Here is a 224,308-nt window from a genome sequence, read left to right as displayed (position 1 = left end):
AGCCGGTTCGCCGAGCTCGCCGCGCTGTCCGACGAGGTCGACGGGCTGACCGACCAGCTCGCCACCCGCAAGGCCGTCGAACGAGCCAAGGCCCTGCTCCAGCAGAGCCTCGACCTCAGCGAACCCGACGCGTTCGGCTGGATCCAGCGCACCGCCATGGACCTGCGGACGTCCATGCGCGAGGTCGCCGAGCGCATCGTCGAGCACGGGGTCACGGGCCACGGGGCCGCCACCAGGGAGCCCGATTCGCGGCAGGACGACTGATCGGATCGCTCGCCGGGTTACAAGTTGACTACGAATGGTCACTTTCGGGCGACTGTCGCCACGCCTGACCCGCTCCCGCACATAGGTTTCCCCAAAAGGACAGGGCCCGCGAGGGTCCACGACGATCCCGGGAGGGACAGATGAAGCGCAGTACCAGGACCATGCGCCTCGCCTCGATCGCAGCGGCCGGCGTGCTCGTGCTCGCCGCGTGCGGCGGCGACAGCGACGATGACGGCGGCGACAGCGCGGCCCAGTCCGAGGCCGACGGCGTGCTGACCTTCGGCTCGCTGCTGCCCCAGACCGGCAGCCTCGCCTTCCTCGGCCCCCCGGAGTTCGCGGGCGTCGACCTCGCGGTCGAGGAGATCAACGAGGCCGGCGGCGTGCTTGGCGAGGACGTCGTCCACGTCAAGGGCGACTCCGGCGACACCGACTCCGGCATCGCACCCGACGAGACCGACCGCCTCCTCGACGCCGGCGCCGACGTCATCATCGGAGCTGCCTCCTCGGGTGTCTCCATGACCGTCATCGACAAGATCATGAACGCCGGTGCGGTCATGTTCTCCCCGGCCAACACCTCGACGTCCTTCGACGAGGGCGACTACGCCGAGCCCGACCTGTACTTCCGCACCGCTCCCTCGGACATCCTCCAGGGCGCCGTGCTGTCGAACCTGCTGATCCAGGACGGCAAGCAGAACGTCGCCATCCTGGCCCGCCAGGACTCCTACGGCGAGACGCTCGCCGAGCAGGTCGGCGAGGGCCTCGAGGCGGCCGGCTCGACCGTCGCGGCCACCGTCTTCTACGGCGAGAACGCGCAGTCCTACGACTCGCAGGTCGCGGACATCGCGGCCAGCGACCCGGACGCCGTGCTGCTCATCGCCTTCGAGGAGACCACGACGATCATCCCGCAGCTCGTCTCGGCCGGTGTCGGTCCGCAGGCGGTCGACACCTACTTCGTGGACGGCAACACCGCCGACTACTCCGAGACGCTCGACGCGGGTCTGCTCGAGGGTGTCAAGGGCACGATCCCCGGCGCCGACTCCAGCCAGGACTTCAAGGACCGGCTGCTGGAGATCGACCCGGACCTCGACAGCTTCGCCTACGCCGCGGAGTCCTACGACGCCGTGATCGTCTCGGCACTGGCCGCCATCGCCGCTGACAGCGACGCCGGCTCCGACATCGCCGAGGAGATCGTCAACGTCACCCGCGACGGCGAGAAGTGCACCACCTTCGCCGAGTGCAAGGAGCTGCTCGAGGCGGGCGAGGACATCGACTACGACGGTGTCTCCGGTCCGATCGAGCTCGGTGAGACCGGCAGCCCGACCGCCGCGTCCATCGGCATCTACGAGTACGACGGCAACAACCAGATCGAGGCGGTCGACTTCATCGACGGCAACATCTGATCGGACGTCCTCGACGTTCGGCCGAGGCCCCCGGGACATCGTCCCGGGGGCCTCGTCGTGTCTCCGGGCGAGCGCAGCTCGGGGTGACGCGTCCCGACGCTGCCGGGACCTCATGGTCTCGATACGCGGGACCTGCTCCTGCGTCGCCGTCCCACGACTCGACCAGCGAGGTGGTGGGTGCGCCGGCCTCGGGTGGGGTGACGGGATGTCGGTGGTCGGGCAGGGCTGACGAGATGTCGGTGGTCGAGTAGGGGGCGGGGCGACGCAGGAGCGCCTCGACCCGTATCGAGACCCGGACCCGGGACGGTGCTCGCCTCGCGCTGCGACCAGGTCACCGCACGACGACGCCGCCCTCCCCTCGGGAGAGCGGCGTCGTGGGCCGTGCCGTGGCGCGGGCGGCGTCAGTCCGTCTTGGCGCCGAGGGTGCCCAGGTACAGCTGGATGACCTTGGGGTCGTTGGCGAGGGCCTTGCCCGTGCCGGAGTAGGCCGTCGTGCCGTGGTCGAGGACGTAGCCGCGGTCGCAGATCTGCAGGCACCGCTTCGCATTCTGCTCGACCATGATCACCGAGACGCCCGCCTTGTTGATGTTGCGGGTCTGCAGGAACACCTCGTCCTGGAGCACGGGGGACAGGCCGGCCGACGGCTCGTCGAGCAGCAGCACCTGCGGGTCCATCATGAGCGCACGACCCATGGCGACCATCTGGCGCTCACCACCGGACAGGGAGCCTGCGCGCTGCTTGCGGCGCTCGCCCAGACGCGGGAAGACGTCGGTGACGAACGCGAACCGCTCGGTGAACTTCTTGGGCTCCTGGTAGCAGCCCATCTCGAGGTTCTCCTCGATCGTCAGGCTGGGGAACACGTTGTTCGTCTGCGGGACGAACCCGATGCCTGCGGTCACGAGCGTGTCGGCCCGCTGGTTGGTGATCTCCTTGCCCTTGAGGGTCACCGTGCCGCTGTGGATGGTCACGAGCCCGAACAGCGACTTCAGCAGCGTCGACTTGCCCGCCCCGTTCGGGCCGATGATGCCGACGAGCTCGCCGGGCTGGCAGTACAGGTCGGCGCCGTTGAGGATGTTGACACCTGGCAGGTAGCCGGCGATCAGGTTGTCGGCCCGAAGGACGGCGCCGTCGGCACCGGCGAGGTGCTTGTCGCGCTCGACCTGCGCGTCGGGACTCAGCTGCTCGCTCATGAGCGGTCTCCTTCGTCGAGCTCGGCCTCGGCCTCGTGCTCCAGGCCGGCCTCGTCGAGCTCGGTGATGTCGGTGTCGTGGTGCGCGCCGAGGTAGGCGTCGATGACGGCCTGGTTGCTCATCACCGCGTCGGGGGTCCCCTCGGCGACGATCTGGCCCTGGGCCATGACGATCACCCAGTCGGAGATGTCGCGAACCATGTCCATGTCGTGCTCGACGAACAGGACGGTGCGGCCCTCGTCGCGCAACGACTTCACGTGCCCCAGCAGGGACTGCTTCAACGCCGGGTTCACACCGGCCATCGGCTCGTCGAGCATGATCAGCTCAGGGTCGACCATGAGGGCGCGCGCCATCTCCAACAGCTTGCGCTGGCCGCCGGACAGCGACCCGGCGAAGTCCTCGCGCTTGGCGTCCAGCTTGAACCGTGCGAGCAGCTCGTCGGCGCGGGTGGTCAGCTCGTCCTCCGCCGAGCTCCACAGGCCCTTGAACGGGGCGAGCCAGAAGCGTTCACCGCGCTGGCCCGTGCCGCCGAGACGCATGTTCTCGATGACCGTCATCTTCGACAGCACCTTGGTCAGCTGGAAGGTGCGCACCATGCCGAGCCGGGCGACCTTGTAGGCCGGGACCTTGGCCAGGGAGTGGCCGTTGAAGGACCACGTGCCGGAGTCGGGGACGTCGAACCCGGTGAGCAGGTTGAACAGCGTGGTCTTGCCCGCACCGTTCGGACCGATCAGTGCGGTGATGACGCCGCGCTGGATCTCGATGTGCTCGACGTCGACGGCCCTGAGGCCGCCGAACGTCCGGGTGATGCCCGAGCCCTTGACGATGGGGTCGGGCTTGGGCACGCCGGGGGAGTTCTCGACCCCGGCGAGTGCATCCTGCGAGGTCTCAGCGGGCATCGATCGCCAGCTCCTTCCGGTCTCCGAAGATCCCTTGTGGTCGGTAGATCATCAGCAGCATCAGTCCGAGTCCGACGAGGATGAGTCGCACCACGCTGGCCTGGACGTCGGTCATCGCCCAGGTGGGGATGAGCGGGTCCGCACCGGAGGTGGCCTGGCCGAAGAAGGTGCCGAGTCCGGACATGAGGAACCAGAAGATCATCGCTCCGACGACCGGGCCGAGGACGCGTGCGGCGCCACCGATCAGCAAGGCCGTGTAGGCGAAGAACGTGAACTGGGTGGAGTAGTCCGTCGGCACGACCGACGCCTGCTTGAGGGCGTAGAAGATGCCGGCGATGCCACCGAACAAGCCACCGAGGATGAGCGCCTGCATCTTGTAGAAGAAGACGTTCTTGCCCAGGGAGCGGACGGCGTCCTCGTCCTCGCGGATGGAGCGCAGGACGCGGCCCCAGGGGCTGCGCATGAGCGCCCAGACGAGGATGCAGCCGAGCGCGACGAGCGTCCAGCCGACGGTCATCGACCACAGGTCGTCGGCGCGGAACCGCACGATGCCGAGGTCGAGTCCGGAGGAGTACGGGTTGAAGTCCTGGAACGTCCGCGCGTAGCCGTTGAGGCCGTTGGTGCCGCCGAAGACGTCCTTGTACTCCACGGCGCCGAAGATGAGGCGCAGGATCTCCGCCGTCGCGATCGTGGCGATGGCGAGGTAGTCCGCTCGCAGCCGCAGCGTGGGGACGCCCAGGACGATCGCCAGGACGATCGGTGCCATCAGGCCGATGGCGATGCCGAGCCAGAACGGGAACTCGAGCGTCACCACGGTGACGGCGAGGCCGTACGCACCGACGGCCATGAAGCCCGCCTGGCCGAAGTTCAGCAGACCGGTGTAGCCGAAGTGGATGTTGAGCCCGATGGCCGCGAGGGCGAACACGATCGCCTGCGGTCCGAGGGCGGAGGAGAAGGCCGATGTCAGTACCTGCATGAAGTCCATGTCCGCCCCCTCAGCCGATTCGCTCGCGTCGACCGAGGATGCCCTGCGGTCTGATCAACAGGATGAGGATGAGCACGATGAGCGCTCCTACTTCCTTGATGGACGAGGGGACCCCGAACAAGGGGCCGACCTCGTAGAGCAGGCCGATGATCATGGAGCCGACCAGCGCACCCCAGATGGTGCCGAGGCCACCGAGGGTGACTGCGGCGAAGACGAGCAGCAGCAGCTTGAACCCCATGAGGAAGTTCACCTGGCTGTTGATCGCCAGCAGCGCCCCGGAGAGGGCGGTGAGCGCGGTGCCGAGGATCCACACCGATCGGACGACGCCGTCGACCCGCATGCCCGACGACGCGGACAGGGCCGGGTTGTCGGCGACGGCGCGCATCGCCTTGCCGAGGCGAGTCTTCATCAGCGCGATGCACGTGATGGTGAGGACCACGGCCGCGACCACGATGATGCCGAGCTCCTTGGGGGCCAGGTTGATGAAGCCGAGGTACTCGTCGCGGCGCTGGGCGCCGTACTCCGAGAGCGAGCGCCGCGAGCCGCCGAAGGTGTACTGGTAGATGAAGCGCAGGAAGAGCCCGAAGCCGATCGAGACGATCATCATCGCGATGACGCCGATGCCCTTGTTGCGCAACGGCTTCCACAGGACCTTGTCCTGCAGGTAGCCGAACACGGCGCCGGCCAGCACCGCCGCAACCACGGCGTAGATGACCGGCAGCCCGAGCCCTCGGTTGGCGACGTAGGTGGCGATCGCGCCGAAGGTGATCAGCTCGCCGTGGGAGAAGTTCGTGAGCTTCGTGGTGCCGAAGATCAGGTTCAGGCCGAGCGCCGCGAGCGCGACGATGAGGCCGAACTTGATGCCGCCGAGCGTGGCGGTGACGAGCCGCTCGGCGAACGGCGTCTGGACCCGCTCCTCAGCTCCGATCTGGAACTGCGCGAAGTTGCCGCCGTCGAGCAGGGCGTTGACGGTGCGCTCGGTGCTGCCGTCGAACTGGATGCCGGCCGGCAGGGTCGTCGGATCGATGCTGACGACGTAGGAGCCGCGCTCGGGGATGGGGATGAAGACCCGGCCCTCGGGGCCGGTGACGCCCTCGGCGACGGCCTGGCCCTCGGGTGACTGGACCGTGAGGGTCACCCCTGGGAGCGGCGCTCCGTCGTCGGCGCTGTTGAGCAGCGTGACGCCGATGTAGGGGCCGTCCTGCGGGGGCGTGTTCGCCTCGCCGGGGGGTTCTTCGGTGGCGGTACCCGGGCTCGGCGTCGGCGCCTCGGTCGCCCCGGCACCGATGGGTGCACAGAGGACCAGCAACGCCAGGAACGCCGAGACGAGGACCTTGAGTGTCAGTCGCACGCAGGACTCCTGGTGGTGATGGAGAGCGCTCGTGGCGCAGTCGTCCGAGGGAGCATAACGCCGCCAGGGAGTCACGTGTCCCGGTCGAGGAAGTTGAGAGGTAACGGTTCTGTGAAGTTGCGCCGCGGCGGATCGACGCGGCATCAAGCCACGACGACGGCGAGCTGGGTGAGCACGGGCGCGACGAGCAGCGCCGGCAGCAGGTCCGCCACAGGGATGCGCTTGACGTCGAGCAGGCGCAGGGCGACGCCGACGAGGATGAGTCCGCCCGTGGCGGTGACCGCGAGCAGGTGCGCCTCGGGCAGCAGCGAACCGATCGCGACGCCCAGCAGCGTCAGGCTCCCCTGGATGACGCCCACGGACAGGGCCGAGGCCATGACGCCGATGCCGAAGGACGCGGCGAAGGCGAGGGACGCGAACCCGTCGAGCACGGACTTCAGCAGCAGCTGGTCGGGGCCGTTGCCGAGGCCCTCGTTGAGGGAGCCGACGATGGTCAGGGGGCCGACGCAGAAGACCAGGGAGCTGATGACGAAGCCCTCGATGAAGCGTCGGCGGGCAGCGTCGTCGTCGCTGCTCGAGCGCGCCCCCGCACGGCTCAGGCGCTGCTGCAGCCACCCCCCGAGTGCCTCGACGCGGTCCTCGAGGCGCGCCCACGCACCGAGGATGGCCCCGACGGCGAGGGACCCGAGCACGACCAACGTCGGTGCTCCCCGGCCGGTGGCCTCGACCAGGGCGGGAGCGAAGACGTCCAGCGCGGCGTCGGCGGCGATCAGCAGGGTCACGAGGCCGAGCGCTGTGGTCACGGCGGTCCGCACGCGCTCGGGCAGGCGGTGCCCGACGAGGAGCCCGAGTCCGGACCCGAGCAGGACCGTGAGGACGTTGACGGCCGTCCCGGTGCCGATGACGGCGCTGGTCACCGGATCGCCGCTCGCGCGCCGCTGCCTGGGTCGGCCACCCTGTACCCTCCTCGTGTCGGACCGACCGGTCCGGTCCGTGTCCGGGCGTCAGTCTGACACCTCCTCCGGACCGCTCGCCCCCTCGATCCTCGGAGGTGCCATGTCCGCACGGACCCCCGTCGTGCTGCGCGACGCCACGGTCGACGACGCACCGGCGCTGGCGGCCCTGTGGATCAAGAGCGTGGAGGACTCCGCAGACGGCAGCGACGGTCCGGCGCAGGGGCTGTGGCGCGAGCCCACCGACGTGGAGGCGCGCGAGGCCCTCGCCCTGCAGCTGTCGAACCCCCGCAAGCGCATCATCGTCGCACTCGTCGACGACGTCGTCGTCGGAGCAACGGTGTGCGAGCTGACCACGGTCTCGCCCGTGTCGATGATCCGGGTCCTGCTGGTGACCGAGATCCAGGTCGACCCCGAGCACCGACGCCGCTCGGTGGCGTTGACGTTGCTGTCGGCCGCCGCCTCGTACGGCGAGGAGGAGGGCGTCGAGGTGGTCATGGCGGCCATCCCGACGCAGGCGCGCGAGCCGCACCGCTACCTCACCAAGATCGGGTTCAGCCAGGTCGCCGTCGTGCGGGCCATCCAGGCCAGCAAGCTGCGCTCGCAGGTATCCTCGCGGGCCACGCAGTCGCGCGACACCGGCCGCCTCATCGCGGTACGGCGGACCCTGCGCCGACGCCAGGGCGAGCGCCCCCGCGGGTGAGAGCACGAGCGGCGACGCCGCGGCGCGAGGACGTCGGTCCGACCCTCTAGAGTCGGCGGGGTGGATCGACTCCTGCTGATCGACGGCCACTCCGTCGCCTACCGTGCCTTCTTCGCCCTGCCGGTCGAGAACTTCTCCACCTCCACGGGCCAGCACACGAACGCGGTCTTCGGGTTCACCTCGATGCTCATCAACGTCCTGCGCGACGAGCAGCCCACGCACGTCGCGGTCGCGTTCGACGTCTCGCGCCAGACGTTCCGTGCGCAGGAGTACGCCGAGTACAAGGCGAACCGCAGCACGAGCCCGGCGGAGTTCCGCGGCCAGGTCGACCTCATCAAGGAGGTCGTCGAGGCGCTCGGCATCACCACCGTGGAGAAGGACGGGTTCGAGGCCGACGACGTCATCGGCACCCTCGCCACGGAGGCGGCGCAGCGCGGCATGGAGGTGCTGATCTGCACCGGCGACCGCGACGCCCTGCAGCTCGTCACCGGCACCACCACGGTGCTCTACCCGCGCAAGGGCGTCTCCGACCTCGTGCGCATGACGCCGGCGGCGGTCGAGGAGAAGTACGGCGTCTCCCCGGAGCACTACCCCGAGATCGCGGCGCTGGTGGGGGAGACGAGCGACAACCTGCCGGGCGTGCCCGGGGTGGGTCCGAAGACGGCGGCCAAGTGGATCAACGCCTACGGCTCGTTGGAGTCGCTCGTCGCCGACGTCGACTCCGTGGGCGGCAAGGCCGGTCAGTCGTTGCGCGACCACCTCGACGACGTCATCCGCAACCGACGCATCAACGCGCTCGTGCGCGACCTGGAGCTCCCGGTGGGTCCGGACGACCTCGCCTTCAGCACCGAGTGGAACCGCGACGCCATCCACCGGGTGTTCGACGCGCTGGAGTTCGCGGCGCTGCGCACGCGCCTGTTCGAGTACCTCGGCGGGGGCGACGAGGCCACGGTCGCCGAGGCGGGGGTCGAGGTCGAGGTCATCACGGCGTCCCCCGGCGGGGTCGGGCCGTGGCTGTCCGAGCACGCCCGCGAGACCGTGGGCCTTCAGGTCGGGGGAGTCGTGCGGCCCGTGGGTTCGCGGGTCGACACCGTGACCGTGGCGGCCGCCGACGGTCCGGCGCTGTGGATCTCCGTCGACGCCCTCGAGGCCGGCGACGAGGCGGCGCTGGCCGCGTGGCTGGCCGACGGGGAGCGTCCCAAGGTGCTGCACGACGCCAAGGGGCAGCTCCACGCCCTCGCGGCGCGGGGGTGGACCACCCGCGGGGTCGTCGCCGACACCGCTCTCGCGGCCTACCTGGTGCGTCCGGACCAGCGCTCCTACGACCTCGCCGACCTCACCCTGCGCCACCTCAAGCGCGAGCTCGTCACGGGCGACGACTCCGGACAGCTCGCCTTCGACGACGACAGCGCGGGGGCGCAGACGTCCGCGCAGCAGGCGCGCGCTGCGCTCGACCTGTGGGGCGATCTGCGTGGACAGCTGGAGTCGGAGGAGTCCCTGACGCTCCTGCAGGAGCTCGAGCTCCCGCTCGTCGACGTCCTGCTCACGATGGAGCACGTCGGCATCGCGATCGACACCGAGCACCTGGACACCCTGCACGCGGAGTTCACCGAGCGGATGGTGACGGCGGCCGACGAGGCGTACGACGTCATCGGCAAGGAGATCAACCTCGGCTCGCCCAAGCAGCTGCAGGCGGTGCTGTTCGACGAGCTCGCGATGCCCAAGACCAAGCGCACCAAGACCGGCTACACCACCGACGCCGACGCGTTGCAGCAGCTGTTCGTCAAGACCGAGCACCCGTTCCTGCAGCACCTGCTGGCGCACCGCGACGTCACGCGGCTGCGCCAGACCGTGGAGGGTCTGCAGAAGACGATCCAGCCGGACGGGCGCATCCACACCACCTACGCGCAGACGATCGCCGCCACGGGGCGGCTGAGCTCGGCCGACCCGAACCTGCAGAACATCCCGATCCGCACCGAGTCGGGCCGGCGGATCCGCGAGGCGTTCGTCGTCGGCGACGGGTTCGAGACGCTGCTGACGGCCGACTACAGCCAGATCGAGATGCGCATCATGGCCCACCTGTCGGAGGACGCCGACCTGATCGAGGCGTTCCGCTCCGGTCGGGACTTCCACACCGTGATGGCCGCCAAGGTCTTCGAGCGCGATCCCGACGACATCGACGGCGGCCTGCGGGCCCGCATCAAGGCGATGAACTACGGACTCGCGTACGGCCTGTCGGCGTACGGGTTGAGCCAGCAGCTGCAGATCTCCACGGGAGAGGCGCAGGCGCTGATGGACGACTACTTCGAGACGTTCGGCGGCGTGCGCGACTACCTCGCCGGTGTCGTCGACGAGGCGCGCCAGACGGGGTTCACGGCCACGATCATGGGACGGCGGCGCTACCTGCCGGACCTGCAGAGCGACAACCGTCAGCGTCGCGAGATGGCCGAGCGGATGGCGCTCAACGCCCCGATCCAGGGCTCGGCGGCCGACATCATCAAGGTCGCGATGCTGGGCGTCGACGCCGCGCTGCGCGAGGCGGCCCTGACGTCGCGGATGCTCCTGCAGGTCCATGACGAGCTCGTGCTCGAGGTGGCGGCCGGCGAGGTCGAGCAGGTCGAGTCGCTCGTGCGCGAGCAGATGGCGGGCGCCGCCGAGCTCTCCGTCCCTCTCGACGTCTCCGTCGGCACGGGACGCACCTGGCACGACGCCGCGCACTGAGACCCGGCCGACGCCCGGGTCAGCGGTCTCCGCGCGGAGACGGCGGACGCTCGCAGTCCGAGGGCGGCAGGGGCGGGCGGTCCTCGGCGCGCAGGACCCACACGTCGATGCCGCAGACCGTGCCGTGCCGCTCGTAGCTCGATCCGATCGTGCGCCGGACCTCACCGTCCTCGTCGAGCCCCCACGAGCTCACGGCGTGCACGACGACGATCCAGGTCGGCGCGTCCGGCCCGGTGAGGACGGCGTGCAGCTCGTCCAGGTCGGGGTCGAGGGTGCGCCGGGGCAGGCTCCAGAGGTGTCGGTAGGGCGTGGAGAGGCCGGAGGCGTGCACCACGTTGGGCGCGCCGTGCATGACGACGATGGTGTCGTCCGGTGCGGCAGCCGCCTGCACGGCGCGACCGACCGTCGTCCCGGTGGCGGTGCCCTGGGTCGCGCTGGGCGTGGCGCCGGTGACGAGCGAGACGGTCAACGGCACGACCATGCCGACCGTGACGAGCCGAGGGACCGCCCCCGTCGACCCGGGCATCGTGCTCAGCAGCGCCACGACCAGCACCGCGGCCGGGGTGAAGACCTGCAGGTAGGAGTCCCAGTAGCTGCCCCCGAGGACGACGCCGGCGGTGTCGACGGCGATGACGGCCAGCAGCGCGAGCCCCACCTCCGGGTGCCGACGCAGCGCAGGGACCAGACGCAGCACGAACCAACCGAGGAGCGGGACGATGCCGGTCACGACGGCCAGGCCGACCAGCCGCAGCGCGCGCGCGGTGTTGGCCTGCGACTCGGTCTCGGAGATGACGGCGTAGGCGTCGGCGCGGAAGCCGAGGAGGACGTCCCACAGCAGCTGGGGCGACACTCCGACTCGCGCCCCCCACAGCAGCACGACGACCAGCGGGAGCGCCCCGCCGACGACGGTGGCACCGAGGAGCAGGGCTGCAGGGCGTCGCGGCGACACCCCTCGGACGAGACGCGCTGTCATGAGGACGGCGATGAAGACGACACCACCGACGAGGTTCTGCTTCATGCCGACCGCGAGCGTGGCGGCGACCCCGGCGGCGAGCGCGGTCGCCAGCCCGGACCACCGCTCGGTCCGGCGCGTCGACTCCACCGCGAGCCAGCAGGCCACCAGCACGAGGGGTACGCCGAGGGACTCGCTCTTGCCCGCCCAGGTCGCCAGGGTGGTCCACCCGAGGAGGATCACTGCGACGGCCGTGCTCCAGGCGGCCGCCCGTGCCCCGCCGAGCGCGGTGCCGAGCCGGTGGGCCGCCAGCACCGCCGCGACGGCCAGCAGCGCCGAGACCAGGCGCACCCCGTAGCTGCCGAGCAGGGCGTCGGCGACTCGGTAGGTGCCGATGAGGACGGGTGGACGGTCCACCCACAGCGGCCCGTAGAGCGTGCCCGGTCCGGGGTCCCAGTGCCGGGCCACCAGCAGGAAGCCGGCCTCGTCCGGCATCAGCGGCCAGGTGAGCGCCGGCGCGGACAGGGCGAGGATGCCGGCGACGGCGAGCGTCAGGTGCCGTCGCCGCGTGCTCCGCTCGGAGCGTCCGGGCGGCGGACGACCGGTCACGACGCCCGGTGCGACGTCGACTCGCCCGGCAGGAACCACACCACGACGGCGAGCGTCGTGGCCACGGCGACGACGATCGTCACCAGGCCGGTCAGGTGGACGTCGAGCGTGTACGCAGCCACCAGCACCGTCGCGACCGCGCCCCACAGCAGCACGACGATGCCGTGCGCGTGGCGGGCGAGCGCGTCGAAGACGAGGATGTGCACGACGGCGAGCAGGGACCCGGCGAGGGCGAACAGCCACAGACGGTCGGCGATCTCGGCGTACTGTGGCCCGCCGACGAGGATGAGCGCGACCTGCGGGAGCAGTGCGGTCGCTGCGACAGCCACGGTCCCGAGACCGACCACGGCCAGGACCGCCAGACCGCGGGCGCGCCGCGTCTCGTCGCGAGCGAGGGCGGGGAAGACCACCACGCTGACGAACTGCGGGGCGAACAGCGCCGCCTTGGTGAGGATCAGGCCCGCCGCGTACAGGCCGGCCTCGTCGGGCTCGAACCTGTTCCGTGCCACGAGTGCGTCGAGGCTGCTCAGCACGAAGTAGGCGAGCAGTGCATGGGAACCGCCCACGGCTTCACGGACGAAGGCGCGTCGCCCACCCGCCTTCGGGTGCAGCAGGTGACCGCGCAGTAGCGGGAGCCCGGCGAGCACCGGCGCCCAGGCGCCGACGGCGATGCCGACCATCGCGGCGGTCGCGGTCGGCTCGATCGCGACCGCGAGGCTGCCGAAGAGCAGCCGACCGACGCCGTTGGCCAGGTAGATGGCGGTCAGCGCACCCCAGCGCTCGGATCCCTGGGCGATGCCGGCCTGCGCCCCCATCACCGTCAGGGGCACGAGGGTCAGCCCGGCGAGGATCACCGGCCAGGAGGAGTCGAGGCGCAGCACCGGTGTCATCACGACCGACGAGAGGGCGACGAGGGCGCCGACCGTGGTTGCGGCCGCGGCGGTCACGCGCAGGACGGGGCCGATGACGTGCGCTCGGTCCTGCGGCGCGACGGCGATGCGTCGGGCCGTGGCGGCCTGGATGCCGAGGGAGACGACGTTCCCGATGAGGAGCACCCCGAGCAGGGCGATGAGGGCTCCGAGCTCGGCCGGGACCAGTGCGCGTGCCGCAGCGACGGTGAAGACGTAGATGGCGACGTTCATGCCCATCATCCCCGCCGCGACCGTCGTGCCGCTGGAGAGTCGGCTGGTCGCAGAGGTCACCGGGACACCCTAGGTCACAGCGTGTCACCCGGCTTCCCGGTCGCGAGCGGACCCCTGCACCGTAGGCTCGGGCCGTGATCGTGGCGGCCGTGCGACGTGCGCCGGTGCTCCTGTGGTCCGTCGTGCTGGCGCTGCTCGTCGGGTGGCCGTGGCTGCGCGACGGGCTGGTCCTCGCCTACGACATGGTGTGGGTGCCACGCTGGGACCTCACCCGTCCGGACCTGTGGGGTCTCGGGTCGGCACTGCCGCGGGCCGTCCCGTCGGACGCGGTCGCGGCGGTGGTGTCGTCCCTCGTCGGCTCGACGGTGGCTCAGCGGGTCGCGCTGTTCGGTGGTCTGCTGCTCGCCGCGACGGGCGGGGCGCGTCTGGTTCCGCGGGCGTCGACGGCCGCCAGGCTCGCGGCAGCGACCCTGGCCGTGTGGAACCCGTACGTCGCCGAGCGGCTCGCCATCGGCCAGTGGCCGATGGTCCTCGCCTACGGAGCACTGCTCTGGCTCACGGCGGAGCTGCGGTCGGGCCGTCCCAGGCTCCACGTCGTGACGCTCGCCGTCGTCGGCACGGCGCTCACCCCGGCGAGCGGGGTGATGGGGGCCGTCGTCGTCCTGGTGCTGCTCGCCCGTCGTGGGGCTGGCCGACTCCTCCTCGCAACGGCGCTCGTGACGATGGCCAACGCGCCGTGGTGGGTCGCCTCGCTGCTCGGGTCGTCGCTACCGCCGGACCCGGCGGGGGTCGAGCTGTTCGCGCTGCGGGGCCAAGGACTCCTCGGGCACCTCGGGGCGGCGCTGAGTCTTGGAGGCATCTGGAACGGTGAGGTCGTCGATGCGACGAGGGGAGCCTTCCCGGCCGTGCTCCTGGTCGTCGGGGTGTGGGTGGTCGCCGTGGTCGGACTCGTGGCTCGCCGCGGGTCCCTCGGTCCACTCGGTGTCCTCGCCGCGACCGGTCTCGTCATCGCCTGCGCAGGGTGGCTGGCGCCCGGGGCGATGGAGCGACTGGTGGAGGCCTGCGGTCCGGCGGCGCTGCTGCGAGACGGTGCCAGGTTCCTCGCCCTCGCGGCTCCGCTGCTCGTCGTCGGGTTCGGCCGGGGGATCGACGTCGCCCTGGGGCACGCCAGGCGCCACGGACTCGCCGCCGTGCCGATCGTGGTCGGTCTGCTCCTTCCCGTCGCCGCGCTGCCCGGTCTCGTCTCCGGGGTCGGGGGCCGACTGGAGCCGGTCACGTACCCCGCGTCGTGGGACGAGGCGCGGACGGTCGTCGCCGCGAGCGACGTCCCCGGCGACCTCCTCGTCCTGCCGTTCGCCGCGTACCGGGCACCGGAGTGGAACGGGTCCAGACCGGTGCTCGACCCGGCCGGCCGCTTCTTCCCGCGCCCGACCGTCGTCGACGACCGCCTCCTGGTCGACGGGACGATCGTCAGGGGCGAGGACCCGCGTGCGGCGCAGGTGCGGGTGGCACTGTCGTCGGACGACCCGCCGCGGGCGCTCGCGGACCTGGGGATCGGGCTCGTCGTCCTCGACACGACCGCACCCGAGGCCGACGAGGCCCGCACCCTCGTCGTCGGCCTGGAGCGGCTGGGTGGATCGGATCTCGTGGTCCTTCAGGTGCCGGAGGTTGCCGTGGACCGGGAGACTGCGCTGCCCGCGCGAGTCCTGGTCGGGGCCGGTTGGTCGTGCTTCACGCTCCTGCTCCTCGTCGGCGTCGGCGGGACGGTGCGCGACGTCGGTCGCGCGATGCGCTCCTCCGGGACACGGGCCCGGGCCGACGAGAGTCCTTGACGGCACGCGGACCACGGTTCGACTTGTTGTGCTCGTCACGACCCTGCGGACTGATATCCTGGTGCCTTCTGGAGGGAAGGGAATCAACGTGGGAACTTTGACAGGCGGAGTGGTCGCCTTCGTCGTGGGCGTCTGCCTTGCCGGCGCCACGGCCTTCGGCGTCGTGCAGTCCCAGCAGAGCACCGGGTCCGAGGTCGTCGAGACCACGACGGTGAACTACGGGACGAACGGCTAGGACCACCAGCTCGACTCGAGAGCAAGCCCGTCACCGATGGTGGCGGGCTTCTTCTCGAGCGGCCGGGTCGGCGTGCGGTTCGCCGTGACGATGCGTCTGCTCAGGCGTCGAGCACGGACGCGAACTGCGACACCGTCTCGTCCCACGAGTAGGACTGCGACTTCCGCAGGGCGCCCTCGCCCAGGTGTGCGCGCCACTCCGGGTCGTCGAGCAGGTCCTGCGTGGCCCTCGTCAGCTCCTCGGGCGTGTGCACCAGGAGCCCGGAGCTCTTGTGGTCGATGGACTCGGTGGTCCCGCCGGCGGACTCGTAGGCGACGGTGGGCACGCGATGGCTCCCGGCCTCGCCGATGACGATGCCCCATCCCTCCTTCAGCGACGGCAGGAGCATCACGGAGGCCTGCGCGAGCAGGCGGTGCTTGACGTCGTCCGGGACGAAGCCGTGGAAGGTGACGGCGCCTGAGACGCCGGCCTCGGCGGCGTAGCTGCGCAGCTGCGGTTCCCACCAGCCGTCGCCGATGATGTCGAGGTGCGTGTCCGGATGTGTCGCCCGCACCGAGGCCAGCGCGTCGATCGCGTGCTCGACCTGCTTGTGCGGCACGAGGCGTCCCAGCACCACGAGGCGTTGCCCACCGTCCACCTCGAAGCGACCGGACGGCGCCGGGTCGTTGCCGTTGTGGACGACGGAGATGCGATCGGGTGCGATGCCCAGCTCGACGAGCTCGCTCCTCGTGGCGGCGGACACCGCGACGTAGCGACTGCGACGGTAGAGCCGTGGTGCGACACGGCTCTCGATCCACCACCCGATGCGTCCGATGAGCCCGGGGTAGACGACGGGCCACTGCTCGCGGTGGACGTGGTGCACCAGGACCACCACGGGACGGCGCGTTGCGAGCCGGGTGAAGAACGGCAGACCGTTCTGCACGTCGACGACGAGGTCGACCGGGCCGTAGCGACCCAGCAGCAGACGCCCGAAGGTGCGCAGGTAGATGTCCATCTTGGAGCCGCGGCGCACGAACCGGACCCCGTCGTGGACCTCCTCGCGCAGTGCGTTCGCGTGCTCGGCGCAGGCGATGGTGACCTGGTGGCCGCGGCGGGCCAGCCCCGCCGCGACGGTCTCGACATAGCGTTCGGACCCCCCGCCCTCGGGGTTGCGGGTGTCTCGCCAGTTGCAGAAGAGAATGTGCACGATCGATCCGGCGCCGGCCGGTCCTCCCTCTCGGGCCGCGGCCGCCCGAGTCCCTCAACTCGGCAGCGTCAGTGATGGTGCGGCGTCCCCATCCTAGCGCCGACCGTGGTCCCGGTCTGGAGTATCGTTCGCTGGTGCCGCTCGCCCCCTTCCGTCCGACACTGGCGCGATCGTGGCGGCTGTTCTCGGCCTTCCGCGTCGAGCAGTCCGATCCGGATCGCTTCTACGGACTTCTGGCGGCCGACTCCGCGGGGCAGGTCGCCACCTATGCGCGACTCGACGGTGCCTGGGTGCTCGACGTCGGCGGTGGACCCGGGTACTTCGCGGCGGCGTTCCGCGAACGGGGTGCCAGGTACACGGCACTCGACGCCGACGCCGGCGAGCTGTCCGGACGAGGCGTCCCCGAACCGGGGACCGTCATGGGGAGCGGGATGGACCTCCCGTTCGCCGACGGCAGCTTCGACGTCACATACTCCTCCAACGTCCTGGAGCACGTCCCGGACCCGTGGCGGATGGCCGACGAGATGGTTCGCGTCACCCGGCCGGGCGGAATCGTGTTCCTCTCCTACACGCTGTGGTGGGGACCGTGGGGCGGCCACGAGACGGCACCGTGGCACTACCTCGGGGGTCACCGGGCGGCTCGACGGTACGAGCGCACCCACGGGCGCAGGCCCAAGAACGTCTTCGGGGAGTCACTCTTCGCCGTCTCGGCTGCCTCAGGACTGGCCTGGGCGCGCAGCACCGCGGATGCCGACGTCGTCGCCGTCCTGCCCCGCTACCTCCCTCGTTGGGCGTGGTGGGTGCTGCGCGTGCCCGTCCTCCGGGAGGTGGTGACGTGGAACCTGGCGATCGTCCTGCGACGTCGGTGACCGTGTCGACCTCCCCGGGCGCGGTGCAGCCCGTCGGCCTGATCACTCCGTGGCGAGCACGCCTGCTCGCGTGGTCGCTGGCGCTGGTGGCGTTGGCCTTCGCGCAGGCGCCGGGACGCACCGTCCCCGACACCAAGCTCGACCTGGTCGTCGCGCCGGGGGAGTTCCTGCTCAGGGCGTTGGACCTCTGGGACCCAGCCGGCGCATTCGGACAGGTGCAGAACCAGGCGTACGGCTACCTGTTCCCGATGGGTCCCTTCTTCCTCCTGGGGTCCGTGCTCGAGCTGCCCCCATGGGTCGTCCAGAGGCTCTGGTGGAGCCTCGTGCTCGTCGTGGCCTTCCTCGGGGTGGTGAAGCTGCTCGGCGCTCTCGACATCGGTTCGCCCTGGGCACGAATCCTCGCCGGCCTGGCCTTCTCGCTCTCCCCGCGGATGCTCACAGTGCTGGGTCCGTCCTCGATCGAGGTGTGGCCCTCCGCGATCGCGCCCTGGGTCCTCGTCCCGCTCGTTCTCGCCGTCCGCCGTCCCGACGGCGACCCCCGCCGGTGGGCTGCACTCAGCGCCCTCGCGGTCGCGTGCGTCGGTGGCGTGAACGCCGCCGCCACGTTCGCCGTGGTGCCGATGGCGGCCTGGTGGATCTGGGTGGCACCGGCGGGCCGACGCCGCAGGTCCTTGTTGTTCTGGTGGCCCCCACTCGTCCTGCTCGGGACGATGTGGTGGTTGCTGCCCCTGCTGCTGCTCGGACGGGTGAGTCCTCCGTTCCTCGACTACATCGAGTCGATCTCCAACACCTCTTTCGCCGCCACGTCTGCGGACGCCCTGCGTGGCACCACGAACTGGGTCGCGTACGTCGACCCCGGGTCGCCGGCCGGTGGTGCGCTGCTCACCGACCCCGTCGTCATACTGAACGGCGCCATCGTCGTCGCTCTGGGCGTTTTCGGTCTCGCGACGAGGGACCTCCCGTACCGACGCTTCCTCGTGCCGTCGGTGCTGGTCGGTCTGGCCCTGGTGACCGCCGGTCACGTCGGTGCGACGAGCGGTTGGCAGGTCGAAGCGGTGCGGAGCCTGCTCGACGGGGTCCTGTCGCCCTTGAGGAACACCCACAAGTTCGACGTCCTGGTCCGTCTGCCGCTCGTGATCGGCCTGTGCCACGCCGTGACCCGGCTGGGCGGGAGCCATGACCGAACGGCGCCCGGCGATCGCACACGGTCGCTGGGCGTGCGCGTGCTCGTCGTAGCTGCGCTCGTCGGTGCCACCTCGCCGGCCTGGACCGGTCAGCTCGCGCCCCGCGGCTCCTTCGACGAGATCCCCGGCCACTGGGTGGACACTGCGTCGTGGCTCGAGGACAACTCCCGCGGCACCACGTTGGTGACGCCCGCCGCGACGTTCGCGCGGTACTCGTGGGGCAGGACCAACGACGAGCCGCTCCAGGCGCTCATGCGGCAGCCGTGGGCGGTGCGCAACGTCATCCCCCTCGCCCCCGGCTCGAACATCGAGATGCTCGACACCGTGTCGTCGACCCTGGCCGGCGGGGAGGGATCGGTCGCGTTCCGGGACGCCCTGCGGCGCAGCGGCATCGGGACGATCGTGCTGCGACACGACCTCGATCGTGGCCAGCTCGACACGGCCTCCCCGGAGACGGTTCGTGCGACGCTCCTGTCGACGCCCGGTGTCCGCCTCGCGGCGCGGTTCGGACCGGAGGTCGGCGGCGGCCCCACCCTGGTCAACGACGAGGGCCGGCAGATCTTCGTCGACGCCGGCCGCCAGTCCCCGCGTCCGGCCGTCGAGATCTTCGAGGTGGCGGGCATCGCGTCGCAGCGGACCGTCGAGGACGCCGCCGAGGTCGGGGTGCTCGTCGGGGACGCCGGCTCGCAGCTCAGGCTGGGCGAGCTGGTGCCCTCCGGTGGGGCGTCGAGCATCATGGGGCCGGACGTCGAGGGGTCACGCCCCTCGGCGCCGTGGACGCTCACCGACGGGAACCGACGGCGCGAGGTCGCCTTCGGAGCCGTATACCGTAACCGATCGGGCTCGCTGACGGAGTCCGAGCCGTTCCGGGCTGATCGTCGCGTCCACCGCTACGACCAGGACAGGATCGAGCCGTGGTCGACCGTGCCCGTGCTGGACGGCGCCGCAGGGATCGGAGCCTCCTCCTCGCAGTCGGACGTGGGGGCGAGGCCTCGACTCGACCCGAGCGCAGGACCGTGGGCCGCCTTCGACGACGACCCGAGCACGGCGTGGCGACCGAACCTGCTCCAGGGCCCCGAGGCATGGCTGGAGCTCGACCTCGGTCGACGGATCGACCTCGGCATGCTCACGATCGTCCTCGACCTTCCTCGGGGCGAGACGCGTGAGATCACGGTGGTCACCGAGGACGGACCCCGGCCGGTGACGGCGCAGGGCGACCTTCCCGTGACGCTCCCGGTCGGCTCGGTGGACCGCGTGCGCATCGAGGGTCGGCGGTCCGCCGAGCGTGAGCTGGCCATCAGGGACGTCTCGGCCGACGGGCTCAGGGTCTCGCGGCCGCTGCGGCTGCCGACGGCGCCGGAAGCCTGGCCCGCACCGGTCAGAATCCTGGTCCAGGCGGCCGGCGGCGAGAACCCCGGGTGCCTGGAGCTCGACGGCACCCGCCGGTGCTCGGACACCTTCGTCGAGCGCAGCGAGGACGGTGTGCGTCTCGACCGACTGGTGCCGGTCCCGAGGACGGCTGCCTACGAACCGACCATGAGGGTCGCCGCTCGTGCCGGCCAGGGTCTCGACGAGATCCTGCAGCGCGGCCGCGTCGCATCGGTGGAGGCCAGCTCGCAGCACACGAGGTCGCCTCTCGCCGGTCCGCTGGCTGCCGTTGACGGCTCGCGGTCGACGGCGTGGGCCGCCGACCCCGACGACCCGTCGCCCACGATCACGGTGCGTTGGCTCGACGAGCGCCAGATCGAGGAAATCCGGCTGGTCACCGCGGCGGACCTGCCCGTGTCACCGCCGACAGCCGTTCGACTGCGCTTCTCCGACGGGACGTCCATCGACGAGGTCCCCGTGAGGAACGGACGGGTGGAGTTCGAGCCCGTGACGACCGACTCCGTCGAGATCGAGCTGAGGACGAGTCGCCCTCGCGTCTCGATCGACTTCGCGACCGACCTGACGACGCTGCCGCTGGGCCTCGGCGAGCTCGCCATCGACGGCGTCGGCGGGTTCGCGAGGCTCGACGAGGACCGTCCCGTCGTCCTCGAGTGCGGTGACGGGCCCCGGTTGGTCGTCGGTGGCCGGACCATGGACTTCTCGGTCGAGACGACGGTGTCCGCGTTGGCGACGGGGCGTCCGGTGCCGGCGCAGCCCTGCGCCACCGAGGCGATGCGTGTCGCGGCACCCGAGACCCGGGTCCTGGCCGAGGGGACCGACGCGGTCACGCCGAGCGACGTGCTGCTCGCCCGTCCTGTGCAGTCAGCGGACGCCGCCGTGGTCGTCCGCACCGGATCCAACGCCAACGACGGTTGGCGCGCCACGGAGGCGTCCAGGGCGGAGCCGGTCGTGCTGGACGGCTGGCAACGCGGCTGGCGCGTCGCGGACGAAGGGGCCGCCGAGTCGCTGGAGGAGTACTTCGCTCCTCAGGGTCCCTACAGGACGTCGATGGTGCTCGGGGTCCTCGCCTTCGTGGTCCTCCTGCTGGTCGCGCTCCTGCCGTCGAGACACGTCGCTCCTGCGCCGGCGGACCACCGTGGTGACCGACGCGCTGGACCGGTCGTCGCCCTGACGGCCGTCGTCGTCTCCCTCGTCGTGGCGGGAGCCGTCGCAGCGATCGCCCTCGTCGTCGGTGGGCTGCTCGCGTTGCTCGCCGCCCGACGCCGCCCCGGCGCCGATGCCCTGGCGGCGGCGTCGGCCGCCGGCGCGGCGCTGCTGACGTACGCGATCTCGCCGTGGGGCGGGTTCGACCCGTGGGCGGGCAGCTCGATCGTTCCTCAGCTGCTGGTGTGGGTAGCGCTCGGCGCCGTCGCGGCGGCCGGTGTGCCGGTCGGGTCGGCGGGACGACCGAGCCGCTGGAAAGGTCGTTCGACCAGTCGGTAGGTGATCTCGGAGACGACGAGGCTGATGCCGAGCACGATCGCCAAGATCATCAGGAGGTTCTCGTCGAAGATCGTCAGGTCGGTCCACTGGAAGAGGACCGCGAGCACGATCACGTGGCAGCAGAAGAGGCTGTAGGAGATCGCTCCGAGGTGACGCAGGGCGGGTGAGGCCATGACCCGCGCGTAGGTGCTGCGCGGATCACCGAAGACGCTCGGGAGGACCAGCAGCACGGCGACGACGACGTAGAACACGGCTCGCACGACGGACTCGCTCGGGGTGCGCGCCACCAAGCCCGGAGCGCCCCCGATGGGGGTGCTGGCCACCACGAGCACGGCGCCGGCCATCATCCAGCACGCTCCCGGGGCGGCGGCGAGGTTCTCGCACCATCGCACGGGTCGCGTGCTCTCCGGTCCCCGCGGCACCCGCCGGTCGGCCTCGACCACGGCGAGCGCCATCCCAGCGGCGAACCAGCCGAGGAAGCCGGGCAGCGCGAGGCCGACCCATGGTCCCCACGACGCCAACGGACCTGCCGCGGCCCAGCTCCAGACCCACGAGACCGCCGTCAGCGTTGCCAGCAGGGCCAGGCGGCGGGCGGTGGTGGCGACCCGCCGAGAGGTCAGGACCAGCGCCAGGAACGGGAGGGCCAGGTAGAACATGACCTCGGTGGACAGGCTCCACATCTGCGACAGGCCCTCGGGGTACTCGCCGCTGGTGAACATCGAGACGAGCAGGAGGTTGTCGCGCCAGGTCGCGGCGTCGGCGCCGGCGTTCACCTCGACGAGCAGCAGCGCCGCCACGACGGTCACCCAGTACATGGGCAGGACGCGGACGGCACGCTTGCGCAGGTAGGAGCGTGTCGACGGTGCCCGACGTCCCAGGCGGTCGGCCACGATCCACGGCGACGTCAGCAGGAAGCCCGAGAGCACGAAGAAGATCGCGACACCGACCTCGAGCCGCTGCGCCACGGCGCCGAGCAGTCCGGCGTCGTAGAACCCGCACCAGAACGCGACGTGGGTGACCAGCACGGCCAGGGCGGCCAGGCCGCGCAGGGTGTCCAGACCGGGCAGGCGGTGCATGGGAGCCGGAGCCGGGATCGGCGCGATCACGGCACGGCCGCCGGTTCCCCGGCGCTCACGGCGTCCACGCACATGGTCAGGCCCGGAGTGATCATCTCGATGGTGAGGTAGGAGTACGCTCCGTCGCCGTTGACGAACCAGGTGTGCGGACCTTGGAGCACGTCGATCGGGAACGGCTCGCGATCGTCGAAGGTGACGACGGCGGCACCCCGGCCGCCGGCGGCGTAGTTGATCGCCGTCCAGGGGAAGACCGGCAGGGGGTCCCGGTCGATCTCGATGGTGATCGGTTCGTCGGCAACCAGCCAGCCGCAGTCCTCGTCGGGTCCGTCCGTGGCTCGGCTCCCGAGCCGGATGCCGGCCGGCCGGGATGACCCCTGGTCGTCGAGGACGCGCAGGTCGTTGCCGCTGAGTCGTGCGTCCACGGCGTCACCATACGGCGCGAGAAGCTGGGAGGGCAGGTTCCGCGGGAAGTGGATCGGGAGCTGCACCAGTGGGGGGACCTCGAGGTCGGCGATCGGCCCGGGGGTGGAGGTCAGGGACGAACCAGCGGTGGTCACGAAGGACCGAGCCGGGAAGCCGGCGTGCCACGGGAGCGTGTAGCTCACGATGCTGATGACGCAGCTGACGGTGAAGGCGACCGCGCCCGCGGCGACGAGCCGACCGCGCACGGTCCGCAGCAGCACCGCCGCTCTCGGCTCCGCGGCTCGCCGCGGAGCCGATGGTTCCATCGTCACCAGAGCGAGGACGAGGACGAGGACGACCAGGACGTCGGGGTAGTAGCGCGTGTTCAACGCGGCCCCGGTGCCGAGCTGCAGGGCCCGCCCGAAGGCGATCGCGACGAGGGTCGCAGCGAGCTGGACCACGAGGATGGCCGCCGCGACGCGCCGGCGGCGTCCACCGCGCACGACCCACCAACCGACCGCCACCGCAAGCCCGAGGGTCGCGGCGGCGCCGACGGCGGTCGGCGCGCCAGGGGTGGAGATGGGGTCGGCGATCACGTCCCAGGTCCACGGCCCGCCGAGCAACGACGGGCCGATGGTGCCGGTGAGCATGGTCCACAAGACGGTGAGGACTTCTGTCTCGGCGTCCGCATCCAGCGGAGCGGGCGTCGTCCGGCGGTACAGCACGAGGTACCCGACGCCCAACAGAGCCGGCAGTGCGACGACCGGCCAGTGGTGCCGCAGGACGCGCAGGGGAAGCGACCACGCCGATCCCGGCGGCGTGAGGAGGAAGACCACGAGGAGACCCACCGGAAGAGCCACGAGCGCTCCGCGCGGCCCACTCGCGACGGCGAGCCCGAAGGCGCCGAGGGCGAGCAGGGCCCACCGCCAACGTCGAGACCTCGACCACTGCACCATCGCGGTCACGAGCACGAAGAAGGCGGTCTGTGCGGGAAGTCCGTTGAGCGCTGCCGCCCACCACAGGGAGGTGTCGATGGCCATCGGGCAGAACGCGAGGAGGACGAGGGGCGGGACCAGCAGCCAGCGTTCGCCGAAGACGGTGCGCAGCATCCACCACCCGCTGAGGAGCACGCCTGCCTGCATGACCACCAGACTGAGCGCCGCGGCCCACCAGCCGAAGGGGTCGGCCGTCGTCACGAGCCACGCGAGCGCCATCCCGAGCGGCATCAGCTGGCTGTCGTTGGGCGTGAGCAGCATCTCGAGGGTGAAGCCCTGCTCCCGCGCGGTCTGGGTCAGGAGGAAGTCGTCGGAGTAGAACCATCCACCCGCGGCGGCCCACGTCCGCCACGCGAGCCCGCCGAGCCCCACGAGGAGGGCGACGAGTCGGATCTCGTCGACGGCGGACCGGTCGACAGGGGCGGCCACGGTGCGCTCCTGGAGGTCTGTCGTCACCCCAGAATGATGCCAGTCACGGTGGTCACGGCGCCGCCCGGAACGGTCCTTCGCCAAAGCGCCGACGTGACCCCTACCAACTGGTAGCGTGTCGCCGATCACTTCGGCGGAGGGAGCCCTCGTGGGAAAGAAACTGGGAATGGTCGCGCTCGTCCTGGGCGCATTTCTGGTGGTGCTTGCTGCACTCAGCAAGTTCTACATGTACGACCGGCTCGCCGTCGCGCCTGCCAACAACGTCACGACGAGCATCTCGCAGACTGCTCCGGGTGAGGATGCGGAGTACCTCGACGTCGGCGCCGAGGGCGGCCCCACCGTCGTGAACGGTCCGCTCAGGTCGACGCGCATCGTCGAGGGTGACGTCGAGCTGTCCGAGCAGGCCGACGAGGAGATCGACGGCGACGTCGTCGTCTGGCGCACCTTCACCTGCACCGACACGCCCGACTTCGACTGCGGCAGCGGTGAGACGCCCCTGTCCAGCACGTCCGACGTCGTCGCGTTCGACCCCAAGACGGGCGAGACCGTCAGCTGGCGCGGCACGTCGAACGAGACCGGTGGCAGCCGCGTCCGTGGCGCGTTCCAGGGCCTGTACTTCAAGTTCCCGTTCGACACGCAGAAGCAGGACTACGAGTTCTGGGACGGCACGCTGCGCACGGCGACGACCGCGGAGTACAAGGGCGAGACCGAGGTCAACGGCCTCGACGTGTACGAGTTCGAGCAGGTCATCGAGCCCACCCGCGTCGGCACGTCGACGGTGCCGGGCGACCTGATCGGCGAGGACCGCCCGAGCGTGGTCGCCGACCGCATCTACTCGAACACGCGCACCTTCCTGGTCGAGCCGGTCACCGGCGTCATCATCGTCGGCGGCGAGTCGCAGGACTCGTGGCTGGAGCTGGACGGGGAGCGCAAGCTCACCACCACCAAGGCGACGCTCGGCTACACCGACGAGTACATCCAGGAGACGGTCGACGAGTACTCGGGCACGGCCACGCTGCTCAAGGCCGTCCGGACGACCTTCCCGATCGTCGGCGGCCTCGTCGGGCTGCTGCTGATCGTGCTCGGCGTGGTCGCCTTGGCCCGCGGCCGGCGCGAGGGGGACCACGCCGCCTGAGGCGCGGTCCACGACCCGCGGCGCGTCATCCCCTCGGGGTGGCGCGCCGTCGTCGTGCACGGGGCCATGGGCAGACACCTCGCTAGGGTGATCGCATGAGCGCTGTGCACCCGATGGCCGACCGGATGATCGAGTTCATCGACGCCTCGCCGTCGTCGTTCCATGCGTGCGACACCGCCGCTCGGGCGCTGGAGTCCGCGGGATGGACACGGGTAGAGGAGCGCGACGCGTGGCCTACCGAACCCGGGCGGCACTTCGTCGTGCGCGGAGGGTCGCTCGTCGCGTGGAGCACCGGCGACGACGACGCACCGCACACGCCGTTCCGCGTGGTGGGCGCCCACACCGACAGCCCCAATCTGCGCCTCAAGCAGCACCACGACCGCACCCACGACGGCACCGACGTCGTCGCCCTCGAGCCGTACGGCGGCGTGCTGCTCACCACCTGGCTCGACCGCGACCTCGGGGTCGCCGGCCGCATCGTGCTGCGCGACGGCACCGAGCGGCTCGTGCACGTCGACGAGCCCGTCCTGCGGGTGCCGAACCTCGCCATCCACCTCGACCGCGACCAGGCCGCCGCGAAACCCGACCGCCAGCGCCACCTCGACGCCGTCTGGGGGCGAGGCGGCGGCCGGTTCCTCGACTGGGTGGGGGAGCGTGCCGGGTTCGCCGCCGACGACGTCCTCGGCCACGAGCTCATGGCGTGCCCCACGCAGCCCGCCGCCCGCGTGGGTGCCGACGACGCCCTCGTCGCCGCACCCCGTCTCGACAACCAGGCCACGTGCTCCGCCGGCCTGCAGGCCCTGCTCGACGCGCCTGCCGCGGCGGGCGTGCGCCCGGTCCTGGCGATGTTCGACCACGAGGAGATCGGCAGCACGTCGGAGCGCGGCGCCCAGTCCGACCTGCTCGCCACCGTCCTCGAGCGCATCGTCACCGGTGCCGGCGGCAGCCGCGACGACTACCACCGCGCGATCGCCGGATCCGTCTGCGCCTCCGGCGACATGGCCCATGCCACGCACCCCAACCACGTCGACAAGCACGAGCCGCTGCACCGCATCACCCTCGGCGGCGGCCCGGTGCTCAAGATCAACCAGAACCTCCGCTACGCGACCGAGCCGGTCGGCACCGCCGCGTTCGCCCTCGCGTGCGAGCAGGCCGGCGTGCCGCTGCAGCGCTACGTCCACCGCGCCGACCTGCCGTGCGGCTCCACCATCGGCCCCCTGAGCGCCGCCCGCACGGGCATGCTCACGGTCGACGTGGGCGCCCCGCAGCTGGCCATGCACTCGATCCGCGAGACGATGGCCGCCGCCGACGTCGAGCACTACGTGGCGGCGCTCGGCGCGTTCCTCGCCCCCCGGGGCTGAGTCGCGGCCGGCGGGCCAGGTCCCGGGTTCCGCCGCACGGGTGCTGTCGCGTACGCTATGAGGTGCGCTGGTGGCCTGCGCGTTCCTCGGACAGAGCAGGGCCGTGCACGCGCGCGATCGACGTCCGCCCTCGGGGCGGCCTCCTCACGTGCTGTTCCAAGGGACTCCAGCCGACCGTCCACTCCATCCATATCCATCGGAGCCCACTCCCTATGACATCAGGTATCGCAACTCCTTCTGCGGCCCCGCAGGTTGCGGTCAACGACATCGGCAGCGAAGAGGACTTCCTCGCCGCCATCGACTCGACCATCAAGTACTTCAACGACGGCGACATCGTCGACGGATCCATCGTCAAGGTGGATCGTGACGAGGTCCTCCTCGACATCGGCTACAAGACCGAGGGCGTCATCCCCTCGCGCGAGCTGAGCATCAAGCACGACGTCGACCCCAACGAGGTCGTCAGCGTCGGCGACAAGGTCGAGGCCCTCGTCCTCCAGAAGGAGGACAAGGAAGGCCGTCTGATCCTGTCCAAGAAGCGCGCACAGTACGAGCGCGCCTGGGGCGACATCGAGAAGATCAAGGACGAGGACGGCGTCGTCGAGGGCACCGTGATCGAGGTCGTCAAGGGCGGCCTCATCATGGACATCGGGCTCCGTGGCTTCCTGCCGGCCTCCCTGGTGGAGATGCGTCGCGTCCGCGACCTCGACCCCTACATCGGCCAGAAGATCGAGGCCAAGATCATCGAGCTCGACAAGAACCGCAACAACGTGGTCCTGTCGCGCCGTGCCTGGCTCGAGCAGACGCAGTCCGCGGTTCGCCAGAAGTTCCTCGACGAGCTCAAGAAGGGGCAGGTCCGCAAGGGCGTCATCTCCTCGATCGTCAACTTCGGTGCGTTCGTCGACCTCGGCGGCGTCGACGGACTCGTCCACGTCTCCGAGCTGTCCTGGAAGCACATCGACCACCCGAACGAGGTCGTCCAGGTCGGCGACGAGGTCACCGTCGAGGTCCTCGACGTCGACCTCGAGCGCGAGCGGGTCTCCCTGTCGCTCAAGGCGACGCAGGAGGATCCCTGGCAGCACTTCGCCCGCACCCACCAGATCGGTCAGATCGTCCCGGGCAAGGCCACCAAGCTGGTGCCGTTCGGTGCGTTCGTCCGTGTCGAGGAGGGCATCGAGGGTCTGGTGCACATCTCCGAGCTCGCCGAGCGTCACGTCGAGATCCCCGAGCAGGTCGTCCAGATCGGCGACTCGGTCATGGTCAAGATCATCGACATCGACCTCGAGCGTCGTCGCATCTCGCTGTCCCTCAAGCAGGCCAACGAGACCGCCGTCGCCGCTGCCGACGACTTCGACCCCACCCTGTACGGCATGACGTCGTCCTACGACGAGCAGGGCAACTACATCTACCCCGAGGGCTTCGACCCCGAGACGGGTGAGTGGCAGGAGGGCTACGACGAGGCCCGCGCCGCCTGGGAGAAGCAGTACGCCGAGGCGCACGAGCGCTGGGAGGCGCACAAGGCGCAGATCGAGGCGGCCGAGAAGGCCGACATCGAGGCCGGCGAGGCCGCCAACTACTCCAGCGGCGGCGACACCTCCTCCTCGGAGGCGCCGCAGCAGGAGGGTTCGCTCGCCTCCGACGAGGCGCTGCAGGCCCTGCGGGAGAAGCTCACCGGCGGGGAGTGATCCCTCGCTCGATCCGAGCATGACGACGCCCCCGGTCCGCCACGGACCGGGGGCGTCGTGCTGTCTCAGGGTCGGGTCGCGGTGTCGGGGGAGTGCTGGTCGTGGTCCTCGTGGCTGCGAGGGCCGGGGCGGCTGCCGAGGCCGTCCTTGACGACCGTGCTCGAGAGCACGATCACCGAGGCGATGACGGTGAAGAAGATGATGATGGAGAACATGGCAGTGATGCTCGTCTGCTGCAGATCCTGCCACGAGTGGCAGGCCTGACATGGTTCGTTGATTTACTGCCACCGACGTGCGATCCTGACGACATGAAGAAGGTGGCGGTCGTCGTCCAGGACGGCGCACACATGTTCGGTCTCGGTGCCATCTGCGAGGTGTGGGCCGAGCGGTACCACCACGACGATGACAACCCCGTCTTCGACTTCACCGTCTGCACGCCGTCGCCCGGGCGGGTCGCGGGATCGGCAGGCTTCGACCTGCACGTCGAGCACGGTCTCGACGCGGTCGCGGACGCCGACCTCGTCTGCATCGGTCCGAAGGACGACTTCCGTGACCACCACCCGGACGCCGTGGCGGCGGTCGCCGCCGCAGCCGAGCGCGGGGCGTACGTCTCGGCCCACTGCACGGGCGTCTGGATGCTGGGCCTCGCCGGCCTTCTCGACGGGCGGGAGTGCACGACGCACTGGCGCTACGGCGACCTCCTCCAGCGTGACTTCCCTGGAGCTACGGTGCGCCCGGAGGTGCTCTACGTGCTCGACGATCGCGTGCTGACCGGCGCCGGCTCCGCCGCGGGGATCGACGCGTCGCTGCACCTGATGCGCACGGTGTTCGGAGCCGGCGTCGCCGCCACCGCGGCCCGTCGGATCGTCATGCCGCCCCACCGTGACGGCGGGCAGGCTCAGTTCGTGCGGGCTCCGCTGGCCCCGATCGAGGCCGAGTCGCTCTCCCCGTTGCTCGCGTGGGCGATCGAGCACCTCGACGAGTCGCTCACCGTCGACCGGCTCGCCGCCCAGGCGCACATGTCACCTCGCACGTTCGCGCGACGGTTCCGCGACGAGACCGGCACCACCCCCTTGCGCTGGGTCATCACGCAGCGTGTCTCGCTCGCGTCGGAGCTCCTCGAGCACTCCGACCTGCCGATCGAGCGGGTCGCCGAGCGAGTCGGGTTCGGCAACGCCGCCACCTTGCGCCACCACTTCCACGCGACGCTCGGCACCACCCCGCAGGCGTACCGCCGGACGTTCGGGGTCGCCGCCGTCTCCTGACCGTCCCCGGGCGACGTCCCCGCGCCGGCTGGTCTCGATCGGGGTCGACCCGCGTCCGGGAAGGTTGCGCAGGCACCGATGGGCACTGACACCTCGATCGGTGCCATGGCAACCGTTCCGGGGTCGAGATGGTTGCGGTGGCACCGATCACCGTCGGCCCGCGCCGAAAGGGTTGCGCAGGCACCGATCAGGGGGTCACAGCTCGCCGCGACGCACCTTCCCGGTGGCCGTCCGTGGCAGGGCACCCACCCGCTCGTAGGTCTTGGGTCGCTTCGGGGGCGCGAGCCGCTCCTCGGCGCGCGAGCGCAGGGCGGCCTCGTCGACGTCCCCGACGTACGCGGCGCAGACCCGCTGACCCCAGCGGTCGTCCGGCCGGGCGAACACGGCGACCTCCTGCAGGCCGGCCACGTCCTCCAGGGCCGCCTCGACCTCGGCCGGGTAGACGTTCACCCCGCCGGAGATGATCAGGTCGCTGCGGCGGGAGTCGAGGAAGACCAGACCGTCCTCGACGCGGCCGAGGTCACCGACGGTGAAGGCGTCGGCGTCGCCGAGGCGTCGCCACGCGGCCGCGGTCTTGTCCGGGTCGCGCCAGTACGTGAAGCGGCCCCACAACGGCACGGTGCACCACAGCTGGCCGTCGTCGTCGACGTGGACCGTCCGGCCGGCGCGCGCGGGACCGACGGTCCCGGGGTGCTCGTGCCACGTGCGCGCCGGGCAGGCGGTGATCTGACCCTCGGTGGAACCGTAGAACTCCCACACGACGTCGAGTCCGAACTGCTCGTGGGTCCGTCGGCGCACCGGTTCCGGGCACGGGGCCCCCGCGTGGGCCAGCAGCCGCACGCTCGAGGAGTCGAACCGGCGGCCCGAGGCGTCCAGGTGCGCGAAGAGGCGTTGGAGGTGCGCCGGGACGCAGAACATCGTCGTGGGCCGCAGCGTCTCCACGGCATCGGCCCACGCCGCAGCGTCGAACCGGGACAGGACCGCGATCGAGCCGCCCGCGAGCAGCGTCCCGGCGGCGAACCGCAGCGGCGCGGAGTGGTAGACCGGCGAGACGACGAGGTCGAGGTCGTCCGCCGTGAAGCCCCACAGGACCCGCTCCTCGGTCACGAGCGCCTCGGCGTCGGTCTGCGACAGCAGTCCCGACCAGACGCCCTTGGGGCGCCCGGTCGTGCCGGAGGTGAAGTGCATGGGACGGCAGCGCGGCCACGGGGCGAGCTCGGCGGGCGGTCCCGCGAGCAACGCGTCCAGCGTCTCGACGTCCTCGACGACGAGGGCCGGATCGACGTCGCCGACGATCAGGTCGCGCTCGTGCGGCGTCAGGCGCGGGTCGAGCGGGACGGGCACGATGCCCACGCGCGTCGCGCCGAGGACGGCGCTGACGTAGTCGGCCGAGCCCGGCAGGCTGAGCACGACCCGGTCGCCCTCGACGAGCCCGCGCGCCAGGAGAGCGCCGGCGACACGGGACTGGTCGGCGGCGCTGCGCTCGGCGTCCAGGACCTGCATCGACGCCACCTTCCTGAGGTATCGCTCACACGTCGGCCGTCGTGAGCCCCGGAACGACGGGAACGGCCCACGGCGCGGCCAGGCACAGTATGCTTCACTCGGAGATCGGTCCTGTCCCCGCCCCGACCCGAAGGTGATCGTCTGTGGCTCCTGCCCAGCGCAAGCACGCCGTGCCGCGTCGTGCGGGTCTCTCCCGCGCCTCGACGCCGTCGGCCCCCGGTCGTCGCGTCCGTCGCGAGAGCGTCTCGCCCTGGCGTCGTCGCGCCGTCGTCATCGCCCTGCCGGTGGCGGGCGTCGCCACCGTCATCGGCTCGTCGGCCGCCGTCGTCATGAAGGACTCCCCGCCGCCGGCCCAGGTCGCGACCGTCGCGCCCGCCTCGGCCGACGACGTCATCGCCCGCGCCCTGGCCGAGCAGGCTGAGGAGGTCGAGGTCAGTCGCAGCGCCGAGCGGCCCGAGCTGCCGTCGCAGGCGCAGGTCGAGGTCGAGGTCACGGGCACGCTGCTCGCGCTCACCGACGGCGTCGCCATCCGCTCCGACGCCAACGGCGACGCCCAGGTCCTCGGCACGCTCGACAAGGGCGACCCCGTCGACGTCACGGGCCGCACTGAGGGCGGGTGGAGCGAGGTCGTCCACCAGGACCTGCCGCGGTGGGTCAAGACCAGCTCGATCGGCGAGAAGCTGCCGCTCGGCTCCGAGCCCTGCCCCTACGGCAGCGAGAACGGTTTGCAGCCGGACACCGTGAAGGTCCTCAGGGCCGTCTGTGCGGAGTTCCCCGAGGTCACGTCCTACGGGGGACTGGCCCCGCGCGGGGAGCACGCCACCGGCCAGGCGCTCGACATCATGGTGCGCGGCGAGCTCGGCGACCGCATCGCGGCGTTCCTGCAGGAGAACCGTGCCGCCCTCGGCATCGAGTACCTCATCTGGAAGCAGCAGATCTGGCGCCCGTCGACGTCGCCGGCGTGGCGTCCGATGGGCGACCGCGGCGGCGACACCGCCAACCACTTCGATCACGTGCACGTCACCACCTACGGCAACGCCGCCACGGGCTGACGTGCTGCGCGTCGGTCTCACAGGAGGCATCGGGTCGGGCAAGAGCACCGTCAGCGCTCGCCTGCGCGAGCACGGTGCGGTGGTGATCGACTACGACGTCCTGGCTCGTGAGGCCGTCGAGGTCGGGTCGCCTGCGCTCGCGCGGATACGCGAGCGGTTCGGCGACGACGTCATCGCCGACGACGGATCGCTCGACCGGCCCGCCCTCGGAGCGCTCGTCTTCTCCGACGACGCGGCCCGACGCGACCTCGAGGCCATCACGCACCCGGCGATCCGCGACCTCGCCCGTGCTCGTGAGGAGCAGGCCATCGGCGCGGACGTCGTGCTGCACGACCACCCCCTGCTCGTCGAGATGGGGATGGCCCAGGGGTGCGACGTCGTCGTGGTCGTCGACGTGCCGCCGGAGGTCCAGGTCGAGCGGCTGGTCCGCGACCGCGGCATGAGCGAGGACGAGGCACGCGCCCGCCTCGCCGCGCAGGCGGACCGCGACGACCGCCGGGCCGCCGCCGACGTCGTCCTCGACAACAGCGGCTCGGTGGCCGATCTCGAGTCAGCGGTCGACCGGTTGTGGTCCGACCTCCTCGCGCGCGTGCACGCCTGATCGGTCCCCAGACGGCGAGAGCCGCCCGGTCGGGGGTCCGGGCGGCTCTCGTGCGCGGCCCTCGCGGGCCGGCGGGTCTCAGGCGGCGAGGTCGGGGTCGGCGATGCGACGCAACGTCACGAGTGCCTGGCGCTCCAGCTGGCGCACCCGCTCGGCGGAGATGCCGTGCCGCTTGCCGATGTCGGCGAGCTTCTGCTGACGACCGTCGAGCAACCCGTAGCGCGCACGCACGATGTCCGCGTCGCGCGGCTCCAGGTGGTCGATCAGCGAGCTGATCAGGTGCTTGGTCTCGTCGTCGATGACGGCGAGGTCCGGCCCCGGGAGCGTCTCGCGTGCGATGAGGTCACCGAGGGAGGTGTCGCCGTCGTCGTCGACCGGGGTGTCGAGGCTCACGTGGTCGCGTCCCCACGACAGAAGGTCGATGACCCGGTCCACGTCCATGCCGAGCTCGAGGGCGATCTCGGCCGGATCGGGGTCGTAGCCGAGCTGGCGCTCCAGGGTGCGACGCGCGGCCGTGACCTGGTTGAGCTCCTCGACGACGTGCACCGGGAGACGAACGACCCGCGCCTGCTGAGCGATGCCGCGCGTGATCGCCTGCCGCACCCACCACGTGGCGTAGGTGGAGAACTTGAAGCCCTTGACGTAGTCGAACTTCTCGACAGCGCGGATCAGACCGGTGTTCCCCTCCTGCACGAGGTCGAGCATCGGCATCGCCGAGCGGCCGTACTTGCGGGCGATGGAGACGACGAGGCGCAGGTTGGCCTGGATGAAGGTCTGCACGGCTCGGTCGCCCTCGGCGGCGAGGAACTCCAGCTCCTCGCGTGTCGCGCGCTTGGGAGCTCCACCCTTGGCCCGTCCGATGCGACCCTCGGCCAGCAGGTGGCGGGCGTACAGTCCCGCCTCGATCGTCTTGGCGAGGTCGACCTCGCGCTCGGCGTCGAGCAGCGGCGTCCGCGCGATCTCGGCAAGGTACATGCCGACACTGTCCTTGCCCTCGATGCTCTCGTTGGAGTTGCTCATCGGGCCTCCCATCCCTTGGTCTCACCTGCTACAACGCCGACCCCGTGGACAGGATTCCGCTCTCAGGGTTTTCTCGGGTTGTCCGGCGAGAGGCGTGCGCGCGACCAGGCTGTCGGTCAGGCCGTGATCCGTCCTCCCGTCATGCTGCGGTACTGGTGGACGATGAACAGCTGGGCGATCGGGGCGGACACGATGACGCCCACGAAGCACAGCAGGACGCCCGCGCTGGCGACCAGTCCACCGAGCAGGACCGTGAGGATCGCCGGGCCGAGGTTGTCCTTGAACAACGTGAAGCTGGCCTTGATGGCGTCGACCGGTGCCAGACCCTTGTCGTAGAAGAACGCGAACGTGAAGGCCGCGCCCCAGGCGAAGACGATGCCGGGCAGGAAGCACAGCAGGTACCCGACCGCCGTCCCGAGGGCGAGCAGGATCGCGGTGACGAAGGTGCTGCCGCCACGCGGGAAGGTGAAGAGGTCGCCGACGGCGACCTCCTCTCCGTCGGCGATCTTCAACGACATGCGGACGAGGTTGGAGCCGACGCCCTGGATCACGATGAACAGGGCGAACAGGCCGATCGCGCTCACCAGGGTCGTGACGAAGAAGCCCGGGCCGGCGCTGAAGCCGGTGATCTCACCGGTGACGGGGTCGACGGAGATCTCGCTCCCGCCGCCGCCGACGATCGCCAGCAGGGGGAGGTAGACGATCAGGTAGGCCACGACGGCGAGGGCACCGATGATGAGGGTGCTGACGACCAGAGGGGCGGCGTTGGCCTGGAACTTCGCCCACGCCCAGCTGAACCCCGCGCCGATGTCGGGCTGGCCGCCCGGTCCCGTCGGCGTCCCCGGCGGCGGTGGGGGCGGCTGCGCGCCGGGAGGCGGGGCCCCGTACCCGCCCATCGGCGGCACACCACCGGGCGGGGGAGCGGCGCCACCGGTCGAGGGCGGCACGGCGTCCGGCGGGGGCGGCGGCAGCGGCGGACCCATCTCCGAGGGCGGCCGGCCCGGTGGCAGGTCGTCGGGACGGTTCTGGTCGTCGCCGGGAGGCGGATCCTGGTTGGTCATGGCGTCTCCAAGGAGGTGAGGCTGGACGGTTCCCCGCGCGACCAACCTAGTGGTCGCGGCGCCGCATGTTCCAGCACCGCCGATGAGCAATTCCTGCTCAGGAGAGGCGAGTCAGGACGTGAACGGAGGACGGTCGTCGAGCCGCACGGACTGCCGTCCCGCCCATCGCCAGAGCCGCGCCGTGGCGTCGCGGTCCTCCTCGGTGACGAGGTTGCCCATGAGGCGCAGCGCGATCGTCATCAGCCAGTGCGACCGCATGCCGAGCGGACCGAACCGGGGCAGCAGCCCCGGGACGGTGAGCAGACCGGCCAGTCGACGAGCGATGGAGAACGCCTCCCCGTAGTGGGAGACGAGCAGCTGCGGCCAGGCGACGTCGAGCGGGTTCTGGGTGGTCAGGAGCTCGGCGGCGAGTCGGCCCGTCTCGAGCCCGTAGTCGATGCCCTCGCCGTTCAGCGGGTTGACGCAGCCTGCGGCGTCGCCCACGAGCACCCAGTTGGGCCCGGCGACGCCGGAGACCGCCCCGCCCATGGGCAGCAGCGCCGACGTCGGCATGCGCAGCTCCGAGCCGAGGTCCCACTCGCTGCGACGCAGCTCGGCGTAGTACTGCATGAGGGGACGGATCTGCAGGTCCGCCGGCCGCTTGGCCGTGGCGAGGGCGCCGACGCCGAGGTTGATCTCGCTGCCCTCCAGCCCGGCGGTGCCGAGCGGGAAGATCCAGCCGTAGCCGGGCAGGAGCTCGCCCTGCTCGTCGCGCAGCTCCAGGTGCGACGAGATCCACGGGTCGTCGGCGCGCCCGGACTTGACGTAGCAGCGCCCGGCCACGCCGTAGGCCGTCTCCCGGTGCCACTCGCGACCCAGGACACGTCCGAGGGGCGAGCGGACGCCGTCGGCGACGACGAGACGGCGACAGGCGATGACGTGGTCGGTCCTGTCCGGCCCGACGCGGAACGTCACCGACGTGACGGCGCCGCGGGCGTCCCGCGAGACGTCGACGGCCCGGGCCGACTCCAGGCCCACGGCGCCCGACTCGAGGGCCGTGTCGCGGATGCGTGCGTCGAGCGTCGTGCGCGGCACGGCGGACCCGTGGTCCGGCAGCGAGCCACCCGGCCACGGCAGCAGCAGCTCCTGGCCGAACCCGGCGGCGCGCAGGCCCCGGTTGGTGCCGTGGCTGCGCGTCCAGTCACCGAGGCCCAGCCGGTCGAGCTCGGCGACCGCCCGCGGCGTCAGACCGTCGCCGCAGGTCTTGTCGCGCGGGAAGGTGGCGGCGTCGGCCAGCACGACGTCGAGACCGTGGCGAGCCGCCCAGGCGGCCGCTGCGGCACCGGCGGGCCCGGCGCCGACCACGAGGACGTCGGTGGTCGTCGGCAGGCTCATGCCTCGATTCTCCCACCTCGCCACGAACCCTCGCAGGGCGGCCGTGGGAGGATGACGGCCATGAGTTCTCAGGCAACCTCACCAAAACCTGACGTCCGCTTCGCCAGCACCGGGTCGTCGCCGTACGCCGTCCTCGTGGCGTTGTTCTGCGTCATCATCGTGCTGTCGAACATCGTCGCCGCCAAGCCCATCGAGATCGGCTCCGGCGACGTCATCTCCATCGGCGCCATCCGGTTGTGGCCGCTCATCGTCGACGGGGGACTGGTGCTGTTCCCGCTGGCCTACGTGATCGGTGACGTCCTCTCGGAGGTCTACGGCTTCCGCGCGGCACGCCGTGCCGTGATCACCGGCTTCGCGTGCGCGGTGCTCGCCGTGGCCACGTTCACGCTGGTGGGGGCCATCCCCGGGGCAGCGTTCTACGAGAACCAGGCGGCCTACGAGGCGGTGCTCGGCCCGGTCGGACAGATCGTCGCGGCGAGCGTCGTCGGGTACGTCGCCGGGCAGCTCACCAACGCCTGGGTCCTCACGCGGCTCAAGGCCCGCACCGCCGAGCGAGGGCTCGTCGGGCGACTGCTCGCCTCCACCGGGGCCGGCGAGGTGGTCGACACCTTCCTGTTCTGCGCCATCGCGGCGACCGCCATCGGCATCTCCACCGGCGGTGACTTCCTGAACTACTTCGTGGTGGGCGTCGTGCTGAAGGTCGCGTTCGAGGTGGCGGTGCTGCCGGTCACCGTGACCGTCATCGCCGCACTCAAGCGCACGGACCCCACCTACTGAGGCCCCACCCGCTCAGGCCGGGCCGGGTCTCAGGCCCGGGACGCCTCGATGCGGCCCATCGTCTGCTCGCGCAGCCCGTCGAACGTGCCCTCGTCGATGGCGTCGCGCATCGCGTCGACGAGACGCACGATGTAGCGTTCGTTGTGGATCGTGGTGAGCGTCGCTGCGAGGTACTCCTTGGTCTTGAACAGGTGGTGCAGGTAGGCGCGCGTGTAGTGGGTGCACGTGTAGCAGTCGCAGCCGTCCTCGATGGGCTCGAAACGGCGTCGTGACGCCGCGACGAGCAGGTTCTCGCGACCGTCGCCGGTGTAGACCCGCGAGGAACGGGCCACACGCGACGGTCCGACGCAGTCGAACGTGTCCGCACCTGCCGCCACCCCGGCGAAGAGGTCGTCGGGCTCGCCGATGCCGAGCAGGTGGCGGGGCTTGTCGTCAGGGAGCTCGTCGGTGACCCAGCCGACGATGGTGGCCAGGTTCTCCTTCTCGATCGCGCCGCCGATGCCGAACCCGTCGAACGTCCGGCCCATGACCTCGAGGTCGGCCAGGCCGCGGGCAGCGCGACGCCTGAGGTCCTCGTACTGGGCGCCCTGGACGACGCCGAACAGCGCCTGGTCGGGACGGTCGGCGCGCTCGGCGCGGAGTCGGTGGTGCTCGGCGAGGCAGCGGACCGCCCACGCCTGGGTGCGCTCCAGCGACTGCTCCTGGTAGGAGCGGGTGTTCATGAGGGTGGTCAGCTCGTCGAAGGCGAAGATGACGTCGGCGCCGAGGCGGTGCTGGATCCCCATCGAGACCTCCGGCGTGAACCGGTGCCGCGACCCGTCGAGGTGGCTCGTGAAGGTGACGCCGTCGTCGTCGACGTGCGCGAGACGCTCCTTGCCCTCGGCGATCACGTCGTCGGACGTCACGCCCTTGGCATCCATCGCGAGGGTCTTCTTGAAGCCCGCACCGAGGCTCATGACCTGGAAGCCGCCGGAGTCGGTGAACGTCGGCCCCGGCCAGTTCATGAAGCGACCGAGCCCTCCGGCCTCCTCGACGACGTCGTCGCCGGGCTGGAGGTACAGGTGGTAGGCGTTGGCGAGCAGCGCCTGCGCCCCGAGGTCGGCCATCGTCTCGGGCAGCACCGCCTTGACCGTCGCGCGGGTGCCGACCGGGATGAAGGCCGGGGTGCGGATCTGGCCGTGTGGCGTCGTGAGGACCCCGGTGCGTCCGGCGCGGTCGGGCAGGCGGCTGCCGACGGTGAAGCCGGGCGAGGTGGCGTCGGGTCGTCCGGGGTCGTGGGGCACTCGGCTATCCAACCACCAGCGGCCGCGCGGCCCACCCGAGCGCACCGGCGCACACGAGGATGAAGGCCACGTTCCACACCACGGCCGGGACGTGCGTGAGGCGGGCGAGCACGTCGGCGTCGCTCGTGCGCGAGCGGCTGCGTCGACGGTGGGTCCACAGGTCGATGCTCGCCCGCACGGCACCGACGAGCAGCACCCACGCGATCACCGCCACGGCGAGCTCCTGGACGTCCTCGTCGCCGCGCCACACCAGCGCGGCTCCGGCGGCCCCCGTCGCAAGGACGACGAGCACGCCGTACCAGTTCCGGATGAAGGCGAGGACGAAGCCGACGACAGCCAGCGCGAGGTAGAGGGCCCAGAGGATCTCGTCGGCACGCAGGAGGGCCAGCACCGCCAGCCCGAGCCCGGCTGGTGCGACGTAGCCCGCCGCAGCGGTGACGATCATCCCGGGCCCGCGGGGCCGGCCGACCGACGTGGTCAGGCCCGAGGTGTCACGGTGCAGGCGGATGCCGTTCAGGCGCCGCCCGGTGAGCAGGGCGACGAGTGCGTGCCCGGCCTCGTGGACGAGGGTCACGACGTGCCGCACGCCCCGCCAGGACGGCAGGAGCACCAGGGTCGCGGCGACCACCAGGGCCACCAGCTCGGTCTCGACGGCCCACTGCTGGTCGCCCACGCTCAGCCCGCCGGGCTGGGTGTCGGCGGGGGAACCGGGGCCGGCGTCGGTGTCGGGGTGGGCGCGGGCGTCGGCGTGGGTGACGGCGACGGGGCGGGCTCGTCCGGCTCGACGGGACCCGTGTCGGCGTCGCCGGTCTCGTCGGGGACCGGCGCGTCCGGCTCGGTGGGCGCCGGGTCCGCGCCGGAGCCGCCGCCCGTGCCTCCACCGAAGGGGTTGGAGATGCGCGCGTTGTCCGAGCCGGTCCCGAAGGAGCGGTCGGTGACCTGCTCGTAGGTCCAGATCCCGCCCAGGGCGATCGTGAGGACGACGACGCTGGTCACGGCGATCCGGCGCCACGGGAGTGCGCGCCACGACCTGCCCGGCGGCTCCTCGACCTCCGCCGACTGGACGGGTGACCCGGCCTCCTGGGCCACCTCGGCGAGTGCCTGTGCCGTCTCACCCGGTTCGGCCTCCTTCTCCACGACCGAGCCGTCGGCGGTCTGCACCACGAGGGTGCGGCCCTTGTGCAACGTGTTGGCGTAGATGGCCGAGGAGATGCTCAGGACCACGCTCGCGATGGCGGCGCCGACGATCGTCCCGGCGACGCCGAGGGTCGAGGCCACCCACGCCGACGTCATGGCGGCGAGGGAACCGGCAGCGACCTGGAAGGCGGACAGGCCGGACAGGAGGAAGGGGCGCTTGGACATCGCTCCCCAGGATAGGAGCGGCTTCAAGGTCCTCGCGCGGCCGCTCGGCCTGTCGGCCAGGTTCTGTCGGCGGTCGTTGCGAGACTGACGGCATGCATCTCGTCGTCACCCTGCTTGTCGGTCTCCTCATCGGTCTCGCGCTCGGCGGTCTCGTCGGGACGCTGGTCGTGAGGTCGCGGATGCTCGAGACAGTGCGGGCGGTGGAGCAGGCCCGCCGGCAGGAGCAGGACCAGCGTGAGGACCCAGCGGTCCTGCGGGCCCGCCACGAGGCCGTCGTCGCACAGGTCCGCCACGAGGAGTCGCTCGCTCGAGCCGAGGTCGAGCAGCGCCTCGCCGCCGCCCAGGCGTCCGTCGAGGGGCTGCGCGAGGCGGTCCAGGCCGCCCAGGCGCAGTACCGCGACGCCGTCGAGGCCCACCGTCGGGAGACGAAGCAGCGCGAGTCCGCCACCGCGGCCGAGGGCAAGGTGTTGCAGACACTCGCCCCGGTCACCGACCAGCTGCGCTCCATGCAGCGCAAGGTCGACGAGATCGAGAAGCAGCGCTCGGCCCAGCACGGCCGGCTCGCCGAGCAGATCAAGGCCTCCCAGGAGTCCGCCGAGCGGTCCCGCCAGGCGGCGGAGGCGCTGTCCTCGGCCCTGAAGAACAACGCGACGCGAGGTGCCTACGGCGAGACCCAGCTGCAGTCGCTCGTGGAGTCCGCCGGTCTGCTCAACCGCATCGACTTCTCCACCCAGGAGTCGATCGCCGCCGACTCCGGTGCCCGGCGCCCCGACATGGTGATCAAGCTGCCCGGACGCAAGCAGATGGCCATCGACGCCAAGGTCCCGTACAGCAGCTTCATCGAGGCGCACGAGGCCGGCCCGGACTCCGGCCGGGCGTCGACGCTGCTCACCCAGCACGCCCGGCAGGTCAAGGGCCACGTCGACGCGCTCTCGGGCAAGGAGTACTGGACCGGACTGGAGACCAGCCCGGAGTTCACCATCGCGTTCATCCCGAGCGAGGCGATCCTGAACGCCGCCCTGGACGCCGATCCCACCCTCATGGAGTACGCCTTCGGTCGAGGCATCATCCTCGCCACGCCGGTCAACCTGTGGGCGGTCCTGAAGACCGTCGCGTTCACCTGGAAGCAGGAGGACCTCGCCGAGAACGCCCAGGAGCTGGTCGACCTCGGACGCGAGCTCTACAAGCGTCTCGGCACCCTCTCCGAGCACGTCTCCAAGCTCGGCCGCTCGATCGAGGGCACCGTCCGCGACTACAACAAGTTCGTCGGGACGCTCGAGTCGCGGGTCCTCGTCTCGGCCCGCAGGCTCGATGCCGTCGACGAGGCCAAGCTCCTGCAGCCGGTCAAGCAGATCGAGGCCGACCCGCGCGGACTCACCGCTGCGGAGATGACCGCAGAGGCCGAGCCGGCACCGGTCGTCCAGGCCGACCCGCAGAGCCTGTTCGCCGACCTGGAACGACCGGAGATCGACCTCGTCGCCGAGGCGGAGATCATCGGCGCCGACGACGAGATCGGTCGCGACGCCGGCTGAACCCGCGGGAGACCCGTCTCAGGACAGGGCCTGCTCCACGTCGGCGACCAGGTCGGCCGTCGTCTCGATCCCGACGCTGAGGCGCACGAGGTCGTCGGGGACCTCGAGGGCGGAACCGGCCGTCGAGGCGTGAGTCATGGCGGCCGGGTGCTCGATGAGCGACTCGATGCCACCGAGCGACTCCGCCAACGTGAAGATCTCCGTCCGGTCGCAGAACGCCAGCGCCGCGTCTCGGCCACCGGCCAGCCGCACCGAGATCATGCCGCCGAAGCGCCGCATCTGACGCGCGGCGACCTGGTGCCCGGGGTGCTCGGTCAGTCCCGGGTACAGCACGTGACTGATGGCGGGGTGCCCCTGGAGCGCGTCGACGATCGCCTCGGCGTTCGTGCTGTGCTGCTCCATGCGCAGGGCGAGGGTCTTGGCCCCCCGCATCGTCAGGTAGGCGTCGAATGGTCCGGGCACGGCACCGGCGCCGTTCTGGAGGAAGGCGAACGCCTCGTCGAGAGCAGGGTCGTCGGTGACGAGCGCACCTCCGACGACGTCGGAGTGGCCGCCGAGGTACTTGGTCGTGGAGTGCAGGACGACGTCGGCGCCGAGCGCGAGGGGCTGCTGCAGGTACGGCGAGGCGAAGGTGTTGTCCACGACCAGACGGGTCCCGGCGTCGTGCGCGACCTGGGCGAGCGCCTCGATGTCGGCGATGTTGAGCAGGGGGTTCGTCGGCGTCTCGACCCACACGACCTTGGTGCGCGGCTCGATCGCGGCACGCACGGCGTCGACGTCGTTGACACTCACCGGGGTGTGGTCGACGCCCCACTGGCTGAAGACCTTGTCGATGAGACGGAACGTGCCGCCGTAGGCGTCGTCGGGGATCACCAGGTGGTCGCCGGGGCGCAGCATCGAGCGCAGTGCCGTGTCGGTGGCGGCCATGCCCGAGGCGAAGGCTCGTCCGTGGCGCCCACCCTCGAGCGATGCGAGGCACGCCTCGAGGGCGGTGCGCGTGGGGTTCGCCGTCCGGGCGTACTCGTAGCCCTCGCGCATCTGGCCGACACCGTCCTGCGCGAAGGTGGAGGACGCGAAGATCGGGACGTTCACGGCACCGGTGCGCGGATCGGGGTCCTGCCCGGCGTGGATGGCGCGGGTGGCGAACCCGTGCTCGTCGGTGCCGGTGGCGGGGTCGGCTGCGTCGCTCATGCGTGCGCTCCCAACAGGTCGTGGCGGGTGAGGACGCCGAGCGGCTTGCCCTCGTCGATGACCATGAGCGCGTCGCTGCTGCTCAGTGCCTCGAAGGCGGCGTCGAGGGACTCGTGGGCCCCCATCAGCGGCAGCGACGGCTCCATGTGCTCGGAGACGGGGTCGGTGAGCTTGGCCCGTCCCTCGAAGACGGCGCTCACGAGCATCCGCTCGGAGACGCTGCCGGCGACCTCACCGATCACGACCGGCGGCTCGGGGCCGACCACCGGCATCTGGGAGACGTTGTACTCGCGCAGGATCTCGATCGCGTCGCGGACCGTCTCCGACGGGTGGGTGTGCACGAGCGCGGGGAGGTCGCCGGTCTTGCGGCGCAGCAGCGTGCCGACGTCGATGTGGTGGGTGCGTCCGTCGAGGGGCTCACGCAGGAACCCGTACGAGGACAGCCAGTCGTCGTTGAAGATCTTGCTGAGGTAGCCGCGCCCACCGTCGGGCAGCAGCACGACGATGACGGCGTCGGGACCGGCCTGCTCGGCCACCCGCAGGGCACCGACCGCGGCCATGCCGCACGATCCGCCGACGAGCAGACCCTCCTCGCGGGCGAGGCGGCGGGTCATCTCGAAGGAGTCGGCGTCGGAGACGGCGATGATCTCGTCCGGGACGGCGGGGTCGTAGGCGCTGGGCCAGAAGTCCTCGCCCACGCCCTCGACGAGGTAGGGGCGCCCGGTCCCGCCGGAGTAGACCGATCCCTCGGGGTCGACGCCGATGACCTTGACGCGGCCGTCGGAGACCTCCTTGAGGTACCGGCCCGCACCCGTGATGGTGCCGCCGGTGCCCACGCCTGCCACGAAGTGGGTGACGCGCCCGTCGGTGTCGGCCCAGATCTCCGGACCGGTGGTCTCGTAGTGGCTCTGCGGACCGGCGGGGTTGGAGTACTGGTCGGGCTTCCAGGCACCCTCGGTCTCGGCGACGAGGCGGTCGGAGACGGAGTAGTAGCTGTCCGGGTGGTCCGGCGGGACGGCGGTGGGGCAGACCACGACCTCGGCACCGTAGGCGCGCAGCGTGTTGCGCTTGTCCTCGCTGACCTTGTCGGGGCACACGAAGATGCACGTGTAGCCACGCTGCTGGGCCACGAGCGCGAGGCCGACCCCGGTGTTGCCGGACGTGGGCTCGACGATGACGCCGCCGGGCTGGAGAGCGCCGGACGCCTCGGCGGCGTCGACCATGCGGACCGCGATGCGGTCCTTGGCGCTGCCACCGGGGTTGAGGTACTCGAGCTTCGCCGCCACCAGGCCGCTGCCCTGCGGCACCACGGAGCTGAGACGGACGAGGGGGGTGCCGCCGACGAGGTCGACGACGTGATCAGCGATGCGCATGTCGCCATCCTGCCACCCGCACCATGCCCGCGGGTTCGCGCCCGAGGGCGCCGGTTCACGGCCGCGTCAGGACGGGCGCGGCCTGGTCGACGCGCAGCGCCACCGCCGCGCTGGTGGTCGTCAGCGGCTGATCGAGAGGAGTCCAGGCACTGCCGTCGACGCGGTACCGGACCGTGTAGGCGACGTCGAGGCGCAGGCTGACCTGGGCGCTGCGCCGGTACGTGTGGGTGACGTCCTTGGCCGGCCAGGGCGCTCCAGGCCCCGTGGTGGTCTGCGTGGTGCCGTCGCCGTGGTGCCAGGTGTAGGAGGTGGGGCGGGCTCGCACGTCGATGCTCGACCCGAGCAGGGTGATGGTCCGGTCCACGTCGGCCGGGGTGGTCGACAGGATCGTGGGGACGTTGACGAGGGTGCGTCCGCCCGGCTGCACCCGCAACGTGAGGCGAGGCATCTCGATCTCCCGGATCGCGCGCTCGATCCGCCCCGGGGTCAGCTGCTCGGCCGCCGGTGCGGCGGCATCGACTGCCTCCGGGTCCGGACACTCGATGCGGCCGTCGGAGTAGTTCGTGCAGTTGGTGACGTAGTAAGGATTCGGCGTGAAGCTGCCTGGTGCCGAGCTCGCAACCGGTAAATTGTTGCCCCCGGGGGTGCGACCGGGACTGGCGAACGGGGATTGACGTTCGTTTACCTGCAGACGGGCGGTACTTTCGGTGCGCCCCTGGTCGACAGAGACCTCTCTATCAACCGATGTGGCTGGTCGAGCAAGAGCAGAAAGCAGTGCGATAGAGGCTACGGCCGAAACCAGCAGTGTCTTGGTCATCAGGAAGCTCGCTCCAAGAGCGTGACCCGCCGGTCATCCGGAGAACCAGACACTTCGAAGACGAGATCGTCCTTGGTGGGCGCACTCACTTCTGTCGAAGAGTCAGCCGATGGCCGGAATCTGACTTCCCCGGCCTTGTAGCGGACAAAGACGACCGATGGATCGCGCTGATCGATGGCGAGATCCTCAACCTCCCACTGGGCACCCTCAACAAAACCTCCCGCCTCGTAGGTGTCTTGATACAAGTTGATGTACTCAAGACACCCGGCGCAGGCCGCCGCACTGAGTTTCTCTAGTTCGTCGGTCTGACCCGTCTCACTGGCGTAGTTGAGCATGTCGATCCAGTGAGCCACGAAAGCAACACGCCCCTCGTCGGTGTCCTCCCGCGCCTGCGCGGGCATGGTGGGGGCGGGGCGGGCACTCGCGGTGGGGGAGGCGTCCGGTTCCGGCTCGAGCACCTCGGGCCGGCTGCACGCGCCGAGCAGCACGAGCAGCGCGACGGCGACGGCTGTGGTGGTGCGCATCCTGACCCCCCGATCACGACAGTGCCCACGAAGGTAGCCGAACCGGTGGGGACCGTCGAGTCCCTCGTCCACACCTCAGACGCTGCCCGGCCGGCGAGCACGACCCGCGGACGACGACGCCCCCTCGCCGTCGATGCAGACGGCGAGGGGCGTCGGGGTACCAGGTCAGATGACGGCGCCGGACCCGCCGCCGGGTCCCGTGGTGGTGCCGCGGCCGTCGTCGATCGTCGCGTACCGATCGGCGTTCGGCTTCTCCTTGTCCGGGTCGTACGGCCAGCGCTCCTCGAGCAAGATCGCCAGCGTCGAGGCGGTGAACACCGTCGACAGCATGCCGATCGTCAGGCCCAGCAGCAGGGCGATGGAGAAGTCCTGCAGCGAGTCGCCACCGAGCACCGTCAGCGCCGCGAGGATGAACGTGGCACCCAGTCCGGTGTTGACCGTTCTCGGGATGGTCGCGAGGATCGCCCGGTTCACCGCCCCTCGCAAGGACTTGCCGGCGAGATCGCGGGTGCCTTCCCTGATCCGGTCGAACACGACGATGGTGTCGTTCACCGCCAGACCGATGATGGACAAGATGGCGGCCAGGAACACCGCGTCGATCACCTTGCCCCACCAGGCGAAGATGCCCACGACGGTCAGGACGACGGAGGCCATCGACAATTGGGCGGCCAGCGCGTAGGTCCATCGGAACCGCCAGGCGAGATAGATCATCTGCCCGGCGATCGCGATCGCGAACGCCAGCAGCGCCTTGTTGCGCAGCTCGGTGCCGAGGCTCGGTCCGATGAGCTCGTCGCGCTCCTTGGTGAGGGTGCCGCCGAGGGACTCGATGGCCTCCTCGATCTGGATGGCCTCGTCGTTGGTGATGTCCTCGACGCGCACGGAGATGTTCTCGCTCTCGCCGTCGCCGGAGGAGCGCTGGACGACCGCCGACGGGAACCCCGCCTCGCCGACGGCGACCCGCGCCTCCTCGGGGTCGACGACCTGACTGGAGGAGAACTCGAGCTGTCGTCCGCCGGTGAACTCGACGCCGAGGTCGAGGCCGCGGATGACGATGCCGCCGATGGAGACGACCGCGACGACGAGGGTCATGCCGATCCACAGACCGCTGCGCTTCATCAGGTCGGGTCCACTGGTGTCGAGCCAGCGACGGACCGGTCCGACCGACGTGATGCCGGTCAGTCCCGGGCGGTCGCGGACGAACTTGCGCTTGACGGCCCACTCGGTGAGCACGCGCGCCACGACGAGTGCGGAGAACATGGAGGCGAGCACGCCGATGGACAGCGTGACGCCGAAGCCACGGACCGGTCCGGCGGCGAGCAGGAACAGCAGGCCGGCCGCCACGAGGGTGGTGAGGTTGGAGTCGATGATCGCCGACCACGCCTTGTTGAAGCCGGTGGTCAATGCCGGGGCCAGACCGTCCTGCTCGCGCTCGGCGTACTCCTCCCGCGCTCGTTCGAAGACGAGGACGTTGGCGTCGATGGCCAGTCCGATCGCCAGCACGAAGCCGGCGAGGCCAGGGAGGGTGAGCGTCGCCCCGAGCCAGACGAGGATGCCGTACGAGATGATCGCGTACGTGCCGAGGGCAATCGTCGCGAGCAGGCCCATCAGCCGGTAGACGAAGACGATGAACAGGCCGGTCAGGATGATGCCGATGATGCCGGCCTCGATGGAGGCGTCGATGGCGGCGGCGCCGAGCGTCGGGCCGACGGTGCGCTGCTCGATGATCTCGACCGGGACCGGGAGCGCGCCGCCCTTGATGAGGACGGCGAGGTCGTTCGCCTCGGCCTGGGTGAAGTCGCCGCTGATCTGCGTGGAGTTGCCGCCGCCGGACTGGCACAGCGCGGGCACGACGCCGGGGGAGGAGATGATCTCCTGGTCGAGCAGGATCGCGACGCGGTTGCCGGCCTCGGGGTTCGCGCAGGCACTGGCGACGAGCTCGCGCCAGCCGGAGCGGCCGTCGCCGGCGAAGTCGACGTTCACGACCCACTGCCCGATGCTGTCCTGCGGCTGGGCGGCTGCCGCGTCGCTCACGCCCTCGCCGTCCACGGCCGTGGGGCCGAGCAGCAGGGGGGCGCCGGTCTCGTCGGGGACGACCAGCTGGCCCTCCTCCTCGGGCTCCTCGCCCTCCTGGGCCGGTCGCAGCACCTCGTGGAAGGTCAGCTGGGCGGTCTGCCCGAGCTGCTCGGCGGCCTCGCGGGGGTCCTGCACGCCGGGAAGCTCCACGATGATGCGGTTCTCGCCGGACCGGGCGAGGGTCGGCTCGGCCACGCCGAGGGCGTCGACGCGTCCGCGCAGCACCTCCAGGGCGCGGTCGGTGGCCTCGGCGTCGGCCTCGATGCGGTCGGAGTCCTGTGTCTCCAGGACGATCTGGGTGCCGCCTCGCAGGTCGAGGCCGAGCTGGGCGGGCTGGAAGTAGGCGAAGGCGAGCGCGCCGGCCAGCACCACGAAGGAGGCGATGGCGCGCCACAGGGGTGCACGGTTGGTCATGGGGTTCTCTCGAGAGGGCGCCGGTCGATGGGCGCTGGGGACGGCGGACGGTCAGGCCGTCGGGGGTCCGCGCGCCTCGACGCCGGTGCTCCGCGCTGCGGGGGCGCCCGGCGGGGGGGACCCCTCGAGGGTGGTGCCGGCCGGTGGCCCGTCGGGACGTTCACCCGGAACGAGGCCCGCGAGCTCCACAGGTGCGGTCGCGTCGTCGGGTGCCATGGTCGCCTCGGGGGCGACCACGTGGGCACTCGGCAGCCCGACGCTCGGGACGCCGGCGCGTGCGGCGGAGACATGACTCGGCGTGGAGCCCACGACGACGACGAACAGCGACACCATCGCTGCCGCGAGCACGGCAGGCAGGTGGGAACGCGGTCGGCGGGCGGGCACGCGCCGAGTGTAGGCGACGTGAGCGACGCCTCGTGGTGCCCGGCCACGATCGGCGGCGCGCGGGTCGGCGGGGACGGCCCTAGCCTGGCCGCATGAGCGAGCGACGACGAACCCTGGGCCACAGCGACATCGAGGTGCCGGCGGTCGGCATCGGGTGCAACGCGTTCGGCGCCCGCGTCGACGAGGCCAGCGTCCGGGCGATCGTCGACGCCGCTCTCGAGGAGGGCGTGACGTTCTTCGACACCGCCGACGTCTACTCGTTCGGCGAGAGCGAGACGCTGCTCGGCCGGGCGGTCGCGGGCCGTCGAAACGACGTCGTCATCGCGACCAAGTTCGGCATGGACATGGAGGGCCGCAACGGCGACGACGGCGATCGGCGCGGGTCGGCGACCTACGTGCGGACGGCGGTCGAGGCGAGCCTGCGCCGCCTCGACGTCGACCACATCGACCTGTACCAGCTCCACACGCCCGACCGGGCGACCGACCTGGACGAGACGCTCGCCGCGCTGCACGAGCTCGTCGACGAGGGCCTCGTGCGCGCCGTCGGCTGCTCGAACTTCCAGGCGTGGGAGCTCGTCGACGCCCACTGGCGCGCGAGCGGCAACGGGTGGACCCCGTTCGCCACCGCCCAGAACGAGTACTCCCTCTACAACCGGACCGCCGAGGTGGAGCTGACGCCGGCCTGCGAGGCGTTCGGCGTCGGGATCCTGCCGTACTTCCCGCTCGCCTACGGCCTGCTGACCGGCAAGTACCGTCGGGGCGAGCAGGCCCCGGCGGGCACGCGTCTGGCGCAGCAGACCGCGCGGCTCGCGAGCGCGGACTGGGAGCGGATCGACGCGCTGGCGATGTTCGCCGACGAGCGCGACATCAGTCTGCTCGAGCTGGCGATGGGCGGCCTGGCGGCGCAGCCGGCGGTCTCGAGCGTCATCGCCGGGGTGAGCCGCGCCGAGCAGGTCCGCACCAACGCCGCCGCCGTGCGGTGGACGCCGACCGGCGAGGACCTGGCGGCGCTCGCCGAGATCGGCAGGCCGACGCAGGGCTACACGACGTACGCGCCGCAGAGGTGATGCGCCGGGCTGGGAAGCGCCTCACGGCGCGTGGCCGCTCGTAGCGGCTGATGTTGGGACCCGGGGCTTGCCGCAGCCCGGCGCGTTGCCCAGCGTAATGGGTCGGCGGCCGCGTTCAAGGGCGAATCGCGACCATCGTCGCGCACGGCGTCAGTGCAGGGTGCCGGCGCGCTCGGCAGCGGCCGCCCGGCGCAGCTGGTGCGCCATGTCGACGAGCTTCGCACCGCTGCGGGCGTCGCCGTCGTCGACGTGTCCGCGGCCCACCCCGACGAGGTGCGCGAACGCCGCCGCACGGTCGAGCGCGACGTCGAAGGCGGAGCCGAGGATGCCGCGGACCACGGTGTCGACCAGCGTCACGACCTCGTGGGGTCCGGGCGGCTCGACGACGCCGGCGAGCACCTCGTGGACGGGGCTGAAGGCGCGGCCGGCGGCGAACTCGCGGGCCGCCTGGTCGGGCTGGCGGTGCACCCACTCGCGCAGCACGTAGAGGCGCCACAGCGCGCCCGCGATGGTCTCGGACGCCGCGTGGGACCACAGCTCGGCGATGATCGAGAGACCCTCCTCGTCGGCGAGGTGGATCACCCGCTCCACGAGGGCCTCGTCGCCGGCGTCGAGCGGTCCCCGGACCAGGAGGTTCGCGATGCGGTGGCCGGCGGCGGCGAGCTCGGCCGGATCGGCGTCGCTGGTCATCGCCTCGAACAGGGCGGCCCCGGGCAGCGACGGGCGACGGAACTCGCTCATCGGTCCTCGCGATCCTGGCGCATGGGACCACCGTAGACGTCCGGCGGTCGAGCGCTCGCGGCTGCGCCCGACGACCTCAGGCGCCGAGCGCCTCGGCGAGGGGGGTGACGACGAGGTCGACCTGCCACGGTCGAGCACCCGCGGCCAGCAGCGCGTCGCCGACCGAGACGACGGTGACCGGCGACGGCGGCTCCCAGGCCAGCGCACGCACGACGGACGGGGTGATGAGGTTCTCCGCCGGCACGTCGTGTTCCGAGGACAGGCGGGCGACGACGTCGCGAGCGGCCGCCAGGCGGGCGGCGGCCTCGGGGTGCCGGTCGGCCCATGCGCGCGGCGGCGGGGGACCGTCGCCGCGCGGCGAGGCGAGGGGAAGCTCGTCCTCGGGCAGTGCGGCGGCCTCGCGGACGGCGTCGAGCCACTGCTCGAGGAAGCGGCGCGGACCGCGCCCGCGCATCGCCGGCAGTGCCCGCAGCGACGCCGCGTCCTGGGGGGAGGCCTTGGCGACCTCCATGAGCGCGGCGTCGGGAAGGATGCGCCCGGGCGTCGTGTCGCGCTCCTGGGCGATGGCGTCGCGCGCCTCCCACAGAGCACGGACGTGGGCGAGCATGCGTCGGCCCCGGGCTCGGTGGATCCCGGAGGTGCGCCGCCAGGGGTCCTCGCGCGGGCCGTGGCCGCTGAAGCTCAGCAGCGCCTCGAAGTCCTGGTGGGCCCACTCGAGCTTGCCGGCACGCTCGAGGTCGGCCTCGATGAGGTCGCGCAGCTCCACCAGGACCTCCACGTCGAGGGCGGCGTACTCCAGCCACGGGCGAGGCAGGGGACGGGTGGACCAGTCGGCGGCCGAGTGCTCCTTGGCCAGGCTCATCCCGAGGTAGTGCTCGACGAGGGTCGCGAGCCCGACGCGCGGCAGGTTGAGCAACCGCCCGGCGAGCTCGGTGTCGAAGAGACGGCTCGGGTGCAGCCCCACCTCGGCCAGGCAGGGGAGGTCCTGGGTGGCGGCGTGCAGGATCCACTCGGCATCGCCGATCGCCTCCCCGAGGTCGCGCAGGTCGGGGAAGGCGATGGGATCGATCAGGCCGGTGCCGGCGTGCTCACGACGCACCTGCACGAGGTAGGCACGCTGGGAGTAGCGGTAGCCGGAGGCCCGCTCGGCGTCGAGCGCCACGGGCCCGGTGCCCACGGTGATCTGCGCGCAGTAGGCGGCGTAGGAGTCGTTGTCGTCGATGACGTCACCGAGCGGCTCGCGCAGCGCCAAGCGGGGCAGCGGCGCGGCGGGTGCCTCCTCGGGCTGCCCGTCGGCCGGTTCCTGGACGGGGCTCAACGGCTGCTCCGCGGGCGGACCATCGGCACGACGCCGGGCGCCAGAGGTGGCAGGCCGGCGATCGCGCACAGCAGCTCTGACCAGGCGCTCAGGTGCTCGCCCACGTCGCCGTCGGGCGTCCACGACGCGCGGACCTCGATCTGGGCGTCGCCGTCGTCCTCGCTCATCTCGCCGAAGGTCTCGGTGGTGACGACCGTGACGCTGCCGCTCGCCGCGGCGTGCCGGGCTCCGCGGGAGTCGAGGGCGTCGGTGAGCCAGCTCCAGCCGACCGTCGGCAGCGACGGGTCGGCCGCCATCTCGGGCTCGACGTCCGCGCGTGCGAACGTCACGCAGCGGAAGGTGCCTGCCCAGGCGTCGTGACCGGCGGGGTCGTGCAACAGGATGAACCGACCGGTCGCGAGGTCGTCGCCGCGGACCGTCACCTCGCCGCTGAGCGCGATGGCGTACGGGGCGATGCGCTGCGGCGCCGGCATGACGGAGACGGCGATCTCGGGGCGCAGCGGTGCCGCCCTGAGCAGCTCGATGGCGGTCTCGAAGGCCGGAGGATTCTGGTCGATCTCCCGATGGACACCCACCTGGCGATCGTAGGCGCAAGCGGACGCCCTGTCCGCGACGACACTCCGGCCGGATCGGCTCATGTGGACCCTGAGAGAATCGCCGTCGTGACGCCATCGACGCCCGACCTCGCCGCCACCTCAGCCGACCCGCTCGCGGACAGCCCCTTCCTGCAGGCCTGCCGTGGAGGCACGCCGCGGCACACTCCCGTGTGGTTCATGCGCCAGGCCGGTCGCTCGCTGCCGGAGTACCGGGCGGTGCGCGAGGGCGTCGCGATGCTCGACTCGTGCTTTCGCACCGACCTCGTCGTCGAGATCACGATGCAGCCGGTGCGGCGCCACGGCGTCGACGCTGCGATCTTCTTCTCCGACATCGTCGTCCCGCTCAAGGCGATCGGTGTCGACCTCGACATCGTGCCCGGCACCGGGCCGGTCGTGGCCGAGCCCATCCGCGCCCGTGAGCAGCTCGACCAGCTGCGGCCGGTCGAGGACGGCGACGTCGAGCCGATCACCGCGGCGGTGCGCGAGCTCGTCCGCGAGCTCGGGTCCACGCCGCTGATCGGGTTCGCCGGCGCACCGTTCACCCTGGCCTCCTACCTCGTCGAGGGCGGCCCGTCCCGCGACCACCGCCTCACGAAGCAGCTCATGCACGGCGACCCGGACCTGTGGCACGACCTCGCCGGCCGCCTCGCGCTGATCGCGCGTGACTTCCTGCGCCAGCAGGTCGAGGCAGGGGCGTCGGCGGTGCAGCTGTTCGACTCCTGGGCCGGGGCTCTGTCCCTCGCGGACTACCAGGAGTTCGTCGCCCCGCACTCGCGGACGGTCCTCGAGGGCGTGACGGACCTCGGCGTCCCCCGCATCCACTTCGGCGTCGGGACCGGTGAGCTCCTGCACGAGATGGGCCAGGTCGGCGCCGACGTCGTGGGCGTCGACTGGCGGGTCCCCCTCGACGAGGCGGTGGATCGGATCGGACCCGACAGGGCGGTCCAGGGCAACCTCGACCCCACGCTGCTGTTCGCACCGACGGAGGTCGTCCACGCCCACGCGGCGCGCGTCATCGAGCAGGGCAAGGCAGCGCCCGGCCACGTCTTCAACCTCGGCCACGGCGTCCTGCCTCCCACCGACCCCGACGCGCTGACCCGGCTCGTCGACTTCGTGCACGGGCACGGCTGATGCGGGTCGCGGTCGTCGGCGCAGGCGTCGCAGGGCTGGCCGCTGCGCTCGACCTGTCGCAGGCCGGTGCCGACGTGGTGGTGCTGGAAGGGTCGTCTCGGGTCGGCGGCAAGCTGCTGGTGGGCAGCGTCGGCGACGTCGAGGTCGATCTCGGCGCGGAGGCGATGCTCGCGCGGCGCCCCGAGGGCGTCGACCTCGCCCGGCGCGTCGGCCTGGGCGAACAGCTCGCCCACCCCGAGACCCTCACCGCGGCCATCTGGACCCGCGGCGCCCTGCGACCCATGCCTCCCACGGTGCTCGGCGTGCCGAGCGACCTCGACGCGCTGGCCGAGTCCGGCATCGTCGCGGAGCGGCCCCGGGCTCACGCCGAGCCGGTCCCGAGCCACGACGTGAGCGTGGCCGAGTTCCTCACGCCCCGCGTCGGCCGTGAGGTGGTCGATCGGCTCGTCGAGCCGCTGCTCGGTGGCGTGTACGCCGGTCACGCCGACCGCCTGTCGCTCCAGGCGGCGGCACCGCAGATCGCCGCTCTCGGTTCGGACCCGCTCAGCGGCGCCGCCCGCTCGCGGGAGACCCCGACGGCCACCGGACCGGTCTTCGCCGGCCTCGTCGGAGGGATGGGACGGCTCCCGGAGGCGATCGTCTCCGCCGGTCGGTTCGCGGTGCGGACCGACGCCGTCGTGCGCGCCGTCGAGCGCAGCGGCGACGGCTGGGCCATCCACCACGGACCCACGGTCGACGTGACCACCGAGCACGTCGACGCCGTCGTGCTGGCCACGCCCGCCCCGGCCACCGCTCGGCTGCTGGGTGACGTCGCGCCCGAGGCGGCGTTCGCCCTCGCGGGTGTCGAGTACGCGTCGATGGCGGTGATCACCCTGCTGCTCGACGGTCCGGTCGATGCCGACGTCTCGGGGTTCCTCGTCCCGCCGGTCGACGGCACGGCGATCAAGGGCGCCACCTTCTCCTCGCGCAAGTGGGGCTGGCTCGCGGAGCGCGTCGGGGGTTCCGCCGGCGAGGGGCGCAGCGTCGTGCGCGCCTCGATCGGCCGGGCGGGGGAGACCGGCATGCTGCTCGGTCCCGACGCCGACCTCGTCGAGGCGGCGACGACCGACCTGCGAGCAGCGCTCGGCACCCTCCCACCGGTCCTGGAGTCCCACGTCCAGCGGTGGGGCGGTGCGCTGCCCCAGTACGACGTCGGCCACCGCGACCTCGTCGAGCGCGTGCACCTCGCGGTCACCGAGGTCCCCGGCCTGGAGGTGTGCGGCGCGGCCTACGAGGGCGTCGGCATCCCCGCCGTCATCGCCTCCGCGCAGGCCGCCGCCCGGCGCGTGCTCGCTGGGTCGGACTTGGGATGATGGACCCATGAGCGTTCCGAACCAGGGCAAGCTGGCCAAGGAGATCAACGAGACCATCCGCTACGCCATGTGGTCGGTCTTCCGCCTCGACCTCCCGTTCGGCGACGCGGACCGCGACGCCGAGGCCGCCGAGGTGGTCGGGCTCGTCGAGCGCCTGGCCGGGGACGACGTCGTCGTGCGCGGGCTCTACGACGTCAGCGGGCTGCGCGCCGACGCCGACGTCATGATCTGGTGGCACGCCGAGTCCGCCGAGGCCCTGCAGGACGCGTACAACGCCTTCCGCCGCACGGCCGTCGGGGCCCGCATGGCCCCGGTCTGGTCGCAGATGGCGCTGCACCGCCCCGCGGAGTTCAACAAGTCCCACGTGCCCGCCTTCATGGCCGACGAGACGGTCCGCGACTGGATCTGCGTCTACCCGTTCGTCCGCTCCTACGAGTGGTACCTGCTGCCGGAGGACGAGCGCCGCGACATGCTGCGCGAGCACGGCATGCAGGCACGCCCCTACCCGGACGTCCGCGCCAACACCGTCGCGTCGTTCGCGCTCGGTGACTACGAGTGGATGCTGGCGTTCGAGGCCGACGAGCTGCACCGCATCGTCGACCTCATGCGCGACCTGCGGGTCAGCCAGGCCCGGCGCCACGTGCGCGAGGAGATCCCGTTCTACACCGGTCGGCGCCACGAGGTCACCGACCTGGTGCAGCGCCTGCCCTGATCAGTCGGGGACCTGCGTCAGGCTGATCCCGTTGATGCAGTAGCGCTGGTCGGTGGGGGTGTCGAAGCCCTCGCCCTCGAAGACGTGACCGAGGTGGGAGCCGCAGCGCTTGCAGCGGACCTCGGTGCGCACCGAGAACATCGAGCGGTCCTCGACGTACTCCACGCGGTCCTCGGCCATGGGGGAGTAGAAGGCCGGCCATCCGCAGTGCGCGTCGAACTTCGTGTCGCTGCGGAACAGCTCCGCCCCGCAGGCGCGGCACGCGTAGACGGCCTTCGTGGTGTCGGTCTCGAAGGAGGAGCTGAAGGGACGCTCGGTGCCTGCCTCGCGCAGGACGTGGTACTCGGCGGCGCTCAGCTCGTCGCGCCAGTCGTCCTCGGTCTTCTCGACGTCATAACCCATGGCTCCAGTCTACGGAGCGTGCGGTGTGCGGCAGGGCGACGTTCAGCCGTTCGTGACCGGGCGTTCACGTCCGCGTGGGACAACGGCGCGGTGCCCTCCGTCTCTCGCCCGGTCCTCGTCGTCTCCGGCACCCTCGTCGCCTCCTCGGTCGTCGCGGCCGTCACCGCCCGGACCGTGCTCCGGCGCCAGGCGGCTCGGGCCAGATCGGTGATCGGCCAGCCGCTCGGGCACCGGGCGCCGGACGCCGACCGCAGCTACCGGAGCAAGCGCGGGGACCGCATCGACCTCCTCGTGCTGGGCGACTCGATCGCCGCGGGGCTCGGCGCCGACGACGCCCGCGGGACGCTCGGGGCGCGGCTGGCGCGCAAGCTCGCGAAGGGCACGGACCGCTCGGTCCGGCTGCGCACGGCGGCCGTCGTCGGCTCGGAGAGCAGCGCGCTGGCGGGCCAGCTGGACTCGCTGCCGGAGGGCTACCGCCCGGACCTCGCCGTCGTGATCGTCGGCGGCAACGACGTCACGCACCGGGTGCCCGTCGGCGACGCGGTCAAGCGACTCGAGGTGTGCATCGACCGGCTCCGGGCGGTGGGCGCCGAGGTCGTGGTGGGCACGTGTCCCGACCTCGGGGCGCTGCGCGCGGTCCCGCAGCCGCTGCGTGCGCTCGGCTCGCGGGCGTCCCGCCAGCTCGCCCAGGCGCAACGTCTCGCGGCGCTCGAGCGGGGCGCCTACGCCGTCTCGCTCGCCGACGTCGTCGGACCGTTCTTCATCACCAACCCCGACGAGATGTTCAGCCTCGACCGGTTCCACCCCAGTGCCCTCGGCTACAAGCGGACGGCCGCGGCGATGCTGCCGTCGCTGCTCGCGGCGCTGGGCGAGCGCGACGACGTCCCGTTCGGGCACCACGCGCCGGTGCCGCAGATCGACTGAGCCGATCGGAAGGGGTCAGCGGTCGCGGACCCACCGCGTGAGGAGCGTGCCGTCCTCGGCGACGGCGTGCGCGAGCGTGTAGTCGTGGTGGGTGTGGGGCCCGTCGTGGGCGGTGATGCCCGGGCCCACCCCGGAGGTGAGCACGGGCGCGATGCTCAGGCACACCTCGTCGACGAGGTCGGCGTGCGCGAGCGTGCCGAGCAGGCCGGGGCCGCCCTCGCACAGGACGCGGGGGAGCCCTCTGACGGCGAGCGCGCGCAGGACCGCGGGCCAGTCGATGGCGTCGTCACCGTGCTGCAGGACCTCCACACCGGACGACTCCAGGGCCGCGACGGCGTCGGCGTCAGCGCTGGTGGTCGTGACGACGAGCACTCCCGGCGTGCGGAGCCGCTCGGGCAGGTCCAGGCTGCCGGAGACGACCGCCAGCACGGGCGTGCGTGCCTCGGGCAGCGACAGGTCGAGGTCGTCCGGATCGATCGGGCCGTACCCCTCGTCGCGTGCGGTGCCCGCGCCGACGAGCACGACGTCCGCCAGCGATCGCATGATCGTGAAGGCGCGGTGGTCGGCGTCGCCACCCAGGGAGCCCGAGACGCCGTCGCCGTCGGTCACGGCGCCGTCGATCGTCGCGACGAAGTTGCTGCGCACCCAGGCGCGGTCGGACGGCGGGTAGGCGTACAGGGCGGGATCCATGACCTCGACCCTAGGACCGGCCGCCGGCCTCGGCAGCACGGCCGGAACCCGTGGGGTGCGGGGCATACTCGAGTCATGTCGGACCCCCTCGCCGCGCTGCTGCGGACCTACACGCCCCTCGCCGACCTCGACCCGCGGGAGACGGTCGGCTTCGACGGCGACAAGGCGGCGGGGGAGCAGGCCCTCGCTGCCGTCGGCGCAGAGCTCTCGGAGCTGCAGGAGCGGCTGCACGCCGACGGGGTCAGCGGTGGACGTCGTTCGGTGCTGGTGGTGCTGCAGGGCATGGACACCTCCGGCAAGGGCGGCACGATCCGCGGCGTCGCCGGGATGGTGGACCCGCTCGGGGTCCGCATCGCCGCGTTCGGGCGGCCGACGCCGGAGGAGCTCGAGCACGACTTCCTGTGGCGCATCGGAAGACGGATGCCGGCGCCCGGCCAGCTCGTCTTCTTCGACCGGTCCCACTACGAGGACGTCCTCGCCGCGCGCGTCCGTGGGCTCGCGGACGACGAGGAGATCGACCGTCGCTACGACGCGATCAACGACTTCGAGCGCGCCTACGTCGAGGGCGGTGGAGTGATCGTGAAGTGCCTGCTGCACATCGACCGCGACGTCCAGGCCGACCGTCTGCGCGCTCGTCTCGACGACCCCACGAAGCACTGGAAGTTCGACCCGTCCGACCTCGACGACCGCGAGCTCTGGCCGCAGTACCTCGACGCCTACGAGACCGTGCTCGAGCGCTGCTCGACGGACGTCGCGCCCTGGTTCGTCGTGCCCAGCGGACGCAAGTGGTACCGCAACTGGGCGGTCGCCTCCCTGCTGCTCGAGCACCTGAGGACGCTCGACCTCGGCTGGCCCGAGGCGACGTTCGACGTCGAGGCCGCCCGGGAGCGCCTCGACCGGACGTGAGGCCGGTCGAGGCAGCCCGTCAGGCGAACATGGCCTCCAGCGGCACGAGGTCGACGGCGCCGACCGCGTAGCGCGCGAGGATCGTCTCGGCGACCTCGTCGCACACGCCGAGCGGCTCGGCGACGGCCACGGCCCCGGCCTCGTAGGACAGCTCCTTGACCCGGTCGGGCAGAAAGCCCGGCGCGAGCATCAGGACGCCCACAGCGATGTGACGACGACCGTCGGCACGGTGCGCGCGCACCGCCTCGCCGGCCGCCGGGGGAGCCGACGACGCGAACGCGGCGATGGTCGGGAGCTTGTGGTGCGACCCCCACGCCCGTGCGGCGCGGGCGATGAGAGCGTTGGCCACCGGGTCGGACGAGCCGGCACCGGCGAGGACGAGCGCGTCGAGCTCGCGCACCCGGTGCTCGCGCAGCGCCTCGCGCAGACGGCGGTCGAGGACGTTCAGGAACGTGTTCTCGATGCCGAGCACCTTGGTGGCGACGATCCGCACTCCCTCGTGACGCTCCGCGGCGGCCGCGACGGCCTCGGGGACGTCGACCTTGGCGTGGTAGGCCTCGGTCAGCAGCAGGGGGACGACGACGATCTCGCCATGGCCCTCCGCCACGAGGCGGTCGACGACCTCGTCGAGGCCCGGCTCGCTGAGGTCCAGGAAGGCCGGCTCGACCCGGAGGTCGGGACGCATGCACGCGACCTTCTCCGTCAGGGCAGTGATGGTGGCGGCAGAGCGGGGGTCGCGGCTGCCGTGCGCCAGGGCGATGAGTGCTGGTGCGGTCATGGTGCTGTCCTCCTTCCAGAGGGGGTCGGGTCGGTGGTGGCGGGGTTGAGGAGACCGATGAAGTTGAGCTTGAAGGCGCGCAGACAGCTGCGGCACTCCCACTGGCCGTGCGACTCGCCGTGGGGACGGAGGTCCTCGTCGCCGCAGAACGGGCAGTGGAACGGGACGGCGCGGGCGCTCATCGCAGGACCTCCTCGTCGGCGCGGGCCGCCCAGCGGGCGAAGGACTCGCCGTCCTCGCGCTGCTCGAGGTAGGTGCGCGACAGCTTCTCGACGTAATCGGGCAGCTCCGCGCCGGTCACCTTGTGGGCGCGCAGCTTGCGGCCGAAGCCGGCCTCCAGGCCGAGTGCACCGCCCAGGTGCACCTGGAAGCCCTCGACCTGCTCGCCGTTCTCGTCCAGCACGAGCTGGCCCTTGAGGCCGATGTCCGCGGTCTGGATCCGAGCGCACGAGTTGGGGCAGCCGTTCACGTTGACGGTGATGGGCGTGTCCAGCTCGGGGACGCGCTGCTCCAGCTCGTCGATGAGGTCGCGGGCCCGGTCCTTGGTGTTGACGATGGCGAGCTTGCAGTACTCGATGCCGGTGCAGGCCATCGTGTGCTGGCGCCAGCGGGACGGGCGGGCCTGCAGACCGATCGCGTCGAGGTCGGCGACCGCGGACTCGACGTCCTCCTCGCGGATGTCGAGCAGGACGAGATTCTGGTGCGCGGTGGTGCGGATGCGGTCCGAGCCGTACTTCTCGGCGACGTCGGCCAGCTGGGAGAGCTGGGTGCCGGAGACGCGTCCGACGACCGGCGCGAGACCGAGGTAGTAGCGGCCGTCCTTCTGACGGTGCACGCCGACGTGGTCGCCCGGCTCGTCGGGCAACTCGGGTGCGGGCCCGTCGGCCAGGGTGCGGCCGAGGTACTCGGTCTCGAGGACCTCCCGGAACTTCTCCGCGCCCCAGTCCTTGACGAGGAACTTGATGCGCGCGCGTGAGCGCAGTCGCCGGTAGCCGTAGTCACGGAAGACACGGCAGATGCCGGCCCAGACCTCGGGGGCCTCGTCGGAGGAGACCCAGACGCCGAGGCGCTGCGCCAGCATCGGGTTCGTGGACAGGCCGCCACCGACCCACACGTCCCAGCCGGGACCGTGCTCGGGGTGGACGACGCCGACGAACGCGACGTCGTTGATCTGCGGCACGACGTCATGGCTCGGGTGCCCGCTGATCGCCGTCTTGAACTTGCGCGGCAGGTTGGAGAGGTCCTTGTCGCCGATGTAGTCGTGGGTGATCCGCTCGATGACCTCGGTGCCGTCGATGATCTCGTCCTCGGCGATGCCGGCGACCGGGGAGCCCATGACGATGCGCGGACAGTCGCCGCACGCCTCCTGGGTGTGCAGCCCGACGCCCTCGAGCCGCTCCCAGATGGCAGGCATGTCCTTGACGTCGATCCAGTGGTACTGGACGTTCTGCCGGTCGGTCATGTCGGCGGTGTCGCGGGCGTACTGGGTGGAGAGCTCGCCGACGGCCCGCAGCTGGGCCACGTCGAGCTGGCCGCCGTCGATGCGCACGCGCAGCATGAAGTAGCGGTCGTCGAGCTCCTCCGGTTCGAGGGTGGCGGTCTTGCCACCGTCGATTCCGGGCTTGCGCTGGGTGTACAGGCCCCACCAGCGGAAGCGACCACGCAGGTCACCCGGGTCGATGGAGTCGAATCCGCCGTGCGCGTACACGTTCTCGATGCGGGCGCGGACGTTGAGCGGGTTGTCGTCCTTCTTGGACTGCTCGTTCGGGTTGAGCGGCTCGCGGTAGCCCAGCGCCCACTGACCCTCGCCGCGTCGACGGCGTGCGGGTCGGACAGGGGTGGTCGTCTCGGAGGTCATGCGGTGTCGCTTCCTGCAGCAGGGGGGCCGTATCGGCCAGGTCGGGAGGAGGTCAGCGACACAGCATCGTGCGCGAGCGACCGAGGTCGACGTGGAGACGTTCCACGAGCCAGACGGTGTGCGCGATCAGCATGCGGACAGTGTGTCCGGCTCCTGAACTTCTACGCCAGCGCTGATCTCACGATGTGGATGGTGCATCCACATCGTGAGACCCTGCAGATAGTCCGTGCTCGAATGATGGGCTCGGGCCGGCAGCGTGTGGCGCGAGTCACTCCGAGACGGGCGCGGCCAGACCGGCGGCGAACACGCCGATCGCCGCGCCGACGAGCACGCCACCGGCCGTCGCCAGGGCGACCGACCAGCCGACGAGCCCGGCTGTCGCCAGACCGACCACGATGGCGGGACTCACGGCGGCTGCCAGCACGATCGAGAGTGTCGCGGCGGCGACGACCACCGGCACGGACGACCAGGCGGCCGGAGCGCCGCCGTCGACCGCCAGCAGGGTCCACGCCGCGACGACGCCGACCAGCAGGGCGGCGACCAGGGCCGGCAGCACGGCGGGCTCGTCCCACACCAGGGTGCCGTCGGGGACCAGCCGACCCGCCCCGAGCAGGGCGACGCCACCGGCCGTCGCTCCCACGAGGTGGGCCGCGAGCAGGGGCAGCAGACGGCCCGCGGAGCTGCGACCGGTCAGGGTGAGCCCGACGAGAGCGGCACTGCTCGCGAGCGGCAGGCCGGACTCGACGTCGTCGCTGTGCAAGGCGGCGAACCAGACCAGCAGGCTCAGCGTCCCGGCCATGGCGAGGGCCGCCAGCGTCGCTTCGGAGGCGGCCAGCGACAGTCCCACGCCGACGGTGCCGACGAGGTGGAGGACGGCGGCGGTCACGAGCGGGCGCATGGGTCTCCTGCGGTGGGGCGGCGGACGGTGCCGACAGCGTAGTACCGCGTCCGCTGAAGAGCGGGTCCGCAGCGGCGCGGCGACGCTGCCCGCCACGACGGCCCCACCCCAGTACGGTGCTCGCATGGCCGGACCGGTGCTGTCGAGATGGCGCGCGGTCGACGTGGTCGCCCGGGTCGCGGCCTCGACGTTCTCGCGCTGCTTCAGCAACCGCGTCACGGGACTGGCGGCCGAGGCGGCGTTCTTCGCCATCTTGTCCCTGCCCCCGCTCGTCTTCGGGCTGGCCGGCTCGATCGGCTTCTTCGCACGCCGCTACGACGTCGCGCAGATCGACGTGTTCCGCGACCGAGTCCTGGAGCTCTCCTCCCGCGCGCTCACCGAGAGCACCGTCGACGAGGTGATCGCACCGACCCTCGACGACGTGCTGTCCTCCGGTCGTATCGACGTCGTCTCGATCGGCTTCGTCCTCGCCCTGTGGTCGGGCTCGCGAGCGCTCAACGTCTTCCTCGACACCATCACGATCATGTACGGCCTCGGGGGAGAGCGCGGCATCGTCAAGACGCGGGCCCTGTCGTTCGCCCTGTACGTCGTCGCCCTCGTCATCGGGATCGTCATGGTGCCGCTCGTGCTCGCCGGACCGGAGGTGGCGGCCGACATCGCGCCGGACGGCCTGGGCGTCCTGCGTCCGCTCTACTGGCCGGCCGTCCTGCTCGTCTCGGTCGCGTTCCTGGCGACGCTGTACCACCTCGCCGTCCCCGTTCGGGTCTCGTGGCGCTCGGGACTGCCCGGAGCCGCGTTCACGATGGTGCTCTGGGTCGCCGGCAGTGCCCTCGTCCGGTGGGCGCTCGGGTACTCCACGGGCGGCACGTCCATCTACGGGCCACTGGCCGCGCCGATCGCCGTGCTGCTGTGGCTATATGTGCTGTCCATCGCGGTGCTCATCGGCGCCGCCCTGAACTCCGCGATCGACGCGCTGCGGACACCAGGCGGTGTGACAGCGGACACGGGCGCTCCGAGCGAGGAACGACCTGGGTAGGATCCGGCGCATGACCACGCGTGCTCGGGTGACGGCTGCCATCGTCCTCATCCTGGCGATCGGCGCGCTCCTGATCGGCCTCCGCGCATGCTCCGCGGACGACGGCGGACCGGACGAGCCGGGCGCCACGAGCGAGCCGACCCCCGAGGAGTCGCTCGCACCGGTGGAGATGTCGACCAGCCAGATCAGCGAGGCGATCCGCACCCGGTTGGACGAGCGTGCAGGCCAGCCCACCCGCGTGGAGTGCCCCGAGCGGGTCGAGCAGAAGGTCGGCACGACGTTCGAGTGCGACGTCTTCTTCGCTGAGCAGCCCAACACAGCGCCGGTCTCGACCGCGACGGTCGAGATCAACGGTCCCGACGGGGCCTTCGTCTGGGAAGCCGTCCCGAACTAGGACCTCATGAACAAGACTCGCGCCGCAGCGTCAGCCGTCGTCCTGATCCTGGTCGCCGGAGCGGGTTTCCTCGCGCTCCGGTCCTGGGTCGGCATCGAGGCCGGTCAGGACCTCGCGGGCAACGACTCCACGTCGTCGACCCCGTCGGTCGCCGCCCCGGCGACGCCGAGCGCCAGTCCGACGTCCTCGCCCACGCCGACCACCAGCCCGAGCCCGACGCCCAGTCCCACGGCCACCCCCGCCCCGCCCGCACAGCTCGTGTCGCCGGCCGGCATCGCCGGCGACATCCAGGCACGTCTGGACCGGACCGGTCCGCGCACGTCGGTGAGCTGTCCGCAGGCGGTCTCGGAGGCGGTGGGTACCTCGTTCACCTGCTCGGTCGCCTACGCCGACCGCCCCCGTGTGGTCGTGGCCGACGCGACCGTCAACATCGTCGGTCCGGGCCTGCGCTACGTCTGGCGCTCCACTCCTCGCTGACCGTCCAGCACCTCTGGTCCCGGTGGATCGTGATCGGGCTCGTCCGGACGTGCGAGGCCGGTGGGAACGCCTAGTCTGGAACCACCGGTCGGGGCAGCGTTCTCGTCCGGGCCAGCCGGCAGGGCCGCCCGCGTCACGCACCGGGCGGCCCTTGCTCGTGCCGCACCGGCAGCTCGGGCCTCGCCGTGGTGCGTTGTGTGAATTGTTCCTTTCGCACCGATGTCAGCCCTTCCGTCAGCAGGGGTTCGCCGTCACGATGGGGACGTGCGGTGGTTCCGGCGACGGCGGCGCCGTTGCCTGCGCAAGTACGGCCCGGGTCACTGCCCGCACACCGAGCGCCACTCCCGCCGCCGTGTCGAGGCCTGAGGAGCTCGCGGCCGTCCGCGCGCCGACTCGACGTCGTCCTGACTCAACCGCGTCGATGTGGGTACGGGAGGGACATGAGGATGACGACAGCCGCGGTCGCGGCCGCCCTGCTCCTGCTCACCGGTTGCGACAGCGGCGGTAGTCGCGGGGGAGACAACATCGCCGAACCCTCCAACGCGTGCGAGGAGGCGTTCGCGAGCGTCGAGGTCCAGGCCGCTCAGACCTCACCCGAGGACGTCCATCCGGCCTTCGACGCGTGCGAGACGCTCGCCCAGTTCGAGACCGCGGCGCAGAAGTTCCCCGAGGTGGTCGACATCGAGCCGAGCGCCTACGTCGAGAACGCCTGCCGGAACGACCCCGCCGTCGCCGACAGCGCGCTCTGCGCCGTGGCGGGGTAGGTGGCGGGCCCCGAACGACGAGGAAGAGCCCCGGAACCTGAGGTTCCGGGGCTCTGCTGTGGGCGATACTGGGTTTGAACCAGTGACCTCTTCCGTGTCAGGGAAGCGCGCTACCGCTGCGCCAATCGCCCGTGGGTGTTCAGTTGTGGGGTGCGAGGTGGGTACGGGATTTGAACCCGTGTAGACGGATTTGCAGTCCGTTGCCTCGCCTCTCGGCCAACCCACCGTCGAGTGGGCGTGGAGACCCGCTCCGAGCGGACAACGAGATTCGAACTCGCGACCCTCACCTTGGCAAGGTGATGCTCTACCACTGAGCTATGTCCGCATCGCGCCGTTTCCGGCGCGGGAAGAAACATTAGCCGATGGGAACGGCGCGACCAAACCGGGGGTCGTCCCGCGCGGCGTACGCTGGCGTCATGAAGGCATGGCTCGACGGAGACGTCCTGCAATCCCCGCACGAACCCGCCATCGGCGTGCTCGACCACGGACTCGTCGTCGGCGACGGGGTGTTCGAGACGGTCGCCGTCGAGCAGGGCGAGCCGTTCGCCCTCACCCGTCACCTCGACCGGCTGGTGCGCTCGGCCGAGGGCCTGGGGATCGGGACGCCCGACGTCGCCCTCCTGCGCTCCGGCGTGGCCGAGACCATGGCCGGCCAGGAGCTGGAGTTCGGCCGGGTCCGCATCACGGTGACGTCCGGGGTGGGTCCGCTCGGCTCGCCGCGGGGAAGCAGTGACCTGACCCACGTGGTGGTCACCGAGCCGTGCGAGCGACCTCCGGCGGTCGCTGGCATCGTCACCGTCCCGTGGCCGCGGAACGAGCGCGGCGCTCTCGCGGGCCTCAAGACCACGTCGTACGCGGAGAACGCCAAGATGATCGAGGTGGCGCGGGCGGCGGGAGCGTCGGAGGCGGTCATGCCGAACACGCAGGGGCACCTGTGCGAGGGCACCGGGTCCAACATCATGTACGTCCTCGACGGACGGCTGGTCACGCCCACGCTCGCGTCCGGGTGCCTCGCCGGCATCACGCGAGCGCTGGCGCTGGAGTGGCTCAGCGAGGAGATGGACGTCGAGGAGGTCGACGCCCCCATCGAGGTGCTCCAGGAGGCCTCGGAGGTCATCCTCGTCGGCACCACCCGCAACCTCCAGGCGATCGCGCGGGTGGACGACCGCGTGCTCGACGCGCCCGGTCCGATCACCCGACAGGCACAGGAGATCTGGGCTCGTCGCCAGGCGGAGAACCCGGACCCGTGAGGTCGGCCCCTGTCGCGTCTCCCCGGTTCGGCCCGGAGCCGGGGGTGCGTTAAGGTATCCGCGTCCCGGGCGATTGGCGCAGTGGTAGCGCGCTTCGTTCACACCGAAGAGGTCACTGGTTCGAACCCAGTATCGCCCACCGAGACGAAAAGCCCTCTGTCCAGCGGAAACGCTGGCAGGCGGCCTTCCTCATGTCCGCACCGCGCAACATACGTGCGACAGGGAGGAGCTCGAAAATTTTCGCTCAGACCGTACCCGAGATCACCCGCCCTGATTGGTGCGACTCCCCGCTCGTTCACGCGGGATCGGCCACCTACTCCTACGGGTCCGGCCTTTAGGTGGACCGGGACGCCGACCTCTGTGTGAGTGTGATGCAGTGGGTCGGCGACTACACATGGCTGTTGATGTAGACACGACACCGCACGCGGCCAGTTGGTTGCGCACAAGGCGCGATCGCGACCCTGACCGCGGAACGACTGTCGGTCGATGGCCTCGGCTCTGGGGCTGCATCACGCTCCCTGCATGTGGCTGGTCGATCTGGGCGTCGCAAAGGGGTTGCGGTTCACTCAATAGAAGAGAGCTCGATCCCGAAATCTGGGGTGCGCAAACCGTTGGCGCTACCGAGGCTGCGCTCGTAGATGCATTGGTCGCCAGCATCCTCGAACTCCCCGCTGAAAGTGACTCTTGTTCCTTCTTTGAGAGAGGTGATTTGAGAGAACACTTCCGAGTCGGGCTCGATGTCTACACTTACTACTTCCACATTCTCGCTGATCTCAATCTTTACGACTCCATCGTCTCCGGCCAATTCGGTTGTAATGCTGGTTAACGTGCCTCTCCAGTCCTCGACTGCCAAGCTTGAAGGAAGCAGCTCGCAGAGTGCCTCACCCCTCTCGCGTTTGGCCGCGACAACCTGAGTGTCGTTTTCTGTTTCACGGTCCTGTCCGCTAGCCACAATCGAGACAAACTCGTCCTGCTCCTCCGGTCCCGCAGCATCCGGTCCGCTAGTTGCGAAGAGCGCGAGAAGGACGACTGCGCCGCCGATCACTGCGGCGCGCCCGAGGCCCGGTAGGCGAGTGAACCAGTTGTCAGTCTTCTCGTCGGCACCCTCGTGAAGGTTCTGGGGCGGCTGCTGCAGCGGGGCCGACCGCCCTCGTTCTCCGATAGGCATCCAGGCTTCATCGATGTAGACATGCCCATTTACGACGTCACCGGGCACCCAAGGGGGCCCGCCGTGCTCTGGCCCTCTCTCGGCGGCCCTCTTCCGAAGCTGCACCCATCCCGCGGCGGTAAGGATGTAGCCGTTCTCGATGTCACCGACGCTCCAAGGACGCCCGGTACCGTCTTCTTCCGTCATCGTCGCCCTTTCCTAGACTCTCGTCGAAAGTCTGCCACCGGAGCGCGGGCTAGCTGTGATGCCCAGGCACGTTGGTCGAGGTCGTGCGACGCAGCGAGTCGCGGTCAATCCGGTCGCGCGCTTCGTTCACACCGAAGAGGTCACTGGTTCGAACCCAGTATCGCCCACCGACGACACGACCCCCGACCATCGCGGTCGGGGGTCGTCGTCGTTCACGTCCGCGCGCTCAGGTCGTCTCGGCGGTCCCCAAGGGCGCGGGGATGCGGACCCACTCGCCGTCGTCGAGCCGCTCGATGCGCAGCTGACGGCTGTCGTCGGCGCCGGTCGCGGCCTCGAACGGCCGGGACGAGCGCCAGGCGACGGCCTCGTGGTCGGTCTCGAACGTGTGGGTGTCGACCACGTCGCCACCCTCGGTCACCATGCGGTACTCAGCCATGACCCCACCCTGTCGTCACGGCGACGGCCTCGCATCCCGGGGCGGTGCCAGTCCCGAGTCCTGGCCCGAGAACACTGTCGGTGGTCGAGCGTATGTTCGTTACATGGAGATCGACATCGCTCGCCCCGAGGACGTGCTCGCGCGGGCTGCGCGGGTGCAGGCGTGTTCGGAGGCGGCGTCGTTCGAGGCGATGCTGGCCTACCGCGACGCCGAGCTGGCGCGGATCGATGCCGACCCGTCGCCGATGCGACGGATGGTGGAGCGCTCGATGATCGCGGTGACCATCGGTGAGGCGATGGGCCTGTCCGAGGCGCAGGTGACGTCCCGGTTGGCGGTGGCGGACCGGGTCGTGGAGCGGGCGCCGGCGTGCTGGCTGGCGTTCCGCAGCGGACAGATCGACGCCGCTCGGGTGCGGGAGATCTCCACCGGGCTGGACCGGCTGGAGCGCGAGGAGTCCTGGGCACGTCTGGACGCCTCGGTGCTGCGCTACGCGACCACCCACACCACCGCGGAGCTGCGGGCCTGGATCAAGCGGTTCGTCACGCGCGTGGAGCCCGACCTCGCGCTCGAGCGGGCCGAGAAGGCTCGCGATGAGCGGTACGTCCAGGTCACGCACCTGGACGACGGCATGTCGTGGCTGTCGGCCTACCTGCCCTCGCACCAGGCGGCTGCGGTCATGAAGCGCCTCGACCGCGCAGCACGTACACCTCTCGGCGAGGACGACCGGCGGACGCTGCCGCAGCGCACCGCGGACCTGTTCGTCTCCTGGCTCACCCACGGCGAGACCACCGATGCACCGACCGTCACCGGCGACGTGGCCGTGACGATCGAGGCCGATGTCCTCACCGGCCTGGTCGACGGCCACGCCGAGTCATCAGACGGCGAGTGGTCGGTGCCCGCATCGTGGATCCTCGAGGAGATCGATGCCGACGACACCTTCTGGCACCGGATCATCACCGACCCCATCAGCGGCGACACATTGGCTCATGACTACGCCGGACGCTTCGCTCCTGAGGTGTTGGCGAAGGCCATCCGGTTCCGCGACGGGGTCTGCCGGGCGCCCGGGTGCCGGGTCCCCGCCGAGCGGTGCGATCTGGATCATCGAGAACCTTGGCCCACTGGGGCGACGAATGGATCGAACATGTGGGCCTTGTGCAGACGACACCACTCACTGAAGGGACACGGTGTCCTGCAGTGGATCCTGCCCACCGGTCGAACGGTCGAGAACAGTCCTCGTGAGCACGTCCCCCGACCAGGACCCGGTTCCACCCTCGAGCACGACCTCGCCCGGTTGGCCATGGCGGTTCTGCGCAAGAACAGCTAGGCGGATTCCTGCCCGAACCGCAGCCGGAAGCGGTGCACGGCCATCGTCAGCAGCGACCGCCGCCCCGACAGCCACGAGAGCGGCCCCTCGAAGCGCCACCGGCCCCGCCCGAGGCCGACGCGCACGCGTCCGCTCACCGGGGTGACGACGGCGCGAGCACCCCGCGCCTGCGCTGTGCGGAAGCCGGTCGGTACCCAGCCGGGAACAGACACGGTGCGACCCACCTCGAGCGAACCGATCCCGATGGCCTCCATCGACGTCGTGGGGTCGCCGCGGAACTCTGCGAGGTCCTTCGGGATGGCCCACAGCTCGCGCCCGCCCGCCAGCGACGCCGGACTGTCGACCCAGATCTGGACGATGTTCACCCGCAGGCGTAGACCACGGCGGACGAGGACCGTCGCCATGATCTCGCCGTAGGTGAGGGGGCTCGGCTCGCGGTAGCGGAAGAAGGCGGTCGTCACGACGGCGCGGCCGAGCACGGTCACCGGTCGGAAGCCCGGCGGGGGAGCGGACGGCAGGTCGCGCAACGGCACGAGGAAGACGCCAGCTGACGCGTCGCCGTGCAGGTCCCATGGCTGGTCCGGGTAGCTCACGTCCATGCGAAGTCCTCGGCGACGAGGTCGCGCGTGGCGCGCTCGAACGGCTTGGTCGCGCCGGGCCAGTTCGACGTGATGCGCCCCGACGGGTGGGTGTACCAGTTGTCGCACCTCGCCCACACCGAGTCCTGGAGCTGGGCCTGCAGGTCCTCGTCGAAGCGTCGCTCGGCGTCCGGGCGCACCTGGACTCGGGTCCACCGGCCGGCGCCCATCCGGTCGAGCACCTGCCGCATGTGACGGGCCTGTGCCTCGAGCATGTAGATGATGGACCCCCCTCCGAGGTTCGTGTTGGGTCCGTAGGAGACGAAGAGGTTGGGAAAGCCCGGCACGTACATGCCCAGGTAGGCGTGGGCGCCGTCCTCCCACACGTCGGCCAGCCGGGTCCCGCCCTCCCCGACGACCTCGATGGAGGACAGGAAGTCCTGCGACGCGAAGCCGGTGCCGTGCACGATGACGTCGACCTCGTGCTCGGTGCCGTCGACCGTTCGCACGCCCGTGGGGGTGATGCGCTCGATGCTGTCGGTCACGACGTCGACGTGGTCCTTCGCGAGGGTCGGGTAGAACTCGTTGGAGAACAGGATCCGCTTGCAGCCGATCGGGTAGGTGGGTGTCAGCTTCCGGCGCAGCTCCGGGTCCTCGATGGCACGGTGCAGGTTCATCCGCGCGAGTCGGTCGATGAACTTCGCCATGAGGGTCCCGGGCGTCAGTCCGCGCGCGAACTGCTCGCTGAGCAGCCACGTCCCGAGTCGCTCCGGACCCATCATCGTCCGCGCCCACGGCCTGGGGAGTGGCCCGTCGGGCTTGGGAATGATGTGGTTCGGCGTGCGCTGGAACATCACGACCCGCGACGCGACGTCGGCCACCCGCGGGACGTACTGCACGGCGCTCGCTCCGGAGCCGATGGACGCCACCCGCTTGCCGGCGAGGTCGACCGAGTGGTCCCACTGCGCGGAGTGGAACTGCGTGCCGGTGAAGTCGCCGATGCCGGGGATGGACGGCATGACGGGGTCGGAGAGCTGGCCCACCGCGCTGATGAGCACGGTGACGCGGTCGGTGTCACCGGAGGCGAACCGCACCTCCCACTCGCCGGCATCGGCGTCCCACGCCGCGGCGACGACCTCGTGGCCGAAGCGGATGCGTCGACGCAGGGCGTACTCGTCGGCGACGCGCTCCAGGTAGGCCAGGATCTCCGGCTGCCGCGCGTACCGGCGGCTCCATCGCCGGTTGACGGCGAAGGAGAAGGAGTACAGCGGGGAGGGGACGTCGCACCCGGCACCGGGGTAGGTGTTGTCGCGCCACACGCCGCCGAGGGCGTCGGCGCGCTCCCAGAGCCGGACGTCCTCGTAGCCGGCCTCGAGCAGCTCCACGGCGGTGCCGAGGGCGCCGAAGCCGGAGCCGATGATCCCGATCGAGGGGGTGGGGGCGCTCATGGGGTCTCCTTGGTGGCGAAGAGCAGGACGGTCTCGGTGAGCAGGTCGAGGGCCTCGTCGCGGGTGAGGGTCCCTCGCTCGAGCCACTCGCGGCACACGGCCTTCACGAGCGGCGCCAGCGTGCGGACCCGGACCCGGCGGTGGGGGTCGTCGGGCAGGCAGAGCGCGTCGAGGGTCAGGCGCGCGGCGTGGTCGTCGGCCTCGTCGACGACCTCCTGCAGGTCGGAGTTGCCGTGCAGGTTCGCGGCGCCGGAGACCGAGACCCACGCCTGTCCGTAGGTCTCGGCGGCTCGCAGGATCCAGTCCATCGTGCGACAGGCGCGGTCCTCGAGGGGGAGGGCCGAGAGGTCCGGCAGCTCGTCCTCGGGCATGCGGATCGTGGAGCGCATGACCTCGACGAAGAGCTCGCGCTTGGAGCCGAAGTAGTGGTTGATGAGTCCGCGGGTCACGCCCGCGGCGGCAGCGAGCTCGGCAGTCGAGACGGCGTCGTACGGGTGCTGCAGGTACAACGGCCGGACGGCCTCGATGATCTGCGCTCGACGGTCGTGCGGCTCGAGCCGGGTGCGCGCTGGCGTGGTCACGGGACCAGTCCTACCGGCCTATTGGCATAGTGTCAATATGTGGCTACGATGCCGACATGCGCCACTTCGACGTCGTCGTCATCGGGTCCGGCTTCGGGGGGAGCGTGGCCGCGCTGCGCCTCTCCGAGAAGGGGTACTCCGTCGGCGTCATGGAGGCGGGCCGACGGTTCGCCGACGACGAGCTGCCGGAGACGTCGTGGAAGCTGCGTCGCTACCTGTGGGCACCGTGGGCGCGGTGCTTCGGCATCATGCGCATCACCCCCCTCAAGGACGTGCTCATCGCCAGCGGCACCGGCGTCGGCGGCGGCTCGTTGGTCTACGCGAACACGTTGTACGAGCCGCTCGACGCGTTCTTCCAGGACCCGCAGTGGGCCCACATCGCCGACTGGCGCGACGAGCTCGCGCCGCACTACGACCAGGCCAAGCGGATGCTCGGCGTCGCCACCTACCCGGGCCACACCGTGCCGGACGCCCTCATGGCGGAGGTCGCCGAGGACCTCGGGGTCGGCCACACCGTCCACGCGGCCGACGTCGGCGTGCTGTTCGGACTAGAGCGAGGCGCCGACGTCGGGGACCCGTACTTCGGCGGCGCCGGCCCGGACCGGCGGACCTGCATCGAGTGCGGCGCCTGCATGACCGGCTGCCGCTTCAACGCCAAGAACACCACGGTCAAGAACTACCTCCACCTCGCCGAGAGCGCCGGCACCGTGGTCCATCCGCTGACCACGGTCACCGACGTGCGGCCACGATCCGGCGGAGGCTACGTCGTGCGCACCCGTCGGACCGGGAACCCATGGCGTCGCCGGAGCTTCTCGGCCGACCAGGTGGTGTTCGCCGGCAACGCGCTCAACACCCAGAACCTCCTGCACCGCCTGCGACGACGGTCCCTGCCCGAGCTGTCCGAACGCATCGGCGAGCTGAGCCGCACGAACTCCGAGGCGGTGCTGTCGGCCCGAGCCACGAGCAAGGAGGCCGACGTGACGGCGGGCATCTCCATCACGTCGTCCTTCCACCCCGACGGGTCCACCCACATCGAGCCGGTCCGCTACGGCCGCGGCTCGGGCGCGTTGAGCCTGATGAACATGGCACTCGCCGCCGACGGGGACGGGTCGCAGCTGCGCCGCGTCGTCCGGGCCTACCGTCGCATGGGCCTGCGCAAGGCCCTGGCACTGCACGACCCGCGACGCTGGGCCGAGCAGACGATCGTCGTGCTCGCGATGCAGTCCCTCGACAACTCCGTGACGACCTACCTCAAGCGTGGACTGTTCGGACTGCGGATGACCAGCCGCCAAGGCAAGGGTGCGCCCAACCCGGCCCGGATCCCGGTCGCCGACCGGGTGGCCACCGACCTGGCCGAGCGGATGGACGGCGTTGCCGGAGGATCACTCGGCGAGCTGGCCGGCATCCCCCTGACGGCGCACTTCATCGGGGGCTGCGCGATCGGTGAGAGCGCTGCGGACGGGGTCATCGACCCGTACCAGCGCCTGTTCGGCCACGAGGGCCTGCACGTGGCCGACGGTTCTGCCATCAGCGCGAACCTCGGGGTCAACCCGTCGCTGACGATCGTCGCGCAGGCGGAACGTGCGATGTCGTTCTGGCCGAACAAGGGGCAGGCCGATCCTCGCCCGGACCTGGGGGAGGGGTACGTCCCGCTCGACGCCGTGCAGCCCACCTCACCGGTGGTGCCGGAGTCGGCCCCCGGTGCCCTCAGGCTGCCGGAGCCACGTCTGCGACCCGGTCTGGTGACGTAGCCAGGCTCCCTAGGGGAGCCAGCGCTTGCCGCAGTTGCAGGTGTGGTGCGTGACGCCCGCCAGCACGACGACGGCGATCTGGTGCCCCAGCAGCTGGTGCCACAGCCTCATGCTCGATCCTTTCGTGGGAGACGGTCATCCCCCCACGACACCGGCGTCGACGTCCTCGACGCGATGTCGCGACCGGAGCCAGTCTGCACCGCCCTACGCTGGTTCGCATGTCCATCGAGACCGCTCGGGCCCACCTGGCGCGCTTCGGGCGCGCCGACGACGTCATCGAGACCTCCGGTTCCAGCGCGACGGTCGAGCTCGCCGCCGCCGAGCTCGGGGTCGAGCCGGCACGCATCGCGAAGACGTTGGCCTTCGCCGGCGCGGAGCCCGGCACGTGTGACCTCGTCGTCGCCGCCGGCGACGTCCGCATCGACAACGCCGCCTTCAAGCGGACCTTCGGCCGCAAGGCGCGGATGCTCAAGGGCGACGACGTCGAACGGCTCACCGGCCACGCCCCCGGCGGGGTGTGCCCGTTCGCGAACGCCGACGGCGCCCGTGTCCACCTCGACGAGTCCCTGCACCGCTTCTCGTCGCTGTTCCCGGCGGTGGGGAACGCCGCCTCCGCGATCGAGCTGACGCCCGCCGAGATCGAGGAGATCTCCGGTGCCGTCGGCTGGGTGAGCGTCACGAAGGGCGCGACCGGTAGCATCGCGGCGAGCTGAACGGCCCAGCCGTAGGGGTCGTCGAAGAGACCGGGAGTCCGCATGAGCATGTCCGTCACCGTCCACGACGAGCGTCGCGAGGTCGATCCCGGCACCAAGGCGTGGCAGCTGTTCGCCGAGACCCCCGAGGTCGTCGCCGCACGCATCGACGGGGAGCTGCGCGACCTCGCCACGGAGCTCAACGACGGCCAGAGCGTCGAGCCGGTCGCCATCGACAGCCCCGACGGCCTCGACATCCTGCGTCACTCCACCGCGCACGTGATGGCCCAGGCCGTGCAGGACCTCTTCCCGGACGCCAAGCTCGGCATCGGCCCGCCGATCACCGACGGCTTCTACTACGACTTCGACGTCGAGGAGCCCTTCACTCCCGACGATCTTGCGAAGATCGAGGCGCGGATGAAGAAGATCGTCAAGGAGGGTCAGAAGTTCGACCGTCGCGAGATCGACGACGACGCCGCCCGCGACGAGCTGGCCGGCGAGCCGTACAAGCTCGAGCTCATCGGGCTGAAGTCGTCGGCAGGGGACGCCGCCGAGGGTGCGAGCGTCGAGGTGGGCGACGGCGGGCTGAGCATCTACGACAACCTCAAGCGCGACGGTTCGCTCGCCTGGAAGGACCTGTGCCGCGGTCCGCACCTGCCCACCACCAAGCGCATCCCCGCCTTCCGGCTCATGCGCTCGGCGGCGGCCTACTGGCGCGGCAACGAGAAGAACAAGCAGCTGCAGCGCATCTACGGCACCGCGTGGCCCACCAAGGAGGCGCAGGAGGACTACCTGCACCGCCTCGAGGAGGCCCAGCGCCGCGACCACCGCCGCCTCGGCAACGAGCTCGACCTGTTCAGCTTCCCCGACGAGATCGGCTCCGGCCTCCCGGTCTTCCACCCCAAGGGCGGCGTCATCAAGCGCGCCATGGAGGACTACGTCCGCCAGCGGCACATCGAGGAGGGGTTCGAGTACGTCGGCACCCCGCACATCGCCCGTGAGGAGCTGTTCCACACCTCCGGGCACCTGCCGTACTACGGCGACGGCATGTTCCCGGCGCTCGACGTCGACGGACAGGACTATCGCCTCAAGGCGATGAACTGCCCGATGCACAACCTCATCTACCGCTCGCGCCAGCGCTCCTACCGCGACCTGCCGCTGCGGCTGTTCGAGTTCGGGCACGTGTACCGCAACGAGAAGTCCGGAGTGATCCACGGACTCACTCGTGTGCGCGGGTTCGCGCAGGACGACTCCCACTCCTACGTCACCCCCGAGCAGGCCCCCGACGAGATCCGACACCTGCTGAACTTCGTGCTCAGCCTGCTGCGCGACTTCGGTCTCGACGACTTCTACCTCGAGCTGTCGACCCGCGACGAGTCGAAGGACAAGTTCATCGGGTCCGACGAGGACTGGGAGAAGGCGACCCAGGTCCTGGCCGACGTGTGCTCCGAGACCGGTCTCGAGCTGGTGCCCGATCCCGGCGGAGCCGCCTACTACGGTCCGAAGGTCTCGGTGCAGGCCCGCGACGCGATCGGCCGGACGTGGCAGATGTCCACCATCCAGTACGACTTCAACCAGCCGTCGCCCGACCGGTTCGCCCTCGAGTACGTCGCGGCCGACGGCACCCGCCAGCAGCCGGTGATGATCCACTCGGCGAAGTTCGGCTCGATCGAGCGGTTCCTCGGCGTCCTCGTCGAGCACTACGCCGGTGCCTTCCCTCCCTGGCTCGCGCCGGTCCAGGCCGTCGGCATCCCGGTCGCCGAGCGGCACGTCGAGTACCTGCGCACCCTCGGGGTCCGGCTCAAGGGCGCGGGCATCCGTTTCGAGGTCGACGACTCCGACGAGCGTATGCAGAAGAAGATCCGCACCGCGCAGACGCAGAAGGTGCCGTTCATGCTCATCGTCGGTGACAACGACGTCGAGAACGACGCGGTCTCCTTCCGCTACCGCAACGGCGAGCAGGAGAACGGCGTGCCGGTCGACGAGGCCGTCACCCGCATCCTCGAGGCCGTCGCGACGCGCGCCCAGGTCTGAGCCGTGGATCGTCTGCAACGGCTGTGGGCCCCGTACCGGATGTCCTACGTCCGGGGCGAGGAGCCGGGGTCCGGTCTCGGCGAGGGACAGGAGTGTCCGTTCTGCCGGATCGCCGCGGGAGGGGCGGGGTCGGACCTCGTCGTTCATCGTGGCGCGGCGTGCTTCGTGGTGCTCAACCTGTACCCGTACAACCCCGGGCACCTCATGGTCATCCCGACGAGGCACGTCGCCGACTACACCGAGCTCGACGATGTCGAGACCGCCGAGGTGGCGGCGCTGACGCAGACGGCACTGCAGGTGATCCGCACGGTTTCCGCGCCCGACGGCTTCAACGTCGGGCTGAACCTCGGGGGAGTGGCCGGTGGGTCGCTCGCCGCGCACCTGCACCAGCACGTCGTGCCGCGGTGGTCCGGCGACGCCAACTTCATGACCGTGCTCGGGCAGACCAAGACCCTGCCGCAACTGCTCGAGGACACCCGCGACCTGCTGGCCGACGCCTGGCCCGCCCCCGCACGCCACGACGACCCCGGAGCCACCTGATGCTCGAACGCTTCCGCCAGTTCTGGACCAACCTCTGGGCGCCGGTCGCCGACCTGCTCCTGCGACTGGGGGTCAAGCCCGACCACGTCACCATCGTCGGCACGATCGGCGTCGTCGCCGGTGCCCTGTGGTTCTTCCCCCGCGGGCAGTTCTTCGTCGGGGTCCTGGTCATCACCGCCTTCGTCTTCAGCGACCTGATCGACGGCTACATGGCGCGGCAGTCGGGGACGTCGTCGTCGTGGGGCGCGTTCCTCGACTCCACGCTCGACCGCGTCGGCGACGCCGCCATCTTCGGCGGCCTGGTGCTGTACTACGCCGGCACCGATCCCGAGACGACGCTCGGAGGCCCCTGGCTCTACCTGTGCCTGAGCCTGGCCTGCCTGTTCCTCGGCAACCTCACCTCCTACGCGCGGGCGCGTGCCGAGAGTCTCGGCATGCAGGCCAAGGGTGGCATCGCGGAGCGGGCCGACCGGCTCGTGGCGATCCTCGTGATGACGGGACTGAACGGTCTGTTCGGGCTGCCGGTCCTCACCGAGATCACCCTGTGGGCGCTTGCGATCGCGAGTCTGGTCACGGTCGTGCAGCGCATGCTCATCGTCCACCGACAGGCCGTGCCTCGACCCTCCGAACAGTGACACCATCTATGTGACATCAGTCTTGACACATAGTCTTGTGGCGCATCATGCTGGCGTCATGACGCTGATGGACGAGACCGATCTCGACGCCACCCAGGACGCCCTCGCCGGCCAGGACCGGACCGAGTACGAGGCCACGCTGGACCAGCTCTCGCGGGCCTCGGTACAGCGCAACTTCGACGCCTTCGTCGACGTGCCGTGGGACCACCCCGACTTCGCCATCGACCCCACCGACGAGCGATGGGTCCTCCCCGAGGCCGACCCGCTGGGTGGCCACGCGTGGTACCAGGCACTGCCCGTCGAGCGGAAGATCGAGATCGGGATGTGGCGCTACGCCAACATCTTCAAGGTCGGCCTCCAGTTCGAGAACATCCTCATCCGAGGGATCATGCAGTACGTCTTCACCCGCCCGAACGGCTCGGCCGAGTTCCGCTACCTCACGCACGAGGCGACGGAGGAGTGCCACCACACGCAGATGTTCCAGGAGTGCGTCAACCGCATCGGGGCCGACGTGCCCGGCATGCCGCGGTGGATGCGCGCCGTCCACGGACTCGTCCCGCTGATGGCCTCGCGCTACCCGCTGGGCTTCTTCATCGCCGTCCTCGCCGGCGAGGAGCCGATCGACCACACGCAGAAGAAGCTCCTGCGGGAGGCGGACGGGTTGCCGCCCATCATGCGGCGGATCATGCAGATCCACGTGGCGGAGGAGGCGCGTCACATCTCCTTCGCCCACGCCTACATCCAGCGCAGCGGCCCGCACCTGGGCCGCGTCGACCGGTGGATCATGTCGATGCTGTTCCCCGTCATCATGCGGGTCGCCGCCGACCTGATCCTGGTGCCGCCGAAGGAGCTCACCACCGAGATGGGGGTGCCGAAGGACGTCGTGAAGGAGCTGTACTGGGACTCACCCGAGGCTCGCGCCTTCCTGGCCGAGCTGTTCAGTGACGTGCGCATGCTGGCCGAGGAGTCGACGCTCATGACGCGCTCCTCACGACGCGTCTGGCGCTGGCTGAAGATCGACGGCCGCGCGTCCCGCTACCGCAGCGAGCCGCCGGCCCGTCTGCTCGACGTCGCCTGACGTGCCCCACGTCGTCACGCAGCCGTGCTGCGGCGATGCGTCCTGCGCCTTCGCCTGCCCGGTGAACTGCATCCACCCGACGCCGGACGAGCCGGACTTCGCGACCGCCGAGATGGTCTACATCGACCCGCAGGCATGCGTCGACTGCGGCGCCTGCGTCCGCGCCTGCCCCGTCGGGGCCATCAAGCCGGCCGAGCGGTTGAGCCCGGACGAGATGGTCTTCGTCGAGCTGAACGCCCTCTTCCACGCCGACTCCGACGTCGGCAACGGTCTGGAGTCGCCCACTCGGCCGCCCCAGGCGCCGGTGCCTCCCGTCGTGCGTCTGCCCGAGCGGGAGCGCCTCGACGTCGCCATCGTGGGTGCCGGGCCCGCTGCGCTGTACGCGGCCGACGAGCTGCTCAAGCAACGTCGCGTCTGCGTCCGCGTGTACGACCGCCTCGCGGCGCCGCACGGACTCGTCCGGTACGGGGTCGCGCCGGACCACCCGCAGACCCGGTCGATCACGGGCCTGTTCCGCCAGATCGAGTCCCAGCCCGGCTTCTCCTACCGGCTCGGCGTCGAGCTCGGCACCGACGTGACCCACGACGAGCTCGTCGAGACCCATGACGCGGTCGTCTACGCCACGGGCGCTCCCCTCGACCGGCGCATCGGCGTACCGGGGGAGGACCTGCCCGGCAACGCGACCGCGACCGACGTCGTCGCCTGGTACAACGGCCACCCCGACCACGTCGAGGCACCGCTCGACCTCTCCGCGGAGAAGATCGTCGTCGTCGGCAACGGGAACGTCGCCCTCGACGTCGCGAGGATCGTGCTGAGCGACGTCGACACCCTGGCCCGGACCGACATCGCCGAGCACGCGCTCGACGCCCTGCGCTCCAGCCAGGTGCGGGAGGTGGAGATCCTCGCGCGCCGCGGACCGGCGGAGGCGGCCTTCACCGTGCCCGAGCTCGTGGGGCTCCTGCACCACGACGACGTCGACGTCGTCGTGCCGCAGCGCGAGCTGCTCGGCGGGGACGACGCCAAGAGTCGCCTGTTGCGCGAGGGCACCGATGGTGAGGCCGCACCCGGTCGTCGACGGATCGTGCTGCGCTTCCTGACAGCGCCGGTCGAGGTCCTGGGCGAGGACGCCGTGACCGGCCTGCGCGTCGTCCGGACGCGGCTCGAGACCGACGCCCTGGGTCAGGTGCGCGCCGTGCCGACCGACGAGCACGACGTCATCACGACCACGACCGTCCTGCGATCGGTCGGCTACCGGTCCGCGCCACTGCCCGGCGTGCCCTTCGACCCGGTGACGCACCGCATCCCGAACGTCGAGGGACGGGTGCTCGCCGAGCCCGGTGGCGACGTCCTGCCGGCCACGTACGTCGTCGGCTGGGCGAAGCGCGGACCGACGGGCTTCATCGGCACCAACAAGGCCTGCTCGCTCGAGACGGTCAACCACCTGCTCACGGACCGGACTGCCGCGTTGCTCGTACCGGCGCCACGTAGACTTGGAGCGTGAGCACCGAAGAGAACAACGTCGTGGGAACCGCCCGAGTCAAGCGTGGAATGGCCGAGATGCTCAAGGGCGGCGTCATCATGGACGTCGTCGACGCCGAGCAGGCCAAGATCGCCGAGGACGCCGGCGCCGTCGCCGTCATGGCCCTCGAGCGCGTGCCTGCCGACATCCGTGCCCAGGGCGGCATCGCCCGCATGAGCGACCCCGACCTCATCGACGGCATCGTCGAGGCCGTCTCCATCCCCGTCATGGCCAAGGCCCGCATCGGACACTTCGCCGAGGCGCAGGTGCTGCAGAGCCTCGGGGTCGACTACATCGACGAGTCCGAGGTCCTGTCCCCGTCGGACTACGCCAACCACATCGACAAGTGGGCGTTCAACGTCCCCTTCGTGTGCGGCGCGACCAACCTCGGCGAGGCGCTGCGCCGGCTCACCGAGGGTGCCGCCTTCATCCGCTCCAAGGGCGAGGCCGGTACCGGCGACGTCTCCAACGCCGTCACCCACATCCGCAAGATCACCGGCGAGATCCGCCGCCTGCAGTCGCTGCGCGACGACGAGCTGTACGTCGCAGCCAAGGAGCTGCAGGCGCCTTACGAGCTGGTGCGTGAGGTCGCCGAGCTCGGCAAGCTGCCCGTCACCCTCTTCACCGCCGGCGGCATCGCGACCCCCGCCGACGCCGCGCTCGTCATGCAGCTCGGCTCCGAGGGTGTGTTCGTCGGGTCCGGCATCTTCAAGTCCGGCAACCCCGCCCAGCGCGCCGAGGCCATCGTCAAGGCCACCACCTTCTACGACGATCCCGACGTCGTCGCCAAGGTCTCCCGCGGTCTCGGCGAGGCGATGGTCGGCATCAACGTCGACGACATCCCCGAGCACCACCGCCTGGAGACGCGCGGCTGGTGACCGACGTGTAGGGCCGCGGTCATCTCGGACTCCTTCCTGCGCGGGCCGCTTCGGGTGGCAAGTCTCTGTGGTCGAGGTCCCGAGAGCGTATGGTGGGTCGTGAGGGGGACCAGCCGCCGATCAGGAAGACGACGAGTCCTCACCCAGGACCCAATCGGGAGGGATGCTCGAGAGGGAGCGACGGCGGTGGACCAGCGGACCCGAGACCGCCCCACCGCCGTCGACTGGGCTGTGAGGAGTGCTGACTAGGCTGGTCCGGTGAGCACCCCCACCGTCGGCGTCCTGGCCCTGCAGGGTGATGTCCGCGAGCACGTCGAGGCCCTCGAGCGGCTCGGCGTCCGGACGCTCAGGGTCCGGCGGGTCGAGGAGCTCGGACGCTGCGACGGCCTCGTGCTCCCCGGCGGGGAGTCCACGACGATGATCAAGCTCGCGTCGGTCTTCGGCATCCGCGACGCACTGCGAGAAGCGATCACGGGCGGTCTGCCGACCTTCGGCACGTGCGCCGGGATGATCCTGCTCGCCGACCGGCTGCGTGACGGCGCCCCCGGGCAGGAGACCCTCGGTGGTCTCGACGCCACCGTGCGGCGCAACGCCTTCGGCCGGCAGGTCGACTCCTTCGAGGCCGACCTCGACTTCCCGATGTTCGAGGACCCGGTGCACGCGGTCTTCATCCGCGCGCCCTGGATCGAGGAGGCGGGCCCGGACGTCGAGGTGCTCGCCTCGGTCGCCGTGGGCGAGGGCGACGGGGCTCCCAGTAGGATCGTTGCGGTCCGGCAGGGTCGGCTGCTCGCGACGTCCTTCCACCCGGAGGTGGACGACGACCTGCGGCTGCACCGGCACTTCCTGGACCTCGTCACCGCCTAGGGAAGGAACCCCATGTCAGGCCACTCCAAGTGGGCGACGACCAAGCACAAGAAGGCCGCGATCGACGCCAAGCGCGGCAAGCTGTTCGCCAAGCTCATCAAGAACATCGAGGTGGCGGCGCGCACCGGCGGCCCCGATCCCGACGGCAACCCCACGCTCTACGACGCGATCCAGAAGGCCAAGAAGTCGTCGGTCCCGAACGACAACATCGACCGGGCGGTCAAGCGCGGCGGAGGCGTCGACGGGGGTGGCGTCGACTACACGACCATCATGTACGAGGGGTACGCCCCCGGCGGCGTCGCGGTCCTCGTGGAGTGCCTCACGGACAACAAGAACCGCGCCGCCATGGAGGTTCGCACCGCCATGTCCCGCAACGGCGGCACGATGGCCGACCCGGGTTCGGTCTCCTACATGTTCAACCGCAAGGGCGTCATCGTCGTCGCGCGCGTCCAGGGTGACGGCGAGACCACCGAGGACGACGTCCTCATGGCCGTCCTCGACGCCGGCGCCGAGGAGGTCAACGACCACGGCGAGACCTTCGAGGTCGTCTGCGAGGCGACCGACCTCGTCGCCGTCCGCACGGCGCTCCAGGAGGCCGGCCTCGACTACGAGTCCGCCGACGCGTCCTTCGTGCCGTCGGTCGAGGTCGAGGTCGACGTCGACGGTGCCCGCAAGGTCCTCAAGCTCATCGACGCGCTCGAGGACTGCGACGACGTCCAGAACGTCTACGCGAACTTCGACGCCACCGACGAGGTCATGGCGGAGGTCTGATCCGCGCGCCCGGCCGCGTGTTGCTGCCGAGGACGGTCGGTGAGGTGCATTACGGTTCGAACATGCGTTCCCCACGTCCCGGCACCCGCGTGCTCGGCGTCGATCCCGGCCTGACCCGCCTCGGCGTCGGCGTCGTCGAAGGATCGGTCGGCCGACCGCTCGCCCTCGTCGAGGTCGACGTGCTGCGCACCCCGGCCGACCTCGACCCCGCCCTGCGGCTCGCACGCCTGGCCGAGGGGATCGAGGAACGGATCGTGCGGCTGCGCCCCGACGCCGTCGCCGTGGAACGGGTCTTCAGCCAGCACAACGTCCGCACCGTGATGGGCACGGCGCAGGCCAGCGGCGTGGCGATGATGCTCGCGGCCCGTCACGGCATCCCCGTGCACCTGCACACGCCGAGTGAGGTCAAGGCCGCCGTCACCGGGAGCGGACGGGCCGACAAGGAACAGGTCACGCAGATGGTCACCCGCGTGCTGCGCCTGAGCGCCGCGCCTCGTCCGGCCGACGCTGCCGACGCCCTCGCTCTGGCCATCTGCCACATCTGGCGCGGGGGAGCGCAGAACCGGCTCGCCGAGGCGATCGCCAAGGCCGGTGCCCGGTGATCGCGCACCTGAGGGGCACGGTGGCCACGGTGAGTCTCAACGCCGTGGTCCTCGACGTCGGCGGGGTCGGACACCTCGTCCTGTGCACTCCCGGCACCATCGCCGGGCTGCGCCGGGGCGCCGAGGCGCAGCTCGCCACGTCCCTCGTGGTCCGTGAGGACTCCCTCACCCTCTACGGGTTCGCCGACGAGGCCGAGCGCGACATGTTCGAGCTCGTCCAGACCGCCTCGGGCGTCGGACCGAAGGTCGCGCAGGCGATGCTCGCGGTCATGGCCCCGGACACGCTGCGCTCGGCCATCGCGGGGGAGGACCACGCGGCGCTCATGGCCGTGCCCGGCATCGGTCGCAAGGGCGCCGAGCGCATCGTCGTCGAGCTGAAGGACCGCGTCGGCCCGATCACGACGAGCGCCAGTGGCACGGTCGCGTCGGCACCGTGGCGCGACCAGGTCCTCGAGGCGCTGCAGGGGCTCGGCTGGTCGGCCAAGGACGCCGGTCGCGCCGTCGAGAACGTCGCCGACGGCCCGGAGGCGGCCGCCGGGGACGTCTCCGGGGTCCTGCGGGCGGCGCTGCGCACGCTGTCCAAGACCTGAGGCAGGCAGGATGGAGCCCATGACCGAGTTCGACCGAGACGACGTCGTCGCCGCCGGTGCGAGCCTCGACGACCGCGAGTTCGAGGCGGCGCTGCGTCCCCGCACGCTGAACGAGCTCATCGGGCAGGACCGCGTGCGCGAGCAGCTCTCGCTCGTGCTCGAGGCTGCCCTGGCGCGCGGCGCCAGTCCCGACCACGTCCTCCTGTCCGGTCCTCCCGGGCTCGGCAAGACGACCCTCGCGATGATCATCGCCCACCAGATCAGTGCCCCGCTGAGGTTGACGAGCGGCCCGGCGATCCAGCACGCCGGCGACCTCGCCGCCATCTTGTCGGGGATCACCGAGGGCGACGTCCTGTTCATCGACGAGATCCACCGGATGTCGCGCCCGGCCGAGGAGCTGCTCTACATGGCGATGGAGGACTTCCGCGTCGACGTCGTCGTCGGCAAGGGTCCCGGCGCCACCGCCATCCCGCTGGAGATCCCGCCGTTCACCGTCGTCGGGGCCACCACGCGCGCGGGTCTGCTGCCGGGTCCGCTGCGTGACCGGTTCGGGTTCACCGCCCAGCTGGACTTCTACGAACCCGCCGAGCTGCACAGCATCGTCGACCGTTCGGCCCGTCTGCTCGACCTGAGGATCACCGACGACGGAGGACGCGAGATCGCCGGGCGGTCCCGCGGCACCCCCCGCATCGCCAACCGGCTGCTGCGGCGCGTCCGCGACTACGCCCAGGTGCGCGGTGACGGCACGGTCGACGAGACCTCCGCGCGAGCGGCCCTGGAGCTCTACGAGGTCGACCCGCTCGGGCTCGATCGGCTCGACCGCGCGGTCCTGCACGCGCTGTGCAGCAGCTTCGGCGGGGGACCGGTGGGCCTGAGCACCCTCGCCGTCGCCGTCGCCGAGGAACGCGAGACCGTCGAGGAGGTCGCCGAGCCCTTCCTCGTCCGCCTCGGCTTCCTGGCGCGGACGCCCCGAGGGCGCGTGGCGACACCGGCGGCGTGGGAGCACCTGGGCCTGCCCGTGCCCGCGACATCGACGACGGGTCAGTTGAGCCTGGACACCGGCGACGTGGAACCATGACCGGGTGCGTCGCCCGTCGACGCTGACGTCATTCCCGAGTCCCCTGGAGTCCCTCCTCGTGTCCGACCCCGTCGTGAGCCTCATCCCGCTCCTGCTGCTGATCGTCATCTTCTACCTGTTGGTCCTGCGCCCGGCGCGCAAGCGCCAGCGCGACTTCCAGCAGACGCAGCAATCCCTCAGCGAGGGTCAGCGGGTGATGCTCGCCAGCGGCATCTACGGGCGACTCGTCGCTCTGAGGGACACCGAGGCCGACCTGGAGATCGCGCCCGGCACTGTCATCACGGTCAACCGGCACGCCGTCGCCTCCGTCGAGGAGCCCGTCGTCGACCCGGGACCGGAGTCGGAGACCCGCTGAACCGGTCGTGGCATGATGACCCGGGGTCGGGCGCTCGTCCGGTCCCTCCGACACCTCGATGCAGGAGCACTCCATGAAGCTGAAGCTCGCCGTGGCCGGCGCCGCGCTGGTCTCGCTCACCCTGACCGCGTGCGGCAGCGACACCGACGCCTACTGCTCCCAGCTGGAGTCCGCGCAGGAGGACTTCGAGACGCTCAACAGCGGTGACACCACCGGCGGTGACCTCGACGAGACCTTCCAGACGCTGCGCGACCTCGCCGATGCCGCCCCGGAGAAGATCTCCGAGGAGTGGTCCCAGCTCGATGACAGCATCGAGCAGGTGCAGACCGCGCTCGAGGAGGCCGGCATCACCTTCGAGGACCTCAGCAACGCGCAGTCCGGGGAGCTCCCCGAGGGTGTCGAGCTCGAGGACCTGCAGGCCCTCGCCGCGGAGTTCCAGCAGATCGGCAGCGAGGAGACCCGGCAGGCCGCCGAGACGATCGAGGAGCACGCCCGCGAGGAGTGCGACGTCGATCTGTCCTGATCGGCTCACCACCCATGAACGACGCAGCCACGCGCGCCATCACCGGTCTCGTCCGGCCCATCGAGGACTGGCCGGAGCCCGGTGTCACCTTCCGTGACATCACGCCCCTGCTCTCCGACCCGGCCGGCTTCGACGCCGTCCTGTCCGCGATGGCGGACGCGGCGCGCGGACTCGGACAGCTCGACGCCGTGCTCGGCGTCGAGTCGCGCGGGTTCGTGCTCGGGGCGCCCATGGCGCGCGAGCTGGCCGTCCCGTTCCTCCCGGTCCGCAAGGAGGGCAAGCTGCCCGCCGAGACGCGGGCCGCGACCTACGACCTCGAGTACGGCACGGCGACCCTGGAGATCCACGTCGACGCCCTCGCGCCGGGCGCACGGGTCGTCGTCGTCGACGACGTCCTCGCCACCGGAGGCACGCTGACCGCGACGCAGTCGCTGGTCGAGGAGGCCGGGGCCACGGTCGTCGGCCACCTCGTCATGATCGAGATCGGCGCCCTCGGTGGCCGAGGCCGGCTCGAGCCCACGCCCCTGACCGCCCTGCACACCTACTGACCTCCGACCGACCGAGGAGCCCCGTGAGCACGAAGACCGTCCGCATCATCGCCATCGTCCTCGTCGCGGCCCTGGTGCTCACCACCGGCGCCTCCATCGTCACCGGTCTGCTGTCCTGACCTAGACTGGAGGTCGGACCAGGAGGCCCTGTGGCAGATCGCGTCGACACCGACCGGACGACGGCGCCTGCCCCGCAACGTCCCGAGGACAAGACGGAGGCAGCGCCGACGTCGGTGCGCGTGCGCAGCCGGCTGGCGCGCATCGGCGGTCGCGGCGCGTTGTCGACCAACCCGGTGCTCGACCCGCTGCTGACGGTCTTCCGCTCGACCCACCCCAAGGGCGACGTCGAGGTCGTCCGACGTGCGTACGAGATCGCCGAGCGCATGCACGATGGTCAGACCCGCACGAGCGGCGACCCCTACATCACCCACCCCCTCGCCGTCGCCACGATCCTGGCCGAGCTCGGCATGACCGCGCCCACCCTGTGCGCCGCGCTGCTGCACGACACCGTCGAGGACACGCCCTACACGCTCGAGGAGCTGCGCGAGGACTTCGGCGAGGAGGTCGTCCAGCTCGTCGACGGCGTCACCAAGCTCGACAAGGTCGCCTACGGCGAGTCCGCCCAGTCCGAGACCATCCGCAAGATGGTCGTCGCGATGAGCCGGGACATCCGGGTCCTGGTCATCAAGCTCGCCGACCGGTTGCACAACATGCGTACTTTGCGCTACCTGCGCCGCGACAAGCAGGAGCGGATCGCGACCGAGACCCTCGAGATCTTCGCCCCCCTGGCACACCGCCTGGGCATGAACACCATCAAGTGGGAGCTCGAGGACCTCGCCTTCGCCACCTTGCACCCCAAGGTCTACGACGAGATCGTCCGACTGGTCGCCGACCGGGCGCCGTCGCGCGGACAGTTCCTGGAGCGGGTGATCGGAGACGTCGAGTCCGACCTGCGGCACGCGAAGGTCAGCGCGACGGTCACCGGACGGCCCAAGCACTACTACTCGATCTACCAGAAGATGCTGGTCCGCGAACGCGAGTTCTCCGACATCTTCGACCTCGTCGGCGTGCGCATCCTCGTCGAGACCGTCGCCGACTGTTACGCCGTCGTGGGGGTCCTGCACGCCCGCTGGAACCCGATCCCGGGACGCTTCAAGGACTACATCAGCGTCCCGAAGTTCAACATGTACCAGTCGCTGCACACGACGGTCATCGGTCCGCAGGGCAAGCCGGTCGAGCTGCAGATCCGCACCCACGCCATGCACCGCCGCGCCGAGTACGGCGTCGCCGCGCACTGGAAGTACAAGCAGGACGCCACCGCGAAGTCCAGCAAGCCGCAGTCCGGCAAGCAGGGCACGGCGCCGAGCAGCGACGACATGCAGTGGCTGCGCGAGCTGATGAACTGGCAGTCCGAGACCGAGGACTCCGTCGACTTCCTCGACACGCTGCGCTTCGAGATGAACAGTGCCGGCGTCTACGCCTACACGCCGCGCGGCGACGTCATCCAGCTGCCCGAGGGTTCGACCCCGGTCGACTTCGCCTACGCCGTGCACACCGAGGTGGGGCACGCGTGCATCGGCGCGCGCGTCAACGGCCGCCTCGTCTCCCTGGAGTCGACGCTGTCCACCGGCGACGTCGTCGAGATCTTCACGTCCAAGTCGCCCGATGCCGGACCGAGCCGCGACTGGCTCGAGTTCGTCGGGAGCCCACGGGCGCGCAACAAGATCAAGCAGTGGTTCACCAAGGAGCGCCGCGAGGAGGCCATCGAGCACGGCCGCGAGCTGATCGCCAAGCAGATGCGCAAGGAGAACCTCCCGCTGCACCGCATCTTCAAGCACGAGGCCCTCGACACGGTCGCCAAGGACCTCAACCTGACCGACGTCTCCGGGCTGTACGCAGCCGTGGGGGAGAACCACGTCGGTGCCCAGAACGTCATCGAGCGCGTCATCGCCCTCGCCGGCGGGCGCGAAGGGGCCGAGGAGGACCTCGCCGAGGGCACCCAGCTGCCGACCGGGCGCACGCGTCGGGCGCGGCCCGATTCCGGGGAGGCCGGCATCGTGGTGGCGGGGCTCGGCGGCGACGTCATGGTCAAGCTGGCGCGCTGCTGCACCCCCGTGCCCGGCGACGACATCGAAGGGTTCGTCACCCGCACCTCCGGCGTCTCCGTGCACCGCGCCGACTGCGTCAACCTGCACTCGCTGCGCTCGGAGCCGGAGCGGCTCGTCGACGTCGAGTGGGCGCCCACGGCGCAGAGCACGTTCCTCGTCGCGATCCAGGTCGAGGCCCTCGACCGCCCACGCCTGCTCAGCGACATCACGCGCATCATCTCCGACCAGCACGTGAACATCCTGTCCGCGTCGCTGAGCACGGGGCGCGACCGCGTCGCGCTGTCGAAGTTCACCTTCGAGATGGCCGATCCGAAGCACCTCGGTCACGTCCTGAGGGCCGTGCGCGGAGTCGAGGGCGTGTTCGACGTCTACCGCGTCACGCAGTAGGGCAACCGCTGCGACCTCAGCTGTAGTCGGCCGCGGCCTTCTTGGCCATCGCCAGGAATGACTCCTGGGACGCGAGCTTGTCCTGCAGCTCGCCGACCTTCTTCGCGTTGCCGGCCGACTCGGCCCTCGACAGCGACTCCTGGGTCTCGTCGATGGCCCGCTGCAGCTTGCCGATCATGTCGTCGGCGCGCGCGGACTTCTCGGGATCGGTCCGCTTCCACTCCTGCTCGCCGGCCGCGCGGACTGCCTGCTCGACGGTGCGCAGACGGCCCTCGAGCTCCTTGATGCGATCGCGAGGGACCTTGCCGGCCGCCTCCCAGCGCTCGGCGATGTCGTTCAGGCCCTTGCGGGCCGCGTCCAGGTCGGTGACGGGCAGCAGCGCCTCGGCCTCGGCGAGCAGCGCCTCCTTGACCACGGCGTTCGCCGCGAACTCCTTGTCCTTCTCGGCGTTGGCCGCCTCCCGGGCGGCGAAGAACACGTCCTGGGCCCCGCGGAACCGCTTCCAGAGCTTGTCCTCGACCTTGCGCGGTGCCGGACCAGCAGCCTTCCAACGATTCATGAGGTCGCGGTAGGCGGTCGACGTCGGACCCCAGTCGGTGGAGGTGGAGAGCGCCTCCGCCTCGGCGATCAGCTTCTCCTTGACCTTCGCGGAGGCCTCGCGCTGGGTGTTCTGCTCGGCGAAGTGGGCCTTGCGTCGCTTGGTGTAGGCGCTGCGTGCCGTGCTGAAGCGGTGCCAGAGCTCGTCGTCGGCCTTCTTGGAGAGCCGCGGGAGCGCCTTCCACTCCTCGAGGAGGTCGCGCAGGGTGTCGGCGCCGGCGCGCCAGTCGTCGCTCTCGGCGATCGACTCCGCCCGGGCGGCGATGCGCTCCTTCTCCTTGGCGGCCTCGGCCTGCTTGGCCTCGCGCTCGCGGCGACGCTGCTCGCGCTGCTGGTCGATCGCGGGCGACAGGGCGTCCAGCCGGGCCTCGAGCGCGCCCAGGTCGCCCAGGGCCGAGGCGTCGGTGACCTCCGCACGCACCTTCGCCAGGGCCTTGGCGGCGTCGTCGGGGGAGAGCGTGCCGCCCTCGAGCCGCTTCTCCAGCAGCTCGACCTCGGTCTGCAGCCCCTGGAAGCGGCGCTCGTAGAACGCGATGCCCTCCTGCGGGTCCCCACTCAGCCACTGGCCGATCAGGCGCTCGGACTCACCGGTGCGGACGTAGACGTTTCCCTCGGCGTCGACGCGACCCCACGGGTGCTCGGCCACAGAACTCATGCCCGACAGTCTAGGTGCACCGACGGGGCGGTATCGCCCGCGAGGTCGGAGCAGGCGCTCGCGTACCCTGACGGGCGTGCTCCTCACGTCCTTCCCGGCCGGCCCGCTCCAGGCCAACTGCTACCTGCTGTCGCGCGGACCCGGCACGGGGTGCGCCGTCGTCGACCCCGGGATGGAGAGCGTCGAGGGTGTGCGGCAGGTCGTCCGCGAGCACGACCTCGACGTCGTCGCGGTGCTGATCACGCACGGCCACTTCGACCACATGTGGTGCGCGCAGGACGTCGCCGCCGAGCACGACGCACCGGTGTGGATCCACCCCGCCGACCGCCACCTCCTGAGCGACCCGATGGCCGCGATCTCCGGCCAGTCCGCGGCGATGCTCCGCGCGCAGCTCGGCATGCACGACGTCCCCGAGTTCACCGAGCCCGCGGACGTCCGCGACGCCGTCGACGGAGCCTCGATCGAGGTCGACGGGCTCACGGTCACCGTCGACCACGTGCCGGGCCACACCCCCGGCACGGTCTTCTACCGCGTCGACTACCCGGGGCCGGAGGACATCTCCCAGGTCATGTTCTCCGGTGACTTCCTCTTCGCCGGCTCCATCGGCCGCACCGACCTCGCCGGCGGCTCGCACGAGGAGATGTTGCGGAGCCTGCGCGAGCGTGTCCTCCCGCTGGCCGACGACGTCGCGGTGCTGCCCGGTCACGGGCCGCAGACGTCGATCGGTCGCGAGCGGGCCACCAACCCCTTCCTCGCGGAGCTCGGCGCATGAGCAGGCTCTCCGGCTTCCCCGAGTGGCTCCCCGCGCAGCGCGCCGTGGAGCAGCGGGTGATCGACCTGCTGCGGGAGACGTTCGAGCTGCACGGGTTCGCCGGCCTCGAGACCAGGGCCGTCGAACCCGTCGAGCAGCTGCTGCGCAAGGGCGAGATCGACAAGGAGGTCTACGCCGTGCGGCGCCTGCACGCCGACGACGACGCGGCCGACTCACTCGCCCTGCACTTCGACCTCACCGTCCCGTTCGCGCGCTACGTCGTCGAGAACGCCAACGACCTCGAGTTCCCCTTCCGCCGCTACCAGATCCAGAAGGTCTGGCGCGGGGAGCGTCCTCAGCAGGGCCGCTTCCGCGAGTTCACCCAGGCCGACATCGACGTCGTGGCCCGAGACGTCCTGCCGTTCCACTTCGACGTGGAGGTGGCTCGCGTGATGGCCGAGGCGCTGTCGCGGCTCCCGGTACCGCGCCTGCGACTGCAGGTCAGCAACCGCAAGGTGCTCGAAGGCTTCTACCGCGGTCTCGGCGTCGCCGAGCCGACGGCCGTCATGCAGGCCGTCGACAAGCTCGACAAGCTGCCCCAGGACGCGGTCCGCTCACTGTTGCTGCAGGCCGGGCTCGACGAACGCCAGGCCGACGCCTGCCTCGCCCTGTCCGCGATCAGCACCTCGGACTCCTCCTTCGCCGAGCAGGTCACCGCGCTCGGGGTCGAGCACGAGCTGCTCGCCGAGGGCCTGGCGGAGCTGGTCCGCGTGATCGACGGCTGCGCCGGCATCGAAGGCGTCGACGTCGTGGTCGACCTGCGCATCGCCCGCGGCCTCGACTACTACACCGGCACCGTGTTCGAGACCCGCATGGCCGGCTACGAGCACCTCGGCTCGGTCTGCTCCGGCGGGCGCTACGACGAGCTCGCCCGCGACAACCGGAACACCTACCCGGGCGTCGGGATCTCGCTGGGCGTCTCGCGCATCCTGTCGCCGTTGTTCGCCGACGGGCTCGTCGCGGACCGCTCGGTCCCGTCCGTCGTGCTCGTCGCCGTCCACGACGAGGCCGAGCGTGCCGCCAGCGACGCGCTGGCCACGGCGCTGCGCTCGCGCGGCATCGCCACGGAGGTCGCGCCGGCCGCCCAACGCCTCGGCAAGCAGATCCGTCACGCCGAGCGCCGCGGCATCCCCTACGTCCTCTTCCCCGGCGACGCCGTCCAGGTCAAGGACCTGCGCACGGGGGACCAGGTCGACGTCGATCCCACCACCTGGACGCCGGCGCCGGACGACCTCCGCGCCGGCATCGTCCGCCCCACCCCCGCACCCCCCGAGGAGACCACCCCGTGATCCGCACCCACGACGCAGGAACCCTGAGCGCCGACAGCATCGGTGAGCAGGTGACGCTCGCCGGCTGGGTCGCGCGCCGGCGCGACCACGGGGGAGTGGCCTTCATCGACCTGCGCGAGTCCAGCGGGGTCGTGCAGGTGGTGATCCGCGAGGAGGTCGCGCACCAGCTGCGCGCCGAGTACTGCCTCAAGGTCACCGGCACGGTCCGTGCCCGCCCCGACGGCAACGAGAACGACGCCATCCCCACCGGCCGCATCGAGGTCGTCGCCGACGACGTCGAGGTGCTGAGCGCCTCGGCACCCCTGCCGTTCCCGATCGACGACGCCTCCGCGGCCTCCGCCGGCGTCGTGGGGGAGGAAGCCCGGTTGCGCCACCGCTACCTCGACCTGCGACGCAGCGGTCCCGCACGCGCCCTGCGCCTGCGCAGCCAGGTCAACGCCGCCGCCCGCTCGGTGCTCGAGAAGCACCGCTTCGTCGAGGTCGAGACCCCGACGCTGACCCGCTCCACCCCCGAGGGTGCCCGCGACTTCCTCGTGCCCGCACGGCTGCGACCCGGCAGCTGGTACGCGCTCCCGCAGAGCCCGCAGCTGTTCAAGCAGCTGCTCATGGTCGCCGGCACCGAGCGGTACTACCAGATCGCCCGCTGCTACCGCGACGAGGACTTCCGCGCCGACCGGCAGCCCGAGTTCACCCAGCTCGACCTGGAGATGAGCTTCGTCGACGCCGACGACGTCATGGCGCTGGCCGAGGAGATCTACGCCGAGCTGTGGCGACTGATCGACGTCGACCTGCCGCGGCCGTTCCCACGGATCAGCTACGCCGACGCGATGGCGCGCTACGGCTCCGACAAGCCCGACCTCCGCCTGGACCTCGAGCTCGTCGAGCTGACCGACTACTTCGCCGACACGCCCTTCCGCGTCTTCCAGGCGCCCTACGTCGGCGCCGTGGTGCACCCGGGCGGCGCGTCGCAGCCGCGTCGCACGCTCGACGCCTGGCAGGACTGGGCCAAGCAGCGCGGCGCGCGCGGCCTGGCCTACGTGCTCGTGCAGGAGGACGGCACGCTCGCCGGACCCGTGGCCAAGAACCTCTCGGAGTCCGAGCGCGAGGGCCTCGTCGCGGCCGTCGGCGCCGCACCCGGCGACGCGGTCTACTTCTCGGCCGGTCCGGTCAAGTCCTCGCGCCAGCTCCTCGGTGCCGCACGCCTGGAGATCGGCCGGCGCGAGGGGCTGATCGACGAGTCCGCCTGGGCGTTCTGCTGGGTCGTCGACTGGCCCATGTTCGAGGCGGTCGACGAGCTCGACTCCGGCGACGTCGCCGTCGGTGGCGGCGAGTGGACGGCGGTTCACCACGCCTTCACCGCGCCGCGCGACCCGGCCGACCTGACCGACCCCGGCAGCTCGATCGCCCAGGCGTACGACATCGTCTGCAACGGCAACGAGATCGGCGGTGGCTCCATCCGCATCCACCGCGAGGACGTGCAGAAGAAGGTCTTCGCGATCATGGGGATCGACGAGGACGAGGCGCAGGAGAAGTTCGGCTTCCTGCTCGACGCGTTCCGCTTCGGTGCCCCGCCGCACGGCGGCATCGCCTTCGGGTGGGACCGCACGGTCGCGCTCCTGGCCGGCGTCGACTCGATCCGCGAGGTCATCGCCTTCCCGAAGTCCGGCGGCGGCTACGACCCGCTGACCGCCGCCCCCGCGCCCATCACCGCCGAGCAGCGGGCCGAGGCCGGCGTGGACGCCGACCCGGAGGACGACGAGGACGGGAGCGTCTGAGGTCGGTCCCGTCGGCTCGGGCGACTACGCTGCCCGCATGAGCGACGGACTGTTCGACCTGCCCGAACAGGGCCCGTCCGCCGGGGGCGGCGGCTCGGGCAGCCTGGCCGGGAACACCCACGCCTCGGCCCCGCTGGCGGTGCGGATGCGTCCTCGCTCGCTCGACGAGCTCGTCGGTCAGCAGCACCTGCTCGTCCCCGGCTCTCCGCTGCGCCGCATGATCGACGACGACCAGCCGCTCACCATCGTCCTGTGGGGGCCGCCCGGCACCGGCAAGACCACCATCGCGTCGCTCATCAGCGCCCACACCAACCGCCGGTTCGTCGAGATCTCCGCGGTCTCCGCCGGCGTCAAGGAGGTGCGCGACGTCATCGCCGGAGCGCGGCGGGCGCTCGGCAACGGCACCGAGACGGTGCTCTTCGTCGACGAGGTGCACCGCTTCAGCAAGGCGCAGCAGGACGCGCTGCTGCCGGGCGTGGAGAACCGGTGGGTCTCCCTCGTGGCCGCCACCACCGAGAACCCGCACTTCAGCATCATCGCGCCGCTGTTGAGCCGCTCCCTCATGCTCACCCTGCAGTCGTTGTCGACCGAGGACGTCGAGACGATGGTGGAGCGCGCCCTCGAGGACGAGCGCGGCCTGGCCGGACGGGTCACGCTGAGTGACGACGCTCGCGCTCACCTCGTCCGGCTCGCGGGCGGCGACGGCCGCCGCGTGCTGACCTACCTGGAGGCGGCGGCCGGGGCGACGACCTCCCAGGGACGCACCGAGGTCACGGAGGCCGACGCCGCCCTCGCGGTCGACCGGGCGGCGGTCCGGTACGACCGGCAGGGCGACCAGCACTACGACGTCACGAGCGCGTTCATCAAGAGCATCCGCGGGTCCGACGTGGACGCCGCCCTGCACTACCTCGCGCGCATGGTCGAGGCCGGCGAGGACCCGCGCTTCATCGCCCGCCGGCTCATGATCCACGCCAGCGAGGACGTCGGCATGGCCGATCCCACGGCCCTCGTCGTCGCGACGGCCACCGCCCAGGCGGTCGCCATGATCGGGTTCCCCGAGGCGCGCATCCCCTTGGCGCAGGCGGTCATCCACCTCGCCACCGCGCCGAAGTCGAACGCCGTCGTCTCGGCGATCAACGCCGCCGAGGGCGACGTCCGAGCCGGTCGCGTCGGTGCGGTGCCGCCGGCCCTGCGCGACGCGCACTACAGCGGTGCCAAGAGTCTGGGCCACGGGCACCACTACCGCTACGCCCACGACGACCCGCGCGGCGTGGTGACCCAGCAGTACGCGCCGGACGACGTCGACGGTCGCGACTACTACGAGCCGGGACCGCACGGGGCGGAGGCGCAGATCGCGGAGCGCCTCGAACGCATCCGTCGCATCCTGCGCGACCGGTGAGGCATCGGCGTGACCACCAACGAGTAACCTCGTCCCCATGCCTGCCGACATGGTCGTCCTCGTCGCCACTGCCGTGCTGGCGTGCGTCGCGGTGGTCGCGGCCCTCGTCGCCCTGCGCGCCGCGCGCCAGGTCGCGCGCCACCAGCACGCTGACGCGCCCTCGCCGGCCGAACCGGCGACTCCCGCCGCCGTCGCGGTACGGGACCCCGAGCCCCAGCAGGCCCCGCGGGAGGTGCGCGTCGTCGAGGGTCGGGTGATCGTGCCGCCGAGTCGCGAGGAGGTCGTCTCCACCGCGCTGAGCCGGCCCCAGGTCCGGCTCGCGGTGCTGCTGCACGGGGTGGCCCGAGCGTTGCGACCGGAGAGCCGCGACCGCATCGGCGCCCTCGTGCGCCGCGAGTACCGCGACCGTCGACGTCACCGGCTCCGCTCCGGACGACGCGCCGCCCGGGCGGCCCACCTGGCGGTGGACCCGACCCCGCCCTCCGCGCACTGGCTCGGCGAGGCCGACGGCAGGGCCGAGGACCGGGCGATCGGCGCATGAACGGCCGCTTCGTCTGGTTCGTCGCCGGCTCCGCCGCCGGCGTCTACGCCTCGGTCAAGGCGCGCCGCGCGGCCTACCGCATGTCGATGCCCGGTCTCATCGACCAGGCGGCTGCCCTCGGCGAGGGCGTCCGTGCGTTCAACGCCGAGGTCCGCCACGGCATGGCCGAGCGCACCGCCGAGATCGAGCAGGAGCTGACCCGCCCGACCACCACCGTCCACCCCCTCTCGATCCCGGAGGACCACCGACCATGAAGACCGCGGAGATCCGCCGTCGCTTCCTCGAGCACTTCGAGCGGGCCGGGCACACCGTCGTGCCCTCGGCGCCGCTGCTGTTCGACGACCCCAACCTCCTGTTCGTCAACGCCGGGATGGTGCCGTTCAAGCCGTACTTCCTGCAGCAGGAGACGCCGCCCTTCGACCGTGCCACGAGCGTGCAGAAGTGCGTGCGGACCCTCGACATCGAGGAGGTCGGCAAGACCACCCGCCACGGGACGTTCTTCCAGATGAACGGCAACTTCTCCTTCGGCGACTACTTCAAGGCCGGGGCGATCGAGCACGCGTGGGGACTCATCACCGGTGACGTCTCCGCCGGTGGGCTCGGCATCGCCGCCGACGACATCTGGGTCACCGTCCTCGACGGTGACGACGAGGCGCGCGGGTTGTGGCGCGAGATCGCCGGTCTGCCCGACGAGCGGATCCAGGCCCGAGGCCTGCTCGACAACTACTGGCACATGGGGGTGCCCGGCCCCGGTGGGCCGTGCAGCGAGATCTACGTCGACCGCGGCGCCGCCTACGGACCCGACGGCGGCCCGGTGGTCGACGAGGACCGCTTCCTGGAGATCTGGAACCTGGTGTTCATGCAGGAGGAGATCACCAACGTCAGCGCCAAGGACGTCTTCGACGTCGTCGGGCCGTTGCCGAGCCAGAACATCGACACCGGCATGGGACTCGAGCGCGTCGCCTACCTGCTGCAGGGCAAGGAGAACCTCTACGAGATCGACGAGGTCTACCCGGTCATCGAGCGGGCCAGCGAGCTGACCGGTCGCCGCTACGGTGCCGAGCCGGGCGACGACGTCCGCTTCCGCGTGGTCGCCGACCACGTCCGCAGCGGGCTGATGCTGATGGGCGACGGTGTCACCCCGGGCAACGAGGCTCGCGGGTACGTCCTGCGGCGACTGCTGCGCCGCGCCGTGCGCTCGATGCGCCTGCTCGGCTTCGAGGATCCCGCGCTGCCGCAGCTCCTGCCGGTCAGCAAGGACCTCATGCGGCAGTCCTACCCGGAGCTGGAGGCCGACTTCGCGCGGATCGAGCAGGTCGCGTACGCCGAGGAGGACGCCTTCCGGCAGACCCTGGGCAAGGGCACGCAGATCTTCGACCTCGCCGCGCAGGAGACGAAGGCCGCCGGCGGTTCGGTCCTCGGCGGTGACCGCGCCTTCCAGCTCCACGACACCTACGGCTTCCCGATCGACCTGACGCTGGAGATGGCGCAGGAGCAGGGGCTCGAGGTCGACGCCGACGGCTTCCGCGCGCTCATGGCCGAGCAGCGGGCCCGGGCCAAGGCCGACGCGAAGGCCAAGAAGGGCGTCCACGCCGACACGGGTGCCTACCGGGCGGCGTTCGACCGGTTCGGGCCCACCGACTGGCAGGCGTACACGACGCTGTCGACCGAGTCGCGCGTCCTCGCAGTCCTCGGTGGTGGGGAGTCGGTCCCCGCCCTCTCCGAGGGCGCCGTGGGAGAGGTCGTGCTCGACCGGACCCCCTTCTACGCCGAGTCCGGCGGCCAGAACGCCGACGCCGGTCACCTGACGTGGGACGGTGGCGCCGCAGAGGTACTCGACGTCCAGCGCCCGATCAAGGGACTGGTCGTGCACCAGGTCCGCGTCACGGCCGGCGAGCTCACGATCGACACGCAGCTGTCGGCCGACGTCGATCCCGAGTGGCGCCGCGGTGCCCGACAGGCGCACTCGGGCACCCACGTGGTGCACGCCGCGCTGCGCGAGGTGCTGGGCCCCACGGCTCTGCAGTCCGGCTCCTACAACCGTCCCGGCTACCTACGGCTCGACTTCGGCTGGAACGGGGGGCTCGACCCCGAGCAGCTGCACGACGTCGAGGTCGTGTCCAACCGAGCGTTGCGCGAGGACCTCCCGGTCAGCGCCCAGTACATGACGTTGCCCGAGGCCAAGAAGTGGGGAGCGCTGGCACTGTTCGGCGAGACGTACGGCGAGCAGGTCCGCGTCGTCGAGATCGGTGGCCCCTGGTCGCGCGAGCTCTGCGGCGGCACCCACGTCGAGCGTTCCAGCCAGATCGGCACCGTCGTCCTGACGTCCGACTCCTCCGTCGGGGCAGGCAACCGGCGGATCGAGGCCGTCGTCGGACTCGAGGGCTTCGAGTACCTGGCCCGCGAGCGCGACATCGTCCACCAGGTCGGGAGCCTGCTCAAGGCCACCCCGACCGACGTGCCCGCGCAGGTCCAGAAGCTCCTCGACCGGCTCAAGTCCACCGAGAAGGAGCTGGAGCGGCTCAAGAGCGCGCAGCTGCTCGGAGCGGCCGCCGACATCGCCGGTTCGGCAGAGGACCTCGACGGCATCGCGTTCGTCGGACACCGTGCCCAGGGCGCCGCCGGTGGTGACGTCCGCACGCTCGCCCTCGACGTGAGGGGTCGGCTCCAGGGGCGTCCGGCCGTGGTCGTCGTGATCGGCGACGGCGGGGGTCGCCCCAGCGTCGTGGTCGCGGTCAACGACGCCGCTCGGGACCGCGGGATCGCCGCGAACGACCTCATCGGGGTCGTCGGCGGTCCGATCGGCGGACGCGGCGGCGGCAAGCCCGACGTCGCCCAGGGAGGCGGCTCGGACGTCGCCGGGATCGACGCCGCCCTCGCCCAGGCCCGTCAGGCGGTCACCGAGGCGGCGCGGTGACGATCCGCCGCGGACGTCGGCTCGGCGTCGACGTGGGCTCGGTCCGTGTCGGCGTCGCGGTCTGCGACCCCGACGGGCTCGTCGCCACTCCGCTGGAGACGGTGCCCGCCGATGACGGCGTCTTCGCGCGAATCGCCGAGCTGGCGGTCGAGGTCGACGCGATCGAGATCGTCGTCGGTCTCCCGGTCTCGCTGAACGGGCGTGAGAGCCACGCCGCCAAGGCCGCCCGCGCGTTCGCGGCGCAGCTGAAGGAGCACGTCGGGACGGTCCTGGTTCGCCTCCACGACGAGCGGATGTCTACGATGTCCGCGGACAGTCTGCTCCGCTCGGGTGGGCGCTCCGGCCGCTCGAGGCGCGAGGTGATCGACCAGGCAGCCGCCACGGTGATCCTCCAGGACGCCCTCGACGTCGAACGGACCAGGGGCACACCACCAGGCGAGACGATCTGAGGACCCATGAGCGACAGCGGGCTTGACCTGATGACCGACCCCGACGGCCCCCGACGACCCGGGCACCGTCGCGCGGAGCGCAAGCGCCGCCGCGGCCGGGGTGCCGTTGCGTTGGTGCTCGGGCTCGCGCTCGTCGCCGGCATCGCCGTGGCCGGCATGTGGGGCGTCCGTGAGATCGACGGGTTCCTCAACGGTCCGGAGGACTACGAGGGGCAGGGCTCCGGCGAGGTCGTCGTCGAGATCGTCAACGGCGCGAACGGTCAGCAGATCGCCGAGGTGCTCGCCGAGAACGACGTGGTCGCCAGTGCGGAGGCGTTCTACCGCCTCGCCCTGACCGACGAGCGCATCAACCTCGTCCAGCCGGGTTTCTACCAGCTCCGCCTGCAGATGTCCGCCGAGTGGGCCCTTCGCGAGCTGTCGGACCGGGCCAACCGGGTCGAAGGGCGCGTGCTGATCCCCGAGGGGGCACGTGTCTCTCAGGTCCCCGAGCTCGTGGCCACCGGGTCGGACATCCCCGCCGAGGACGTCGAGGCCGAGCTCGAGGACGCCTCCGAGCTGGGCCTGCCCGAGGCGGCCGGCGGTGACCCCGAGGGCTACCTCTTCCCGGCGACCTACACCGTGCCCCCCGGCACGTCGGCACGCGAGCTGCTGCGCCAGATGGTGGCGCGAGGGCTCGAGGTCGAGCAGGAGCTGGAGATCGGGAGCAAGTCCGAGGCGCTGGGCTACACCACCGCGGAGATCCTCACGATCGCCAGCATCCTCGAGTACGAGGTCGCCGACGACGACTTCGCCCGCGCTGCGCGCGTCATCTACAACCGTCTCGACGTCGGGGAGGCGCTGCGGATGGACTCGACCGTCCACTACATCAGCGGTCGCGCCGGCGACGTCTTCACGACCGAGGAGGAGCGGGCGAGCGACTCGCCCTACAACACCTACCGGTACCCGGGCCTGCCGCCGGGACCGATCGGATCGCCCGGTGCGGCGGCCATCGAGGCCGCGCTGAACCCGGAGGAGGGTGACTGGATGTACTTCGTCGCCGATCCGCAGACCGGCGAGACGACCTTCACGAACACCTACGCCGAGCACCAGGCGGCGTGCCGGGAGGCCGGCTTCTCGTGCTGAGGCGCTGCGGCGTCGTCGGACACCCGGTCGCACACTCGTTGTCGCCGGCGATGCACCGCGCCGCCTACGTGCACCTCGGGCTGGACTGGACGTACGACGCCGTCGACGTCGCGCCCGGGGCGCTCCACGCGCATGTGCGCGGACTCGACGACACGTGGCGCGCGCTGTCGGTGACGGCCCCGCACAAGCGCGACGCCCTCGCCCTGGCGGAGTCCGCCGACGACGTCGCCACCCTCGTGGGCGGAGCCAACACGCTGCTGCTCGACGGCTCGGTCCGCGCGGCCAACACCGACGTCCCTGGTGCGGTCGCGGCACTGCGGGAACGGGGGATCGGCGAGCTCGGGACGGTCAGGGTGCTCGGCGCCGGCGCCACGGCGGCCTCGCTGGCGGTGGCGGTCCGCGAGCTCGGGGCCGAACGGCTCGAGCTCGTCGTCCGCGACGCGGACAGGGCGCGCGAGACCGTCGGCGTCGCCGAACAGGTCGGACTACGGGTCGGCGTGCACGGCTTCGGTGACGCCGAGGGGCCGGGGGAGACCGACCTGCTCGTCTCGACCATCCCCGGCGCCGGCCTCGTCGACGGACTCGGCGCCGACCCCGGGTCCTGGTTGGACGGCGCGCTCGCCGTCTTCGACGTCGTGTACGACCCGTGGCCCACGCGGGTGACCAGCGCCGCGGTCGCTGCCGGGCTGCCCACGGTCACGGGTCTGGACCTGCTCGCCCACCAGGCTGCCGAGCAGGTGCGACTGATGGTCGACGGCGACGTCTCGGCCGTCGTCCTGCGGGACGCCGCGCTCGAGGAGCTCGGGCGTCGCCTGGGGACCGCCGCTCGCGACCGCTCCACGGCGTGACCTAGCCTGTCGGCCGTGAGCACAGAGGTCGTCGTCGCGCTGGCCGCGGTCGTCGCCGGCCTCGCCGGCGCCGCCGGCCCCGCCGTCGTGCGCCGTCTGCCCGAACCGGTGCCTCACCCGGACGAGGAGGCGACGAAGGTCCACTACGCCGACATGGGGTCGGGCCGGACGTCCGTCCTGCTGGCAGTGCTCGCGGCAGCGCTGACGGTCTCGATCGCCGGACTCCTGCCGAGCCCCTCGCTGCTGGGCGTGTGGGTCGCGCTGGCCGGAGTGGGGTCGTGGTTGGCCTGGGTCGACTGGCGGACGCGCCTGCTGCCGTTCCGGCTGACCGCGCCCCTGCACGTGGCGGTGCTCGCCCTGACGGCACTCGCTGCCGTCGTGGAACGCGACGCCGGCCTGCTGTGGGCCGGGCTCCTCGCGAACGTGCTCGTCTTCGTGCTGTTCTGGGTGCTGTGGTTCGTCGGGGCCCGGGTGGGGAGCACCTTCGGCTACGGCGACGTCCGACTCGCCGGCATCCTCGCGCTGGCCCTCGGTCCGCTCGGGTACACGGCCACCGCGGCGGGGATCTACGCCGGCTTCCTGCTGGGAGCCGTGGGCGGGATCGCCCTCTCCGCACTGGGGATCGTCGACCGCAAGGGCTTCGCGTTCGGTCCGTACATGGTGGTCGGGGCGTTCGTCGGACCGCTCGTCGTCAGCCTCTGGTGAGCCGCGCGGGCGGTGATGGGAGAATCGGCGCCATGCTCCGATGGCTGACCGCCGGCGAATCCCACGGCCCCGCACTCGCCGCCGTCCTCGAGGGACTGCCCGCGGGTGTGCACGTGACCAGCGATGACATCCGCGGTGCCCTGGCGCGCCGGCGTCTCGGCTACGGCCGCGGGGCACGCATGAGCTTCGAGGCCGACGAGCTCGAGATCATCGGCGGCATCCGGCACGGGATCTCCCAGGGTGGACCGGTGGCGCTGCGCATCGGCAACAGCGAGTGGCCCAAGTGGGAGCGCGTGATGTCCGCCGACCCGGTCGACGCCGACGAGCTCGCCGGCCTCAAGCGGGGAGCCCCGCTGACCCGCCCGCGCCCCGGCCACGCCGACCTCGCCGGCATGCAGAAGTACGGCTTCGACGAGGCCCGCCCCGTCCTGGAGCGGGCGAGCGCGCGCGAGACGGCCGCACGCGTGGCCCTCGGGGAGGTCGCCGCGCGGTTCCTCGAGGACGCCGTCGGTGCACGCATCGTGTCCCACGTGGTCGAGCTCGGCACCGTCAGGGCGCCGGCCGGAGTCGTGCCCGGCCCGGACGACGTCGAGCGGCTCGACGCCGACCCGCTGCGCTGCGCCGACCCGGCCACGAGCGAGGCGATGGTGGCCGAGGTCGACGCCGCCCACAAGGACGGCGACACCCTCGGTGGCGTCGTCGAGGTGGTCGTGCACGGTCTTCCGCCCGGACTCGGCTCGTACACCCACTGGGACCGCCGACTCGACTCGCGTCTCGCTGCCGCGCTCATGGGCATCCAGGCCATCAAGGGAGTCGAGGTCGGCGACGGCTTCGAGCTGGCCCGCACCCGGGGCTCGGCCGCGCATGACGAGATCCTTCCCGGGGACGCCGGGCTCGACGAGGGGACCGACGACGTCCTGCGCGTCCGCCGGGCCTCCGGGCGCTCCGGCGGGACCGAGGGTGGCATGACCACGGGAGAGGTCCTGCGGGTCCGTGCCGCGATGAAGCCGATCGCCACCGTGCCCCGGGCGCTGCGCACCGTCGACGTCGCGAGCGGCGAGGCCACCACGGCGCACCACCAGCGCTCGGACGTGTGCGCCGTGCCCGCCGCCGGTGTCGTCGCCGAGGCGATGGTCGCCCTCGTCGTCGCGGAGGCCGTCACCGAGAAGTTCGGCGGCGACTCCGTCACCGAGGTCCGACGCAACGTCGAGGGCTACCTCGACGCCCTGCGGTACCGATGAGGAGTCGTCGGTGAGCCCGAGGGTGGTGCTCGTCGGGCCTCCCGGTGCCGGCAAGACCACCGTCGCAGCGGAGCTGGGACGTCGTCTGGGCGTCGCGGTGCGCGACACCGACGCCGACGTCGAGGCGCGCGAGGCGATGACGGTGCAGGACGTCTTCGTCACGCACGGTGAGGCGCGGTTCCGCGAGCTCGAGCGCGACGCGGTGCGCGAGGCCCTCTCGACGCACGACGGCGTGCTCGCCCTGGGTGGAGGAGCCGTGACCACCGACGCGGTGCGCCGGAGCCTGGACGGACACCGGGTCGTCTTCCTCGACGTCTCGCTGACCGAGTCCGCCGCGCGGGTCGGCCTCGGCACGAGTCGCCCCCTGCTGCTCGGCAACGTCCGAGGCACGTTGAAGAAGCTCATGGACGACCGTCGACCGCTGTACACGCAGGTGGCCACCCTCACGGTGGTCACCGACGGCCTCAGCCCCGAGCAGGTCGCCGACCACATCCTCACCGAGCTGGGAGAGACGACGTGAGCGAACGCATCGCGGTCGAGGCGGCCGCTCCCTACGAGGTCGTCGTGGGCTCCGGGGTCATCGGCGAGCTGACCGACGTCGTCGGCACCGACGTCCGGCGGGTCGCCGTCATCCACTCCGTCGCCGTCCGCGAGCGCGCCCTCGGCGTGCGCAGCGTGCTCGGGCGGGACCAGCTCGAGGTGCATCTCGTGGAGGTGCCCGACGGCGAGCGCGCCAAGTCCGCCGACGTGCTCGAGTACTGCTGGCGGGTCCTGGGGGAGTCCGGCTTCACCCGCTCGGACGTCGTCGTCGGTCTCGGCGGCGGGTCCACCACCGACCTCGCCGGCTTCGTGGCGGCCACCTGGTTGCGCGGCGTCCGCTTCGTCAACCTGCCGACGACGGTGCTCGGCATGGTCGACGCCGCCGTCGGGGGCAAGACCGGGATCAACACCGCGTCCGGGAAGAACCTCGTCGGCGCCTTCCACGAGCCGGCGGCGGTGCTCTGCGACCTCGACGTGCTGCAGACCCTGCCGCGCCCGGAGCTGCGCAGCGGTCTCGCCGAGGTCGTCAAGTGCGGCTTCATCGCCGACGCGAACATCCTCGAACTCATCGAGAACGCCGGGGCGCAGAGCGTCCTCGACCCCACGTCGCCGATCCTCGCCGAGCTCGTCACCAAGGGCATCGCCGTCAAGGCCCGCACCGTCGCGGAGGACCTCAAGGAGACCGGTGGAGCCGAGGGCGGGATCGGTCGCGAGGCGCTCAACTACGGCCACACGCTGGGCCACGCGATCGAGCGCGAGGAGGCGTACGGCATCCGACACGGCGAGGCGATCAGCGTCGGCATGGTCTTCGTCGCCGAGCTGGCCCACCGCCACGACCTCATCGACGCCGACCTGCTGCAGCGCCACCGCGACGTGCTCGCGTCGTTGTCGTTGCCCACGACGTGGGCCGGGGCGTTCTCCCCGCTGCTGGCCGCCATGCGCATGGACAAGAAGACCCGCGGCGACCAGCTGCGGTTCGTCGTCCTGGAGGACCTCGGCGTGCCACGGATCCTCGCCGGTCCCGAGGAGCAGGTCCTGCGGGACTGCTTCGCCGCACTCGCCGGTGGCCTGCGGTGAGACCCACCGACGACCAGCTGCTCGCGCGGCGCGCGGCCGTGGGCCGGACGGTCGCCCGCGCCGACCTCGACGGGCTCGCCGTCACGACGCTCGTGAACGTCCGCTACCTCACCGGATTCACCGGGTCCAACGGTGCCCTGCTGCTGAACCCGGACGGCACCGGCACCTTCGTGACGGACGGTCGGTACCGCGACCAGGCCGCGCTGGAGGTCCCCGACCTGGAGGTCGTCGTCGAGCGGGACCTCGTCGCCGCCCTGGCGTCGCGGCTCGGTGGTCGATGGGGCGTCGAGACGCACACCATGAGCGTCGACACGCACCGTGCCCTCCTCGACGCCACCGACGCCGAGCTCGTCGCCGCCGAGCGGCCCGTGGAGCTGGCCCGCGAGGTCAAGGACGATGCCGAGGTCGCGTCGCTGCGCGAGGCCTGTGCGATCTCCGTCGCCGCGCTCGAGGGACTGCTGGCCGGGCCGTTGGTCGGGCGCTCGGAGCGCGACCTGGCGCGTGACCTCGAGTGGCGGATGCTCGGCCTGGGTGCGGAGGCGATCGCGTTCGAGACCATCCTCGCCTCGGGCGAGAACTCCGCGGTGCCGCACCACCACCCCGGGTCCCGGGAGGTGTCGCCCGGTGACCTGCTGAAGGTCGACTTCGGCGCCCGGGTCGACGGCTACCACGCCGACTGCACGCGCACCGTCGTCGTCGGTCACGCCGACGACTGGCAGCGCGAGGTGCACGCGGCGGTCCGGCGGGCCCAGAGCCTCGGTGTCCGCGCCCTGCGCGAGGACGCGCCCGTGGCCGAGATCGACGTCGCCGTCCGTGCCGACCTGGAGGACTCGGGGTGGCTCGAGCACTTCACCACCGGCCTCGGCCACGGCGTCGGGCTCCTCATCCACGAGGACCCGTTCTTCTCCGCCAGGCACGCCGGTAGACTGGGACGCCGCACGACGCTGACCATGGAGCCGGGCATCTACGTCCCGGGCCGCGGGGGAGTGCGCATCGAGGACACCGTCCTCGTGACCGCCGACGAGCCCGACGTGCTCACGGCCCTGACCACCGAGCTGCTGGAGATCGTCTGACATGGCTACGACCAACGACCTGAAGAACGGCATGGTGCTGAACCTGGAGGGCCAGCTCTGGGCCGTCGTGGAGTTCCAGCACGTCAAGCCCGGCAAGGGCCCCGCCTTCGTCCGTACCAAGCTGAAGAACGTCGAGTCCGGCAAGGTCGTCGACAAGACGTTCAACGCCGGCACGAAGGTCGAGACGGCCACCGTCGACAAGCGCGAGATGCAGTACCTCTACAACGACGGCACGAGCTTCGTCTTCATGGACAACAGCACCTTCGACCAGATCGAGATCGCCCCCGACGCAATGGGCAGCGTCCCGGACTTCCTGCTGGAGAACCAGGACGCCGTCGTCGCCACCAACGAGGGACGCGTCCTGTACGTGGAGCTGCCCCCGGCCGTCGAGCTGCTCGTCGAGCACACCGACCCGGGCCTGCAGGGCGACCGCTCCAGCGGCGGCACCAAGCCCGCGCGCCTCGAGACCGGCCGCGAGATCCAGGTGCCCCTGTTCATCACCTCGGGCGAGAAGATCAAGGTCGACACCCGCGACGCGAGCTACCTCGGCCGCGTGAAGGCCTGATGGGCGCCAGGAGCAAGTACCGCAAGCGGGCGCTCGACGTCCTCTTCGAGTCCGAGCTGCGCGACACCGGTCTCGGCGGCACCCTCGCCGGGCGACGGGAGACCAACGACCCGCCGATCAGCGAGTACACCGTCACGCTCGTCGAGGGTGTCGTGGCCGAGCAGGAGGCGATCGACGCCCTGATCGTCGAGAACGCGCGCGGATGGAGCCTGCAGCGGATGCCGGGCGTCGACCGCAACCTGCTGCGGATCGCGGTCTACGAGATCCTCCACGTCGACGACGTCCCCGACGCGGTCGCCGTGAGCGAGGCGGTGGCGCTGGCCAAGGAGCTCTCCACCGACGACTCCGGCAGCTTCGTCAACGGCGTCCTCGGTCGCATCCTGCAGCTGCGCACGTCGTCGTCCTGAGCCATCCCTCGGCCGGGTCGACGAGACCGCGCTGCTAGGCTCGGCACCGTTCCATCCGACGTCCTTTAACCACCGTCCCGTGAGGCGGAGAAGGAGGTCAGACATGGTCGTGCCCGACGGCACTCCCGGTCCTGACGCCCGCGACGACGCCACCGCTGCCGGTGGTCGCACCGTCCTCGACGAGACCGACATCTCCCGGGCCCTGACCCGCATCACCCACGAGATCCTCGAGCGCAACCGCGACGCCGACGACCTCGTGATCCTCGGCATCCCCACCCGTGGCGTCCCGCTGGCCCGGCGCATCGCCGCCCGCATGAGCGAGGTGGAGGACCGGCGCATCACGGCCGGCGCGCTCGACATCACGATGTACCGCGACGACCTTCACAGCGGTCCGGTGCGGCCGCTGGAGCACACCGAGATCCCGGGCGACATCGACGGCCGGACCGTCGTCCTGGTCGACGACGTGCTGATGAGCGGTCGCACGATCCGCGCCGCGCTGGACGCGCTGGCCGACCTCGGTCGCCCCACGGCCGTCCAGCTCGCCGTGCTCGTCGACAGAGGGCACCGCGAGCTGCCCATCCGGGCGGACTTCGTGGGCAAGAACCTGCCGACGTCACTCGTCGAGAAGGTGCGGGTGCGCCTGAGCGAGGTCGACGACCAGGCCGACTCGGTCTCGATCGCGGGAGGCGTCGGATGAAGCACCTGCTGAGCGCGAGCGACCTCACCCGCGAGGACGCCGTGCGCATCCTCGACACCGCCGAGGAGCTCCTCGGCGTCGCCCAGCGACCGATCAAGAAGCTCCCGACGCTGCGCGGGCGCACCGTCGTCAACCTCTTCTTCGAGGACTCGACCCGCACCCGCATCAGCTTCGAGGCGGCGGCGAAGCGGCTGTCCGCCGACGTCATCAACTTCTCCGCCAAGGGCTCCAGCGCCTCCAAGGGCGAGGGACTCAAGGACACGGCGCTGACGCTGCAGGCGATGGGCGCCGACGCGGTCGTCGTCCGGCACGGTGCGTCCGGCGCGCCGCACCGGCTCGCGCATGCGCAGTGGACCAGGGGAGCGGTCGTCAACGCCGGCGACGGCACCCACGAGCACCCCACCCAGGCGCTGCTCGACGCCTTCACGATGCGTCGCCACCTGGCCGGCGGGGGTGCCGGACCGGCGACGGGCACCGACCTGGCGGGCAAGCGCGTCACGATCGTCGGGGACGTGCTGCACAGCCGGGTCGCGCGGTCCAACGCGCGCCTGCTGCACACCCTCGGGGCCGAGGTCACGCTCGTCGCCCCCCCGACGCTGCTGCCCGTCGGCGTCGACACCTGGCCGGTCCGCACGTCCTACGACCTGGACGCCGCCGTCGAGAAGAGTGACGCGGTGATGATGCTGCGCGTCCAGCGCGAGCGGATGAACGCCTCGTACTTCCCGAGTGAGCGGGAGTACAGCAGGCGCTTCGGCCTGGACCGCGCCCGCATGGACCGGATGCCGGCGCACGGCATCGTGATGCACCCCGGTCCGATGAACCGCGGCATGGAGATCAGTGCCGACGTCGCGGACTCCGACCGCTCGGTCATCGTCGAGCAGGTCACGAACGGCGTGGCCGTCCGCATGGCCGTGCTCTACCTCCTCCTGGGCGGCGCCCAGCAGTCGAACGAAGGAACCGCATGACCGACCACCTCCTGCGACGTGCCCGGCCGCTCGGCGGCGACCCCGTCGACCTCCTGCTGAGCGACGGCCTGATCGCAGCCATCGGTCCGGACCTGGACGCCCCGGGCGCGACCGTCGTCGACGCCGAGGGTCTCATCGCCCTGCCCGGCCTCGTCGACCTCCACACCCACCTGCGCGAGCCCGGTCGCGAGGACGCCGAGACCGTGCTCACCGGGACGCAGTCCGCAGCACGCGGCGGCTTCACGTGCGTGCACGCCATGGCGAACACGTCGCCGGTCGCCGACACCGCAGGCGTCGTGGAGCAGGTCTGGCGCCTCGGTCGCGAGGGCGGCTTCTGCGACGTCCAGCCCGTCGGCGCGGTCACCGTCGGACTGGCAGGGGAGCGGCTGGCCGAGCTCGGCGCCATGGCCGACTCCGCCGCCGGCGTCCGCGTCTTCTCCGACGACGGCATCTGCGTCTCCGACGCCGTCCTCATGCGGCGGGCGCTGGAGTACGTCAAGGCCTTCGACGGCGTCGTCGCGCAGCACGCCCAGGAGCCGAGGCTCACCGAGGGCGCGCAGATGAACGAGAGCGCACTGTCGGGGGAGCTCGGGCTCGTCGGCTGGCCGGCCGTCGCCGAGGAGGCGATCATCGCTCGCGACGTGCTGCTCGCCGAGCACGTCGGTTCGCGCCTGCACGTGTGCCACCTGTCCACCCGGGGGTCGGTCGAGATCGTCCGCTGGGCCAAGAGCCGCGGCATCGACGTCACCGCCGAGGTCACCCCCCACCACCTCCTGCTGACCGACGACCTCGTCCGCAGCTACGACCCCATCTACAAGGTGAACCCGCCGCTGCGCTCGGCCGACGACGTCGCCGCGGTCCGCGAGGGGCTCGCCGACGGCACCATCGACATCGTCGCCACCGACCACGCCCCGCACCCCATGGAGGACAAGGAGTGCGAGTTCGCGGCCGCCGCCTTCGGGATGATCGGCCTGGAGACCGCCCTGCCGATCGTCCAGCAGACGATGGTCGACACCGGTGCGCTCACCTGGGAGCAGGTGGCACAGGTGCTGTCGGCGCGTCCTGCTCGGATCGGCCGCGTCGAGGGACACGGTCGGCCGTTGGCGGTGGGCGAGCCGGCCAACGTCGTCCTCCACGACCCCGACGCGACGCACACCGTCGTCCCGGGGGACACGGCATCGCTGTCGCGCAACACCCCGTACGCCGGCATCGAGCTGCCCGGCCGCGTGGTCGCCACGTTCCTGCGGGGTACACCCACCGTGCTGTCCGGCGAGCTCACCGAAGGAGTCCACGCATGACCGAGTCCACCCCCGCCGTGCTCGTCCTCGAGGACGGCCGCGTCTTCCGTGGGGAGTCGTACGGCGCCACCGGCACCACGATCGCCGAGGTCGTCTTCGCCACCGGCATGACCGGCTACCAGGAGACCCTCACCGACCCCTCCTACCGCGGCCAGATCGTCGTCATGACGGCGCCGCACATCGGCAACACCGGCGTCAACGACGAGGACTTCGAGTCCCGACGCGTCTGGGTCGACGGCTACGTCGTCCGTGACCCCGCCAGGATCCGCAGCAGCTGGCGCGCCAACGGCACGCTCGACGACCTCCTCGCCGAGCAGGGCGTCGTCGGGATCAGCGCCGTCGACACCCGGGCCCTCACCCGGCACCTGCGCGAGCGCGGCACGATGCGAGCGGCCATCAGCACCGACCCCGCCCACACGGGTGCGGACACCAGCAGCCTGCTGGCGCTCGTCACCGAGGCCCCGTCGATGGAGGGCTCGAACTTCCTCGCCGACGTCACGACGCCCGAGCCGTACGTCGTCCCGGCCGTGGGGGAGCGCCGCTTCACCGTGGCCGCCATCGACCTCGGCATCAAGGGCATGACCCCGCGCCGCATGGCCGAGCGCGGCATCGAGGTGCACGTGCTGCCCGCGACGTCGAGCATCGACGACGTGCTGGCCGTGGAGCCGGACGGCGTGTTCATGTCCAACGGTCCCGGCGACCCCGCCACGGCCGACCACGTCGTCGGCGTCCTGCGCGAGGTCCTGGAGCGTCGCATCCCGTACTTCGGGATCTGCCTGGGCAACCAGATGCTCGGTCGAGCCCTCGGCCGCGGCACCTACAAGCTGCGCTACGGCCACCGCGGCATCAACCAGCCGGTGCAGGACCGCACCACCGGCAAGGTCGAGATCACCAGCCAGAACCACGGCTTCGCCGTCGACGCGCCCCTCGAGGGGACGTTCGAGACGCCGTTCGGCGACGCCCGCGTCACCCACGTCGGGCTCAACGACGACGTCGTCGAGGGCATCGCGCTCGTCGACGGCCCGGCCTTCAGCGTGCAGTACCACCCCGAGGCGGCGGCCGGACCGCACGACGCCGCCTACCTGTTCGACCGGTTCGTCCAGCTGATGGACGAGTCCGCCGCCCCCCACCCCTCCGACGAGAAGGCGAGCGCCTGATGCCCAAGCGCACCGACATCTCCTCCGTCCTCGTCATCGGCTCCGGACCGATCGTCATCGGCCAGGCCTGCGAGTTCGACTACTCCGGCACCCAGGCGTGCCGCGTCCTGCGCGAGGAGGGCATCCGCGTCGTCCTCGTGAACTCCAACCCGGCGACGATCATGACCGACCCGGAGTTCGCCGACGCCACCTACGTCGAGCCGATCACGCCCGAGTTCGTCGAGAAGGTCATCGCCAAGGAGCGTCCCGACGCGCTGCTGCCGACCCTCGGCGGCCAGACCGCGCTCAACGCCGCCATCGCCCTCGACAAGGCCGGGATCCTCGAGAAGTACGGCGTCGAGCTCATCGGTGCCTCCGTCGAGGCCATCGAGAAGGGCGAGAACCGCGAGACCTTCAAGCGGATCGTCGAGTCGCTGCCGAAGGAGTGGGGCGCAGAGGTCGCGCGCTCGGTCATCTGCCACACCATGGACGAGTGCCTCGCCGGGGTCGACGAGCTCGGCGGCTACCCGGTCGTCGTCCGCCCCTCCTTCACGATGGGCGGGTCGGGCTCGGGCCTGGCGTTCGACGAGGACGACCTGCACCGCATCGCCGGCTCCGGCCTGGCGCTCAGCCCCACCACCGAGGTGCTCCTGGAGGAGTCGATCCTCGGCTGGAAGGAGTACGAGCTGGAGGTCATGCGCGACACCGCCGACAACGTGGTGATCGTCTGCTCCATCGAGAACTTCGACCCCGTGGGCGTGCACACCGGCGACTCGATCACCGTCGCGCCGGCGATGACACTGACCGACGTCGAGTACCAGCGCCTGCGCGACATCTCCCTCGGCGTCATCCGCGAGGTCGGCGTCGACACCGGCGGGTGCAACATCCAGTTCGCCGTCGACCCGGAGACCGGGCGCATCGTCGTCATCGAGATGAACCCGCGGGTCTCGCGGTCCTCGGCGCTGGCCTCGAAGGCGACCGGCTTCCCGATCGCGAAGATCGCGGCGAAGGTCGCCATCGGCTACACGCTCGACGAGATCCCCAACGACATCACCCGCGAGACGCCCGCGAGCTTCGAGCCGACCCTCGACTACGTCGTGGTCAAGGTGCCGCGGTTCGCGTTCGAGAAGTTCCCCGCCGCGGACTCCACGCTCACGACGCACATGAAGTCCGTCGGCGAGGCGATGGCGATCGGTCGCAACTTCACCGAGGCGCTGCAGAAGGCCCTGCGGTCCCTGGAGCGGCCCGGCGCCGAGTTCGACTGGAGCAAGGACTGGGTCGACCTCGACAAGGACGCCCTGATCGAGGACGTCCGCCGCCCCTACGACGGTCGCCTCAAGGCCGTCATGGACGCGCTGCGGGCCGGCGCCACGGCCGAGGAGATCTTCGAGGCCACCCGCATCGACCCGTGGTTCGTCGACCAGCTGGCACTGATCAACGAGGTCGCCACCGACCTGATCGCCGCCCCGGAGCTGACGCCGGCCCTGCTGCGCCGCGCCAAGCGCCACGGCTTCTCCGACGCCCAGCTGGGCCGCATCCGCGGCATGTCGGCCGACGTCGTCCGCGGGGTGCGGCACGCGCTGGGCGTCCGACCGGTCTACAAGACGGTCGATACGTGCGCCGCGGAGTTCGCGGCCAAGACGCCGTACCACTACTCCTCCTACGACGAGGAGACCGAGGTCGAGCCCCGCGAGAAGCCGGCCGTCATCGTGCTCGGCAGCGGCCCGAACCGCATCGGCCAGGGCATCGAGTTCGACTACTCGTGCGTGCACGCCGTCCAGGCGCTCAGCGCCGCACCGAACGAGTGGGGCGGCTACGAGACCGTGATGGTCAACTGCAACCCCGAGACCGTCTCCACCGACTACGACACCGCCGACCGGCTGTACTTCGAGCCCCTGACCCTCGAGGATGTCCTCGAGGTCGTGCACGCCGAGCAGCAGGCCGGTCCGCTCGCCGGCGTCATCGTCCAGCTCGGCGGTCAGACGCCACTCGGGCTCGCGGCCGGGCTGGAGGCCGCCGGCGTGCCGATCGTCGGCACCCAGCCGTCGGCCATCGACCTCGCCGAGGAGCGCGGCGCCTTCGGGCAGGTCCTCGAGGGTGCCGGGCTCGCCGCCCCCCGCAGCGGCATGGCCACGACGTTCGAGCACGCGAAGCACATCGCCGAGGAGATCGGCTACCCGGTCCTCGTGCGTCCGTCCTACGTCCTGGGCGGACGCGGTATGGAGATCGTCTACGACGAGCAGACGCTCGGTGACTACATCAGCCGGGCCACCGAGATCACCCCCGAGCGTCCGGTCCTCGTCGACAAGTTCCTCGACGACGCGATCGAGATCGACGTCGACGCCCTCTACGACGGCACCGAGCTGTTCCTCGGCGGCGTGATGGAGCACATCGAGGAGGCGGGCGTGCACTCGGGCGACTCCGCCTGCGCGCTGCCGCCGATCACCCTCGGCGACCTCGAGATCGATCGCATCCGGGCCGCCACCGAGGCCATCGCGAGCGGCGTGGGGGTGAGGGGCCTGGTCAACATCCAGTTCGCCCTGTCCTCGGACATCCTGTACGTCATCGAGGCGAACCCCCGGGCCAGCCGGACGGTGCCGTTCGTGTCCAAGGCGACCGCGACGCCCCTGGCCAAGGCGGCCGCGCGCATCATGCTCGGGGAGTCGATCGCCGAGCTGCGCGAGGAGGGTCTGCTGCCCGCCGAGGGCGATGGTGGTCGCCTCCCGGACGACGCGCCCATCGCGGTCAAGGAGGCGGTCATGCCCTTCAACCGCTTCCGCACCTACGAGGGCACGTACGTCGACACGTTGCTGGGTCCGGAGATGCGCTCCACCGGCGAGGTCATGGGCTTCGACACGACGTTCGGCACCGCGTTCGCCAAGAGCCAGGCCGGCGCGCAGAACGGCCTGCCCACGTCGGGCAAGGTCTTCGTGTCGGTGGCCAACCGCGACAAGCGGCACATGGTCTTCCCGATCAAGCGGCTCGCCGACCTCGGCTTCGAGATCCTCGCGACGAGCGGGACGGCCGTCGTGCTGGCCCGCAACGGGGTCCAGGCCACGGTGATCCGCAAGCTACACGAGGACCCGATCCCGGGCCGCGAGCCGTCGACCATCGTCGACAGGATCCGCGAGCAGGACGTGGAGCTCATCGTCAACACCCCGCACGGCATCTCCGCAGGGTCGAACGCCCGTCTGGACGGGTACGAGATCCGCACGGCGGCGGTGGCCGAGGGCATCCCCTGCATCACGACCGTCCAGGGTCTCGCGGCAGCGGTGCAGGGCATCGAGGCGCTGCGCGAGCAGCGGGTCGAGGTCAGGTCGCTGCAGGAGTGGGCCGAGCTCTCGAGAACCGACGCATGAGCTTCGGCTCGCGTGCCCGCGCCGCCATGGACGCCTTCGGGCCGCTGTGCGTCGGCATCGACCCGCATCCCGGCCTGCTCGAGGCATGGGACCTGTCCGACGACGTGAGCGGACTCGAGCGGTTCGCGGGCACCTGCGTCGAGGCGTTCGCCGGACGCGTCGCCTTCGTCAAGCCGCAGTCGGCGTTCTTCGAGCGCTTCGGCTCCCGGGGCGTCGCGGTGCTGGAGCACACCCTGCAGGACCTGCGCCACACCGGCACGCTGACCGTCCTCGACGTCAAGCGCGGCGACATCGGCAGCACCGCGCGCGCGTACGCCCAGGCCTACCTCGACGAGGACAGCCCGATGGCGGCCGACGCCGTCACCGTGAGCCCCTACCTGGGCTTCGGTTCGCTCGAGCCGTTCCTCGCCGAGGCCGAGCGCAACGACGCAGGCGTCTTCGTGCTGGCCCTGACGTCGAACCCCGAGGGACCAGAGGTGCAGCACGCTCGGGGAGCGTCGGGCGCGACCGTCGCAGGGTCGGTCCTGGCGAACCTCGCCCGCGCCAACGCCGGGGCCGAGCCGATGGGTTCGTACGGGGCCGTCGTCGGGGTCACGATCGGCTCGACGCAGGAGGATCTCGACGTCAACGGCCCGATCCTCGCGCCCGGGCTCGGCTCCCAGGGAGGGACCGTGGCGGACGTCGACCGGCTGTTCGCGTCGGTGCGCGACCGCGTCGTGCCGAGCGTCTCGCGGGACGTCCTCGCCGCTGGTGCGGACGTCGGGGCCCTGCAGGACGCCGCCGCGGCGCTCAACGACCAGCTGCGCTGACCGACGCGCTCGAGTGACCCCCGTGCGGACCCGCCGGATTGTAGGCTCGGCGCAGCATCACGACGACGAGGAGACCGCATGACCCGCGCCCTTCGGCGCTCCGGCACCACCGCTGCCGCTCTCGCCGCCACCGCCGTGCTCCTCGCGGGCTGCAGCGGGCAGAGCGAGTACTGCGCTGCCGTGGAGGAGAACGCCGCCACCTTGGAGTCGCTCGGCAAGGAGCGCACCACGGCGGCCTACACCTCCTACGCGGAGGCCTTCGAGTCCGTCGCCGCGGTCGCGCCCGCCGACGTCGAGGACGACTGGACGGCGATGGCGGAGGTGACCCGGGGGGTCCTGGAGGCCCAGGAGTCGGTCGGTCACGGTCTGGAGGAGATGACCGACGACGAGGTGCTCGCCGCGTTGTCGCAGGAGCAGCTCGCCTCGCTCAACGAGGCCTACGAGGCGTTCAACGGCACCGCCGACCAGCGGACCGCCGTGGTGAAGAATGTGAAGCAGGAGTGCGACATCACGCTGCAGTGACTGCGGCACGCACGCTCCGAGGACGAGAGGTGAGACGGTGGCACTGCCCAAGCTGACGCCCGAGCAACGCCAGGCGGCGCTCGACAAGGCCGCGTACGCGCGCCAGGTGCGGGCGGAGGTGAAGAGTCGGCTCAAGAGCTCCGGCGCGAGCCTGGCCGAGGTGATCGAGGAGGCGAGTCGCAACGAGTTCGTCGCCAAGCTGAAGGTCACCGACCTCCTGCAGTCCATGCCGGGAGTCGGCAAGGTCAAGGCGCACGAGATCATGGACCGCCTCGGCATCGCCGAGAGCCGCCGCCTGCGCGGTCTCGGCGTCAACCAGGTCCAGGCGTTGCTGCGCGAGTTCGGTGCCCGTGAGCGGTGACCCCGCCGGGCCCGACCCGTCAGCCGCGACGCGCTCGAGGCTCGTCGTCCTCGCCGGCCCGACGGCCGTCGGCAAGGGGACCGTGGCCGCGCAGGTCCGAGCGAAGCGACCCGACATCTGGATCTCCGTCTCGGCCACCACCCGCCCGGCGCGTCCCGGTGAGGTCGACGGGGTCCACTACCACTTCGTGAGCGAGGACGAGTTCGACCGCCTCGTCGCCACCGACGGCCTCCTGGAGTGGGCGGTCGTCCACGGTCGGCACCGCTACGGCACGCCGCGGGCCGCGGTCGAGGACCGCCTGGACCGCGGGGAGAAGGCTCTCCTGGAGATCGACCTGCAGGGTGCTCGCCAGGTCCGTGAGTCGATGCCGGACGCCCTGCTGTGCTTCCTCGCACCCCCGAGCATGGGAGAGCTCGAGCGTCGTCTGCTCGGCCGGGGGACCGAGGACGCCGAGGAGCGGGCCCGTCGTCTGCGCACCGCGGCGCAGGAGATGGCCGCCGAGGGGGAGTTCGACGTGACCATCGTCAACACCGACGTCCGGACGGCGTGCCGCGAGTTGGTAGCATTGTTCGAGGGCGGGTCCTCTCGTCCTGCTCAGACTTCTTCTCACCACCGATCCAGCGAGGTCCCGTGACCAGCACGCGTTCTGTTGCCGAGGGCATCACCAACCCGCCCATCGACGACCTGCTCGACAAGGCCGACTCCAAGTACAAGCTCGTGCTCTACAGCGCGCAGCGTGCGCGCCAGATCAACGCCTACTACTCCCAGCTGGGCGAGGGCCTGCTGGAGTACGTCGGCCCGTTGCTGGAGACCGAGGTGCAGGAGAAGCCGCTGTCGATCGCGCTGCGCGAGATCAACGCCGACCTCCTGACGGTCGAGGACGTCGTCTCCGACGAGGCCTGAGGCCCCCATGAGCCCCCGCGTGGTGCTCGGCGTCAGCGGAGGCATCGCGGCCTACAAGGCTGCCCTGCTGCTGCGGCTGTTCACCGAGTCCGGGCACGACGTCCGCGTGGTGCCCACCGACTCCGCGCTGGAGTTCGTCGGTGCCCCCACGTGGGAGGCCCTGAGCGGGCACCCCGTGCACACCGGCGTCTTCTCCGACGTCCACGAGGTGCCGCACGTGCGACTCGGCCAGCAGGCCGACCTCGTGGTCGTCGCCCCGGCGACGGCCAACACCCTGGCGCGTGCCGCCCACGGCCTGGCCGACGACCTGCTCACCAACACCCTCCTGACGGCACGGTGCCCGGTCGTCATGGCCCCGGCCATGCACACCGAGATGTGGACGCACCCGGCCACTCGCCACAACGTCGCCGCGCTCCGGGCGCGCGGCGTCGTCGTGATCGACCCCGACGACGGCCGGCTCACCGGTTCCGACACCGGGCCGGGCCGCCTGCCGGAGCCACAGGCGATCTTCGACGTCTGCCGACACGTCCTCTCCGGCGCCCCCCGTGACCTGGAGGGTCGGCACGTCGTGGTCAGTGCCGGGGGCACGCGCGAGCCGCTCGACCCCGTCCGCTACCTCGGCAACCGCTCGTCGGGGCGCCAGGGCCTCGCGCTCGCCGAGGTCGCCGTCGCCCGCGGTGCTCGCGTCACGCTCGTCGCCGCCAACGTCGAACGCCCCACGCCCGCCGGGGTCCGGCGCATCGACGTCGGCACGACCGAGGAGCTGCGTGCCGCCGTCCTCGACGCCGTCGGCTCCGATCCCGCGGGAGCCGCCGACGCGGTCGTGATGGCCGCGGCCCCCGCCGACTTCCGGCCCACCAGCACCGAGGGCAGCAAGATCAAGAAGACCGGTGACGGCACCACGCCGACGATCGAGCTGGTCGAGAATCCCGACATCCTCGTCGAGCTCGTCCGCACCCGTGGCGGTGGCGGCGGGACGGTCGTCGTCGGGTTCGCCGCCGAGACCGGCGACGCGAACGGCAGCGTGCTCGACCACGCCCGACGCAAGCTGCAGCGCAAGGGGTGCGACCTGCTCGTCGTCAACGACGTCAGCGGCGACCGCGTCTTCGGGCGCGACGAGACCGAGGCCGTCGTCCTCGACGCCGACGGGGGATCGGTGCCGGTCCCGCCGGGCTCCAAGACCGCCCTGGCCCACGCGGTGTGGGAGGCAGTCGTCCGACGCGCGGGATGGGCACCCACCGCGCCGTCGGATGGCTAGACTGCGCGCGAGACGTCAGCGGGCGTCGAGCCCGGCACAGCCCGCGACCCCTTTCCCACACACAGGAGAATCGCAGTGAGCCGATTGTTCACGTCCGAGTCCGTGACCGAGGGTCACCCGGACAAGATCGCCGACCAGATCAGCGACAGCGTCCTCGACGCGCTGCTCGCCGACGACCCCAAGAGCCGCGTCGCGTGCGAGACCTTCGTGACCACGGGCATGGTCCTCGTGGGTGGCGAGGTCACCACCAAGACTTACGCCGACATCGCGCGCATCGCCCGCGACCGCGTCCTGGAGATCGGCTACGACTCCTCCACGAAGGGCTTCGACGGCGAGTCCTGCGCCGTCCAGGTCACCCTCGACGCGCAGAGCCCCGACATCGCCCAGGGCGTCGACACGGCCGAGGAGGCCCGCGTCGGCGGTGCCACCGACCCCCTCGACCTGCAGGGCGCCGGCGACCAGGGGCTGATGTTCGGGTTCGCCTGCGACGAGACCCCCGAGCTCATGCCGCTTCCCATCACCATCGCGCACCGGCTCGCCGAGCGGCTCACCGAGGTCCGCAAGGACGGCACGCTCGCCTACCTGCGCCCGGACGGCAAGACGCAGGTCACCATCGAGTACGACGACGACGACCGCCCCGTGCGGGTCGAGGCCATCGTGCTGTCCACGCAGCACGAGGACGGCGTCGACCTGGAGAGCCAGCTGCCGGACGACATCAAGAAGCACGTCATCGACCACGTGCTCGGCCAGTACGACATCGACTCCTCGGACTACCGCCTGCACATCAACCCCACGGGCAAGTTCGTCATCGGCGGCCCCATGGGCGACGCCGGGCTGACCGGCCGCAAGATCATCGTCGACACCTACGGCGGCTACGCCCGCCACGGCGGCGGGGCGTTCTCCGGCAAGGACCCCAGCAAGGTCGACCGCTCGGCCGCCTACGCCATGCGCTGGGTCGCCAAGAACATCGTGGCCGCCGGCCTGGCCCGCAAGGCCGAGGTGCAGGTCGCCTACGCCATCGGCGTCTCCCAGCCGGTCGGCTTCTACGTCGACACCCACGGCACGGAGACCGTTCCGGTCGAGACGATCCGCAAGGCCGTCCTGGAGGTCTTCGACCTCCGTCCGGGTGCCATCGTCCGCGACCTCGACCTGCTGCGGCCCATCTACGCGCAGACCGCCGCGTACGGCCACTTCGGTCGCCCCGGCCTGCCGTGGGAGAACACCGACCGCGCCGACGCGCTCAAGACGGCTGCCGGCGCCTGAACGCACCCCCTCGGCGGCTGTCGACCGGTGGCGGTCGACCCGACGGTGCAGACCATCGAGGTGACGGGCATGCCGCCGTGTCGAGAGGACGTCGGGAGCGGCTGGTAGAACGGCCTGGTGACGGACGACGGCCAGCTCGAGCTCGTTGCCGCGGCACGACGTCCCACGGGACGCCCCGTGGCGCGTGTCGTGGTCGACACGCCGCTCGCCCACCTCGACCGGTTGTTCGACTACGCGGTCCCCACCGAGCTCGACTCCGACGTCGTGCCTGGATGTCGCGTCAAGGTCCGCTTCGCCGGTCGCCTGAGCGACGCCTACGTCGCCGAACGCGGTGACGGCTCCACCCACGAGGGGACCCTGGCGCCGATCGTCAAGGTCGTCTCCTCCGAACCGGTGCTCACCCCTGACACGCTCGCGCTGTGCCGGGAGGTGGCCGACCGCTGGGCCGGCACGCTCCCCGACGTCCTGCGTCTGGCCGTCCCGCCACGTCAGGCACGCGTCGAGGCCCGGCCGTCCGTGCCACCCACCTCGGAGCTGCCGGACGTCGTCGACGTCACCTGGCAGCCGTGGCCCGATGGTCCCGGGTTCGTGGCCGCCCTCGCCGCCGGAGCCTCTCCGCGAGCGTGCTGGTCGGCGCTGCCTCACCGCGACCCGGCTCGGGCGGTGGCTGAGGCCGTCCTCGCCACGGTCCACTCGGGGCGCGGTGCGGTGGTGTGCGTCCCCGACGCGCGCGACCTCGCGCACTGGGACGCCGTCTTCTCCGAGGTCCTCGGCGCCGGCCGGCACGTGCTCCTGACGGCGGGGGAGAAGCCTGCCGCCCGGTACCGCGCGTACCTCGCGGCCGCTCGCGGCGTCGTGCACGTCGTGCTGGGCACGCGGTCCGCAGCGCTGGCGCCGGTGGCGCGCCTCGGCCTCGTCGTCATCTGGGACGACGGCGACGACTCCTACGCCGAGCCGAGAGCCCCGTACCCGCACGCCCGCGAGGTCCTCCTCATGCGGGCCGCCCGCCACGGTGCCGGGGTGCTCGTCGCCGGGTTCGCCCGGACGGCCGAGGCGCAGTCGCTCGTCGCCTCCGGCTGGTGCGTCGACCTGGTCGCCGACCCGACGATCCGCCGCCGCGCCTGGCCCCAGGTGGAGGTCACCGACGGATCCGTCGACGGCGGCGCTCCGGCCCGCCTGCCACGGGAGGTGTTCGCAGCCGTCCGCTCGAGCGACGGTCCCGTCCTCGTGCAGGTGCCGCGACGGGGGTACCGCACGTCGTTGGCCTGCCAGGTCTGCCGCAGCCCGGCTCGCTGTCGCGCCTGTGAGGGACCGCTCGTGCAGACCGGCCGCGACGCCGCCGTCACCTGTCGCTGGTGCGGCACGTCGGCCAGCCCCTGGACGTGCGGCGAGTGCGGCTCCGGCCGACTGCGTGCGCCGGTCGTGGGCCAGCTGCGCACCGCCGAGGAGTACGCCGCGGCCTTTCCCTCGCGCACCGTCGTGACGTCCGGGGGCGCGAGCGTCCTCGACCAGGTCGAGGGCGACGACGTCCTCGTCCTGGCCACCCCTGGGGCCGAGCCCCGGGTCGCGGGGGGCTACGACGTCGTCGTGCTCATGGACACCTGGCTCGCCCTCACCCGTGACGACGTCCGCGTGGAGGAGGAGGCGCACCGGCGCTGGTTCAACGCGCTGGCCCTCGGGCGCGAGCGCCGGCGAGCCGTGGTCGTCGGCGACCCGCAGGCGCTGCAGGCCCTCGTCCGGGTCGATCCCGTGGGCCTCGCAGAGCGCGAGCTCGAGTCCCGCGCGCAGACCCACCTGCCGCCGGTCGGACGGCTGGCGGTGGTCGAGGGTCCAGCGGAGGTGGTCGCCGAGCTGGCCGGACGCGACTGGCCCGCGGCGGCGGAGGTCCTGGGCCCGGTGCCGGCGCCCGACCCGGCGCTCGCGCAGCTCGTGCTGCGCGTGCCCCGCCGCGACGGGACGGCCCTCTCGGCGCAGCTGCGAGCCGTCGCGGCAGAACGCTCGGCGGCCAAGCTGCCCCCGGTGCGGGTCCGCATCGACCCGCACCGCTTCTGAGCGGACGGTTCTGGCCCGACCCCTAGACTCCGGGGCGTGAGAATCGTGTTCGCGGGAACCCCGGAGACCGCCCTGCCGTCCCTGGAGGCCCTGATCGCCAGCCGCCACGAGGTCGCGGCGGTCCTCACCCGACCCGACGCGCGGTCCGGACGCGGGCGCACGCTCGCCCCGAGCCCCGTCGCGGAGCGCGCACTCGAGGCCGGCATCGAGGTGCTCCGACCTCGGCGCGCCGACGACCCGGAGCTGATCGACCGGTTGCGCGAGATCGGACCGGACTGCTGCCCGATCGTCGCGTACGGCGCACTCCTGCGCCGCGAGGCCCTCGACGTCCCCGACCACGGCTGGGTGAACCTGCACTTCTCCGTCCTGCCTGCCTGGCGAGGCGCTGCCCCGGTGCAGCGCTCGATCATGGCCGGGGACGAGGTCACCGGCGCGACGGTCTTCAGCCTGGTCGAGGCGCTCGACGCCGGCCCGGTCCTCGGCACGTTGACCGAGCGGATCCGCGAGGACGACACGGCAGGGAGCCTGCTCGAGAGACTGGCCCACGAGGGCGCCCGGCTGCTCGTGGACGTCCTCGACCACATCGAGGACGGCGACATCGGCGCCGTCGCGCAGCCCGAGGACGGTGTCTCCTACGCCGACAAGCTCACGACCACCGACGCCCGCGTCGACTGGACCCTCCCGGCCTTCGCGGTCGACCGGCGGATCCGCGGCTGCACCCCGGCCCCAGGGGCCTGGACCGAGCTCGACGGCCTCCGGCTCAAGCTCGCGCCGGTCCAGGTCACCGACGACGACACGCTGGCCCCCGGTGTCGTCCGCGCGGACAAGCGCGTGGTGCGGGTCGGCACGGCGACCACCGACGTGATCCTGACCGAGGTCCAGCCGCACGGGAAGCGGCAGATGGCAGCGGCCGACTGGGCACGCGGCGCGAGCCTTCCGGAGTCGGCGGTCCTTCGGTGAGCGATCCCGTACGCACGATCGCCTTCCTCGTCCTGCGAGCCGTGGAGCAGGACGACGCCTACGTCAACCTGCTCCTGCCGCGCATGCTCGCCGAGCACAAGGTGACCGGCCGCGACGCTGCCTTCGCCACCGAGCTCGTCCACGGCACGGTCCGGCAGCAGGGGACGTACGACGCGGTCATCGACACCCTGTCGTCGCGCACCATCGATCCGGCCGTGCGCGACGCACTGCGCCTCGGTGCGCACCAGCTGCTGTCCCTGCGGGTGCCGAACCACGCGGCGGTCTCCGAGACGGTCGACGTCGTCCGCCGCGAGATCGGCCACAAGCCGGTCGGCTTCGTGAACGCGATCCTGCGCAAGGTCGGTGCCAGGTCCCTCGACGACTGGATCGAGGAGCTGAGCGCCGGTCTCGATCCCGACGACGCGCGCTCCGTGCGGTCCTCCCACCCGCGGTGGGTGGTCGAGGCCTTCCGCGACGCCCTGGACGGGACCGACGACGACCTCGACGCCCTGCTCGAGGCGGACAACGCTCCGCCCCGCGTGACGCTGGTGGCCCGGCCAGGACTTGCCGCGCCGGACGAGCTGCCCGGCGAGCCGGGGCGGCACTCGCCGTTCGCGCGCATCATGGCCGACGGGGACCCCGGCTCCGTGGCCGCGGTGCGCGAGGGGCGCGCCGGCGTCCAGGACGAGGGGTCGCAGCTGGTCGCGCTGACCCTCGCCGACGCCGTCCTGACCGGCAGTGATGCCCGGTGGCTCGACCTGTGCGCGGGGCCTGGCGGCAAGGCTGCGCTGCTCGGAGCCCTCGCCGCCCAGCGTGGCGCCCACCTCGTCGCGAACGAGCTGCAGCACCACCGCGCCGAGCTGGTCCGGTCCTCGATGCGGCTCCTGCCGGACGTCGAGGTCACCGAGCACGACGGGCGAGCGGGCCCCTGGGACGCAGCAACGTTCGACCGCGTGCTCGTCGACGCGCCCTGCACGGGCCTCGGCGCCCTCCGGCGGCGCCCGGAGGCACGGTGGCGGCGCCGACCCGAGGACCTGGCGACCCTGACCGATCTGCAGAGGGGCCTGCTCGAGCGAGCGCTCGAGCTGACGCGGCCGGGCGGGGTCACCGTCTACGCGACGTGCTCACCGCACCGCGCGGAGACCACCGGGATCGTCGCGGCGGTCACGGCCGACCGTGACGACGTGACCGTCGAGACGACCCACCAGTGGTGGCCGCACGTCCACGGGACGGATGCGATGTTCGCCGCGGTGCTGCGACGTCGCTGACTCCGCGCGGCCCGGGCTCGGTACGCTCCAGGAATGGGCATCCAGATCACCCCGAGCCTGCTGAACGCCGACTTCGCGAACCTCGCGGCCGAGGCGGCGCGGATCCCTGGCGCCGACTGGTTGCACATGGACGTCATGGACAACCACTTCGTCCCCAACCTCACCCTCGGTGCGCCCGTGATCGAGGCCTTGAGCAGGGCCGCGGACCAGCCCATCGACGCCCACCTGATGATCGCGGACCCCGACCGGTGGGCTCCGGGGTTCGCCGAGGCGGGCGCCGGGAGCATCACCTTCCACGTCGAGGCGGCCGCTGCGCCCGTCCGGCTCGCTCGCGAGATCCGAGCCCAGGGGGCGCGCGCCTCGATGGCGCTCAAGCCCGCGACCCCGGTCGACCCGTACGCCGACCTGTTGCCCGAGCTCGACATGCTGCTGGTCATGACCGTCGAGCCCGGCTTCGGTGGCCAGAAGTTCCTCGACCTGTGCCTGCCGAAGATCCGGCGGGCGCGCGAGCTGATCGAGCGCAGCGGGGGAGAGGTCTGGCTGCAGGTCGACGGAGGCGTGTCGCTCGAGACGATCGAACGGTGCGCGCAGGCCGGCGCGGACACCTTCGTCGCCGGTTCAGCCGTCTTCGGGGCCGACGACCCGCAGGCGATGGTCGACGCGCTGCGCTCGGCTGCCGGGTCCGCGCTAGACTCCTGAGCGACGAGCAACTGCTCGCGTGCTCCGGGGTCGGTGAAATTCCGAGCCGGCGGTGACAGTCCGCGACCCGGGTCCGCAAGGGCCCGGTTGAACCGGTGGAACTCCGGTACCGACGGTGAGAGTCCGGATGGGAGGCGCACGCCGGCATCGCCCGTGCCCTCGTGAGGGCACCGACGGTGACCTGTCGCCCCGGGGTGTGCGAGCACCGACCGGAGGAACCATGGCGACCGAGATCGAGCAGCAGGCCATGCGCCGTGCCCTCGAGGCGGCCCGCGCGACGTCCCGGACCTTGCCCAACCCGCGCGTCGGGTGCGTCCTGCTCGACGCCGGAGGCCTCGAGCTCGGCGTCGGCGCGCACGAGGGCGCGGGATCACCCCACGCGGAGGTGCGCGCGTTGGAGGCTGCCCACGAGGCCGGGCACGACGTCCGCGGAGCGACGGCCGTCGTCACCCTCGAGCCGTGCGACCACACCGGTCGCACGGGACCGTGCACCCGAGCGCTGCTCGAGGCCGGGGTCGCGCGCGTCGTGCACGGCCAGTCCGACCCCGACCCGGCGGCCGCCGGGGGAGCGGGCACGCTCGCCGCCCACGGCGTCGACGTCGAGGGTGGGGTCCTTGCCGAGGAGGCCGAGGCCCTCAACGTCGAGTGGACCCACGCCGTCGTCACCGGACGACCCTTCGTCACGTGGAAGTACGCGGCGACGCTCGACGGCCTGAGCGCCGCGCCGGACGGCAGTAGCAAGTGGATCACCAGTGCCGAGGCGCGCCGCGACGTCCAGCGCTTCCGGGCCGAGGCCGACGCGATCATGGCGGGCACCGGCGCCGTCCTGTCCGACGATCCTCGCCTGAGCGTCCGCAGCGAGGACGACCTCCCGCTGCCCTACGCCCTGCAGCCGCTGCGGGTGGTCGTCGGCGAGACGACCATCCCCAGCTACTACCGGGTCTTCGACCGCGTCGCGCCGACGCTGCTGATCCAGAGTCGCGACCCGGAGGTCGTGCTCGAGCGCCTCGTGCAGGACGGGATCCGCCACGTCTGGCTCGAGGGCGGACCGCGTCTCGCCGGCGCCTTCTGGAACGCCGGCCTGATCGACCGTGTCATCGGCTACATCGCCCCGGCGATGCTCGGTTCGGGCCGCGCGGCACTGGAGGGCGAGGCGACGACCCTCGCCGACATGCGTCCCCTCGAGATCACCGACCTCACGACGGTCGGGCCCGACATCCGCATCGTCGCCATCCCGGGGCGGGCGCCGCGAGAGGAGATGCCCTGATGTTCACCGGACTCGTGGAGGAGACCGGCACCGTCGTCGCCCTGGAGGACCTCGGCGACGCCGCACGCATCACCGTGCGGGCCCCACTGGTCACCTCCGACGCCGGCCACGGCGACTCCATCAGCGTCAACGGCTGCTGCTTGACCGTCGCCGCCCAGCCGGACGAGCAGACCTTCAGCGCCGACGTCATGGCGGAGTCGCTCACCCGCACGTCGCTCGGCGACCTGGAGGTCGGCGCGCGGGTGAACCTCGAGCGAGCGATGAGCGCCGGCGGCCGCATGGGCGGCCACGTCGTCCAGGGCCACGTCGACGGCACCGGCGTGCTGCTCGAGCGGACCCCGGCGGAGCACTGGGAGGTCCTGCGGTTCTCGCTGCCCGACGAGCTCGCCCGCTACGTCGTCGAGAAGGGCTCGATCACCGTCGACGGCACCTCGTTGACCGTCGTCGACGTCGTGGACGCCGCCGATGGCTCGAGCTTCAGCGTCTCCCTCATCCCCACCACCCTCGCCGAGACCGTGCTCGGCGACCGAGCGGTGGGCGACCGGGTCAACCTCGAGGTCGACATCCTCGCCAAGTACGTCGAGCGCCTGCTCGAGAAGGGAGGGGCGCGATGAGCGTCCGTCTGGACAGCATCGAGCGAGCGATCGCCGACATCCGCGACGGCAGGGCCGTCATCGTCGTCGACGACGAGGACCGCGAGAACGAGGGCGACATCATCTTCGCGGCCAGCAAGGCGACGCCGGAGCTGATGGGCTTCCTGGTGCGCTACTCCAGCGGGTACGTGTGCGCCCCGGTCACGGGGGCCACCCTGGACCGGCTCGGCATCCCGCTGATGACGCCCCACAACCGCGAGCTCATGCGGACCGCCTACACGATCTCCATCGACGCCCGCGACGGCATCACCACGGGCATCTCCGCCGCCGACCGGGCACGGACGTGCCGGGTCCTCGCCGACTCCGCGACCGAGCCCTTCGAGCTCGTCATGCCGGGCCACGTCCTCCCGCTGCGCGCCAAGGACGGGGGAGTGCTCGAGCGAGCCGGCCACACCGAGGCTGCTGTCGACCTCGCGCGCCTGGCCGGTCTCACCCCGGCAGGCGTCATCGGCGAGGTCATCCACGACGACGGGACGCTGATGCGCGCGCCGGCGCTGCGCGAGTTCGCCGACGAGCACGGGCTCGCGCTGGTCTCCATCGAGGACCTGCAGGTCCACCTGCGCCTGCACGAGAGCCAGGTCCAACGCCTCGCCACCACCCGTCTCCCGACGGAGTTCGGTGACTTCACGGCACTCGGGTACCGCGACCGGATCGACGGCGCGGAGCACATCGCCCTGGTGCACGGTTCCGACGCGACCGGCCGGGTCGGTCGGGAGGCGGTGCTCACCCGCATCCACTCCGAGTGCCTCACCGGCGACGTCCTCGGCTCCCGGCGCTGCGACTGCGGCCCACAGCTGCAGTCGGCGATGGCCGAGATCACCGCGGCCGGCAGCGGCGTCATCGTCTACCTGCGCGGTCACGAGGGGCGGGGGATCGGACTGCTGCACAAGCTGCAGGCCTACGGCCTGCAGGACTCCGGCGAGGACACCGTCGACGCGAACCTCAGCCTGGGCTTCGGGGAGGACGAGCGCGACTACGCGGCCGGGGCGCAGATCCTGCGCGACCTCGGCATCGAGTCGGTCCGCCTGCTCACCAACAACCCCGACAAGGCCGAGGCGCTCGAGGCGTACGGCGTGAAGGTCGCCGAGCGGCTGCCCATCCGCATCGAGCCGACGCCGGAGAACATCCGCTACCTCAGGACCAAGGCCGAACGCATGGGCCACGACCTGCCCGGACTGGAGGACCCCTCATGAGTGGACACGGAGCACCCAGCCTGTCGGTCGACGCCGACGGGGCGCGCGTCGTCGTCGTCGCCTCGAGCTGGCACGACCAGGTGATGGACGGCCTGCTCGCCGGCACGCACGCCGCACTGTCCGACGCGGGCGTCACCGACGTCGAGGTCGTGCGCGCGCCGGGCTCCTTCGAGCTGCCGATCATCGCGCAGGCGGCGGCCCGGTCCGGTGCCGACGCGGTCGTGGCTCTCGGCGTCATCATCCGCGGCGGGACCCCGCACTTCGAGTACGTCTCCGCGGCCGCCACGGACGGGCTCGCCCGGGTCGCCCTCGACACCGGCGTGCCGGTGGGCTTCGGCCTGCTGACGTGTGACACCGAGGAGCAGGCGCTCGACCGCGCCGGGCTGCCCGGCAGCGCGGAGGACAAGGGTCGCGAGGCCGCCGAGGCTGCGCTCGTCACGTGGCGGGCCCTGGACGGGCTCGAGTCCTCGAAGAAGAGCGGACGCACCGGCTTCTGAGTCCACCCGCGAGCCTTGCATGACATATCGACGAGGGGGTTGGTCGACATCCCGTCGAACGCCACCCGACTGCGGCTCCGCCGACGGGCACCGCGTCCGGTGCCACCTCGACACCCTCCTCGCCGAGCGCGGGATGACGCTGGCTGCACTCGCCGAGCAGGTCGGCGTGGCCGTGGTGAACCTCAGCGTCATGAAGAACGACCGGGCTCGTGCCGTGCGCTTCTCGACGCTCACGGCGCTGTGCGACGCCCTCGACTGCACGCCGGGTGACCTGTTCTCGGTGGTCGACCCCTAGACTTGGCGACGCCATGAAGACCTTCGACGACCTCTTCGCCGAGCTCAGCGCCAAGGCCGAGGCCCGACCCGAGGGCTCGCGCACCGTCGCCGAGCTCGACTCCGGGGTGCACGGCATCGGCAAGAAGCTCGTGGAGGAGGCGGCCGAGGCGTGGATGGCGGCCGAGCACGAGGGACCCGAGCGGGCTGCCGAGGAGATCAGCCAGCTGCTCTACCACGCGCAGGTCATGATGATCGCCGCCGGCCTGAGCCTCGACGACGTCTACACCCACCTGTGACGGCAGCGGGAGCCGATCCCCATCCCCGGAGAGACACCACCATGCTGAGAGTTGCCGTGCCCAACAAGGGCGCCCTGTCGGAGGCCGCCAGCCAGATGCTGGTCGAGGCCGGGTACCGGCAGCGTCGGTCCACCAAGGACCTCGTCATGATCGACGCCGAGAACGACGTCGAGTTCTTCTACCTGCGCCCGCGGGACATCGCCGTGTACGTCGGCGAGGGCACCCTCGACGTCGGCATCACCGGTCGCGACCTCCTGCTGGACTCCGCGGCTCCCGCCGCCGAGCAGGTCGGCCTGGGCTTCGGCGCCTCGACGTTCCACTTCGCCGCTCCCACCGGGACGATGACGGACGTCGCCCAGCTCGCGGGCAAGCGCATCGCGACGTCCTACCAGGTCATCGTCGAGAGCTTCCTCGAGCAGCAGGGCATCGACGCCACGGTGGTGCGGCTCGACGGTGCGGTGGAGTCCTCCATCCGGTTGGGCGTCGCCGACGCGATCGCCGACGTCGTCGAGACCGGGAGCACCTTGCGCCAGGCCGACCTCGCGGTCTTCGGTGAACCGTTGCTTCGCTCCGAGGCGGTGCTGATCACCCGCGCCGACGCGCCCGAGCCCGCGAAGTACGACGTCTTCAAGCGCCGGCTCGACAGCGTCATCGTCGCCCGGACGTACGTGATGATGGACTACGACATCCGCGTGGAGAACGTGGAGGCCGCGGTCGAGCTGACGCCGGGCATCGAGTCCCCGACCGTCTCGCCACTGCACCGCGAAGGGTGGGTCGCCGTTCGGTCCATGGTGCCGCGTGACGGTGCGCAGAGGATCATGGACGGGCTGTACGAGCTCGGTGCCCGCGGCATCCTCGTCACCGACATCCTGGCCTGTCGGGTATGAACCTCTACCGACCCGGCGGACCTCGCTACGTCGCCTACGGCTGCGTCGTGGCGCTCGTCGCGATGTCGGTCGCGGTCACGCTCGGCCTGCCCGAGGAGATCAGGACGCAGGTCGTGCTGTCCCAGGCCCTCACCCTCTACGGCACGATCGCGCTGATGTGCCTGGTCCTGCACGGGATCGGCCGCAGCTACGTCCGCGTCGACGAGCGGGAGATCGAGGTGCTCAACGGCTTTCGTCGCCACGTGCTCACGTGGGACCAGGTCAAGGGCTTCGCGTTCGGCAAGGGCGCCGCCTGGCCCACCCTGGTCACCCACGACGACGAGCGCGTCATGCTCTTCGGCATCCAGGGTCGCGACGACGCCGACGAGATCGTCCGCGACCTCGTGCGGAGGGTCCCGTGACGCACGACCGGTCCCTCGCCGAGCCGGCCTTTCCCGACGACGACGGAGGCGTCTACCCGGCGCTGGGGCCGGCGCTCGGTGACGCCGAGCAGGTCCTCGCCGTGCTGGGGGAGGTGCGCGTCTTCGTGCCGATCGTGGCGACGCTGGGCGAGCAGAGCCTCGCCGCCGGACCGGAGGCGCTCGCGAGCGGGGACAAGGACGCCGACATGGCGGCGGTCATGATGACCGGCGCCGACGGCCGGCGCGCGCTGCTGGTGTTCAGCAGTCTCGAGGTGATGGAACGGTGGAACCCGCAGGCCCGACCGGTCCCCGTGTGGGGCCGCGCCGCCGCGCTCGCAGCGCTCGACGAGGGCGCCTCCGCCCTTCTGCTCGACCTCGGCGCACCTCATTTCCAGGTCGTGGAGACCGACGACCTCACTCATCTCGCCCAGGGCCACCAGCTGGTGCGGACCGGGGGCGGGACGGCCTGGGTCGCCCCGGGCTGAGCGCCGGCCTCAGGCCGACGCGGTCCACCCTGCCGGGCCGAGCGGCACCGTGACGTGGACGAGGTCGCCGTGGCGCTCGACCCGGGCGACCAGACCAGCGGCCCCGACACCCCTCAGCATGGAGTCGTTCGCGCCGGCGGAGACGAACGTCAGCTGGCTCAGCCCGAGTCCACGAGCACGCTCGGCGGCCTCGCGAACGAGCCTGGTGCCGATGCCGCGGGACTGCCACGCGTCCTCGACGATCAGCTGGAAGGTCCAGTCGTCGCCGTGCTGCTCGAGGACCCCATGGCCCACGACGGAGAGCCCGACCTGCACGACGAGCGCGATGCCCCCGTCCGGAGCGACCAGGCGGCGCGCCAGACGCGTCGTCATGGGCAGACGCAGCGGGGTCTGGTAGCGGGCGTACAGCGTCTCGACGCTGCAGCGGCCGTGCAGGGCCGACACGGCCTCGATGTCGGCGAGGGTCGCCTCCCGGACCATGGGCACCGGCTGGAACGCCGACGGGGCGATGAGCGGGACATCCATGCCGGCGTCGCTCACGAGCGACAGCAGTGCCTGCGCGCGCGCCCTCTCCACCGGCGTGAACGGCACGGCGCGGCTGATCCTCAGCACGCTGCCGTCGCGCCGGCGCAGGTCGAGCACGTCGTGCCCGGTGTAGTCGGCGACGTCCGGCGGCTGCGTGCGCAGGAGCTCGCGCAGCACGAGTTCGACGTCCTGCCCGCCCTCGATCACGTCGTGGACGGCCCGCAGGTAGCGGGTGGGTGCGTCGTCGAGGTCGGCCTCGTCGGTGCGCGTCACGGCGACGGCGACCCCGCCGGCGCCCTCGATCAACGCGGCCAGGTCGACGTCGCCCCACGCGTCGTCGGCCTCCACCACGAGCTCGTCGACGGCACCTGCCTCGGTACGGAAGACCTGCATCGCGAGGATGTTGACGCCGGCTCCACCGCAGGCCGTCGCGACCTGCGCGAGCAGACCGGGACGGTCGGGCAAGGTCATCCGGATGCGCCACATCATGCCCTCAGCATCGGAGGCGCGAGTTTCGCGGCTGCTTCATCGACGTTTCACCCCTGTCAAGGATGAGGCCGTCGGGATTCTGCCGTTTCCAGGACGTACGGCGTCGAAGGACCGTACCGTGAGCCTGCCGTGGGGTCGAGGTCGTCCCACAGCTCGACGCCACCACGTTCCCGGGGGAGATGCCATGCCTTCACGTCGTCATCGGATGCGCCTCGTCCTGGTCGCCTGCATCCTCGGACTCGCCGTCGCGCTGATGTCGCCCGCTTCGTCGACGGCTCCCTCGAGCAGCACGTCGTCGCCCGTCACCAAGGCGAAGCCGGTGACGCGGTCGAGCAACAGCGGCTACACCTGGTGGACAGCGCCCTTGATGGCCCGGACCTCCCGCTCGTTCTACTTCACCGGAGTGACGTCGAACGGGACTCAACGCGTGTACCGCTGGAGCCGAACGGGCAAGAAGAAGGCGCTCACCCTGACCTACACGAACCTGCTCCGACGAGCACCCGACGACCACAACGCTCCTGCACTCTCGATGGCGGCTGGCAAGCCGTCGTTGGTGTTCTACGCAGGGCATCCGGGCACGATGTACGTCCGGCGCACCACCAGTGGCGCCGATCCCGTGATGGGGGACAAGCACCGCTCGTCGTTCGGTCCGCAGAAGAGGATGCCGTTCGGTCGAGCGGTCACCTACGCCCAGGTGCTGCGTGACGGGGACCGTGTCGTCGTCCTGACGCGGTACCTCGGGCGAGGGCCCACAGGCTGGTACTACACCACCTCCAAGAACTCCGGTCGGACGTGGTCGAAGCCCGCCGAGCTGTTCGACAGCGAGTCCCACCAGGCGTACCTGATGCTCCGCCCCTTCGACGCCGACCCCACCCGGCTGCACGTCACCGCCTACTACCACCCGAAGCGGGGCCCCGAGAACGTCATCGGGTACCGGGAGATGGCGTTGGCGGACTTCTGGAACGGCCGCGCCGAGCGCTTCACCGTCGGTTCGATGGAGACGGTCTGGAAGAGCGACCAGGCTGCTCCGGCCCCAGCACCGGACTCCGCCCCGACCTCGCCGGAGCCGACCTCGCCGGAGCCGACCCAGCTCGAGCCGACGCCGCCCGGTGGTGAGCTGCTGACGGCCGCCGAGCCGCCCCCCGTCGAGCCACCGGCCGGCGACCCGCCCGCTCAATCGGTGCGGATGCTCGACGTGGGTGACAAGCGAGGGCGTTCGATGGTCTTCATCGCGACCTGGGACACGGCCGACAGGATCCCGACCTACGAGCAGATGATCCGACGCCCCGACGGGACGTGGAGTCGGCACCCGATCCGCTCGGCTGGCGGTGGCTACGGCGTGGGCCTGGCGAACTACATCCCCGGCCTGAGCCTGGACGGGCGCCGCGGTCGAGCGCGTGTCTATCTCGGCTACAAGGAGGGCACGAGGTGGCATCTCGCCCACGCCGTGCTCGGTGCCGACGGCGTCGTGCAGACGCCACAGGTCCTGCAGTCGTCCTCGCGGCCCCTGGTCCGGCCCGTCGCCGTCGGGCGTGACCTGATGTATCAACGCCTGGACCGCTACGCGACCTACAAGGACTACTCGATCACGGTGCAGACCCTGCAGCTGCGGTGAGGGCGGCGGGCGTGCGTGATGGAGCGTTCCGGATTTCACGATCATGCACGATCGCTGCTATCTTGGTCTGTGAAGTGGAGGCCCACCTCCCACCTGCCCGGTTCCTGATCGGGGGGTAGTGAGATCGACGTGGTCGATCTCGTGCGAGCCGACCTGCCCGTCGGACCCGCATCGGTGGCCTCCGTTTCGTACGGGGGCCATTTTTCGTGGCCTCCCCCTTGACCCCAGGAGGATCCATCAGCACAGAGCTGCGCGTCAACGACCGCATCCGCGTCCCGGAGGTCCGTCTCGTCGGACCCGGTGGTGAGCAGGTGGGCATCGTCCGCATCGACGACGCCCTTCGACTCGCCGCAGAAGCCGACCTCGACCTCGTCGAGGTCGCCCCCACGGCACGGCCCCCGGTCTGCCGCCTCATGGACTACGGCAAGTACAAGTACGAGGCCGCCCAGAAGGCACGCGAGTCACGGCGCAACCAGAGCAACACGGTCATCAAGGAGATGAAGCTTCGTCCGAAGATCGACCAGCACGACTACGACACCAAGAAGGGTCACGTCGTGCGGTTCCTGAAGGCGGGCGACAAGGTCAAGATCACGATCATGTTCCGTGGCCGCGAGCAGCACCGTCCCGAGCTCGGGTACCGGCTGCTGCAGAAGCTGGGCGAGGACGTGTCCGACCTCGGCGTCGTTGAGGCGCACCCGCGCCAGGACGGCCGCAACATGACCATGGTGCTGGCACCACTGAAGAAGAAGTCCGAGGCCCAGGCCGAGGTCAAGGCCGAGAAGGCCAAGACCACCGCCGAGAGGGCCGCCGAGCGTGAGGCCGAGGCCGCTGCCGACAAGGCGCACCGCGAGGCCACGCAGAAGACCGCGACGCCCAAGAAGCCCCGGCGTCGCTCCGAGAACCTCGACCCAGACATGGAGGCATGAGATGCCGAAGTTCAAGCCCCACTCGGGGATGAAGAAGCGCGTCAAGATCACCGGCAAGGGCAAGCTCCGCCGCGAGCAGACCAACCGTCGGCACCTGCTGGAGCACAAGCCCAGCACCCGGACCCGCCGACTGGCAGGCACCACCGAGGTGTCCAAGGCCGACACCAAGAAGGTCAACAAGCTGCTCGGTCGCTGACCGCGCCCCCGATTCGTCCAAGGAGTACCAGACATGGCACGCGTCAAGCGTTCAGTCAACGCCCAGAAGAAGCGCCGCGAGACCCTCGAGCGGGCCTCCGGCTACCGCGGTCAGCGTTCGCGCCTGTACCGCAAGGCCAAGGAGCAGGTCACCCACTCGCTGGTCTACAACTACCGTGACCGCAAGGCCAAGAAGGGCGACTTCCGTCGCCTGTGGATCCAGCGCATCAATGCCGCCGTCCGCGCCGAGGGCATGACCTACAACCGGTTCATCCAGGGCCTCAAGCTCGCGGGCGTCGAGGTCGACCGCAAGATGCTGGCCGAGCTGGCCGTCAACGAGCCGGCCGCCTTCAGCGCCCTCGTGCAGGTCGCGAAGGACAGCCTCCCGGCCGACGTCAACGCGCCGAAGGACGAGGCCGTCGCCTGACATGAGTCGTCCCGGGCCCGGCACCCCCGAGGGGGTGCCGGGCCTCACCGTTCGCAGCGCCCGGGTCAAGCACGCCCGCCGGCTTGCGCGACGCTCCTTCCGCGCCTCGGCTCGGCAGTTCCTCGCGGAGGGCCCGCAGGCGGTGCGCGAGGCGCTCGGCGAGACCGGTGTCGTCCACGAGGTGTTCGCGACCTCCGACGCCGAGGAGCGACACGCCGACCTGCGCGAGGCCGCGCGGGCGCTCGGCGTCCCCTGGCACACCGTCGACGACGCCGTCCTTGCCGACATCGCCGACGCCGTCACGCCGCAAGGCCTCGTCGCCGTCTGCCACGACGTGGTCAGCGACATCACTGGACTGCCCGTCCGACCTCGACTGGTCCTGGTCTGCCACGAGATCCGCGACCCGGGCAACGTCGGTGCCGTCATCCGGTGTGCCGACGCCGCAGGCGCCGACGCCGTTGTGCTCACGGGCGACTGCGTCGACCCGCAGAACCCGAAGGCCGTGCGCGCCTCGGCCGGCAGCCTGTTTCACCTGCCGGTCGTTGTCCACCACGGGCACGACGACGTGGCCCGGATCCTCCGCTCGGCAGGCGTGCGGCTGCTCGCCACGACCGGTGCCGCCGCCCGCGACCTGTTCGACGAGGCCCTGGAGCTCGCGTCGCCGACGGCGTGGATCCTCGGGAACGAGGCGCAGGGTCTGCCCGACGCCGTCGTCGAGGCAGCCGACGCGGCCGTCGCCGTCCCCATCCTCGGCAGAGCCGAGAGCCTGAACCTCGCGACGGCAGCCGCCGTCTGCCTCTACGCCAGCGCGAAGGAGCAACGATGACCGGTCTGCAGTGCTGCGTGAACGGCTCGCGCGAGCGTGACGAGCACGCTGCGGTCGCGACGACCGCCCTCGAGTGCGCCGAGGAGGCCGCCCTGGCCGTGGCCGCAGGCGCGCTGGACCTCCACGTCCACCCGCGCACGACCGACGGCCGGGACAGCCTGGCCGCCACCGACGTCGCCACGTGGGTGGAGGCGATCCGTGACCGGGTGGACGTCCCCGTCGGCGTCACGACCGGCGCGTGGGCCTGGTCGCCGCGGCGCTCGGCGGCCTCGGCGGTCGCGGAGTGGACGGTGCTGCCCGACCACGCGTCGGTCAACTGGCACGAGCCCCAGGCCGAGTCGGTGTGCCGCGCGCTGCACGAGCGAGGCGTCGCCGTCAACGTCGGCCTCTGGACCGAGGCCGACGCCCGGTCCTGGCTCGAGTCCTCGTGGGTCGACGCGACCGCGGTCGTCCTGCTGGAGCTCGCGGACCTGCCCGAGCAGGTCGACGTCGCCCGTCGGCTCGTCGACCTCGTGCGGCCCACGGGTCTGCCCGTCCTGCTGCACGGGGAGGGTCGTTCGGCGTGGCCCGTCCTGGACCTCGCCGTGGAGGTCGGTGCCCGCACGCGGATCGGCCTCGAGGACGTCCTGGACGGTCCTGACGGAGAGCCGGTCGCCGGCAACGCCGACCTCGTGGCCATGGCCGCGGCGCGCGGTGCCGCCTGAGCCCCGGCCGTCATCGTCAGGCGTACTAGATTGCCGTCATGGAGATTCGTCTCGACGACTTTCCGGACGGGGTGGTGATCGCCGGCCCGGACGGGCGCGTCACCTTCGTCAACGAGCGCGTCGAGCAGATGGCCCGTGCCGAGCCGGGCGAGATGATCGGCATGCACCTGCAGGACGCCATCCCCTTCGACGACCTCAACGGCAACAGCTGGTTCGACTCCGTCCGTCCCTACGACGGCATCGCCATCCGCAAGCGCATCTCCGAGCAGTCCTGGTGGTCGCCCCGCGGCAGCGAGTACCTCATCACCGCCAAGCTCGTGCGCGACCGACCTGCCGGACCGGTCGCCTCGGTCGTCGTCAGCGTCCGCAACGCCCGCGTGCGCAACCAGCGTGACCGCGAACGCTCCGACCTCGTCGCCACCGTCGCCCACGAGCTGCGTTCCCCGCTCACCGGCATCAAGGGGTTCACCTCGACGTTGCTGAGCAAGTGGGAGCGCTTCTCCGACGAGCAGCGGCACTTCATGCTCGAGACCGTCGACGCCGACGCCGACCGCCTCACCCGCCTGATCACCGAGCTCCTCGACGCCGCGCGCATCGACGCCGGTCGGCTCACGCTGCGCCGTGGGCCGGTCCAGCTCGACGAGCTCGCCCGCTCGGTGCTCCTCAGCGTCTCCATGGGCGCCGGCGGGGCCGAGACGCAGGGACCGGTCGTCCGCGGGGAGATCCCGGTCGTCTGGGGCGACGCGGACCGTCTGGTCCAGGTCGTCACGAACCTCGTGGAGAACGCCGTCCGCCACGGACACGGGCTGCGCGAGCTCGTGGTCCGGCCGGTCGGACCGGAGGAGGCGCCGCCATGCGGGCTCCAGGACGCCGGCGTCGTCGTGGAGGTCCACGACGAGGGCCCGGGCATCCCCGAGGAGATGCGGCAACGGGTCTTCAGCCGGTTCTGGAGGGCCGGTCCTGGAGCCGGCAGCGGGCTGGGCATGTACATCGTGCAGGGCATCATCGCCTCGCACGGCGGTCAGGTGGAGATCGACGACGACCCCCGCGGAGGCGCCGACATCCGCATCTGGCTGCCGGTCAACGAGCCCGACGCCCTGACCGACTGAACCGAGGTCAGCGCCCGGAGGACCCGTCACTAGGATGGGCAGGTCCGTGACCACCCCCGACGACAGGACCGCATGTCCGCGCCGAACTCCGACTTCGACCCCGTCGAGGTGACCGCCCTGCGCGCCGACGAGCTCGAGCGCGTGCGCGACGAGGCCATCGCGGCCATCGCGGCCGCCGACTCGCTCGCCGCGTTGAAGCAGGCGCGCATCGACCACGTCGGCGACCGGTCGCCGCTGGCCCTCGCCAACCGGGAGATCGGTGCGCTCCCCCCGCAGGCGCGCAAGGACGCGGGGCAGCGCGTCGGTCAGGCCAAGGGTGCGGTGACGCAGGCGCTCGCCGCGCGGACCGCCGAGCTCGAGCTGCTCGAGGAGCAGCGGCGGCTCGTCGAGGAGACCGTCGACGTCACCCTGCCCACCGACGCCGACCCCGTCGGGGCACGACATCCCATCACCACCATCCAGGAGCACGTCGCGGACATCTTCGTCGCGATGGGCTGGGAGATCGCCGAGGGTCCGGAGGTCGAGGCCGAGTGGCTCAACTTCGACGCGCTCAACCTCGGTCCGGACCATCCCGCCCGCACGATGCAGGACACCTTCTGGGTCACGCCGGAGCGCGCAGCGCTGGTGCTGCGCACGCACACGTCACCGGTGCAGGCGCGCACGATGCTGACGCGGACGCCGCCCATCTACATCGCCTGCCCCGGACGGGTCTTCCGCACCGACGAGCCGGACGCCACCCACGCACCGGTCTTCCACCAGGTGGAGGGGCTCGCCATCGACGAGGGCCTGTCCATGGCCCACCTCAAGGGCACGCTCGACCACCTGGCGGCAGCCATCTACGGACCGGAGATCACGACCCGCTTCCGGCCGTCGTACTTCCCGTTCACCGAGCCCAGCGCCGAGGTCGACCTGCTCTGCTACGTGTGCCAGGGAGCAGCCGACGCCGTGGCCGACTGCGGCACGTGCCGCGGCGAGGGCTGGATCGAGTGGGGTGGGTGCGGGGTGGTGAACCCACGGGTCCTCGTCGCGTGCGGCGTCGACCCCGAGCGCCACTCCGGGTTCGCCTTCGGCATGGGTCTGGACCGCACCATCACCAGCCGCTACGACATCGCCGACCTACGCGACCTGTGGGACGGGGACATCCGCTTCACGGCTCCGTTCGGGGTCGGCCTGTGACCGCCCGCCGCCCCGAGGAGGCACGCTCGTGAAGGTTCCTGTCTCCTGGCTGCGCGAGGTCGCCGGCCTGCCTGACGACATCTCCACCGAGGCTCTCGCCGCACGTCTGACCGAGTTCGACCTCAAGCTCGAGGAGATCATCGGCAGCGGCATCACCGGGCCCCTGGTCGTCGGCCGGGTCCTCGAGCTCGTCGGCGAGCCGCAGAAGAACGGCAAGACCATCAACTGGTGCCGTGTCGACGTCGGTCCGCACAACGATCCCTCCGTGCCGGACGCGCCCGGTGAGGACCGGCCGTCACGCGGCATCGTCTGCGGTGCGCACAACTTCGGTGTGGGCGACCTCGTGGTCGTCTCCCTGCCCGGCACCCACCTGCCGGCGCTCGGGTTCGAGATCGGGTCACGCAAGACCTACGGTCACGTCTCCGACGGCATGATCTGCTCCACCCGCGAGCTCGGACTGCCGGACGACGACACCTCGGCCGACGGCATCCTGGTCCTGGACCCCGACAGCGCGCAGCCGGGCGACGACGCCATCGCCCTGCTGGGTCTCGACGAGGAGGTCCTCGACCTCGAGGTGAACCCCGATCGCGCCTACGCGCTCTCGCTGCGCGGCGTCGGGCGCGACGCCGCCCTGGCGTACGGGCTGTCGTTCGCCGACCCCGCCGACGTCGCAGACGCCCCCGACGGCCCTGCGTACCCCGTGCGCGTCGAGGACCCGCAGGCGTGCCCGGTGTTCACCGCGCGCGTGGTCACGGGCATCGACCCCACGCGTCCCAGCCCGGCGTGGATGGTCCGCCGGCTCCAGCAGGGCGGGATGCGCTCGATCTCGTTGGCCGTCGACGTCAGCAACTACGTCATGCTCGAGCTCGGCCAGCCCACCCACGCCTACGACCGTGCCAAGCTCAGCGGCGACGTCGTGGTGCGTCGCGCGAACGAGGGGGAGCGTCTCGTCACGCTCGACGACGTCGAGCGCGCCCTCGATCCGGCCGACCTGCTCATCTGTGACGACTCCGGGCCGATCGGCCTGGCCGGCGTCATGGGTGGCGCGAGCACCGAGATCGACTCCTCCACCACCGACGTCGTCATCGAGGCCGCCCACTTCGACCCGCCCACGATCTTCCGTTCCGGACGTCGGCACCGGTTGACGTCGGAGGCCGGCAAGCGCAACGAGCGCGGCGTCGACCCTGCCCTGCCCGCCGCCGCCTCCCGTCGCGTGGCGGACCTGCTCGCCGAGCACGGGGGAGGTGTGATCGAACCGGGGCTGACGGTCGTCGGCGAGGTGCCCCGCCGTCGTCCGGTGACGATCCCCGCGTCGCTGCCCGCTCGCGTGACGGGGGTGGACATCTCGCCGGAGACGGCGGCCGCGGCGCTGGAGGGCAACGGTTGCGCCGTCGAGACCGACGGCTTCACCATCACGGCCACCGCGCCGACCTGGCGATTCGACCTCGCCGACCCCTACGACCTCGTCGAGGAGGCCCTGCGTGTCGTGGGGTACGACCAGGTGCCGTCGGTGCTGCCGACCGCCCCGGGCGGTCGCGGGCTCACTCGCTCGCAGCAGCTGCACCGGCGTGTCGGGCACGTCCTGGCCGGTCTGGGGCTGACGGAGGTCAAGACCTTCCCCTTCGCCGGGCCGGGTGACCTCGACCGGCTCGGCATCGCCTCCGACGACGAGCGCCGTCGCCAGGTCCTGCTCGAGAACCCGCTCTCGGCCGAGGAGCCGGGCCTGACCACGACCCTCCTCGTCGGCATCCTCCGGGCGCTGTCACTCAACGTCGGTCGCGGCCACGAGGACGTCGCGATCAGCGAGATCGGTCGGGTGTTCCTTCCCCGTCCCGATGCTCCCGACGCACCGATCTACGGGGTCGACCGTCGTCCGAGCGTCGAGGAGCTCGCGGCTCTCGACGCCGCCCTGCCGGCCCAGCCCTTCACGGTCGCCTGGGCGCTCACGGGTGATCGCCGCCGACGGTCGTGGGACGGCCCCGGTCGTCCCGCCACGTGGGCCGACGCGGTCGCCATCGGGCGTCGCGTCGCCGAGGCCCTGCACGTCCGGCTGGAGGTGAGGCGGGCCGAGCTCGCTCCCTTCCATCCCGGGCGGTGTGCCGCGTTCGTGCTCGACGGTCGGGTGGTCGGGCACGCCGGCGAGCTGCACCCGAACGTCTGCACGGCCCACGCCGTCCCGGAGCGCAGCGTCGCGGGCGAGATCGACCTCGACGCCCTCGTCGCCGCGTCACCACCGGTCGGGCCGCGGCCGGACTTCTCCTCCTTCCCGGTCGCGAAGGAGGATCTCGCCCTCGTCGTCGACCGTTCGGTACCGGCGGAGCAGGTGCGGGCAGCGCTCGCGGGAGCGGATCCGCTCGTCGAGTCGGTCCGGCTCTTCGACGTCTACGAGGGCGACCAGGTGCCCGAGGGCAAGCGGTCGCTGGCGTTCTCGTTGCGGTTGAGGGCTGCCGACCGCACGCTCACCGAGGCGGAGATCGGCCAGGCTCGGTCGGCGCTCGTCGCGGCGGCGGAGTCGGTGGGGGCGACGCTGCGCGGCTGACACCGGTCAGGAGAGGTCGGCGACCATGCGGACCTCGGTCAGCAACCGGCCGCGGAACTCCTCCTCGCGCACCACGCCGTCCTCGACGTAGCCGGCGGCGCGGTAGACCGACCGGGCGCGCAGATTCCGCTCGTGGGTGAACAGGAAGACCCGCTCGGCGCCGGCCTCGCGCAGCGCGGCGTGGGACGTCGAGAGCAGGGTCCGCCCGATCCCGAGCCCGGCCGCGTCCGGGTGGACGAAGAGCAGGTAGAGCTCGCCGAGGGCGGGATCCTCCGGTGATGGTGCCTTGGTGGCGGTGTAGCCGACGACGTCGTCCGCCGCCTGTGCGACGTGGATCGAGTCAGGACGCGTCGTGCCGGCGAGGAACTCGTCCCAGTGCTCGGGTGGGAACATCGGCACGAGATCCTCGATGCCCTCCAGATACGTCCATCCGTGCAGGACCGCGGCGTCGAAGACGGCACCGATCGGCTGAGCATCCGCGGCATCGGCGGGCCGGATCATGACGTCGGGCGACGCTGTCATGCTCCTCAGGCTAGACGACTCGGGAACCCCGCCTGCACGATCTTGCAGACGTGTGCAAGAATGTGCGTCATGTCCAAGGTCCTCACGTCCCTGCCCGCCGGCGAGCGCGTCGGCATCGCCTTCTCCGGAGGTCTCGACACGTCGGTCGCGGTCGCCTGGATGCGCGAGAAGGGTGCCGTCCCCTGCACGTACACGGCCGACATCGGCCAGTACGACGAGCCGGACATCTCCGGCGTCCCCGGCCGGGCGATGCAGTACGGCGCCGAGCTGGCCCGCTCGGTCGACTGCAAGGGCCCGCTCGTCGACGAGGGTCTCGCCGCCCTCGCGTGCGGCGCCTTCCACATCCGCTCCGCGGGACGTGCGTACTTCAACACCACGCCGCTGGGCCGGGCGGTCACCGGCACGCTCCTCGTGCGCGCCATGCACGAGGACGGCGTCAACATCTGGGGCGACGGCTCCACCTTCAAGGGCAACGACATCGAGCGGTTCTACCGCTACGGACTGCTCGCCAACCCCGAGCTGCGCATCTACAAGCCCTGGCTCGATGCCGACTTCGTCGCCGAGCTCGGCGGCCGCACCGAGATGAGCCAGTGGCTCACCGAGCGCGACCTGCCGTACCGCGACAGCCAGGAGAAGGCGTACTCCACCGACGCGAACATCTGGGGCGCGACCCACGAGGCGAAGACCCTCGAGCACCTCGACGTCTCCCTCGAGACGGTCGAGCCGATCATGGGGGTCAAGTTCTGGGACCCGGCGGTGGACATCGCCACCGAGGACGTGACCGTCTCCTTCGAGGCCGGCCGACCCGTGGCCATCGACGGCAGGCGCCTCGACCCGGTCGACCTCGTGCACGAGGCCAACACCATCGGCGGGCGGCACGGGCTCGGGATGTCCGACCAGATCGAGAACCGGATCATCGAGGCCAAGAGCCGCGGCATCTACGAGGCACCGGGCATGGCCCTGCTGTGGATCGCCTACGAACGTCTCGTGAACGCCATCCACAACGAGGACACCATCGCGAACTACCACCAGCACGGTCGTCGGCTCGGGCGACTCATGTACGAGGGCCGCTGGCTGGACCCTCAGGCGATGATGCTGCGAGAGTCCATCGAGCGCTGGATCGCCTCCCTCGTGACCGGCGACGTCACCCTGCGGCTGCGGCGCGGTGAGGACTACACCGTCCTCGACACCCAGGGGCAGAACTTCTCCTACCACCCGGAGAAGCTGTCGATGGAGCGCACCGACAACGCCGTGTTCGGTCCGACCGACCGGATCGGCCAGCTCACGATGCGCAACCTCGACATCGCCGACTCCCGCGACAAGCTCGAGCTCTACGCAGGACAGCCGCTCGACCAGGGAACCGTCCTCGTCGAGAACGGCACCCTGTTCGGCGAGCTGCCGGCCGGCGGCGCCATGCGGATCGAGGCCAACCAGGCCTCGGAGACGAACGGTGACGAGCTCACCGAGCAGGCCCTCGACGCCGCCGCCATGGAGTTCGGCACCGACTGAGCGGCTCGCGCCCGGCTCGGCGCCGTGCGCGGACCCTCCCGATCCTGACAGGGTGGAGCGATGACGACCTACACAGCAGCGGTGGCAGGAGCCAGCGGGTACGCCGGCGGTGAGGTGCTGCGCATCCTCAGCGCCCACCCCGACGTCGAGGTCGGCGCGGTCACGGCCGCCTCGAGCGCCGGCGCCCGCCTCGGTGAGCACCAGCCGCACCTCGTCGACCTGGCCGACCGGGTGATCGAGCCGACCACGGCCGAGACGCTGTCGGGCCACGACGTGGTCTTCCTGGGCCTGCCGCACGGAGAGTCCGGACGGATCGCCGCGGAGCTCGGCGACGACGTGCTCGTCATCGACTGCGGTGCCGACCACCGTCTCGACGACGCCGCGGACTGGGAACGCTTCTACGGCAGCGACCACGCCGGCACGTGGCCGTACGGCCTGCCCGAGCTCATGACCGACGGGGGAGCGGGCCGCCAGCGTGACGCGCTCACCGACGTTCGGCGCATCGCCGTCCCCGGGTGCAACGTCACCGCCGTGACCCTGGGTCTGCAGCCGGCCGTCTCCGCGGGCCTCGTGGCACCGACGGACGTCGTCGCGGTCCTCGCCAACGGCTACTCCGGGGCGGGCAAGGCGCCGAAGCCGCACCTGCTCGCCTCCGAGGGACTCGGGGCCGCGTCGCCGTACGCCGTCGGGGGCAGCCACCGCCACCTCCCCGAGATCGCCCAGAACCTCCGCAAGGCCGGCGCCGCCGAGGTCACGCTGTCCTTCACCCCGACGCTGGTGCCGATGGCGCGGGGCATCCTCGCGACGGTGACCGCTCGGCTGGAGCCGGGGGTGACGCCACAGGGCGTCCGATCCGCGTACGCCGAGGCGTACGACGACGAGACCTTCGTGCACCTCCTGCCCGAGGGGCAGTGGCCCACGACGGCAGCGACGGTCGGCGCCAACGCCGCCCACGTGCAGGTCACGGTGGACGACGCCGTGGGCCGCGTCGTCGCGTGCGTCGCCATCGACAACCTCGTCAAGGGCACTGCCGGCGGTGCCGTCCAGTCCATGAACATCGCCCTCGGACTGCCGGAGTCCACAGGCCTGAGCACCACGGGAGTGGCGCCCTGATGAGCATCACCGCACCTCGAGGCTTCCGGGCCGCCGGCGTCGCTGCCGGACTCAAGTCCTCCGGTGACACGGACGTCGCCGTCGTCGTCAACGACGGACCGTCGGCCGCGGCTGCTGCCGTCTTCACGAGCAACCGCTGCAAGGCCAACCCCGTGCTGTGGAGCGAGCAGGCGATCAAGGGCGGCGCCGCCCGGGTCGTCGTCCTGAACTCCGGCGGCGCCAACTGCTACACGGGAGCGGCAGGCTTCCAGCTGACCCATGCCACGGCCGAGCTTGCCGCCGAGCTCCTCGACGTCGCACCGGTCGAGGTGCAGGTGTGCTCCACCGGGCTCATCGGCCTGCTCAACGACCGCGAGGACCTCCTCGGCGGCGTCAGGGCGGCCGTCGGCGCGCTCGACGCCGACGGTGGCGACGCCGCGGCGCGCGCCATCATGACGACCGACTCGGTCCCCAAGACCGCCACCGCCGGCGGCGAGGGATGGACCATCGGCGGCATGGCCAAGGGTGCGGGCATGCTGGCTCCGGCGCTCGCGACGATGCTCGTCGTCGTCACCACCGACGCCGACCTCCCGGCGGACACCCTCGATCGCGCACTGCGCGAGGCCACGCGCACCTCCTTCGACCGGCTGGACTCCGACGGGTGCCAGTCCACGAACGACACCGTCCTGCTGATGGCCAGCGGTGCGAGCGGCGTCGCTCCCGACGTCGAGGAGTTCACGCGGGCGCTGAGCGCGGTGTGCCGCGACCTCGCCCTGCAGCTGCTGGCCGACGCCGAGGGTGCCGAGCACGAGATCGCGATCGAGGTCCGGGGCGCTGCCGACGAGGACGACGCGGTCGCCGTCGCCCGGTCGGTGGCGCGCAGCAACCTGTTCAAGACGGCGATCTTCGGCAAGGACCCGAACTGGGGGCGCATCCTCGCCTCGGTCGGCACCACCGACGCCGTCTTCGACCCCGCCGACCTCGACGTCGCGGTGAACGGAGTCTGGGTCTGCCGCGACAGCGGCCCCGGGGAGCCGGCCACCGACGTGTCACTGGAGGAGCGCGACGTCAGCGTCACGATCGACCTCAAGTCCGGCGAGCACGCCGCGACGGTGTGGACCAACGACCTCACCCACACCTACGTGCACGAGAACTCGGCGTACTCGACATGAGCGACAAGGACGTCCCGACCATGACAGACCACAGCGACCAGGGGGACATCGCGCAGGGCCACACGCGCGAGCAGTGGGAACGGCACCAGCAGAAGGCCGCCACGCTCGCGGAGGCGCTGCCGTGGCTCAAGCGCTACCACGGCAAGGTCGTGGTCGTGAAGTACGGCGGGAACGCCATGACCGACGACGCGCTCAAGCAGGCGTTCGCCGAGGACATCGTCTTCCTTCGGATGGCCGGCTTCCGTCCGGTCGTCGTCCACGGCGGCGGGCCGCAGATCAGCGCGATGCTCGAACGACTCGGGATCGAGTCGGAGTTCCGCGGTGGCCTGCGCGTCACCACCGAGGAGTCGGTCGAGGTCGTCCGCATGGTCCTGACCGGGCAGGTGGGCCGCGAGCTCGTCGGCCTGCTGAACCGTCACGGTGCGCTCGCCGTCGGGCTCTCCGGCGAGGACGCCGGCCTGTTCACCGCGACCACCACCCGACCGGTCATCGACGGTGAGGAGACCGACATCGGTCTGGTCGGCGAGGTGTCCCACGTGCGCCCCGAGGCGGTGCGCGACATCATCGACGCCGGCCGCATCCCGGTCGTCTCGACCATCGCGCCCGACCAGGACGGCCAGGTCCACAACGTCAACGCCGACACCGCGGCCTCGGCGCTCGCCGTCGCCCTCGGCGCGGAGAAGCTGCTCGTGCTGACCGACGTCGAGGGTCTCTACCGCGACTGGCCGAGCAGCACCGACGTCATCGGGGAGATCTCTCCCGACGCGTTGCGGGACCTGCTGCCCGGCTTGGCCTCGGGGATGATCCCGAAGATGCGTGCCTGCCTGGAGGCCGTCGAGGGCGGCGTCCCGGGTGCGACGGTCGTCGACGGTCGCGAGCCGCACGCCGTGCTGCTGGAGATCTTCACCGACGAGGGCGTCGGGACGCAGGTGCTGCCCGGCGTCGAGACGAAGGTCCGCACGGCGCTGTACTCGACCAGCGCCCCCAAGGAGAAGCCATGAGCGCGCGGCCGGTCTCCGGCGCCGAGTGGACGGACCGCTACCAGGGTGCGGTCATGAACACCTTCGGCACCCCCGCACGCGTCCTGGTGAAGGGCGACGGCTGCTGGGTGTGGGACGTCGACGGCAACCGCTACCTCGACCTGCTCGGCGGCATCGCCGTGAACGCCCTCGGCCACGCGCACCCGGCGATCGTCGAGGCCGTGACGATGCAGCTGGGCACCCTCGGGCACGTCTCGAACTTCTTCGCCACCGAGCCGCAGGTGCGGCTCGCCGAACGACTGCTGGACCTGTTGGGCGACCGCGGTGGTGACACCGGGAGCCGTGTCTTCTTCGTCAGCACCGGGACCGAGGCGAACGAGGCAGCCATCAAGGCCACGCGCCGCACCGGACGCACGACGATCGTCGCTGCGGAGGGGTCCTTCCACGGTCGGACGATGGGCGCGCTGTCGCTGACGTCCAAGCAGGCCTACCGGGAGCCGTTCGAGCCACTGCCCGGGGACGTCCGGTGGGTGCCCTACGGCGACGTCGAGGCGCTTCGTGCCGCGGTCGACGAGACGGTCGCCGCCGTCGTGCTCGAGCCGATCCAGGGCGAGGCAGGGGTCGTCGACCCGCCGGAGGGCTACCTCCGGGCCGCTCGTGAGATCACCACCGCCGCCGGCGCCCTGCTCTGGCTCGACGAGGTCCAGACCGGGATCGGGCGCACGGGTCACTGGTTCGCGCACGAGGTCGAGGGGGTCACCCCCGACCTCGTGACGCTCGCCAAGGGACTCGGGGGAGGCATCCCCATCGGTGCCTGCATCGGCCTGGGTGCAGCCGGTGAGCTGCTCGGGCCCGGACAGCACGGCACGACGTTCGGTGGCAATCCGGTGGCCACCGCGGCGGCGCTCGCCGTGATCGACACCATCCAGCACGACGGCCTGCTCGCCCACGTGAGCGCCGTCGGCGACGTCCTCGCCGAGGGTCTCGCCGATCACCCCGCGGTGGCCGGGATCACCGGCCGTGGACTGATGCGAGGGGTCGTGCTCACCGAGCCGGTCGCGGCCCAGGTCGTCGCCGCCGGGTACGACGCCGGACTCGTGCTCAACGCGCCCACGCCGGAGCGGCTCCGGCTCGTCCCCCCGCTGGTGCTGGGGGTCGAGGACGCGCGTCGCGCGGTGCGGACCCTGCGCAGCCTGCTCGACGAGACCGCCGAGGGGTCGGCGACATGAGGCACCTCCTGCGCGACGACGACCTCTCGCCGGAGGAGCAGGCCGCGGTGCTGCGGCTCGCGCTCGAGGTCAAGGCCGAGCCGCACGCCCGTCAGCCACTGGCCGGACCGCGCACGGTCGCGGTCCTCTTCGACAAGTCCTCGACGCGGACCCGGGTCTCCTTCTCCGTCGGCATCGCCGACCTCGGTGGCAGCGCCCTGATCCTGGACTCCGCCGGCACCCAGGTGGGGCGCGGGGAGCCGATCCCCGACACGGCCCGCGTCCTGGGTCGCATGGTGAGTGCCATCGTGTGGCGCACCCACGCGCAGTCAGGCCTCGAGCAGATGGCCGAGCACTCGGGCGTCCCCGTGGTCAACGCGCTCAGCGAGGAGGCGCACCCGTGCCAGCTCCTCGCGGACTGGCTGACACTGCTAGAGCACTTCGGATCGCTGGCCGGTCTGACGGTGGCCTACGTCGGAGACGGCGCCAACAACATGGCGCACTCCTACCTGCTCGGTGGAGCGACCGCGGGGATGCACGTCCGCGTCGGCGCCCCCGAGGGGTTCGCCCCCTGGGACTCGATCGTTGCCGACGCCGAGCGCATCGCAGCGACCACCGGCGGTTCCGTCGCCGTGCTCACCGACCCCGTCGAGACGGTGCGCGGCGCGGACGTCGTCATCACCGACACCTGGATCTCCATGGGTCACGAGCAGGAGCGCGAGCAGCGTCTGACGACGTTCCAGCCGTACTCCGTCACCAGCGACCTCGTCGCCCACGCCCACGCCGACGCCGTGGTCCTGCACTGCCTGCCGGCCTACCGGGGCCTGGAGATCGCCGCGGACGTCATCGACGGACCGCGCAGCCTCGTCTGGGACGAGGCGGAGAACCGCTTGCACGCCCAGAAGGCGCTGCTGGTGTGGCTGCTCGAGCGCTCAGGGGCCACGACCAGTCCGCTCGGCACCGGGGGAGTGCGGTCGTGACGATCCCGGACACCAAGGCCGCCCGACGCCAGCTCATCGTCGACCTGCTCGGACGGGAGACGGTCCGCTCCCAGGGCGAGCTCGCGGGACTCCTCGAGGAGCACGGGGTGCGGGCGACGGCCTCGACGATCTCGCGGGACCTCGTCCACCTCGACGCGGTCCGGGTCCGACACCCCGACGGGACGCTCGTGTACGCGGTGCCTGCCGAGGGCGGCGACCGCACCCCACGGGCGGCCGAGGACAGCGCGGCCGCCCACCAACGGCTCGTGCGGCTGGCGCGCGAGCTGGTCGTCTCGGCCGACGCGTCCGCGAACCTCGTCGTCCTGCGCACCCCGCCCGGCGCGGCGCAGTACCTGGCGTCGGCGATCGACCACACCTCCCAGCCCGACCTGCTCGGCACGATCGCCGGTGACGACACCGTCCTGCTCATGTGCCGCACCCCCGACGGCGGTCCCGATGTCGCCCGACGCTTCACCTCCCTCGCCGCGCTGCCCGACTGAGCCCGCACGGACCCGACCCACCACCCGCACGAGACCCACTCCTCGAAGGAGAGCGATGAACGAGCCCGCCGACGCCCCCGCGACCGAGAGCCGCCTGTGGGGCGGCCGCTTCGCCGGCGGACCCTCGCCCGAGCTCGAGGAGCTGTCCCGGTCGACGCACTTCGACTGGCGGCTCGCGCCGTACGACCTGCGCGGCTCCCGAGCGCACGCGCGCGTCCTCCACGCGGCCGGGCTGCTCGAGGACGACGCCCTCAGCGCGATGCTCGAGGGCATCGACGCGCTCGAGGCCGACGTCGCGTCCGGCGCGTTCCGTGCCGAGCCCGGCGACGAGGACGTCCACTCCGCCCTGGAGCGCGGACTGGTCGAGCGGCTGGGCCCCGAGCTCGGGGGTCGCCTGCGCGCGGGTCGTTCGCGCAACGACCAGGTCGCGACCCTCTTCCGCCTCTACCTGCGCGACCACGCGCGGCAGGTGCACCAGCTGGTCACCGAGCTCGTCCAGGCTCTCGCGAGCCAGGCCGAGGACCATCTCGGCGTGGCGATGCCCGGGAGGACGCACCTGCAGCACGCGCAACCGGTCCTGCTCTCGCACCACCTGATGGCCCACGCATGGCCTCTCGTACGCGACCTCGAGCGGCTGGAGGAGTGGGACGCGCGGGTGGCCAAGGACTCGCCCTACGGTTCGGGTGCGCTCGCCGGCTCCTCGCTCAAGCTCGACCCGCAGGCCGTCGCACGCGACCTCGGCTTCGAGGACTCGTCGGCCAACTCGATCGACGGCACGTCGGCCCGTGACTTCGTCTCCGAGCTCGCCTTCGTGCTCGCACAGGTCGGCATCGACGTCTCGCGCCTCGCCGAGGAGATCATCCTGTGGAACACCAAGGAGTTCGGCTTCATCACGTTGCACGACGCGTACTCGACGGGTTCGAGCATCATGCCGCAGAAGAAGAATCCCGACATCGCCGAGCTCGCGCGGGGCAAGGCAGGACGGCTCGTCGGCAACCTCACGGGCCTGCTCGCGACGCTGAAGGCGCTCCCGCTCGCCTACAACCGCGACCTGCAGGAGGACAAGGAACCGGTCTTCGACTCCATCGACACCCTGGAGGTGCTGCTGCCGGCGTTCACCGGGATGGTGGCGACCCTGCGGTTCGACACCGCACGGTTGCAGGAGCTCGCCCCCCAGGGCTTCGCCCTGGCTACGGACGTCGCGGAGTGGCTGGTGCGACAGGGCGTGCCGTTCCGGGAGGCGCACGAGCTCTCGGGCGCGTGCGTCCGCGTCTGCGAGGAACGCGGGATCGAGCTCTGGGACCTCGAGGACGCCGACTTCGACGCCATCTCGCCCCACTTCGCCGCCGCGGACGGCTCGGTGCGTGACGTGCTGTCGCTGCGCGGCTCGATCTCCTCGCGCGACGGTCGCGGCGGCACCGCGCAGAACCGTGTCACCGAGCAGCTCGCCGAGCTGCGCGGTCGGCTCGGCTGAACATGTCCGACGTCCTCGAGCGGGCGCGGGGACTGCTCGGGCGCGTCCTGCACGCGCACGGAACGTCGATCGTCATCACCGAGGTCGAGGCCTACGGCGGGACGCAGGACCCGGCCTCGCACGCGTACACGCGGACGCCGCGCTCGGAGATCATGTACGGCCCGCCGTGGCGGCTGTACGTCTACCGGTCCTACGGGATCCACCACTGCGCGAACGTCGTGACCGGCCCCACGGAGCAGGCCGCCGCGGTCCTGCTGAGGGCCGGACGGGTCGTCGCCGGCCTCGACGTGGCTCGGGACCGTCGCCCGGGGGTGCCCGACCACCGGCTGGCGAGCGGGCCCGGCAACCTGGCGAGGGCCGCCGGCATCGACCTCGACGACCTCGGCACGGACCTCCTCGGCGACGGTCCGGTTCGCCTCGGCGACCGCGAGGCGCCGGGGTCCGTCAGTGCCGGACCGCGGGTCGGGGTCACCCGCGAGGCGGACCGGCCCTGGCGCTTCTGGATCACCGGCGACCTCACCGTCTCGGCGTACCGGCGTTCGCCTCGCGCACCGTCGTCCTAGGATCGAGGCGACCGACGACCCGTCCGGGAGGACCCATCGTGACCCACGTGCTCGACGACCTGCAGGCGCGCGGCCTCATCGCGCACTCGACCGACCTCGGCGCGCTGCGCGAGGAGATGGACGCGGGTCCGATCACCTACTACGTGGGCTTCGACCCGACGGCGCCGAGCCTGCACATCGGCAACCTCCTGCAGCTGCTCACGGCCCGACGGCTCCAGGACGCCGGCCACCGGCCACTGATCCTCGTCGGCGGCTCGACGGGCTTGATCGGCGACCCGAAGGAGACGGGCGAGCGCGTCATGAACGCCCCGGAGACCGTCGCCGAGTGGGTCCAGCGGATCCGCGCCCAGGTCTCGCGGTTCGTCGACCTCGAGGGTCCCTACGCCGCGACCCTCGTCAACAACCTCGACTGGACACAAGGCCTGAGCACGATCGACTTCCTGCGCGACATCGGCAAGCACTTCCCCGTGAACCGGATGCTGGCGCGCGACGTCGTCAGCAGCCGGCTCGAGTCCGGCATCAGCTACACCGAGTTCAGCTACGTCCTCCTGCAGTCGATGGACTACCTGGAGCTGCATCGTCGCCACGGCTGCGTGCTGCAGACCGGGGGCAGCGACCAGTGGGGGAACATCACCGCCGGCGTGGAGCTCGTCCGTCGCGCCGACGGTGCCAGGGTGCACGCCCTCGCGACGCCGCTGGTCACGAAGGCCGACGGCACCAAGTTCGGCAAGACCGAGTCGGGGACCGTGTGGTTGGACCCGCAGCTCACCAGCCCGTACGCCTTCCACCAGTCGTGGATCCAGGCCGAGGACGCCAAGGTGGGGGAGTACCTGCGGCAGTTCACCTTCGTGCCCGTCGAGGAGATCGACGCGTTGATGGCCGAGCACAGGGAGCGTCCTGGCGCCCGCGCCGCCCAGCGCCGGTTGGCCTCGGAGATGACCGCGCTCGTGCACGGTGCGGCCGAGACCGCTGCGGCGGAGGCCGCGGCAGGGGCGCTGTTCGGACGGGGGGAGCTGAGCGACCTGCCCCCATCGACCCTGGCCGCCGCACTCCGGGAGGCCGGCGCCGTGCGGCTGCCGCGCAGCGAGACGCCGACGGTGGTGGACGCCTTCGTGGCCAGCGGGCTGGTCGCCTCGCGATCAGAGGCCCGCAGAGCCATCGGTGACGGCGGTGCCTACGTGAACAACGCACGTGTCAGCGACGTCGACGCCCTCGTGACCGACCTGCCCGCCCTGCACGGTTCCTGGCTCGTCCTGCGCCGCGGAAAGCGCGCCGTTGCAGGCCTCGAGCTGCTCTGAACCGAGATGTGGCTGGCGTCACACGGAATGGATTTGACCTTCCTGGACATGCCCCCGTAATGTTCTTCTTGTTGCACCGCACGGCGGGGCGCAAGGCCAGAAGGCCGGGTGCCCGGGCGGGACAGCCACTCCAACCGAAACGGTTAATGCCAGAGCTCGAGCCCATGGTTCGATGCACGGAGACTAGCCGCTGACAACGGGGAGTGACGCGGGATCGGACCCGGTTTGACTGGGCCGAAACACACCGTGTACGTTGGACGAGTTGCCCTGAGGTGGCCGCCGGAAGGTAGGCGCCGAGGTGTGCGTCTGATCCTTGAGAACTCAACAGTGTGCCAAAAGTCGACGAGATAATCAGTTATACCCCCGTCGATGAACAGGAGCTTCGGTTCCTGACCTCATCGCGAGGGCAATTCCGACAAATTGACTGTCAGCAGTCAGATTGTCAGGAATCAAACAGATGTTGACCTTGGTCTTCGGACCAGGGGAATTTTTCAACGGAGAGTTTGATCCTGGCTCAGGACGAACGCTGGCGGCGTGCTTAACACATGCAAGTCGAGCGGTAAGGCTCCTTCGGGAGTACACGAGCGGCGAACGGGTGAGTAACACGTGAGCAACCTGCCCTTCTCATCGGAATAAGCGTTGGAAACGACGTCTAATGCCGAATACGACCTCAGGAGGCATCTTCAGAGGTGGAAAGCTCCGGCGGAGAAGGATGGGCTCGCGGCCTATCAGCTTGTTGGTGGGGTAACGGCCCACCAAGGCGACGACGGGTAGCCGGCCTGAGAGGGTGACCGGCCACACTGGGACTGAGACACGGCCCAGACTCCTACGGGAGGCAGCAGTGGGGAATATTGGACAATGGGCGAAAGCCTGATCCAGCAACGCCGCGTGAGGGATGACGGCCTTCGGGTTGTAAACCTCTTTCAGCACCGACGAAGCGAAAGTGACGGTAGGTGCAGAAGAAGGACCGGCCAACTACGTGCCAGCAGCCGCGGTAATACGTAGGGTCCGAGCGTTGTCCGGAATTATTGGGCGTAAAGGGCTCGTAGGCGGTTTGTCGCGTCGGGAGTGAAAACTCAGGGCTCAACCCTGAGCGTGCTTCCGATACGGGCAGACTAGAGGTATGCAGGGGAGAACGGAATTCCTGGTGTAGCGGTGGAATGCGCAGATATCAGGAGGAACACCGGTGGCGAAGGCGGTTCTCTGGGCATTACCTGACGCTGAGGAGCGAAAGCATGGGGAGCGAACAGGATTAGATACCCTGGTAGTCCATGCCGTAAACGTTGGGCGCTAGGTGTGGGGACCTTCCACGGTCTCCGTGCCGCAGCTAACGCATTAAGCGCCCCGCCTGGGGAGTACGGCCGCAAGGCTAAAACTCAAAGGAATTGACGGGGGCCCGCACAAGCGGCGGAGCATGCTGATTAATTCGATGCAACGCGAAGAACCTTACCTGGGTTTGACATATACCGGAAAGCTGCAGAGATGTAGCCCCCCTTGTGGTCGGTATACAGGTGGTGCATGGCTGTCGTCAGCTCGTGTCGTGAGATGTTGGGTTAAGTCCCGCAACGAGCGCAACCCTCGTCCTATGTTGCCAGCACGTAAAGGTGGGGACTCATAGGAGACTGCCGGGGTCAACTCGGAGGAAGGTGGGGATGACGTCAAGTCTTCATGCCCCTTATGTCCAGGGCTTCAAGCATGCTACAATGGCCGGTACAAAGGGCTGCGAAACCGCGAGGTGGAGCGAATCCCAAAAAGCCGGTCTCAGTTCGGATTGGGGTCTGCAACTCGACCCCATGAAGTCGGAGTCGCTAGTAATCGCAGATCAGCAACGCTGCGGTGAATACGTTCCCGGGCCTTGTACACACCGCCCGTCACGTCATGAAAGTCGGCAACACCCGAAGCCGGTGGCCCAACCCTTGTGGAGGGAGCCGTCGAAGGTGGGGCTGGCGATTGGGACGAAGTCGTAACAAGGTAGCCGTACCGGAAGGTGCGGCTGGATCACCTCCTTTCTAAGGAGCATCTGGCGAGACCAACGGATCTCGTCCAGGCGTGATGTTCGTAGGCAGACGTCCTGCGCATCACAGCTCACTAGTGGACGTCGACTATTTGGCTCATCGATGACCGACTGTTGTCAGTACGCCCTTCGGGGAAGGAACCTCAACACGACGCTCGATGAGTCAGGCACACTGTTGGGTCCTGAGGGATCAGGCTTCGGCTTGACTCTCTGGGCCGCACCGGCTGCGAACCGCTCGAGTCATCGGGCAGGCGCAGGAAACGGTGCAGCACCGCACGTATCTTGAGAACTTCACAGTGGACGCGAGCATCTTTGTAGTAACAACAAGCTACTAAGTGCACATGGTGGATGCCTTGGCATCGAGAGCCGATGAAGGACGTTGGAGTCTGCGAAAAGCCCCGGGAAGGTGACAACCGACCTGTGATCCGGGGATGTCCGAATGGGGAAACCCACCTGGAGGAAAGTCCAGGTACCTGCGCCTGAACACATAGGGCGTCTGGAGGGAACGTGGGGAAGTGAAACATCTCAGTACCCACAGGAAGAGAAAACAACCGTGATTCCGGGAGTAGTGGCGAGCGAAACCGGAAGAGGCTAAACCTCAGTGATGTGATAGCCGGCAGGCGTTGTCGCTGAGGGGTTGTGGGGCCGAACTGTCGATTCTGCCGAATCGACGAAGAGTCATAAACCATGAGTGAAGTTGAAGCCGACTGGAAAGTCGTGGCAGAGAGGGTGAGACCCCCGTAAACGTAAGCTCATGGCTCTTGTTCGTCACCCCGAGTAACACCGAACCCCTGAAATTCGGTGTGAATCTGGCGGGACCACCCGTTAAGCCTAAATACTCCTCGATGACCGATAGCGGACAAGTACCGTGAGGGAAAGGTGAAAAGTACCCCGGGAGGGGAGTGAAATAGTACCTGAAACCATGTGCATACAATCCGTTGGAGCTCTTGCTTGGCAAGGGTGACAGCGTGCCTTTTGAAGAATGAGCCTGCGAGTTAGCGTGGTGTAGCGAGGTTAAGGCGAGAGCCGTAGCCGTAGCGAAAGCGAGTCCGAACAGGGCGACGTAGTTGCACCATCTAGACCCGAAGCGGAGTGATCTATCCATGGGCAGGTTGAAGCGCGGGTAAGACCGCGTGGAGGACCGAACCCACCTAGGTTAAAAACTGGGGGGATGACCTGTGGATAGGGGTGAAAGGCCAATCAAACTCCGTGATAGCTGGTTCTCCCCGAAATGCATTTAGGTGCAGCGTTGCGTGTTTCTTGTCGGAGGTAGAGCACTGGATGGGCTAGGGGGCCTACAAGCTTACTGAACTCAACCAAACTCCGAATGCCGATAAGTGAGAACGCAGCAGTGAGACTGTGGGGGATAAGCTTCATAGTCGAGAGGGAAACAGCCCAGACCATCAGCTAAGGTCCCAAAGCGATTGCTAAGTGGAAAAGGATGTGGAGTCGCAGAGACAACCAGGAGGTTGGCTTAGAAGCAGCCACCCTTGAAAGAGTGCGTAATAGCTCACTGGTCAAGTAATTCCGCGCCGACAATTTAGCGGGGCTCAAGCAATCCACCGAAGCTATGGCATTCATGCGTCAACCAGGCCTTCGTGGTCCAGGTGCATGGATGGGTAGGGGAGCGTCGTGTGGCGAGCGAAGCGGCGGGGTGACCCAGCCGTGGACGCCACACGAGTGAGAATGCAGGCATGAGTAGCGAATGAAGAGTGAGAAACTCTTCCACCGGATGACCAAGGGTTCCAGGGTCAAGCTAATCTTCCCTGGGTAAGTCGGGACCTAAGGCGAGGCCGACAGGCGTAGTCGATGGACAACGGGTTGATATTCCCGTACCGGCGCTGAATCGCCCATGCTGAATCCAGTGATGCTAAGTGCCCGAAGCTCACTTCAGCCTCTTCGGAGGCACTGGTGAGTGGAGCGCACGACCCGAACTGGTAGTAGGCAAGCGATGGTGTGACGCAGGAAGGTAGCTCAACCGCGTGCGATGGTAGACCGCGGCCAAGGTTGTAGGGCGAGTGATAGGCAAATCCGTCACTCATGTGCCTGAGAACTGATGGGGAGGCGCAAAGCCGAAGTGAGTGATCCTATGCTGCCGAGAAAAGCATCTAGCGAGATTTAGAGCCGCCCGTACCCCAAACCGACTCAGGTGGTCAGGTAGAGAATACTAAGGTGATCGAGTGAATCATGGTTAAGGAACTCGGCAAAATGCCCCCGTAACTTCGGGAGAAGGGGGGCCGGATTCGTCAGTGGATTTGCTCCACGAAGCGTTGAAGGCCGCAGAGACCAGGCCCAAGCGACTGTTTACTAAAAACACAGGTCCGTGCTAAGTCGAAAGACGCCGTATACGGACTGACTCCTGCCCGGTGCTGGAAGGTTAAGGAGACGTGTTAGCGCAAGCGAAGCACAGAACTTAAGCCCCAGTAAACGGCGGTGGTAACTATAACCATCCTAAGGTAGCGAAATTCCTTGTCGGGTAAGTTCCGACCTGCACGAATGGAGTAACGACTTGGGCGCTGTCTCAACCATGAACTCGGCGAAATTGCAATACGAGTAAAGATGCTCGTTACGCGCGGCAGGACGGAAAGACCCCGGGACCTTTACTATAGTTTGGTATTGGTGTTTGGTTCGACTTGTGTAGGATAGGTGGGAGACTGTGAAGCTCGGACGCCAGTTCGAGTGGAGTCATCGTTGAAATACCACTCTGGTCGTACTAGACATCTAACCTAGGTCCGTTATCCGGATCAGGGACAGTGTCTGATGGGTAGTTTAACTGGGGCGGTTGCCTCCCAAAGAGTAACGGAGGCGCCCAAAGGTTCCCTCAGCCTGGTTGGCAATCAGGTTTCGAGTGTAAGTGCACAAGGGAGCTTGACTGTGAGAGTGACAGCTCGAGCAGGGACGAAAGTCGGGACTAGTGATCCGGCGCTGGCATGTGGAAGCGGCGTCGCTCAACGGATAAAAGGTACCCCGGGGATAACAGGCTGATCTTCCCCAAGAGTCCATATCGACGGGATGGTTTGGCACCTCGATGTCGGCTCGTCGCATCCTGGGGCCGTAGCAGGTCCCAAGGGTTGGGCTGTTCGCCCATTAAAGCGGCACGCGAGCTGGGTTTAGAACGTCGTGAGACAGTTCGGTCCCTATCCGCCGCGCGCGTAGGAAACTTGAGAAAGGCTGTCCCTAGTACGAGAGGACCGGGATGGACGAACCTCTGGTGTGCCAGTTGTCCTGCCAAGGGCACGGCTGGTTGGCTACGTTCGGAAGTGATAACCGCTGAAAGCATCTAAGCGGGAAGCACGTTTCAAGATGAGGTTTCCCACTGGTTTACCAGGTAAGGCCCCCAGCAGACCACTGGGTTGATAGGCCGGAGGTGGAAGTGCAGCAATGCATGGAGCTGACCGGTACTAATAGGCCGAGGGCTTGTTTCTTACAAAGATCTGCGCGTCCACTGTGAGGTTCCCGAGATATGTTCGGGAACCAGCTCGACTGGTTCGAGATATCTCCATAGAGTTTCGGCGACCATGGCGAAGGTGAAATACCCGGTAACATTCCGAACCCGGAAGTCAAGCCCTTCAGCGCCGATGGTACTGCACTGGAGACGGTGTGGGAGAGTAGGACGTCGCCGGACTATCTTTAGCGCGAGGCCGCTCCTTCGGGAGCGGCCTCGCTGCATTTGAGGAGCTTGACAATGACGAACGACAGGACGCCGCGCCGGCCCTCCGGGCCCGGGCGTGGCAACGACCGCAAGCCGTCGGGCCGACCGAGCGGCGGCCCCCGTGGACGAGGCAAGCCCGCCGGCGGACGTCCGGCCGGTGGCCGACCCGGCGGATCGCGACGTGACGACGACCGGCGTCCCCGTCGCGAGGACACCGAGCGCACGGTCGACCAGAAGATCTACGACGGTCCGCCCATCCCCGACGACGTGAGCGCGAAGGATCTCGACAAGTACGCGCGGCAGCAGCTGCAGGGCCTGCCCGAGAAGCTCGCCGAGCGCGTCGCGCGCCACCTCGTGATGGCGGGTCTGCTGATCGAGTCCGATCCGGAGACGGCGCACCTGCACGCGCTCGCCGCCCGTGCCCGCGCCTCCCGCAACGGGTTGATCCGCGAGGCGTCCGGCGAGACGGCCTACGCCGCCGGCAAGTTCGCCGAGGCGCTCTCGGAGTTCCGTGCCGCCCGGCGGATGAACGGTCAGCGCCTGTACGCGCCGATGATGGCCGACTGCGAGCGCGCGCTCGGACGTCCGGAGAAGGCACTGGCCTACGACACCCCGGAGATCCGTTCGCAGCTCGACGACTCAGGTCAGGTGGAGCTCTCCATCGTCATGGCCGGCGCGCGTCGCGACCTCGGCCAGGCCGAGGCGGCTCTGCACCTCCTGGAGACGGAGTCGCTGCACAGCAAGTCGCGCGAGCCGTGGGTGGCCCGGTTGCGCTACGCCTATGCCGACACGCTGCTCGACCTCGGCCGCCGCGAGGAGGCCGTCGAGTGGTTCCACCGTGTGGTCGCTGTCGACGGCAACCACCTCACCGACGCCGAGGACCGGCTGGCGGCGCTGGAGGGCTGAACGCCGTCCACGCCGGCGGGCCACTCGTCCACAGGCGCGACCTCGGCGGCTCGGTGTCCACAGGGCCGGGTGTCGAGCCTGGGCCCATCCCCGTCCCCGGCGCCATGGTGGGAAGATGACCTCATCGAGCACCGACTCCCCACGTGTCGCCCACCGCAACGAGGTCGTCCTGCGCGGCCGCGTCTCCGCCGATCCCGAGACCAGGATCCTGCCGAGCGGTGACGTGCTCGTCACGTTCCGTCTCGTCGTCCAGCGCGATGCGCGCGCCCTCAAGGGCAGCAAGCAGACCGTCGACGTGATCGAGTGCGCGGCGTGGACGTCGCGGCTGCGGCAGAGGGCGGCACGTCTGCGCCCCGGTGCGGAGGTGGAGGTGAGTGGGGCGCTGCGGCGGCGGTTCTCGCGCCGCGCAGGTGGCCTGACCAGCCACGTGAGCGTGGAGCTGGCGGCTGTGACCGTCTCGTCGCCGGGTCGACGGTAGCCTCGCCCCATGGCACTGGCGACGACGGACCGTCCGCTGCACGAGATCCACGACGTCGCGCTGCTCGACCTCGACGGCGTGGTCTACGTGGGTCCCGATGCCGTGCCGCACGCACGCGAGGCCCTCGAGGCGGCGGCCGGTCGAGGGATGGGCATCGCCTACCTCACCAACAACGCCTCCCGGCGCCCCGAGGACGTGGCCGACCACCTGCGCGACCTCGGGATGCCCGTCAGTGGGACCGAAGCCGTCGTCACCTCGGCTCAGGCGGTGGCTCGCCTCATCGTGGACGACATCGGCCCCGGTGAGAAGGTCCTCGTCGCCGGCGGTGTCGGACTGCGCCACTGCCTCGAGGAGGTCGGACTGGTCCCTGTCGCTCGTCTGGGCGACGGTGTGCGAGCGGTCGTGCAGGGCTTCAGCCCCGACCTCACGTGGGCCGACCTGGCCGAGGCGTCGTACGCCGTCCATGCCGGGCTTCCGTGGTACGCGAGCAACACCGACCTGACGTTCCCGAGTGCGCGCGGCACGGCACCCGGGAACGGCTCGATGGTCCAGGCGGTGGCGAACGCCACGGGTCGCGCGCCCCGGGTCGCGGGGAAGCCCGAACGGGCGCTCTTCGAGGAGACCCTCGCCCGGCTGCGTCCAGGCTCACCGCTCATGGTGGGGGACCGCATCGACACCGACATCGACGGCGCGGCCGCTGCGGGGATCGACAGCCTGGCCGTCCTCACGGGCGTCAGCTCCTTGCAGACCGTCGCCGCGACCACCGCTGCGTCGCGACCGACCTATGTCGCCCCTGACCTCCGCGGGCTCCTCGTGGACCACCCGCCGGTCGAGATCGGGAGGGGCGACGCCCGTTGTGCCGACGCGCAGGTGCGTCACCTGGACGGCTCGCTGGAGTGGGACGGGTCCGGCGAGGCCCTGCACGCCGTCCGTGCCGCGATCGGCCTCGCGTGGGAGATCATCGACCGCGGTGACACCGTGCCCGCCGTCGACCACCTGCTGGCGGTGTCATGATGGTGCCTGTGAACGACTCCTCCGACGCGACGTCCGAGTCCGCACCCGACCGTCGGGCGGCCCTGGTCGCCCACGCGAGGTCCCTCGTGGTCGACCGACCCGAGCTCGCGCAGGTCCTCGAGCAGGTGGCCGGGCTCGACGAGGCCGGGCTCGCGGAGCACGTCGCCGTGCTCGACGCGGCCCACCAGCTGTTGCGCGACGCCCTCACCCCCCGGCGCCGTGAGGGCAGCGAGCGCCTGTGAGTCGACGGGTCCGCCTGGACGCGGAGCTGGTGCGTCGCAACCTCGCCCGGTCCCGCGAGCACGCCAGCACGCTGATCGCCGACGGCGCCGTCCTCGTCGCGGGCCGGACGGCGAGCAAGCCGGCCACGCAGGTCGGGACCGATCAGCCCATCGTGGTGCGCGAGGGTGACGACCCCGGCTGGGCCTCCCGCGGGGCGCACAAGCTCCTGGGCGCTCTCGAGGTGTTCGAGCCGCTGGGCCTGCGGGTCGAGGGTCGGACCTGCCTGGACGCCGGCGCCTCGACCGGCGGCTTCACCGACGTCCTCCTGCGTCGCGGCGCCTCACGCGTCCATGCCGTGGACGTCGGGTACGGACAGCTGGTCTGGACCCTGCGCACCGATGAGCGGGTCGTCGTGCACGACCGCACCAACGTCCGGTCCCTGACGCGGGAGTCGCTCGCCGACGTGCCGGACCTCGTCGTCTCCGACCTGTCCTTCATCTCCCTTACGGTGGTCATGCCCGCCCTCACCAGCGTCTGCCGGAGCGAAGGAGACATCGTGCTGATGATCAAGCCGCAGTTCGAGGTCGGTCGTGAGCACCTGGGCAAGAAGGGCGTCGTGCGGGACCCACGACAGCACGAGCGATCGGTCCTGGCGGTGTGCGCGAGCGCGAGCGCGCACGGTTGGGGGACGCGAGAGCTCGCGGCGAGCCCCCTCCCGGGGCCCGCGGGCAACGTCGAGTACTTCTGCTGGTTGCGCACCGACGCGCCGCCGGTCGATCCTGCGCGTGCCGCCGAGGTCGTCGCTGCGGGTCCCGCAGGTGGTGCGGCATGACCCGCCGGGTGCTGCTCACCGTGCACGTGGCCCGGCCGGAGGCCCTCGAGGTCGCCGAGCGTCTCGTGAGCGACCTGGTCGCCGCCGGGCTGGAGGTCTGTGTCCCCGATGCCGACCTGCCGGCCCTGAGCGGGGCAGGTGTCCACGACGTCGTCGGTGTCCCCACCGAGCCGGGAGCCGCCCGCGGTTGCGAGCTGGCCATCGTGCTCGGCGGCGACGGCACCATCCTGCGCACGATCGAGCTGTGTCGAGGGACCGACGCCCCGGTCCTCGGGGTGAACCTCGGGCACGTCGGCTTCCTGGCCGAGGCCGACGTCGAGGACCTGCAGCACGTGGTCAGGGGCGTGGTCCAACGCTCCTACAGCGTCGAGGAACGACTCACGCTCGACGTCGACGTCCGCGTCGCCGGCGAGGTGGTCGCCACGAACTGGGCGTTGAACGAGGCGTCGGTCGAGAAGGCGTCGCGTGAGCGCATGATCGAGCTGGTCGCCGAGGTCGACGGCAGGCCGCTGTCGCGCTGGGGCTGCGACGGCGTCGTGTGCGCCACCCCGACCGGCTCCACCGCCTACTCCTTCAGTGCCGGCGGCCCTGTCGTCTGGCCCGAGGTCCAGGCCCTCCTCGTGACCCCGATCAGTGCGCACGCCCTCTTCGCCCGACCGCTCGTGGTCTCCCCGGAGTCCTCGATCGCCGTCGAGGTGGTCGGGGTCGGCGCCTCGGGCGTGCTGTGGTGCGACGGTCGTCGCGCCGCGGACCTCCCCTCGGGTGCGCGGGTGGAGGTGCGGCGCGGCCGTCTCCCGGCGCGTCTCGCCCGGCTGCACGCCGGTCCGTTCACCGATCGACTCGTGCGCAAGTTCGACCTCCCGGTCGCCGGCTGGCGTGGCGCCGCCGAGCAGCGACGCCTCCGCGACGAGGAGGAGGACCGGGCCTGATGTGGCAGCACCTGCGACTCTCCTCCCTCGGCGTGATCGACTCCGCCGAGCTCGACCTGGACGCCGGCCTGACCGTCATCACCGGTGAGACCGGCGCCGGCAAGACGATGGTGGTCACCGCGCTCGGGCTGCTGCGTGGTGAACGAGCCGATGCCGGCCTCGTCCGGCACGGCACCGACCGGGCCCGGGTGGAGGCCAGCATCACCGTCCCCGCGGACTCCGCCGTCGCGCCGAGGGTCGAGGAAGCCGGGGGCTCGCTCGACGGGGACGTCGTGGTGCTGGCCCGGGTGCTCTCCGCGCAGGGACGCTCGCGGGCCGTCGCCGGCGGCGCGACCGTCCCGGCGTCCTTGCTGTCGGCGGTCACCGACGAGCTCGTCGCGGTGCACGGCCAGTCCGACCAGCACCGGTTGCTGCGTCCCAGCGAGCAGCGGGCGGCGCTCGACAGGCTTGCCGGCGAGGAGCTCGCCGTGCTGCTCGAGGAGTACCGTCCCGCCTTCGAGCGCCTCCTGTCGGCACGAGCGCGCCTGCTCGACGTCCGCGGTCATGCTCGCGAGCGCGCGCAGGAGCTCGACCTCCTGCGGCGGGGCCTGGAGGACGTGACGACGGTCGCGCCCGAGTCGGGCGAGGACGAGGCACTGCGCGCCGAGCAGAGCCGACTCGCGCACGCCGAGACCCTGGCCCGCGGGGCCGCCACCGCGCACGGACTCCTCAGCGCCGACCCCGACGGCAACGACGCCCGGACCCTCGCCGCCTCGGCCGCGCAGGCCCTCGGCGACGCCGCCGGGCACGACGAGGTGCTGGACCAGCTGGCTGCACGCGTCCGTGAGATCGGCATCCTGATCGACGAGGTGGGGACCGACCTCGGCTCCTACGCCGACGGCGTCGAGATCGACCCGGCTCGACTCGCGGCGGTCCAGGACCGGCTCGCCGCCCTGACCTCCCTGCAGCGCCGGTACGGGCCGGGCCTGGACGACGTCCTCGAGTGGGCGCAGGAGGCGGCGGTGCGCGCAGCCGACCTCGACTCCGACGACGACACCATCAGCACGCTCGAGGCCGAGGTAGCCGAGCTCGAGCCGAGACTCGCCGAGCTCGCCGCGCGCATGAGCGAGGTGCGGCTCTTCGCCGCGCGGCGACTCACCGACCTCGTCGAGTCCGAGCTCGTCCAGCTGTCCATGCCCTCGGCCCGTCTCGTCGTCGAGGTCCGGGGCACCGACCAGCTCCGCGCCCACGGTGCGGACGAGGTGGAGCTGCTCTTCGCCGCCAACAACGGCGCGCCTCCACGACCACTGGCCAAGGGGGCCAGTGGCGGTGAGCTGTCCCGCGTGATGCTGGCTCTGGAGGTCGTGCTGGCCGACCGTACGAGCGTGCCGACGCTCGTCTTCGACGAGGTCGACGCCGGGATCGGCGGGCGGGCGGCCGTCGAGGTCGGACGGCGGCTCGCACGGCTCGCCGAGCACGCGCAGGTCCTGGCCGTGACCCACCTCCCGCAGGTGGCCGCCTTCGCGGACCACCACTTCCACGTGGCGAAGGACGACGACGGTCAGGTCACGAGCAGCACCGTACGCCGGCTGGAGGACGGCGACCGGGTGGACGAGCTGGCTCGCATGCTGGCCGGTCAGGACGACTCCAGCGCCGCACAGGAGCACGCTCGTGAGCTCCTCGCCCTCGCCGGGCGCCGCTGATCCAGCGGCCGGACACGGCCACGCCGCGAGCGGTGCGCCGAAACGCTGCCCGTGCGTGACACCATGGCTGCGATGTCACGAAGGAAGAGCCGCCGCGAGTCAACCGTCCCCTCCTCCGACGGATCGACCCCGCCCGAGACCCCGCCCACGGAGCCGGACGAACCGGCCGTGGAGGGCGTGGCGAAGTTCGCCCGTCCCGGCGACAACGCTGCCCGGTCCCTGAAGCCCGGTGACATCGCCGTCGTCGACCTCACCGACATCGACCGTGCCCAGGCCGAGGCGCTCGTCGCCCGTCAGGTCCGTGCCGTCGTCAACGCCGGTTCCTCCTCCACGGGTGCCTACCCGAACCTCGGCCCCTCCGTCCTCGCCGAGGCCGGGGTGCTGCTCGTGGACCGGGTCGGCCAGAGGGTCTTCGCCGATCTGCGCAGCGGTGACAGGATCTCGATCCGTGGGGGAGCGGTGCTCAAGGGCGACAAGGTCGTCGTCCGTGGTCAGGCGATGGACGACGCCGCCGTCTCGGCGAGTCTCGGCGCGGCCGAGCAGGGCCTGGCGACCCAGCTCGGCTCGCTCACGGCGAACGCCGCCGACCACCTCGAGCGCGAGCGCGCCATGCTGCTGGAAGGAGCGCGCGTCCCTCGCCTGGCCAAGCGGCTGCGCGGCCGCCCGGTCGTGGTGGTCTCCACGACCTACGACTGGCAGGACGATCTGGCCTCCCTCAAGCGCTTCCTGCGCGAGCGGGACCCCGTCGTCATCGCCGTCGGCGAGGCGGCCGACGAGCTGCTGTCGCGCAAGATCCGCCCCCACGTCGTCCTCGGCCCGGTCGACACCCTGTCGGACCGGGCGTTGCGCAGCGGTGCCGACGTGATCGCCACCAGCGGTGCCGGTCAACCCGTGGGGCACGAACGGTTCGAGAAGGCCGAGGTGGACGTCCACACCTTCGTGGCCGCCGGTCAACCCTCCGACCTCGCGATCGTGGTGGCGGAGGAGAACGACGCACCCGTCATCGTGCAGGTGGGCCAGCCCAAGGACCTGGTGCAGTTCCTGGAGCGCGGTGCCGCCGAGGTGGCCAGCTCGTTCGTGACCCGCCTGCGCGCGAGTCGGCGGCTCGTCGACGCCGCTGCCGTCGCCCAGCTCAGCGCCCGCTCGGTCTCGGCGTGGCCGATCCTGCTGCTGCTGGTGGTGAGCGTGGCCGCCGTCGCGGTGGCCCTCGCCTCCACGCCCGTCGGTCAGGAGTGGTTCGCGTCCCTGACCGAGGCCCTCCCGGACCTCCGCACCCGTCTCGAAGGACTCCTTCCGTGATCAGCTTCCGCTACCACCTCGTCTCCGTGGCCGCCGTGTTCGTGGCGCTCTCCCTCGGTCTGGTCCTGGGCTCGGGCTACCTCGCCCAGTCCGTCTCCACCGCCGGCGGCGGTGGCCAGGACGGTGACGAGGGTCTGACCTCCTTCGAGGACGGCTTCGCCGCGCGGACGGTACCGGGCCTGGTCGACGGCACGCTCGAGGACCGCACCGTGGTCGTGCTCACCATGCCGAGCGCTCGTGCCGAGGAGGTCGACCCGCTCGTGGAGACCCTCGAGGCGGCCGGTGCGACGGTCACCGGACGCGGCGCGTTGTCGAGCACGCTCGTCGACCCGGCCAACCGTCAGTTCGCGGAAAGCGTCGCCGAGGAGTCGGCCACCGACGTCGAGTCGGTGACCGCAGCGGGCGACGCCTACACCCGCGTCGGTGCCGCGCTCGCCCGTTCGGTGGTCGGCGAAGGGGCACGCGACGACCAGGCGCGCACCATCTCCTCGGCGTTCGTCGAGGGGGAGCTGCTGAGCTGGGAGAGCGAGCCCTCCGACGCCGCCGACCTCGTCGTCGTGGTGGCCGGACCCGGCCGCTCGGGCGACGCAGCCTCGGCCCTCGGCCCGATGCTCACGGCGATCGATTCCGCGAGCACGGCGACGCTGCTCGCCGGGCCGTCGCGCTCCAGCCTCGACGGCGGACTGGTGGCCGCGATCCGCGACTCCGACGTCGCCGGCGAGATCTCCACGGTCGACGTGCTCGACACCGCGGCCGGCCGCGGCGTCGCGACGCTCGCTCTGGCCCGGGCCGCGGCGGACGACAACGGCGACTGGGGCACCGACCGCAGTGCCGACGGAGCCGTGCCCCAGTCCTAGTGCCCAGTCCTAGTGCCCGTGCCTCGGGGCCGAGTGTCGTGGTCCGAGGCGGCGTGGATCATTGGTAGGCTGGAATCCCGTGGAGCCGACTCGCCGTCGGCGTCCGTCCGATCAGGTTCGAACCACGGGAGATCCCTTGTCCGGTAACCCCCTCTCCGGGAGTTCTGTCACCAAGCACGTGTTCGTCACCGGGGGGGTCGCCTCCTCGCTCGGCAAGGGCCTCACGGCCTCGAGCCTGGGTCGTCTGCTGAAGTCGCGAGGGCTGCGTGTCACGATGCAGAAGCTCGACCCGTACCTCAACGTCGATCCGGGCACGATGAACCCGTTCCAGCACGGGGAGGTCTTCGTCACCGAGGACGGCGCGGAGACCGACCTCGACATCGGTCACTACGAGCGCTTCCTCGACGAGGACCTCGTGGGCCGTGCCAACGTCACCACCGGTCAGGTGTACTCCGAGGTCATCGCCCGCGAGCGTCGCGGCGACTACCTCGGCGACACCGTGCAGGTGATCCCGCACATCACGAACGAGATCAAGGACCGGATGCTCGCGATGGGCGGTCCGGACGTCGACGTCGTCATCCACGAGATCGGCGGCACGGTCGGTGACATCGAGAGCCAACCGTTCCTGGAGTCGGCCCGGCAGGTCCGGCACGAGATCGGCCGGGGCAACGCCTTCTTCCTGCACGTCTCCCTCGTGCCCTATCTGGCACCGTCCGGGGAGCTCAAGACCAAGCCGACCCAGCACTCCGTCGCCGCGCTGCGCTCCATCGGCATCCAGCCCGACGCCATCGTCTGCCGCTCCGACCGCGACATCCCCGAGGGCGTCAAGCACAAGATCTCGCTCATGTGCGACGTCGACACCGAGGCCGTCGTCACCGCGAGCGACGCCCCCTCGATCTACGACATCCCCAAGGTGCTGCACCGCGAGGGCCTCGACGCGTACGTCGTGCGACGTCTGGACCTGCCGTTCCGTGACGTCGACTGGACGGAGTGGGACGAGTTGCTGCGCCGCGTGCACCGACCCGCCGAGGAGGTCACGATCGCGCTCGTCGGCAAGTACATCGATCTTCCCGATGCCTACCTCTCCGTCGGTGAGGCCCTGCGCGCCGGAGGCTTCGCCCACGAGACCCGGGTGAACCTGCGCTGGGTGCCGTCCGACGAGTGCGCCACGGAGGCCGGAGCGGCCCGGCTGCTCGGCGACGTCGACGGCATCTGCGTCCCCGGCGGCTTCGGCATCCGCGGCATCGAGGGGAAGATCGGTGCGCTCACCTATGCGCGGACGCGTGGCATCCCGGTGCTCGGTCTGTGCCTCGGCCTGCAGTGCATCGTCATCGAGTACGCCCGCGAGGTCGCAGGGATCGCCGGCGCCAGCTCCTCGGAGTTCGACCCGGACGTCGAGGCGCCGGTCATCGCGACGATGGCCGAGCAGGAGGCCTTCGTCGAGGGCGCGGGAGACCTGGGCGGGACGATGCGTCTCGGTGCGTACCCGGCCGCGCTCGCCGAGGGCAGTCTCGTGCGTTCCCTCTACGGCGCGGCGCGGGTCGACGAGCGTCACCGTCACCGCTACGAGGTCAACAACGCCTACCGGGAGCAGATCGAGCGGGCAGGACTCGTGTTCTCCGGCACCTCCCCGGACGGCACGCTCGTGGAGTTCGTGGAGCTGCCACGCGAGGTGCACCCCTTCTACGTCGCCACCCAGGCCCACCCCGAGCTCGTCTCCCGCCCGACCCGTCCGCACCCGCTGTTCGCCGGACTCGTCGAGGCCGCCCTGCGGCGCCAGCGGGAGACCCGGCTGCCGGTCGAGCCGGACATCGACGTCGCGCCGCAGACCGCCGACCCGACGGTGGACCCGGCGGAGGCCTCGTGACCGGACACCCGCGCCTGCCCGGACGGATCGCGCGGGTCGACGACGTCCGCGACCGGACCGACTCGTGGCCCGTCGTGCACGAGGACGTGCCCTACGCGACGGGTTACCTGCGACTGAGCCACGAGACGATCGAGGCGCCCGACGGCACCACCCACGAACGGGCGGTCGTGCGACCCCACGGCGCGGTCGCGGTGCTGGCGATCGACGAGGACGACCGGGTCCTCCTCGTGGCGCAGTACCGGCACCCCGTCGGGATGCGCATGGCCGAGCTCGTCGCGGGGACGCTGGACGTGGCGGGCGAGAGCCCGGCCGAGGCCGCGGCACGCGAGCTCGCCGAGGAGGCCGAGCTGGTGGCAGGCACGTGGAGTAGCCTGCTGCGCCTGACCGCCACACCGGGCTACTCCAGCGAGCAGTGGGAGGTCTTCACCGCGACCGACCTCCGCCCGATCCCCGAGGAGGACCGGGTCGAGCGTCACGGCGAGGAGGCCGGGATCGAGCAGTGGTGGCTCGGCTTCGACGACGCCGTCGAGGCCGTCCTGTCCGGGGCGGTCAGCGACGCGCTCACCGTCGCGGCCGTCCTCGCCGAACGGACGCGTCGAGCGCGACCATGAACGATCTCGAGCGGACCGTCGGCGACTACCTGAGCCACCTCGGGGTGGAGCGGGGACTTGCCGCGAACACGCTCTCGAGCTACCGACGCGACCTGCGCCGCTACGTCGCCTTCCTCCTCGCGCGAGAGGTCGAGGACGTCTGCTCGATCCAGGAGTCCGACGTCCTGGCCTTCCTGGCCGCGCTGCGCACCGGTGATGAGGACCATGCCGCCCTCGGGCCGGCGAGCACTGCCCGGGCCGTCGTGGCCGTCCGCGGGTTCCACCGCTTCTGCCTGCGCGAGCAGGTCGTGGCCGTCGACGTCTCCGCGGCGGTCAAGCCACCCCGTCCGGCGACGAGGCTGCCGAAGGCTTTGCCGCTGGCCGACGTCGAGGCCATCCTGGCCGCGGCCAGTGCTCCCGGGACCGCCCTGGCGTCCCGCGACCGTGCTCTGCTGGAGATCCTCTACGGCACGGGCGCTCGCATCTCCGAGGCCGTCGGCCTCGACGTCGACGACCTCGACGTCGACGAGGGCACCGCGCTGCTGCGCGGCAAGGGTGGAAAGCAGCGCATCGTCCCGGTGGGCTCCTACGCGCTCGAGGCGGTCGTCGACTACCTGCGGTCCTCGCGTCCGCGGTTGGTCAGCGCGTCGAGTCCAGGGCCGGCCGTGTTCCTCAACGCCCGCGGTGGGCGCCTCAGCAGGCAGAGCGCGTGGACGGTCCTCGTGAAGGCCGCGCGGGCCGCAGGCATCTCCCAGGAGGTCTCCCCGCACACCCTGCGGCACAGCTTCGCGACCCACCTGCTCGACGGCGGAGCCGACGTCCGCGTCGTGCAGGAGCTGCTCGGTCACGCCTCGGTCACCACGACGCAGATCTACACGCTGGTGACCGTCGAGAAGCTGCGGGAGATCTACGCGACGGCGCATCCTCGCGCACTCGGGTGAGGGTAGAGTGTCCCGGACGTGCCACGAGGACGCCCACGACCACCGACAGGACAGGACTTCGATGAGTGACGAGCTGGGTCCCACCGGGCGTCCACTCCCCACCTTCGCTCCTCCCGCTCCTCGGCAGCCGGGCCGCCGCGCCCACGTCATCGCCCTGTGCAACCAGAAGGGCGGCGTCGGCAAGACCACCACGACGATCAACCTCGGCGCCGCGTTGGCCGAGGCCGGACGGCGCGTCCTGCTCGTCGACTTCGACCCCCAGGGGTCGATGACCGTCGGCCTGGGCTTCAACGCCCACGAGCTCGAGCAGAGCATCTACCACGTCCTGATGGACGCCGAGCTCGGGCTCAAGGACATCCGCCTCGAGACCTCCGTGCCGAACCTCGACCTCGTCCCGGCGAACATCGACCTCTCCGCGGCCGAGATGCGACTGGTCACCGAGGTGGGCCGCGAGCAGGCGCTCGCGCGCACCCTCCGTCCGGTGCTCCACGAGTACGACGTGATTCTCATCGACTGCCAGCCCTCCCTGGGCCTGCTAACGGTCAACTCCCTCACCGCCGCCGACGGCGTCATCATCCCGCTGGAGTGCGAGTACTTCGCCCTGCGAGGCGTCGCGCTGCTGAAGGAGACGATCGAGAAGGTCCGCGACCGCACCAACTTCGACCTGCAGATCATCGGCCTGCTCGGCACGATGTACGACGGGCGCACGCTGCACGGACGCGAGGTGCTGCAGACGCTCGTCCAGGGGTGGGGCGACCTCGTCTTCCACACCGTCATCCGCCGCACCGTCAAGTTCTCCGACGCGACCGTCGCCGGCGAACCCATCACCGCGTACGCGTCGAGCTCGCCGGGAGCCGAGGCCTACCGCCAGCTCGCACGGGAGGTGCTGCAGCGATGCCCCGACGCGTGAACATGCCCGGGGCGGACGAGCTGTTCCGCTCCACTGCTCGCGAGGCCGCGACGCCCGAGACCTCCGCTTCGGCTCCGGCTCCGGCTCCGGAGGACGCCACCGCCTCGCGCTCCGGCAGCGGACGGGTGAAGCACGACGAGAAGATGACCGTCTACGTCACCTCCGACGAGCTGCTCGCCATCGAGCAGGCACGGTTGCGGCTGCGCCGCGCCCTGGGTCGCAACGTCGACCGCGGTCGGCTCGTGCGCGCAGCCCTGGCGGTGGCGCTGGAGGACCTCGAGGCGCGCGACACCGACAGCGACATCGCCGAGCGCCTGCGCGAGGCATGAGCGTCGCGTCGGCACCGAGCGGTGAGTTCACGGTCGACGTCGGTGTCTTCGAGGGGCCGTTCGACCTGCTGCTGCAGCTGATCTCCAAGCACCAGCTGGACGTCACCGAGGTGGCGCTCTCCCGGGTGACCGCCGACTTCGTGCAGTACATCGCGACGATGGACGGCGACCTGGAGCAGACGACCCACTTCCTGCTCGTGGCCTCCACGCTGCTCGACCTCAAGACCGCCCGTCTGCTCCCGCAGGCCGAGGTGGACGACGAGGAGGACCTCGCCCTCCTCGAGGCGAGGGACCTGCTGTTCGCCCGCCTGCTGCAGTACCGGGCCTTCAAGCAGGTCGCAGCCCAGCTGGGACAGCGGTACGCCCGTGAGGCACGCCGCCACCCGAGGACGGTCGGGCTGGAGCCGCGGTTCGCCGAGCTGCTGCCGGAGGTGCTCATCTCCGTCGGGCCGCACGAGCTCGCGCAGATCGCCGCGAAGGCGCTGGAGCCGAAGCCCGAGCCGATCCTGTCCCTCGGACACCTTCACGCACCGACGGTCAGCGTCCGTGAGCAGGCGCACCTCGTCGTCGACCGGCTGCGGCGCGACCGCTCGACGACGTTCCGCGCGCTCACGGCCGACGCCGACCTCATGACCACCGTGGCGCGATTCCTGGCCCTGCTCGAACTGTTCCGCGAGGGCGTCGTCGCCTTCGACCAGGCCTCGCCCCTCGGCGACCTGCACCTGCGGTGGACGGGCAGCGACGAGGGCGAGATCGACGTGAGCGCCGAGTTCGACGAGGCCGCGGCCGAGGACCCCCAGGAGGACACCGATGAGTGAGCAGGACGACCGGCCGCACGAGCTGGAGCTGGAGATGCTCGAGCTCCGCCCCGCGCTCGAGGCGGTGCTCATGGTCGCCGACCAGCCGTTGGACCACCTGACCCTCGCGCAGGCCGTCGGCCACCCGCCCTCGGACGTGACGGCGACCCTGGCCGCGCTGTCCCAGGAGTACGACGAGCAGGGCCGGGGCTTCGAGCTGCGCGCGCTCGCCGGCGGGTGGCGCTACGTCACGAGGGAGGAGTTCGCGCCCGCGGTGGAGCGGTTCGTCACCGACGGGCAGCAGGCCCGGCTCACGCAGGCCGCGCTGGAGACCCTCGCCGTCGTCGCCTACCGCCAGCCGATCAGCCGCTCGAGGATCTCCGCGATCCGCGGCGTCAACGTCGACGGCGTGGCGCGCACGCTCGTCACCCGCGGTCTCATCGAGGAGGCAGGGACCGACGCCGAGAGCGGAGCGATCCTCTACCGCACCACCAGCTACTTCCTCGAGCGGATGGGGCTGGACTCCGTCGACCAGCTGCCCGAGATCGCGCCGCTGCTGCCGGAGATGGACGACGACGAGGATCCCGAGACGCTCGGTCGGCCGCAGCCGCCGGCCGAGCAGGCGTCGGTGCAGGAGGAGCATGATGCCTGAGGTCGAGGGCATCCGGTTGCAGAAGGTGCTCGCCCAGGCGGGGGTCGCCAGCCGGCGTCGGTGCGAGGAGCTGATGCTCGCCGGCGAGGTCGAGGTGAACGGGGAGGTCGTCGAGCGCATGGGCACGCGGGTGGACCCCGCCCGCGACGTCATCCGCGTCCAGGGCAGGCGCATCCCTCCGCCGAGCGACCACATCCACCTCCTGCTGAACAAGCCGCGCGGCGTCGTGTCGTCCATGGCCGACGAGCAGGGCCGGCCGGACCTCTCCGCACTGGTCGCGGACCGTCCCGAGCGGCTCTTCCACGTCGGCCGTCTCGACACCGACACCTCCGGGCTGCTCCTGCTGACCAACGACGGCGACCTGGCCCACAAGCTCGCCCACCCTTCCTTCGAGATCACCAAGACGTACGTCGCCCTCGTCGACGGTGCGGTCTCCGACGGTCTCGGTCGCCGGTTGCGCGAGGGCGTCGAGCTGGACGACGGGCCCGCACAGGTGGACCGGTTCGTCGTCAAGGACCGCGCGCGTGGTCGCTCCATGGTCGAGCTGGACCTGCACATGGGCCGCAACCGGATCGTGCGTCGCCTGCTGGCGGAGGTCGGTCACCCGGTGCGTGAGCTGACCCGCACGGCCTTCGGCCCCTTGAGCCTGGGCGGGCTCGGCGTCGGCGAGATCCGGGACCTCTCCCGTGAGGAGCTCGGCGCACTGTTGGATAGCGTGGCGTCATGACGACGCCTGCGGATCCCCAGGGTGCCGCGGACCCGGGGTTGCCGCCGACGGTGGTGATCGGGTGCGGTCTCATCGGCACGTCGATCGCGCTCGGCCTGCGCGGCCACGGCATCGACGTCCACCTGCGCGACGCGGATCCTGAGCACCTGCGCGCAGCCGTCGACCGCGGAGCCGGCAGTCCCGAACCTGCGGCCGACCCCGCTCTCGTCGTCGTCGCCGTTCCTCCTGCTGCGACGGTCGAGGCCGTCGTCGATGCGCTGCGCGAGTGGCCGCGTGCCGTCGTCACGGACGTCGCCAGCATCAAGGACCGAGTGGTGACCGGGGTCGACGCCGTCGACGACTCCGGACGGTTCGTCGGCAGCCACCCCATGGCAGGCAGTGAGCGGTCCGGACCGGAGGCGGCGTCGGCACAGCTGTTCGAGGGCCGGCCCTGGGTGATCACACCTGGTCGCAGCGCCGCGGACGAGGCCGTCCGTCTCGTCGAGGAGGTCGCGGTGATGCTCGGCGGCGTGCCCGTGACCATGGAGCCCGCCACGCACGACGAGGCCGTGGCGCTGGTCTCGCACGTGCCGCAGGTGATGTCGTCGCTGACCGCCGCACGCCTCCTGGAGGCTCCCAGCGCGCACCTCGCCCTGGCCGGCCAGGGGGTCCGGGACGTGACGAGGGTCGCCGGCAGCGACCCGACGCTGTGGCGCGAGATCCTGCGGGGGAACGCCGTCGCGGTGCGTTCGATCCTGCGCTCGGTCCGCCAGGACCTCGACACCGTGCTCGCGGCTCTGGAGGACGAGTCCGATGTCGCGGAGCTCCTCGTCACCGGTCGACGTGGGTCCGAACGACTGCCGGGCAAGCACGGAGGCGTGCAGCCCGAGCTGGCCGTCGTCCTCGTGCAGGTCTCCGACCGTCCGGGCGAGCTGTCCCGACTGTTCGCCAGGGTCGGCCAGATCGGGGTCAACATCGAGGACCTCCGCATCGATCACGAGCTCGGTCGTTTGGTCGGGCTGGTGGAGATCTCCGTGCTGGCCGACCGGGCCGACCACCTCGTCGAGGAGCTCGTGACGTCCGGCTGGACGGCGTACCGATGACGCGCCGACCGCTCGCCCCGCCAGCCACCCTCACCCGCTCTCCGAGGAGTACCACCGCGTGAACGCCCCACTCGTCGTCGCCGTCGACGGCCCGTCCGGATCGGGCAAGTCCAGCACCGCCCGCGGCGTCGCCCGCGCGCTGTCCCTGGCGTACCTGGACACCGGCGCCATGTACCGGGCCATGACCTGGGCGCTCCTGCAACGGGGGGTCGACCCGACCGACGCCGAGGCCGTGGCGCAGGTAGCGGAGCAGGTGCGCCTGGTCAGCGGGACCGACCCCGACGCCCCCACGATCGAGGCCGACGGGGTGGACGTCTCCGTCCCGATCCGCGGCCCGCAGGTGACGGCGGCGGTCAGTCCCGTCTCGGCGGTGCCGTACGTGCGCCGTCTGCTCGTGCAGCAGCAGCGAGCGGTCATCGAGGCGGCAGGGGACGGCATCGTGGTCGAGGGCCGCGACATCGGTTCGGTCGTCGCGCCGGACGCCCCGGTGAAGGTCTTCCTGGTCGCCGATCCGGTGGCCCGCGCGGCCAGGCGGGCGGCGGAGGACGGTTCGGACGACGCAGCCGCGACGTTGGCCTCCCTGGAACGTCGCGACGCCATCGACTCCACCCGCGCGGCGTCGCCCCTGGTGCGTGCCGACGGAGCGGTCGAGATCGACGGCACCCACCTGAGCCTGGAGGAGGTCGTCGACCGCGTCGTCGCGCTGGTGCGGGAGGTGCGCCGGTGAGTGGTCGCCACCCGGCCGCCGCACCCGACGTCCCTGCTCGGCCCCTGCCCGAGACGGGACTGAGACTGCTTCGACCGATCGCGTCGCGCATCATGGCTCGCCGCTGGGACATCCGTGAGCGCGGCGCGCACCACGTGCCGGAGCGGGGACCGGTCATCTTCGCCAGCAACCACATCGGGTGGCTCGACGGACCGCTCCTGGTCGGGCGGGCGCCACGTCCGGCCCACGCCCTCACCAAGCGCGAGGCGTTCGAGGGAGCGCTCGGCGTGCTGCTTCGACTCACCGGACAGATCCGGGTCGATCGCGAGGCCAACGACGTCGGCGCGCTGCGCACGGCTGCCGGCGCCCTGGCCGCCGGGCAGAGTGTCGTCGTGTTCCCCGAAGCGGTGCGCGGGAGCGGCGACTTCGCCGTCGTGAAGCCGGGCATCGGGTGGTTGGCCCTCGTCAGCGGGGCCCCCGTGGTCCCCGTGGTGCTCGTGGGGACGCGAGGTCCGGGACAGCACGCGGACGCCCGCCCGCAGCCGGGTGCGCGGTTCCACGTCCTCTACGGACGTCCCGTCACCTTCCCGGCCCAGGCCTGGCCGCGCCCGCGTGAGACAGTGGACGCCGTGACCGACCAGATCCAGCAGCACCTGCGCGAGCACCTCGAGCGCGCCTTGCGCACCGAGGCGCTCGAGCTGCCCGGCCCCCTGCCCGCGGAGGAGCTCCATGGCTGAGCGCATCCCCGTCCTGGCGATCATCGGCCGGCCCAACGTCGGCAAGTCCACGCTCGTCAACCGCATCATCGGACGACGCGAGGCCGTCGTCGAGGACATCCCCGGCGTCACCCGCGACCGCGTGCCGTACGACGCGGAGTGGAACGGCAAGGCGTTCACCGTCGTCGACACCGGCGGGTGGGACCCCGACGCCCGAGGACTGGCCGAGCGCATCGCGGCCCAGGCCGAGGTCGCCGTCCAGGCCGCCGACGCGGTCCTGTTCGTCGTCGACGCCACCGTCGGCATCACCGATGCCGACGAGGCGGTCGTGCGCATCCTGCGGGCCGCCGGCAAGCCGGTCGTCCTGGCGGCCAACAAGGTCGACGACCAGCGCGGCGAGCTCGAGGCGGCGTCGTTGTGGAACCTCGGTCTCGGCGAGCCCTACCCCGTCTCCGCCCTCCACGGGCGCGGCAGCGGTGACCTCCTCGACGCGGTGCTCGACGCGCTGCCCGAGGCGCCCGACGACGAGGACGAGCCCGAGGGTGGTCCGCGACGCGTCGCGATCATCGGCCGACCGAACGTCGGCAAGTCGAGCCTGCTGAACAAGCTCGCCCGCGAGGACCGCGTCGTCGTCGACGACGCCTCCGGGACCACGGTCGACCCCGTCGACGAGCTCGTGGAGCTCGGGGGGCGGACGTGGCGGTTCATCGACACCGCGGGCATCCGCCGTCGCGTTCGCGAGGCGTCCGGGCACGAGTACTACGCGAGCCTGCGCACCGGAGGTGCGCTGGAGCGTGCCGAGGTGGCGGTGGTCATCGTCGACGCCAGCCAGACGCTGTCCGAGCAGGACACCCGGATCATCTCCCAGGCGGCCGAGGCGGGCCGGGCGCTCGTCGTGGCGTTCAACAAGTGGGACCTCGTCGACGACGAGCGGCGCTACTACATCGAGCGCGAGATCGAGCGTGAGCTCGTGCAGGTGGCGTGGGCCCCGCGCATCAACATCGCCGCCCGGACGGGGTGGCACGTCGACCGCCTCGTGCGCGCCCTCGACACCGCCCTCGAGGGGTGGGAGACGCGCGTCGGAACAGGTGCGCTCAACGCGTTCCTCGGCCGGCTCGTCTCCGAGCACCCCCACCCCGTGCGGGGTGGCAAGCAGCCCAAGATCCTGTTCGGGACGCAGGCGTCCACCGCGCCACCCACCTTCATCCTGTTCACCTCCGGCAAGCTCGAGGCCGGCTACCTGCGCTTCGTCGAGCGTCGCCTGCGCGAGGAGTTCGGGTTCGCCGGGACACCGATCCACATCCAGCAGCGTCCGCGTGAGAAGCGCGGCCGCCGCTAGGTGCCTCCGCGTTCCCCGCTCCCGTCACGCGACGGTCTGTCGCCGGCCTGGATCCGCACGCCGGACCGCGATCCGTCGTCGTCACCGCCGTGGGCCAGCATGGGGGAGTGGTTGCGTGACAAGCTCCCCGAGCGGGTGGACGTCGAGGCCCTGCTGGCCGGCGAACGCCTGGTGTACCAGGACGGCACCGTGCTCCTTGCCGACGACGCGTACCGCCCGCACACCTTCGTGTGGTTCCACCGTGACCTGCGTGACGAGGCGGTGGTACCGGGCACGATCGACGTCCTCCACCGCGACGAGCGCCTGGTCGTGGTCGACAAGCCTCCGTTCCTGGCCACGATCCCGCGGGGTCAGCACGTGACGCAGAGCGTGGTGGTGCGGCTCAGACGAGAGCTCGACCTGCCGGAGCTGACCCCGGCGCACCGGCTGGACAGGGTCACCTCCGGGGTCCTCGTGCTGGTCACCCAGCGGCGGTGGCGAGGCGCCTACCAGCAGCTGTTCGCGCGTCGAGAGGTCGTCAAGACCTACCGAGCCCTCGTGCCCCACCGGCCCGGTGTCGAGGTGCCGCCGGTCATCCGCAACCACATCCGCAAGGACCGCGGAGCCCTGCGGGCCGTCGTCGTGCCGGGGGCACCCGTGAACGCGGAGACGCACCTCGTGCACGAGTCCAGCGGACCGGACGGGGACGTCCTCCGGTTGCGTCCGCTCACCGGCCGCACCCACCAGCTGCGGCTGCACCTCAGCGGCATCGGCCTGCCGATCGTCGACGATCCCCTGTACCCCGAGGTCAGGGACGTCGCGGTCGACGACTTCTCCCGGCCCCTGCAGCTGCTCGCCGCCGAGCTGGCCTTCGTCGACCCGGTCGACGGGTCCGCGCGCCGATTCGTCAGCCTGCGACGGCTGCCTCTTCGCCCCGGCCCGGGTGTCGGACCGCCCGCGTCGGTGGGGTAAGGTGGCCGAGGTCCGACGGGCTGTGGCGCAGCTTGGTAGCGCACGTGACTGGGGGTCACGGGGTCGCAGGTTCAAATCCTGTCAGCCCGACGTAAAGCCCAGGTGAGAGCAGGCTTCTCACCTGGGCTTCGTCATGTCCGGCGGTCGCTCTTCGTGGTCCCCCTGGCGCTCTCGCCGGCAGTCACCGGTCTGAACGGGGAACAGCCACGTGCGCCACGTACGCCCTCCGCGTCGAGAAGGGAACAGCGAAGCAACATCGACGTCAAACGGACGAAACATGACCTCCGTACGGTTTCGATAACTCGTAGAAACCTCGAAGGGAAGGTCCATCGTGACGTCAAAGGACTCGACGGTCGACGCCGTCGGACAGCGGCTCAAGGACGACGGCGTGCGATTCGCGATCGCCGGGTACACCGATCTGCACGGCAACCTCAAGGGCAAGATGGTCCCGATCGGGCACTTCGCCGACATGGCGGGCGGCTCCGAGCTCTTCACCGGCGCCGCACTCGACGGACTCCCGCAGGAGGTCAACGAGGAGGAGCTGTCCGCGCGGCCCGACCTCGACCGCGGGATCGTCATGCCGTGGCGGCGCGACGTCGCACTGTTCCTGTCCCGGCTGACCGTCGGGGGAGAGGACTTCGCTGCCTCGACACGCAACGTCCTGGAGCGTCAGACGGAGGCCGCCGCGCAGGAGGGCCTCGCCATGAACCTCGGTGTCGAGACCGAGTTCTTCGTGCTCCACGAGGGTGAGACGCAGACCGACAACGTCAGCGACCGCGACACCCTCGACAAGCCCTGCTACGCCGTGCCGCCGCTGCTGGACAACCTGCACTGGATGACCGAGCTCGTCGACCACATGAACGAGCTCGGCTGGGACGTGTACTCCTTGGACCACGAGGACGCCCGCGGCCAGTTCGAGATCGACTTCGCCTACTCCGACGCGATGACGATGGCCGACCGCGTCGTCATCTTCCGCACGATGGCGAACGAGGTGGCCCGCAAGCACGGTGCCTACGCCTCCTTCATGCCCAAGCCCTTCGCCGACCGCAGCGGCTCCGGCGCGCACTTCAACATGTCCCTCGCCGACCTCGCCACCGGCGCCAACCTGTTCGAGAGCGACCAGGATCCCCGCGGTGCCGGGCTGAGCGACCTCGGCTACCACTTCGCGGCCGGCATCGTGCGCCACGCCGCCGCGATCTGCGCCGTCATCGCCCCGACGGTCAACAGCTACAAGCGCCTCGTCCGGCAGGGCAGCATGTCCGGCTCGACGTGGGCTCCGATCTTCGCCAGCTGTGGCAACAACAACCGCACCAACATGTTGCGCATCCCGCTCGGGGGCGGTCGGGTTGAGTGCCGCGCCGTCGACTCCGCGGCCAACCCGCACCTCGCTGCGGCCCTCCTGCTCGCCGCCGGTCTGGAGGGAATCCGGGAGAAGGCTGAGCTCGACGACTTCCACACCGAGAACCTGCACGCCGTCGATCCCCGCGAGTACGACAAGCGCGGGTTGGTCCTGCTGCCGAGGACCCTCGAGGAGGCCATCGACGCGTTCGAGGCGGACCCGTTCACGCAGGAGGTCTGTGGCAAGGAGCTGTGGTCGTCGTTCATCGACCTCAAGCGGGACGAGTGGGCGTCGTACGCCACGGCCGTCACCGACTGGGAGCGCGACCGCTACCTGCGCTTCTACTAAGCGAAGGGCCGAGCCATGGGAACCGACATGGGAACGCCCGGCACCCTCGGGCTCGAGGATCTCGACCTCGAGTCGGGGGAGTCGATGCCGACCGCCGAGGTGCACTACCGGGTCCACGGGCCCGCTTCGGGTGCCGAGGCGACGGTGCTGCTGCCGACCTACTACACCGGCACCGACGCCAGCTACGCCCCGTGGATCGGTCCCGGCCGCGCGCTCGACCCGACGAGGCACCGCATCGTCGTCGTCAACCACCTCGGAGGAGGGGTCTCGACCTCGCCCTCCACGACGGGTGGTCCGTTCCCGCACGTGAGCATCGGTGACCTCGCCGGTGTCGCGTGGCTCGTGCTCGAGTCGCTCGGCATCGAGCACGTCGACCTCGCGGCCGGCTGGTCGCTGGGCGGCATGCAGGCCCTCGAGCTCGCCGCCCAGCGTCCGGGCGACGTCGCGACCGTGCTGGCCGTGTGCTCGGCCGCGCGCTGCTCGGCGATCAACCGGGTCTTCCTGGAGTCGGTCGCTGCGGTGCTGCGCGTCGACTCCGAGCTGGGCGTGGGACCGGCGGCACGAGGGCTCGACGCGTTCGGTCGGGTCTACGCCGGCTGGGCCTACTCGGAGGAGTTCTTCGAGGACGGTCACTTCACCGAGCTGGGCTACAGCAGCATCACCGACGTCCTCGAGTCCTGGGGCGCGGACCACGTCCAGCACGACGCGCTCGACCTGCTCGCGAGCCTGCGTACGTGGCTGGCGGCCGACGTCGCGCTCGGGTCCGTCCGCGCTCGCACCGTGCTCATGCCGTCGAGCACCGACCGCTACTTCACCCCGGCCGAGAACGAGAAGGAGGTCGCGGCGCTGTCCCACGGCGCGCTGTGGACCCTCGTCTCACCGCTCGGTCACGTCGCCGGTCGACCCGGCGTGCGACGTCAGGAGCAGGCCCTCGTCGACGAGGCGCTGCGAGCGCTCCTGGATCCGTCGACCCGCACCAGCACACAACCGAAGGAGAACATGACATGACGCTCAACGTGGTGGTCGCCGGACTGCCCAAGGCTGTGCAGGGTGCCACCGACCCCGATGAGGGGATCTGGCTCACCGACGAGCAGAAGGCTCGCATCACCGGTGTCGCCGACGACGTGTGGCTGGAGCACGTCCCGGTCTCGGTGCTCAACGCAGGGCAGGCGCCACAGCGTCCTCCGCACGCGATCATGGTCGAGACCAGCGGCTCCAAGCCCGAGCTCGACGTCGAGCAGGGGATCCTCACCGGACCCGGCTTCGAGCAGCTCATGAACTCGGACCTGAGACTGCTGCAGTCCATGAGCGCCGGCGCCGAGCACCTGGTGCGGATCATCCCCGAGGGCGTCACGCTCGCCAACGCCTCGGGCGTGGCCGCGAACGCCATCGCCGAGACGGTGATCGCCGGGATCCTCGGCGACGCCAAGCTGCTCCGGCAGCGCTGGGCCCACCAGCAGTCCCGCACGTGGCGTGAGCTGCCGGCTCGCGAGCTCGAGGGATCGGTCCTCACCGTCCTCGGCACCGGCAACATCGGGGCCCGCACGGCGCAGGTCGCCAAGGTGCTCGGGATGCACACGATCGGCGTCAACCGGCGCGGTAACGCCGTGGACGGATTCGACGAGGTCGTGGCGACGCCGTCGCTGCACGAGGTGCTCGGTCGCTCGGACTACTTCCTCGTCGCGGCCCCGCTCACGCCCGAGACCCGAGGGCTCGTCGACGCGGACGCGGTCAAGGCCATGAAGCCGGGCTGCTGGATCTCGAACGTCGCCCGCGGAGCGATCTGTGATCCGGGCGCCATCATCGACGGACTGCACTCGGGCCGGCTGCGCGGAGCCCTCATCGACTGCCACGTCGAGGAACCACTGCCCGCGGAAGACCCCCTGTGGAGTGCACCGGGTGCCGAGGTGCTTCCTCACGACTCGCACGCCTCGCAGCTGCTCGGAGACCGTCAGGTGGACGTCTTCGTCGACAACCTGCAGCGCCTCGTCGACGGCCGCGAGTTCCGCAACGTCGTCGACCTGGCCCGTGGCTACTGAGGAGGAAGCGATGAGGATCGGATTCGTGGGACTGGGCGTCATGGGACGCCCGATGGCGACGCACCTGGTGCAGGCCGGGCACGAGGTCGTGTGCACCAACCGCTCCCGGCCGGCCGTCGACGCACTCGTCGCAGCGGGTGCGACGGCCGCCGACACCCCGGCCGAGGCGGCCGAGAGGGTCGACGTCGTCATCACGATGCTCCCGGACGCACCTGACGTCGAGGCCGTCGTGCTCGGCCCGGACGGGATCGTCGAGACGGCGCAGTCCGGAACACTGCTGATCGATTGCAGCACGATCGCACCGCACGCCGCACAGGACCTGGGGGCAGCGCTCGCCGGCCGCGGACTGCGGTTCGTCGACGCCCCGGTCAGTGGCGGTGAGGCCGGTGCCGTGGCCGGTCGGCTCGCCATCATGCTCGGAGGCGAGAGTGACGCCGTGGCCGACGCCACCGAGGCGCTCGACGCCTTCGCCGGGGTCATGTCGCACGTCGGACCCGTCGGCTCCGGGCAGCTCGTCAAGTCCGCCAACCAGATGCTCGTCGCCGGAGCTCTCGCCATGACGGGCGAGGCGCTGACGCTGCTCGGGCGGGCCGGCGTCGACGTGGAGGCGGCGATCGGCGTCCTCAACGGGGGGCTCGCCGGCAGCAAGGTCCTCGAGGTCAAGGCGCCGACGATGTTGGCGCGCGACTTCACGCCGGGGTTCCGGCTCGACCTGCACGCGAAGGACCTCAAGATCGCCCTCGCAGCAGCCGAGCAGGCCGGCGTCGCGGTGCCCGTGACCGGCGTCGTCACCCAGCTCGTGCAGGGCTTGCGAGCCGCCGGCGACGGCGGGGACGACCACGGAGCACTCATCAAGGCCATCGAGCGGCTGAGTGCCATCAGCGCTGGGGGACAGGACCGCACAGCAGACGAGGAGACGGCATGAGACGCGCACTGATCTGCGGTGGAGGGGTCGCCGGCCTGGCGGCCGCGCTCCACCTCAAGCGGGACGGCTGGCAGGTCCGGCTGCTCGAGAAGGAGCCCGAGCTGCGCACAGCGGGTGTCGGGCTCAACATCTGGCCCAACGGCGTACGCGTGCTCGAGGGTCTCGGTCTGGGGGAGCAGTTCCTCTCCGACGCAGCGGCGATGCGCAGCTGGTGGGCACTCGACAGCGACGGGACCCTCACCACCGACACCGATGTCAGCGCATGGCGGCAGGAGCTCGGTGCACCCATCACGGGAGCCCGCCGCCGTCGCCTCAACGCGATGCTCGCCGCGGGGCTCGAGGAGGACGAGATCCTCTTCGGCCACGCCGTCCAGGGGTACGAGCAGGATGCCGACTCGGTCACCGCGATCCTGGCCGACGGCACCCGGCTCACCGGCGACGTGCTGCTCGGCACCGACGGCATCGGCTCGCGGATTCGCAACCAGCTCCTCGGCGGGCCGCCGGAGTTCACCGACGAGGGATTCGTCCGCTGGCGCGGGGTGTTCGCGTGCGCCGACGCCGGCGTACCGACAGACGTCCAGGCGGACGTCTTCGGCGAGCGGGGCCACTTCGGCTGGATCCCGATCGACGGGACCCACGCCTACTGGTACGGCACCATCGAGGGCCTGACCGGGCTCGAGGAGGTCACCTCCGCCTACGGCGAGTGGTCCGCCACTCCGGTCCCGGCGATCATCGCCGCGAGCGGGCCCGGGACGATCATCGGTCGAGAGATCTCGCACTATCGCGAGCACCTGCCCACCTGGGTCGACGGCCGCGTCATGCTCATCGGCGACTCTGCCCACCCGATGTACCCGGGGATGGCCCAGGGGGCCAATCAAGCCCTTGTCGACGCCCAGACCCTCGCGCGGCTCCTCGCCGAGCACGACGTGCCCGACGCGCTGAAGGCCACGGAGGTGGCGCGCATGCACGTCGCGAACACCATGGTCGAGTACTCGCGGCTGCACTTCGACTTCCCGAGGACTCGCAAGGAGTACGCCACCGCCGGCGTCAACCTGCAGGTGGAGCGCTACCTGGGGCTCGAGCCGTGAACGCCGTGCAGACGCCGTCGACGACCCCGACGCAGGGTCGACGGGAGACGGTGACGCCGCCGCCCGGACCAGGGCGGGTGAGCCGCCCATGGGTCGCGCGGGTGGCCCGACCGGTGCTGGTGGTGCTCGGCCTCCTCGTCCTCCAGGAGGTGTTGACGCGCACCGACGTGCTGCCCGGCGGGTACTTCCCGCCGGCGAGCGAGATCCTCCGGACCCTCGCAGCCGAGGTCGGCGGTGACGCCTTCTGGCCCGCGCTGTTCGCCACGGTCCGCACGTGGCTGTTCGCGCTGCTCGTCTCGGTGAGCCTCGGCACGGCGGTCGGCGTGCTCTTGGGGCTCGTCGTCCCGCTGGAGGCCTTCCTGCGACCGGTCATCGAGTTCCTGCGACCTGTGCCGTCGGTGGCACTCATCCCGCTCGTCGTGCTGACGATCGGGACGGGCGCCGGGTCGGCGATGTTCCTCGCGTGCTTCGCAGCCTTCTGGCAGGTGCTCGTGCCGGTCATCACCGGAGTTCGTTCCGCCCCACCGATCGCCCTGGACACGGCTCGGTCGTACAGCCTGAGCGCGTGGCAGCGGATTCGCTGGATCCAGCTGCCGAGCATGCTCCCGCACCTGGCCACGGCCACCCGCCTCGCGACGTCGACGACGCTCATCCTCATCGTGACCGCCGAGATCATCATCCAGATGCCCGGCATCGGCTACGAGATCACGATGTCGCGCAGCGCCGGGGATCCCGCCCGGATGTACGCGTACATCGCACTGAGCGGGGCGGCCGGGATCGTGCTCAACCTGCTCGTCCGCCGCCTCGAGAAGCGGCTCAACGCCAGTCACGGAGTCGGAGGAACACGATGACCACGCCAGCCCTGAAGGCCTCGACAGGACGCGGGCGCGCACTCGTCGCTGTGGCCGGTGCCCTCACCGCGCTCACCGCCTGGTACCTGCTCTCGCAGGGAAGCGAGAACGTCTACTTCCCTGCGCTCTCGGCCATCCTGGAGGAGACGGTGGAGTACTGGCAGACGGCGCAAGGGGTGCGCAACCTCACCGCGAGCCTGAAGACCCTGTCCGCGGGACTGCTCATCGGCGTTGCGTCCGGTGTGGGCGTCGGGCTGCTCATCGGGCAGCTCCCGATCCTCGAGCAGGCCGTCTCGCCCGCGCTGGAGTTCGCCCGCGCGATCCCCGCCACGGCACTCATCCCGTTCGCGATGATGCTGTTCGGGGTGGGGGACAACATGAAGATCTTCCTCATCGCCCTCGGGTCGCTGTGGCCCGTCCTGCTGAACACCGCGGACGGTGCGCGTCGCATCGACCCGACGCTCGAGGACTCCGCGCGGGCCTTTCGCATCACAGGCTTCCAGCGACAGGTGTTCATCGTGCTGCCGGCCGTGCTGCCCCGCGTGCTCGTCGGCATCCGCATCGCCATCCCGCTCGGACTCATCCTCATGGTGACGAGCGAGATGGTCGGCGCACAGCAGGGGCTCGGCTTCGTCATCACACAGGCGCAGGCCACCTTCCAGCTCGTGACGATGTGGTCCGGGATCGTCGTCCTGGGCCTTCTCGGCTTCACGCTGACCCTCGCGTACTCGCTGCTCGAGAGGGCGCTCCTGCGCTGGAGCGACCCGCGGAAGGAGGACGCGTGACGACGGCTCGCGAGGACACGTGCTCGTAACGAGAACGGCAAGTCGTCACAACCTTCGACGCCTAGTTTCTATATAGATTCGAAACCGTCGCGCCGAGACCACCCCCACCCACGCAGCATCACTTGTCAGGGAGACCGACCGTGCTCATCGTTTCCGACCTAGAGAAGACCTACCCGACCAAGAAGGGCGGCTTCACCGCCGTCTCCGACATGTCGTTCACCGTGCAAGAAGGCGAGCTCTTCAGCATCGTCGGCCCCTCCGGAGCGGGCAAGACGACTCTCCTGCGGTGCGTCGCCGGACTCGACCGGCCCACCGCCGGAGGCGTCTACTTCCAGGGTCGCGAGGTGGACGGTCCGCCCGAGGACTTCGCCATCGTGTTCCAGGACTACGCCCGCTCACTGCTGCCGTGGGCGACCGTGGCCACCAACGTCGAGCTGCCCCTCATGAAGAAGGGCAACAGCGGACCCGAGCGGCACCGCCGCGTGCAGACCGCACTGGAGGAGGTGGGCCTCGCCGACGCCGCCGAGAAGAAGCCTTTCCAGCTCTCGGGCGGCATGCAGCAGCGCGTCGCGATCGCTCGGGCCATCGCCTACCGGCCCAAGGTGCTCATCATGGACGAGCCGTTCGCCTCCGTCGACGCCCAGACCCGCGCCGACCTCGAGGACCTCGTGCTCCGGGTACGTGAGGAGACCGGCACGACGATCCTGTTCGTCACCCACGACGTCGACGAGTCCGTCTACCTCAGCAATCGTGTCGCGACGGTCACCCGGTCACCCAGCCGCATCGCGGAGGTCATCGACATCGACCTGCCGCACCCACGCGACCAGATCGAGACGAAGTCCCTGCCGAACTTCGCCCGCCTGCGTGCTCACGTCTTCGGGGGGATCCGAGACATGGTGCGCGACGCCGACCTCGCGCACGCCTGACCCGAACCCCCAACCAAGGAGAACAGTATGAAGACCACCCGTACACGACGCTCGACCGGCCTGGGAGCACTGCTCCTCGGTGCCAGCACGTTCTTGGCCGCCTGTGGCAGTGGTGCCGAGGGGGAGAACGCCGACGGACTGACCGAGGTCAGCGTCGGTACGATCCCCGCGGTGCTCAGCGCCCCGCTGTTCCTCGGCATCGAGGAGGGCATCTTCGAGAAGCACGGCCTCAAGCTCGAGGTGAGCTTCGCCGACGGTGGCGCCGCCGTCATCCCCAGCGTCCTGAGCGGTGAGAACCAGTTCGGCTACTCGAACTCGGTCAGCCAGCTCGCGGCTCTCGGCGAAGGCCTCCCGCTCGAGATCGTGCACAGCAGCTGGGCGCCGCACGCGGAGTTCGAGGAAGACGACCACGGCATCATCGTGGCCGCCGACAGCGGCATCGAGGAGCCCGAGGACCTCGAGGGCAGGAACATCGCGGTCAACACGCTGCAGAACATCGGTGAGGTGCACATCCGCAAGGCGTTCGAGGACCTCGGTGTCGACCACGAGAGCCTGGAGTGGACGCAGCTGCCGTTCCCGGACATGGCCGAGGCGCTCGAGCGCGGCGACGTCGACGCGATCTGGGTCTCCGAACCGTTCCGCACCCCGGCGATGGACGACGGTGGCGAGCTGCTCATGAGTGCCGGCGCCCAGGCATTCCCGGAACAGGTGGGTGGTTACTACTCGACGTCGCAGACGTACGCGACCGACAACCCCGAGGTCGTCGAGGCGTTCCAGGAGGCGATGACCGAGGTCAACGAGTTCGCCACCGCCAACCCCGACCTCGTCCGTGAGGTCTCGGTGGTGGAGATGGGCATCGACGAGGACGTCGCCGAGCGGATGACTCTGCCGCTGTTCCCCAACGACGACGACCTGGAGGCGCTGCGGGCCTACGCCGAGTACTCGGTCAGGTACGGGATCCTCGAGGAGGAGCCCGCGGACCTCGAGTCGCTGTTCGCCGGGCAGGACTGAACCACGGCGGCCTCGGGGCGGGTCGTGGGACTCGCCCCGGGGCCGCGTCGCGGTCGCTAGCATCGACCCATGGGGAACTCTCCGGCCCCCGGGGGCCGTCCGAGACGCAGCGGTGTCGTGGCCGAGGATCCGCGCGAGGGCATCGTCACCGCCGCGGCCGAGCTCTTCGCCGCGCACGGGTTCCATGCCACCCGCATGACCCAGATCGCCCAGGCCTCGGGTCTGCGGCAGTCCTCGCTCTACTACTGGTTCCGCTCCAAGGACGAGATCCTGCGGGCGATCCTGGACCAGAACCGCGTCTCGCTCACGGCGGCCCGCGAGCTCGTGAGGCACGACGCCCCGGCCGCCGTCCGCCTGTACATCGTGCTCTACCAGGACGTCGTGCAGATGTGCTCCGCGCCGCTGAACTTCTACAGCCTGGAGGAGGCGGCGCGCGAGCAGCCCGACGTCTTCCACGACTTCCACGCCGACTACGCCGAACTGGTGGAGCACCTGGAGTCCCTCGTGGCGGACGGCGTCGCGGAGGGCGCTCTCACGCGCGTCGACCCTGCAGGCCACGTCCGAACCGCGCTGAGCCTGAACGAGGGGCTGCAGTACCGGTTCCACTCACGTGGTGCCGAGGCGGACCTGCACGAGCTGGCCGACTCCGCAGCATGGACCTCGGTCCGCTCGGTGCTCGTCGACGTCTCGGACGCCGACGACGTACGAGCCGCCGCGCAAGCGGGTGTGGCCGGGTTCGCGGCGGCTCCCGCGTCCGAGGAGGTCCGGTCTCCCACCGGAGCCGCGGACATGGTCTGACCAGGGAACCGACCGCCAGCCGCGACTGCTGGTCCTCTACTGGTCGCACACCTCGTCAGAATCGCACCAATGACGGATCCTTGACGTCGCCGGCCAGCTCAGCCGAGCCGCGCCGGCTGCTTGGCCAGCAGCAACAGGGCACCGAAGCCGATCATCCCGGTGCCGGAGACCCGCTGGAACCAGGGGAGCCGGCGCGCCATGAAGGTCCGCGCGAGCCGTCCCAGCAGGGCGTAGAGCCCGATGGCGACGAACTCCAGCACGAGGAAGACCGAGGCCACCGACAGGAAGCTCGACCAGTACTGGTCGACGTCGATGAGCTGGGGGAACGCGGCGGCGAAGATCAGGATCGCCTTGGGGTTGGTCAGGGCGACCAGTCCCTCGTTGCGGAAGGCCACCCGCAGCGACGCCTGCTCCGGCCCGCCCTCGAGCGTGGCGCTCGACGCCCCGCGGATGAGCCGGATGCCGAGGTAGACCAGGTAGGCGGCGCCGACCACCTTCAGCACGGTGAAGGCGGTGGCGGAGGCGCTCAGCAGCAGGCCCAGCCCGAGCGCGCTCGCGGCGATCATCGGCACGAACGCGAGGACACGTGCGATGGCGGCGGTGACCGCGAACCGGACGCCGTAGCGCGCGCCGTACGTCACCGACAGCAGGTTGTTGGGACCGAAGGCCATGTTGAGGGCGAAGATCGCCGGGACGACGACGACGAGCTCGTGCACGATGCTCAGTCCTCGCCGTCGGCCGACCGCATGCCGATGCGGATGATCGCCACCAGCACCGCGCTCGCGATCGCGAAGAACAACAGGATCGTCGCGACGCTGTAGAGGTCGGCGCCCTCGTCCTCGACCGGGACCTGCCGGATGCCGTCGGTCGGACCCGGGGGGCCGGGGGAGGGCTCGGTCGGCGGCGGCGTCGTGGTGGTCGGGGAGGGCGTCGGCGAGTCCACGGCGAGGGCGGGGCCACCGGGCAGGAGGATGACCAGCGCAAGGACGAGCGCGGAGACGAGACGACGCATACGACGCACCGTAGTACAAGGCCCCTGACCTCCGGGGGCGGTGTCCGCTCGCTAGATTCGACCCGTGAGCCCGACCGACGACGCCCAGCTCGCCACCGAGCTCGTCCGCGACGCCGCAGCGCTCGCCGCGCGCACGAGGTCGGGCTCCGACCTCGCCGTCGACCGCAAGACCTCGGTCTCCGACATCGTGACCGCCGCCGACCACGCAGCGGAGGCCTTCGTGGTCGAGCGCCTGCGCGCCGAGCGACCGGACGACGGTCTGCTCGGGGAGGAAGGCGCCGAGCACGAGGGGACGTCGGGACGACGGTGGGTGATCGATCCCGTGGACGGCACCTACAACTTCGCCAGCGGGTCGGACTACTGGTGCTCGGCCGTGGCGCTGCTGGAGGGGGACGACGTCGTGCTCGGTGCCGTCGCGCACCACGCCGGTGGGACGGTCGCCGTCGGCGGTCCGGACCTGCCCACGACCATCGACGGAGTCCCGCTCCCTGCGGTGCACGACCTGCCGATCGACCAGGTCAGCCTTGCGACCTACCTGCACCCGGGGGCGGTCGACGACCCGTCGCTGGCCCCGGCCTTGCTGCGGATCATGCGGCGGCCGGCGACCGTCCGCATGCTCGGCAGTGGCTCGATGGACCTGCGTGGCGTGGCGAACGGCCGTCTGGGCGGCTGGGTGCAGCACTCCACGCCGCCATGGGACTGGTGGCCGGGGTGCGCGCTCGTGCTGGGAGCCGGGGGAGTGGCCACCCGGGTCGAGCAGCACGGCCACACGTGGTCGATCGCCGGTGGCCGACGCGTGGTCGACGCCGTCATTCAGGAGCTTCGAGCGTGAGCGCACTCCGATCGGTCGCCGTCTTCTGCGGCTCCACCCCCGGGACCGACCCGGCGTACGTCGAGACCGCCCGCCGTGCCGGTGCGACCCTCGCCGGCCGTGGGATCGACGTCGTCTACGGCGGAGGCGGGGCTGGCATGATGGGCGCGCTCGCCGACGGTGCCCTCGCGGCGGGAGGTCGCGTGACGGGCGTCATCCCACGCTCCCTGGTCGACCGAGAGCTGGCCCATCGCGGGGTCGACGACCTCGTCGTCGTGGAGTCCATGCACGAGCGCAAGCAGCGGATGTCCGAGCGTGCGGACGCGTTCGTCGCCATGCCCGGTGGGGCCGGGACGTTGGAGGAGATCACCGAGCAGTGGACGTGGGCCCAGCTCGGCCTGCACGACAAGCCGTGCGGACTGCTGGACGTCGGTGGCTTCTGGCGCCCGTTCGTCGACCTGCTGGAGCGGATGACCGCCGACGGGTTCGTGCGGGCCAGCCAGGCCGGCATCGTGGCCGTCGAGAGCGACCTCGAGGTCCTCCTGGAGCGCCTCGCCGATCCGCCGTGCTGGACCGACAAGTGGGGCGCGCTCCGCCCGGGTCGATGAGCGGGGACCGATGAGCGGCGTGCCGATCGAGGTCGTCGCCGCGCTGCTGGTCGACGAGCGAGGGCATGCGCTGATGGTCCGCAAGCGCGGCACCACGGCGTTCATGCAGCCGGGCGGGAAGCTCGAGCCCGGCGAGGAGGCCCTGGACGGCCTGCGGCGCGAGCTGCGCGAGGAGCTCGCGCTGGACGTCGCCGCGGACCGGTTCGAACCCATCGGGATCTTCGAGGAGGACGCCGCGAACGAGCCGGGGCGCCGTGTCCGCGCGACGGTCTGGCAGGTGCTGCTGCACGAGGGCGACGCTCACGCAGCGGCCGCCGAGATCGAGGAGGCGCGCTGGATCGACCCGGCGGACCCCGGTGACGTCGTCATGGCGCCGCTCAGCGTCCGAGCCCTCCTGCCGCTGCTCCGGTGATCGCTGCGCCGGCGGGTCAGCGACCGCGGAGCCGCTCGATCTGGCGCCGCTCGCGCTTGGTCGGGCGACCGGAGCCCGGTTCGCGCCGCGGCATCGCGACCCGGACCTCGCGCGGCGGTGGCGGCGGGGACTGGTCGGTGTAGCACTCCGCCGCCACGGAGGCGCCGACCCGCTTGGACAGCAGCCGGGTCACCACGACGACGCGCGCGCCACCGGGCGTGGTGGCCTCGACCCGATCACCCGCGCGGACCGACGCCGACGGCTTGGCACGCTTGCCGTTGACGTGCACCTGACCGCCCTTGCACGCCGCCGCGGCTGCCGAGCGACTCGGGAAGAGCCGGACGGACCACACCCACACGTCGGTGCGCACGCTGGTCGGTTCCACGTCGTCGAGGCTATCGCCCAGGGCGCAGGCGGGAATGGCAGAGTGGAGCCATGGACCAGGTCGAGGACGTGCCCATCACCGGCGACATGATCCGACTGGGACAGCTGCTCAAGTTCGCCGGGGTCGCGGAGTCCGGTGCCGACGCGGGCGCGATGATCACCGCCGGTGACGTGCACGTCCGCGGCGAGGTGGAGACCCGCCGTGGTCGCCAGCTCCACCGCGGTGACGTCGTGGAGGTCGTGACGCCGGTCGGGACGACCACGCTCACCGTCCGCTGAGCGAGTCGAGCAGGTCCAGGGCGACGTCGCGCCAGCGCGGCCGGAACGCATAGACGCACACGAGTCGCGCCGTCGCGGCGTCCTCGTACGTCCGCAACCGTCGCGGGTCGATCCGCCTCCGCTCGGCCACCGAGTCCACCTGCTCCAGGGCCACGGCGGCCTGCTCGGTCGACGTGAGCCCCTGACGTCGTCGCAGCGCGACGTGGGCCCGCAGGTTGCCGAGGTCCAGCTCTGCCTCGCCGGCGGCGAGGGTGTCGACGTCGAGCAGGCCGATGCCGTGGTCGGGGTGCCAGAGCACCTGCTGGTCGTGCAGGTCGCGGTGGCACGGCACGGCCGGCGCGGGTCGACCGCTGCGCAGCCGTGCCGAGACGTCCGCGACGGCGATGTCCAGCAGGGCGAGGTGGGCGTCGTCCAGCACCGCGGAGGCCTTCTGCCGCCAGTCGGCCAGGACCTGCACCTCCGCCGCGGCATCGTGCACGACCGGTGCCGTCCACGGTTCCACCGCGGCCACCCCCGCCCAGGCCTCCGCCCAGGCTCGCCAGGCCGCCTGCCACTGGTCGGCAGGCGCGTCGGCCAGCGACAGCAGGGACCGTCCCGGCAGCGCAGAGAGCACCAGCCGCTCCTCGTCGGACTCGACCACTCGGGGCAGCGCGACGTGACCGGCGAGGACCTCGGCCGCACGGGCCGCAGCCGACAGCGCCCCGCCGCGGCCGGGACGGACGACCTTGCTGAACCGCTCGCCGGACGCGGACCGCACCACGGCCCGGCGTCCCGGCCGGTGGGAGACGACCGCGCCGCCGCGACTCTCGCGCTCCAGGGCCGGCAGACGCGGGTCCTCGCCCGCGGGCAGGAGTCGGACCTCGCCCCTGGCGGTCACGTGCCCGGCACGCCGGTGGGTAACACCGGGGCGGGAGACCTCGAGGGCGACGGAGCCACGGTCCGGCCAGGCACGCTCGACGGTCCACAGGACGCCGTCGGCCTCGACGTCGCGGGGAACCCTCACGGCAGCACCTGCTCGGCGTCGGCGAGGATCTCGGCCGAACGCCGTGACCAGTCGGCCTCGCGGGAGCGGAACGGCTCGATGGCGCGCTGCGCCAGGCTCACGGCCTGCCACGTCGCGAGTGCGGAGCGGTCGTAGGTGCCGCCGGCGGCGGCGTACCCCTCAAGGAACGGCGCGACGAGCGCGTGACGGTGCTCGAGGTGGGCTGCTGCCACGAACGATCCGAGGTCCTGCTCGGGGGCGCCGACGGTGGCCCGGTCGAGGTCGATGAGTCGCACGTCCCCGCCGTCGACCAGCACCTGGTCGGGAGACAGGTCGCCGTGCAGACGCACCGCCGGGCGGTGCGGCAGGGCGTGCAGGGCCCTGTCGACACGTCTGCGAAGCGCGAGCACGCGGTCCCGCCACGCCGGCGCGACGTCCACCAGGGCGCAGACCCAGGCCGGAGCCCCCAGCCCTCGTGGTCCACGCGGAACCGGCATCGCGTGCATACGCGCGACGGCTCGACCCGCGGAGGCGGCGGCGCCGCCGCCGGGGAGTCCCGCGAGATCTCCCCGTCCCCACCACGGGAGTAGCTCGGCGGTGGCCGAGCCGTCGACCGGGCGTGGTCGCAGCACCGGGACGTCGTGGGCCTCCAGGGTGGCCGCGAGGGCGTGCCGCCGGGCGACCGGTTCGGCTCCGACGCGCAGCACCAGGTCGCGGCAGCGCCACACCTGACGTCGCGACGGGTTGTGCCGCAGCAGCGTCGGCGGATGCTGTGCGTCGTCGAGGAGGTCGGGACGCCGTCGGCGGATCGCGCGCAGTGCCTGTCCGGTGGCGCGGTCCCCGAGGACGTCCGTGGCCACCACATGGCCTTCGGGGTCGAGCACGAGCGCCCACGACCCGACACGCTCGGCCGCCATCACGGCCTTGTCGAGCTTGGTCGGGTCCTGGTGACTGCCGACCCAGCCGTGGCGGGTCCCGTCCGCAGAGCTCCAGGCAGCGACGATGCTGCGACCAGGCTTGTACCGGACCCGGGTGGTGTGCACGTCCTCCCCGAGCAGGTCCGACAGCAGCACGTCGGACAGCACGACTGGCAGACCGGTGAGGGCGGGATCGCGTCCGGCCAACGCCCGGTCGTCGAGCGACAGCATCGAGGTCCTCATGCAGGCACCTGCTCCCGCAGCCAGGCGTTGAGACGGCTCCCCGGGTCGCGCAGGAGGACCTCGGGCGGACCGTCCTCGACGATCTCGCCGTGCTCCATCCAGAGCACACGGTCGCAGTCGCGCACCTGGGCGTGGTCGTGCGTGATGGCGATCGTCGTCCGCCCCCGCGTCAGCTCGTCGATCGAGCGCTGGACCTGCAACGCCGTGGCCGGGTCGAGCCCGGTGGTCGGCTCGTCCAGCAGGACGATCGGTGCGTCGCGCAACATGGCGCGAGCGATGGCGATGCGCTGACGTTGACCACCCGAGAGGGTGTCGCCCCGTGTGCCCAGCTCGGTCTCGTAGCCCTCGGGCAGACCCGTGACGAACTCGTGTGCGCCGGCGCGGCGCGCCGCCACCTCCACCTCGGCGTCGGTCGCGTCGAGTCGGCCGTAGCGGATGTTCTCGCGCACCGTGGTGGCGAACAGCACCGACTCCTGCAGCAGGATCGAGACCTGGGAGCGCAGGCTCTGTAGGGTAACGTCGCGCACGTCGTGGCCGTCGAGGAGGATGCCGCCGTCACGCGGATCGGCGAGTCTCAGGAGGTAGGACGCGAGGGTCGACTTCCCTGCTCCCGACGGGCCGAGCAGGCAGACGCGCTGGCCGGCCATGACGTGCAGGTCGAGGCCGCGGAACAGCGGCCGCCCTCGGCCGTCCTCGGCGAACAGCGACGCGACGATGACGTCGCCACGCACGGCCGGGAGCGGACGGGCGTGGGGCGCGTCCTCGACGTCGGGCCGTTGCTCCAGCAGGTCGGCGACGCGCTCACCGGAGGCGGTGGCGCGCGCGATGCGACCGGTGTACTTGGCCATGTCGCGCAGGGGCTTCATCGCGATCTTGAGGTACATGAAGTAGAGCACCAGGTCACCCGGGGTCATGACGCCCTGCACGACGCGCCAGCCGCCCGCCCCCAGCACGACGGCCGTCGCGACGCCGACGATGACGTCGGTGCGGCGCTCAAGCCCGGCGGCGAGCCTGCGCGCCTCGATGCCGTCCTTGAGCGCCACCTCGTTGCCAGCGGCGAACTCGCGGGCGACGGTGTTCTCCAGGCGGTAGGCCTGCACGACCCGGATGGCGGACAGCACCTCCGACGCCGTGCCGGCGAGCGTCCCCTCGCCGCGGCGGGTGCGGCGTGAGGCCTGGGTGATGCGCGGCGAGCTGTGCCGCGAGACCGCGAGGTAGGCGGCGCCGGCGGCGAGCAGCACGAGCGTCAGCACGGGATCCATCCACAGCATGACGCCGGTCAGGACGACGAGCGTCAGGACGTTGCCGACGAGCGGAAGACCGGCCGTGACGGCGACCTCCTGCAACCTCCCGACGTCGCCCACGAGGCGCTGCACGGTGTCGCCGTGGGAGGCGGTGGCGTGGTACCGCAGCGAGAGCCCCTGGACGTGGGCGAAGACGCGGGCGCGCAGCGACGTGGCGACCCGCGACCCGACGAAGGCGAAGGCGACCGTGCTGAGGTAGTTGGCGAGCGCGCGTCCGGCGATCACGAGCGCGAGCACGATGCCGCACAGCACGAGGAACGACGCCGTGGTCGGGCGGACGCCCGAGGCCGCCGACAGGTCGGCGCCCAGCGAGGCGGTGACGCTGTCGACCACCCACTTGACCGGCCACGGCTCGAGGATGCGGAACACCACGTCGAACAGCAGGGCGACGATGCCGCCGAGTGCGAGCCAGCGGTGCTGACGCAGGTGCGGTCGGACCATCGTCAGGGTGCGTCTCATGCCGCCACCCCCGCGTGCGCCAGCACGCCGCCCACGACGCCGAGCCAGTCGTGGTCGCGGACCGCGTCGGAGCGTGCCGTGCCACCGAGTCGCGAACGCAGACCGGACGACTCGCTGAGGCGCGTCAACGCAGCCGCCAGGGCATCGGGGTCGCCGGCGGGGACCAGGAGGCCGTTCTCCCCGTCGCGGACGACGACGGCGGTCTGGCCGATGCGGGAGGCCACCACGGGCAGGCCGGCCGCGAAGTACTCGTACAGCTTGAGCGGTGAGAAGTAGTGGTCGTCGCCGTCGGCGGCGGGGTAGGGAGCGGTGGCCACCGACATCCGTGCGAGGTGCCGGGGGACGTCGGCGGGCGCGACCGCCCCGGTGAAGGTGACGTCGACGCCCCGACGGCGGGCGAGAGCCTCGAGCTCGCCACGGCCGGGGCCGTCACCGCAGAGCAGCAGGCTCCAGTCGGGGCGGGCGGCGCGGGCAAAGGCCTCGACGAGCACCTCGACGCCGTGCCAGGGCTTGAGCGTGCCGACGAAGCCGACGGTGAACGGCTCGGGCTCCGTGGCGGGCGGCGTGATCCGGCGGGTGTTGACGCCGTTCGGGACGACCCGGACCGTGCGGTCGTCGTCGACGAGGGCCCGCACCCAGGAGGCGACGGGCTCGGAGACGCAGACCAGCTGGTCCGCGGCGACGAAGGTGCGGCGGGTGGCCGACCACGCCCCTGCGGCGTCCACGAGCTCACGGTGCCTGCCCTGCTCGTCGACGAGCGGCGCGTTCACCTCGACGACGAGCGGACGTGAGGCGGCAGCGGCAGCTCGAGCCCCGCCGGTGCCGAACAGCGAGTACCGCTCGTAGACGAGGTCGAAGCCGTCCTGGACGGCGATGTCGGCCAGGACCGCGGCTGCGGACGCGACACGGCGCTCGCGCTCCACGGTCGAGCCCTTGGCGACCCGCTGCTCGACGACGCGCAGGTCGGCCAGGTCGGACGGGACGACATCGCCTCGACGCGTGCAGTAGACCGTGACGTCCCAGCCGAGGGCACGGAACGAGCGGACGACCTCCTGGACGTGGACCGAGGCACCCTTGGTGCCGAACACGGGGATGCCGGGGTCGGTGCAGAGGTACGCGAGGCGGCTCATGCGGCTCCTCGGGCGAGCTCGGTCGCACGCTCCAGGGACGCGAGGTCGCGGGCCAGCCGCTCCGCGTCGAACTCGCGCTCGACGAGGGCCCGGGCGGCGGCCGTCATCGGCGCGGGATCGAAGCCGGCCGACGCCACGAGACCGAGTGCCTGCACGAGGTGCTCGAGGTCGCCGGTGCGGGTGAGGAGTCCGGTCTCGCCGTCGAGGATGACCTCGGGGATGCCGGTGACGTCGGACGCGACGCACGGGACACCCGTGGCCATCGCCTCCAGCAGCACGGTCGGGAGCCCGTCGGCGTTGCCGTCGGCCCCCACGACGCAGGGGGCGACGAAGACGTCGGCCGCCGCGAGCACGGCCGAGACGTCGTCCTGTGGGAGCGGACCGTGCATCGTGACGACGTCGCCGAGCCCGAGCTCGTCGCGCAGCGTCGCGATGGTCGTCTCGAGCGGCCCACCACCCACGACATCGACGTGCACCGCCGTCCCGGACTCCCCGAGGCGGGCGACGGCGCGCAGCAGCAGCTCGAAGCCCTTCTTCTCCACCAGGCGTCCCACTGCGGCGATCCGCAGGACCGCGCCGCGCGGGGCGCGGGGCCGGTACGGGAAGCGCTGGAGGTCCAGGCCGTTGTAGACGCGGTGCAGGCGCTGCGTCACCACCGGGCCGAACCTCCGGGTGAGGTGGCGCAGGTTGAAGTCGCTGACCGTGACGACGTGGTGGGCGTCGGCGAGCTTGCGTCGCAGGTCCTGGTCGTCGACGTCCTCGTGGAAGATGTCCTTGGCGTGGGCCGTGAAGGAGTAGGGCAGACCGGCCACCTGTGCGGCCAGCCGCGCGATCGTCGTCGACATCGACCCGAAGTGCGCGTGCAGGTGCCTCACCCCGTGCCGGCGAGCCTGCGTCGCCACCGTGAGCGCCTGGGCAGCGTCGTCGGGTGAGGCGGCCGCCAGCTCGTGCAGGTGTGGTGCGACGTCAAGCCCCGCGTCGAGGGCGGTGCGCAGGACCTCCCACGTTGCGAGTGGCCTCGTCGGCCGCTCGACGTGGATGACCGGCGCCTGCACGCGCGCGAGCTCGGCGTGGAAGCGCGGATCCGTCGGCGGGCGCAGGGAGAAGATCACGAGTCGCTCCCCGGCGGCCTCGCGCGCGAGGATCTCGGTGACGACGAACGTCTCGGAGAAGCGCGGGTACATCTTGAGGACGTAACCGGTGACCGGTGCTTCAGATGGCATGGGAGCTCTCCTCCACGAGCGTGTCGGCGGCGAGCCGGGGGACCCTGGCCAGTCCGTCGAGGTCGATGTCGCCACGTTCGACGTGGTGACCGGTGACGCGGGACCACCACGTCGAGATGGCGTGGCTGGTGGCGGTCTCCGGGTGCAGGAGGTCGACCAGCCCGCGATCGGCGAGGGACCGGGCGCGGATCAGCTGCTCGTGCCTGCGGCGTACCCGCGGCACGACGAGTGACGGCGTGGACGTCGCGAGCAGCTCGCACACGGTGTTGTACCCACCCATCGAGACGACGGCGGCCGCCTCGCGCACGAGACGGGCGGCATCGGGGACGGCCTCGACCACGCGGGTCCGTGGGGTGGCGCAGGCCTGGACGCGGACCCGGTCCTCCTGCGACATCTGCGGTCCGGTGACGAGCAGGTGCTCGTGCCCCGCGGGGACGGCGGCACGGGCCGCCAGCTGCGCCAGCTCGGCACCGTCGGAGCCGCCACCGAGGACGGTCAGCAGGAACGGGTCCGCAGGACGCTCGCTGCTCCCGTCGAGCAGGCCACCGTGCCGTCCGTGTGACAGGTACCCCGTGTGGCGGACGAGGTGGGCGAGGCCGGCGGGCACCTCACCGGTCGCGACCGGGTCGTGGACCTGCGGATCGCCGTAGACCCAGATCTCGTCGACGTGTCGGCGGACGGTGCCCACTCCGCCGATGCGCTCCCACTCGCGAGCGACGACGTCGGGGGAGTCGAGGACCTCGCGCAGGCCCAGCACGACGCGGCAGTGCGGGTGCTGGGCACGCAGCCGGGTGAGCGCCGGCTCGAGCTCGCGCTCCACGCCCAGGGCGTGCCGGTCAATGACCAGCAGGTCAGGACCGAGCTCGGCGATTGCGGCGCCGATCAGACCGCTGCGCATCGACGTCAGCTCGTCGAGACCGGTGCGCAAATGACGGGGAGCGTAGCCGTCGCCGGTGCGGGAGACGGCCGGCAGCACGAGCCAGTCCCAGCCGACCGGCATGGCGCGCTCGGTGGCGCTCGCCTGACCGGTGACCAGGAGTCCGGTGACGGGCCGACCGGTCAGCTCGGGGAGTCCCCCGGCGAGCGCGTGGGCGATCTCGAGGTTCCGGGTCACGTGCCCGAGTCCCACGGAGTCGTGGGAGTACAACAGGATCCGGTGGCTCATGGTGGTCCCCCTGCTCTCGTCGGTCGATGTCCCGATCCTCGACGGTGAGCGTGAGGTGAACGTGAGGTGAGGATGAGAGGATTCTCATGTGAGCGAGGACGTGCCCGGGCCGCCGGCGATGATCGTTCCCGACCGGGACCGGCCCGGGGGTTTCTCCGTCCGTGTCGGTGGAGCCGACCAGTCCTATGTCGACCTCGACGACCCGACGTACCTGGACTTCCCCTACGTCCGCAGGATCGCCGACGTCGTCGACTCGGTGCGCGCCGTGGACCGGATGCGCATCGTCCACGTCGGGGGAGCGGGCCTCACGCTCGCGCGCTACGTCTGAGCGACGCGACCGGGGACCGCCCAGATCGTGCTGGAGCCGGACGAGGACCTCACCGCCCTGGTGCGCGCGGAGCTCCCGCTCCCGCGCCGCAGCGGGATCAAGGTCCGCCCGGTCGACGGACGCCGAGGCGTCGCCGCGATGCCCGACGATCACGCCGACGTCGTGGTGGTCGATGCGTTCGTGGGCGCTCGCGTACCGGGTGACCTGGTGACCACGTCGTTCCTTGCAGAGCTCCAACGCGTCATGCGGCCGACGGGGGTGCTCGTCATGAACGTTGCCGACGGGGCGCCGTTCCGGTGGTCGAGCCGGGTGGTGGCCGGGTTGCGTCGCACGATCGGGGACGTCGTCGTCGGCATCGACCCGGCGACACTCAAGGGCCGGCGTAGGGGCAACGTCCTGCTGGTGGCAGATGGACCGGACCTGTCGTGGCGGGACTGGGAACGCCGCGCCGCCCGCCTCACCTTCCCGTACCGCGTGCTCGGACCGGACGACGTCGCGTCGCGCTTCGGGGCGAGCGCTCCCTTCACCGACGAGGACACGCAGTGGTCGCCACCACCACCGGGCGGGGCGACCCACTTCGGGTGAGTCAGGCGTCCAACCGGGATCGCCAGCCGTCGGCGTCGTCCATCGAGAGCGCGACGGCGTCCCCGAGGCCGTTGGCCTCCCACGTGAGGACGACGAGGTCGCGCGTGGCGGTGCTGCCCATGAAGGTCCGGGTCAGCTGGACCGAGGTGATGTCGTTCCGCTCGATCAGCACCTCGCGATCCGGGACGAGCTGGACGAACATCAGCTGCGTGTCCGACATCGCGACCGTGCCGACGCCCCGGGTCTGGTGCGCTCCGTCCGAGGCGAGGCCGAACAGCGCCGCCGGCGCGGAGTGCGTGGGAGCGATGACGGCGAGACGCTCGCGGTGGCGCGAGCGCATCCGACGCAGCCGGACCACCCCCGTGAGCAGCACGGCGACGACGCCCAGCGCGAGACCGGCGAGGACGATACCGATGATCTCCAGCACGGGTGGCCGTCAGGCTCGCAGGGCTGCGGCGAGCGCGTCGACCGCGTGGTCGATCTCCTCGCGCGTGATGACGAGCGGGGGAGCGATGCGCAGCGTGCGGTGGTGGGTCTCCTTGCACAGGACACCTTGGTCACGCAGCGCCATCGAGACCTCCCGTCCGGTCTTGGCGGCGGGGTCGATGTCGACGCCTGCCCACAGTCCGCGGCCGCGGACCTCGACGACACCGTGGCCGACGAGCTCGCCGAGGCGTGCGTGCAGGTGGGCACCGAGGTCGGTGGACCGCTTCTGGAAGTCGCCGGTGCTCAGGAGCTCGACCACGGCGCGGCCGACGGCGCACGCGACGGGGTAGCCGCCGAACGTCGAGCCGTGGCTGCCCGGAGTCAGGACACCGAGGACGTCGGCGCGCCCCACCACGGCCGAGACCGGGATGATCCCACCGCCGAGCGCCTTGCCGAGGGTGTAGAGGTCGGCACGCACGTCCTCGTGGTCGAGCGCGAAGATCTCTCCGGTGCGGGCGAGCCCGGACTGCACCTCGTCGCTGATGAGCAGCACGTCGTTGTCGTCGCACGCCTGGCGGACGTCGCGCCAGAAGCCGTCCGGAGGCACGATGACGCCTGCCTCGCCCTGGATGGGCTCCATGAGCACCGCGGCGGTGTTCGGGCCGATCGCGTCGCGCACCGCCTCGGCGTCGCCGTACGGAACGGTGACGAACCCGGGGGTGAAGGGCCCGTAGTTGTCGTGCGCCACCGGGTCGTCGCTGAAGGAGACGATCGTGGTGGTGCGACCGTGGAAGTTGTTGGTGGCCACGATGATCTCGGCGGAGTCGAAGGCGACGCCCTTGACCTGGTAGGCCCACTTGCGCGCCACCTTGATCGCGGACTCGACGGCCTCGGCGCCGGTGTTCATCGTCAGGACCATCTCGGTGCCGGTGAGCGTCGCCAGCTCACGGCAGAAGGCACCGAACTGGTCGTTGTGGAAGGCCCGCGACGTGAGCGTCAGCCGGTCCAGCTGCGCGTGCGCCGCCGCGACGAGGTCCGGGTGGCGGTGCCCGAAGTTCAGGGCCGAGTAGCCCGAGAGGAAGTCCAGGTAGCGGTTGCCCTCGACGTCGGTGACCCAGGAGCCCTCGGCCTCGGCGATGACGACGGGGAGCGGGTGGTAGTTGTGCGCTCCCCACTGCTCGTCGAGCGTGATGATGGAGGACGTGACAGCGGTGTCGGCCATGGGTCCACGGTAACGGCAGCCTTCCAGCCCAGGGGTGGGCAGCGCGCGGTTGAGCCGATCGGGGACCATGGAGGTCGTGCGCACTGCTCGACGGGTGACGGTCCCGCTCCTGCTGCTCGGCCTGCTCCTGGCCGGGCTGGTCGTCGTGCCCGCGTCCGGCCACGCGGCCCTGGTGGGCAGCGACCCCGAGCCGGACGCCGACCTGTCGGCGCTGCCGCGCTCGGTCGAGCTCGAGTTCAACGAGCCGATCGGCTCGTCGGCGGAGGTCGCCGTGACGGCGCCCGACGGCGAGGCCGTGCCCGTGACGTCGACCCGCGTCGACGACCGGTTCGTGCGCGCCGACCTCGACTCGTCGACGGCACGCGGCGACTTCGTGGTGGCGTACCGCGTGGTCTCCGTCGACGGCCACCCGGTCAGCGGTCAGTACGCCGTGACCGTCACCGAGGGCGAGCAGGTCGCGCGCCCCGCAGCCGTGCCGGTCGCGCAGGAGAGCTTCGTGCACCGCCATCGCGAGCACCTGCTGTGGGGTGGGCTGGTCGCCGTCGTCGCGGTCGGCCTCGTCGTGGCGCCCCTCCTACGGCGGAGCTCAGCGTGAGCGTCCCCGTGCGGTCGGGACTGGCCGCCTTCCTGCTCGGCACCGCGTCGCTCGTCGTCGCGCTTTCGGTCGGTGGTGGAGCACCCCAGGCGGCTCCTCAGGGCATCGCCGACGCCGGGCCGGTCGTCGGATGGGGCCTGCCGCTGAGCACCTACGTGGTGCAGATGGCCGTCGTGCTCGTCGTCGGCCTGCTGCTGGCAGCGGTGGCGCTCCTGCCGTCGTCGGCCGACGACCTGCAGGGACTCTCAGTCGACGCCACCCGCGCCGCATCCCGTCTCGCGTGGGTCTGGGCCGTCGGCAGCCTCGTCGTGTTCTGGTTCACGGTTGCCGACACGTTCGCTCGACCGTTGAGCACGTTCACGCTGCCGCTGGTCACCGAGCTGCTCGGGACGTCGACCGGACAGGTCCTGATCTTCCAAGCGGTCGTCGGCGCCGCCACGGCGGTCGCCCTGCGGTGGACCCTGTCGCTGCGGGCCGTGTCCGTGCTGCTCGGACTGGTGCTCGCCTCCTTCGTCCCGATCGCCTTCACGGGCCACTCGGCCCAGTCGGGCTCGCACGACCTCGCCGCAGTGAGCCTCTTCCTGCACCTCGTGGGCGTCACTGCCTGGGTGGGGGGCCTGGCCGCCCTCGCCTGGGTCGCGTGGCGCGGGTCCAAGCGGTTCGAGCCGGCCCTGCGACGCTTCTCCACCCTCGCCCTCTGGGCCTTCGTGGTCGTCGGTGTCTCCGGCGTCACGAACGCCGCCGTCCGGCTGGGGGAGCCGGCGGCCCTGTGGAGCTCGACCTACGGATGGCTCGTCGCCGCCAAGGTCGTGGCTCTCGTGTCCCTCGCCGGCTTCGGGGTCGTGCAGCGTCGACGCATCCTCGCCTCGGGAGCGCGGTTCCTGCCCGTGGCGGTGCTCGAGCTGGCGATCATGGCGATCACGGTCGGCCTGTCCGTTGCCCTGGCACGCACGCCCACCCCCGTGGGCGAGATCCTCACCACCCAGTCACAGCAGCTCCTGGGCGGACCGATGCCACCGGCCCCGTCGGTCGGGGCCCTCGCCTGGGGCTTCTCGCCCGACGGCGTGGGCCTCGCCGTCGTCGGGCTCGGGCTGGCGCTGTACGTGCGCGGGCTCGTGTCCCTGCGGTCGCGGCGGATCGACTGGCCGCTCGGGCGCACGCTCGCGTGGTTCGCCGGCATGGCGATCGTCGCCTGGGCCACCATCGGCGGGCTGGGCGTCTACTCCCACGTCATGTTCAGCGCCCACATGGTCTCGCACATGCTGCTCTCGATGGTCGCGCCGATCTTCCTCGTCCTCGGCGCGCCCGTGACCCTGGCGCTGCGAACGCTGCCGGGTCCACGCCAGCCGGGCGACGTCTCACCGCGGACACTGCTGACGTCGTTCCTGCACTCGCGCGTCCTGCGCGTCCTGACCCACCCGGTCGTCCCGCCGGTGTTGTTCGTCGGCAGCCTGTACGCGCTCTACTTCACGCCGCTGTTCGACACGTTGATGATCGCGCACTGGGGGCACGCCGCCATGGAGGTGCACTTCCTGCTCGTCGGGTGCCTCTTCTACTACAGCATCATCGGCATCGACCCGGCCCCGCGCCGCCTGCCTCCGATCATGCGCTTCGCGCTGCTGCTCATCACGCTGCCCTTCCACGCGTTCTTCTCGATCGCGATCATGTCCTCGGGCGAGGTGCTGGCGGCCGACTACTGGGCAGCCCTGAACAGGCCCTTCTCGACCGACCTGCTGCGTGACCAGTACGTCGGCGGCAGCATCTCCTGGGCGCTCGGCGAGGTGCCGCTCGTGATCGTGATGCTCGCGCTGCTCGTCCAGTGGTTCCGCAGCGACCAGCGTGAGGCCGCCCGGCTCGACCGGCAGGCCGATCGTGACGACGACGCCGCGCTCGCGGCCTACAACGCCCGGTTCCAGGCGATGTCCGAACAGCAGGAGCGCAGCCGCACACGATGACGGCGCCCCGCTCCGAGGGGGAGCGAGGCGCCGTCATCGGCAGGTCGGCAGATCAGAAGATGATCTGACCGCCGCTCGTGGCTGCGGTGAAGCGCTCCTGGGCGTCGGCCCAGTTCACGATGTTCCAGAACGCCTTGACGTAGTCGCCCTTGACGTTGAGGTAGTCGAGGTAGAACGCGTGCTCCCACATGTCGAGCTGGGAGATCGGCACCAGCGTTGCCGGAATGTTGCTCTGCTGGTCGTACAGCTGCACGATCACGAGCTTCTGGCCCAACGTGTCCCACGCCGTGATGGCCCAGCCGGAGCCCTGGATGCCCAGCGCGACCTGCTCGAACTGCGCGCGGTAGGCGTCGAAGGAGCCGAAGTGCTCGTCGATGGCCGCCGCGAGCTCGCCGGTCGGCTTGTCGCCGCCTTCGGGGGACAGGTTCTTCCAGAAGATGGAGTGGTTGATGTGCCCACCCAGGTTGAACGCGAGGTTCTTCTCGAGCATGTTGATCGTGCCGAAGTCGTCCGCGTCGCGCGCGGCGGCCAGCTTCTCCAGCGCCGTGTTCAGGCCGTTGACGTAGTTCTGGTGGTGCTTGCTGTGGTGCAGCTCCATGATCTTGCCGGAGATGTGCGGATCCAGTGCTCCGTAGTCGTACGGCAGATCGGGCAGGGTGTAGTCGGCCACGCGTCCTCCTCGTGCTGGGGCCCGTCGGGCCCGCGGTGAAAGAAACCTTCGTCTGTCGTCAGTGTGTCAGGCTGCGCCCCCGGCGCAAGAGCGTGTCCGGCACCCGGCGACGTCCCGCTGCGTGCCAGCGCGCCGAGCACCCGTCCTCGGTACCGATGTCCTAGGCTTGGTCGGCGCGTCGGGTTGACGTGGCACGACACGCAGGAGGAAGGAATCACGTGGCCGACGACCGGATCGTGACGATCCCGAACCTCCTCAGCGTCGTGCGCATCCTTCTCGTGCCGCTCTTCCTGTGGCTCGTGCTCGGTCCCGAGCTGGACGTCCTCGCGCTCGGTGTGCTCGTCGTCTCCGGCATCACGGACTACCTCGACGGCAAGCTCGCCCGCCGGCTCGGTCAGACCTCCAGGATCGGGGCGATCCTCGACCCCGTCGCCGACCGACTGTTCATCCTCGCGGTCGTCATCGGACTGGCGCTCAGGGACATCATCCCGTGGTGGCTCGCCGTCGTGCTCCCCCTTCGCGACGTGTTCCTCTTCAGCCTCGTGCCCTTCCTGCGCACGCGTGGCTACAGCTCGTTGCCGGTCCACTTCCTGGGCAAGGCCGCGACGGCCGGCCTGCTCTACGCCTTCCCGCTGCTGCTGCTGGGCGACGGGACGGGGACGGTGGCCGACCTCGCGCAGGTCTTCGGCTGGGCCTTCGCGATCTGGGGCGTCGGCCTGTACTGGTGGGCCGGGATCCTCTACGCCTTCCAGGTGCGCAAGCTCATCTCCACCACCGAGCGGCTCCGCACGTCATGACTGCGCACCTCACGGGGCGCCGCCGGGCCGAGGGACTGCTCGACGAGATCGCCGACTCGGCACTCGACGACGACTACTACCTGGTGCGGGCCGGTGAGCCCCGGGACGGCCGGACCACCAACACCCTCACGGTGGGGGCGGTCATGGTGCTGTTCGCCACTCTCGTCACCCTCGCGGCGCTCCAGGGGTCCGCGGAGCGGCCGGAGCGCATCCAGGAGCGCAGCGCCATGATCACCGACATCGCCACCGGGCGTGCCGAGGTCGCGACGCTGCAGGGGGTGCTGGCCCGGCTGGACCGGGAGGTCCGCTCCCTCGGCGACGCCGACGGTCTCGACGGACGACGGACCGGCGAGGCCCCCTCGCTCGGCGGTTCCGTGCCGGTGCGCGGGCCCGGCCTGGTCGTGGAGCTCTCCGACGCCGAGGTCCCGGTCGGCGACGCGCCGCGGGTCGGCGCACGCGACCTGCGGGTCGTGCTCAACGGCCTCTGGTACGCCGGCGCCGAGGCCATCGCGGTCGACGGCCTGCGCATCACGTCCCTCAGCGCGGTCACGAGCGCCGAGGGTGTCGTCCAGGTCAACTACGTCCCCCTCGCCTCGCCGATCACCGTCTCGGCCATCGGCGACACGAGCGTCCTGGAGCAGCGCTTCCGGGCCGGTTCTGCAGGACGATACCTGGACGCCCGGACCGAGGACGACGGTCTGGGGATCGACGTCCGCGCGGCCGAGGACCTCGCGCTCGAGGCCGACGACCGGGTAGCGTCGCTCGAGTTCGCCGAGGCACTCGAGGAGGCACGATGATCCCGGTGGCCGGTCTGCTCACCGGCATCGCGCTCGGCCTGTACCTGCAGCCAGACGTGCCCCTGTGGCTGCAGCCCTACCTCCCGATCGCGATCGTCGCGGCGCTGGACGCCGTCGTCGGCGGCGCCCGCGCGCTCGGCGAGCGTCGCTTCGACGACCGGGTCTTCGTCATCTCGTTCGTCTCGAACGTCGTGATCGCCGCGCTGATCGTCTTCCTCGGAGACCAGCTCGGCGTCGGCTCGCAGCTCTCGACCGGGGTCGTCGTGGTCCTGGGCATCCGCATCTTCGCCAACGCCGCCGCGATCCGGCGTCAGATCTTCCATGCCTGAGCCCGAGGGACGTCGTCGGCGCGAGTCGGTGCGTGGTCGCCTCGCCGTCGGTGCCCTCATCGGGCTGCTGGGCTTCGCCGCCACCGTGCAGATCGGGCCGGGACGCGACGACGACGACTTCGCGAGCCTGCGGGGCGTGGAGCTCGTGGAGCTGCTGCGCTCGGTCGACGCCGCGAACGACCGGCTGGCCCAGCAGGTCGACGAGCTGACGCGGACGCGCGACGAGCTGCTCGCGTCGCGCGACGACCCGGACGAGGCGCGACGTCAGGCCGAGCTGAGCGCCGACCAGCTCGCAATCGTCACGGGCTCGGTCGGTGCGCGCGGCCCCGGTGTCCGCCTGCGCATCAACGACCCGGACCGGCAGGTCGACGCCGGGCTCCTGCTCGACGTCGTGGAGGAGCTGCGGTCCGCAGGTGCCGAGGCGATCGTCATCAACGGCACGGCGCGCGTCGTGGCGCAGACCTACTTCCTCGACGACGACGGTGGCGTCCGCGTCGGGGGGCGCGAGGTCGTGGCGCCGTATGTCGTCGAGGCCATCGGCGACCCGCAGACCATGACCGACGCCCTGGAGTTCCGCGGGGGAGTGCTGGAACGGATCTCCTCGCGCGGTGCGACCGCGTCCGTGACGGCCGTCGAGTCGGTCTCCATCACCGCTCTCGCCGACGTCCGCTCGCCCGAGTACGCTCGTCCCGATCCCCGTCAGGACGCGTCCGCGCCCTGACCTCACGAACAGGAGCACGCGTGATCCCTGAGGACCTCCACTACAGCGAGGAGCACGAGTGGGTGCGCCTCGACGACGGCATCGCGGTCGTCGGCATCACGGACTTCGCCCAGGACCAGCTCGGCGACATCGTCTACGTCGACCTGCCCGACGTGGGGGAGGTCCTCGAGGCCGGATCGGTCGTCGGCGAGCTGGAGTCGACCAAGTCCGTCAGCGACATCTTCTCCCCGATCGGGGGCGAGGTCGTCGCGCGCAACGAGTCGCTCGACGGCGCCGCCGAGGTGATCAACTCCGACCCGTACGGCGAGGGCTGGCTGCTCAAGATCCGTCCCAGCGACGACGAGCCCACCGCCGGTCTGCTGTCCCCGGAGCAGTACACCTCGCTCGTCTCGTCCTGACCCCGGAGCGGCCTGCCCGGGTGCTAGGTTGGAGGCATCGGCCGCACGGCCGCGGAGAACCATTGCAGGAGGGAACGGTCGATGACCACCGGTGACGGAAAGCATCCGAGGCCCTCGTCGGACGAGACGACGCACATCCCGATCATCGACGCCGACACCGAGGAGATGTCGGCCACCGACGTGGACGCGGTGGAGAACCTCCCCCTCGGCAGCGCGATGCTGTTCGTCCAGCGCGGGCCGGGTGCCGGCGCACGCTTCCTGCTCGACACCGACCACGTGAGCGTCGGGCGTCACCCGGACAGCGACATCTTCCTCGACGACATCAGCGTGTCGCGTCGCCACGCGACCCTCACGCGCACCGACACGGGCTTCGTGGTCTCCGACCTCGGCAGCCTCAACGGCACGTACGTCAACCGCGACCGGATCGAGTCGGTGGTGGCCCTGAGCGGGGGCGACGAGGTGCAGTTCGGCAAGTACCGACTCATCTACTTCGCGCGCCCGGGCGCGGCCCGCGCGTGAGCGAGCCCGCGCCGCGCGCGGAACGGCTCGGCATCGGCAAGGTGCTCGAGGAGCTCCGCCAGGAGTTCCCCTCCTTGACCATCAGCAAGATCCGCTACCTCGAGGACGAGGGGCTGCTGGAGCCCGAGCGCACTCCCTCCGGGTACCGCAAGTTCTCCTTCGACGACGTCGAGCGCCTGCGCTTCATCCTGCGCCAGCAGAGGAAGTTCTGGCCCCTCAGTGCCATCCGTCAGCTCCTCGACGACATGGACAGGGGGCTCGTGCCGCAGGCCGAGCTCGGGTCCCTGACGCGCGTCCCGGACGTCGCGGTCGACGACGACGGCATGCCGACGCCCGCGACGTTCCGGGAGGGTCGCAGCCAGCTGCGCCTGAGCCGGCAGGAGGTCTGCGAGTCCGCCGGCATCGGCGACGACCTCCTGGCGGCGATCGAGGAGCACGGCCTGATCCGGCGCCGGCCCAGCCAGCGCTACTACGACGGTGACGACCTCGTCATCGCCTCGGTGGTCAAGGAGCTCGGGGACTTCGGTCTGGAGCCGCGCCACCTGCGTCACGTCGCCACGGCCGCGGACCGCCAGGCGTCCCTGTTCGAGCAGGCGGCGGGGCCGGTCGCGCGCGATGACCAGCGGACGCAGACGGTGGCCCAGATCGCGGCCCTGGCGGTGCGTCTGCAGACCGTGCTCGTCCGCGAGCGCCTGCGGGACTGACGGTGCGAGAGGTCGAGGTCCTCGGCGTCCGTGTGGAGAAGCCGAGCAACCAGCCGGTCATCGTGCTGCGCGAGTGCGAGGGGACGCGGGTGCTGCCGATCTGGGTCGGCGCGGTCGAGGCGTCGGCCATCGCGCTGGCCCAGCAAGGCGCCGACTCGGAGCGTCCGCTGACGCACGAGCTGCTGGGCGACGTGGTCGAGGCGTTGGGCGACGAGCTCGAGGAGGTGCGGATCGTGGACGTCGACGACGGCATCTTCTACGCGGTCCTGGTCTTCGCCTCGGGTGCGTCGGTCGACGCCCGTCCCTCCGACGCCATCGCCCTGGCCCTTCGTTCCTCGCGTCGCATCGTGTGCGCCGAGGACGTGCTCGAGGTCGCCGGTCTGCCCTCCCCGCAGGAGGAGGATGAGCAGGTCGCGCAGTTCCGCGAGTTCCTCGACGCCATCGACCCGGAGGACTTCGAGACCGGGCTCGAACCCTGAGCCGAGCCGCTGACGGGCCCGCGGGCGCGATTGCTGCCGCGACGCGCCCACTCGGTAGTTGACCGACCTAAGTCTCAGCCTTACCTTGAGACTGCTGCCGAACCCACACGCGTGTAGTTCCTCAGCGGTAGTCTTGACACACCATCGTCTGGAAGGCAGTGCGCATGATCGAGCCACACGGAGAGTCCACGGACTCCCGAGCCGAGGCCAAGGCCGGCGATCAGGGTCTGCTGTTCGACGACGACCTCGCCCCGATGCCCCAGGACACGGGCTTTCGTGGCCCCACGGCATGCAAGGCGGCAGGCATCACCTACCGCCAGCTCGACTACTGGGCGCGCACGAAGCTGGTCGAGCCCACGGTGCGCTCGGCGACCGGGTCGGGCACCCAGCGGCTCTACTCCTTCAAGGACATCCTGCTGCTCAAGATCATCAAGCGACTGCTCGACGCCGGGGTCTCCCTGCAGCAGATCCGCACCGCGGTCGACCACCTGCGCCAGCGCGGGACCGACGACCTCACCGAGGTCACCCTCATGAGCGACGGCGCCAGCGTGTACGAGTGCCGCTCCGCGACCGAGGTCGTCGACCTCCTGCAGGGTGGCCAGGGCGTCTTCGGCATCGCCATCGGCGGCGTCTGGAAGGAGATCGAGGGCTCGCTGCACGACCTCCCGAGCGAGCGGACGGCCGCCGAGGTCGCTCTCGACGACGAGCTCTCCGAGCGTCGACGGGCCCGCCGCACGAGCTGACCCGTGCTCCGCTGGTAGGTTGGGCACCGCTGCGGACACGCGTGGGAGAGTTCGCCCAGGCGGCGCCGAAGGGGCAATTCCTCCCCGGAACCTCTCAGGCACCAAGGACCACGCGTACGAGGCACCCTGGAACCGGTCGGTGACAGGAGGGGAGTCACCCTTCGCGACCCCCTTGGAGTGCTGATGTCCCCCTTCGTCGATCGCCACATCGGACCGGACGCGCACCAGCAGCAACAGATGCTCGAGCGGATCGGGCACGCCTCCCTCGATTCGCTCATGCACGCCGCGGTGCCGGAGCGGATCCGCGCCACCACCGGCCTGGAGCTGCCGGCACCGGCGTCGGAGGCGCAGGCGACGGCACAGCTGAGGGTGCTCGCCGAGCGCAACAACCCCGGCACCTCGATGATCGGGCTCGGCTACCACCCGACCCTCACGCCGGCCGTCGTCCGCCGCAACGTGCTCGAGGACCCCTCCTGGTACACGGCCTACACGCCCTACCAGCCCGAGATCTCCCAGGGTCGGCTCGAGGCGCTGCTGAACTTCCAGACGATGGTCGCCGACCTCACCGGCCTGCCCACCGCGAACGCGTCGCTGCTGGACGAGGGCACGGCCGCCGCCGAGGCGATGACGCTCGTGCGACGAGCTGCCCGCGGCAGGGACCTGCGCCCGATCGTCCTCGACGCCCGTCTCCTCCCGCAGACGTTGGACGTCGTCCGCACGCGGGCCGAGGCTCTCGGCATCGACCTGCTCGAGGTCGACCTCGGCGTGGACGACGTCCCGGACGACGTCGCCGGGGCGATCGTGGCCTACCCCGCCGCCGACGGCGCCGTGACCGATCCGACGCGCGTCATCGAGTCGGTGCGGGCCGCCGGCGGACTCACCGTGGTCGTCAGCGACCCGCTCGCGCTGGTCCTGCTGCGTTCGCCGGGCTCCCTCGGTGCCGACGTCGTCGTCGGGTCCAGCCAGCGCTTCGGCGTGCCGATGTTCTACGGCGGACCCCACGCGGGGTTCATGGCGGTCCGCTCCGGGCTCGAGCGCCACCTGCCCGGACGTCTCGTCGGGGTGTCGGTCGACTCGGCCGGCCGCCCGGCCTACCGCCTCGCGCTGCAGACCCGCGAGCAGCACATCCGCCGCGAGAAGGCCACGTCCAACATCTGCACCGCGCAGGTCCTGCTCGCCGTCGCCGCATCGATGTATGCGGTCTACCACGGTGCCGACGGGCTGCGGCGCATCGCCGAGCACGTCCACCGGTCCGCCGCGACCCTCGCTGCCGGGCTCGTCCACGGTGGCGTGCAGGTCACCCACGAGGCGTTCTTCGACACCGTCGTCGCCGCGGTCCCCGGCGAGGCCGAGGGTGTCGTGCGACGTGCTCGAGCAGCCGGGATCCACCTGCGTCTCGTCGATGCCGACCACGTCGGGATCTCGACCTCCGAGCTCACGACGCTCCCGCACCTGCAGGCGGTCTGGCGGGCCTTCGAGCTCGACACCGCCGTACCCCAGGAGGTGCGCGACCACCTGCCCACCGCACTGCGGCGCGACGACGCCATCTTGACGCACCCGGTCTTCTCCGAGCACCGCAGCGAGACGCAGATGCTGCGCTACCTGCGCACGCTCAGCGACCGCGACTACGCGCTCGACCGCGGCATGATCCCCCTCGGGTCCTGCACCATGAAGCTCAACGCGACCGCCGAGATGGAACCGATCAGCTGGCCGGGCTTCGCCGACCTGCACCCGTTCGTCCCCGCCGAGGACGCCGCCGGGATGATCGAGCTGGTCGAGACGCTCGAGGGGTGGCTGGCCGAGGTCACCGGCTATGCCGCCGTCTCGGTGCAGCCCAACGCCGGCTCCCAGGGCGAGCTGGCCGGCCTGCTCGCCATCGGTGCCTGGCACCGCTCCAACGGCGACGACCAGCGCGACGTCTGCCTCATCCCCAGCTCGGCCCACGGCACCAACGCCGCGTCGGCGATCATGGCCGGCATGCGGGTCGTCATCGTCACGGCGAACGAGCAGGGCGAGGTCGACCTCGACGACCTCCGCCGTCTGTGCGAGGAGCATCGTGACTCGCTCGCCGCCATCATGGTCACCTACCCCTCCACCCACGGCGTCTACGAGGAGGGGATCGGCGAGCTGTGCGACGTGGTCCACGCCGCCGGCGGCCAGGTGTACGTCGACGGTGCGAACCTCAACGCCCTGCTGGGGCACGCCAGCCCGGGCACCTTCGGTGGCGACGTCTCGCACCTGAACCTGCACAAGACGTTCTGCATCCCGCACGGCGGGGGAGGACCTGGAGTGGGGCCCGTGGCCGTCGCCGAGCATCTCGTCCCGTTCCTGCCCAGTCACCCCCTGCACCCGATCGCGGAGCGCCGCGAGGGCATCGGTGCGATCAGCGCTGCGCCGTACGGCTCGGCCGGCATCTTGCCCATCCCGTTCGCCTACGTCTCGATGATGGGCGCGCAGGGCCTCACCGACGCCACCTCCGTGGCCGTGCTGTCGGCCAACTACGTCGCCGCCCGGCTCCGTGAGGCGTTCCCCGTGCTGTACACCGGCGCGAACGGTCTCGTGGCGCACGAGTGCATCCTCGACCTGAGGGGCCTGACCAAGGCCACGGGCGTCAGCGTCGACGACGTCGCCAAGCGGTTGATCGACTACGGATTCCACGCCCCGACCATGAGCTTCCCCGTGGCGGGCACGCTCATGGTCGAGCCGACGGAGTCCGAGGACCTCGGCGAGCTCGACCGCTTCTGTGACGCGATGCTCGCGATCCGCGCCGAGATCGACCAGGTGGCGGCGGGGGAGTTCCCCGAGGGCGACAACCCGCTCGTGCACGCCCCGCACGCCGCACGCGAGCTCCTCGACTGGCAGCACGCCTACCCGATCGGGACGGGTGTCTTCCCGAGCGGCTCCACGCAGGACAAGTACTGGCCGCCGGTCGGGCGCATCGACCAGGCCTACGGCGACCGGAACCTGACCTGCTCGTGCCCGCCCATCGAGGCCTTCGCCTAGGGGTCCACCGGGTGGATCCTAGGTGGCCGGCCGGTCGGTGACCCCCCCCCCCGCGACCTGACGCGGCACGACGCTGTCCCACCAGTCGATGACGTGCTCGACGACCGCCTCGGGTCGGCGGAACCACGCGACGTGGTCCGTGCTGCCGCCCACCGGCGCCTCCGCCCGGCGGTAGGTCCACCGGGACGTGAGGTCCGGGTCGAGGAAGAGATCGACGTAGGCGTCGATCGACCGCTCCGGCACGGGCAGCCCGGCCCAGGGGTGGACACGGAACCACGGCACGCCGGCCCCGATGGTGACGAGGGCGTCGGCGCCGTCGTCGCGGGCCTGCACCAACGCACCCAGCTGTCCGCCGAGGCTGTGTCCCAGCAGGACGACCGGGCGCTCCGGCTCCTCGGACCGCGCCTGCGCCCGCCAGCCGTGTGCGGCGAAGGACTCCACCAGGGGTCGGTAGTAGCCGGACGGGACGGCCATCGCGGCCGAGACGACGACGTGAGGGCTCAGCACCGCGCCATCATGACAGAGCCACTGGCACGGTCAGCTGCGCGTGTCCACGATCGGCTCGGTCGTCGGTGCCTGCGAGCCGCCGGCCGGCTCGATGGTGACGGCGAAGGCATCGGCGTCACCGACCCCCGTGGCCAGCACCATCGAGGAGCTGGACGGCAGCAGGCCGGCCGACTGCGGCTCGTCGCCGTACATCGCCCAGACCTGGTAGATCTTCCCGTCGGTGAGCGGCTCGAGGTCCGAGCCCATGACCACGGCGTCACCGTGGGACGGGGAGTGCATGATGCGCAGCTCGCCACCGGTCGTCGCCGGAGCGGCGAGCAGCGCGGAGTCCTCGGCGGTGAGGATGGTCGAGATCTGCTCGGTCTGGGTCTGCAGGTCCTCGGCACGGTCACGCTCGAGCAGGAACCCACCGAGACCCGCGGTGGCGACGAGCACCGACGCGGCCACGGCGATGCGCGGCATCGAGCGGCGCAGCGCACCGTGCTGGGCGATGGCCGTGACGACGGGACGTTCCTGGGCCGTCGTGGCGACCCGCTCCAGGACGGCGACGCGCAACGCGCTCGGCGGCTCCTCCTCGGTGGCCTCGGCCATCCGCACCGCGGTGAGGGAGAAGCCGTTCAGCTCGACCGAGCACACGTCGCACTGGTCGAGGTGGGACTCGAACTTGGAGCGTTCGTGCGGGTCGAGCGCGTCGAGCGCGTACGGCACGAGCAGGTCGTGGAGATCGGTGTTCATGAGGCCTCGACTCCCAGGCAGTCGCGAAGACGGACCAGGCCGTCGCGCATGCGCGTCTTGACGGTGGCCGGGTTCGCGTCGAGCAGCGTCGCGACCTCCGCGTAGGTGTGGCCGTTGTAGTAGGCCATCATGATCGACTCACGTTGCAGGTCGGTGAGCGATCCCAGGCACCGCCGGACCTGCTCGTGCTCCATCTTGACCGTGACGGTCTCGAGCACGGTGTCGTGGTCGACGTCAGGAGCCCAGTCGTAGGCGTTGTCGCGATTGGTGGCGGCCTGGTCGTGACGGACGGCGTCGACCGCGCGACGGTGGGCCAACGTGAGGACCCAGCTCTTGGCCGAACCACGATCGGGGTCGAACCGCGCGGCGGTCTGCCACACCTGGAGGAAGACCTCCTGGGCGACCTCCTCGGCACGCGCAGGGTCACGGATGACCCGACGGGCGAGACCGAAGACGGCGGGGGACAAGCAGTCGAACAGCTCGGCGAAGGCCGACTCGTCGCCACGCGCCGTGCGGACGAGGAGCGCGCTCGCGTCCGCGACCGGGGTGTCGTCGCCGACGACCTCCAGCCGGCGCGCTGCCGTGCCCTGCTCCATGCCACGCCCCTTCCTGAGTGGGTTCCTACGTGCCATTCGCGGCAACCTCCGGCATGGATGGGTCGGGACAGGGTGCTCCAAGGGTACGGCAGGCGCCCTGCGAAGCCAGGTGTGCAGGACTACCGTGGCGCCGTGCGTCCTGACCCCAGCGAGCCGCGACTCGACGTCCGGGTCCGCCGGCCCCGACCCCGTGCCATCGTCCTTCTCCTGCACGGGGGGCAGCAGACGAGCCAGGAGCCCGTCCGCGACCGGCACGCGAGCTGGTGGCGCATGGCGATGCTCGCCCGAGCCCTGCGGCGCACCGCGCGTCGTGAGCGGTGGGAGGTGCGGCTGCTGCAGAACGCCGTCCGTGGGTGGAACGACCCGCGTGACCCCTCGCCGGTCCGGGCGGCCCGGTGGGCGCTGGAGCGCCTCGCGCACGAGGCTCCTGGGACACCGGTGGTGCTCGTCGGGCACTCGATGGGTGGACGGACCGCGTGCCGGGTGGCCGACGACGACGCGGTGCTCGGAGTCGTGGGTCTCGCCCCCTGGCTGCCCCAGGGCGAGCCGGCCACGGCGCTGAGGGGCAAGGCGCTGCGCGTCCTGCACGGCACGGCCGACCGGTGGACCTCCTCGGCGGCGAGCCGCTCCTTCGTCGACCGGTGCCGGGCGGTCGGTGTGGACGCGACATGGACGGCGCTGCCCGACGCCGGCCACTTCATGTTCCGCCGGGTCGGGACGTGGAACGCCTTCGTGGAAGACTCCGTCCTGGACCTGGTCGGTCCGTCCGACCACGCGCCCACCCGCGACCCCGAGATCCCGTGACCCCCGAAGGACGACCGTGACGCTGCCGATCGCCATCGTGGTCGCCGTGCTGGCCCTGGCGGCCGGTGTCCTGGCGACGCTGCACACGTGGCGCCGGACGACGTTCGACAACCCCCTGTTCTACGCCGTCGCGGTCGTCGAGCTGGCGCTGCTGGCCGTGCTCGTGGGTGGGTCGGTGGCGCTCGCTCGCACGGACCGTGACGTCGACGGTGTGCTGTTCGTCTCCTACCTCGTGACGGTCGTCGTCATCCCGCCCGCGGCGGTCGTCTGGGGGATCGCGGAGAAGAGCCGCTGGGGGACCGGGGTCGTCGCGGTGGCCATGGTGACGGTGGCCGCCCTCGTGTTCCGCATCCACGGCATCTGGGAGGGCACCGTTGTCTGAGCCAGCGTCCGATCGTCCCACGCAGCACGGCTTCGGCCGGGCGCTCGTCGCCGTGTACGCCGTGTTCGCCCTCGCGGCGTCCGCGCGGTCGATCTACCAGCTCCTGGCCAAGGCGTCCGAGGCGCCGGTGGCCTACACCCTGTCCGCCGTGGCCGGCGTGGTCTACGTCGTCGCGACCTACGCGCTGGCCACGGATCGTCGCCGGCTCGCCGGACTCACCATCGGCTTCGAGCTCGCGGGCGTGCTCGGCGTCGGCCTGCTGACGATCGTGGACCCGCAGCTGTTCCCCGAAGCGACCGTCTGGTCGGACTTCGGTGTCGGCTACGGCTTCGTGCCCCTCGTGCTGCCGGTCGTCGGGTTGTGGTGGCTCCACCGCACCCGGCCGGCGTCCACGCCGTGACGCGCTAGCGCTCGGTCCAGGCGGGAGCGAGTCGCACGACGTCGCCGATCACCGTGACCGCGGGGGAGCTCGCCCCGACGGCGCCGGCCCGCTCGGCGATGGTGGCGAGCGTGGCCACGGTGACCCGCTGGTCGGGACGGAACCCGCGCTCCACGACGGCCGCCGGACGCTCGGGGTCGTGACCCGCGGCGACGAGCTCTGCGACGGTGGTGGCCAGGCGCTTCACCCCCATGAGCAGCACCAGCGTGTGGTCGCCACGTGCCGGCAGCTCGCGGAGCTCCTCGTGCCCGGTCACGACGCTGAAGCCGGCGGCCACGCCGCGGTGGGTCACCGGGATGCCCGCCGCGGCCGGCACGGCGATGGCGCTGGTGACGCCGGGGACGACCTCGACCGGGATGCCGGCGGCCTCGCACGCCAGGCGCTCCTCGCCGCCGCGGCCGAGCACGTACGGGTCGCCACCCTTGAGGCGCACGACGCGTCGCCCCGCCCGCGCCTGCTCGAGGAGGATCTCGTTGATGCGGTCCTGGGGGGTGGGGTGGTGCTCGGGAAGCTTGCCGACGTCCACGACCTCGACGTCGGGCGACAGCTCGTCCAGGACGGCCAGCGGGGCCAGGCGGTCGACGACCACGACGTCCGCCTCGGCCAGGAGCCGTCGCCCGCGTGAGGTCAGCAGGTCCGGGCCACCGGGTCCGCCGCCGACGAGCGCGACGGAGCCGCCCGGGTGGTGGGTGCGGTGGCGCAGCGGGAGCTCTCCGGACTGCAGCGCCGAGGCCACGGCGTCGCGCAACCGGGAGGCACGTCCGGCGTCACCGCCACCGCTCACGGCGACCGCGACGTCGTCGACCCTCGCGACCGCAGGCATCCAGGCCGTCGCCCCGCCCGGGTCGCCACCCTTGAGGCACCACGTGCATGCGGCTTCGGCGTCCGCGGCGACGCGGTCGTCGACGCGACGGTCGTCGGTCGCGGTCTGCACGAGCCAGGCACCGTCGAGGTCGTCGCGCTCGTAGCGACGCTGTCGCCAGTCGATCGCCCCGTCGGCGGCCAGCTCCGCGAGCGTGGCGGTGACGGCGGGCGAGACCACCGTCAGCCGAGCCCCGGCCGCCAGGAGGGAGAGCACCCGACGGGTCGCCACGTGCCCGCCCCCGACGACCAGCACGCGCCGGCCCTCGACCCGCAGCGTGAGCGGGAGGCTGTCGACGGCTTCCATCGGCCTCAAGGCGCTGCGGTCGCCAGGAGCGCGTCCCCGACCATGCCGGCGGCGAGCGTCGTGCCCTCCTGGGCGTCGACGAGCAGGAACGATCCGCCGGCGCGCGAGTGGAGGTACTCCTCGGCGGCGATGCCCGACGCCAGCCGCAGCGTGACGTGCCCGATGTCGTTGAGCTCGAGGGAGTCCGCGGCCCGCAGGCGCGCCTCGTCGAGGTCGAGGCGGCCGCCGATGGCCTGCACCATGGCCTGCACCGTCCGGGTGCCGTGCTTGAGCAGCACCTTGGTGCGGGGGACGAGCCGGTGCTCGGCGAGCCAGGCGACCGTGCCCTCGACGTCCTGGGTCACGGCCGGGACGCTGCGTGAGGTGACGATGAGGTCCCCGCGGGAGATGTCCACGTCGTCGTCCAGCCTGAGGGTGACGGACTGCGGCGCGAAGGCCTCGGTCAGCTCACCGTCGGCGGTGTCGATCCCGGCCACGGTGCTGGTGCGCCCGCTCGGCAGGACGGTGACCTCGTCGCCCACGCGCACGAGACCGGACGCGATCTGGCCGGCGTAGCCGCGGTAGTCGCGGAACCGTTCGTCGGCGGCCGACTGCGGACGGATGACGAGCTGGACGGGGAACCGCAACGGCTCGGAGTGGGGGGCGCCGACGGCCTCGATGCGCTCGAGCAGACCGAGGACGGTGGGACCGGTGTACCAGGGCATGCGCCCGGACGGCTCGACGACGTTGTCGCCGACGAGGGCGGAGACGGGCACCGTGGTCACGTCGCTGAGCCCGAGCGAGGACGCGGTCTGCTGCACCTGAGCGGCGACCTGGTCGTACGTCGCCTCGTCGTAGTCGACGAGGTCGACCTTGTTCACCACGACCAGGACGTGGGGCACCCGCAGCAGGGAGGCGACGGCGAGGTGGCGACGGGTCTGCTCCTGCACGCCCTTGCGGACGTCGACGAGCAGCACCACGACGTCGGCGGTGCTGGCGCCCGTGACGGTGTTGCGTGTGTACTGCACGTGGCCGGGACAGTCGGCGAGGATGAAGCTGCGCTCGGCCGTGGCGAAGTAGCGGTACGCGACGTCGATGGTGATGCCCTGCTCGCGCTCGGAGCGCAGGCCGTCGGTGAGCAGCGCGAGGTCGGCGGACTCGAGCCCGCGGTCGCGGCTGACCCGCTCGACGGCGTCGAACTGGTCGGCCAGGACGGACTTGGAGTCGTAGAGCAGCCGACCCACGAGGGTGGACTTGCCGTCGTCGACCGATCCGGCGGTCGCGAGGCGCAGCAGCGTCGGCATCAGAAATAGCCTTCCTTCTTGCGGTCCTCCATGGCGGCCTCGCTGATCCGGTCGTCGGCGCGGGTCGCGCCGCGCTCGGTCACGCGGGTCGCGGCGACCTCGGCGATGACGTCGGTGACGTCGGCGGCGTCGCTCTCGACCGCACCCGTGCAGGACATGTCGCCGACGGTGCGATAGCGGACCTGGCGGGTCGAGACGGTCTCCCCGGCGCGGGGGGTGGCGAACTCGCCGACGGACAGCAGCATGCCGTCGCGCTCGAACACCTCGCGCTTGTGCGCGTAGTACAGGCTCGGCAGCTCGATGCCCTCGCGGCCGATGTACTGCCACACGTCGAGCTCGGTCCAGTTGCTGAGCGGGAAGACCCGCACGTGCTCGCCGGGCCGGTGACGGCCGTTGTAGAGGTTCCACAGCTCCGGTCGCTGGTTGCGGGGATCCCACTGGCCGAACTCGTCGCGCAGGCTGAACACCCGTTCCTTGGCGCGTGCCTTCTCCTCGTCACGTCGACCGCCGCCGAAGACCGCGTCGAAGCGGTGCTCGACGATGGCGTCCAGCAGCGGCTGGGTCTGCAACGGGTTGCGGGTCCCGTCGGCGCGCTCGCGCAGGCGGCCGTCGTCGATGTAGTCCTGCACCGATGCGACCTCCAGGCGCAGTCCGAGACGCTCGACCGTCGCGTCGCGGTAGGCCAGGACCTCGGGGAAGTTGTGACCGGTGTCCACGTGGAGCACCGGGAACGGGACCGGCGCCGGCCAGAAGGCCTTGGTGGCCAGGTGCAGCATCACCACGGAGTCCTTGCCGCCGGAGAACAGCAGGACGGGACGCTCGAACTCGGCCACCACCTCGCGGATGATGTGCACGGACTCCGACTCGAGCCACTGCAGCTGGTCGAGACGGTACTCGGTGGCAGCGCTCGGCTGCGCGTCGTCGGTGACGGTCATCGGTTCGGTCTCCTCAGGTGTGCAGGCCGCACTCGGTCTTGTCCAGTCCGGCCCACCGGCCGGCACGGGGGTCCTCGCCCGGCGCGACCCGTCGGGTGCACGGCGCGCACCCGATGGAGGGGTAGCCGTCGGAGACCAGGGGGTTGACGATGACGTCGTGCTGCTCGGCGTAGGTGAGCAGCTCGTCGAACGTCCAGGTCGCCAACGGGTTGATCTTCACCAGTGCGTTCTTGTCGTCCCAGGTGACGACGGGAGTGTCCGCGCGCGTGGGGCCCTCGTCGCGCCGGACACCGGTGATCCAGGCCTCGTACCCGGCAAGGGTGCGCTGCAGCGGCTCGACCTTGCGCATGGCGCAGCACGCACCGGGGTCGCGGGCGAAGAGGTCCTTGCCGTGCTCGGCGTCCTGCTCGGCGACGCTCAGGCGGGGCAGGACGTCGACGATGGTCAGCTCCATCGAGGACTCGACGGCGTCACGGGTCCCGATCGTCTCGGCGAAGTGGTAGCCGGTCTCGAGGAAGAGCGTGTCGACCCACGGCAGGTGCTGGGCGACGACGTGGGGCAGGACGGCGTCGGCCATGGAGCAGGCGACGGCGGTGCGGTAGCCGAAGGTCTCGGCGACCCAGGGCAGCACCTCCTCGGCCGGTGCATCGGCGAACCGCCTGGCGCCCTCGGCAGCGAGTGCCTCCAGTCGCTCACGCGGACGCAGCTGGCCGGCCAGGGCCGCGCGCTCGAGGTGGTGCTCCTCGCGGGCGCGGTCGTGGGCGAGCTGGCGTTCACGACGCTCGGCCAGGGAGGGGGCGGACGACTCGGACATGGCTCCAGGGTAGTGAGCCGTCCCGAGCGTCGAGACACGTGGACGCATCGTGGACACACCGGGGGTGCTGCGACGGCTGGCCGCGGGAGGCGTCCGGCACGTAGTCTCGAGCGATGGCGCGCCTCATCGACATCCACCCGCAGAACCCCCAACCCCGAGCGGTCGAGCAGACCGTCTCCGTCCTCCGCGACGGCGGCCTGATCGCCTACCCGACCGACTCCGGCTACGCACTCGGCGCTCAGCTCGGCAACCAGGCCGCGCTCGACCGGATCCGCTCGATCCGCCAGCTCGACGACAAGCACCACTTCACGGTGGTGTGCCGCGACTTCGCGCAGCTCGGGCAGTTCGTGCACGTCGACAACGCCGTGTTCCGGGCGGTGAAGAGCGCCACCCCGGGCCCCTACACCTTCATCTTGCCGGCCACCCGCGAGGTGCCGCGCAGGATGCTGCATCCCAAGAAGAAGACCGTGGGTGCACGCATCCCCGACCATGCCGTGGTGCAGGCGCTGCTCGCCGAGCTGGGCGAGCCACTGCTCACGAGCACGCTGATCCTGCCGGGGGAGACCGAGGCGATGACGGAGTCGTGGGTCGTCAAGGACGAGCTCGACCAGCAGGTCGACGTCGTGGTCGAGTCCGGTGACGTGTCGGCCGAGCCCACCACCGTCATCGACCTCTCCGACGGCGTCGCCGACATCGTCCGTGTCGGCGCCGGTCCCACCGACCGCTTCGAGTGATCCTGCGGTGAGCGCACCGGTCACCTTCGTCCTCGTGCCCGGCGGGTTCAGCGTCTCGGCGGCGTCCGCTCACCCGACCGAGGAGGTCGCCGACGCGCTCGTCGCGAGCCGAGGATGAGAGATCGGTGAGGGGACGATGAGGCGGCTCTCATGGAGGCCGCACAGGCTGAGATCTGTGCGCGAACCTGACACCATCGGATCATGATCACGTCGCGACCACGGACCATGGTGACCGGATCGGCCCTTGCCGCGGTGCTCGTGCTGAGCGGATGCAGCGGCACCGACGACCAGAGCGGTGGAGCTGACTCCGGGGCCATCGAGATGGCAGAACCGACGGAGGAGTCGGGCTCCACCCCCTCGGGTGACCCCGGCGGCGTCCCGCAGGAGTACGAGGGGTGATCGCGGCGATCGCCACCGCCGAGGCTGATGCCGGTGGCCGGGCCTTCGAACTCGACGACGGCGACGGTGGCACCTGGGAGGTGCATGTCGCAGTCGGTGGGGACGACATCGAGGTCCTCGTCAGCGCCGACGGCTCCGAGGTTCTCGGGTCCGATCGCGAGGCCGACCTCGGGTCGACCGATGCCGCCGGACTCGAGGCGACGTCGATCAGCCTCAGCGACGCCGTTCGCCTGGCGATCGCCGAGTACGGCGGCACCGAGCCTGTCGACGACGCCGGGATCAGCGACGAGGGCGGCGGCGAGTACGCCTGGGAGGTCGCCTTCATGGACGACGTCGAGGTCTACCTGACGCTGGACGGCGAGGTCCTGCGGGTCGAGACCGACTGAGGGTCGTCACGCTCGACGGCGCGAGGAGACGGTGAGTGGCACGGTGGCGGCCAGCAGGCCCGCCAGCAGGAGCATGGCCGGCGTCGCCGCGACGGAGCCGAGCAGCACGGTGCCGAGGTACGGTGCGGCGAACCCCACGTACGTCAGGCTGTAGAACACGGCGTTCACCGTGGCGAGGTCGCGCGGGTGGGCCACCTGCTCGACGGTCGCCAGGCCGCCGACGAGGATCCACCCGTAGGCGGCGCCGAGCGCGATCACCGACACGACGGTGAGGCCGCTCCACCCGGTCACGGACGCCAGCGCGGCGACGAGGAAGCCCGCGACGCCCGCCACGGAGCCGAGCAGCACGGTGCTCGTCGGGTCCAGGCGTCGCCCGAGCGGCTGGACGGCGACCCCGGTCCACAGCGTCAGGGCGACGAGCGCGCCACCGACCGCCACCCGCGGCCCGGGGACCGGAGCGACCTCCGGGACGGTCGCGAAAGCGAGGCACGCGCACCCGAAGACCCAGGGCGCCGTGAGCAGGACCCGCCGAAGGAAGACGGGGGAGAGGAGGGCGCGTCGCACGCGGTCGGGTTCGTCGAGACCGGTGTCGTCGCGAGGGCGCGCCACCTCCGGGGCCCGCAGCACCAGGAAGGTCACGACGACCGTGAGCGCCAGGTGCGGCAGGTAGGGCAGCACGGTGGGCGCCGGCAGCCACTGCGCCATCGGTCCGGTCACGAGGGGGCCGGTGCCGAACCCCGCCGACAGCGCGATCGCGGCACGACGGGCTCCGGTGCCGGACGGGCCGGTGGTGAGCTCCTTGACCCAGGCCGTGCCGGGCGCGAAGGCCGCACCGGAGGCGATCCCGGCCAGGAGTCGGCCGACGAGCAGGATCCACAGGCTCTGCGAGCCCGCGATGAGGACCAGGGTGGCCAGGAACGACAGGACGAGCACGGGCGCCATGACGCGCCGTCTGCCGAGTCGGTCGCTGATCGGCGCCACGACGAGCAAGGTGGGGATGAGCCCGACCGCGTAGGCGCCGAACAGCAGCGTCACCTGCTCGGCGCTCGCACCGCCTCCGACGCGGTAGACCGGCAGCAGCGCCGCGAACTGGTTCGCGCCCCAGCCGACGGCGAAGAGCGCGAGGCAGGCGCGGGTCCAGACAGGCACCGGGCCACTGTAGGCCCGGGCGGGATGGGCACGACTCAGAGCCGGCGGTGGTCGACCCGGGCCATGCGTGCCCCTCGACGTTCGAGGACCACGTGCGGACTCAGCTGCAGCAGGCGGACCGCGACGAAGCGTTCGGGGCGGTACGGCTCGAGCGCCTCGCCGATCGCGGCGTGGTCGTCGACCGGCAGGCGACGTCCGAGCAGGCCGACGCCGACCAGGTGGCCGAGGTGGTAGTCGCCGAAGGGGACGGCGTCGGCGTCGCCGAGAGCGCGGCTGCCGACCTCGGCGGCCGTCCAGATCCCGACGCCGGGGATGCTGCGCAGGCCCCGGTAGAAGGCATCGAGGTCGCCGGCCGCAGCGAGTCGCTCCAGCTGTGCGGCGACGCGGACGCACCGCTGGGCCGTGCGGTAGCGCTGCGGGTCGACGCCCGCGCGGTGCCACTCCCAGGACGGCAGCGCCGCCCAGCGCTCGGCGGTGGGCAGGACCCGCATCCGGTCGGGCACCGGGCCGGGCGCCGGGTCGCCGTGCGCGAGCACGAGGCGCCGCCACGCGGCGAACGCGTCGACGCCGAGCACCTTCTGCTCCAGGACCGCCGGCACGAGGGCCTCGAGCACGCGACCGGTCGCGGGCACCGAGAGGCCGGGGTGGCGGCGCATCGCGTCGGCCACGTGGGGGTGGGCATCGACGAAGTGCGGCTCCGGTCGGTGGCTGCCGAGCAGCGGCTCGAGCGCGGCGAGACGCTCCTCGGCGCCCGGACCCCAGGCCGACGCCTCGACCAGATCGGGGGCCACCTGGTCGAGCAGGAGCGTCGCCGACCCGGAGGGCATCCGCGTGGTCATCCACCACCGCGTGCCGTCCCGCAGGACGGTGGGGTCGCCCGGACCGCGGCGAAGCGGACCGAGCGTCTGCACCACCGACAGCCGCCGGCCCGGCGAGAGCACACGGTGCGGGGAGGAGGACACCCCTCCATCATGACGCCCGCCACCCCCGCCGTGCTCGCGTCGGCGTCGTCACGCTTGCCCGCACCCGGCAGGTCGTCGAAGTCGCCCCGGCGGATCGCCCGCTGCACCTCGAGCTCGACCCACAGCCCGGACCGCTCGGCGCGCAGCCGACGGGCACGCGCGTGCGTGTCCTCGCCGTCGTCGTCCCGTCCCCTCGGGTCCAGCCTAGGTGCGCACGTCACGCGGACGTGCCGAGCAGCTGGGGCGGTCAGTGGAGGGGGATGAACTCCTGTGCGCGGATCCAGTCCAGGTGGGCGTGCACGAGCGGGATCACCGACGCTCCCTCGCCGGACGCCGAGGCGACGCGCTTCATCGAACCGGCGCGCACGTCGCCGACGGCGAACACGCCGCGGATCGTCGTCTCCAGGCTCGCCGGTGGGAGGCCGCCGGACCAGGCCTGCCGAGGGACGTCGCGTCCGGTGAGCAGGTAGCCACGCTCGTCGCGGGCGAGCTCGGGCGGCAGCCAGTGGCAGCGTGGCTCGGCCCCCAGGAGCAGGAACAATCCGTCGGCCGGCTCTCGCGACGACGCACCGGAGTCCGTCTGCGTCAGCTCCAGCCACTCCAGGGAGGTGTCGCCACCGCCGTCGGTGACCTGGGTCCGCGTGCGGACCTCGATGGTCGGCGTCGCCTCGATCTCCCGGACCAGGTAGTCCGACATGGTCGTGGCGAGGTCGTCGCGACGCACGACGATGCTCACCGACCGGGCGAAGCGCGCCAGGTGCACGGCCGCCTGGCCCGCGGAGTTGCCGCCACCGACCACCACGGCGCGGCGGCCGGCCATCTCGCGGGCGACGGTGGTGGCCGCTCCGTAGTGCACCCCCGTGCCGAC

The 224,308-nt window shown here is 71.2% G+C and carries 223 protein-coding genes, 6 tRNA genes, 3 rRNA genes, 1 pseudogene and 2 riboswitches (2 of these 235 running past the window's edge); of the genes and pseudogenes, 167 read left to right on the top strand and 66 right to left on the bottom strand.

What is annotated here, in order from left to right:
• Together ABD213_RS02180 and ABD213_RS02175 are read left to right on the top strand one after the other, a co-directional pair.
• Nucleotides 1-264: the 3' end of an ANTAR domain-containing response regulator gene (locus ABD213_RS02180; RefSeq protein WP_344323740.1), read on the top strand. The gene continues 384 nt to the left of window position 1, outside the view; 264 of the gene's 648 nt are visible here — the last part of the coding sequence; its start codon lies off the left edge, out of view; it ends in the stop codon at nt 262-264.
• Nucleotides 265-404: 140 nt separating this feature from the next.
• A complete protein-coding gene (locus tag ABD213_RS02175; protein ID WP_344323737.1) occupies nt 405-1,664 on the top strand; it encodes an ABC transporter substrate-binding protein in 1,260 nt (419 codons plus the stop codon).
• Between the two features lie 401 nt (nt 1,665-2,065).
• On the opposite strand, the gene ABD213_RS02170 is transcribed toward ABD213_RS02175, so the two are convergent.
• From ABD213_RS02170 to ABD213_RS02150, 5 genes are all read right to left on the bottom strand, one after another.
• Nucleotides 2,066-2,854, bottom strand: coding sequence for an ABC transporter ATP-binding protein (locus tag ABD213_RS02170; RefSeq protein ID WP_344323735.1), 789 nt, complete (start codon nt 2,852-2,854; stop codon nt 2,066-2,068).
• Nucleotides 2,851-3,753 (bottom strand): ABC transporter ATP-binding protein, encoded by a 903-nt coding sequence (locus ABD213_RS02165; RefSeq protein WP_344323733.1) that lies wholly within the window; start codon nt 3,751-3,753, stop codon nt 2,851-2,853. Before ABD213_RS02165 ends, ABD213_RS02170 begins: the two co-directional genes overlap by 4 nt.
• A complete protein-coding gene (locus tag ABD213_RS02160) occupies nt 3,743-4,738 on the bottom strand; it encodes a branched-chain amino acid ABC transporter permease (protein ID WP_344323731.1) in 996 nt (331 codons plus the stop codon). The genes ABD213_RS02165 and ABD213_RS02160 overlap by 11 nt, the downstream gene beginning before the upstream one ends.
• 10 nt (nt 4,739-4,748) lie before the next feature.
• Complete coding sequence (locus ABD213_RS02155) at nt 4,749-6,089, bottom strand: ABC transporter permease subunit (RefSeq protein WP_344323729.1); 1,341 nt, start codon at nt 6,087-6,089, stop codon at nt 4,749-4,751.
• 143 nt (nt 6,090-6,232) lie between these two features.
• Nucleotides 6,233-7,006, bottom strand: coding sequence for a DUF554 domain-containing protein (locus ABD213_RS02150; protein WP_344323727.1), 774 nt, complete (start codon nt 7,004-7,006; stop codon nt 6,233-6,235).
• A gap of 139 nt (nt 7,007-7,145) precedes the next feature.
• On the opposite strand from ABD213_RS02150, the gene ABD213_RS02145 reads away from it, so the two are divergent.
• Both ABD213_RS02145 and polA read left to right on the top strand, forming a co-directional pair.
• Nucleotides 7,146-7,745 (top strand): GNAT family N-acetyltransferase, encoded by a 600-nt coding sequence (locus tag ABD213_RS02145; RefSeq protein WP_344323725.1) that lies wholly within the window; start codon nt 7,146-7,148, stop codon nt 7,743-7,745.
• Nucleotides 7,746-7,805: 60 nt separating this feature from the next.
• On the top strand, nt 7,806-10,466 hold the full coding sequence (gene polA / locus ABD213_RS02140) for a DNA polymerase I (RefSeq protein WP_344323723.1): 2,661 nt from the start codon (nt 7,806-7,808) through the stop codon (nt 10,464-10,466).
• Nucleotides 10,467-10,485: 19 nt separating this feature from the next.
• Here polA and ABD213_RS02135 read toward each other — a convergent pair whose 3' ends face one another.
• Nucleotides 10,486-12,027: a hypothetical protein gene (locus tag ABD213_RS02135; RefSeq protein WP_344323720.1), complete on the bottom strand. Its 1,542-nt coding sequence runs from the start codon at nt 12,025-12,027 to the stop codon at nt 10,486-10,488.
• A complete protein-coding gene (locus ABD213_RS02130) occupies nt 12,024-13,229 on the bottom strand; it encodes an MATE family efflux transporter (RefSeq protein ID WP_344323718.1) in 1,206 nt (401 codons plus the stop codon). Before ABD213_RS02130 ends, ABD213_RS02135 begins: the two co-directional genes overlap by 4 nt.
• Nucleotides 13,230-13,303: 74 nt before the next feature.
• Between ABD213_RS02130 and ABD213_RS02125 the strand changes: the two genes are divergently transcribed.
• Together ABD213_RS02125 and ABD213_RS02120 are read left to right on the top strand one after the other, a co-directional pair.
• Nucleotides 13,304-15,001: an MmpA family trehalose lipid delivery protein gene (locus ABD213_RS02125; protein ID WP_344323716.1), complete on the top strand. Its 1,698-nt coding sequence runs from the start codon at nt 13,304-13,306 to the stop codon at nt 14,999-15,001.
• Nucleotides 15,002-15,089: 88 nt separating this feature from the next.
• Nucleotides 15,090-15,236, top strand: coding sequence for a hypothetical protein (locus tag ABD213_RS02120; protein WP_344323713.1), 147 nt, complete (start codon nt 15,090-15,092; stop codon nt 15,234-15,236).
• 100 nt (nt 15,237-15,336) lie between these two features.
• Here ABD213_RS02120 and ABD213_RS02115 read toward each other — a convergent pair whose 3' ends face one another.
• Nucleotides 15,337-16,422: a glycosyltransferase family 4 protein gene (locus tag ABD213_RS02115; RefSeq protein WP_344323710.1), complete on the bottom strand. Its 1,086-nt coding sequence runs from the start codon at nt 16,420-16,422 to the stop codon at nt 15,337-15,339.
• Between the two features lie 134 nt (nt 16,423-16,556).
• Here ABD213_RS02115 and ABD213_RS02110 point away from each other — a divergent pair, with 134 nt between their 5' ends.
• Together ABD213_RS02110 and ABD213_RS02105 are read left to right on the top strand one after the other, a co-directional pair.
• Complete coding sequence (locus ABD213_RS02110; RefSeq protein WP_344323708.1) at nt 16,557-17,291, top strand: class I SAM-dependent methyltransferase; 735 nt, start codon at nt 16,557-16,559, stop codon at nt 17,289-17,291.
• Nucleotides 17,288-21,346 (top strand): alpha-(1->3)-arabinofuranosyltransferase domain-containing protein, encoded by a 4,059-nt coding sequence (locus tag ABD213_RS02105; protein WP_344323706.1) that lies wholly within the window; start codon nt 17,288-17,290, stop codon nt 21,344-21,346. The genes ABD213_RS02110 and ABD213_RS02105 overlap by 4 nt, the downstream gene beginning before the upstream one ends.
• On the opposite strand, the gene ABD213_RS02100 is transcribed toward ABD213_RS02105, so the two are convergent.
• The gene (locus tag ABD213_RS02100; protein WP_344323704.1) at nt 21,241-22,422 is read right to left on the bottom strand and encodes an acyltransferase family protein; all 1,182 of its coding nucleotides are present in this window, start codon (nt 22,420-22,422) and stop codon (nt 21,241-21,243) included. The genes ABD213_RS02105 and ABD213_RS02100 overlap by 106 nt on opposite strands.
• Before the next feature lie 26 nt (nt 22,423-22,448).
• The gene (locus ABD213_RS02095; RefSeq protein WP_344323702.1) at nt 22,449-24,275 is read right to left on the bottom strand and encodes a hypothetical protein; all 1,827 of its coding nucleotides are present in this window, start codon (nt 24,273-24,275) and stop codon (nt 22,449-22,451) included.
• Nucleotides 24,276-24,414: 139 nt separating this feature from the next.
• Between ABD213_RS02095 and pgfA the strand changes: the two genes are divergently transcribed.
• From pgfA to rpsA, 3 genes are all read left to right on the top strand, one after another.
• Nucleotides 24,415-25,383 (top strand): cell envelope lipid trafficking protein PgfA, encoded by a 969-nt coding sequence (gene pgfA / locus ABD213_RS02090; RefSeq protein WP_344323699.1) that lies wholly within the window; start codon nt 24,415-24,417, stop codon nt 25,381-25,383.
• Nucleotides 25,384-25,478: 95 nt separating this feature from the next.
• Nucleotides 25,479-26,744: a M18 family aminopeptidase gene (locus ABD213_RS02085; protein WP_344323697.1), complete on the top strand. Its 1,266-nt coding sequence runs from the start codon at nt 25,479-25,481 to the stop codon at nt 26,742-26,744.
• A gap of 212 nt (nt 26,745-26,956) precedes the next feature.
• A complete protein-coding gene (gene rpsA / locus ABD213_RS02080; RefSeq protein ID WP_344323695.1) occupies nt 26,957-28,426 on the top strand; it encodes a 30S ribosomal protein S1 in 1,470 nt (489 codons plus the stop codon).
• A 65-nt stretch (nt 28,427-28,491) separates the two neighbouring features.
• Here rpsA and ABD213_RS02075 read toward each other — a convergent pair whose 3' ends face one another.
• A complete protein-coding gene (locus ABD213_RS02075) occupies nt 28,492-28,641 on the bottom strand; it encodes a hypothetical protein (RefSeq protein WP_344323693.1) in 150 nt (49 codons plus the stop codon).
• A 93-nt stretch (nt 28,642-28,734) separates the two neighbouring features.
• Between ABD213_RS02075 and ABD213_RS02070 the strand changes: the two genes are divergently transcribed.
• Nucleotides 28,735-29,691, top strand: coding sequence for a GlxA family transcriptional regulator (locus ABD213_RS02070; protein WP_344323691.1), 957 nt, complete (start codon nt 28,735-28,737; stop codon nt 29,689-29,691).
• A gap of 195 nt (nt 29,692-29,886) precedes the next feature.
• Here ABD213_RS02070 and ABD213_RS02065 read toward each other — a convergent pair whose 3' ends face one another.
• A complete protein-coding gene (locus ABD213_RS02065) occupies nt 29,887-31,194 on the bottom strand; it encodes a class I adenylate-forming enzyme family protein (RefSeq protein WP_344323689.1) in 1,308 nt (435 codons plus the stop codon).
• Nucleotides 31,195-31,337: 143 nt separating this feature from the next.
• On the opposite strand from ABD213_RS02065, the gene ABD213_RS02060 reads away from it, so the two are divergent.
• Both ABD213_RS02060 and coaE read left to right on the top strand, forming a co-directional pair.
• Nucleotides 31,338-32,246 (top strand): SH3 domain-containing protein, encoded by a 909-nt coding sequence (locus ABD213_RS02060; protein ID WP_344323687.1) that lies wholly within the window; start codon nt 31,338-31,340, stop codon nt 32,244-32,246.
• 1 nt (nt 32,247) lies between these two features.
• Nucleotides 32,248-32,847, top strand: coding sequence for a dephospho-CoA kinase (coaE, locus tag ABD213_RS02055; protein WP_344323685.1), 600 nt, complete (start codon nt 32,248-32,250; stop codon nt 32,845-32,847).
• A 78-nt stretch (nt 32,848-32,925) separates the two neighbouring features.
• On the opposite strand, the gene ABD213_RS02050 is transcribed toward coaE, so the two are convergent.
• From ABD213_RS02050 to ABD213_RS02040, 3 genes are all read right to left on the bottom strand, one after another.
• Nucleotides 32,926-33,867 (bottom strand): sigma-70 family RNA polymerase sigma factor, encoded by a 942-nt coding sequence (locus ABD213_RS02050; protein WP_344323683.1) that lies wholly within the window; start codon nt 33,865-33,867, stop codon nt 32,926-32,928.
• A 116-nt stretch (nt 33,868-33,983) separates the two neighbouring features.
• On the bottom strand, nt 33,984-34,928 hold the full coding sequence (locus ABD213_RS02045; RefSeq protein ID WP_344323681.1) for a hypothetical protein: 945 nt from the start codon (nt 34,926-34,928) through the stop codon (nt 33,984-33,986).
• 111 nt (nt 34,929-35,039) lie between these two features.
• On the bottom strand, nt 35,040-36,302 hold the full coding sequence (locus tag ABD213_RS02040) for a geranylgeranyl reductase family protein (protein ID WP_344323679.1): 1,263 nt from the start codon (nt 36,300-36,302) through the stop codon (nt 35,040-35,042).
• Between the two features lie 60 nt (nt 36,303-36,362).
• On the opposite strand from ABD213_RS02040, the gene ABD213_RS02035 reads away from it, so the two are divergent.
• On the top strand, nt 36,363-37,079 hold the full coding sequence (locus ABD213_RS02035; protein ID WP_344323677.1) for a queuosine precursor transporter: 717 nt from the start codon (nt 36,363-36,365) through the stop codon (nt 37,077-37,079).
• Nucleotides 37,080-37,108: 29 nt separating this feature from the next.
• On the opposite strand, the gene tgt is transcribed toward ABD213_RS02035, so the two are convergent.
• The 3 genes from tgt to ABD213_RS02020 are packed head-to-tail and all read right to left on the bottom strand — an operon-like array spanning nt 37,109 to nt 39,724.
• Nucleotides 37,109-38,362 carry a tRNA guanosine(34) transglycosylase Tgt gene (gene tgt, locus ABD213_RS02030; RefSeq protein WP_425546007.1) on the bottom strand — a complete coding sequence of 418 codons (1,254 nt, stop codon included), beginning with the start codon at nt 38,360-38,362 and terminating at the stop codon, nt 37,109-37,111.
• A 4-nt stretch (nt 38,363-38,366) separates the two neighbouring features.
• Entirely contained in the window at nt 38,367-39,035 is a 669-nt protein-coding gene (locus ABD213_RS02025) for a M50 family metallopeptidase (RefSeq protein WP_344323675.1), read from the bottom strand.
• 2 nt (nt 39,036-39,037) lie between these two features.
• Nucleotides 39,038-39,724, bottom strand: a complete 687-nt coding sequence (locus tag ABD213_RS02020; RefSeq protein WP_344323672.1) for a hypothetical protein — start codon at nt 39,722-39,724, stop codon at nt 39,038-39,040.
• 92 nt (nt 39,725-39,816) lie between these two features.
• Here ABD213_RS02020 and ABD213_RS02015 point away from each other — a divergent pair, with 92 nt between their 5' ends.
• Nucleotides 39,817-41,256, top strand: a complete 1,440-nt coding sequence (locus ABD213_RS02015; RefSeq protein ID WP_344323669.1) for a DNA recombination protein RmuC — start codon at nt 39,817-39,819, stop codon at nt 41,254-41,256.
• A gap of 18 nt (nt 41,257-41,274) precedes the next feature.
• Here the strand turns inward: ABD213_RS02015 and ABD213_RS02010 are convergent, their stop codons facing one another.
• The 6 genes from ABD213_RS02010 to ABD213_RS01985 all read right to left on the bottom strand — a co-directional run bounded on the left by ABD213_RS02010 (nt 41,275) and on the right by ABD213_RS01985 (nt 48,032).
• Complete coding sequence (locus tag ABD213_RS02010) at nt 41,275-42,447, bottom strand: cystathionine gamma-synthase (protein ID WP_344323667.1); 1,173 nt, start codon at nt 42,445-42,447, stop codon at nt 41,275-41,277.
• On the bottom strand, nt 42,444-43,820 hold the full coding sequence (locus ABD213_RS02005) for a cystathionine beta-synthase (RefSeq protein ID WP_344323665.1): 1,377 nt from the start codon (nt 43,818-43,820) through the stop codon (nt 42,444-42,446). The genes ABD213_RS02010 and ABD213_RS02005 overlap by 4 nt, the downstream gene beginning before the upstream one ends.
• A gap of 55 nt (nt 43,821-43,875) precedes the next feature.
• Nucleotides 43,876-44,268 carry a PKD domain-containing protein gene (locus ABD213_RS02000; protein ID WP_344323663.1) on the bottom strand — a complete coding sequence of 131 codons (393 nt, stop codon included), beginning with the start codon at nt 44,266-44,268 and terminating at the stop codon, nt 43,876-43,878.
• Nucleotides 44,269-44,636: 368 nt separating this feature from the next.
• The gene (locus ABD213_RS01995; protein ID WP_344323660.1) at nt 44,637-45,161 is read right to left on the bottom strand and encodes a DUF6318 family protein; all 525 of its coding nucleotides are present in this window, start codon (nt 45,159-45,161) and stop codon (nt 44,637-44,639) included.
• A 165-nt stretch (nt 45,162-45,326) separates the two neighbouring features.
• The gene (gene secD, locus ABD213_RS01990) at nt 45,327-47,648 is read right to left on the bottom strand and encodes a protein translocase subunit SecD (RefSeq protein ID WP_344323658.1); all 2,322 of its coding nucleotides are present in this window, start codon (nt 47,646-47,648) and stop codon (nt 45,327-45,329) included.
• Between the two features lie 51 nt (nt 47,649-47,699).
• Nucleotides 47,700-48,032, bottom strand: coding sequence for a hypothetical protein (locus ABD213_RS01985; protein WP_344323656.1), 333 nt, complete (start codon nt 48,030-48,032; stop codon nt 47,700-47,702).
• A gap of 92 nt (nt 48,033-48,124) precedes the next feature.
• On the opposite strand from ABD213_RS01985, the gene ABD213_RS01980 reads away from it, so the two are divergent.
• Nucleotides 48,125-49,099 carry an aldo/keto reductase gene (locus ABD213_RS01980; protein WP_344323654.1) on the top strand — a complete coding sequence of 325 codons (975 nt, stop codon included), beginning with the start codon at nt 48,125-48,127 and terminating at the stop codon, nt 49,097-49,099.
• A gap of 150 nt (nt 49,100-49,249) precedes the next feature.
• Here ABD213_RS01980 and ABD213_RS01975 read toward each other — a convergent pair whose 3' ends face one another.
• The 3 genes from ABD213_RS01975 to ABD213_RS01965 form a co-directional block, all read right to left on the bottom strand.
• A complete protein-coding gene (locus ABD213_RS01975; protein ID WP_344323652.1) occupies nt 49,250-49,840 on the bottom strand; it encodes a hypothetical protein in 591 nt (196 codons plus the stop codon).
• Between the two features lie 76 nt (nt 49,841-49,916).
• Nucleotides 49,917-51,158, bottom strand: coding sequence for an HRDC domain-containing protein (locus ABD213_RS01970; protein WP_344323649.1), 1,242 nt, complete (start codon nt 51,156-51,158; stop codon nt 49,917-49,919).
• Nucleotides 51,155-51,733 carry a DUF3000 domain-containing protein gene (locus tag ABD213_RS01965; protein ID WP_344323647.1) on the bottom strand — a complete coding sequence of 193 codons (579 nt, stop codon included), beginning with the start codon at nt 51,731-51,733 and terminating at the stop codon, nt 51,155-51,157. The genes ABD213_RS01970 and ABD213_RS01965 overlap by 4 nt, the downstream gene beginning before the upstream one ends.
• 87 nt (nt 51,734-51,820) lie before the next feature.
• Between ABD213_RS01965 and hemE the strand changes: the two genes are divergently transcribed.
• From hemE to hemQ, 3 genes are read left to right on the top strand one after another with little or no spacing between them, the layout of a single operon-like run.
• Nucleotides 51,821-52,885: a uroporphyrinogen decarboxylase gene (hemE, locus tag ABD213_RS01960; protein WP_344323645.1), complete on the top strand. Its 1,065-nt coding sequence runs from the start codon at nt 51,821-51,823 to the stop codon at nt 52,883-52,885.
• Nucleotides 52,885-54,237, top strand: a complete 1,353-nt coding sequence (gene hemG, locus ABD213_RS01955) for a protoporphyrinogen oxidase (RefSeq protein ID WP_344323643.1) — start codon at nt 52,885-52,887, stop codon at nt 54,235-54,237. The genes hemE and hemG overlap by 1 nt, the downstream gene beginning before the upstream one ends.
• A 7-nt stretch (nt 54,238-54,244) precedes the next feature.
• Nucleotides 54,245-54,949: a hydrogen peroxide-dependent heme synthase gene (hemQ, locus tag ABD213_RS01950; protein WP_344323640.1), complete on the top strand. Its 705-nt coding sequence runs from the start codon at nt 54,245-54,247 to the stop codon at nt 54,947-54,949.
• On the opposite strand, the gene msrB is transcribed toward hemQ, so the two are convergent.
• The gene (msrB, locus tag ABD213_RS01945) at nt 54,950-55,351 is read right to left on the bottom strand and encodes a peptide-methionine (R)-S-oxide reductase MsrB (RefSeq protein ID WP_344323638.1); all 402 of its coding nucleotides are present in this window, start codon (nt 55,349-55,351) and stop codon (nt 54,950-54,952) included.
• Between the two features lie 90 nt (nt 55,352-55,441).
• Here msrB and ABD213_RS01940 point away from each other — a divergent pair, with 90 nt between their 5' ends.
• Nucleotides 55,442-56,275 (top strand): SGNH/GDSL hydrolase family protein, encoded by an 834-nt coding sequence (locus tag ABD213_RS01940; protein WP_344323636.1) that lies wholly within the window; start codon nt 55,442-55,444, stop codon nt 56,273-56,275.
• Nucleotides 56,276-56,290: 15 nt separating this feature from the next.
• Here the strand turns inward: ABD213_RS01940 and ABD213_RS01935 are convergent, their stop codons facing one another.
• The gene (locus tag ABD213_RS01935; RefSeq protein WP_344323634.1) at nt 56,291-56,965 is read right to left on the bottom strand and encodes a dihydrofolate reductase family protein; all 675 of its coding nucleotides are present in this window, start codon (nt 56,963-56,965) and stop codon (nt 56,291-56,293) included.
• Nucleotides 56,966-57,040: 75 nt separating this feature from the next.
• Between ABD213_RS01935 and ABD213_RS01930 the strand changes: the two genes are divergently transcribed.
• On the top strand, nt 57,041-57,871 hold the full coding sequence (locus ABD213_RS01930) for a PPK2 family polyphosphate kinase (RefSeq protein ID WP_344323632.1): 831 nt from the start codon (nt 57,041-57,043) through the stop codon (nt 57,869-57,871).
• Between the two features lie 19 nt (nt 57,872-57,890).
• Here the strand turns inward: ABD213_RS01930 and ABD213_RS01925 are convergent, their stop codons facing one another.
• The 4 genes from ABD213_RS01925 to ABD213_RS01910 form a co-directional block, all read right to left on the bottom strand.
• Nucleotides 57,891-58,649: a sirohydrochlorin chelatase gene (locus ABD213_RS01925; protein WP_344323629.1), complete on the bottom strand. Its 759-nt coding sequence runs from the start codon at nt 58,647-58,649 to the stop codon at nt 57,891-57,893.
• Nucleotides 58,646-58,831 (bottom strand): hypothetical protein, encoded by a 186-nt coding sequence (locus tag ABD213_RS01920; RefSeq protein ID WP_344323627.1) that lies wholly within the window; start codon nt 58,829-58,831, stop codon nt 58,646-58,648. The genes ABD213_RS01925 and ABD213_RS01920 overlap by 4 nt, the downstream gene beginning before the upstream one ends.
• On the bottom strand, nt 58,828-60,507 hold the full coding sequence (locus tag ABD213_RS01915; RefSeq protein ID WP_344323625.1) for a nitrite/sulfite reductase: 1,680 nt from the start codon (nt 60,505-60,507) through the stop codon (nt 58,828-58,830). The genes ABD213_RS01920 and ABD213_RS01915 overlap by 4 nt, the downstream gene beginning before the upstream one ends.
• 268 nt (nt 60,508-60,775) lie before the next feature.
• Nucleotides 60,776-61,405, bottom strand: coding sequence for a hypothetical protein (locus ABD213_RS01910; RefSeq protein WP_344323623.1), 630 nt, complete (start codon nt 61,403-61,405; stop codon nt 60,776-60,778).
• Between the two features lie 124 nt (nt 61,406-61,529).
• On the opposite strand from ABD213_RS01910, the gene ABD213_RS01905 reads away from it, so the two are divergent.
• From ABD213_RS01905 to ABD213_RS01890, 4 genes are all read left to right on the top strand, one after another.
• Entirely contained in the window at nt 61,530-62,441 is a 912-nt protein-coding gene (locus tag ABD213_RS01905; RefSeq protein WP_344323621.1) for a YihY/virulence factor BrkB family protein, read from the top strand.
• Nucleotides 62,442-62,451: 10 nt separating this feature from the next.
• Nucleotides 62,452-62,835 carry a DUF4333 domain-containing protein gene (locus tag ABD213_RS01900; protein ID WP_344323618.1) on the top strand — a complete coding sequence of 128 codons (384 nt, stop codon included), beginning with the start codon at nt 62,452-62,454 and terminating at the stop codon, nt 62,833-62,835.
• A gap of 6 nt (nt 62,836-62,841) precedes the next feature.
• Nucleotides 62,842-63,312, top strand: a complete 471-nt coding sequence (locus ABD213_RS01895) for a hypothetical protein (RefSeq protein WP_344323616.1) — start codon at nt 62,842-62,844, stop codon at nt 63,310-63,312.
• A gap of 440 nt (nt 63,313-63,752) precedes the next feature.
• Nucleotides 63,753-64,076 (top strand): hypothetical protein, encoded by a 324-nt coding sequence (locus ABD213_RS01890; RefSeq protein WP_344323614.1) that lies wholly within the window; start codon nt 63,753-63,755, stop codon nt 64,074-64,076.
• A gap of 59 nt (nt 64,077-64,135) precedes the next feature.
• Here ABD213_RS01890 and ABD213_RS01885 read toward each other — a convergent pair.
• From ABD213_RS01885 to ABD213_RS01875, 3 genes are all read right to left on the bottom strand, one after another.
• Nucleotides 64,136-64,207 (bottom strand) — tRNA-Val (locus ABD213_RS01885).
• Between the two features lie 24 nt (nt 64,208-64,231).
• A tRNA-Cys gene (locus tag ABD213_RS01880) sits at nt 64,232-64,302 on the bottom strand.
• A gap of 27 nt (nt 64,303-64,329) precedes the next feature.
• Nucleotides 64,330-64,401, bottom strand: a tRNA-Gly gene (locus ABD213_RS01875).
• 91 nt (nt 64,402-64,492) lie between these two features.
• Here ABD213_RS01875 and ABD213_RS01870 point away from each other — a divergent pair.
• Nucleotides 64,493-65,326: an aminotransferase class IV gene (locus ABD213_RS01870; protein ID WP_344323612.1), complete on the top strand. Its 834-nt coding sequence runs from the start codon at nt 64,493-64,495 to the stop codon at nt 65,324-65,326.
• A gap of 67 nt (nt 65,327-65,393) precedes the next feature.
• Nucleotides 65,394-65,465: transfer RNA gene (locus tag ABD213_RS01865), tRNA-Val, on the top strand.
• Between the two features lie 423 nt (nt 65,466-65,888).
• Here ABD213_RS01865 and ABD213_RS01860 read toward each other — a convergent pair.
• Nucleotides 65,889-66,680, bottom strand: a complete 792-nt coding sequence (locus ABD213_RS01860) for a hypothetical protein (protein ID WP_344323610.1) — start codon at nt 66,678-66,680, stop codon at nt 65,889-65,891.
• Nucleotides 66,681-66,763: 83 nt separating this feature from the next.
• Here ABD213_RS01860 and ABD213_RS01855 point away from each other — a divergent pair.
• Nucleotides 66,764-66,847, top strand: a tRNA-Val gene (locus ABD213_RS01855).
• 59 nt (nt 66,848-66,906) lie between these two features.
• On the opposite strand, the gene ABD213_RS01850 is transcribed toward ABD213_RS01855, so the two are convergent.
• Nucleotides 66,907-67,116 carry a hypothetical protein gene (locus ABD213_RS01850; RefSeq protein WP_344323608.1) on the bottom strand — a complete coding sequence of 70 codons (210 nt, stop codon included), beginning with the start codon at nt 67,114-67,116 and terminating at the stop codon, nt 66,907-66,909.
• A gap of 103 nt (nt 67,117-67,219) precedes the next feature.
• Here ABD213_RS01850 and ABD213_RS01845 point away from each other — a divergent pair, with 103 nt between their 5' ends.
• The gene (locus ABD213_RS01845) at nt 67,220-68,440 is read left to right on the top strand and encodes an HNH endonuclease signature motif containing protein (RefSeq protein WP_344323606.1); all 1,221 of its coding nucleotides are present in this window, start codon (nt 67,220-67,222) and stop codon (nt 68,438-68,440) included.
• On the opposite strand, the gene ABD213_RS01840 is transcribed toward ABD213_RS01845, so the two are convergent.
• Genes ABD213_RS01840 through ABD213_RS01830 form a run of 3 tightly spaced genes read right to left on the bottom strand, consistent with a single transcriptional unit; the run spans nt 68,437 to nt 71,047 of the window.
• On the bottom strand, nt 68,437-69,039 hold the full coding sequence (locus ABD213_RS01840; RefSeq protein WP_344323604.1) for an acetoacetate decarboxylase family protein: 603 nt from the start codon (nt 69,037-69,039) through the stop codon (nt 68,437-68,439). The two genes, ABD213_RS01845 and ABD213_RS01840, sit on opposite strands and share 4 nt — an antisense overlap.
• Complete coding sequence (locus ABD213_RS01835) at nt 69,030-70,466, bottom strand: flavin-containing monooxygenase (protein WP_344323602.1); 1,437 nt, start codon at nt 70,464-70,466, stop codon at nt 69,030-69,032. The genes ABD213_RS01840 and ABD213_RS01835 overlap by 10 nt, the downstream gene beginning before the upstream one ends.
• The gene (locus ABD213_RS01830; protein WP_344323600.1) at nt 70,463-71,047 is read right to left on the bottom strand and encodes a TetR/AcrR family transcriptional regulator; all 585 of its coding nucleotides are present in this window, start codon (nt 71,045-71,047) and stop codon (nt 70,463-70,465) included. Before ABD213_RS01830 ends, ABD213_RS01835 begins: the two co-directional genes overlap by 4 nt.
• A gap of 56 nt (nt 71,048-71,103) precedes the next feature.
• Between ABD213_RS01830 and ABD213_RS01825 the strand changes: the two genes are divergently transcribed.
• The 17 genes from ABD213_RS01825 to ABD213_RS01745 all read left to right on the top strand — a co-directional run bounded on the left by ABD213_RS01825 (nt 71,104) and on the right by ABD213_RS01745 (nt 88,000).
• A complete protein-coding gene (locus ABD213_RS01825) occupies nt 71,104-72,798 on the top strand; it encodes an FAD-dependent oxidoreductase (protein WP_344323598.1) in 1,695 nt (564 codons plus the stop codon).
• Between the two features lie 218 nt (nt 72,799-73,016).
• Complete coding sequence (locus ABD213_RS01820; protein ID WP_344323596.1) at nt 73,017-73,511, top strand: YbaK/EbsC family protein; 495 nt, start codon at nt 73,017-73,019, stop codon at nt 73,509-73,511.
• 42 nt (nt 73,512-73,553) lie between these two features.
• A complete protein-coding gene (gene thrS / locus ABD213_RS01815) occupies nt 73,554-75,524 on the top strand; it encodes a threonine--tRNA ligase (protein WP_344323594.1) in 1,971 nt (656 codons plus the stop codon).
• 3 nt (nt 75,525-75,527) lie between these two features.
• Complete coding sequence (locus tag ABD213_RS01810) at nt 75,528-76,064, top strand: HIT family protein (protein WP_344323592.1); 537 nt, start codon at nt 75,528-75,530, stop codon at nt 76,062-76,064.
• Entirely contained in the window at nt 76,064-76,699 is a 636-nt protein-coding gene (pgsA, locus tag ABD213_RS01805; protein ID WP_344323590.1) for a phosphatidylinositol phosphate synthase, read from the top strand. The genes ABD213_RS01810 and pgsA overlap by 1 nt, the downstream gene beginning before the upstream one ends.
• Nucleotides 76,700-76,757: 58 nt before the next feature.
• Nucleotides 76,758-77,777 carry an AurF N-oxygenase family protein gene (locus ABD213_RS01800; RefSeq protein WP_344323587.1) on the top strand — a complete coding sequence of 340 codons (1,020 nt, stop codon included), beginning with the start codon at nt 76,758-76,760 and terminating at the stop codon, nt 77,775-77,777.
• Nucleotide 77,778: 1 nt separating this feature from the next.
• Entirely contained in the window at nt 77,779-79,278 is a 1,500-nt protein-coding gene (locus ABD213_RS01795; RefSeq protein WP_344323585.1) for an FAD-dependent oxidoreductase, read from the top strand.
• A complete protein-coding gene (gene pdxS / locus ABD213_RS01790; RefSeq protein WP_344323582.1) occupies nt 79,275-80,174 on the top strand; it encodes a pyridoxal 5'-phosphate synthase lyase subunit PdxS in 900 nt (299 codons plus the stop codon). The genes ABD213_RS01795 and pdxS overlap by 4 nt, the downstream gene beginning before the upstream one ends.
• Before the next feature lie 258 nt (nt 80,175-80,432).
• Nucleotides 80,433-81,038, top strand: a complete 606-nt coding sequence (pdxT, locus tag ABD213_RS01785; protein WP_344323580.1) for a pyridoxal 5'-phosphate synthase glutaminase subunit PdxT — start codon at nt 80,433-80,435, stop codon at nt 81,036-81,038.
• Between the two features lie 12 nt (nt 81,039-81,050).
• Nucleotides 81,051-81,809, top strand: a complete 759-nt coding sequence (locus tag ABD213_RS01780) for a YebC/PmpR family DNA-binding transcriptional regulator (protein WP_344323577.1) — start codon at nt 81,051-81,053, stop codon at nt 81,807-81,809.
• A gap of 62 nt (nt 81,810-81,871) precedes the next feature.
• Nucleotides 81,872-82,411, top strand: coding sequence for a crossover junction endodeoxyribonuclease RuvC (ruvC, locus tag ABD213_RS01775; protein ID WP_344323575.1), 540 nt, complete (start codon nt 81,872-81,874; stop codon nt 82,409-82,411).
• On the top strand, nt 82,408-83,001 hold the full coding sequence (ruvA, locus tag ABD213_RS01770; protein WP_344323572.1) for a Holliday junction branch migration protein RuvA: 594 nt from the start codon (nt 82,408-82,410) through the stop codon (nt 82,999-83,001). Before ruvC ends, ruvA begins: the two co-directional genes overlap by 4 nt.
• Before the next feature lie 19 nt (nt 83,002-83,020).
• The gene (gene ruvB, locus ABD213_RS01765; RefSeq protein ID WP_344323571.1) at nt 83,021-84,079 is read left to right on the top strand and encodes a Holliday junction branch migration DNA helicase RuvB; all 1,059 of its coding nucleotides are present in this window, start codon (nt 83,021-83,023) and stop codon (nt 84,077-84,079) included.
• Nucleotides 84,080-84,083: 4 nt separating this feature from the next.
• Nucleotides 84,084-84,434 (top strand): preprotein translocase subunit YajC, encoded by a 351-nt coding sequence (gene yajC / locus ABD213_RS01760; protein ID WP_344323570.1) that lies wholly within the window; start codon nt 84,084-84,086, stop codon nt 84,432-84,434.
• 73 nt (nt 84,435-84,507) lie between these two features.
• On the top strand, nt 84,508-84,957 hold the full coding sequence (locus tag ABD213_RS01755) for a hypothetical protein (RefSeq protein WP_344323568.1): 450 nt from the start codon (nt 84,508-84,510) through the stop codon (nt 84,955-84,957).
• Between the two features lie 14 nt (nt 84,958-84,971).
• Nucleotides 84,972-85,505, top strand: a complete 534-nt coding sequence (locus ABD213_RS01750) for an adenine phosphoribosyltransferase (RefSeq protein ID WP_344323566.1) — start codon at nt 84,972-84,974, stop codon at nt 85,503-85,505.
• A 125-nt stretch (nt 85,506-85,630) separates the two neighbouring features.
• The gene (locus tag ABD213_RS01745) at nt 85,631-88,000 is read left to right on the top strand and encodes a RelA/SpoT family protein (protein WP_425546016.1); all 2,370 of its coding nucleotides are present in this window, start codon (nt 85,631-85,633) and stop codon (nt 87,998-88,000) included.
• A gap of 16 nt (nt 88,001-88,016) precedes the next feature.
• On the opposite strand, the gene ABD213_RS01740 is transcribed toward ABD213_RS01745, so the two are convergent.
• Complete coding sequence (locus ABD213_RS01740; protein WP_344323564.1) at nt 88,017-89,252, bottom strand: DUF349 domain-containing protein; 1,236 nt, start codon at nt 89,250-89,252, stop codon at nt 88,017-88,019.
• A 76-nt stretch (nt 89,253-89,328) separates the two neighbouring features.
• On the opposite strand from ABD213_RS01740, the gene ABD213_RS01735 reads away from it, so the two are divergent.
• The 42 genes from ABD213_RS01735 (at nt 89,329) to ABD213_RS01530 (ending at nt 129,516) form a co-directional block, all read left to right on the top strand.
• The gene (locus ABD213_RS01735) at nt 89,329-90,024 is read left to right on the top strand and encodes an MBL fold metallo-hydrolase (protein ID WP_344323561.1); all 696 of its coding nucleotides are present in this window, start codon (nt 89,329-89,331) and stop codon (nt 90,022-90,024) included.
• A complete protein-coding gene (hisS, locus tag ABD213_RS01730; RefSeq protein ID WP_344323559.1) occupies nt 90,021-91,352 on the top strand; it encodes a histidine--tRNA ligase in 1,332 nt (443 codons plus the stop codon). The genes ABD213_RS01735 and hisS overlap by 4 nt, the downstream gene beginning before the upstream one ends.
• Nucleotides 91,349-93,127, top strand: a complete 1,779-nt coding sequence (aspS, locus tag ABD213_RS01725; protein ID WP_344323557.1) for an aspartate--tRNA ligase — start codon at nt 91,349-91,351, stop codon at nt 93,125-93,127. The genes hisS and aspS overlap by 4 nt, the downstream gene beginning before the upstream one ends.
• 37 nt (nt 93,128-93,164) lie before the next feature.
• Nucleotides 93,165-94,526, top strand: a complete 1,362-nt coding sequence (locus tag ABD213_RS01720; RefSeq protein WP_344323555.1) for a replication-associated recombination protein A — start codon at nt 93,165-93,167, stop codon at nt 94,524-94,526.
• A gap of 37 nt (nt 94,527-94,563) precedes the next feature.
• Complete coding sequence (locus tag ABD213_RS01715; RefSeq protein WP_344323553.1) at nt 94,564-95,067, top strand: hypothetical protein; 504 nt, start codon at nt 94,564-94,566, stop codon at nt 95,065-95,067.
• Nucleotides 95,064-95,321: a DUF6167 family protein gene (locus ABD213_RS01710; protein WP_344323551.1), complete on the top strand. Its 258-nt coding sequence runs from the start codon at nt 95,064-95,066 to the stop codon at nt 95,319-95,321. Before ABD213_RS01715 ends, ABD213_RS01710 begins: the two co-directional genes overlap by 4 nt.
• On the top strand, nt 95,318-97,984 hold the full coding sequence (gene alaS / locus ABD213_RS01705) for an alanine--tRNA ligase (RefSeq protein WP_344323549.1): 2,667 nt from the start codon (nt 95,318-95,320) through the stop codon (nt 97,982-97,984). Before ABD213_RS01710 ends, alaS begins: the two co-directional genes overlap by 4 nt.
• On the top strand, nt 97,981-98,433 hold the full coding sequence (gene ruvX / locus ABD213_RS01700; RefSeq protein ID WP_344323546.1) for a Holliday junction resolvase RuvX: 453 nt from the start codon (nt 97,981-97,983) through the stop codon (nt 98,431-98,433). Before alaS ends, ruvX begins: the two co-directional genes overlap by 4 nt.
• 6 nt (nt 98,434-98,439) lie before the next feature.
• The gene (gene mltG / locus ABD213_RS01695; RefSeq protein WP_344323544.1) at nt 98,440-99,555 is read left to right on the top strand and encodes an endolytic transglycosylase MltG; all 1,116 of its coding nucleotides are present in this window, start codon (nt 98,440-98,442) and stop codon (nt 99,553-99,555) included.
• Nucleotides 99,528-100,403, top strand: coding sequence for a shikimate dehydrogenase family protein (locus ABD213_RS01690; protein ID WP_344323542.1), 876 nt, complete (start codon nt 99,528-99,530; stop codon nt 100,401-100,403). The genes mltG and ABD213_RS01690 overlap by 28 nt, the downstream gene beginning before the upstream one ends.
• Nucleotides 100,404-100,418: 15 nt before the next feature.
• The gene (locus tag ABD213_RS01685) at nt 100,419-101,108 is read left to right on the top strand and encodes a prepilin peptidase (RefSeq protein ID WP_344323540.1); all 690 of its coding nucleotides are present in this window, start codon (nt 100,419-100,421) and stop codon (nt 101,106-101,108) included.
• Nucleotides 101,109-101,140: 32 nt separating this feature from the next.
• Entirely contained in the window at nt 101,141-102,349 is a 1,209-nt protein-coding gene (aroC, locus tag ABD213_RS01680; protein ID WP_344323537.1) for a chorismate synthase, read from the top strand.
• 10 nt (nt 102,350-102,359) lie between these two features.
• Nucleotides 102,360-102,869 (top strand): shikimate kinase, encoded by a 510-nt coding sequence (locus ABD213_RS01675; protein WP_344323535.1) that lies wholly within the window; start codon nt 102,360-102,362, stop codon nt 102,867-102,869.
• Nucleotides 102,866-103,966, top strand: coding sequence for a 3-dehydroquinate synthase (gene aroB / locus ABD213_RS01670; protein WP_344323533.1), 1,101 nt, complete (start codon nt 102,866-102,868; stop codon nt 103,964-103,966). Before ABD213_RS01675 ends, aroB begins: the two co-directional genes overlap by 4 nt.
• Nucleotides 103,963-105,039 (top strand): M24 family metallopeptidase, encoded by a 1,077-nt coding sequence (locus tag ABD213_RS01665; protein ID WP_344323531.1) that lies wholly within the window; start codon nt 103,963-103,965, stop codon nt 105,037-105,039. Before aroB ends, ABD213_RS01665 begins: the two co-directional genes overlap by 4 nt.
• Before the next feature lies 1 nt (nt 105,040).
• Nucleotides 105,041-105,604, top strand: a complete 564-nt coding sequence (gene efp / locus ABD213_RS01660) for an elongation factor P (RefSeq protein ID WP_344323529.1) — start codon at nt 105,041-105,043, stop codon at nt 105,602-105,604.
• A complete protein-coding gene (gene nusB, locus ABD213_RS01655; RefSeq protein ID WP_344323527.1) occupies nt 105,604-106,011 on the top strand; it encodes a transcription antitermination factor NusB in 408 nt (135 codons plus the stop codon). The genes efp and nusB overlap by 1 nt, the downstream gene beginning before the upstream one ends.
• A 103-nt stretch (nt 106,012-106,114) precedes the next feature.
• Nucleotides 106,115-106,708 (top strand): bifunctional pyr operon transcriptional regulator/uracil phosphoribosyltransferase PyrR, encoded by a 594-nt coding sequence (gene pyrR, locus ABD213_RS01650; protein WP_344323525.1) that lies wholly within the window; start codon nt 106,115-106,117, stop codon nt 106,706-106,708.
• Nucleotides 106,705-107,673 carry an aspartate carbamoyltransferase catalytic subunit gene (locus ABD213_RS01645; RefSeq protein WP_344323523.1) on the top strand — a complete coding sequence of 323 codons (969 nt, stop codon included), beginning with the start codon at nt 106,705-106,707 and terminating at the stop codon, nt 107,671-107,673. The genes pyrR and ABD213_RS01645 overlap by 4 nt, the downstream gene beginning before the upstream one ends.
• A complete protein-coding gene (locus ABD213_RS01640; RefSeq protein WP_344323521.1) occupies nt 107,670-108,971 on the top strand; it encodes a dihydroorotase in 1,302 nt (433 codons plus the stop codon). The genes ABD213_RS01645 and ABD213_RS01640 overlap by 4 nt, the downstream gene beginning before the upstream one ends.
• Nucleotides 108,968-110,128, top strand: coding sequence for a glutamine-hydrolyzing carbamoyl-phosphate synthase small subunit (gene carA / locus ABD213_RS01635; RefSeq protein WP_344323518.1), 1,161 nt, complete (start codon nt 108,968-108,970; stop codon nt 110,126-110,128). Before ABD213_RS01640 ends, carA begins: the two co-directional genes overlap by 4 nt.
• Nucleotides 110,128-113,466 (top strand): carbamoyl-phosphate synthase large subunit, encoded by a 3,339-nt coding sequence (carB, locus tag ABD213_RS01630; protein ID WP_344323516.1) that lies wholly within the window; start codon nt 110,128-110,130, stop codon nt 113,464-113,466. Before carA ends, carB begins: the two co-directional genes overlap by 1 nt.
• Nucleotides 113,463-114,275, top strand: a complete 813-nt coding sequence (gene pyrF, locus ABD213_RS01625; protein WP_344323512.1) for an orotidine-5'-phosphate decarboxylase — start codon at nt 113,463-113,465, stop codon at nt 114,273-114,275. Before carB ends, pyrF begins: the two co-directional genes overlap by 4 nt.
• 78 nt (nt 114,276-114,353) lie before the next feature.
• Nucleotides 114,354-114,797 (top strand): hypothetical protein, encoded by a 444-nt coding sequence (locus ABD213_RS01620; RefSeq protein WP_344323510.1) that lies wholly within the window; start codon nt 114,354-114,356, stop codon nt 114,795-114,797.
• 37 nt (nt 114,798-114,834) lie between these two features.
• Nucleotides 114,835-115,158 carry an integration host factor, actinobacterial type gene (gene mihF / locus ABD213_RS01615; protein ID WP_344323508.1) on the top strand — a complete coding sequence of 108 codons (324 nt, stop codon included), beginning with the start codon at nt 114,835-114,837 and terminating at the stop codon, nt 115,156-115,158.
• Nucleotides 115,142-115,792: a guanylate kinase gene (gene gmk / locus ABD213_RS01610; RefSeq protein ID WP_425546006.1), complete on the top strand. Its 651-nt coding sequence runs from the start codon at nt 115,142-115,144 to the stop codon at nt 115,790-115,792. Before mihF ends, gmk begins: the two co-directional genes overlap by 17 nt.
• Nucleotides 115,789-116,061, top strand: coding sequence for a DNA-directed RNA polymerase subunit omega (rpoZ, locus tag ABD213_RS01605; RefSeq protein WP_344323504.1), 273 nt, complete (start codon nt 115,789-115,791; stop codon nt 116,059-116,061). Before gmk ends, rpoZ begins: the two co-directional genes overlap by 4 nt.
• A 7-nt stretch (nt 116,062-116,068) precedes the next feature.
• A complete protein-coding gene (coaBC, locus tag ABD213_RS01600; protein WP_344323502.1) occupies nt 116,069-117,319 on the top strand; it encodes a bifunctional phosphopantothenoylcysteine decarboxylase/phosphopantothenate--cysteine ligase CoaBC in 1,251 nt (416 codons plus the stop codon).
• Nucleotides 117,320-117,388: 69 nt separating this feature from the next.
• A complete protein-coding gene (metK, locus tag ABD213_RS01595) occupies nt 117,389-118,582 on the top strand; it encodes a methionine adenosyltransferase (protein ID WP_344324671.1) in 1,194 nt (397 codons plus the stop codon).
• A gap of 117 nt (nt 118,583-118,699) precedes the next feature.
• Complete coding sequence (locus ABD213_RS01590; protein WP_344323499.1) at nt 118,700-120,634, top strand: primosomal protein N' family DNA-binding protein; 1,935 nt, start codon at nt 118,700-118,702, stop codon at nt 120,632-120,634.
• Between the two features lie 36 nt (nt 120,635-120,670).
• Nucleotides 120,671-121,594, top strand: coding sequence for a methionyl-tRNA formyltransferase (gene fmt, locus ABD213_RS01585; RefSeq protein ID WP_344323495.1), 924 nt, complete (start codon nt 120,671-120,673; stop codon nt 121,592-121,594).
• Nucleotides 121,591-122,862, top strand: a complete 1,272-nt coding sequence (locus tag ABD213_RS01580) for an RsmB/NOP family class I SAM-dependent RNA methyltransferase (RefSeq protein WP_344323492.1) — start codon at nt 121,591-121,593, stop codon at nt 122,860-122,862. The genes fmt and ABD213_RS01580 overlap by 4 nt, the downstream gene beginning before the upstream one ends.
• Before the next feature lie 33 nt (nt 122,863-122,895).
• Nucleotides 122,896-123,561, top strand: a complete 666-nt coding sequence (rpe, locus tag ABD213_RS01575) for a ribulose-phosphate 3-epimerase (protein ID WP_344323487.1) — start codon at nt 122,896-122,898, stop codon at nt 123,559-123,561.
• 16 nt (nt 123,562-123,577) lie between these two features.
• A riboswitch (FMN riboswitch) is annotated at nt 123,578-123,704 on the top strand.
• 77 nt (nt 123,705-123,781) lie between these two features.
• Nucleotides 123,782-124,828 carry a bifunctional diaminohydroxyphosphoribosylaminopyrimidine deaminase/5-amino-6-(5-phosphoribosylamino)uracil reductase RibD gene (gene ribD, locus ABD213_RS01570; protein ID WP_425546005.1) on the top strand — a complete coding sequence of 349 codons (1,047 nt, stop codon included), beginning with the start codon at nt 123,782-123,784 and terminating at the stop codon, nt 124,826-124,828.
• Nucleotides 124,828-125,442: a riboflavin synthase gene (locus ABD213_RS01565; RefSeq protein WP_344323485.1), complete on the top strand. Its 615-nt coding sequence runs from the start codon at nt 124,828-124,830 to the stop codon at nt 125,440-125,442. The genes ribD and ABD213_RS01565 overlap by 1 nt, the downstream gene beginning before the upstream one ends.
• Nucleotides 125,439-126,674 carry a bifunctional 3,4-dihydroxy-2-butanone-4-phosphate synthase/GTP cyclohydrolase II gene (locus ABD213_RS01560; RefSeq protein ID WP_344323483.1) on the top strand — a complete coding sequence of 412 codons (1,236 nt, stop codon included), beginning with the start codon at nt 125,439-125,441 and terminating at the stop codon, nt 126,672-126,674. The genes ABD213_RS01565 and ABD213_RS01560 overlap by 4 nt, the downstream gene beginning before the upstream one ends.
• Complete coding sequence (ribH, locus tag ABD213_RS01555) at nt 126,671-127,171, top strand: 6,7-dimethyl-8-ribityllumazine synthase (protein ID WP_344323481.1); 501 nt, start codon at nt 126,671-126,673, stop codon at nt 127,169-127,171. Before ABD213_RS01560 ends, ribH begins: the two co-directional genes overlap by 4 nt.
• 19 nt (nt 127,172-127,190) lie before the next feature.
• A complete protein-coding gene (locus tag ABD213_RS01550; RefSeq protein ID WP_344323479.1) occupies nt 127,191-127,466 on the top strand; it encodes a helix-turn-helix domain-containing protein in 276 nt (91 codons plus the stop codon).
• Nucleotides 127,467-127,479: 13 nt separating this feature from the next.
• Nucleotides 127,480-127,743, top strand: a complete 264-nt coding sequence (locus ABD213_RS01545; protein ID WP_344323477.1) for a phosphoribosyl-ATP diphosphatase — start codon at nt 127,480-127,482, stop codon at nt 127,741-127,743.
• A 41-nt stretch (nt 127,744-127,784) separates the two neighbouring features.
• The gene (gene hisG / locus ABD213_RS01540; RefSeq protein ID WP_344323474.1) at nt 127,785-128,630 is read left to right on the top strand and encodes an ATP phosphoribosyltransferase; all 846 of its coding nucleotides are present in this window, start codon (nt 127,785-127,787) and stop codon (nt 128,628-128,630) included.
• The gene (locus tag ABD213_RS01535; RefSeq protein WP_344323472.1) at nt 128,627-129,031 is read left to right on the top strand and encodes a PH domain-containing protein; all 405 of its coding nucleotides are present in this window, start codon (nt 128,627-128,629) and stop codon (nt 129,029-129,031) included. The genes hisG and ABD213_RS01535 overlap by 4 nt, the downstream gene beginning before the upstream one ends.
• Complete coding sequence (locus ABD213_RS01530) at nt 129,028-129,516, top strand: SseB family protein (RefSeq protein WP_344323470.1); 489 nt, start codon at nt 129,028-129,030, stop codon at nt 129,514-129,516. Before ABD213_RS01535 ends, ABD213_RS01530 begins: the two co-directional genes overlap by 4 nt.
• A gap of 9 nt (nt 129,517-129,525) precedes the next feature.
• Here the strand turns inward: ABD213_RS01530 and ABD213_RS01525 are convergent, their stop codons facing one another.
• A complete protein-coding gene (locus ABD213_RS01525; protein ID WP_344323468.1) occupies nt 129,526-130,530 on the bottom strand; it encodes a GNAT family N-acetyltransferase in 1,005 nt (334 codons plus the stop codon).
• Nucleotides 130,531-130,714: 184 nt separating this feature from the next.
• On the opposite strand from ABD213_RS01525, the gene ABD213_RS01520 reads away from it, so the two are divergent.
• The 9 genes from ABD213_RS01520 to pheT all read left to right on the top strand — a co-directional run bounded on the left by ABD213_RS01520 (nt 130,715) and on the right by pheT (nt 140,047).
• Nucleotides 130,715-132,145 carry a BNR-4 repeat-containing protein gene (locus tag ABD213_RS01520; RefSeq protein ID WP_344323465.1) on the top strand — a complete coding sequence of 477 codons (1,431 nt, stop codon included), beginning with the start codon at nt 130,715-130,717 and terminating at the stop codon, nt 132,143-132,145.
• 206 nt (nt 132,146-132,351) lie between these two features.
• On the top strand, nt 132,352-133,071 hold the full coding sequence (gene infC / locus ABD213_RS01515) for a translation initiation factor IF-3 (RefSeq protein ID WP_344323463.1): 720 nt from the start codon (nt 132,352-132,354) through the stop codon (nt 133,069-133,071).
• A gap of 1 nt (nt 133,072) precedes the next feature.
• Nucleotides 133,073-133,267: a 50S ribosomal protein L35 gene (rpmI, locus tag ABD213_RS01510; RefSeq protein WP_344323458.1), complete on the top strand. Its 195-nt coding sequence runs from the start codon at nt 133,073-133,075 to the stop codon at nt 133,265-133,267.
• Between the two features lie 33 nt (nt 133,268-133,300).
• Nucleotides 133,301-133,693, top strand: a complete 393-nt coding sequence (gene rplT / locus ABD213_RS01505) for a 50S ribosomal protein L20 (protein ID WP_344323455.1) — start codon at nt 133,301-133,303, stop codon at nt 133,691-133,693.
• A 1-nt stretch (nt 133,694) separates the two neighbouring features.
• Nucleotides 133,695-134,519 (top strand): TrmH family RNA methyltransferase, encoded by an 825-nt coding sequence (locus ABD213_RS01500; protein WP_344323453.1) that lies wholly within the window; start codon nt 133,695-133,697, stop codon nt 134,517-134,519.
• Nucleotides 134,516-135,223, top strand: a complete 708-nt coding sequence (locus ABD213_RS01495) for a 3-keto-5-aminohexanoate cleavage protein (RefSeq protein ID WP_344323451.1) — start codon at nt 134,516-134,518, stop codon at nt 135,221-135,223. Before ABD213_RS01500 ends, ABD213_RS01495 begins: the two co-directional genes overlap by 4 nt.
• 38 nt (nt 135,224-135,261) lie before the next feature.
• Nucleotides 135,262-136,332: a sensor histidine kinase gene (locus tag ABD213_RS01490; RefSeq protein WP_344323448.1), complete on the top strand. Its 1,071-nt coding sequence runs from the start codon at nt 135,262-135,264 to the stop codon at nt 136,330-136,332.
• 72 nt (nt 136,333-136,404) lie between these two features.
• Nucleotides 136,405-137,508, top strand: a complete 1,104-nt coding sequence (pheS, locus tag ABD213_RS01485) for a phenylalanine--tRNA ligase subunit alpha (RefSeq protein WP_344323446.1) — start codon at nt 136,405-136,407, stop codon at nt 137,506-137,508.
• Nucleotides 137,509-137,536: 28 nt separating this feature from the next.
• A complete protein-coding gene (gene pheT, locus ABD213_RS01480) occupies nt 137,537-140,047 on the top strand; it encodes a phenylalanine--tRNA ligase subunit beta (RefSeq protein WP_344323443.1) in 2,511 nt (836 codons plus the stop codon).
• 6 nt (nt 140,048-140,053) lie between these two features.
• Here pheT and ABD213_RS01475 read toward each other — a convergent pair whose 3' ends face one another.
• The gene (locus ABD213_RS01475) at nt 140,054-140,569 is read right to left on the bottom strand and encodes a GNAT family N-acetyltransferase (RefSeq protein WP_344323441.1); all 516 of its coding nucleotides are present in this window, start codon (nt 140,567-140,569) and stop codon (nt 140,054-140,056) included.
• Between the two features lie 69 nt (nt 140,570-140,638).
• Between ABD213_RS01475 and argG the strand changes: the two genes are divergently transcribed.
• The 46 genes from argG (at nt 140,639) to ABD213_RS01245 (ending at nt 186,947) form a co-directional block, all read left to right on the top strand.
• Complete coding sequence (gene argG / locus ABD213_RS01470) at nt 140,639-142,078, top strand: argininosuccinate synthase (protein WP_344323439.1); 1,440 nt, start codon at nt 140,639-140,641, stop codon at nt 142,076-142,078.
• Nucleotides 142,079-142,138: 60 nt separating this feature from the next.
• Nucleotides 142,139-143,191, top strand: coding sequence for an N-acetyl-gamma-glutamyl-phosphate reductase (gene argC / locus ABD213_RS01465; protein WP_344323437.1), 1,053 nt, complete (start codon nt 142,139-142,141; stop codon nt 143,189-143,191).
• On the top strand, nt 143,191-144,342 hold the full coding sequence (argJ, locus tag ABD213_RS01460) for a bifunctional glutamate N-acetyltransferase/amino-acid acetyltransferase ArgJ (protein ID WP_344323435.1): 1,152 nt from the start codon (nt 143,191-143,193) through the stop codon (nt 144,340-144,342). The genes argC and argJ overlap by 1 nt, the downstream gene beginning before the upstream one ends.
• Complete coding sequence (gene argB, locus ABD213_RS01455) at nt 144,339-145,343, top strand: acetylglutamate kinase (protein ID WP_344323432.1); 1,005 nt, start codon at nt 144,339-144,341, stop codon at nt 145,341-145,343. Before argJ ends, argB begins: the two co-directional genes overlap by 4 nt.
• Complete coding sequence (locus tag ABD213_RS01450) at nt 145,340-146,551, top strand: acetylornithine transaminase (RefSeq protein ID WP_344323430.1); 1,212 nt, start codon at nt 145,340-145,342, stop codon at nt 146,549-146,551. Before argB ends, ABD213_RS01450 begins: the two co-directional genes overlap by 4 nt.
• The gene (argF, locus tag ABD213_RS01445) at nt 146,548-147,510 is read left to right on the top strand and encodes an ornithine carbamoyltransferase (RefSeq protein ID WP_344323428.1); all 963 of its coding nucleotides are present in this window, start codon (nt 146,548-146,550) and stop codon (nt 147,508-147,510) included. Before ABD213_RS01450 ends, argF begins: the two co-directional genes overlap by 4 nt.
• Complete coding sequence (locus ABD213_RS01440) at nt 147,507-148,010, top strand: arginine repressor (protein ID WP_344323426.1); 504 nt, start codon at nt 147,507-147,509, stop codon at nt 148,008-148,010. The genes argF and ABD213_RS01440 overlap by 4 nt, the downstream gene beginning before the upstream one ends.
• A 55-nt stretch (nt 148,011-148,065) precedes the next feature.
• The gene (gene argH / locus ABD213_RS01435) at nt 148,066-149,484 is read left to right on the top strand and encodes an argininosuccinate lyase (protein WP_344323424.1); all 1,419 of its coding nucleotides are present in this window, start codon (nt 148,066-148,068) and stop codon (nt 149,482-149,484) included.
• Between the two features lie 2 nt (nt 149,485-149,486).
• Complete coding sequence (locus ABD213_RS01430; RefSeq protein WP_344323421.1) at nt 149,487-150,047, top strand: DNA-3-methyladenine glycosylase; 561 nt, start codon at nt 149,487-149,489, stop codon at nt 150,045-150,047.
• A 38-nt stretch (nt 150,048-150,085) separates the two neighbouring features.
• The gene (tyrS, locus tag ABD213_RS01425) at nt 150,086-151,345 is read left to right on the top strand and encodes a tyrosine--tRNA ligase (protein ID WP_344323419.1); all 1,260 of its coding nucleotides are present in this window, start codon (nt 150,086-150,088) and stop codon (nt 151,343-151,345) included.
• Between the two features lie 491 nt (nt 151,346-151,836).
• Nucleotides 151,837-153,354: ribosomal RNA gene (locus ABD213_RS01420) — 16S ribosomal RNA — on the top strand.
• Nucleotides 153,355-153,680: 326 nt separating this feature from the next.
• Nucleotides 153,681-156,784: ribosomal RNA gene (locus ABD213_RS01415) — 23S ribosomal RNA — on the top strand.
• An 83-nt stretch (nt 156,785-156,867) separates the two neighbouring features.
• Nucleotides 156,868-156,984 (top strand): 5S ribosomal RNA (gene rrf / locus ABD213_RS01410).
• The 16S, 23S and 5S rRNA genes sit together here, the layout of an rRNA operon.
• Nucleotides 156,985-157,044: 60 nt before the next feature.
• Entirely contained in the window at nt 157,045-157,917 is an 873-nt protein-coding gene (locus ABD213_RS01405; RefSeq protein WP_344323417.1) for a tetratricopeptide repeat protein, read from the top strand.
• A gap of 115 nt (nt 157,918-158,032) precedes the next feature.
• Nucleotides 158,033-158,395 carry a single-stranded DNA-binding protein gene (locus tag ABD213_RS01400; RefSeq protein WP_344323414.1) on the top strand — a complete coding sequence of 121 codons (363 nt, stop codon included), beginning with the start codon at nt 158,033-158,035 and terminating at the stop codon, nt 158,393-158,395.
• Nucleotides 158,396-158,404: 9 nt separating this feature from the next.
• On the top strand, nt 158,405-159,409 hold the full coding sequence (locus ABD213_RS01395) for an HAD-IIA family hydrolase (RefSeq protein ID WP_344323411.1): 1,005 nt from the start codon (nt 158,405-158,407) through the stop codon (nt 159,407-159,409).
• Nucleotides 159,410-159,417: 8 nt separating this feature from the next.
• Nucleotides 159,418-159,651, top strand: a complete 234-nt coding sequence (locus ABD213_RS01390; protein WP_344323409.1) for a hypothetical protein — start codon at nt 159,418-159,420, stop codon at nt 159,649-159,651.
• The gene (locus tag ABD213_RS01385) at nt 159,648-160,463 is read left to right on the top strand and encodes a TlyA family RNA methyltransferase (RefSeq protein ID WP_344323407.1); all 816 of its coding nucleotides are present in this window, start codon (nt 159,648-159,650) and stop codon (nt 160,461-160,463) included. Before ABD213_RS01390 ends, ABD213_RS01385 begins: the two co-directional genes overlap by 4 nt.
• Nucleotides 160,460-161,392 (top strand): NAD kinase, encoded by a 933-nt coding sequence (locus ABD213_RS01380; protein ID WP_344323405.1) that lies wholly within the window; start codon nt 160,460-160,462, stop codon nt 161,390-161,392. The genes ABD213_RS01385 and ABD213_RS01380 overlap by 4 nt, the downstream gene beginning before the upstream one ends.
• Nucleotides 161,392-163,074, top strand: coding sequence for a DNA repair protein RecN (gene recN, locus ABD213_RS01375; protein WP_344323402.1), 1,683 nt, complete (start codon nt 161,392-161,394; stop codon nt 163,072-163,074). The genes ABD213_RS01380 and recN overlap by 1 nt, the downstream gene beginning before the upstream one ends.
• 168 nt (nt 163,075-163,242) lie before the next feature.
• A complete protein-coding gene (steA, locus tag ABD213_RS01370; protein WP_344323399.1) occupies nt 163,243-164,373 on the top strand; it encodes a putative cytokinetic ring protein SteA in 1,131 nt (376 codons plus the stop codon).
• Nucleotides 164,370-165,230 carry a copper transporter gene (locus ABD213_RS01365; RefSeq protein ID WP_344323397.1) on the top strand — a complete coding sequence of 287 codons (861 nt, stop codon included), beginning with the start codon at nt 164,370-164,372 and terminating at the stop codon, nt 165,228-165,230. Before steA ends, ABD213_RS01365 begins: the two co-directional genes overlap by 4 nt.
• Nucleotides 165,231-165,366: 136 nt before the next feature.
• Nucleotides 165,367-167,097 (top strand): CTP synthase, encoded by a 1,731-nt coding sequence (pyrG, locus tag ABD213_RS01360; RefSeq protein ID WP_344323395.1) that lies wholly within the window; start codon nt 165,367-165,369, stop codon nt 167,095-167,097.
• Nucleotides 167,094-167,708: an NUDIX domain-containing protein gene (locus ABD213_RS01355; RefSeq protein ID WP_344323392.1), complete on the top strand. Its 615-nt coding sequence runs from the start codon at nt 167,094-167,096 to the stop codon at nt 167,706-167,708. The genes pyrG and ABD213_RS01355 overlap by 4 nt, the downstream gene beginning before the upstream one ends.
• Nucleotides 167,705-168,628, top strand: coding sequence for a site-specific tyrosine recombinase XerD (gene xerD, locus ABD213_RS01350; RefSeq protein WP_344323390.1), 924 nt, complete (start codon nt 167,705-167,707; stop codon nt 168,626-168,628). The genes ABD213_RS01355 and xerD overlap by 4 nt, the downstream gene beginning before the upstream one ends.
• A gap of 61 nt (nt 168,629-168,689) precedes the next feature.
• The gene (locus ABD213_RS01345; RefSeq protein ID WP_344323387.1) at nt 168,690-169,538 is read left to right on the top strand and encodes a ParA family protein; all 849 of its coding nucleotides are present in this window, start codon (nt 168,690-168,692) and stop codon (nt 169,536-169,538) included.
• A complete protein-coding gene (locus ABD213_RS01340; RefSeq protein ID WP_344323385.1) occupies nt 169,523-169,867 on the top strand; it encodes a hypothetical protein in 345 nt (114 codons plus the stop codon). The genes ABD213_RS01345 and ABD213_RS01340 overlap by 16 nt, the downstream gene beginning before the upstream one ends.
• The gene (locus tag ABD213_RS01335; protein ID WP_344323382.1) at nt 169,864-170,685 is read left to right on the top strand and encodes a segregation and condensation protein A; all 822 of its coding nucleotides are present in this window, start codon (nt 169,864-169,866) and stop codon (nt 170,683-170,685) included. The genes ABD213_RS01340 and ABD213_RS01335 overlap by 4 nt, the downstream gene beginning before the upstream one ends.
• Nucleotides 170,678-171,316 (top strand): SMC-Scp complex subunit ScpB, encoded by a 639-nt coding sequence (gene scpB, locus ABD213_RS01330; RefSeq protein WP_344323379.1) that lies wholly within the window; start codon nt 170,678-170,680, stop codon nt 171,314-171,316. Before ABD213_RS01335 ends, scpB begins: the two co-directional genes overlap by 8 nt.
• Complete coding sequence (locus ABD213_RS01325; protein ID WP_425546015.1) at nt 171,309-172,043, top strand: pseudouridine synthase; 735 nt, start codon at nt 171,309-171,311, stop codon at nt 172,041-172,043. The genes scpB and ABD213_RS01325 overlap by 8 nt, the downstream gene beginning before the upstream one ends.
• The gene (locus ABD213_RS01320) at nt 172,040-173,125 is read left to right on the top strand and encodes a prephenate dehydrogenase (protein WP_344323375.1); all 1,086 of its coding nucleotides are present in this window, start codon (nt 172,040-172,042) and stop codon (nt 173,123-173,125) included. Before ABD213_RS01325 ends, ABD213_RS01320 begins: the two co-directional genes overlap by 4 nt.
• 58 nt (nt 173,126-173,183) lie before the next feature.
• Nucleotides 173,184-173,852 (top strand): (d)CMP kinase, encoded by a 669-nt coding sequence (gene cmk / locus ABD213_RS01315; RefSeq protein WP_344323373.1) that lies wholly within the window; start codon nt 173,184-173,186, stop codon nt 173,850-173,852.
• Entirely contained in the window at nt 173,849-174,568 is a 720-nt protein-coding gene (locus ABD213_RS01310; protein WP_344323370.1) for a lysophospholipid acyltransferase family protein, read from the top strand. Before cmk ends, ABD213_RS01310 begins: the two co-directional genes overlap by 4 nt.
• Nucleotides 174,561-175,886 (top strand): ribosome biogenesis GTPase Der, encoded by a 1,326-nt coding sequence (gene der, locus ABD213_RS01305; RefSeq protein ID WP_344323368.1) that lies wholly within the window; start codon nt 174,561-174,563, stop codon nt 175,884-175,886. Before ABD213_RS01310 ends, der begins: the two co-directional genes overlap by 8 nt.
• A 99-nt stretch (nt 175,887-175,985) precedes the next feature.
• A complete protein-coding gene (locus tag ABD213_RS01300; RefSeq protein ID WP_344323366.1) occupies nt 175,986-176,837 on the top strand; it encodes a pseudouridine synthase in 852 nt (283 codons plus the stop codon).
• A 16-nt stretch (nt 176,838-176,853) separates the two neighbouring features.
• Nucleotides 176,854-176,927 (top strand) — tRNA-Pro (locus tag ABD213_RS01295).
• A 241-nt stretch (nt 176,928-177,168) separates the two neighbouring features.
• Complete coding sequence (glnT, locus tag ABD213_RS01290; RefSeq protein ID WP_344323364.1) at nt 177,169-178,524, top strand: type III glutamate--ammonia ligase; 1,356 nt, start codon at nt 177,169-177,171, stop codon at nt 178,522-178,524.
• Nucleotides 178,525-178,539: 15 nt separating this feature from the next.
• Nucleotides 178,540-179,532, top strand: coding sequence for an alpha/beta fold hydrolase (locus ABD213_RS01285; protein ID WP_344323362.1), 993 nt, complete (start codon nt 178,540-178,542; stop codon nt 179,530-179,532).
• Complete coding sequence (locus ABD213_RS01280) at nt 179,529-180,563, top strand: D-2-hydroxyacid dehydrogenase (protein ID WP_344323358.1); 1,035 nt, start codon at nt 179,529-179,531, stop codon at nt 180,561-180,563. Before ABD213_RS01285 ends, ABD213_RS01280 begins: the two co-directional genes overlap by 4 nt.
• A 10-nt stretch (nt 180,564-180,573) precedes the next feature.
• Complete coding sequence (locus ABD213_RS01275; RefSeq protein ID WP_344323356.1) at nt 180,574-181,488, top strand: NAD(P)-dependent oxidoreductase; 915 nt, start codon at nt 180,574-180,576, stop codon at nt 181,486-181,488.
• Nucleotides 181,485-182,576, top strand: coding sequence for an FAD-dependent oxidoreductase (locus ABD213_RS01270; RefSeq protein ID WP_344323354.1), 1,092 nt, complete (start codon nt 181,485-181,487; stop codon nt 182,574-182,576). Before ABD213_RS01275 ends, ABD213_RS01270 begins: the two co-directional genes overlap by 4 nt.
• Before the next feature lie 77 nt (nt 182,577-182,653).
• Nucleotides 182,654-183,427 carry an ABC transporter permease gene (locus ABD213_RS01265; protein WP_344323352.1) on the top strand — a complete coding sequence of 258 codons (774 nt, stop codon included), beginning with the start codon at nt 182,654-182,656 and terminating at the stop codon, nt 183,425-183,427.
• The gene (locus tag ABD213_RS01260) at nt 183,424-184,212 is read left to right on the top strand and encodes an ABC transporter permease (RefSeq protein ID WP_344323350.1); all 789 of its coding nucleotides are present in this window, start codon (nt 183,424-183,426) and stop codon (nt 184,210-184,212) included. The genes ABD213_RS01265 and ABD213_RS01260 overlap by 4 nt, the downstream gene beginning before the upstream one ends.
• A 140-nt stretch (nt 184,213-184,352) precedes the next feature.
• Entirely contained in the window at nt 184,353-185,138 is a 786-nt protein-coding gene (locus tag ABD213_RS01255) for an ABC transporter ATP-binding protein (RefSeq protein WP_344323347.1), read from the top strand.
• 27 nt (nt 185,139-185,165) lie between these two features.
• Nucleotides 185,166-186,149 (top strand): ABC transporter substrate-binding protein, encoded by a 984-nt coding sequence (locus ABD213_RS01250; RefSeq protein WP_344323345.1) that lies wholly within the window; start codon nt 185,166-185,168, stop codon nt 186,147-186,149.
• A gap of 69 nt (nt 186,150-186,218) precedes the next feature.
• Nucleotides 186,219-186,947, top strand: coding sequence for a TetR/AcrR family transcriptional regulator (locus ABD213_RS01245; protein WP_344323343.1), 729 nt, complete (start codon nt 186,219-186,221; stop codon nt 186,945-186,947).
• 98 nt (nt 186,948-187,045) lie between these two features.
• Here ABD213_RS01245 and ABD213_RS01240 read toward each other — a convergent pair whose 3' ends face one another.
• Both ABD213_RS01240 and ABD213_RS01235 read right to left on the bottom strand, forming a co-directional pair.
• Entirely contained in the window at nt 187,046-187,663 is a 618-nt protein-coding gene (locus tag ABD213_RS01240; protein ID WP_344323341.1) for a LysE family translocator, read from the bottom strand.
• Between the two features lie 5 nt (nt 187,664-187,668).
• Nucleotides 187,669-187,959 carry a hypothetical protein gene (locus ABD213_RS01235; protein ID WP_344323339.1) on the bottom strand — a complete coding sequence of 97 codons (291 nt, stop codon included), beginning with the start codon at nt 187,957-187,959 and terminating at the stop codon, nt 187,669-187,671.
• Between the two features lie 64 nt (nt 187,960-188,023).
• On the opposite strand from ABD213_RS01235, the gene ABD213_RS01230 reads away from it, so the two are divergent.
• From ABD213_RS01230 to ABD213_RS01220, 3 genes are read left to right on the top strand one after another with little or no spacing between them, the layout of a single operon-like run.
• Nucleotides 188,024-188,791, top strand: coding sequence for an inositol monophosphatase family protein (locus ABD213_RS01230; protein ID WP_344323336.1), 768 nt, complete (start codon nt 188,024-188,026; stop codon nt 188,789-188,791).
• A complete protein-coding gene (locus ABD213_RS01225; RefSeq protein ID WP_344323334.1) occupies nt 188,788-189,378 on the top strand; it encodes an LOG family protein in 591 nt (196 codons plus the stop codon). The genes ABD213_RS01230 and ABD213_RS01225 overlap by 4 nt, the downstream gene beginning before the upstream one ends.
• A gap of 10 nt (nt 189,379-189,388) precedes the next feature.
• Nucleotides 189,389-189,790: an NUDIX hydrolase gene (locus ABD213_RS01220; RefSeq protein WP_344323331.1), complete on the top strand. Its 402-nt coding sequence runs from the start codon at nt 189,389-189,391 to the stop codon at nt 189,788-189,790.
• Between the two features lie 16 nt (nt 189,791-189,806).
• Here the strand turns inward: ABD213_RS01220 and ABD213_RS01215 are convergent, their stop codons facing one another.
• Entirely contained in the window at nt 189,807-190,175 is a 369-nt protein-coding gene (locus tag ABD213_RS01215) for an RNA-binding S4 domain-containing protein (RefSeq protein WP_344323329.1), read from the bottom strand.
• A gap of 50 nt (nt 190,176-190,225) precedes the next feature.
• Between ABD213_RS01215 and ABD213_RS01210 the strand changes: the two genes are divergently transcribed.
• Nucleotides 190,226-190,453, top strand: coding sequence for an RNA-binding S4 domain-containing protein (locus tag ABD213_RS01210; RefSeq protein WP_344323326.1), 228 nt, complete (start codon nt 190,226-190,228; stop codon nt 190,451-190,453).
• Here ABD213_RS01210 and ABD213_RS01205 read toward each other — a convergent pair.
• From ABD213_RS01205 to ABD213_RS01180, 6 genes are read right to left on the bottom strand one after another with little or no spacing between them, the layout of a single operon-like run.
• Nucleotides 190,440-191,456, bottom strand: coding sequence for a hypothetical protein (locus ABD213_RS01205; protein WP_344323324.1), 1,017 nt, complete (start codon nt 191,454-191,456; stop codon nt 190,440-190,442). The genes ABD213_RS01210 and ABD213_RS01205 overlap by 14 nt on opposite strands.
• The gene (locus tag ABD213_RS01200) at nt 191,453-192,595 is read right to left on the bottom strand and encodes a phosphotransferase (protein ID WP_344323322.1); all 1,143 of its coding nucleotides are present in this window, start codon (nt 192,593-192,595) and stop codon (nt 191,453-191,455) included. Before ABD213_RS01200 ends, ABD213_RS01205 begins: the two co-directional genes overlap by 4 nt.
• Nucleotides 192,592-194,358 (bottom strand): ABC transporter ATP-binding protein, encoded by a 1,767-nt coding sequence (locus ABD213_RS01195; protein WP_344323320.1) that lies wholly within the window; start codon nt 194,356-194,358, stop codon nt 192,592-192,594. Before ABD213_RS01195 ends, ABD213_RS01200 begins: the two co-directional genes overlap by 4 nt.
• Entirely contained in the window at nt 194,355-195,488 is a 1,134-nt protein-coding gene (locus ABD213_RS01190) for a glycosyltransferase family 4 protein (protein ID WP_344323318.1), read from the bottom strand. Before ABD213_RS01190 ends, ABD213_RS01195 begins: the two co-directional genes overlap by 4 nt.
• Nucleotides 195,485-196,711, bottom strand: coding sequence for a glycosyltransferase (locus ABD213_RS01185; protein ID WP_344323316.1), 1,227 nt, complete (start codon nt 196,709-196,711; stop codon nt 195,485-195,487). The genes ABD213_RS01190 and ABD213_RS01185 overlap by 4 nt, the downstream gene beginning before the upstream one ends.
• Nucleotides 196,701-197,876: a glycosyltransferase family protein gene (locus ABD213_RS01180; RefSeq protein ID WP_344323312.1), complete on the bottom strand. Its 1,176-nt coding sequence runs from the start codon at nt 197,874-197,876 to the stop codon at nt 196,701-196,703. The genes ABD213_RS01185 and ABD213_RS01180 overlap by 11 nt, the downstream gene beginning before the upstream one ends.
• Before the next feature lie 118 nt (nt 197,877-197,994).
• On the opposite strand from ABD213_RS01180, the pseudogene ABD213_RS01175 reads away from it, so the two are divergent.
• Nucleotides 197,995-198,789, top strand: a pseudogene (locus tag ABD213_RS01175) (spermidine synthase).
• A gap of 1 nt (nt 198,790) precedes the next feature.
• On the opposite strand, the gene ABD213_RS01170 reads toward ABD213_RS01175, so the two are convergent.
• Nucleotides 198,791-199,216, bottom strand: coding sequence for a hypothetical protein (locus ABD213_RS01170; RefSeq protein WP_344323310.1), 426 nt, complete (start codon nt 199,214-199,216; stop codon nt 198,791-198,793).
• 9 nt (nt 199,217-199,225) lie between these two features.
• Entirely contained in the window at nt 199,226-200,437 is a 1,212-nt protein-coding gene (gene rocD, locus ABD213_RS01165) for an ornithine--oxo-acid transaminase (RefSeq protein ID WP_344323308.1), read from the bottom strand.
• A gap of 76 nt (nt 200,438-200,513) precedes the next feature.
• On the opposite strand from rocD, the gene ABD213_RS01160 reads away from it, so the two are divergent.
• Nucleotides 200,514-201,032 carry a copper resistance CopC family protein gene (locus ABD213_RS01160; protein WP_344323306.1) on the top strand — a complete coding sequence of 173 codons (519 nt, stop codon included), beginning with the start codon at nt 200,514-200,516 and terminating at the stop codon, nt 201,030-201,032.
• Nucleotides 201,029-202,987 carry a bifunctional copper resistance protein CopD/cytochrome c oxidase assembly protein gene (locus ABD213_RS01155; protein WP_344323303.1) on the top strand — a complete coding sequence of 653 codons (1,959 nt, stop codon included), beginning with the start codon at nt 201,029-201,031 and terminating at the stop codon, nt 202,985-202,987. Before ABD213_RS01160 ends, ABD213_RS01155 begins: the two co-directional genes overlap by 4 nt.
• A 52-nt stretch (nt 202,988-203,039) precedes the next feature.
• On the opposite strand, the gene ABD213_RS01150 is transcribed toward ABD213_RS01155, so the two are convergent.
• Nucleotides 203,040-203,657 carry a superoxide dismutase gene (locus ABD213_RS01150; protein WP_344323301.1) on the bottom strand — a complete coding sequence of 206 codons (618 nt, stop codon included), beginning with the start codon at nt 203,655-203,657 and terminating at the stop codon, nt 203,040-203,042.
• 218 nt (nt 203,658-203,875) lie between these two features.
• On the opposite strand from ABD213_RS01150, the gene clsA reads away from it, so the two are divergent.
• The 10 genes from clsA to gcvP all read left to right on the top strand — a co-directional run bounded on the left by clsA (nt 203,876) and on the right by gcvP (nt 212,147).
• Complete coding sequence (gene clsA, locus ABD213_RS01145) at nt 203,876-204,454, top strand: cardiolipin synthase ClsA (RefSeq protein ID WP_344323299.1); 579 nt, start codon at nt 203,876-203,878, stop codon at nt 204,452-204,454.
• Nucleotides 204,451-205,251 carry a DUF881 domain-containing protein gene (locus ABD213_RS01140; RefSeq protein ID WP_344323297.1) on the top strand — a complete coding sequence of 267 codons (801 nt, stop codon included), beginning with the start codon at nt 204,451-204,453 and terminating at the stop codon, nt 205,249-205,251. Before clsA ends, ABD213_RS01140 begins: the two co-directional genes overlap by 4 nt.
• Entirely contained in the window at nt 205,248-205,580 is a 333-nt protein-coding gene (locus ABD213_RS01135; protein ID WP_344323295.1) for a small basic family protein, read from the top strand. The genes ABD213_RS01140 and ABD213_RS01135 overlap by 4 nt, the downstream gene beginning before the upstream one ends.
• Nucleotides 205,573-206,301, top strand: coding sequence for a DUF881 domain-containing protein (locus ABD213_RS01130; protein ID WP_344323292.1), 729 nt, complete (start codon nt 205,573-205,575; stop codon nt 206,299-206,301). The genes ABD213_RS01135 and ABD213_RS01130 overlap by 8 nt, the downstream gene beginning before the upstream one ends.
• Nucleotides 206,302-206,321: 20 nt before the next feature.
• Nucleotides 206,322-206,699, top strand: coding sequence for a glycine cleavage system protein GcvH (gene gcvH / locus ABD213_RS01125; protein ID WP_344323290.1), 378 nt, complete (start codon nt 206,322-206,324; stop codon nt 206,697-206,699).
• Nucleotides 206,700-206,780: 81 nt separating this feature from the next.
• Nucleotides 206,781-207,218 carry an FHA domain-containing protein gene (locus tag ABD213_RS01120; protein WP_344323287.1) on the top strand — a complete coding sequence of 146 codons (438 nt, stop codon included), beginning with the start codon at nt 206,781-206,783 and terminating at the stop codon, nt 207,216-207,218.
• A complete protein-coding gene (gene ftsR, locus ABD213_RS01115) occupies nt 207,215-207,922 on the top strand; it encodes a transcriptional regulator FtsR (protein WP_344323285.1) in 708 nt (235 codons plus the stop codon). The genes ABD213_RS01120 and ftsR overlap by 4 nt, the downstream gene beginning before the upstream one ends.
• Before the next feature lie 2 nt (nt 207,923-207,924).
• Complete coding sequence (locus ABD213_RS01110) at nt 207,925-208,401, top strand: bifunctional nuclease family protein (protein WP_344323283.1); 477 nt, start codon at nt 207,925-207,927, stop codon at nt 208,399-208,401.
• A gap of 164 nt (nt 208,402-208,565) precedes the next feature.
• The gene (locus ABD213_RS01105; protein WP_344323280.1) at nt 208,566-209,144 is read left to right on the top strand and encodes a MerR family transcriptional regulator; all 579 of its coding nucleotides are present in this window, start codon (nt 208,566-208,568) and stop codon (nt 209,142-209,144) included.
• A gap of 32 nt (nt 209,145-209,176) precedes the next feature.
• Nucleotides 209,177-209,265, top strand: a riboswitch (glycine riboswitch).
• Nucleotides 209,266-209,327: 62 nt separating this feature from the next.
• Nucleotides 209,328-212,147, top strand: coding sequence for an aminomethyl-transferring glycine dehydrogenase (gene gcvP, locus ABD213_RS01100; RefSeq protein ID WP_344323278.1), 2,820 nt, complete (start codon nt 209,328-209,330; stop codon nt 212,145-212,147).
• A gap of 18 nt (nt 212,148-212,165) precedes the next feature.
• On the opposite strand, the gene ABD213_RS01095 is transcribed toward gcvP, so the two are convergent.
• Genes ABD213_RS01095 through sigK form a run of 3 tightly spaced genes read right to left on the bottom strand, consistent with a single transcriptional unit; the run spans nt 212,166 to nt 213,985 of the window.
• Nucleotides 212,166-212,654: a hypothetical protein gene (locus ABD213_RS01095; RefSeq protein WP_344323276.1), complete on the bottom strand. Its 489-nt coding sequence runs from the start codon at nt 212,652-212,654 to the stop codon at nt 212,166-212,168.
• Between the two features lie 30 nt (nt 212,655-212,684).
• Nucleotides 212,685-213,389 carry an anti-sigma factor gene (locus ABD213_RS01090; protein ID WP_344323274.1) on the bottom strand — a complete coding sequence of 235 codons (705 nt, stop codon included), beginning with the start codon at nt 213,387-213,389 and terminating at the stop codon, nt 212,685-212,687.
• Nucleotides 213,386-213,985 carry an ECF RNA polymerase sigma factor SigK gene (gene sigK, locus ABD213_RS01085; protein ID WP_344323272.1) on the bottom strand — a complete coding sequence of 200 codons (600 nt, stop codon included), beginning with the start codon at nt 213,983-213,985 and terminating at the stop codon, nt 213,386-213,388. Before sigK ends, ABD213_RS01090 begins: the two co-directional genes overlap by 4 nt.
• Nucleotides 213,986-214,117: 132 nt before the next feature.
• Between sigK and ABD213_RS01080 the strand changes: the two genes are divergently transcribed.
• Genes ABD213_RS01080 through ABD213_RS01070 form a run of 3 tightly spaced genes read left to right on the top strand, consistent with a single transcriptional unit; the run spans nt 214,118 to nt 215,571 of the window.
• The gene (locus tag ABD213_RS01080) at nt 214,118-214,789 is read left to right on the top strand and encodes an alpha/beta hydrolase (protein ID WP_344323268.1); all 672 of its coding nucleotides are present in this window, start codon (nt 214,118-214,120) and stop codon (nt 214,787-214,789) included.
• A gap of 16 nt (nt 214,790-214,805) precedes the next feature.
• Nucleotides 214,806-215,171, top strand: coding sequence for a hypothetical protein (locus ABD213_RS01075; protein WP_344323266.1), 366 nt, complete (start codon nt 214,806-214,808; stop codon nt 215,169-215,171).
• Entirely contained in the window at nt 215,164-215,571 is a 408-nt protein-coding gene (locus ABD213_RS01070) for a hypothetical protein (RefSeq protein WP_344323264.1), read from the top strand. The genes ABD213_RS01075 and ABD213_RS01070 overlap by 8 nt, the downstream gene beginning before the upstream one ends.
• Nucleotides 215,572-215,575: 4 nt before the next feature.
• On the opposite strand, the gene cobA is transcribed toward ABD213_RS01070, so the two are convergent.
• From cobA to ABD213_RS01050, 4 genes are read right to left on the bottom strand one after another with little or no spacing between them, the layout of a single operon-like run.
• Nucleotides 215,576-216,778 (bottom strand): uroporphyrinogen-III C-methyltransferase, encoded by a 1,203-nt coding sequence (gene cobA / locus ABD213_RS01065; RefSeq protein ID WP_344323262.1) that lies wholly within the window; start codon nt 216,776-216,778, stop codon nt 215,576-215,578.
• A gap of 5 nt (nt 216,779-216,783) precedes the next feature.
• Nucleotides 216,784-218,061, bottom strand: coding sequence for a sulfate adenylyltransferase subunit 1 (locus tag ABD213_RS01060; RefSeq protein WP_344323260.1), 1,278 nt, complete (start codon nt 218,059-218,061; stop codon nt 216,784-216,786).
• Nucleotides 218,061-218,996, bottom strand: coding sequence for a sulfate adenylyltransferase subunit CysD (gene cysD, locus ABD213_RS01055; protein WP_344323257.1), 936 nt, complete (start codon nt 218,994-218,996; stop codon nt 218,061-218,063). Before cysD ends, ABD213_RS01060 begins: the two co-directional genes overlap by 1 nt.
• Before the next feature lie 13 nt (nt 218,997-219,009).
• On the bottom strand, nt 219,010-219,810 hold the full coding sequence (locus ABD213_RS01050) for a phosphoadenylyl-sulfate reductase (RefSeq protein ID WP_344323255.1): 801 nt from the start codon (nt 219,808-219,810) through the stop codon (nt 219,010-219,012).
• 113 nt (nt 219,811-219,923) lie between these two features.
• Between ABD213_RS01050 and ABD213_RS01045 the strand changes: the two genes are divergently transcribed.
• The 3 genes from ABD213_RS01045 (at nt 219,924) to ABD213_RS01035 (ending at nt 221,329) form a co-directional block, all read left to right on the top strand.
• Nucleotides 219,924-220,544, top strand: coding sequence for an L-threonylcarbamoyladenylate synthase (locus tag ABD213_RS01045; protein WP_344323253.1), 621 nt, complete (start codon nt 219,924-219,926; stop codon nt 220,542-220,544).
• A 201-nt stretch (nt 220,545-220,745) separates the two neighbouring features.
• A complete protein-coding gene (locus ABD213_RS01040; RefSeq protein WP_344323251.1) occupies nt 220,746-220,943 on the top strand; it encodes a hypothetical protein in 198 nt (65 codons plus the stop codon).
• Nucleotides 220,940-221,329, top strand: a complete 390-nt coding sequence (locus ABD213_RS01035; RefSeq protein ID WP_344323249.1) for a PepSY domain-containing protein — start codon at nt 220,940-220,942, stop codon at nt 221,327-221,329. The genes ABD213_RS01040 and ABD213_RS01035 overlap by 4 nt, the downstream gene beginning before the upstream one ends.
• 6 nt (nt 221,330-221,335) lie before the next feature.
• Here ABD213_RS01035 and ABD213_RS01030 read toward each other — a convergent pair whose 3' ends face one another.
• The 3 genes from ABD213_RS01030 to ABD213_RS01020 form a co-directional block, all read right to left on the bottom strand.
• On the bottom strand, nt 221,336-222,478 hold the full coding sequence (locus ABD213_RS01030; protein WP_344323246.1) for an MFS transporter: 1,143 nt from the start codon (nt 222,476-222,478) through the stop codon (nt 221,336-221,338).
• Between the two features lie 35 nt (nt 222,479-222,513).
• Nucleotides 222,514-223,440: a DNA-3-methyladenine glycosylase family protein gene (locus tag ABD213_RS01025; RefSeq protein ID WP_344323241.1), complete on the bottom strand. Its 927-nt coding sequence runs from the start codon at nt 223,438-223,440 to the stop codon at nt 222,514-222,516.
• Between the two features lie 247 nt (nt 223,441-223,687).
• Nucleotides 223,688-224,308: the final stretch of an NAD(P)/FAD-dependent oxidoreductase gene (locus ABD213_RS01020; RefSeq protein WP_344323238.1), read on the bottom strand. 990 nt of this gene lie beyond the right edge of the window; only the last 621 of its 1,611 coding nucleotides appear in the window; its start codon lies beyond the right edge, outside the window; its stop codon occupies nt 223,688-223,690.

Source organism: Aeromicrobium halocynthiae, from assembly GCF_039531385.1.
GTDB classification, from domain to species: Bacteria; Actinomycetota; Actinomycetes; order Propionibacteriales; family Nocardioidaceae; genus Aeromicrobium; species Aeromicrobium halocynthiae.
The sequence above is the reverse complement of the archived record's forward strand: the minus strand, read 5'-3'. Positions and strand labels throughout refer to the sequence as shown.

Excerpts from the sequence above, each read along its gene's own strand:
- der (WP_344323368.1), top strand. The coding sequence starts at position 174,561 with ATGGCTGAGCGCATCCCCGTCCTGGCGATCATCGGCCGGCCCAACGTC.
- alaS (WP_344323549.1), top strand. The coding sequence starts at position 95,318 with ATGAAGACCGCGGAGATCCGCCGTCGCTTCCTCGAGCACTTCGAGCGG.
- ABD213_RS01190 (WP_344323318.1), bottom strand. The coding sequence starts at position 195,488 with ATGAGCCGCCTCGCGTACCTCTGCACCGACCCCGGCATCCCCGTGTTC.
- ABD213_RS01245 (WP_344323343.1), top strand. The coding sequence starts at position 186,219 with ATGGGGAACTCTCCGGCCCCCGGGGGCCGTCCGAGACGCAGCGGTGTC.
- argB (WP_344323432.1), top strand. The coding sequence starts at position 144,339 with ATGAGCGACAAGGACGTCCCGACCATGACAGACCACAGCGACCAGGGG.
- ABD213_RS01400 (WP_344323414.1), top strand. The coding sequence starts at position 158,033 with ATGACCTCATCGAGCACCGACTCCCCACGTGTCGCCCACCGCAACGAG.
- ABD213_RS01340 (WP_344323385.1), top strand. The coding sequence starts at position 169,523 with ATGCCCCGACGCGTGAACATGCCCGGGGCGGACGAGCTGTTCCGCTCC.
- rpsA (WP_344323695.1), top strand. The coding sequence starts at position 26,957 with ATGACATCAGGTATCGCAACTCCTTCTGCGGCCCCGCAGGTTGCGGTC.
- ABD213_RS01380 (WP_344323405.1), top strand. The coding sequence starts at position 160,460 with ATGACCCGCCGGGTGCTGCTCACCGTGCACGTGGCCCGGCCGGAGGCC.
- ABD213_RS01920 (WP_344323627.1), bottom strand. The coding sequence starts at position 58,831 with ATGAGCGCCCGCGCCGTCCCGTTCCACTGCCCGTTCTGCGGCGACGAG.
- aroC (WP_344323537.1), top strand. The coding sequence starts at position 101,141 with ATGCTCCGATGGCTGACCGCCGGCGAATCCCACGGCCCCGCACTCGCC.
- ABD213_RS01910 (WP_344323623.1), bottom strand. The coding sequence starts at position 61,405 with ATGCGCCCGCTCGTGACCGCCGCCGTCCTCCACCTCGTCGGCACCGTC.
- ABD213_RS01895 (WP_344323616.1), top strand. The coding sequence starts at position 62,842 with ATGAACAAGACTCGCGCCGCAGCGTCAGCCGTCGTCCTGATCCTGGTC.
- rplT (WP_344323455.1), top strand. The coding sequence starts at position 133,301 with ATGGCACGCGTCAAGCGTTCAGTCAACGCCCAGAAGAAGCGCCGCGAG.
- ABD213_RS01270 (WP_344323354.1), top strand. The coding sequence starts at position 181,485 with ATGAGACGCGCACTGATCTGCGGTGGAGGGGTCGCCGGCCTGGCGGCC.
- ABD213_RS01525 (WP_344323468.1), bottom strand. The coding sequence starts at position 130,530 with ATGATGTGGCGCATCCGGATGACCTTGCCCGACCGTCCCGGTCTGCTC.
- carB (WP_344323516.1), top strand. The coding sequence starts at position 110,128 with ATGCCCAAGCGCACCGACATCTCCTCCGTCCTCGTCATCGGCTCCGGA.
- ABD213_RS01275 (WP_344323356.1), top strand. The coding sequence starts at position 180,574 with ATGAGGATCGGATTCGTGGGACTGGGCGTCATGGGACGCCCGATGGCG.
- cobA (WP_344323262.1), bottom strand. The coding sequence starts at position 216,778 with ATGGAAGCCGTCGACAGCCTCCCGCTCACGCTGCGGGTCGAGGGCCGG.
- ABD213_RS01980 (WP_344323654.1), top strand. The coding sequence starts at position 48,125 with ATGAGCGAGCGACGACGAACCCTGGGCCACAGCGACATCGAGGTGCCG.
- ABD213_RS01995 (WP_344323660.1), bottom strand. The coding sequence starts at position 45,161 with ATGCGCACCACCACAGCCGTCGCCGTCGCGCTGCTCGTGCTGCTCGGC.
- ABD213_RS01185 (WP_344323316.1), bottom strand. The coding sequence starts at position 196,711 with ATGCCATCTGAAGCACCGGTCACCGGTTACGTCCTCAAGATGTACCCG.
- pheS (WP_344323446.1), top strand. The coding sequence starts at position 136,405 with ATGTCCGCGCCGAACTCCGACTTCGACCCCGTCGAGGTGACCGCCCTG.
- ABD213_RS02065 (WP_344323689.1), bottom strand. The coding sequence starts at position 31,194 with ATGCAGGTCCTGGACGCCGAGCGCAGCGCCGCCGACCAGTCCCGTGTC.
- ABD213_RS01840 (WP_344323604.1), bottom strand. The coding sequence starts at position 69,039 with ATGGACGTGAGCTACCCGGACCAGCCATGGGACCTGCACGGCGACGCG.
- nusB (WP_344323527.1), top strand. The coding sequence starts at position 105,604 with ATGGGCGCCAGGAGCAAGTACCGCAAGCGGGCGCTCGACGTCCTCTTC.
- ABD213_RS01645 (WP_344323523.1), top strand. The coding sequence starts at position 106,705 with ATGAAGCACCTGCTGAGCGCGAGCGACCTCACCCGCGAGGACGCCGTG.
- ABD213_RS01800 (WP_344323587.1), top strand. The coding sequence starts at position 76,758 with ATGACGCTGATGGACGAGACCGATCTCGACGCCACCCAGGACGCCCTC.
- ABD213_RS01130 (WP_344323292.1), top strand. The coding sequence starts at position 205,573 with ATGCCTGAGCCCGAGGGACGTCGTCGGCGCGAGTCGGTGCGTGGTCGC.
- ABD213_RS01835 (WP_344323602.1), bottom strand. The coding sequence starts at position 70,466 with ATGAGCGCCCCCACCCCCTCGATCGGGATCATCGGCTCCGGCTTCGGC.
- ABD213_RS02020 (WP_344323672.1), bottom strand. The coding sequence starts at position 39,724 with ATGTCCAAGCGCCCCTTCCTCCTGTCCGGCCTGTCCGCCTTCCAGGTC.
- argJ (WP_344323435.1), top strand. The coding sequence starts at position 143,191 with ATGAGCATCACCGCACCTCGAGGCTTCCGGGCCGCCGGCGTCGCTGCC.
- mltG (WP_344323544.1), top strand. The coding sequence starts at position 98,440 with ATGAGCGACAGCGGGCTTGACCTGATGACCGACCCCGACGGCCCCCGA.
- ABD213_RS01560 (WP_344323483.1), top strand. The coding sequence starts at position 125,439 with ATGAGCGTCCGTCTGGACAGCATCGAGCGAGCGATCGCCGACATCCGC.
- ABD213_RS01045 (WP_344323253.1), top strand. The coding sequence starts at position 219,924 with ATGGCGCGCCTCATCGACATCCACCCGCAGAACCCCCAACCCCGAGCG.
- ABD213_RS01565 (WP_344323485.1), top strand. The coding sequence starts at position 124,828 with ATGTTCACCGGACTCGTGGAGGAGACCGGCACCGTCGTCGCCCTGGAG.
- ABD213_RS01490 (WP_344323448.1), top strand. The coding sequence starts at position 135,262 with ATGGAGATTCGTCTCGACGACTTTCCGGACGGGGTGGTGATCGCCGGC.
- ABD213_RS01640 (WP_344323521.1), top strand. The coding sequence starts at position 107,670 with ATGACCGACCACCTCCTGCGACGTGCCCGGCCGCTCGGCGGCGACCCC.
- argH (WP_344323424.1), top strand. The coding sequence starts at position 148,066 with ATGAACGAGCCCGCCGACGCCCCCGCGACCGAGAGCCGCCTGTGGGGC.
- ABD213_RS01820 (WP_344323596.1), top strand. The coding sequence starts at position 73,017 with ATGTCCATCGAGACCGCTCGGGCCCACCTGGCGCGCTTCGGGCGCGCC.
- ABD213_RS01210 (WP_344323326.1), top strand. The coding sequence starts at position 190,226 with ATGGACCAGGTCGAGGACGTGCCCATCACCGGCGACATGATCCGACTG.
- ABD213_RS01050 (WP_344323255.1), bottom strand. The coding sequence starts at position 219,810 with ATGTCCGAGTCGTCCGCCCCCTCCCTGGCCGAGCGTCGTGAACGCCAG.
- sigK (WP_344323272.1), bottom strand. The coding sequence starts at position 213,985 with ATGGAGCAGGGCACGGCAGCGCGCCGGCTGGAGGTCGTCGGCGACGAC.
- ABD213_RS01915 (WP_344323625.1), bottom strand. The coding sequence starts at position 60,507 with ATGACCTCCGAGACGACCACCCCTGTCCGACCCGCACGCCGTCGACGC.
- ABD213_RS01535 (WP_344323472.1), top strand. The coding sequence starts at position 128,627 with ATGAACCTCTACCGACCCGGCGGACCTCGCTACGTCGCCTACGGCTGC.
- ABD213_RS02010 (WP_344323667.1), bottom strand. The coding sequence starts at position 42,447 with ATGAGCGACGCAGCCGACCCCGCCACCGGCACCGACGAGCACGGGTTC.
- ABD213_RS02045 (WP_344323681.1), bottom strand. The coding sequence starts at position 34,928 with ATGACCAACCAGGATCCGCCTCCCGGCGACGACCAGAACCGTCCCGAC.
- ABD213_RS01720 (WP_344323555.1), top strand. The coding sequence starts at position 93,165 with ATGAGCGACGGACTGTTCGACCTGCCCGAACAGGGCCCGTCCGCCGGG.
- ABD213_RS01620 (WP_344323510.1), top strand. The coding sequence starts at position 114,354 with ATGACCCGCGCCCTTCGGCGCTCCGGCACCACCGCTGCCGCTCTCGCC.
- ABD213_RS01120 (WP_344323287.1), top strand. The coding sequence starts at position 206,781 with ATGACCACCGGTGACGGAAAGCATCCGAGGCCCTCGTCGGACGAGACG.
- ABD213_RS01285 (WP_344323362.1), top strand. The coding sequence starts at position 178,540 with ATGGGAACCGACATGGGAACGCCCGGCACCCTCGGGCTCGAGGATCTC.
- ruvC (WP_344323575.1), top strand. The coding sequence starts at position 81,872 with ATGCGTTCCCCACGTCCCGGCACCCGCGTGCTCGGCGTCGATCCCGGC.
- ABD213_RS02050 (WP_344323683.1), bottom strand. The coding sequence starts at position 33,867 with ATGAGCAACTCCAACGAGAGCATCGAGGGCAAGGACAGTGTCGGCATG.
- rocD (WP_344323308.1), bottom strand. The coding sequence starts at position 200,437 with ATGGCCGACACCGCTGTCACGTCCTCCATCATCACGCTCGACGAGCAG.
- ABD213_RS01710 (WP_344323551.1), top strand. The coding sequence starts at position 95,064 with ATGAACGGCCGCTTCGTCTGGTTCGTCGCCGGCTCCGCCGCCGGCGTC.
- xerD (WP_344323390.1), top strand. The coding sequence starts at position 167,705 with ATGAACGATCTCGAGCGGACCGTCGGCGACTACCTGAGCCACCTCGGG.
- scpB (WP_344323379.1), top strand. The coding sequence starts at position 170,678 with ATGAGTGAGCAGGACGACCGGCCGCACGAGCTGGAGCTGGAGATGCTC.
- ABD213_RS01395 (WP_344323411.1), top strand. The coding sequence starts at position 158,405 with ATGGCACTGGCGACGACGGACCGTCCGCTGCACGAGATCCACGACGTC.
- ABD213_RS01200 (WP_344323322.1), bottom strand. The coding sequence starts at position 192,595 with ATGAGGACCTCGATGCTGTCGCTCGACGACCGGGCGTTGGCCGGACGC.
- argF (WP_344323428.1), top strand. The coding sequence starts at position 146,548 with ATGAGGCACCTCCTGCGCGACGACGACCTCTCGCCGGAGGAGCAGGCC.
- ABD213_RS01905 (WP_344323621.1), top strand. The coding sequence starts at position 61,530 with ATGGCCGGACCGGTGCTGTCGAGATGGCGCGCGGTCGACGTGGTCGCC.
- ABD213_RS01975 (WP_344323652.1), bottom strand. The coding sequence starts at position 49,840 with ATGAGCGAGTTCCGTCGCCCGTCGCTGCCCGGGGCCGCCCTGTTCGAG.
- ABD213_RS01250 (WP_344323345.1), top strand. The coding sequence starts at position 185,166 with ATGAAGACCACCCGTACACGACGCTCGACCGGCCTGGGAGCACTGCTC.
- ABD213_RS01320 (WP_344323375.1), top strand. The coding sequence starts at position 172,040 with ATGACGACGCCTGCGGATCCCCAGGGTGCCGCGGACCCGGGGTTGCCG.
- ABD213_RS01105 (WP_344323280.1), top strand. The coding sequence starts at position 208,566 with ATGATCGAGCCACACGGAGAGTCCACGGACTCCCGAGCCGAGGCCAAG.
- coaBC (WP_344323502.1), top strand. The coding sequence starts at position 116,069 with ATGAGCCCCCGCGTGGTGCTCGGCGTCAGCGGAGGCATCGCGGCCTAC.
- ABD213_RS01930 (WP_344323632.1), top strand. The coding sequence starts at position 57,041 with ATGTCGGACCCCCTCGCCGCGCTGCTGCGGACCTACACGCCCCTCGCC.
- ABD213_RS02145 (WP_344323725.1), top strand. The coding sequence starts at position 7,146 with ATGTCCGCACGGACCCCCGTCGTGCTGCGCGACGCCACGGTCGACGAC.
- ABD213_RS01260 (WP_344323350.1), top strand. The coding sequence starts at position 183,424 with ATGACCACGCCAGCCCTGAAGGCCTCGACAGGACGCGGGCGCGCACTC.
- secD (WP_344323658.1), bottom strand. The coding sequence starts at position 47,648 with ATGACCAACCGTGCACCCCTGTGGCGCGCCATCGCCTCCTTCGTGGTG.
- hemG (WP_344323643.1), top strand. The coding sequence starts at position 52,885 with ATGCGGGTCGCGGTCGTCGGCGCAGGCGTCGCAGGGCTGGCCGCTGCG.
- pgsA (WP_344323590.1), top strand. The coding sequence starts at position 76,064 with ATGCTCGAACGCTTCCGCCAGTTCTGGACCAACCTCTGGGCGCCGGTC.
- ABD213_RS01825 (WP_344323598.1), top strand. The coding sequence starts at position 71,104 with ATGCGCCACTTCGACGTCGTCGTCATCGGGTCCGGCTTCGGGGGGAGC.
- ABD213_RS02170 (WP_344323735.1), bottom strand. The coding sequence starts at position 2,854 with ATGAGCGAGCAGCTGAGTCCCGACGCGCAGGTCGAGCGCGACAAGCAC.
- ABD213_RS01935 (WP_344323634.1), bottom strand. The coding sequence starts at position 56,965 with ATGGATCCCGCCCTGTACGCCTACCCGCCGTCCGACCGCGCCTGGGTG.
- ABD213_RS01860 (WP_344323610.1), bottom strand. The coding sequence starts at position 66,680 with ATGACGGAAGAAGACGGTACCGGGCGTCCTTGGAGCGTCGGTGACATC.
- ABD213_RS01135 (WP_344323295.1), top strand. The coding sequence starts at position 205,248 with ATGATCCCGGTGGCCGGTCTGCTCACCGGCATCGCGCTCGGCCTGTAC.
- hisG (WP_344323474.1), top strand. The coding sequence starts at position 127,785 with ATGCTGAGAGTTGCCGTGCCCAACAAGGGCGCCCTGTCGGAGGCCGCC.
- thrS (WP_344323594.1), top strand. The coding sequence starts at position 73,554 with ATGAGCATGTCCGTCACCGTCCACGACGAGCGTCGCGAGGTCGATCCC.
- ABD213_RS01750 (WP_344323566.1), top strand. The coding sequence starts at position 84,972 with ATGAACGACGCAGCCACGCGCGCCATCACCGGTCTCGTCCGGCCCATC.
- ABD213_RS01925 (WP_344323629.1), bottom strand. The coding sequence starts at position 58,649 with ATGACCGCACCAGCACTCATCGCCCTGGCGCACGGCAGCCGCGACCCC.
- ABD213_RS01430 (WP_344323421.1), top strand. The coding sequence starts at position 149,487 with ATGTCCGACGTCCTCGAGCGGGCGCGGGGACTGCTCGGGCGCGTCCTG.
- ABD213_RS02005 (WP_344323665.1), bottom strand. The coding sequence starts at position 43,820 with ATGCGCATCGCTGATCACGTCGTCGACCTCGTCGGCGGCACCCCCCTC.
- ABD213_RS01740 (WP_344323564.1), bottom strand. The coding sequence starts at position 89,252 with ATGAGTTCTGTGGCCGAGCACCCGTGGGGTCGCGTCGACGCCGAGGGA.
- pgfA (WP_344323699.1), top strand. The coding sequence starts at position 24,415 with ATGGTCGCGCTCGTCCTGGGCGCATTTCTGGTGGTGCTTGCTGCACTC.
- rpe (WP_344323487.1), top strand. The coding sequence starts at position 122,896 with ATGGGCATCCAGATCACCCCGAGCCTGCTGAACGCCGACTTCGCGAAC.
- ABD213_RS01495 (WP_344323451.1), top strand. The coding sequence starts at position 134,516 with ATGACCGGTCTGCAGTGCTGCGTGAACGGCTCGCGCGAGCGTGACGAG.
- ABD213_RS02035 (WP_344323677.1), top strand. The coding sequence starts at position 36,363 with ATGAGTTCTCAGGCAACCTCACCAAAACCTGACGTCCGCTTCGCCAGC.
- carA (WP_344323518.1), top strand. The coding sequence starts at position 108,968 with ATGACCGAGTCCACCCCCGCCGTGCTCGTCCTCGAGGACGGCCGCGTC.
- ABD213_RS01335 (WP_344323382.1), top strand. The coding sequence starts at position 169,864 with ATGAGCGTCGCGTCGGCACCGAGCGGTGAGTTCACGGTCGACGTCGGT.
- ABD213_RS02175 (WP_344323737.1), top strand. The coding sequence starts at position 405 with ATGAAGCGCAGTACCAGGACCATGCGCCTCGCCTCGATCGCAGCGGCC.
- ribH (WP_344323481.1), top strand. The coding sequence starts at position 126,671 with ATGAGTGGACACGGAGCACCCAGCCTGTCGGTCGACGCCGACGGGGCG.
- recN (WP_344323402.1), top strand. The coding sequence starts at position 161,392 with ATGTGGCAGCACCTGCGACTCTCCTCCCTCGGCGTGATCGACTCCGCC.
- rpmI (WP_344323458.1), top strand. The coding sequence starts at position 133,073 with ATGCCGAAGTTCAAGCCCCACTCGGGGATGAAGAAGCGCGTCAAGATC.
- ABD213_RS01475 (WP_344323441.1), bottom strand. The coding sequence starts at position 140,569 with ATGACAGCGTCGCCCGACGTCATGATCCGGCCCGCCGATGCCGCGGAT.
- efp (WP_344323529.1), top strand. The coding sequence starts at position 105,041 with ATGGCTACGACCAACGACCTGAAGAACGGCATGGTGCTGAACCTGGAG.
- ABD213_RS01345 (WP_344323387.1), top strand. The coding sequence starts at position 168,690 with ATGAGTGACGAGCTGGGTCCCACCGGGCGTCCACTCCCCACCTTCGCT.
- msrB (WP_344323638.1), bottom strand. The coding sequence starts at position 55,351 with ATGGGTTATGACGTCGAGAAGACCGAGGACGACTGGCGCGACGAGCTG.
- ABD213_RS01405 (WP_344323417.1), top strand. The coding sequence starts at position 157,045 with ATGACGAACGACAGGACGCCGCGCCGGCCCTCCGGGCCCGGGCGTGGC.
- ABD213_RS02160 (WP_344323731.1), bottom strand. The coding sequence starts at position 4,738 with ATGGACTTCATGCAGGTACTGACATCGGCCTTCTCCTCCGCCCTCGGA.
- ABD213_RS01550 (WP_344323479.1), top strand. The coding sequence starts at position 127,191 with ATGACATATCGACGAGGGGGTTGGTCGACATCCCGTCGAACGCCACCC.
- ABD213_RS01300 (WP_344323366.1), top strand. The coding sequence starts at position 175,986 with ATGGGGGAGTGGTTGCGTGACAAGCTCCCCGAGCGGGTGGACGTCGAG.
- cysD (WP_344323257.1), bottom strand. The coding sequence starts at position 218,996 with ATGACCGTCACCGACGACGCGCAGCCGAGCGCTGCCACCGAGTACCGT.
- ribD (WP_425546005.1), top strand. The coding sequence starts at position 123,782 with ATGGCGACCGAGATCGAGCAGCAGGCCATGCGCCGTGCCCTCGAGGCG.
- ABD213_RS01845 (WP_344323606.1), top strand. The coding sequence starts at position 67,220 with ATGGAGATCGACATCGCTCGCCCCGAGGACGTGCTCGCGCGGGCTGCG.
- ABD213_RS01850 (WP_344323608.1), bottom strand. The coding sequence starts at position 67,116 with ATGGCTGAGTACCGCATGGTGACCGAGGGTGGCGACGTGGTCGACACC.
- ABD213_RS01195 (WP_344323320.1), bottom strand. The coding sequence starts at position 194,358 with ATGAGACGCACCCTGACGATGGTCCGACCGCACCTGCGTCAGCACCGC.
- ABD213_RS01870 (WP_344323612.1), top strand. The coding sequence starts at position 64,493 with ATGAAGGCATGGCTCGACGGAGACGTCCTGCAATCCCCGCACGAACCC.
- ABD213_RS01715 (WP_344323553.1), top strand. The coding sequence starts at position 94,564 with ATGCCTGCCGACATGGTCGTCCTCGTCGCCACTGCCGTGCTGGCGTGC.
- hemQ (WP_344323640.1), top strand. The coding sequence starts at position 54,245 with ATGAGCGTTCCGAACCAGGGCAAGCTGGCCAAGGAGATCAACGAGACC.
- argG (WP_344323439.1), top strand. The coding sequence starts at position 140,639 with ATGTCCAAGGTCCTCACGTCCCTGCCCGCCGGCGAGCGCGTCGGCATC.
- ABD213_RS01450 (WP_344323430.1), top strand. The coding sequence starts at position 145,340 with ATGAGCGCGCGGCCGGTCTCCGGCGCCGAGTGGACGGACCGCTACCAG.
- ABD213_RS02165 (WP_344323733.1), bottom strand. The coding sequence starts at position 3,753 with ATGCCCGCTGAGACCTCGCAGGATGCACTCGCCGGGGTCGAGAACTCC.
- ABD213_RS01140 (WP_344323297.1), top strand. The coding sequence starts at position 204,451 with ATGACTGCGCACCTCACGGGGCGCCGCCGGGCCGAGGGACTGCTCGAC.
- ruvB (WP_344323571.1), top strand. The coding sequence starts at position 83,021 with ATGACCGAGTTCGACCGAGACGACGTCGTCGCCGCCGGTGCGAGCCTC.
- ABD213_RS02075 (WP_344323693.1), bottom strand. The coding sequence starts at position 28,641 with ATGTTCTCCATCATCATCTTCTTCACCGTCATCGCCTCGGTGATCGTG.
- ABD213_RS01280 (WP_344323358.1), top strand. The coding sequence starts at position 179,529 with ATGACGCTCAACGTGGTGGTCGCCGGACTGCCCAAGGCTGTGCAGGGT.
- ABD213_RS01900 (WP_344323618.1), top strand. The coding sequence starts at position 62,452 with ATGACCACGCGTGCTCGGGTGACGGCTGCCATCGTCCTCATCCTGGCG.
- pyrR (WP_344323525.1), top strand. The coding sequence starts at position 106,115 with ATGGTCGTGCCCGACGGCACTCCCGGTCCTGACGCCCGCGACGACGCC.
- ABD213_RS01040 (WP_344323251.1), top strand. The coding sequence starts at position 220,746 with ATGATCACGTCGCGACCACGGACCATGGTGACCGGATCGGCCCTTGCC.
- ABD213_RS02100 (WP_344323704.1), bottom strand. The coding sequence starts at position 22,422 with ATGCACCGCCTGCCCGGTCTGGACACCCTGCGCGGCCTGGCCGCCCTG.
- ABD213_RS01060 (WP_344323260.1), bottom strand. The coding sequence starts at position 218,061 with ATGCCGACGCTGCTGCGCCTCGCGACCGCCGGATCGGTCGACGACGGC.
- gcvP (WP_344323278.1), top strand. The coding sequence starts at position 209,328 with ATGTCCCCCTTCGTCGATCGCCACATCGGACCGGACGCGCACCAGCAG.
- ABD213_RS01180 (WP_344323312.1), bottom strand. The coding sequence starts at position 197,876 with ATGAGCCACCGGATCCTGTTGTACTCCCACGACTCCGTGGGACTCGGG.
- ABD213_RS02040 (WP_344323679.1), bottom strand. The coding sequence starts at position 36,302 with ATGAGCCTGCCGACGACCACCGACGTCCTCGTGGTCGGCGCCGGGCCC.
- ABD213_RS01325 (WP_425546015.1), top strand. The coding sequence starts at position 171,309 with ATGCCTGAGGTCGAGGGCATCCGGTTGCAGAAGGTGCTCGCCCAGGCG.
- ABD213_RS01235 (WP_344323339.1), bottom strand. The coding sequence starts at position 187,959 with ATGCGTCGTCTCGTCTCCGCGCTCGTCCTTGCGCTGGTCATCCTCCTG.
- pyrF (WP_344323512.1), top strand. The coding sequence starts at position 113,463 with ATGAGCTTCGGCTCGCGTGCCCGCGCCGCCATGGACGCCTTCGGGCCG.
- ABD213_RS01780 (WP_344323577.1), top strand. The coding sequence starts at position 81,051 with ATGTCAGGCCACTCCAAGTGGGCGACGACCAAGCACAAGAAGGCCGCG.
- ABD213_RS01500 (WP_344323453.1), top strand. The coding sequence starts at position 133,695 with ATGAGTCGTCCCGGGCCCGGCACCCCCGAGGGGGTGCCGGGCCTCACC.
- ABD213_RS02085 (WP_344323697.1), top strand. The coding sequence starts at position 25,479 with ATGAGCGCTGTGCACCCGATGGCCGACCGGATGATCGAGTTCATCGAC.
- ABD213_RS01090 (WP_344323274.1), bottom strand. The coding sequence starts at position 213,389 with ATGAACACCGATCTCCACGACCTGCTCGTGCCGTACGCGCTCGACGCG.
- argC (WP_344323437.1), top strand. The coding sequence starts at position 142,139 with ATGACGACCTACACAGCAGCGGTGGCAGGAGCCAGCGGGTACGCCGGC.
- ABD213_RS01755 (WP_344323568.1), top strand. The coding sequence starts at position 84,508 with ATGAAGCTGAAGCTCGCCGTGGCCGGCGCCGCGCTGGTCTCGCTCACC.
- ABD213_RS01890 (WP_344323614.1), top strand. The coding sequence starts at position 63,753 with ATGAGGATGACGACAGCCGCGGTCGCGGCCGCCCTGCTCCTGCTCACC.
- ABD213_RS02000 (WP_344323663.1), bottom strand. The coding sequence starts at position 44,268 with ATGCCTCGCCTCACGTTGCGGGTGCAGCCGGGCGGACGCACCCTCGTC.
- ABD213_RS01545 (WP_344323477.1), top strand. The coding sequence starts at position 127,480 with ATGAAGACCTTCGACGACCTCTTCGCCGAGCTCAGCGCCAAGGCCGAG.
- ABD213_RS02070 (WP_344323691.1), top strand. The coding sequence starts at position 28,735 with ATGAAGAAGGTGGCGGTCGTCGTCCAGGACGGCGCACACATGTTCGGT.
- ABD213_RS01220 (WP_344323331.1), top strand. The coding sequence starts at position 189,389 with ATGAGCGGCGTGCCGATCGAGGTCGTCGCCGCGCTGCTGGTCGACGAG.
- hisS (WP_344323559.1), top strand. The coding sequence starts at position 90,021 with ATGAGCAGGCTCTCCGGCTTCCCCGAGTGGCTCCCCGCGCAGCGCGCC.
- ABD213_RS01520 (WP_344323465.1), top strand. The coding sequence starts at position 130,715 with ATGCCTTCACGTCGTCATCGGATGCGCCTCGTCCTGGTCGCCTGCATC.
- ABD213_RS02015 (WP_344323669.1), top strand. The coding sequence starts at position 39,817 with ATGCATCTCGTCGTCACCCTGCTTGTCGGTCTCCTCATCGGTCTCGCG.